Below are 162,762 nucleotides of genomic sequence, written 5' to 3'. Positions count from 1 at the left end.
GGTACCGCGGAAGTAGTGACTGCTGACTGCTTACACTTGGATTATCGGGGGGAGGCGGCGGGAGTTTCCTCCTCCTTTTTCCTCCGGATTTTTTCCGGAGCCCGCCGGCTCACCCGGGAAGCGGGGGGCCAGGTGCGGCCAGGGTGGCCACGGCGTGGCGAGGCGGAAAAAAGAAACCGGCCCCTCGAGGACCGCTCCGAGAGGAGCAGGACCGAGGAGCCGGTGGAAGAAACCCAGCGGCCGAAGCCGCGGGCCACTAACGCATGTTGTTGATGGTGGCCATCGCGATTTCGTTGAGCTTCTTGCTGATGTTCGACAGGAAGGCCACGGTCTCCTGCTGCTTCTGCAGGGCGTACTGGGCCATGGCGCGGTCCTTGTCGGCGCCCTCGAGACCGGCGAACAGCTTGTTGTTCGGGTCGACCTGCTGGTTCGAGTTGGCAACGGCGTTGCTCAGGTGCTTCGAGGCGCTACCGCTCAGTCCGTCCATGGCCATGGTGTCTTCTCCGCTGCGTAGAAGGGTGGGGGCGCTGCAGGGTTGGTGACTGCCTACACCCTGATTATCGGGGTGGGGCTCCGGGAGTTTCCTCCGATTTTCCGCTGAATTCCAGCCCTCCCCAGGTATTGGAGATGAAGGCACTCGCGGGTTAGGCTCCCGGCCGCCCGGTATCCGGGAGGGATCTGCACTGATGACGACCGACCCCAAGGCGATGGCGGCGACCGAGGCCACGAAGCCTCTGTCCGGGCCCGAGATGCTCGAGCGGGCCATGCAGGGTTTCCAGGCCTTCGAGCAGGGAAATTACGAAAACGCCCGCGCCATCTTCCAGGATCTGGCGGACCGAGATCAGGCCGAGGGCTACTACCGCACGGCGCTCGGGGCCGTTGCCCTGGCCGTGGACGACCTGGACGGGGCCCTGGCGCACCTGGACGAGGCCCTGCGCCTCAACCCCCAGGACAACGCCGCGCTCGTCAACCGGGGCGAGGTCCACCTGCGCCTGGGCAACATCCTCCAGGGGGCCAAGGACTTCGCCCGGGCGGTGGAGCTGGACCCCGAGGACAAAGATCCCCTGACCGCCCGGGCCCGGGTGCTGGCCGCCGCGGCGCTCCAGAGCGCCGAGGAGGCCCAGCGGGACTCCGGAGGCGGTACGGAGGGGTAACCCCCCTCGGAGCCAGGTGCCGGGCGCGTGCGTCGCGACCGGCGTGCAAGGGAGCGCGTCCCGGCCTCGGCTTGGGAACCGTGCCCGGTCTCGCTAGGATTGCAGGAAACCCATGTCAGCCCAGAGCAACAGCAACAGCTTCCTCTCCAAGTACTCCGACATCGTGCTGGCCTGCGTGGTGGTGGCGATCATCGGCATGATGATCGTCCCGCTGCCCACCCTGATGCTGGACGTGTTGCTCACCTTGAACATCAGCATCTCGGTGGTGCTGCTGCTCATCTCGCTGTACGTGCCCCAGGCGCTGCGGCTGTCGGTGTTCCCGACGCTCCTGCTCATCACCACGATGTACCGGCTGGCGCTCACCATCTCCACCACCCGGCTCATCCTGCTCACGGGAGATCCGGGCGAGGTGGTCGAGGCGTTCGGCCACTTCGTGGTTCAGGGCAACTTCGTCGTCGGTCTCGTCATCTTCGTCATCCTCGTCATCGTCAACTTCATCGTCATCTCCAAGGGCAGCGAGCGCGTGGCCGAAGTGGCCGCCCGTTTCACCCTGGACGCCATGCCCGGCAAGCAGATGTCCATCGACGCGGACATGCGCGCGGGCTCCATCGACCAGGAAGAGGGCAAGCGCAAGCGGCGCGACCTGGAGCGCGAGAGCCAGCTGTTCGGCGCCATGGACGGTGCGATGAAGTTCGTGAAGGGCGACGCCATCGCCAGCATCATCATCACCGTCATCAACATCGTCGGTGGCCTCGTCATCGGCGTGCTGCAGAAGGGCATGGACGTGGGGGCCGCGGCGCAGAAGTACACGCTGCTCACCATCGGCGACGGTCTGGTGGGCATGATCCCCGCCATCCTCATCTCCACCTGCGCCGGTATCATCGTGACGCGCGTGGGCGGCGACGAGGAGGGCAACCACCTGGGCAAGGACATAGGCACGCAGCTCACCGCGTACCCCAAGGCCATCGCCATCGCGGCGGCCATGCTCGTGGTGCTCGGCCTCATCCCCGGTCTGCCCAAGATTCCGTTCTTCACCCTCGGCGGCCTGGCCGGCTGGGGCGCCTGGTCGATGCTCAAGAAGGAGAACGCCGGCGCGGCGGGCGAGGACGGGCTCACCACCGGCGAGACGGCCCCGGGCGAGACGCCGGCCGCCACCGAGCCGCAGGCCAAGGAGCCCGTCAACCCGGACTCCGAGCTCTTCATCCCCGTCGTCACCCCCATCGTGCTGGAGGTCTCCGACGCCCTGGTGCCCTACGTGGACTCGCGCCAGGACAGCGGCAAGTTCCTCTTCGAGCTCATCCCCTTCATGCGCGACGGCCTCTTCGTGGAGATGGGCGTGCGCTTCCCCGGCGTGCGCGCCCGCGGCAACCCCAACCTGCCTCCCGGCTCGTACCAGGTCCAGCTCAACGAGGTCCCCGTCGTCACGGGCCAGGCCACCATCGGCCACGTGCTCGTCAACGATACGGTGGAGCGCCTCAAGCTGATGAACATCCAGGGCTTCGAGGCCATCAACCCGGCCACCCGCCAGCCCGCCGCGTGGGTCCCCGAGCAGTACAAGGACACGCTCGAGGCCGCCGGCCTCACCACCTGGGACGTGCCCGGCTACATCATCCTCCACCTGGCCGCCGTGCTGCGCCGCCAGGCCCGCGAGTTCGTCGGCGTCCAGGAGACGCAGTCGATGCTCGACCAGTTGGAGAAGGCCTTCCCCGCCATCGTCAAGGAAGTGGTCCCCAAGGTCGTCACCGTGCTCAAGCTCACGGACATCCTGGGGCGCCTCGTCGAGGAGGAGATCTCCATCCGCGACATGCGCGGCATCCTCCAGGCCCTCGCCGAGTACGGCCAGGTCGAGGCCGACAACGTCATGCTCACCGAGCACGTGCGCTCCAGCCTGCGGCGCTACGTGTCCCACAAGTTCGCCCGCGGCACCGGCACCCTCGTCGTCTACCTGTTGGATCCGCAGATCGAGGAGGCCATCCGCGGCTCCATCAAGCGCACCTCGGCGGGTACCCACCTGGCGCTCGAGCCGGACATCGCCCAGGAGATCGTCCAGGCCGTGAAGTCCGAGTGCGGCCACCTGCCGCCCAGCGCCCAGCGCCCCGTCATCCTCACCGCGATGGACATCCGGCGCTACGTGCGCAAGCTGCTCGAGTTCGAGTTCAACCCGCCCTTCTCCGTCGTCAGCTTCCAGGAGCTGTCCCCGGACCTCAACATCCAGCCGGTGGCCCGCATCTCCATCCGGTAGCTCCGCGGGTGCACGGCTCAGTCCCTCTCCTCGGAGAGGGACTCGCTCGGGGTGAACCCGGGTGGACGCGATACCCTCACCGCGACCCTCTCCCGAAGGGAGAGGGGACGTGGGGGCTGGGTTGATGCGGACGGCTCAGACGGAGAAGAGGGCGATCAGCACGCCCAACGCCACCAGGCCGATGGCGCCCAGCACCACCAGCGGGATGAAGCGCTTCACGTCCTTCTCCGGAGTTTCCTCCGGCTCGTCGCGGCGCATGGGCATCGGCGCCGGCCTCACGGGCTCCGGCTCCGGCGCGGGCGGCTCCTCCGGCGCTGCCGCCACGGGCTCCTCGGCGGGGGCCTCTGGCTCCGCGGCCTGCGCGGGCTCGGCTTCCGTCTCCGCGGGCTTCTCGGTGGACGTGGCCGAGCGCTTCCCCGAGGACGTGCGCTCCTTCGCGGCCGGCAGCGGGTGCGTGGAGCTCGACTCGTCTCCCGACACCGACGCCGAGGCCACTTCCGCCGCCAGCACCTCGGCCTGCTCCTCGGGCGCCTCGGACGGGCAGACATAGACGAAGCGCACTCCGCCCACTTCCAGCTCGTCCCCGTCCCGCAGCAGCTTGCGCGAGGCGCGCTTGCGGTTGACCTTGATGCCGTTGCGGCTGCCCAGGTCCTCCACGTGCGTGCCGGACCAGTCGCGCCGCACCTTCACGTGCTGCCGGGAGATGAGATCGTCCCGGAAGATGACGTCCGCCGACTCGTCCCGGCCGATGACGAACTCCTGGGCGTCGGTGATCTCCAGCCGCTCGCCCTCGCGCGGGCCGTTCATCACCCGGAGGTAGCGCTCCTCGCCACCGGACAGGCCCCGCATCACGTCCTTCACCATGTTGCGGGCGACGAAGGACGTCTTCTGCGACTCCACGTCGTGCGGCAGCTCCGCCACCTTGTCGAAGCGGATGTCGAACTGGGCGATGACGATGACGTCGCCATTGCGCAGCAGCCGCTTCTCGCCCTTGGGCAGCGGCTTGCCGTTCACCTGCGTGCCGTAGGCGCTGCCCAGGTCCTCCAGGAAGAAGAGGTTGCCCTCCTGGGTGATGCGGGCGTGGCTGCGCGACACGGCCTGCTGCGCCAGCACCACCTGGCAGCTCTTGTCGCGGCCCAGGGTGATGACGGACTCGTCGAGGACGTGCTCGGTGGGAGTGCCACCGGCCTCACTGCTCTGTTTGACCGTAAGCCTGACGCTCATCGCGATGGCGGGGGGGAATCGATGCGTGGGGGGCTAGTACGACCGGGCGCCGAGGAACTTCTCGCACTTTTCGGCCTCGGAGGGGAACTCCTCCACCGAGACGTACTTGAGGAAGTTCTTGCAGGCGACCTCCGCGGACGGGCGCTTCTGGGCGTCCGAGTACAGCAGGAACAGGCCGTAGTGGCAGGGGGCGAACTTGCCGTCCAGCTTGACGCACTCCTTGTAGGTGCGCTCCTCCTCGGACAGCAGGCCGCGCTCCTTGTACTTGAGGCCCAGCTCGTAGAGGGCCGCCGGCGAGTTCTCCGCCTTCTGCGTGTCGCGGTACTCCTTCAGGGCCGAGTCGGTGAGGGCCGCCTTGCGCTGGGCGATGCTCAGGTTGTTGAGGCACTGCGGATGGTCGGCCTTGAGGGCCACGCAGCTGGCGAAGGACTGCCGGGCCTCCTCGAAGCGGCTGAGCTCCATCAGCACCGCGCCCAGGTTGTTCCACCACTCGGGGTTGAGGTCGGGGGCGATCGTGACGCTCTTGCGCATCTCGTCCACCGCCTCTTCCTTGAGCTCCTGGCGGTACTTCACCACGCCGAGGTCGTGGTGGGCCTGGGCGTTGTTGGGGTCCACGACCAGCAGGGTCATGAGCTCCTTGTCCGCCTTGTCCAGCTTGCCCAGGTTGATGAAGGTGAGCGCCAGGTTGTAGCGGGCCTCGACGTAGTCGGGGTTCACCTTGAGCGCGCGCTGGAAGCTGTCGTGCGCCTTTCCGTACGCGCCCTCGTCCAGGTAGATGCGGCCGAGGTTCATGTAGGCCGCCGCGTGATCCTGGTTGAAGCGGATGGCCTTGATGAGGAACTCCTTGGCCTTGGGCTTGTCGCCCGCGTACAGGGCGATGAGGCCCTTGTTGGACCACAGGTCCGCGTACTGGGGGGCGAACTCCAGACCCAGGTCGCAATAAACCTCGGCCTGCTTGAGGTCTCCCTTGCTGATTTCCTGGGCGCACAGCTCGTTGTTGACGAGCGCGCGGTCGGAGGGAGGCGGGGTGTTGATGCAGCCGGAGGCCAGGAGCAGGGGGATGGCGAGCGCGGAGCGGAGGGAAGGCATGATCGCCGGGAGTGTAGGAGATGCCCCCCACCGGGATCAACGCCTTGAACGGGGAGTAATCCTTGCGGTTTCGGTGGTTTAGCCGCCGCCAGAGGGACGCTAGAGTCCAGCGCCATGCGCTCGTTCTGCTCCGCCCTTGCCCTCCTGGCGGCCCTCTTCCTGGCCGCTCCCGCCCACGCCCAGTTCGCCAACCGCAGCCTCGGCCTGTCGGCGGGCTACATGAACTTCAACAACACGGCGAGTCTCAACAGCACCGTGTTCCTCGGCTTCGACGCCAGCCTCTACATCGAGAGCGGCTTCGAGGTCGTCTCGCTCACCAAGCTCGCCTTCCCGTACGATCCGATCAGCGAGAAGCGCGTGGTGGGTCTCGCTCCCTCGCTCGGTATCCGCTACCTCTTCCTGGAGGAGGGCATCCGCCCCTACCTCGGCGCGGACCTGAGCTACCTGCACATCTTCAAGGACTCGGGCGAGCAGAACTTCTTCGGCGTGGGGCCCAACGCGGGCGTGGAGTTCTTCGTGTCCGACTCCATCAGCCTGGGGGCGCGGGCGCAGTTCAACGCATACCTGTCGCTGGATGAGGCGGTGCAGACCTCGCTCATCCTGTCCGCGGGCACCTCCGTCTACTTCTAGGTTCTAGGCCACCGCGCGAGTCCCGACCCGGGGCTGCTGGGCTCCGGGGGCGGGGACGAGGGCCGCGGCCACCAGCAGCGTCCACTTCTCGTCCGAGAGGTGGGCCGGCTTCTCCATGCCCAGCAGCTCCTGCAGCTTCGTGCCGAGCGCGGAGAAGACCCGCAGGCGCGCCTCCATCCGCAGCTCCTCGCGGCGCAGGACGACGGAGAGCACCAGCTCGCGCACGTCGGCGCTCAGCCGCTTCACCCGCGAGACGAAGAGGGGATCCGCCAGCAGCCCCTCGCCGGCCGACACGCCGATGGCCGAGGGCGGCTTGAGACGCCGCTCGCGCACCACGATGGTGCCGGCGAGCATGTCCCCCAGCCGCTGGTGCGAGCCGGACAGGAGCGCCGCCACTCCGCCCACCAGGTAGAGCAGGGGCAGGCGATCCACCGGCCGCGCCAGGTTGCGCAGCGCGGCGTGATAGAAGCCGATGCGCACCCCGCTCTGCTGGATGACGCGCAGGCCGAACACCCGCTTGCCCACCGTGCGGCCACTCCAGGCCGTCTCCAGGGTGATGCCGTAGCCCCAGTCCACCAGGAAGTAGAGGACGATGCCCAGGGCGCTGGCGAAGCCGGGGACCACCACGCTCACCGTGCCCAGGAACATGAGGAGCATGCCCGTCCCGAAGAGGACGATGACCGTGTCCAACAGCCACGCGAGGAAGCGCGAGTAGATGCCCGCCAGGGTGAAGCGGAACTCCACGTACTCGGGCGTGAGCACGGTATGGGTGCCGTCGAGAAGGGGTTCGGGCGTGTCCGTCACGGCTCCAGTCTAGGCCGGAGACGCGCCGGACGTATTGGCGGAGTGTTTCCCCGTGTCTTCCAGTGGTTCCACGGGTGGGTTCACGCCGCCCGCTTGTACCGCTCGTAGACGTGCTGGAAGACGGCCCCCGACTTCGCCTTGAAGACCTCCGGTGTGTAGGCGCGGGGGAGTCCTCCATCGAGCACGTCCGCGATGGCGCTGCGCACACGGGCACGGGTGGAGAGCACACTTCCGTCGTTCTTTTACCGCGCTCCGCACCCGGTAGCCTCGGGGGCGTTCCTGGAGAAGGGCCATGGCCATACCCTGATGGGCGGCTCGGGCGAGGAAGACCCAAGGGGTCCAATGGAGCTTCCCCCTGGAAGCGCGGAGCGAGCAGGTGGCGGGGCGTGGAAGCTACGGAGAGGCGGTGAGCAGGGCCGAAAGCAGCGTGTGCCACTGCCACAGGCGCAGTTCAGGCTTGCTCGTCCGGTAGGAGCGTCAGCAGCAACTCGTCGTCGGGGCCGAGCGGGCGCCAACCGGGCGGCGGCGGTGTGGCGAGGAGCGTTGTTCTGGCCTGCCTGGCGCGCTCCTTGTGGGTTTCTGGGGTGAAGGCAATCCAAGCGCCGAGTGCATGGGCGACATCGAAACGGTTGGCGTCGTCCAGCACCGACGGCCAGCCGCTTGGGAGGCACGAGCACAGTTCGCGCACGAGTTGTCCGCGCACAAGGCGTGTGACCTGATTGTTCCGCTCCGCTTCGGCCACCAGTCCGCTGAACACCTGCACTCCGGCGATATCGTCCGGACCCAGCTCTTCGGCCAACGCCACCAGCGAAGCGGTAGGGCGTGCCTCGGCGAAGGCGGTGAGCGAATCGTAGCCGTGGGCGCGGACCCGCTCATACAAGCGGGCCTTCCAATTGCCCTCCCAGGAACGGTCCTCGCTCATCATCCACCCCAGCGCGTGAAATTCATCGGGAGCCTGTACACCTTCATACGCTCCGCGACGATCTTCAGGATCTCATTCCGCGTCAACATGCGTCCTGCCGTGACCTCGGCTTCGCTCAGCGTCTCCATGATCATCCGGTTCCATTCCCCGGCCCACGTGCGGCCCAGCTTCCAGTCGCCACCGCCATGGATGGCCTCGTGGTGCGCCTGCTCCATCTCGACGCAGAACTGGTCGATGTCCATCTCGCCGGTGAAGCCGCGCCGCTCGAACCACTCGCGGAACTCCTTCGGCAGGACGTGGTGCCGCGGTGGCTTGTTCATGCCGGCTCCCGTGCGGCTCGTCTGGCGCATGGCGCGCACCTCGGGCCCATCACCGAGCGCCTCGCGCACGCCCCTGGGCAGTGCGTCGTGCGACTGCGCCATCATCACCTGGCCAGCCTGAATCCGGACGGCCGCGCTGACGACGGGAAGGGAGAGCAGTCCCGCGCGCACCAAGTGGCGCATCATCTCCACCCACTCGGCGGACACGACAATCCGCGTGCCCATCATGACGCCGTCGCTTCCCACCGAGAGGCCCATGCCGAGCAGGACGGGAGCGGACGGAGGCACCGAGGGCAGCGAGAACCTCATCGCCGAGAGCATCGTGAGTGCCTCGATGGCTTCCTTGAGCACCAGCACCTTCGCGATGTTCTCCGCCCCCTTGCGTACGGTCTCGATGGTCGTGGCCAGCTCGCCCGTGAGGTGGCCTACCAGGGCGGGGAGGTCTTGTGACGCGGCCTCGACCTGCCCGGGCTCCTGGGAGGCGAGTGCCGTCATGGCGGGCTCGAGCATCTCCCTCCAACGGTACATGCCCACCAGTAGTCTCTCCACGCTGTAGAGGTGCTGGGTGAGCACGGCGTCGGCGAACTGGAGGAAGTCGAGCCAGACGGCAAGCAGGAGCGAGCCCATCATGGCGGCCTCGAGCCGTGGGCCGGCCAGGCGCAGCAGGGCGAGCTGCATGTCCGGGTCTTCCACCTCCGAAGCGGCCTGGACCAGCCGGGTGGTGGCGGCGAGCTGGGCGTCAATCCATCGCAGTTGCTCGGCGCCGTAGTCGACGAAGGGGATGAAGACGCCGTTTACACCGGCGATGCCCCGCCCACTGGCCTTCAGTCTGGAGAGCTCGGCGGAGATGCGACGGGTGGAGCCCGATACGTCGAGAACGGCACCGCGAAACGCCAATTGGGCCGCGAGGGCGCTCTGCCGCGTGACCCTCTCCGCGTTGTCCAGGCCCTCCGCCGTCTCGTCCTCCCGAGAGGCTCGGCGCCGGTGCAACCGTTCCGGGCTCTTGGGCTCGGGTGGAGGAGCGGGGGCGCGCGGTGACTCAACACCCGGTCCTTCCTCCAACCCGGGCCCGGTGGCCTCACGCACCGTGTAACCCAGGTTCCTCTCTCGGCTGGGCAGTGGTGTCAGCGATACACAGCCCGTGGTTGGCAGGGCCATGGCGAGCAGCAGGACCACCCACCCCGGATGCGGATGCCATCTCATGTTGTCCTCTTTCTCCTCGCCGGGCCTCGTGGGCGAACCGGACTCCGTGAGAATATTTCCGGCGGCTCCGCGTCCCGAGCCGTACCCTAAGATGCCCGACACGGCGGGCACCCCGACTTCGACCCGCCGCCATCCCCTGGGAGGGGGAATCCGCATGCGTTTTGGTCCTCGCAGTCTCGCTGCCGCCCTGGTGCTGTTCTCCGCCGGCTCCGCTTCCGCCGTGGAGCTGAACTATCAGTGGAAGAAGGGAGATGTTCACCGCTTCCAGTACGAGGATGACTCGACCATCGAGATGGCGATGCCCGGCGGTATGGGCGGCATGCCCGGCATGCAGATGCCCGGCATGAACATGGGCGCCGGTGGCATGAAGATGCGCATGAAGGTCCAGTCCACCTTCAGCCAGAAGGTGCTCGCCGTGCGGCCGGACGGCACCGCCGAGATGGAGCTCACCCTCGAGAAGATGGACCTCATCCAGGGGGACAAGCGCATCAGCACGCTCGACAAGATTCCGGCCGCCGCCAAGAACGTGAAGGCCGAGGTGGACCGCAAGGGCCACGCGAAGTTCTTCCGCATGGTGACCGTCTACATGCAGGAGGGCCGCACCATCGTGGGCGTGCGCAACGTCGTCAGCGCGGGGCCCAACGGCGCTCGCGCCCAGGCCTCGATGACCGCGGGCGACAAGCAGGTCACCGTGGTGGCCGCCGTGGACGCGAAGTCCGGCACCATCTCGCTCGCCATGGATGAGAAGAAGGCGCCGCCCCCGGCCCTCAAGGCGGTGAAGGTGAAGGAGGAGGACCCCGGCGTGGACGTCCTCCCCAAGCAGATCTTCGAGATGATGGTCCTCCCCGAGGGCGACATGGCCCCCGGCAGCCGCGTGGAGGTCACCACTCCCATGGGCGCCATGGCCACCACCCTCGCCGAGATGGACAGCACCGTGGCCCAACTCCACACCACCGTGGCCCAGAAGGTCGAGGCTCCCGCCGGGGCCGGCTCCGAGCAGGCCGCCGGTGACGAGGACGAGGGCTCCGCTCAGGCCAACATGGGCGGCATGAACATGGGCGGCGGCATGAACATGGGCGGCGGCATGGGCAACGGCGCGGGCGCGATGGGCATGAAGATGGACGTCGACGTGACGGCCGGCTTCGACGTGGCCGCCGGCCGGCTCATCCGCATCGAGGGCACTCAGTCCATGGACCAGTCCTCGGGCGGCATGGGCGGCATGAAGACGACCTCGCGCTTCGCCCTGCAGCGGCTGTAATCAGGCGCCACCCGCTCAGACTTCCAGACGTCCAGAAGTAATTGTGCGTTTTAGATGCATAATAAGTTCTGGACGTCCAGAAGTGAGGGGGCCGGTTACCCGCGGCCCCTTCAGTCGGCCTTGAACTGGGCCGCCCCGTCGTAGGTCTTGTCCGAGGCCGCGCCGGGCAGGGTGTCCTCGAGCGTCTGGCCGTCCGAGGCCGTCACCCGTACCTTGATGGAGCCGGTGCCCATGCCGCTGGTCTCGACGAAGTAGTTGTAGCTCTCGCGCTTCACGTTCACCCAGGCACCGTTCTTCCAGTACTCGAGCTTCGTCACCGGCAGACGGTGGTTGAGCACCTGGATGGCGGTCCAATACTGCGAGCTGCCGTCCTTGAAGTGGTAGCGGATGGGCCCCTGCACGTCGCACGGCACCATGTGCCAGCGCACGTTCACGCGGCCATCCACGGGGTTGGCGATTTTCGCGAAGGCCTCGCGGCTCAGGTCCAGGTGACCCTTGTCCGGGCAGTCGGGGCACGAGTCCACGATGCGCACGCGCAGGTTTCCCTTGGGGCCTTCGATCTCCACGCACGCGCCGCACACCGCGCTGTCCAGGTACTGGCCGATGTTCATCGCCGCCACGTCCAGGTTGCTGGTGGGCTCGAAGCTGCAATTGCCCGAGCCATCCGCGTCGTAGAAGGTGATGAGGCCATCCTGGATCGCGCCCAGGGCACGCAGGGCCTCGCCCGCGTCGGTGGGACCACATGCCGCCAGCAGCGGGAGCAGGACCGCCGCGAACCAACGGGCGGAAGCGGGCTTCTCGATGCGCATGACCGGAGCTCCTCTCGGAAGGGAAGGGGGCCGGGAGTGTAGCGCGTCCGGGGTGCCTGGCTCCGGGCTCGTGCGTGTCCGTGTCCGTCCGGTTGCTTGCCCCGGGAGCGGCTCCCCGGAGAGGGACCGGGCGGGTGTCCAGGCGCGGCCCAGGCTCGCTCCGCCCCCACTCGGAGTGTTAGACCGGGACCTTCCCCCGACGTCCTCCGCGAGACCCGCGGCTCCCCCCCAGACACGCGATGGCAGCGACCCCTGTCCCCGAAGTGGAGACTCGCAGCGTGGAGCCCGGCTCGCAGGTGCCCGCTCCTCCTCCCGAGGTGAAGGCCGAAGCGAAGGGCGCGGTGCCGCCGCGAGGTGTCCCGCTCTTCACGCGCCTGTTCCTCCTCATCCTGCTCTGTGCGCTGCCTCCGCTGGTGGGGCTGGGCTGGAAGATGATGGACACCAACGCGGACGCCCTCGAGGAGCTCGTCCGCCACCTGCACCGCTCCATCGTCGGAGACGTGCGGCGCTCGGTGCGCGGCGAGCTGGCTCGCGTCGAGCAGGACCTCGAGGGCATCGGCCAGCTCCTCTTCGCGCCCGGGCTGGGCGATGACGCCACGCGCTTCGCCCTCGTGGGCACCCGCGTGGCCGCCCTGGGCAACATGGACTTCGTCACCCTCTACGCCCCGAGCGGCCAGAGCGTGACGACCGTGAAGGCGGACGAGGTGCCCGCTCCGAAGCTCGCCTCCCGGTTGGAGCCGGCGCTCCTCCAGACCCTCGCCTCCCGTGGGCACCTGGTGGTCCAGGACGTGCGCACCAGCGCGCTGGGCGGACCGGTGCTCGAGGTGTTCTTCCCCATCGTCCGGGAGGGCTCCGTGCGTGCCATCCTCGGCACCCAGGTGAAGCTCGGCGAGTTGTGCTCGCTCATGGGCGAGCTGGGCGAGAAGTTCCTCGGCTCGCGCGAGAACGTCTTCGTCGTGGACCGGCAGCGGCGGCTCGTGCTCCACGCGGATCCGGCCCGCGTCGCGGCCCGCGAGGACTTCTCCACCCATGGCCTCTTCGCCGCGCTGAGCGGGGACTCGTCCTTCAGCACGGACATGGCCGCCGTCTCGGACTTCCAGCTGGGAGGACAGGAGATGGTCGGCTCGCTGGAGGCCCTCTCCGAGTACGGCTGGGCGGTGGCGGTGCAGCAGCCCCAGTCGGTGGCGTACGCGTCCCTGTCCGAGATGCGCCGGTCCATCCTCACCGCGCTCGCGGTGGCCGCGCTGGTGGCGCTCGTCGTGGGCCTGCTCGGCGCCCGGCAGCTCACCCGGCCCATCCGCGACCTGGTGGCGGCGACCCAGGCCCTCGCCGAGCGCACCTTCCGCGGCGTGGGCGAGCGCGTCACCCGCCGCGCGGACGAGCTGGGCACCCTGGGCCGCGCCTTCGACACCATGGCCGTCACGCTGGAGGCCAAGGAGCGTGAGGTCGTCACCCAGACGCAGGTGCGCGCCGCCCTCAGCCGCTACCTGTCTCCGGACGTGGTGGACCTCGTGGTGTCCAACCCGGACCAGCTGCGGCTCGGGGGCGAGCGCCGCGAAGTGACGATCTTCTTCGCGGACGTGGTGGGCTTCACGAAGCTCTCCGAGTCCCAGCCTCCCGAAATCATCGTCGCGCTGCTCAACGAGCTGTTCACCTTCGCCACGGAGATCATCCAGCGGCGCGGGGGCATCATCGACAAGTTCATCGGCGACTGCATCATGGCGGTGTGGGGCTCGCCCCGGTCCCATCCGGACGACGCGCTGCGCGCCGTGCAGGCGGCCGAGGATCTGCGCCGCTGGCTCGACGTGGGCAACCGCCGCTGGCGCGCGCGCTGGGGCATCGAAATCCAGCTGGCCATCGGCGTGCACACCGGCCCCGCCGTGGCGGGCAACGTCGGCAGTGAGAAGCGCATGGAGTACACCGTCATTGGCGACACGGTGAACGTGGCCGCGCGCATCGAGTCCATGGCCCAACCGGGGCAGATCCTCGTCAGCGAGTCCACGCGCGAGCGCATCGGCGAGAGCGGGATGGATCTGGTGCCCGCCGGTGAGCGCAAGCTGCACGGCCGCACCGCCGCCACCCGCATCTACGAGGTGCCGCTCTGATGCTCCAGCCGGGCCAGGTCATCGCCGGGCGCTTCCGTGTCCTGCGGGCGCTCGGCGAGGGAGGCATGGGCGCCGTCTACGAGGTGGAGCAACTCGGCCTCGGCCGCCACGTGGCCCTCAAGGTGATGCACCCGCACATCGCCAGCGCCCCCGGCTTCTCCGAGCGCTTCCAGCGCGAGGCCCATGTGCTCGCCCGCCTGCACCACCCCGGCTCCGTGGAGGTGTACGACTACGGGCTCGACGCTGGCTTCCTCTTCCTCGCCATGGAGCTCGTCTCCGGCGAGACGGTGGACGCGCTGCTGCAGCGCGAGGGCTCCCTGCCGGTGCCGCGCGCGGTGGGCCTCGCCGTGCAGGTGCTGGAGGTGCTGGAGGCCGCGCATGCGCTCGGCATCGTCCACCGCGACCTCAAGCCCGCCAACCTCTTCCTCGAGGCCCACCTGAACGGCGAGCGCGTGAAGGTGCTCGACTTCGGCCTGGCCGCGCTCGGCGGAGAGCTCAACGCGCGCCTCACCCAGGAAGGCATGGCCGTGGGCACCCCGGGCTTCATGTCTCCCGAGCAGATGCGCGGGCTGCCGCTGGATGGGCGCAGCGACCTCTACTCGCTGGGCTGCGTGCTCTACGAGTTGCTCACCGGCATGCCTCCCTTCCCGGTGATGGCCTCGGCCGAGGTGGCCGTCGCGCACCTCTACAAGCCCATTCCCTCGTTCCGCGAGGCCCGGCCGGAGCTCTCGTTCCCCGAGCGCCTCGAGGCCGTGGTGATGAAGGCGCTGGAGAAGCTCCCCGGCGCGCGTCCGGCGGATGCGGCGGCGCTGCGCCAGGAGTTGCTCTCCGTGCTCGCCGAGCCCGTGGGAGCCGCGCCGAAGAAGCGGGGCGAGGGCAAGAAGTCGGAGCGCGGGCTTGGGCTCGGGGTGCGGCTCGAGGTGCCCGTGCCGAGGCCCGTGGCCGGTGGCGCTCCCGTGGCCGTGCTGGCTCCGGCGCGGCAGTCGGCCGCCGGGAACACGCTGGTGATGTCGCTCGGCGCGTGTGGCTTCGAGGCGCGCCTGGCCTCGGAGGACGAGCCGCTTCGGGGCTTCGGTGCGCTGCTCGTCGTCGCGGACGGGCGCGAGTCGCTCGTGCGGGCGAGTGCCCTGGCCTCCCGACCGGGCTCCCCGCCGGTTTTGTTGTGTGGTCCCGCGGATGATTGGGACCTGGTCACGGGCGCGCTGGAGGGCGGGTTGTTCGACTTCGTCCCCCTGCCGCTCGATCCGATCGATCTGACCCGGAAGGTTTCGCGTGCTCAGAAGCTCAAGCGTTAAGGGGCTCCTCACGGCGCTCGCCCTGGTGGTGTGCATTCCCGCCGTGTGCATTCCCGCTGTCTCGTGGGCCCAGGAGGCCGCCCCCGAGGACGACGTGTACGTGGTGCAGCCAGGAGACACGTGCGGCAGCGTGGCGCGCAAGGTGTTCGGCGATGCGACGGTCGGCTCCGCGAAGCTGCACGCCCTCAACAAGATGGGTCCCCCGCCGCATCAGCTCAAGCCGGGCACGGTGCTGCGCCTCAAGGGAGACCCGGACGCGCGCCTCACCTTCATCCGCCCCGAGGTCAACTCCAAGCGGGCCGGCAAGGTGGATTGGCGCCAGGCGAACACCGGCCAGGGACTGTGGCGGCTGGACTCCGTCAACACGCTGCGCGAGGCCGGCGCCGAGGTGACGTTCCGAGATTTGACGCGGCTACAGATGAACGAGAACGCGCTCGTCGTCATCTACGGGCAGGCGCCCCAGGCGACGGACAAGGTGAAGAAGTCCGGTGCGGTGGAGCTGCTGCGGGGTGAGCTGAGCGTGTCGCTGGCGGAGCTGCGCGGCGAGCCCGTGGACGTGAAGATGCCGGCGGGCTCGGTGGCCGCGCGCTCGAAGAACATGCTCGTGGGTGTGGACGCGCAGCAGATGAGCCGCGTCTCCGTCTACGACGGCCAGGCCGAGGTGATCGCCCAGGGCCAGAGCGTCCAGGTGCCCAAGGACCACGGTACGCGCGTGGAGAAGGGCAAGGTGCCCGAGAAGCCGCGCCCGCTGCCCGAGGCTCCGGCCTGGGCGGGTGCGGAGCGCTCGGTGCGGGTGCTGCTGGACGACAAGGGCGTGGACGAGGCGCTGGCGTGGGCCCCCGTGAAGGAGGCGGCCTCGTACCGCGTGGAGCTCGCGCGCGACGAGCGCTTCAACGACAGGGTGCACGGCGAGACGGTGGCCGCGGGGCAGGAGCCGCTCGAGTCCGTGGCCCGCGCGCTGGCTCCCGGCAGGTACTTCGCCCGCGTGCGCGCCGTGGATGCCACGGGCCTGGTCGGCAAGGCCTCCGCCGTGCGGCAGGTGGAGGTGCTGCGCGTGAAGACGGATCGGGGCTCGGTGGGGCCGCGGGGCATCCGGGGCACGCTCGGGGTGGACCTCGCCCTGGAGGGAGCCGAGTCCCTGGACTTCCGCCTCGACGGCGCTCCCACGACGCATCCGGTGCACGTGGAGACCGTGGGCTCGCACACCGTGGAGCTGCTGCCGCGCGGCGTGCCCGACGCCCGTCCGGAGAAGCTGACGATCACGGTGCTGGCGCCTCGCGTGGACGTGGACCTGCAGCCCGTGGCCGATGCGTTCCAGGTGAAGGTCCGGGTGCTCGACGAGCAGGGCAATCCGTTGGAGGGGCCGTTCCCCGCGCTGACGCTGCGCGGGCTGTATGGCACCCAGGTGGAGGAGCCCCGGCGCCAGGCGGATGGCTCGCTGGTGGCGCGGGCGGTGCCGGGCACGCATGACGGGGAGCGCCTCGCCGCGCTGGAGGCCCTCTGGGGTGACACGCCCGTGCAGCAGGTGAAGTCCCAGGCCCAGGCGGCTCCCGTGCACGCTCCGGCTCCCGTGGCCGAGCTTCCTACTCCCGCCGTGCGGCCCTCCCCGGAGGAGGCCTCGCTGATGCCCCTGCTGGGTGCCCCCGCGGGAAGTCTCGTGGAGGCGGCTCCGCTGCCCACGGCCTTCCTGCCCCGGGCCTGGCTCTTCGAGCTGCGCGCGCAGCCCGAGCTGGGCTCCTCGGGCGTGGATCTCTCTCGCGGACGGACCACCCTCGCGATGGAGGGACGCGTGTCCGAGCGTGTGGCCCTGGGCGCGACCCTGGCGATGCGCCCCGGGCCCGCGACGGCGCTGTCCACCTCGCTGTCGGCCCGGGTGCGGCTGACGGATTCTCCGTCCTTCCGCCTGCTGCTCTCCTTCGATGGAACCCTGGCGGGCTCCGCGTTCGACGAGGAGGCTCGGGGGCTGCGGCTGCGCCCGGCACTGCTCGCGGGGACACGGTGGGGCCGCTGGGCCTTCTCCACCAGCCAGGGTTACGCCCTCCGGCCGGGTGGGGCGCGCGCTTCGTGGGACAGCGCATATCAGGCGTGGTTCCAGCCCATTCCCCGGCTGGCGCTCGGGGCCGAATTCGACGCGTTGATGGATGCCACGCCCCGCGAGCCCGGCCCGGTGGGCTACGCCGCTGGAGCCGGGGCCCGCCTGACGCTCGGCGGCTTCGAGCTGGGCACCTCGGTGCGCCGTGGCTTCGGCCCGGAGGGCGCGAGCGTCTGGGGCGGATGGAGTGGACAGGTGACACTCGGCTGGTCGGGCCTGCGTCCCGCTCAGCCGCAGTAGGCTCCGCTCCGTCTGGTCTGGGCTAGAGTCGCCTCGCATGGAGATGCCCGAGTTCATCGAGGCGCGCAGGCCGCGCTGGCAGCAGCTGGAGTCCCTGCTCGACAAGGCCGAGGGGAGTGGCTTGCGCGCCCTCGAGCTGGAAGAGGCGCGCTCGTTGGGCAAGCTGTACCGGGCCGTCTCGAGTGACTTGTTGTGGGTGCGCGCGCGCAGCGGCTCGGCCGACGTGAGCGAGTACCTCAATGACCTGGTGGGCCGGGCCTATGCCATCACCTATCCGGGCCAGCGGGTGCGCTTCGCGGACGCGTGGGGCTTCGTCGCCCGGGGCTTCCCCGAGCTGCTGCGCCAGGAGTGGCGCATGTACGCGGCCTCGGTGCTCCTGTTCCTGGCGGGCGCGGGCTTCGGCTACCTGGGCATGCTGGCGGACCCGGACGCGGCCCCCTACCTCGTCCCCGAGCAGCACCTGAAGCAGGATCCGGTGAAGCGTGCCGCCGACGAGGCCGCGGGCGAGGGGATGTCGGTGGACGAGCAGGCCCAGTTCTCCACCTTCCTCTTCACCCACAACACCGAGGTGGCGTTCCTCGCCTTCGCGCTCGGCATCACCGTGGGCGTGGGTACGGCCCTGATGCTCTTCATCAACGGGCTGATGCTGGGCGCGCTCGCGCAGGTGTACGCGGCCAAGGGCATGGCCGGCTGGTTCTGGGCGTGGATCCTCCCGCACGGCATTCCGGAGATAACCGCCATCTGCATCGCGGGCGCGGCGGGCTTCGTCATCGCCCGGGGACAGGTGGCGCCGCGAGGCCTGCCCCGCGGGATGGCGCTGCGCCAGGAGGCGGTGCGCGCGGTGAAGCTCCTCTTCGGCACGTTCGTGCTCTTCGTGCTCGCGGGCCTCATCGAGGGCACCATCTCCCAGATTCACCCGCCCAAGCTGTCGGTGGCCTTCAAGGTGTCCTTCGCCCTGACCGTGGGCCTGGGCGTCTACGCGTACCTGGGCTCGGACTGGATGCGCGGGGCACGGAAGGACACGGCCTGACCCGCTCTTGGCCGGGCTCATCCTCGCGCGCTTCCTGCGTCAGGTGCCCGAGAACGCCCGGACGCTGGAGCTGGCCCGTGAGCGCTGGGGCGAGAGCGCGGCGTAGCGCCTACAGCACTCCGCGCGCCTTGATATCCAGGTAGCGGTTCACCGCGGCGAGGCTCAGCTCATCCGGCTGCACGTCGAGCATCTGCACGCCGCCCGCGCTCACCTTGGCCTTGAGGGCCTCGCGATCCGTGAGCAGCTCGCTGGCCACGGCCTGCTGGAAGGCCTGCTCGACGGCCGCGGGAGGCGTGCGCAGCAGGTGGATGAGGGCCGTGTCCCGCACGGACAGGCACAGGGGCACGTGCCGCCGCGCCAGCCGGTGCAGCGGCGCCACCATCGCGGAGGCCTGCTCCTCGTCGAGGAAGTCCGTGAACACGCACAGCAGGCTGCGCCGGGTGAGGCGCACGTTCAGCTCCTTGAACAGCGCCAGGTAGTCCACGTACGTGAGGCTCGGCGTGGTGGAGTAGAGCGTGTCCAATATCTTCCGGTACTGCAGGCGCCCCGCCGCCGGAGGCAGGTAGGCCTTCACCCCGTCCGCGAACACGGCCAGCCCCACCCGGTCCCCGTTGCGCACCGCCACGAAGGCCAGGAAGAGCGCCGCGTTGACGGCATGGTCCAGCTTGGTGAGCCCGTCCACCTGCGCCGCCATGGAGCGGCCCGCGTCCACGCAGATGAGGATGGATTGCGAGCGCTCGGACTCCATCACCCGCGTCACCGGCCGGGTGCGCCGCGCCGTGGCCTTCCAGTCCACCTCGCGCACCGAGTCGCCCTGCGCATAGTCCCTCAACCGGGCGAACTCGCTGCCCCGGCCGTCCCGGCGCAGCTGCCGCAGGCCCAGGTTCACCAGGTCCAACGCCGCGCCGGAGAGCAGCAGGCGGCTCGCGCCCCGGAGATCCGGGAACACCGACACGCTCCTGGCCGCGGGGAAGCGCCGCTCGTGGAAGACGAGCCCCAGCGGCCCGCGCACCCGCACGTTCACGTCGCCGAACTGGAACTTGCCGCGCCTGGCCGGAGACACCCGGTACACCCAGCGCGTCTGGCTGTCCGCGGGCAGGTGCAGCGGAGCCTGCTCGGGCGTGGTGGTGAAGGACTCGGGCACGTCGTCGCGCACGAGCACGTCCACCGGCTGGCCGCCCCGGTGCACCAGCAGCAGCTCCACCTTGTTGGGCGCACCCACGGACAGGCGGGCCGGCAGCTTACGGCTCACCTCCAGGCGCACCTGGCGGGCCTGCACGTAGTCCAGCGCCGCGAGCAACAGCGCGAGCACGTCCAGCACCAGCACCACGCCGCCGAGGCCCGGGAGGAAGCCCGCCGCCATCATCGGCACGGCCAGCAGACACAGCAGCACCCAGAGGCGCCCGGTGGGAATCACCGGGGAACCTCGATGGACTGCACCACCTCGCGCAGCACGTCCGAGGGCGTGGCCCCATCCAGCTCCGCGTCCGGCGACAGCAGCAGGCGGTGGCGGAGCACCGGCCCCGCGAGGAAGCGCACGTCATCCGGCGTGACGAAGCCCCGGCCGCGCAGCGCCGCCAGCGCCTTCGAGGCCAGCAGCAGGTGCACACCCGCGCGAGGCCCCGCGCCCAGGCGGATGCGGCTGGAGGAGCGCGTGGCCGACACCAGCTTGCGCACGTACGCGAGCACCGGAGGCTCCACCGTCACCTCGTTGATCGCCGCGCGTGCCGCCAGCAGCCCCTCCTTCGTCACCGCCGCGCCCACGCCCGCGCGCGCCAGGTCTCCCGCGTCGAAGCCCCGGTGCACCGACTCGAGAATGGCGTCCTCCTCCTCGGGGGCCGGGTAGCCCACGTCGATCTTCAGGAGGAAGCGGTCCAGCTGCGCCTCGGGCAGCGGGTAGGTGCCCTCGGACTCCACCGGGTTCTGCGTGGCGAACACCGTGAAGAGCGGGGAGAGCTGCAGGTTGCGGCCCTCGAGCGACACGCCGCGCTCCTGCATGGCCTCCAGCAGCGCGGACTGCGTCTTGGCGGGGGCGCGGTTGATTTCATCCGCCAGCAGCAGGTCCGTGAAGATGGGGCCGCGCACCAGCACGAAGGACTGGCTCTTCAGGTCGAAGATGCTGGTGCCGAGGATGTCCGCGGGCATCAGGTCCGGCGTGAATTGAATGCGCTTGAAGTCGGCGCTGACGGCGCGCGAGAGCGCCTTGGCCATGAGCGTCTTGGCCACGCCGGGCACGCCCTCGAGCAGCACGTGGCCGCCGGAGACGAGGCCCACGAGCATCAGCTCGAGCGGCTCATCCTGGCCGACGACGGCCTTGCGCACCTCGGCGAGCACGCCCTGGCGGATGGCATGGGCGGCGGCCACGGCGTTGCTGGCGGGCTGGGAGGTGGGGGCGTAGGGGGTCGGGGTCATGGCTCCTCGGGTTTCGAAACCGCGGGCACGCTCGAGGGCGGCCCGGAAGGATGGAGGCGCTGGCGCAGCGCCGCGGCGCGGGTGGCCAGTTGCAGCAGCTCGCTCTCGCGGGACACGGCCTCGGCGTTGCGGGCGATGGCGCGCAGGCCGTGGGCCAGGTCCTGCCGGCCGCGGGCTTCCAGGCCCTCGGCGACGCGCTGCTCGGGGGCGTGGGGCGGCAGACCCGCGTGCAGGGCCAGCTCCTGGGTGAGGCCGCGGGTGATGAGGTTGGCGGCGAAGGCGCGGTGGCGGCCCTCCCGGTACAGGCGGCTCATGGCGAAGAGGGCGTCCGTGGAGCCCACGCGCATGGACTCGGGCGGCGGGCGGGGCCGGCCGAAGCGCTTGAGCGCCACCGCCCACAGGCACAGGCCCAGCAGCAGCTGCGCCACCGCGAAGTGCAGGCCGTAGCGGCGCGCGAAGTCCACCACCGAGCGCTCGTTGGTGAAGCCGTGGTGGTGCTCGTCGAACTCGATGGGGCCGGAGCCCAGGGCGCGCAGGCTGCTCAGCCAGAACTGCGCGTTGTCCGCGCGCGCGAGCGCCTGGTTCATCGCCAGCTCCGGCGCGCCCACCACCAGCACCTTGCCCGCGCCGTACGGCACCACCGCCGCCACGGGCCGCTTCATCAACGCGTCCTCGAGCACCGGCACCGCGCCCTCCCCGGTCAGCTCGAGGTAGGCCTGCACCTTGGCCTCCACGCGCTCCACGCCCTGCGTGTACGGGTTGGAGAGCGCCGGGGTGAGCGTGCGCATGGGCAGTGAGGTGTCGGCCTTGAAGAGCTTCACCCCGAGCTTGTCCAGCAGCGGGTTCTCCTTCGAGCCCCACGGGACGTAGATGAGGTTGCGGCCGCCGCGGATGCTCTCGAGCAGCTTCTCCGTCTCGGTCTCGTTCAGCTCGGGGACGTGCAGCCGGTTGAAGCCGTGGCGGGGCACGTCCTCGTCCTCCAGCTTCGAGTCCTTGTCGGCGGCGAGCGCCGTCTGGTCCGGGTCGTCCTCGCGCGCGTCCTCCACCTCCACGGCGAGCAGCACCAGGGGGCTGGTGCCCTGGAGGATTTGCATGTCCGAGGTGCGGCGGGAGACGGGCAGGCCACTCTCCTCGGCGAGGAGGTAGAGGCCGCGGGCCCCATCCGGCTGGGCGCGCCAGGTGGAGAGCGTGTCGGCGAAGCCACCCCGGGCCGCGCCGCGCACCAGCCACGTGCCCAGCAGGGCGGTGACGAGGAGTCCGCCCACCACGAGCAGCGGGAAACGGTCACGCACTGGCGGCCTCCGCGGTGGAGGGAGTGGAGAGGATGGGGGAGCACAGCGCGCGGAAGTCGCGGTAGCCGTCGGCGCCCACCGGCAGGTTGCCGTACCAGGCGAAGTCGAAGCGCAGCGTCAGCTCGCGGAAGGAGGGCAGCCACTCGCGGCGGCTGCGGAACTGGCGCAGGTAGTCCCAGTTGCTCAGCGTGGTGTCGTAGTGGATGACGCCGTCGCGGTGCAGGCGCGAGAGCAGGGCCAGGTACAGGCCGCGCACCGCCTCGCGGTACTCGCCCCGGGCGGCCAGCTCGTCGGCCAGGTGCGCCCAGCCCTCGGGCGGGCGCGAGAGGGCATTCATCGGATCCGCCGCCAGCGTCGTCGCGTCCTGCGTGCTCACCTCGAGCCGCGGGCCCTCGCCGTCCTTGAGTTTCTCGCCGAGCGCGCGCAGCAGCAGCAGGGCGAGCACCACCAGCACTCCGGCGATGAGCGCCACCACCAGCACGTGGGCCGCGCCCAGGCCGCTGGTGACGGGAGCCGTCGAGCGCACGGGCGCGTCCGCGTCGCGCTTGAAGAGCTTCTCGAGCGCCTCCGCCACCCACGTGAGGAAGCGCTGCCAGGCGCCCGGGGGCTCCTCGACCTTCGGTGTCTCCTGGGAGGGGTCCTCGGGGGCCTCGGGCCCGGGCACCTGGAACTCGGGCCGCGAGAGGATGTCGCGGGCCTGGGCCTGGGCCGCGCGGGCGTCCGTCCTCGCCGCACGGGACGCGGGCGCCTCGGACGGCTGCGCGCGGGCCGGCGTGCCGAGCAGGCAGGTGCCCAGGACGGCGAGCAGCACGAGCGCGGCGTTCCGGGCGCCTCCGCTCGCGGCCGTGGGACGGGAGGGGAGCTGCTGCACCGCCGCGAGCAGATCCAGTCCCTCCTGGCGCACCCGTCCGTCCACCAGCAGCAGCGTGGACGTGGCGGCGCGCAGGGGCTCGAAGAGGGTGAAGGTGACGGCCACCAGGAAGACGAGCCAGGCGGTGTTGTCCAGGGAGGCGAAGCGCTCGGCGAAGGTGAGATCGATTCCGAGCAGCTTGCGGCCCACGTAGAGCAGCGTGTTGGCGCCGATGTGGAGGTTGAAGAAGACGAGCAGCTGCACCAGCATCAGCAGGCGCACGCCGGTGGCGCTCGACCGGGCGGGGCCGAGCATCCGCGCGCACGTGCCGTACAGGCCCAGGGGGTTTCCCTTGCCCTGTAGGGTGACGGCGTAGCCCACCAGGTGCGCCGTCAGCAAGAAGAAGCCCAGGCCCAGCGTCACACTCATCGTCAGCAGGTTGAAGACGAAGAGGTAGGCCACGGCGCTCAGGAGGCTCGGGGCGCGGGCGAGCGCGGCGCGCATCGAGGCCCAGGCGGTGGGCTCTCCCGTCCCCTGGCCGAGCAGCAATTCCTGCACGTGGTGGCAGGCGGCGCCCTGGAAGAGGCCGCGGGCGAGCCAGGCCAGGGTGAACCCGAGCGCGGGCAGGGTGAGCGAGTGCCGGCGGCTCACCGCGTCCGTCAGGTGCAGCAGGGCGGCGGTGACGAGCGCTCCACCGGGCAGGGTGAGGGCCCAGACGCCGGAGGCACGCACGCACACGCGCAGGGCCGCATCGAGGATCGCCACCGCCCCCCGGGGGCGCAGTTCGAGCGCGGAGACGGCCATGTCAGAGCCCCGCGGACATCAGGTGGGCGAGCAGCAGGACGCCGCCGTACACGAAGGAGGCGCCCACGAGGGCCAGCAGCACGTTTCCCACGCTCCATTCCCGGCGCTCGGACGGCCCTTCGAGCGCCTTCAGCCGCTTCTCCAGGCAGCTGGCGCAGCGATTGATGCCCTCGAATTGCGTGGTGCACTCGCGGCAGATGACGCGGCGGCACTCCACGCAGATGCCCAACCCGGTGCGCTCTGGATGGTAGTGGCAGCGGCCCGACCCCTGGATCATTCGGGCAGCCTACGAAATCCCGGGCCGGCGGTGCCAGCGGGTCCCCGCCTACTTCACCGGGAAGTAGCCCGTCTGGGTGACGATCTGTTGTCCCTCGGAGGAAAGGGCGTAGTCGATGAAGGCCTTCTCGACGCCGGTGGCCGGGCGGGGCAGGTAGAAGTAGAGGGCGCGCGACAGGGGATAGGCGCCGCTCCGGACGTTCTCCGCCGTGGGGGCGATGGGCTCGCCCTGGGGCTCCTTGCGCACCTTCAGCTCCTTGACGCCCCGGGCGAAGGCGCCGCCGCCGTAGCCGATGCCGTTCTTCTCCAGGGAGACGGCGTGCACCACGGCCGCGGTGCCGGGCAGGGTGAGGGCGCGCTCGGTGAAGTCCTCGCCGCCGAGCACCTCGTCCTTCACGAAGGAGTAGGTGCCCGAGGAGTTCTCCCGCGAGTAGACGATGATGGGGGCGTCGCGGCCGCCCACGTCCTTCCAGTTCTCGAGGTCGCCCAGGTAGATGGCCTTGAGCTGCGCGAGGGAGAGCGAGTCCACCGGGTTGTCCGCGCGGACGTAGAAGGTGACGCCATCGCGGGCCACGATGAGCTCCACGGGGCCCTGGGGATCGCGCTGGTGCACCTGCCGCGCCTCGGCGTCCTTCATGGTGCGGCTGGACATGGCCAGGTCCGTGGTGCCGTTGATGAGCGCGGCGATGCCCGTGCCCGAGCCGCCACCCGTCACCTGGAGCTTCGCCTCGGGGTGGGCCTTCATGAACAGCTCGGCCCAGCGCTGGACGAGGATGACCATCGTGTCCGAGCCCTTCACCGTCACGGTGTCCCGGGGGCTCATCTCGGGAGCGGCCCGGGTGCCCGCGTCCTCGGCGTTGGAGCCGGCAGGGCGTCTGCACCCGGAGGCCAGGGCGATGAGCACGAGGGCGAGGAGCGGGGAGAGCGGCGTTCTCATGGGGACCGGGGGCGGCACCGCGGGGGAGCGGGGGGCGGGCGAGAATACACGTTGCCCGGCCGCCCTGTGGGCACGAGAGCGGGCGCTCGCCGGGTTCCGTTCGCTTGAAGCCCTCCGGGGCGGGCTCCATGTTCCCTGGGACAGGGAGTGAGGTGCACGACGATGCGGAGCACGCGGCGCGTCGAGGTGGGGCTCGTGATGGCGGGGCTGCTGCTGGGGGCGGCGAGCGCGAGGGCCCAGGAGACGGGCCAGGGGGCGCTGGCCTGCTATCAGCGGGCGGAGCGCGAGGTGTCGCTCTCGTCGGATCAGGCGCTGCGGCTGTGCCGGGGGGCGGTCTCCGCGGCCCCCGCCGAGTGCTACATCGCCAGCCGGGCGCCCGCGACGTTCCTGAGCACCGAGGACGCCATCGAGCTGTGCCGCTGCACGATCTCCACCGAGCCGGTGGGCTGTTACGCGCACGCGGATCGGGAGACGTTCCTCGACACCCTCCAGATCCTCCAGCTCTGTAGTCCGAGCCTCACCTATGACCTGTCGCCGGACTGCCGGCCCTACGTCCTGCCGACGCCCTATGGGATGTCCCCATGAGGTGAGCGTCCTGCAAAGGACGTCCTCGGAGGCGGAGTCGCGGTTTTTCGTGCTGGGGCGAGGCGAGAGGTCCGGTAGAACCGCCGCTCCCGAGTGGACGGAGGAGAGAACGGAATGGACTTCATCGGACAGCTCTCGCAGCAGCTTGGAGTGGATTCCCAGCAGGCGCAGGGACTCGCGGGCTCGTTGCTGAAGCTGGTGCAGGGCACCGTGAAGGAGAAGATGGGGCCCCAGGCGGCGGACCAGATGGGCCAGGCCATCCCCGAGATGCAGGGCTGGCAGCAGCAGGCGGAGGCGCGGACCGAGCAGACGCAGCAGCCCGAGGCCGGTGGCGGGCTGATGGGCGCGCTGGGCGGGTTGGGCGGTCTGCTCGGCGGGCAGGGCCAGGGCCAGTCCAGTGGTGGCGGGCTGATGGGAGCGCTCGGCGGGGCCATGGGCCAGGCGGGCGAGGTGGCGGGCGTGGTGGCGCTGCTGCAGCGCTTCAACCTCGACGCGGGCAAGGCCGCGCTGGTGGCTCCGTTGCTGCTCAACTTCCTCAAGTCCCGGCTCGATCCCAAGCTGGTGAGCGGCATCGTCGCGGTGATGCCGATGCTCGCCAACCTGGGCAGTGGTGGCGGCGGCAACACGCCGGGCGGTGGAGGCTCGCAGGGGGGTGGTGGCGGCCTGGGCGGGCTCCTGGGTGGCCTCATCGGCTGAGCCGCGCGGCGAAGCGCCCTCCCGCTGAATCTCTCGCGGAAGGGCGCCTCGTCACCGCTCAGTGCTTCACGGCGTCCGCGTCACCTAGAACAGCGTGTACACGCGGACCACGCTCTCGCCGCCCTTGGAACCCACCGCGCCGTAGGCCTGGCCGAGGAAGGTCCCGCTCACGGTGTAGTTGCCGTCGGCGACGCTGGCGCCGCTGTTGTTCTTGAACGACCAGGACTCGTTGAACTGCAGGGACGCACCGGGGTCGAGCACGAGCTGCGAGGCCGCCGGGTCGAAGCTCTTGCCCGTGGACCAGGTCCACACCACCTGCCCGCTCGAGTTCTTCGCGCTGAACTCGTACTGCTGCCCGTTCTGGAAGTTGATCGCCACCGGGTAGGTGGCCACGTTGGTGATGGTCAGGTGCAGGGGGGCCGGCGAGGACAGCTTCGAGTAGGAGGTCTTGTCGGTGGAGAACGTGGCCACGAGCGGATCCGAGGTCTGCAGCACGACGTCCTGCGAGGCCGCCTTGGTGCCGCTGCGGCCCAGGTAGCTGCCCAGGTAGGTGCCCGTGAGGGTGTAGGTGCCGTCGAACAGCGAAGTCCCCGCGTTGTCGACGAAGGTCCAGGCCTCCGTGACGGTCCAGGTCTGGCCCGCGGCCAGCGTCTGGGTGGAGCCGCTGGGGCTGAAGGTCTTGCCAAAAGACCAATTCCAGACAGTGGCACCGCTGGCGTCGCGCGCCGTGAACTCATACTTCTGTCCATTGCTGAACGAGACGGTCACGGGCAGCGCGGAGGTGTTCTTCACCTGCAGTGTGATGAGCGCCTGCTCGTTCCGGTCATAGGTGGCCTTGTCGCTGAAGACGCTGACCGTCAGGGGTTCCGCGGCGGCCGCCGGCGAGGCCATGCCGAGCGCCATGAGCAGGGCGAGGGTCCACACCGGCATCCACGATGCAATCCGAGTCATTCCAATCCGCATGGGGTATGGGGCTCCAAACAGGAGGGGGGTTGTTACCCGGTATTGAGAGCGCATGTTTTGAGTGGATCGCGTCCCGCGAAAAACCTCGTTGCCTCGTGCGAGCGGATGGGAAATGAGAGGGCCGGGTACGCCATGAGCCACACCGTCGGAGAACTCCCCGCGCACGCGCGGTCCATCATCGCGGAGGAAGAGGAGCTCCTCGGCCGCGTGCTCGCCTCGGTGGAGGCCGCGCGGCAGCGCAGCGGCGGCCGCAAGCAGGAGTCGCAGGGACTGGTGGCCCAGCTCCAGGTGCTGCGCGACGAGGCGGCCACCGCGCCCGTAGCGGATCTCCCTCACCTGCTGCACCAGATGAACCAGGCGCGCGCACTGCTCGAGCGTCAACAGACGGCGCAGTTGCCGGAGACCGGCGCCCCGTATTTCGCGCACCTGCGTGTGGACGGACCCGCCGGCATCCGGGACTACCTGCTGGGCCGCACCAGCTACGCCGATGCCTCCGCGGACGTGCGCATCATCGACTGGCGCTTCGCCCCGGTGGCCCGCGTCTTCTACCGGTATGGAGAAGGGGACTCGTACGAGGAGTGGTTCGGCGAGCGGCTGTCCGAGGGCACCGTCGAGGTGCGGCGGCTGGTGGTCATCGAGCGCGGACGGCTGACGCGCATCCAGGCGGGCACGCTCGTGCTGGTGCGCTCTCCCGAGGGCGCGTGGCGGATGCTGGGCGCCGGGCCCGCCTCGCAACTGGAGGGCGGTGGCACGGGGACGGCGGTGCGCCCGGGCCAGCTCGGAGTGGGGGAGGGCGTCTCCCAGCGCGAGGGCTCGCTCGACGTGACGGCCCTGCTCGATGCCGAGCAGTTCGAGGCCGTGAGCGTGGCGGCGGACCAGCCGCTGCTCGTGCTGGGGAGCGCGGGCAGTGGCAAGACGACGGTGGCGCTGCACCGGCTGGCGAAGATCGCCTTCGACGACCACGCGAACTACCCCGAGGCGCGGATGAAGGTCATCGTCCCCGAGGAGGGCCTGGCGCGGCTGTCCCGGCGCCTGCTCGCGCCGCTGGGCCTGGGGAAGGTGTCCGTCGAGACGCTCGAGGGCTGGGCGGCCACGGCCGCTCGCGTCTCCTTCGGCGCCAAGGCCCTCAAGGTGTGGGAGGACACGCCGCCGCTCGTCGCGAAGCTCAAGCGTCACCCGGCGCTGCGCCGTGCGCTCGCGGCCCGGATGGGCGTGCTCCAGTCCTCGGCCACCACGCTGCCGCGCCTGCGCAAGCGGCTCGCCGAGGTCTTCACGGACCGGCGCTTCCTGGAGGGCGTCATCTCCTACTCGGGGGGCGACCTGCCGCTCACGGCCGTGGAGGAGACGGTGCGGCACACGATGCTGCAGATCGCCACGCCGCTCGCGCTCGAGCTCGAGGGGGTGGATCCGGATCGCCTCCAGACGCTCGACGGCAAGTCCCTGGAGAGCGACACGCCGGACGAGCTGGCCGGCACGTTGGATGTGGAGGATCTGCCGCTGCTGCTCTTCCTGCGGTTGCAGGGCGGGAGCCTGGGCGCGGTGGGGCGGCTGGTGCACGTGGTGCTGGACGAGGTGGAGGACTTCTCCCTCTTCGAGCTGTTCGTGGTGGGCAAGCTGCTGGGCGAGGCCCGGAGCTGCACGCTGGCGGGCGATGAGATGCAGCAGACGGCGACGAGCTTCGCGGGGTGGCCGGCGGTGCTCGCGGAGCTGGGCGTGCGGGACGCGGCCACGTGCCGGCTCCAGGTGTCCTATCGCTGCCCGAGGCCGGTGACGGAGCTGGCGCGCAAGGTGTTGGGCTCGCAGGTCACCACCGCGGCGCCCCAGGCGGGCCGGGAGGGAGCGCCCGTGGGGTTGCACCACTTCCCGGACGAGGCCCAGGCGTACCTCTTCATCGGCGAGGCCTTGCGCGACTTGCTGGAGCGCGAGCCCCATGCCTCCATCGCCGTCATCGCCAGCAGCCCGGACCAGGCGCGGGCCTTCCACCGCGTCGTCTCGGACATGTCCTGGGCGCGGCTCGTGCTGGGGGGGGACTTCTCCTTCGAGCCGGGCGTCGACGTGACGGACGTGGACAACGTGAAGGGGCTCGAGTTCGACTACGTCGTCATCCCGGATGCGACGGCCCGGGCCTACCCCGCCCAGGACGAGGCACGCCGCCGGTTGCACATCGCCATCACCCGCACCTCGCACCAGCTCTGGGTCGTCTCCGCGGGCGTCCGCTCGCCCCTGCTCGCCGGGGCGTGAGCGGGAGGAAATCGCTGTGACCGGGTCGTGACAGTTGTGTCATCATGTAGGTGATGATGGAGGTCCGTCCCCAGCTGCTGTCACGGCTCTCCAGGTGCAAGCCGGAGCACCTGGTGCCCGGGATGTTTCTGAGCTCGACGCTCGCGTCGGCGGACACCGTCGGCCCGGAGGTCGCCGAGCAGGCACGGCGGCAGCTCACCCCGGGCGAGCGGCTGGTGGAGAACTACCGCTACCCGGTGGCGTGGATGCTGGGGATGCTCGACGCCATCGGGCAGGCCGAGGAGGCGCGGGGGGGCTCCTACGGCGAGGCCCTCTACCGCACCGGGCGCGAGGCGGGACTCGGCTACATCCGCAGCTCCGTGGGCCGGATGCGCGCCATGGTGGCCACCGCGTCCGGGCTGCACCGCGCCCTGGAGGGCATCCCGAGCGCGGTCGCGCTGGCGGTGAACTTCGGCGAGGCGTCCTACCGCCGGCTGAGCCCCAGCGCGGGCGAGCTCGTCTTCAAGCAGGACCTGATTGGCATGTCCTGGAACGCCGGCATGGTGGTGGCCAGCACGACCGCGGCGCTGTCGCTGGATCCGGACGAGCTGAAATTCGAGGCCCTCGCGACGGACGAGGATGCCAGCAGTTTCGTCCTTCGCCTTCATTGGTAGCCCTCTCGCGTTTTCCCGTGAAGGGGGCTCGCCGTCTTTTCAAGACAGACGGGACTTCCGCCGCGCGGCGTCACGATTGCGGGCCCCGTATTCCCCGCCAGCCCCAGGCAGCATGGGAAATCCCGTGAGGGCTTCAATTCCTCTCATGGGTTTCCGGCCCGCGGGCGCAATGACTTGAAAACACTGGCGTGGGGAGTGCCACGCCTCGAGGCGGGCGTGAGGTATCCGGGTTTCCTCTCGACTGGGGCTCCGGCGGAGTTTGCCGTGAGAGTGCGGAGCCCGGGGGATCCGGCGCGACGGGGGTGAGGCTTTTCCGTGTGCCATGTAATTCCTTGCGGAAGTCAATGACTTTCAGCCGTAAGCTTGACGAGGAATGGCCGGACATGTTTCCTGTTACTTGCAAGGGATTGGGGACCTCGAAGGGGAAATCCATGCACGCAATCACGGAACGGCTGACTGCTTTTGCGCCGGGAGCCCCGGGGACGGTCTCGGTTCCGGGCCCGTATTCGGGGTACTCGCTCCATGGTCCGGGCGGAATCCAGGTGGTGCTGCCCGAGCAGGGCACGGTGCTGGGCCGCGCGACGCTGCTGAGCCCCACGGCGGTGTGGGCGCAGTCCGGGCGCCTGCCGGGCTCGCTGCCCCGGGAGCGGACGCTGCGCGTGTGTCTGGATTCGGGGGGCACCACGTTCGGCCCCTTCACGGGCGAGGCCCGGTGGAGCGACGCCGGGAGCCGGGGCGGGGCGCTGGGCATCCAGCTCGTCGACGTCACCACGGAGCAGGGCCGTCAAATCCTCTCCCTGCTGGAGGACGCGCTGCGCCGCGGCAGCGCCGAGCCCGAGGCCTCGCCCCTGCCGGTGCAGGAGGAGATCTCCAGCGCCGAGCGCATCGAGTCCATCCTCACGGCCATCTCCGCCATGAGCAACAAGGGCGTGCTGCGCAGGCCGGGGCGCACGGTGCGGGTGGCGCTGGAGCGTCTGGACGCGGAGCGGGGCCTGCTGCACTGGCGGTGCCTGGAGCCGGGGGCCGACTGGGGCGAGTCCCCCTACGAGCTCGAGGTGGTGGGCTACAACACGGCGTACCGGATGCGCGTGGTGGCACCCTCCGCGGAGGGGGACTCGCTGGTGACGCCGCTGCCCGAGCGGCTGTGGCGGGTGCGCCACCGCTGGCACCGCCGCATCGCCGCGCCCGCGGGGCTGCGGGCCCGGTTCGATCACCCGGTGTGGAAGGAGCTGGGGCGGCGCGAGCGCGAGGTGGCCGACCTCTCCTTCTCCGGGCTGGGCCTGCGGGTGGAGCCCGAGGATCTCGTCTTCCCGGGCCTCTTCCTGCCGCTCGAGGTGGAGACGGCCAGCGGCGAGTCCTTCTTCCTGAGCGGCGAGGTGCGCCACGTGTCGTTCGCCCGCGAGGACGGGCGGCGCCTGTGCGGCCTGGAGGTGCGGCCGCGCACGGAGCGGGACGCCGCGCTGTGGATGCGCTTCGTCTCCCAGTCGCTCTGCCCCTCCACGCGCACCAGCGAGACGCTGCTCGGGCCGTTGTGGGACCTGTACGCCGACTCGGGCTACTTCAACCTGGCGGGCAGGTCGGCCGAGCACTTCGAGGCGCTGCGCCGCGACTTCACCCAGCTCGGCCAGCGCGCGGCGGAGCTGCCCCAGCTCCTGTGCCAGACGGTGTGGCCGTCCGAGCGCGGCGTGGAGGCCTCGCTCTCCTCGCTCAAGGCCTACCGCCACTCCTGGATGCTGCACCAGTTGGGCCGCAGGCCCGGCAAGCCGGCCAACGCGCCCCAGGTGCCGGGACAGATTCTCCGCGACATCTACCAGCGCACGCTGGAGCACGCGCAGGGGGACCCGGAGCTGCGGTGGATGCTCACCTACTGCGAGTCGACCGTGCCCTTCGTGTACCGGACGCACGTGCGCTTCGCCCAGCGGACGCAGGACAGCGGCCAGTCGCTGCTGATGCCCGTGCGGATGATGGACGTGGAGTGCAACGAGCCGAGCGGCCTGTCCACGGGCGACCTGGACATCGGGCCCGCGTCCATTGGAGAGAAGTACCTGCTGGCGGGGGAGATCGCCCGCACCCGCCCGGCCTGCTACGTCGAGGCGCTCGACTTCACCCGCGAACGCCTGGAGCTGTGGGGCGTGTCCCGGGCCTGGCAGGCCTCGGGGCTGGAGCGCGAGCGGCGCATCCTCGTGGCGCGCCGGCAGGGCCTGCCCCTGGCCGCGCTGGTGCTCGAGCTGGGACACCCCGGGGCGAACCTCTTCCGCCTGCTGGACTCGGCGCGCCTCTTCCCGCTCTCTCCCCAGGGGCGTCACGCCTACGTGGCGCTGCTGGACGAGGCCCGCCGCTGGTTCGCCTCCCGGGGGCGCAGCGCCTTCGTCTACCTGTGCGAGGACGACGGCGCCTACGCGAAGGCGGCCCGTCTGCACGATGACCCCTCGGCGCAGCCCTGCCTGTGGATCATCTCCGCCGCCCAGGTCCCCGACTTCCTGGAGCACCTCAACGAGCAGTCCGTCGGACGCCCGCGGTCCAACCGCCACCCCGACTCCCACCCGCATCACGAGCACTGAAGGAGCCACGCCATGGACCTGCTGAAGAAGCTGTACGAGCCCCACACCCTGCTGGCCCGTAGCCGTCTCGAGTCCGATGCCGCGCTGCGCCGGCTGCTGGAGCCCTCCATCAAGCCCGCCGTGCTGGAGCGCTTCCTCATCGAGTGGATGTCGCGCGCGGCGTACATGACCGAGCCGGTGGACGGGTGGATCCGCCGCACGGGCCAGCGCTGCGTCGATCAGGGCCTGGACAAGCTCGGCCAGTCGCTCATCACCCACGCGAAGAGTGAGACGGGCCACCACCTGATGACGATGGACGACGCCCGCGCCCTGGTGGACTACTGGAACGCGCGCCACGAGCCCCGGCTGAAGCTGGAGGAGCTGCTCGCCCAGACGCCCTTCGAGTCCATGAAGGAGTACCGCCAGCTGCACGACGAGACCATCGAGGGCCCGCACCCGGTGGGGCAGGTCGCCATCGAGCGCGAGGTCGGCTACCTGGCGGTGGAGTACGTGCCGCGCGTGATGGAGCAGGTGGAGCGGGTGCTGGGCAAGGACGTGGCGGACAAGCTCACCTTCCTGGCCGAGCACACGGCGGTGGACGTGGGCCATACGATGCTCAACGAGAAGATGCTGGCGGAGGCCATCCAGCGCTCGCCCGAGCACGCGCTCATCTACGCGGAGACGGGCGCCCGGGCGCTGACCACCTATGTCCGCTTCATGGGCGACTGCCTGCACGTCGCCGAGGACTTCTTCACCCCGTTGCGCAAGGTGGCCTGAGCCGTCACACCCCCGCTGGCGCATACGTGAAAGGGGTTGGCGGCCAGGGTGAAGCCCCCCTCCTGGCTCTCCCGGTAAGACCTCTGATACAGGCAAGCCTGTCGGAAGGTTGAAGCTCAAGGGAGAGTCTCCGTATGTCGTCTTGGAATGAGTTCAGGCGTGCCATCCCCCTGTGGATGGCCATGCTGGTGGTGGTGTCCGTCTTCACTGGCTGTGAGCCGCAGTCCGGGGTGGCCGCGAACGGGAGCGCGGAGCTCCAGGTGTCGCTGGCCCAGGCGCTCTCGGCCGCGGACGTGAAGGGCGTCCGGGTCGAGGTCCGGGGTCCTGGCATCTCGTCCCCGCTCACGACGGAGCTCACCAAGGTGGGCAGCGTGTGGCAGGGCACCCTGGCCAACATCCCCGCGGGCACCGAGCGCGTCTTCGAGGCCTCCGCGTACGACGCGGCCGGGACGGTCCTCTACCGGGGCAGCTCGAGCCCCGTCTCCATCGCCGCGGATGGCACGGTGAGCGTCGTCCTGACGCTGCAGCAGGTGACGGCCCCGCCGCCCTACCAGAACGAGCCGCCGCTCATCGACTCCGTCGTGGTGTCCGCCAACACGGTGGTGCCGGCGGGGACGCTCACCCTGGCCGTCACCGCGCATGACCCCAACGGCGACGCGCTGAGCTTCGCCTGGACGGCGACCGCCGGTAGCTTCAGCTCGCCCGCCTCCCCGACGACCTCCTGGACGGCGCCTGGCACCGAGGGCGTGCAGCGCCTGCAGTTGGAGGTGACGGACTCGAAGGGCACGAGCGTCGCCGTCAACTTCGACGTCGGCGTGCAGCGCGATGGAGCCACGGGCAGCGCCAATGTGTCCATCGGCTTCAACACCTGGCCCGAGGTCCGCTCCATGAAGGCGGTGCCGGCGGTCCTGGCGGCCGGTAGGACGACGGCCCTGTCCGTCACGGCCGTGGACGCCGAGGGCGATGCCTTGTCCTACGTCTGGGGCACCGACTGCGTGGGCACCTTCACCAACGCGACGAGCGCGGCCCCTTCCTTCACCCTGGGCCCGGTGCCGTCCACCGGCCGCTGTGCCTTCCAGGTGGCCGTCTCCGACGGGCGGGGTGGGCAGCACACGGGCACCCTCATCCTCCAGGCGGGGACCACGCCGCGCGCCAACGTGGCGCCCAAGGTCGACAGCTTCTGGCAGAACGCCACCTCGGCCGCGGGCGGTCAGGTGGTGACGCTGGGCCTCACCGCGCATGACCCCGAGGGCAAGGCGGTGGTCTTCTCCTGGAGCGCGGCCTCCGGAACCCTGCGCACGCCCCGGTGGACCACCGGCTCGAGCGAGGTGGATTGGGTGGCGCCGGCGTGCTTCGACAACCCGGTGGCCGTGGTCGCCACCGTCACGGACGCGGACGGCGCGTCGGTGCAGTACTCGTTCTCCATCTCCCCGCTCGACAGCGCGAAGTGCGGCCCGCTGGCGGTGACCGGCGTGCGCAACATCCACAACGTCCAGGCGGATGGCTCGGTCTTCGTGACTCCGGCCGACCTGTCCACCACCGTCATCGGCGCGTGGGTGCCGAGCGTGGATGGTTCCAGCTACGTCTACCGCTCGGGCACCGGCCAGGCCAATGGCACCTTCGTCATCCCGAACGTGGACCGGACGCCCTATTTCCTCCAGCTCGGCACCGGCTACGTGTGGATGAACAGCCGCAGCCTCGATCTCAGCTACGCGAAGCTGGGCCGCTCGGACGTGGTGGAGGAGCCCGCGGGGACGCAGCTGGCCCTGCAGCTCGACGGCATCTCGCCCTGGCAGGCCACGGATGATGTGCAACTGCACTCGACGGGCGTGGGCATGGGCTACTTCACGGCGAGCTGCGGCTCTCCATTCCTGGACGTCGCGGAGGGCGCTCCGTCCTTCACGGGCACCATGGACTACGGCATCTCCATGAGGAACTGCGGCGCCGTGCCCGCGGTGCTCGACCCGGCCCGGGGCGACTTCGTCCAGGCCAACCAGCTCGTGGGCCGCACCGACATGGACGCGGGCATCCCCTCCGGTCTCGAGCTCCAGGAGCTGCGCCGCACCGCGCGGATCTCCAACGTGGCGAGGTCGGCCGACGGCGGGACGGATGCGGGGACGGTGATGATGGCGGGGATGATGCTGCCCCTGCCCACCACCCGGCAGGACTTCGACTTCCGCGCGTCGCAGTTCGAGGTGCTGGCCATGACCGCGCACCCCAGCGCGATTCAGGGCTCGGACTCCATGTACATGGACACCCTGCCGCGCTTCAACGAGTACGGCGCGTACGCCGGCTCTCCGGATCTCGCGCTGGCCACCAACCCGGAGCAGGGCCAGGGTGACTTCCACGTGTCGTTCGAGTTCGGCAACCCCTTCCCGAGCACGTGGAACCGCTTCGCCGTCGCCCAGGGGTACTCCTATGTGCCCTTCTCGGTGGGCCTGTCCGATGGCGGCACGAGCCGGAACGCGTATTACTCGGCGAGCGTCTCCAGCCAGGTGCAGGTGCTGGATGGGGTGACGCAGACGCTCGTGCCCCAGGTGAGCCCGGTGCGCGACGTGCGCATCAACGGCGTCTCCGCGACGACGGAGCTCTCGGGCGTGGGGACGACCCCGCTGGTGAGCTGGACAGTGCCCTCCCTGGGCACGCCGGCCTATTACGCGGTGCGCGTCTATGAGCTGCTGGCCTCGTCCTCGGGCGGCACGACCCGGTCGAGCCGCTGGTTCTTCACCACGACGCAGACGCAGTTCCGCCTGCCGGCGGGCTTCCTCGTCGCCGGGAAGAACTACATGTTCCAGCTCTACGCGTACTCCGAGCCGGGCTACAACCCGGACCGGCCCTACATGCACGGGCCGTCGGTCCACTACGCCCAGGCGTTCTCGAGCCGCTTCCAGCCGTGAGCCGTGACGCCCGCGGGAGTGCCAGGAGCGCTCCGGCGGGTGGGTCGTGAAGCAGGGCTCCGGGGCCGCGCGTCGTCAGGCGGCCTCGGAGCCCTCGCGCAGGAGGACGATCTTCCCCCGGATGCCTCCGCGCTCGAGCAGCTCCTGCCCCTCCCGTCCCGACAGCAAGGGCAGACGGCGCGCGATGAGCGGCTCCACCTTGCGCTGCGCCAGCAGCTCGAAGAGCTTGGGGAGATCCTCGCGGAAGGGGCGCGGGTCCTCCCGGTAGAGCTGGGTGATGCCGTAGAAGGCCGGGCGGCGGCCCCGCAGGCGCGTCCCCACGTAGAGGGACAGCATGCCCAGGAGGGTGCCCAGGTTGTCGCTGCTCCCATCCCGTCCCACCGCGCTCGTGAAGCCGTAGGACACCACCTGTCCGCCCTGGCGCACGGCGCGCGAGCACAGGGAGATGTTCGCTCCGCCAATCCCGTCGAAGGCCACGTCCACGCCCTCGGGGACGAGCGCCCGCAGCGACTGGTCGAAGGGGCGCTCCCGGTAGTCGAGGAACGTCGCCCCGAGCGAGCGCACGGCCTCGGCCTTGGGCGCCGAGTCCACGCCGTACACCTCGGCACCGGCCACCTTCAACAGTTGGAGCAGCGCCGTGCCCACGCCGCCTCCCGCGCCCGTCACCAGCGCGCGCGTGCCCGGCTGCACCCGCGCGACGCGGTGGATCATCTGGTACGCCGTCACGTAGTTGAGGATGAGCGCGGTGACCTCGGCGTCATCGAGCCCCTCGGGGACGGGGACGAACTCCTCCGCGCCCCGGGTGAGGTACTCCGCGCAGCCGCCGAACACGGTGAGCGCCGCGACGCGCTGGCCCGGCTTCAGCCCGGTGACGCCGGGGCCGAGCGCCTCCACGTCCCCGACGGCCTCGTAGCCCGGGGTGAAGGGGAACTTCGGCGCGTAGGGGTAGTAGCCCCGCCGCATGATGATGTCGGTGAAGCCGACCCCGGTGGCGCGCACGCGCACGCGCACCTGGCCGGGACCGGGGGGCTCCAGGGGCAACTCGCGCAACTCGAGCGCGTCGGGGCCGCCCTTCCTCGTCAGCAGGACCGCACGGTAGGTGGAAGTCATGCGAGAGAAGTAGCGCGGCGGGCCGTGGGAGTCGACACGCGAACCTGCGATACTGCGTTGCACGTATGCAGGCGACGAGCTGGGACGACCTCCGCTTCTTCCTCGCCGTGGCGAAACACGGCACGTTGGCCACCGCGGCGCGCGAGCTGGGCGTGAATGCCTCCACCGCCGGACGCCGCATCCAGGCGCTGGAGAAGTCGTTGCGCGTGCGGCTCTTCCTGCGCACGCGCGAGGGGCTGCGTCCCTCGGCGGCGGGGGAGCAGTTGCGGCAGCGCCTGTCGAGGCTGGAGCCAGAGCTGGCGCGGCTCACCGGGGGCGAGCTGATCCCGGCCGAGGCGGTGGCGGGCACGGTGCGCCTCGCCACGACGGAGGCCCTGGCCGCGTACCTCGTGGAGCGCGGGCTGTGCGCGTTGAAGGAGGAGCACCCGGGGCTGGTGCTGGAGCTGCTCGGGGGGAACCGTCCGGTGGACCTGGCGCGGGGCGAGGCGGACATGGCCCTCCGGGTGACGAAGCCCGAGGGCGCCAGCCTCAAGGTGCGGCAACTCCAGGCGCAGGGCTTCGCGGTGTACGGCGAGCCGGGCTACCTGCGCCAGCGGGGCCGGCCCCGGAGCGAGCGGGAGCTCGGAGGGCACGATGTGGTGGTGTTGGGCGGAGAGCTCGCCGCGCTGCCGGAGGCGCGGTGGACGGAGGCGCGGCAGGGGACACGCGTCGTGCTGAGGACCAACAGCCTGCCGGCGCTCATGGCGGCGGTGCGCAATGGGGTGGGGCTCGGGGTGCTGCCCGCCGGGTGGGCCCAGGTGGAGCAGAACCTGGAGCGCCTCTTCGACGTGCCCGAGCTTCCACGCCGGCCCATGTGGCTGGTCATCCAGCCCGAGGCGTGGGAGCGGGCCGCGGTGCGGGTGGTGGCCACGCGCCTCAAGGAATTGCTCGACCCGGGGTAGGCTGGGGGCCCTCGACGAGAGTGCCTCATGCGCCCCACCGCCCCCCGAGTCCGCCGCGCCTTCCTCCTGGCCCTTGCCCTCTGCGTGCCCGCGCTCCCGGGCTGCCGGGTGGACTGTGGTTTCGAGCCCCACTGCGAGGGCAACACCGTCTGGGAGTGCGAGATCGGAATCGATCAGCTCGTCGGCTCCGGCAGCCCCCAGGTGTACCCGTGCCTGGAGCCCGCGCCCGTCTGCGTGGAGCGCCGCGAGGGCCTGCCCGTCTCCTCCGACGACCACTTCTTCTGCGCCCGCGAGCCCCTCACGGAATGTGACCCGTCCCTCGCTCCCTCGTGCGAGGGCACGCTGCTGGTCTCCTGCCGCGGGGGCTACGTCACCGCCTACGACTGCACCAACGTCTCCGGCACCGGCCGCTGCGGACGCCGCACTCCCGATGGGTTCGTGCAGTGCCTCTGACCTTCCTGGAGCCCTCCATGTCCTCGTTCCGTCGGGTATGCCTCGCTGCCCTGGTGGCCCTCCTGGGCCCTGGCTGTTTCTCCAATCCGTGCGAGACCCGTTACCGCTGCGTGGGCGGCAGCCAGTACGAGTCGTGCAACGTCGGCTCGGACTACGAGGCCCATCGCACGCAGCTCCAGTGCAAGGCGCCGAACCCCGCCTGCGTACAGACGGACGAGGACTCCGTGCTGTGCGTGTACACACCGGCCACCGCGTGCGATGCCTCGTTCGTGGACCGCTGCGAGGGCACCCGGCGCGTCTACTGCGACGAGCTCCTCGGCTGGGTGCAGGCCGTGGACTGCGTGTCCCTGGGCAGCACCGGCTGTCACGTGGACGCGGCCCTTGGCAAAGCTGTGTGTGATTAGCAAGAAATCCACGCCTGCCTGCTCTCCGCGCTGGCTCGACGCGGTGTGTTGATTGGGTGACAAAGTTGATGGATGCTGCCGGCCCATCCAGCACGACTGCTCGTCGTGAGCAGCTGGCTGGATAAGGAGTCAAAGACTCACACGCGGCCGCAATCCCTCTCGTTGATCAGGGCCCTGGTCCTGATTTGGCGCAACGTGAGAGCCGCGTCTCGAAACACCCCTGGCCTCATCCTCCGGCCGCCTGTGGCGGTCCGGTTCCACCCTTCGTTTGCCGTTCATTTCCCGGAGCGTTCCGAAATGAAGAAGACCCTCCTGTTGGCCGAAGCCCTGATCGTCCTCGCTGGTGCTGGCTGTGGATATCCCGATGACGGGACGTCCAACGAGCTGCCCGAGACCTGGGGCGTCGAGTCCGATGCGCTGACCACGCAGAACTGCGTGCCCCTCACGGCGCTCTCGGTGCTGGCCTCCGGCAATGACGGCAACCTCCCGGAGAACACGAAGGATGATCTGCTCGGCACGCGCTGGAGCAACCTCGGCAAGGGCTCGTGGATCGACTACGACCTGGGCTCGGTGAATACCCTCACGGGCGCGGCCATCGCGTGGCACCAGGGCGACCTGCGCGCCAGCAACTTCGCCCTCTCCGTCTCCTCGGACGGCCTGAGCTACACGCCGGTCTACTCCGGCAGGAGCAGCGGCACGACCACGGCGGCGGAGACGTACGCCTTCACCCCCGTCAGCGCGCGCCGCCTGCGCATCACCGTCAATGGCAACACCCTCAACGACTGGGCCAGCATCGCCGAGGCCCGCGTGTGCGGCTCGTCCTCGACGGGCACCGGCACCGGCACGGGTACCGGCGTGGTGTGGCGCGGCGACTTCGAGACGGGGAACATCGGCCAGTGGAGCGGCAAGCAGATGGTCAGCGCGGACCGGCTGCAGGTGGTGTCCTCGCCGACGCGCCAGGGCAGCTATGCCCTCAAGGTCACCGTGAAGCAGGGTGACAACCCCATCAGCGCGAGCGGCAACCGCAACGAGCTGGTGAAGATGACGAACGAGAAGGAAGGCGACGAGTACTTCTATCGCTGGAACACGATGTTCGCCTCGGACTTCCCGAGCGCCGCCACCTGGCAGCTCTTTACCCAGTGGCACCAGAGCGGGGACAGCGGCTCGCCGCCGGTGGAGTTCTACGTCAACGGAGAGACCATCTACCTGCGCGTGCAGGGCAGCACCGTGGTGTGGACCACCAGGCTGGTGCGCGCCCAGTGGCAGGACTTCATCTTCCACGTGAAGTGGTCGTCCAAGTCGAGCGTCGGCTTCGTCGAGCTGTACCACAACGGCCAGCTCGTCCTGCCCAAGCGCTACGTGGCGACGATGTACTCGGGGCAGACCAACTACCTGAAGGTGGGCCTGTACCGGAACAGCACCATCGCCCCCACGGGCGTGGTGTACCACGACGGGTGGATCCAGGGCCGGAGCCTGCAGGACGTGCAGTAGCCCCGGCCCGGGCGGGGGTGGCGGCTACGGCCCCCCCGCGCGGTGACCCCTGCGGGTCCTCCGGAGCGAGGCGTCCGCCCACCTGGCGGGCGCGCGGACGCTCGCTGACCCGGAGTGCGTCAGCTGCCGAGCTGCTTCTTCAGGGAGCCATCCTCCAGGGCCTTCTGGGTGTCGTTGAAGCCGCCGATGAGCGTGCCGCGCACGTAGACCTGGGGGAAGGTGGGCCAGCCGCTCCACATCTTGATGGCGAGGCGCTGCTTCCACATGCCGAAGTAGCTGCCGTACTCGAGGTAGGTGAACTGGACGCCGGCCTTGGTGAGGGCCTCGCGCACCCGCTTGACGAAGGGGTTCTGCGCCATGCCCACCACGACCACGGGGTCGCGCTCGACGGCGGAGCGCACCTGGTCGACGACGTCACGGTGGAAGTTGGCCGCGGCCTCGGCCACGGCGGGGGAACGCTTGTCCTCGGAGAGGATGGAACGGGGGGTTGTCATGAGGCGGACAACCTAGCGAGCCCCTGCTCGCGGTCGCAATCCAAATCGCGGTGTCAGGCATTGGTGGCGCCCGCGTCTCTTTTCGCCGGAGGGGCGGTGCCCAGGCCGGTCACGGCGACGCCGAGCGCGATGAACCCCAAGCATCCCTCCATGCCGGTTCATCTGGCGCGCTCGTCCGTGCTGGCCTGGTCACCGCCCCGATTTCCCCCCGTGTCGCCTGCTTGCTGCCCATACGGGACTCTCCCGCCTGGGAGCTTTTCCGGGGAGGGCACACACTCCGGGTCCGGGTGGTGTAAAACACGGTGTCGATGGAGCTCTCCCCCGTCAGGACCCACCTCTCCTCGCCTCCTTCCTTCGACGCGACCGCGCTCGTGTCCGAGGAGGTCCGCGTCTTCCTCCAGGAGCGGCTCGAGCTGCTCTACCGGGCCCTGTTCTTCCTGACCTCGGCCTTCTACGTCTTCACCACCCTGGCGGCGATCCTCCTGGTGGATGTGCCGTGGACCCATGCCCTGGTGGACCCCGCCTATTCCTTCCATCTGATCGGCGCGCTGATGTCGCTGGTGCTCTGGCTCGTGTGCCGGAGCTCGCCCCGCTCGCTGCGCACCCTGTCCTGGCTGGACGGCGCGGGGCTCCTGGGCGTGCTCTTCCTGCTCAAGCTGGATGCGTACTTCGACGCGGATCCGCTGTCGCTCCTGCTCGCCACCAATGGCGCGCTCATCTCGCACGCCGTCATCGTCCCCGGCTCCGTGCGCAGGACGTTCGTGATCTCCCTGCTCGGCGCCCTGCCGGATGGGGCCGTCATCGCCATGATGGGCATGCGGCACTCCGGCTCGGCCGTGCCCACGCTCGATGCCGTGCTGTGGAGCGGTGTCGCCGTCACCATGGCCACCCTCGTCTCCCAGGTCATCTACGGCCTGCGCAAGCAGGTGCAGGCGGCCCGGAAGCTGGGCCAGTACACGCTCATCAAACCGCTCGGCGCCGGAGCCATGGGCGAGGTGTACCTGGCCAGCCATGCCCTGCTGCGCCGCCGCACCGCCATCAAGCTGCTGCGCGCCGATGTGGACGGCCACGGCATGGAGCGCTTCGAGCGCGAGGTGCAGCTCACCAGCCAGCTCACCCATCCCAACACCATCGCCATCTACGACTACGGCCGCACCGCCGATGGGCTCTTCTATTACGTGATGGAGTACCTGGAGGGGCTCGACCTGGACGGGCTGATCTCCCTCTCCGGGCCCCAGCCTCCCGCGCGCGTCATCCACATCCTGCGCCAGGTGTGCGGCGCGCTGGAGGAGGCGCATGGGATGGGGTTGCTCCACCGCGACATCAAACCGGCCAACCTGTTCCTGTGCCGGCGCCGCGGCATGCCGGACCTGGTGAAGGTGCTCGACTTCGGCCTGGTGAAGGAGGTGGGCAGCTCCGACGAGGTGTCCCCGCAACGGGTGCACATGGTCGTCGGCACGCCGCTCTACATGGCCCCCGAGGCCATCATCTCCCCGGGGCGCGTGGATGGCCGCTCGGATTTGTACTCGCTGGGCGCGGTGGGCTACGCGCTGCTCACCGGGTGCCACGTCTTCGAGGGCCGCACCTCGGTGGAGATCTGCTCGCACCACCTGCACACGCCGCCTCCCGCGCCGGGCGCGCGGCTGGGCCGGGAGCTGCCTCGCGACCTGTGCGACGTGCTGATGCGCTGCCTGGCGAAGCATCCCGAGGACCGGTACGCCACGGCCCAGGCGCTGCGCGCGGCGCTGGATGCCTGTGCGGACGCGGGCAGGTGGAGGGACGTGGACGCCGAGCTCTGGTGGGAGGCCAACGGCTCCGTGGTGGAGGTGCAGCGGCCCCGGAAGGAGCCCTCGGCCCTCACCGGGACGCAGACGTTGGTGACGGAGTTGATCGACCGCGTGGCCTGAGCCAGGAACGAGGCACCTTCCGGCCGAGTTTCGTCCCGACTGGTCCGACCATCGGACCAGTTGCGGGAAAATCGCGCCGGGAGCCTCCCCCCGACGCGACGTGCCCCGGAGGGCGTAGCGCGCCGTGACGGCAGTGCAAGCGGAGTGAGGGCCGGAACCGTCCGGGTCCTTGCCTCACCGCTCAGCAGGCAGGGGCCAGGGCGGGGGTGTGCCCCTTGTGGGCCGCATGGCCTCCCAGCGGCCCTTCGGGAGGGGCGAATCACAAGGCCGCGCCCGGGCTCAGTCCAGAGGAGGACCCCCCACCGTCTGGAGCAGCCCCTCCGCGCCTGAGCCTCCCGGGCCTGCTCCGAGGAGTCATTCATGCATCAGGAAGCCGTGCCCGTTGATCCCCATGAGACGCTGTACCTGCCCATGCGGCGCCGCTTCAGGAGCGAGTACGAGACCACCCCCGAGGGTACCCGGGAGCTGCACCTCTTCTTCGGCATCCGGGAGCTCTCGTTCGATGAGCCGGAGCTGTTCTCCTTCGGCGAGACGCTGATCAAACAGGACCACTTCATGGCGGGCAGCGCCACCACCTGGAGCTCGGGCGAGCCCTATCCCTGGGAGCGCGTGAGGGAGCTGCTCGAGACCCTGTTGACCGAGGACATCCTCTCGCGCGAGCCCCCGCGGCCTCCTCCCGCCGAGAGTGAGCAGCATCGGAGATTCCTGGAGGCCGAGGCCCGGCGGAAGGCGCCCACCGAGCCCCTGTGGTGGAACCCGGACTGCCCGAGGGTCATGGAGCGTTTGACGGGGCGGCCGCTGGAGCTGGGTTTCCTCGAGGCGGTGATCCCACTGCATCGCCTCGCACACCCGGCGCTCGACGCGGAGGGACGCCACGTCGGGGAGATGAACGTCTTCCCGGAGGCCATGCGCATGAAGCTTCCGACGGAGTGGCGCCCGTGCCCCTACCCGGGCAGCCGTTATCGGGACGATGCGATGATGAACGTGACGGCGCTCCGGTCGATGACGCGGCACTGGAAGCCCGTGTTGCAGGGGACGCTCGCGGTTCGCGAGGAGTTCCTGCGCCGTCATTGCCTGCTCCCGGATGGGAGCTGGCGGGTCGGGGATCTCCAGGCCATGGGCTGCTCCGTGCTGGCCCTGCCGACCCTGTTGCTGATGCGGGGCCACGAGCCCGTCCCCAACGGTGCGCTGGATCCCGTGCTGTCCTCCATGTTCCGGGTGACGGACGGCGTGCGGATGGTGATGTCCTCCCTGCTCACCGATCCGGAGCAGGGGATGACGTACGACTCGCCCATGACGGCGGCCGAGGTGCACGGCATCGCGGAACGGACCAACCTGCTCCTGTTGACCCGGGGTGTTTGCGCCGGTCCTCCGCATCTGATCGAGGAGTTCCTGGCGACGCTGCTGGAGGGCAGGCCCGTGGCGGGTGCTCCCGGGCCCGCGGAGTGGGAGGCCGAAATCCCCGCGGCGGTGGATTACGGGCTGCTGGGGCTCCAGCTCTATGTCCTCCAGTTCAACCTGTGGAGCCGCATGGCCCACGTCTACCAGGTGATGCGCGGGGCGCTGCTCGAGGTGGAGGATGAGCCGGGGGGCGTCCTGGACCGGCTGCGCGCCCATGTCGAGCGCGACTGGGAGCTCCTCGTGGAGCTTGGCTTTCATGTGCCCGAGTACCGGGACTGGCTCGAGGCCCGCCGTGCCGAGATCTACGAGCACGCTCAGCGAGGCGTGAGGGGTTTCCGGGAGGAGGAGCTGCGTCTCATGCGGGACGCCTTCACCCCTGTGGGGGACGAGGTGGATGCGAAGGCCCGCCCGCGGCTCCGGGAGCTGATCCGCTCGAGCGCGGGCTCGTCCTCGGGAGCCCGGAGGGACGCGCTCGATACGGTGGCGGATGCCGTCGCGGAGCTCCTGGCCATCGAGCGCTCAGTGCTTGGCGCCATCGAAACCGTTCAGCGCCAGGTCAATGCGTTGCTCCAGCGCCCCCACCCGGCCCGGAGGTTCTCCGGCGCGGATCTCGCGCTCCATCATGTGGTGCGCGCCGGCATCATCCGCAATCTGCCCTATCTGCTCGACGTGCTCCGCGAGGAGCTGGGAATCACCGTGGAAAACACGGTGGAGATGACTCGGATTGGAATCACGAACGCCTGACCCGCACTCATTCTGGGTGAACGCAGTACAAAACCAGGAGCAGACACATGAAGGTCAAGACGAACGTTCGTGGTGGTCGCAGCTGCAATCCGCCCCGGTACTACGTGTAGAAGCCCCTGGCAGGGCACGTGGTGGACCCGAGCCGCCAGCGGACAGTTCATCGTCCGCTGGCGGCTGTGTCTCGTCCCGCCGCTCAGCGCTCCTCGAGGAACTCCTTCCACTTCGCGAGGAAGTCGCGCGGCGTCTCCAGGTTGGGCGAATGGCCCACGCCCTTCATCACCAGGTGGCGCGCTCCGAGGAGGCTGGCGCACCGCTGGCCCATCTCCACGGTGGAGAGCATGTCCTTCTCGCCGCTCACCACCAGCGAGGGAATGCCGTGCAGGGCCTCGAGGCGCTCGCCGGGGGCCCAGTCCACGAGCGCCTGGATCGTGGCGAGCGAGGCCTCGCGGCGCTGCTGGTGGCCCTCGTCGAGCAGTTGCTGCCACAGCGCATCGTCCGGGGCGCCCGGGGCCATGCCGCGCAGGGCGCCGGCGTAATAGTCGCGGCTGTCATGGACGGAGAGCTGGTGCGACGGGAGGTTGTAGGCCGCGGGCATGCCATCCACCCAGGCCGGTGCCAGCAGGGCGAGGGTGTGCACGCGCTCGGGGTGGTCGAGCGCGAGCTGCATCGCGATGGCACTGCCGAGCGAATGGCCGAGCAGGTGCGCCCGGATGATGCCCAGGGAGTCCAGTAGGCCGAGGAGGTCCTCGGCGAGCGTGGGCATGGCCTGGGGGAGGGCGGGGCCCTGCGTCTTCCCGCGGCCGCGCACGTCGTACGCGATGGCGCGCAGGCCCGGGGGCAGCAGCTCCAGGGTCGGCTGCCACCACAGGCTCGTGGTCCAGTTGCCATGAATGAGGATCGCGGGCGTTCCCTGGCCGCGCTCCCGGTAGTGCACCTCGAGCTCTCCAACGCGCTGCATGGGCATGGTGGGGGTCCTTTCTCTTGGGGGGACGCTATCCCAAAGAAAGACGAAGGGCCCGCCCCGCCGTGCTGCTGGCGGAGGGCGGGCCCTCGGGTGTTGCTCGTGGCGCGGTGGCGCGCTTCAGGCGCTCACAGCTCCTCGAGGAACTCGTCGTTGTAGGTGTACCGGCTGAGCCGCTTCACCAGCGCCTCCATGGCTTCCACCGGCTTCACCGAGAAGAGCATCTGGCGCATCTTCTTCACCTTCTCGTACTCCTTGTGGGTGAAGAGCTTCTCCTCCTTGCGCGTGCCCGACTGGCCGATGTTGATGGCCGGGAAGATGCGCTTCTCCGCCAGGAACCGGTCCAGCGTCACCTCGGAGTTACCGGTGCCCTTGAACTCCTCGAAGATGACCTCGTCCATGCGGCTGCCCGTGTCGATGAGCGCCGTGCCCACGATGGTGAGGCTGCCGGCCTCCTCGGTGGCTCGCGCCGCGCCGAAGATGCGCTTGGGCCGCTCCAGCGCGCGGCTGTCCACGCCGCCCGACAGCGTGCGTCCCGAGTTGTCCACTTCCTTGTTGTAGGCGCGCGCCAGCCGGGTGATGGAGTCCAGGAGGATGACCACGTCCTTGCCGCTCTCCACCAGCCGGCGGGCGCGCTCCAGCGCCAGCTCGGCGATCTTGAGGTGGTCGCCCGTGGGCCGGTCCGAGCTCGAGGCCAGCACCTCGGCCTTGATGCTGCGGCGCATGTCCGTCACTTCCTCGGGGCGCTCGTCGATGAGCAGCACCATGAGGTGGACTTCCGGGTGGTTGGCCACCACCGCCTGCGCAATGCGCTGGAGCATGATGGTCTTGCCCGTCTTGGGCGGCGCCACGATGAGCGCGCGCTGGCCCTTGCCGATGGGGGCAATCAGGTCCAACACCCGCGTCACCAGCTCGCGGTGGCCGTTCTCCAGTTTGATCCGCTCCACGGGGTCCACGGACGTGAGGTCCGCGAAGTGGGGCAGGCGGCCCATCTGCTCGAGCGAGAGGCCGTCCGCCTGCTCCACGCGCTGGATGATGCCCTTCTGGCCCTTCATCTGCGCCAGGGCGTTGAGGTACTGGCCGGGGCGCAGCCGGAGCTTCTGCACCAGGTTCTTCGGAATCTCCGCGTCATCCGGCGAGGGCAGCAGGTTGCGCTTGAGCTGGCGCAGGAAGGCGTTGGGGCCCTTGGCCTCGGTGTCGAGCACGCCCTCCACCGGGGCCAGCGAGGGCTGCGGGGCCTCGCGCTGCTGCCGCTGCTGCCCGCCCTGGTGCGCGTGCGGATGCCCACCGCCCGGGTGCTGTGGCTGTTGCTGAGGCTGTGGCTGTGGTTGCTGCTGGGCCTGACGCTGCTGGTGCTGCTGCAGCTCCTGCGGCGTGAGGAACACCTGCTGCTGCTGGCCGTCCGGACCGGGCACCAGGCGGTAGGCCTGTCCCTCGGGGGTGAAGTGCACCTGTGCGCCCCGGCGGCGGCGGCGGCGGCGGCGGCGGCGGCCTCCACCCTGTCCAGGGGCTCCCGCGGGCTGTCCCGGCGCGGCGCCTTCGCCGTCGTCGGGGCCCTCGTCGCCCTCGTCATCGCCTTCGTCCAGGTCCGGCGGCGACTCGGCGCGCGCGGCCATGGGGGAGGGGAGGTCTCGGGGATCGCGATTATCGGTTTCGCTCATGTGTCTACGGGATTCGGCGCGTCCCCTGGGAGGGGTTCCCCGGCGGGAGGCGCACGAGGTTCAGCGGTCTGTGGGACAGAAGCCCGCCGCGGGGTCCTCGGGAAGGCCGCTCTATGGGCGAGCCCCCCGCCGACCGAACCGCCGGCTCCTGGAGCGTCCCGGTGGCCCCTGAGGCCAACCGGAAAGCGCCTGACAACTTTAACAGAGGACACGCCGGAAGCCTGGAGAATTTCGTCTTCCGGTGTCCTCCCCTTGACTCAGCGGACACTCAGCGTGAAGGGCTGAACGGCCTTCAGGCCCGGCTCCAGCATCCACGCGGACTCCAGGCCGGATTCGCGGACGAGCGCCTTCAGGCCCGGGGGAAGCTCCGGCTGCACGGTGAGCAGCCCGGCGTCCACCCCCGGCTCTCCGCCCATCGAGGAGAACAGGCCGCGCGGCTCGCCATACACGGAGAACTCCAGCTCTTCCTGGGGGGGCACCCCGGCCCGCTTGCGCGCCGCCGCGAGGGCGTCCGTGAACCCGCCCAGCGAATCCACCAGCCCGCGCTCCTTCGCCGCCGCGCCCGCCCACACCCGCCCGCGCGCCACGCTGTCCACCTTCGCCTTGTCCAGCTTCCGCGACGCGGCCACCTGGGTGATGAATTCGTCGTAGGACGCGTCCACCCAGGCCTGCACCGTCTTCTGCTCCGCCTCCGTCCAGGGCTTCCACATGTTGAGCAGGTTGGCCATGGGCTCTCGGGTGATGACCTCCTGGTTCACCCCCAGCTTGTCGCCGAGCAGGCCGCGCAGCGCGGGCTTGATGTAGAAGACGCCGATGCTGCCCGTGATGGTGGTGGGCGAGGCCCAGACCTCGTCGGCGCCCATGGCCGCGTAGTAGCCGCCCGAGGCCGCCACGTCCCCCATGGAGGCGATGACGGGCTTGTGCTTCTTGGCCTCCAGCACGGCGCGGTACATCAGCTCCGAGGCCAGCACGTCGCCTCCGCCCGAGTCCACCCGCACCACGATGGCCACCACGGAGGGGTCGTTCTGCGCCCGCTCCAGGGCGAGCGCCACCGTCTCGGCGCCTGCCACGGCCTCGCCTCCGAGCGGCGACTTGCGGCTCTTGCCCCCGGCGATGTTGCCCATCACCGGCACCACGGCGATGCGGCGGCGCCCGGTCCAGCGCGCCTCCCGCTCGTCGTGCGGCGCGTAGTACGGATCATAGCCCGCCCCGGGGGCCAGGGCCTTGAGCTTGGCGTCCAGCTCCTCGGGCACGAGCACCCCGTCCACCAGCCCCAGCTTCTGCGCCTGGGTGGAGGTGAGGATGCCCGCGCTCCACGCCTCGCGCAGCCGCTCGGGGGTGATGCGGCGCGCCTTCGTCACCGCCTCGATGTCGTAGGCCGTCTGCGCGTCCAGGTAGGCCTCGACCGTCTCGCGCTGCGCGGGGCTCAGGTCGTGGCGGGTGAGCTGCTCGGGGGCCGTCTTGTACTGGCCCACGCGCGCCACGTCCCAGGTGACGCCCAGCTTCTCCATCGTCCCGCCCAGGTACGTGACGGTCTCCGACAGGCCGTTGACGAGCAGCGAGGACGAGGGCAGCGCGTACACCTCGTCCGCCGCCGAGGCCACGAAGTAGCCCCGGTCGTCCACGTTGTAGAGCACCGCCATCACCCGCTTGCCGGCCGAGCGCATGCGCAGGAGGGCCAGGCGCAGCTCGTCCGCCTTGGCCCAGTCCACGCCCGGCAGGTCCGACACCTTCAGCAGCACGCCCTTGAGGCGCGGATCCTTCGTGGCGTCGTCCAGCCACCGCAGCAGCCGCAGGTACGGGTCGGACCCGGAGACGCCGAGCAGCGACGCGCCGAGCCCCCCGCGCTCCACCAGCCGGTCATCCAAATCCAACAGCGCCACCGAGCCGCCGCCGAGCCGCAGGCCCGGGTACTTCTGCCCGGAGAGGCGCACCGCCAGGACGTGGTCCGACCCGCCGCCCTCGGCGCCGCCACCCGCGTAGGTGAGGCCGAAGTGGGAGCTGTCCAACGTGACGGAGAACTGCAGCGCCAGGGCGCTGTCGGCACCGAGCCCATGCGACAGGCCCGCGCCCAGGCCGAGGCCGGGCACCACGGTGCCGAGCACCGTGTACGTGAGGCGCCCCTCGTCCCAGTGGCCCTCGGTGGCGAGGTAGTCCGCCGCCAGGGTGAGGCGCTCGCCGAAGGGGCGCACGCCCACGGCGAGGTTGTAGCCGCGGGTCAGGGTGAAGGCCCCCGAGTGGGGCTGGTTCACGTCCCGCACCACCGCGCCCACCGAGAGGTAGCGCGAGGGGCGCAGGGTGAGGCCCAGGTCGTAGCCGGAGAGCCTGTCCAGGTCCCCATCGTCCGAGGACAGGTTGTGGTAGCCGACACCCAGCGACAGCCTCCCCGAGCCGAGCGCCAGCCCGAGCGACGTCTTGCGGTAGTCCGGCAACCCCTGCCCGCGCATCCACTCCATGCTGAAGCCGGCGCCCAGGCCGAAGGGCAGCGAGGCGCCCAGGAAGAGCCCGTCGCCCACCTGGTCTCGCGCGAGGTTGCGCTCGTGCAGGTAGAAGAGCTGGCCGGGGCCGATGAAGCGCAGGCCGGCGGGGTTGACGGAGAGGGCGGTGGCCTCGTCCACCAGCGCGGCCGAGGTGGGGGGCAGCGTCACCCCCCGAGGCGGCGTGGCGGGCTGGACGATGAGCCCTGTCTGGGCGAGCGCGAGGCCGGGGAGCAGCAGCAGCAGTGGGAGGGCACGCATATGGGCCCTCCGACTCTAGGCGTCACCTTCCGGCGTACAAGCGCCGCGCGTCACCAATCTTCGGTACCGTTCACTCCGTCCAGCGGATCTCCCTTTTTGGACTTCTTCTCCTGGGTGCGCCGCTTGCCGCCCTGATCCTCGCCGTTCCACTCGTCCATGCCGTGGGAGTTCTCCAGCGGATCCGACGACTTCACCTTCTTCTCCGCGCCACCATCGGCATTGTTCAGCAGGTGATTGACCAGGCGGCCCATCTCCGACTTGAGCTGGCCGAACTCGTCGCCCTGGAGCACCACGCGCTTGACGCCCAGCCGCTTGCCGCTGCCCATGTCGTAGAAGCCGAGCACCAGCTCGGTGGTGTTGCTGTCCGGCAGGTCGCGCACCGTGCCCACCAGGCCGCGCTCCAGTCCGAGCGCCTTGCCCAGGCTGGCCACCGCGGGGCTGCTGGCGAGGTTGGCGCGCATCACCTCGGAGGCCACGGTGTCCAGCCGGGCGTCGAAGGCCTTGTAGTCGTCGGTGGGCTGCAGCGCGGTGCTCGCCTCCGCGTCCTCGGGGCTCACCTCGAGCACCTGTCCGTAGACGCGGAAGCCGGGGCGCTCCAGGCGCAGCAGGTGCTTGCCCACGGGCAGCGTCGGCACCGTCACCGGGGTATAGCCCTTGAACTCGTTGTCGATGTAGACGCGCGCGCCGGCCGGGCGGCTCTTCACCGTGGCCCCGCCGCGCAGCGCCGCGTTGACGCCCGTGGCCACCTGCAGCTTCAGCGCGATGAAGTCGCGGCTGTAGCGCTTGGTGTCCAGCTCGAAGGTGGGGTTGAGCGCCAGCAAGTCGAGCAGCGCCAGCTTCGCCTCCTCCGTGTCTCCGCGCTGGAGCATCAGCGCGGCGTAGAGGGCGGTGGCGTCGCACAGCGGGTTGCACGAGGCCGTCATCGCGGCGGGGGCCTTCGCCAGCTCCTTGAGCGTGGCGCGAATCTTGAGCTCGGCGTCCTCGTAGTTCTTCTTCTCGAAGGAGGAGAGGCTCTCCTCGAAGCCCTGCTTGCCGCGCTTGAGCGCGACGAGGGCCTCGTCATCCGCTGGCAGGCCGAAGATGTCCTCGGCCTTGCGCAGCGTGTAGCCCTGGTACTGGACCAGGGTCTCGTTCATGTAGCTCTCCATCTTGGGACCGCTGGCCTCGGCCGTGGGATCCATGGGCACGAGGAGTGCGCCGATCCGCCGGGGCCCGGAGGGCGGGGCCGCCAGCGCGAGGGCGGGGAGCAGGAGGAGCGCGAGGGCTTTCATGGCCCGACAGGCTACCAATCGCGCCCCATCTCCCGCCAGAGGCGCCAGGGGGCGGTTCCGGGAGCGCCCGGAGCCTCGCCCCCTGGCCGGGTGCTACACGTCCAGCTCGTCCACCTCGTTGGCGCTCTCCATGATGAACTTGAAGCGCGCGCTCACGTCCCGGCCCATCAGGTCATTGATGACCTGATCCGTCAGCAGCGGGTTGTCGATGGTGACCTGCAGGCTCTGGCGCAGCTTGGGGTCGAGCGTGGTTTCCTTCAGCTCGTCCGGCGTCATCTCGCCCAGACCCTTGAAGCGCATGACGCTGGGCTTGGCGTTGCCCTTGACCTTCTCGCGGATGATGCGGTCGCGGTGGACCTCGTCGAGCGCCCAGTACGTCTCCTTGCCGATGTCCACCCGGAAGAGGGGCGGCTGGGCGAGGTAGATGTGGCCCTGCTCGATGAGCGGGCGCAGGTGCCGGTAGAAGAAGGTGAGCAGCAGCGTGGCGATGTGGTTGCCGTCGCTGTCGGCGTCCATCATCAGGAAGACGCGGCCGTAGCGCAGCTTGGTGATGTCGAAGTCGGTGCCGATGCCGCAGCCCAGGGCGCTGACGATGTCCGTGAGCTCCTTGTTGCCCACCACCTTGTCGGTGGAGGCCTGCTCGGCGTTGAGCACCTTGCCGCGCAGCGGCAACACCGCCTGGGTGCGCCGGTCCCGGCCCTGCTTGGCGGAACCACCTGCCGAGTCACCCTCGACGAGGAAGAGCTCGCTCGTGAGGGGGTCCGTGGAGGAGCAGTCCGCCAGCTTGCCCGGCAGGTTGAGCCGGTGGCTGACGGCCGTCTTGCGGCTGATGGCCTGGGAGGCGGCGCGGCTGGCCTCGCGGGCGCGGGCGGCCAGGACGATGCGGGCCACCACCGACTCGGCGATGGACTTGTTGTCGTTGAGCCACTTCTCCAGCGCGGGCCGGATGACGCCGTCCACCTGGGCACTCGTCTCCGGGTTGTTGAGGCGCCCCTTCGTCTGGCCCTGGAACTGCGGCTCCACCACGTACGTGGAGAGGATGGCCGTCATGCCCTCGCGGATGTCCTCCGCGGTGAGCGTGACGCCCTTGAAGGTGAGGTCGTGCGTCTCGATGTAGTTGCGCACCGCCTTCACCACCGCGCTGCGCAGGCCGGCCTCGTGCGTGCCGCCCAGGGGCGTGGGGATGCCGTTGACGTACGAGCGGATGTGCTCGTCCGTGGCCTCCGTCCACACCAGCGCGGCCTCCAGGCGCACCCCGTTGTCACGCGCGTGGTAGAAGACGGCCGTGCTGCCCGAGGGCACCACCGGCTTGCCGCGCTCGCCCACCACCCTGGTGAGGTACTCGGCGATGCCGCCGTCGTGCTTGAACTCCTCCTTCACGTGCGGGTGGGCCGTCTCGTCCTTCCAGATGACGGTCATGCCCTTGTGGAGGTAGCTCTTCGCCTCGAGCCGCTCGCGGATGAGCTTCGCGTCGAACTTCAGCTTCTCGCCGAAGATCTCCGGATCCGGCTCGAACGTCGTGGACGTGCCGGTGCCGCGCGCGGGCCCTTCCACCTTGAGTGTGCTGGTGGGCTTGCCCTTGCTGTACGTCTGCACGTGGCGCTTGCCGTCGCGCTTGATCTCCACGACGAGCTTGCGCGTGAGCGCGTTCACCACGGAGCTGCCCACGCCGTGCAGACCGCCCGAGTGGACGTAGTTGCCCTGCTCGAACTTACCGCCCGCGTGCAGCGTGGTGAGGATGATCTCCACCGCCGGCTTCTTGAACTTGGGCATGATGTCGATGGGGATGCCTCGCCCATCGTCCACCACCGTCACGGTGCGGCCGTCCTTGTGGAGAACGACTTCCACGGTGGAGGCGTAGCCGTTGATGACCTCGTCCACCGAGTTGTCGAGGATCTCCCACAGCAGGTGGTGATAGCCCGTGCCGTCGGTGCCGCCGATGTACATCGCCGGGCGCTTGCGGACGGGCTCCAGGCCCTCGAGGACCTGGATGTCCGCGCCGGTATAGGTCGTCTTCTTGGTCGTCGTCGCCATGACAGGCTACTCCTTCTTCTGCTCCGGCAGCGGGATGTACAGAGGCGCGCGCTGCACCTCCTTCACCACGTCCTTGCGCGACATCTCGTGGCCCTTGCCGCCGCGGCCCGTCACCCCGTAACGCGCCGGGTGCAGGGTGAGCTTGCGGCCCTTCTGCGTCTCGAAGGTGATGCCCGCCTCCTTGTTGCTCGGGTAGGTGACGAGGAAGTCCACCACCCGGTCCCCGTCCTCCACCTTCATGACGCTCACGCCCTTGCCCGGGCCGGCCAGCTCGTTGATCTCCGCCACCTTGCACACCAGGGCCGCGGTGCGCTCGGTGAGCACGGCCACCAGGTCCTTGTCCTCCACCGGCTGCACGCCGACGATCTCATCGCCCTCGCCCGTCTTCGCGTAGCGGCGGCCGGCGCGGGTGGAGATCTCCAGGTGCGGGGCGAGCGGGAAGCGCATGCCGTGGCCCTGTTTGGTGATGCCCAGCAGCTTCTCGGGGCGCAGCAGGCGGCCGTCGAGCGACATGGCGCCGACAATCCGCTCGCCGTCGTCGAACTTGAAGAGCTTCTGCACCGGATCGCCGTAGCCCGTGGAGGCGGGTACGTCGTTGAAGCGCGTGACGTAGGCGGTGCCGAAGTTGCTGAAGAGCACCAGGTTCGCCTTGAGGCTGCCGGCGAGCACCGTCATCACCGCGTCGCCCTCGCGCAGGCGGGTGGAGGAGGGGTCCTTCACCTCGCGCACGCGCTTGACCCACCCGTCGCGGGTGATGACGACGTGGGCGTCCTCGTCGGCGATGAGGGCCTCGGCGTCGAACGTCATCTCCTCGGCGCCGCCGCGGCTCACCTTGCTGCGGCGCTTGCCCAGGCCGTAGGCGGCCTTCACCTCGGCCAGCTCGTCCTTCACCGTGCCCCACAGGCGCGTGTTGCTCTTGAGCAGCGTCTCCAGCTCCTTGATCTTCTTGCGCTTCTCCTTGAGCTCCTCCTGGACCACCAGGATCTCCAGGCGGGCCAGCTTGTAGAGCTTCATCTCCAGGATGGCGTCGACCTGGATCTCATCCAGCTTGAAGCGGGCGATCAGCTTCTTGGCGGCGTCCGCCTTGCCCTCGGAGGCGCGGATGATGCGGATCATCTCGTCCAGGGCGTCGTAGACCTTCTCGAAGCCCTCGAGGATGTGGACGCGCTTCTTCAGCTCGTCGAGCTGGTACTGGATGCGCCGCTTGATGACCTCCAGGCGGAAGTCCAGGAAGTACTGGAGGATCTCCTTGAGCCCCAGGCGCTTGGGGGTGCCGACCTCGGGATTCTCCGGGTTGGGCACGAGGCAGGTGAGGTTGACGTTGAAGTTCGTCTGGAGGGGCGTGTTCTTGTAGAGGTACGCCATGGCCAGCTCGTGGCTGGCGTCCTTCTTGAGCTCCAGCACGATGCGCACGTCCTTGGTGGACTCATCGCGCACGTCCACGATGAGCGGCAGCTTGCGCTCGCGGACGATCTCCCCGAACTTGGCCACCAGCGTGGACTTGTTGACCGTGTAGGGGATGGAGGTGATGACGATCTGCTGGCCGCCGCGCTTGAGCTCCTCGAGCTCGTACTCGCCGCGCAGGCGCACGCTGCCCTGGCCGGACTCGTAGATGTCCTGCAGCTCCTTCTGGGAGTTGAGGATCTCTCCGCCGGTGGGGAAGTCCGGGCCCTTGACCCACTTGAGCAGCTGCTTGACGGTGAGGTTGGAGTCCTCGATGAGGGCGGAGAGGGCGTCGCACAGCTCGCCCAGGTGGTGGGGCGGGATGTTGGTGGCCATGCCCACGGCGATGCCCGTGGTGCCGTTCATCAGCAGGTGCGGGACGCGGGCGGGCAGGACGATGGGCTCGGTGCGCGTGCCGTCGTAGTTGGGCCGGTAGTCGACCGTCTTCTGGCTCAGCTCGTTGAGCAGCTCGTCGGAGAGCTTCTCCAGGCGGCACTCGGTGTAACGGTAGGCGGCGGCGGCGTCGCCATCGAGCGAGCCGAAGTTGCCGTGGCCGTCCACGAGCGGGTAGCGCAGGGAGAAGTCCTGCGCCATGCGCACCAGGGCGTCGTAGATGGCGGTGTCGCCGTGCGGGTGGTAGGGGCCCATGATGGCGCCGACGACCTGGGCGCACTTCTTGTACTTGGCGTCGTGCGTGAGGTTCAGGTCGTTCCACATGCCGTAGAGGATGCGGCGCTGAACGGGCTTGAGGCCGTCGCGCACGTCCGGCAGGGCGCGCGCGGTGATGACGGACAGGGCGTAGTTGAGGTAGCGCCGGCGGGCCTCGTCGGCGAGAGGGGCGGGCGTGGAACCCCCGCCGCCACCACCCGCGGCCGCGGCACCATCACCGCCGCCACCCGGGGGCCCCTGCTTCTTCCGCGACTTGTTTTCCGCTTGTGCGAGCATGCTCATGTGTTCAGGTCAGGAGGTTCCGTATCCCAATGGAACGCGGGGCGCGGCTCGCGCACTCCGTGCCCGGGCCAGCAAGTGATGAACCGGCGGGACTACCACGGCCATCCGTCAAAGGGAACAAATTCGAGGGGTTGCAACGCCTCGGGGGTGGGGTAGCTATACACATGTTCAGTGATTGGGGCCACGAAAAGCCATGAAACGAGGCCTCGGAAGTGGGGGCTGCGCGCTTGCCTGCCTGGGTTGGGACCGGGACGGCCGGTGGGAGCAGGGGCGCACGGGGGGTGGGTCATGGGCCCGGGGGGAGGGCCATGAACGCATCCTGCCTCAGGGGTCTGACACGACCTGTGGAGTCCATTGAGCTGCCAGGACCTGGGGCAACCAGGGGAGCGTGTGTCTACTTGCTCTCCGAGCCGACGCGCTGGCCGCCCTCGCGCGCCTTCCCCCACGTGCCCCGGCGGAAGAGCATCACCTTGCTGTTGCTCGCACTCCCGCTGAGCAGGCCGGGGACGGTGCCCTGGAGCGCCTTGGCGCCGGGCGGGTGGTAGATGACGCGCACCTTGCGGCCCGAGGGCAGGTCGTTGCCCGCGTCGATGAGCAGGTAGACGGTGTTGCCCTCGATGTGGATGCGGTCGGAGTCGCGCCGGTGGTCCAGGTCGGTGACGAGCTCGCCCTCGTCCACGGTGCGCGTCGAGTCCGTCAGCCGCCGCACCTTCACGCGCAGGTAGTGGTCCGCGCTCGAGTCATTGATGTCCCGGGCGCCCTGGATGATGAGGACCAGGTCCGCGCCGTTCTCGGCGGCCTTGCCGGGGAGCTTGAGGCCCGACAGGGCGCTGGCGTCCGTGTCGAGCAGCACGGTGGCGTTCGCACAGCGGTTGCCGCACTCCTGACCGAAGGGGGGTTTCTGGAAGCGCAGCCGCAGGGCGTAGTCGCTGCCCTGGGGGCCCACCACCGCCTCGACCACCACGGGGCGCTCCTCGTCCATGCCGGGCTTGTAGTGGAGGGTGGGCCGGTCCTTGGCCAGGGCACTCGTGGCGAGCAGGGAGAGGGCCAGGGAGAGCAGCGGTGTCCTCAAGCGGGGGGCTCCTCGGGCGGGGGAAGGATCCACATTCAAATGCGAAGCGGTGTTCCATCTCAAGAGCGTGCCCCCTCATCCGAGTGTGGCACGTAGAGTGGGCCCGGACACCATGGGGCTCGAGCCCGCCCCGGAGGATGCCAATGGAAGCGCTGTACGTGCGCCAGTTGAAGCTCGGGTCGATGGACAACTTCGTGTACCTGGTGGGCCCGAAGGACTCGGACGAGGTGCTGGTGGTGGACCCGGCGTGGGACGTGCCCGCCATCGAGGCGGCCCTCGTCCAGGATGGCAAGCGCCTGGTGGGCGCCTTCGTCTCGCACTGCCACGGGGACCACATCAACGGCCTGCCGGAGCTGCTGAAGGCGCATGACGTGCCGGTGTACGCCCAGCGCGCCGAGGTGGACTTCTCCTCCAACCTGCGCGAGCTGGCCTCTGGCGCACTGCGTCCAATGGGGCCGGGCGACGTGCTCACGGTGGGCGGGCGGAGCTTCCAGGCGCTGCACACCCCGGGGCACACGCCGGGCTCGCACTGCCTGCTGGCGCAGGACGCGCTGGTGTCGGGCGATACCGTGTTCATCAATGGCTGCGGCCGGTGCGACATGCCGGGGGGAGACCCGGAGGCCATGTACCGCTCGCTGTCCCAGGTGCTGCTGAAGGTGCCGGACAGCACGCGGCTCTTCCCGGGGCACGACTACGCGAACGTGCCGGTGGCGCCCATGGCGGACGTGCGCCACGACAACCCGTACTTCGCCTTCCCGGACGTGGCCTCGTTCGTGGCCTACCGGATGCGCCCGCGGCGTTGAGGCCTAACGGCGGCCGGAGAGCAGCGAGGAGCCGAGGCCCTCGGGACGCGCGGCGCGCAGGGACCAGCGGGCGAAGAGGCCGAGCAGCGCGAGCGAGACGAACGACCAGATCGCGGCCCAGGCCCAGGAGGGCACGGGGGTGAGGTTGGCGAGCAGGGAAGCGTCGCTGACGGAGTGGGCGGCGGCGCCGTGCCCCAGGGCCGAGCGCAGATCGAACGCCACGTAGAGGGCGGTGAAGGCGGACAGGAAGAGGTTGACCATGTCCACGCCGCCATCCGGGAGGTACTTCGCCGCGAGCCCCAGCGCGAGCGCGGTGCCCAGGCAGAAGGCGAGGGTGAAGCCGTCGCCCGCGTAGAGCACGCCCATGACGGCGAGGCCCACGGACGCGGCGACGAGCACGAGGCGGCGCAGCCGGAAGCGGAAGGTGGCGAGCAACAGGAAGGCCCCGGCGAGCGCGCTGCCCACGTAGCCGGCGGAGTAGACGGCCACCTGGGCGAAGTGCGTGGCGGGCAGGCGGGAGAGACAGGCCCCGGACTCATGGGCGGCGAGGGTGATGCGGTCCACCGCGCCACCGGCGAGCAGGGTGGCGAGGGCGTGTCCACTCTCGTGGATCATCACCACCAGCACCTTCAGGGGCCAGAGGGCGGGCGAGTCCCAGAAGAACCCACCCACGCCCAGGAACACGAGGAGAAGGGCCACCCGGCCGAAGTCCAGCTTTGCGCCGCTCGAGGTCTGCATGCGGGGCCCACAACACGCCTGGAGGTGGCTTCTTCCGCGAGCCTTCCCGGGCCCTCCAGCCCGTCCGGACAGCGAGCAACCGCGTCACGCCCCCTCGCCCCGTCCGAGACCATCGCCAGCGGAGCCGAGACGAGATAGGGAGGGGAGCAACATGAAGAAGACGCTCCTGTTCCTGTCGCTCCTGGCCGCCCCGGCGCTGGCCGGGGAGGGGAAGTGGACCCCCCAGCAGGTCCTCGAACTCGATCCGGCGTGGCTCAAGGCCCAGGGTCTACAGGTGCCGCCGACGCGGCTCTGGGATCCGAAGCGGGGCACGGGCCTGCTGGCGGGCGCGGTGAACGTGGGCGGCTGCACGGGCGCCTTCATCTCCGAGTCGGGCCTGATCATCACCAACCACCACTGTGCCTTCCCCATCATCCAGGAGCACAGCTCGCCCGCGCGCGACCTCATCACCCAGGGCTACCTGGCGAAGGGCCGCGAGGAGGAGCTGCCGGGCAAGGGCGCGCGCGTGCAGGTGCCGCGCCGCTTCACGGACGTGACGAAGGAGATGATGGCGGCGGTGCCGGCGGGGGCGGACGACCTCGCGCGGCAGAAGGCGCTGGAGCGCAAGAGCAAGGAGCTGGTCGCCGAGTGCGAGAAGCGCCCGGCCACGCGCTGCCGGGTGGCGGGCTTCGACGACGGGCTGCAGTTCGTGCTGATCGACTCGGTGGAGCTGGCGGACGTGCGGCTGGTGTACGCGCCGCCGCGCGCGGTGGGCGAGTACGGCGGCGAGGAGGACAACTGGATGTGGCCGCGCCACACCGGTGACTTCTCCATCATCCGCGCCTATACGGCCCCGGACGGCACGGCGGCGCAGTACAGCGCGCAGAACGTGCCCTACAAGGCCGAGTTCTTCTTCCCCCTGGCCACCGAGGGCGTGAAGCCGGACGACTTCGTGATGGTGCTCGGCTACCCGGGCACCACCTTCCGCGCGCTGCTGGCCGACGACATGGCCGAGCGCCAGGCGCGCTACTACCCGCGCGTCGTCGACGTGTACGGCGAGCTCATCCGCATCCTCGACGAGGAGGGCGAGAAGGATCCGGCGGGCAAGATTCTCGTGGCCTCGAACCTGAAGGCCATGCACAACCGCCACAAGAACGCGGGCGGGCAGCTCGCGGGGCTCAAGCGCGGGCACATCGTGGAGAAGCAGCGCGAGGCCGAGGCGGCGGTGGTGGTCTGGGCGGAGAAGCGTCCGGAGTACGCGGGGGCGCTGAAGGCCCGTGCGGAGCTGCTGGCGCTGCACTCGGAGCAGGCGAAGACCTTCGAGCGCGAGTTCCTGCTCGACACGCTGCGCGCGGTGAAGGGCCCCTCGCTGGCGGTGACGCTGGCGCGGCTGGCTCAGGAGCGGACGAAGCCGGACCTCGAGCGCCAGCCCGAGTTCATGGAGCGCGAGCTGCCGCGGCTGAAGGACCGGCTGGAGCGCGAGCAGAAGAACTTCTTCGCGCCGGCGGACAAGCGGTCGCTGCTCGCGCTGGTGCGTCGGGCGCAGGGCCTGGGCGAGGGCGAGCGCATCGCGGCGATCGACAAGTCCTTCGGCCGTACGTACTCGGAGAAGGAGGTGTCCGCGAAGATCGACGCCCTGTACGCGGGCTCGAAGGTGCTGGACCTGGCCGAGCGGCAGAAGATGGCCGGTGAGACGGAGGCGCAGCTGCGGGCGCGCAAGGACGCCCTGCTGGACCTCGGCTTCGAGCTGGCGGTCGAGCAGGCGGCGCTGGACGAGCTGCGTGACCGTCGCTTGGGCGCGACCGTGCGGCTGATGCCGGAGTGGCGTCGGGCGGTGCTGGCGCACGCGGGCAAGCCGGTGGCGCCGGACGCCAACAGCACGCTGCGGGTGACGTTCGCGAAGGTGAAGGGCTACACGCCTCGGGACGGGGCCTTCTACACGCCGCAGACGACGCTGGCGGGCGTGATGGAGAAGCACACGGGCCAGGAGCCCTTCGACGTCCCGGCGAAGGTGGCCGCGGCGGCCGAGGCGAAGCGTTACGGGCCGTGGATGGACAAGCGGCTCAAGGACGTGCCGGTGAACTTCCTGGCGGACGCGGACACGACGGGTGGCAACTCGGGCAGCCCCACGGTGAACGGCAAGGGCCAGCTCGTGGGCGTCAACTTCGACCGCGTGTGGGAGAACGTGGCGAACGACTTCGGCTACAACCCGGAGGTGGCGCGCAACGTGAGCGTGGACGTGCGCTACGTGCTGTGGCTGTTGGATCAGGTCGAGGACGCGGACGGGCTGCTGCGCGAGCTGGGCGTGCGCAAGGGGCCCAAGGCCGGGGAGCGCCGCTGATGGCCGACGAGACCGGGAGCGGGCCGCCGGCCCTGCCGGTCTTCGGACCGGACGAGAAGGTGTGCGGCAACTGCAAGCTGTGGGCGGCCCACTCGGTGGATCACCGGGGCTGGGTGGGCCTCTGCCGCCTGCAGCCGGAGCGGGGGCTGTTCCCGCCCTCGGCGCCGCTGTGCAACAAGTTCCTGCGGCGCGGCGTGGCCACGAGCGTGCCGGAGGAGACGGCCCGGCGCGAGCGCTCGGTGCGCGGCGTGGGGCCGGTGGTGGTGCGGCGGCGCGAGCGGGATCCGAACGAAGTGGTGGACCTGGAAGGGCTGGAGCTGAACATGACGCGCGCGGAGTTGATGGAGCTGATCCGGGAGGCGGTGGGCGAGGGCGGGGCGGCGCCGCTGGCCAACAAGTGGGAAGGGGGCACGATCAAGCTGGTGCCCGGCAAGGCGGACGTGCAGGGCAAGGACCTCCCCATCGACACCTTCTTCCACAAGATCGTCATGGTGCGCGACAAGCTGCGGGTGATGGAGCAGAAGCTCAACGCGCACCCGAAGCTGACGGACGCCGAGAAGGTGGAGATGCAGAGCTACATCACGCGCATCTACGGCTCGCTGACGAGCTTCAACCTGCTCTTCCGGGACAAGGAAGACCACTTCGCCGGCTCCAAGTCGGAAGACTGAGCCGAGGGTGCCGCGGGCCCGGATTCAGGACCCCGCGGCACCCCTGGGTGAAACTCACGGCTGTTGACCGCGCTCCTCCAGCTCGGCGAGGGCGCGCTGCCGGCCCCGGTGCAGGGCGCTCTTCACGGTGCCCTCGGGGATGCGCAGCATGGCGGCGATTTCCGGGTAGCTGTAGCCGCGCATCTCGCGCAGCCAGAGCACCTGGCGCTGCTGCTCATTGACCTTCTCCAGGGCCTCCTCGAAGTGACGCTGCATCTCGGTGCCCACGGCCTGGGCTTCGGGAGAAGCCGGAGCCTCGGGCTCGTGCTCGTGCTGCAACCGCTCGCGGCGCTTGCGGGCGCGCAGCCAGTTGATGCTGCTGTTCACCATCACACGATGCAACCACGTGGAACACGACGAGCGGCCGTCGAAGCCCGTGGGGCGTTGGGCCAGTCGGGTGAAGACGTCCTGCACCACATCCTCCGCCTCGTCCGCGTCGCCCACGATGCGGCGTGCGATGGCCAGTGCCCGTGTGCGGTACTGGCGGTACAGCTCGGCGAATGGGGGTAAGGCGATGACAGCGACATCCATGATGTCTGCCTCCTCAACACCCTCATCGGGTGTCTGGAAGCTGGAACGAATGGACCGCGCAAAGGATCTAACCGGGGCGGGGTTCACTTCCCGTGAAGCCCGGCGGATACGCGCGCGCGCCTACTCCGACTCCTCCTCCTGGCGCGTGAGGCCCCACTCCTTGAGGCGCTTGAAAAGGGTGGAGCGGGCCACGCCCAGCTCGCGGGCCACGCGCTCGCGGTTGTTGTTGTAGCGGCGCAGGGCGGCCTCGACGATCTGCCGCTCCAGCTTGAGGAGCATCTGCTCGAGCGTCATGCCCGGAGGCAGATCGGGCACGCTCACCCCCGTGTCCCGGTTCACCTCCTGGTCGAAGGTGAGGTCGGTGGGCTCGATGTTGGCGCCCTTGCGCAGCAGCAGGGCGCGGTGCACCACGTTGCGCAGCTCGCGGATGTTGCCCGGCCACGAGTGCTGCTGGAGCCGCTCCACGGCGGCGGGGCTGAGCCGCACCGTCTGGCCGCGGGGCGAGTACATGCGCAGGAAGTGCTCGGCGAGGCCGAGGATGTCGCCCTTGCGGCTGCGCAGGGGGGGCAGGTGCAGGGGCACCACGCTGAGGCGGTAGTACAGGTCCTCGCGGAAGCGGCCGTCGCGCACGGTGCTCAGCAGGTCGCGGTTGGTGGCGGCCACCACGCGCACGTCCACGTGGGCGGGACGGCTGGCGCCCACACGCTTGATTTCTCCGTTCTCCAGCGCGCGCAGCAACTTGGCCTGGAGGTCCAGGGGCAGCTCGCCGATCTCATCGAGGAAGAGGGTGCCGCCGTCGGCCTCCTCGAAGGCGCCCTTGCGCGCGTTGGTGGCGCCGGTGAACGAGCCCTTCTCGTGGCCGAAGAGCTCGCTCTCGATGAGCTCCTTGGAGATGGCGGCGCAGTTGACGGGGATGAAGGGCTTCTCGGCGCGCTGGGAGCACTCGTGGAGGGCGCGGGCGACCAGCTCCTTGCCGGTGCCGGACTCGCCCAGGATGGCCACCGTGGCGGAGGAGGGGGCCACGCGCTCGATGAGCTCGGTGAGCTGCCGCACGGACGAGTCGTTGCCGATGATGCCGTGGAAGGACAGCTCCTTGCGGGCCGCGCTGACGGGCTCGAGGATGAGCTCCGTCTCGCCCAGGCGCAGCGTGGTGGGCAGGCCCACCAGCACCTCGTAGACGCGCACGGAGCCCATCCACGTGCCATTGGTGGAGTTGGTATCCACCACGTGGAAGTGGCCCTCGCGGCGGGTCACCTTGAGGTGGCGGCCGGACATGAAGGGATCCTGGATGACCAGATCGCAGGACGGGTCCTTGCCCACGGTGAAGCTGTCCTTGTCGCCGCCGAGCTTCTGGACGGTCTCATTGGCGCCGTGCTTGATGCGCACCTGGGCGGGCTGCCAGCGAGAGGTGGACTCCCGGGGCTGGAGCTCGGTGTGGGCGCCGACCTCGGTGGGGCCCTCGGACTGGCCGCTGCCGTGGAGGCGGAAGATGGCGCGCCACTGGCCGAGCGCGAGGTCCGCGCCGTCGGCGAGCACGCCCTTGGTCATGGTGGCACCGGCCACCAGGGTGCCCTTGCCCGACAGATCCTCCAGGGTGCACTGCTCGCCGTCGAAGACGAGGGCCACCTGCTGGCGGCTCACCTCGGGGTCGGGGATGACGACGTCGCTCTTCTCGCCGCGGCCGAGCACCATGCGCTCGCGCCCCAGACCCACCCTCAGCACCTCCTCGCCCCGACGAAAGAAAACCAGCTCCGGCATCGAACTCTCCCGCTGTGAAGTCGCGGGGAACTCCTAACTCGCGGCGAGTCCGGCACGCAACTCCCAAACGTGATTACCGGAGTAGTGTGGGCTTCCCCAACCAAAAAAGTAACCAAGCCCTCTCGTCGCGTGCACGTGCCTCCTCGAGCTCTTCCTGGAGCGAGGGGAGGGGCCACCGGCCGGGCGCTGCCTTATCGAGGGCGATGGCCGAGGCGCTCAGCTCGTCCTGCCGTATCGAGGCCTCCGCTTGACCGCAGGAGTCCCTCAGGTCATCGGCGCCGAAGTCCATCAGCAGCAGGCCCACCGAGTGTTCCAGATAACTGGAGGTCTCTGTGAGGCGGCTGCCGATGCGCCAGAGCATGCGTCCCATCCAGCGGCGCTCATCCTCGGAGAGCTTCTCGCGGGTCGCGTTGGCGCGCCGGAGGAGCAGGAGCGCACTGTGTGCGCCGGTGGCTCGCTCCGCGACCAGGAAGGCTCGTGCTCCCGGGTGTGGCACCCCTGCCTCTCGCAGGTGCTCTCGCGCTGTCTGAAAGGTTCGCGTGTAGGAGGTATCCTTCCAGGGCGTGAGGCCCGAGAGTTCGTCGAGCACGGAGAGCTCTCGTGCATCGAGCGGAGCCTGTGCTTCGGTGCCTGCCAGGAGCAGCAGCAGACGGGGCTGCATGGAAGGTGCGGAGGCTTCCACGAGCCGGGTGAGCCGCTGGCGCAACGCGGAGACGGCTTCGTCCCGGAGCGCCGCTGGAAGCGACCTCTGACTCAGCACGTCGGAGGCCGCCGCGAGCAGGGCAGGGTCTTCGAGGGTGGGGACCTGCTGGAGCAGCCAGCGTGCCCGTTCCTCGGAGAGCTCCGGCGAGGCGAGGGCGAGTGTGAGCCGGATGGGCGCGGAGGGGGTCTGGCGCCAGACGGCCTCTTCCGCTTCCGGGTCATCGGGCGAGAGTGAATCCTCGTCTGGAAGCAGGGGGCTGTGCCGGAAATCGGGGCGGTCCAGCGCGGCCCAGGACTCGAAGAACGCATTCCCCCAGCGGGACGAGGGTGCACGTTGGCGATGGGCAAGCAGGCGCTCCAGGAACTCTGGCTCTGGACGATCCGGAGCCGCGGCTCGCAGCCGGGCGATGACTTCTCGAGCCTCGGAGAGGTGGTTCTCTTCCAGTTCGAGGCACGCGAGGACCAGGAGCGCTGGGACGTTATTGGAAGCCTCCGCCTGGGCTGCGGAGAGCTCCTGCCTGGCGCGTGTCAGTTCTCCCGCTGCGGCGGCCTGGGCGGCGCGTTGCGAGGGAGTTGCTGCCCGGGAGGGATGGGGTGTCGGGATTTGTCGCTCCCGTGCCGCGTGAGCGTTGTGGAAGAACCAGGCGCTCACCAGGGCCACCAGGGGGAGCATGAGGCCACAGGTCCAGAGGAACCTCCGGCGAACGGTTCTTTCCCCATTGGTATCGGGGTCGGGTCCTGCCGATGGGGGCGTGACGTCCTTCATCGTGCTCGGCCTCCAGCGAAGTACGGAGTCCAACCCGCGCGGTGGAGACTTCCAATGCAACGGAGAGAGCGCCGTACCTTCCGTGGACACTTCCGCCGAAGTGCACGAGTCAGGATGTCGACAACCGCACGGGCCGGCTACTCGGAGGGGCGCATCTCTGGAGCGCGACAGGTGGGCCGTTCAAGACTCGCGATCGGTGTGCTGGGTTGTTCGCGTGCGATGCCATCCAGGAGACGGTCATGCAGCGCCTGCGGAACGTCGGCCTCTGTCGTGCTTTCTGGCTACGCGCGGTGGCCACCACCGTCACGATGCTGTCCGCTGGCTGCACCGAACCAGGCGAGCCTCCTGGGAGTGGAGGAAGTGGCGTCGCTGGACAATGTCCGGCGCCGCTTTCCTACAAGCAAATCAAAGAGCAGTGTAACGAGGCCTTCACGAAGTGCCTGGGGTCACGCATTCAGAGTATCCGCAGCGAGACCATGGGCCATAGCCTGTGCCACATCTGCCGAGACGAATGCATGCAGAATCAAGGAGAGTGGCCGGACTTCCTGGATGATGGCAGGCCCTGCCGGTGAATTCGTCCGAGATTTCGAAGCGTCGATTCGAGGAGGTGGCGCGGGCAATCGATGAATTGCTCGTGACGACCTTCGATGACTCGTTCGAGGAGCTCGAGCCCCGGTTCACTGCCTTGGAGCGGCGCCTGCTTCGTTCCGTGGTGAAGACGGAATTCGAACGGCGTGAGGTCAAACGGCGTATCGCCGAGACGCTCTTCACCGAGGCATTTGGACGCAATTGCCCGTGGCCGGTCTTCGGACGCACCCTGCGGCGCATCCAGCGCCTGGGCTACTCACATAGTGAGCGCCGCTACCATGTCGCGTGTCTCTATGCGCAATGGTGCCAGAGGCACCCGGAGCACGATGCGCGTGAGGCCCGCCGCATGTTGGACGAGGCCGAGCAGCGCATCCGCCGTCTCCCTCGCGACCACTGGCGTCGCATGGGGCTGTTGAAGAAACTCTCGGAGCTCCGGGCCCGGAGCGGTTTCCCGTCCGGGCCCGAGGCCTAGCGCATGTTGGGCTGCTGGCGCGGCGGGCCGAAGTTGGGGCGGTTGAAGAAGCCGCCCAGGTGCGCCACGCGGAACTTCGGGTCCGCCTTGTCCGTGGGGAGGATGGTCAGGCCCGCGCCGATCAATCCCAGCCGCTTCACGAACTCGGCCTCGGCGCGCAGCTTGAAGTCCATGTCCGGCTGGCTCACGTCCAGCCGCTGGCCCAGCTTCACCGTCCCCGAGCCCTGGATCTCCAAATCATCGCTCTTGGCCTGCAGCGTCTCCACGGTGCCCAGGCCCTTCTCGATCTTGATGCGCGCGTCGATGTTGCCCAGGGCGATCCGCGGCAGGTCCATGGGCGTGGGGGTGCCGTACATGGGCACCATCACGTTGCCGCCCTGGATGATCAGCTCCTTCGTGTCCAGCGCGAGCTGGCCGTTGGCCTGGCTCAGGTCCGGCTGTCCCCGCGTCTTGGGCAGGGTGAGGTTGAGCGTGCCATTGAGCTTGCCCGCCAGGTCCACCCCGCTGAAGGCCTTGAGGTTGCCCGCCGACGGGTCCAGGTTCGACAGCGTCACCGCCACCTGCACGTCGCTCAGCCCGCCCACGTTGCCGCTGACGCTTCCGCCCAGCAGATTCGCGTGGAAGGCCACGCCCAGGGGCAGCAGGGCGGGGCGCACCGCCACCGAGTCGAGGTTGAGCGGCTCGCCCAGCTCCTCGGGCCCGGGCAGCATGGCCGCGTTGCTGGCCAGCATGCTCTGCAGCTCGGGCGTCATCCCGTTGGGCACCTTGCTGATGCGCACGTTGGTGGCCGTCAGCCCGCGCAGCCCCGGCCTCAGCGAGCCGATGCGCAGCGCGTACCCCGCGTCCGCCGCCGCGTCCACGGCACGCCGCCGCAGCGAGTCGTACGGGAAGGTGAGGCACAGGCACAACACGAAGGCCACGAGCGAGAACGCACCGTAGCCAAGGGCAAGCTTCCAGCGGGCGGTCTTGGTCTCAGCGGCCATGGTCATTGCTTCATCTTGTAGGTGGCGACGGTCGTCCAGGCCGTCAGGGTTTCATTGGCGGCGTGCGGCTCGAGCCGCAGGCTCTTCACCTTCACCACGCCCGGTCCGCGCTCCACCGACGCCAGGAAGTCGTGCAGCTTGCGCAGATCCACGTCGGTGAAGGTCAGCTCCACCGAGCTCTCGACAATCTGCCCGTCCCCGAGGCCCACGTCGTTCTTGGGCGTCATGTTGGGCACCGTCAGCCCCGCCTGGGTGGCCTTCTCCTCCACGTAGCTCATCAGCCGCACGTTGTTGCCCGTGAGCTGCTGCTCCATGGCCTGCCGCTCCTGGGTGGCCTCGCGGTAGCTGGCCGCCAGCGTCTGCACCTCGCGCAGCTTGGCCATCTTCTGGTCCGTGCGCTTGCGGTAGGCGTCCGCGCTGCTGGAGAAGGAGTAGAGGATGACGAAGAGCACGAAGGCCAGCACCGCGCCTCCGGTGCCCAGCACCATCTGCCGCTCGCGGGTGCTCAGCCGCTCGAACCAGGCGCGGGCGTCGTTGATGAGTCCTCGAAGCTGTTCCATGTCCTAGCCCTCCCCGCCGTGCGGCTGCTCTGGGCACTGCACCTGGATGTCCAGGCGGAAGGCGATCTTGTTCTCCTTCGTCTTCTCCACCTTGCCCTCCTTCACTTCCTTGAAGCAGCGGTGGCCCTTGAGCGCACTGGCGATGGCGTCGATCTGTTTGGAGCTGTCGGTGAGGCCTCGCACGCTGATGCGCTCGAGGTCGATGTCGATGCGGTCGAACGTCACCGGCACGTCCGCCGGCACCCGCTGCGTCATCTCCGCCAGCAGGTTGACGGCCGACAGCTTCGGCAACGCCGCGGCCGGGCTCTCCACGCCCTTGAGGCGGTTGAGCGCGAGGTCATAGTTCTTCTCGCACGAGCCGAGGATGCGCTGGGTGACGTCGCACAGCACGGCGTCCACCTGGGCCTCGCGCCGCGCCAGCACCGAGTTGCGCACCACGCCGCTGGCGATGAGCAGCAGCAGCAGGGTGGCGGCGAACGAGGCGAGCAGCCCCAGCTTGTCCTTCACGTAGTCGTAGTCGCCCTTGAAGGCGAACTCGCCCCGGCGCAAGTTGAAGCGAGGCGCCTTGGCGCCCAAGGCCTGGCCGCGCAGCGCCAGCGAGTACGCCTGCAGGGCCGCCGGCTGCTCCGTGGCGGGCACCGCCGTGGAGGCCACCGGGGGCAGCGCCAGCACGCGCGCGGGCATCCCGAGATCCTTGCCCAGCTGCTCGGCGAGGCCCGGCATGCGCGCGCTGCCGCCGCACACCAGCACGGCGCCCACCTGGCGGCGGGTGCGCGCGGTGAAGGCCTTGAAGGACGGGCGCAGCTCGCGCAGCACCGGCTGGAGGCCGCGCACGAAGGCCGCCGCGGCGCGCTCACCATCCGGCCCCTGGGCCTGGGCGGCGCTCGCCAGCGCTCCGTGCGACTCCTTCCAGTGGTGCGCCTCCGGCAGCGGCGTCTGGAACTCGGTGGCCAGCGCGCGGCTGAGGCTCAACCCGCCGCCGGAGAAGGTGCGCGCGAACTCCACGCCCACCCCGGGCCGGCCAATCGCCAGCGTCGTGCGCTCGTGGCCGATGTCCACGATGGCCACCGCCTCGGCGTCCAGGCCCGCGAACAGGCCCGGCTGCTGCATCAGCAGGTTCTGGTAGGTGATGCCCGGGTGCGTCACCACGCGCGGGTCCACGCCCGCCTCGTGGAGCAGCCCCAGCAGCGACTTCAGTTCCTCGCGGCGCACCACGCCCACCAGCAGCTCGCTGCCCTTGTCCTTCACCTGGGTGGCCACCTGGTAATCGAAGACGGCGTCGCCCAGGTCGAACGGAATCTGGCTCTCCACCTCGAAGGGGATGGTGGCCTCGATCCGCTTGGGATCGGTGAAGGGCAGGGTGAGCTGGTGCGTGGCCAGCGACGGGCCGGGCAGCGCCACCACCACCTGATCAGCGTGCTGAAACTCGGGGCGCGCCAGCAGCTCCCGCAGCGCCGCGCGCAGCGTCTCCTGACGCTCCCCCTCGGGGGCGCGACGCACCTCGGCCCAGGCCTTCACGGCCGGGTTTCGCGCATTCGCGTCGAGCAGCAACCCCTTCACGGAGTGGCTGCCCAGGTCCAGACCAAGAATCCGGGCCATTCGTTATTCCTCTCTCCAATACAGGAGCTTACCCAGCCCGTCGTCGAGCCGGATGACGGCGGTGAGCGTCTTCTGGACGGCTCCCGCCTCTCCCACGGATTTGATGGTGAAGGTGGTGCTCTTGTCGCCGAGCAGCCGGTTGCCGGCCACGTTCGCCTTGAGCTGGGGATTGACGGCGATGCCCGCGCCCTCGATGGCGCTCACGAAGTCGGCCACGCTCGTGCCGAAGAAGCTGAAGGCCCGCGCCGCGCGGATGCGGCTGATGAGCTCCTGCACGAAGACCGGGTCCCTCAGCCGCTGGTCCGGACGCGCCGGATCCGCCGCCGACAGGATGGCCATGTAGAGCATCAGCGGATCATCCGTGTTCACGTTGGGCTTGGAGTTGACGTCCGGGTACACGGTGAGCCGGTCCCGGAAGGCCGCCATGAAGCGGTCGTTCACCCCGTGCACCCGGTACAGCTCGTCCATGCTGTCGAAGCGGGCGTTCTTCGGCTCGTAGCGCGGCTCATACCGGCTGTAGGGCGAGCCCTCGTCGGAGAAGCCCTGCGCGAACGGGCCGAGCGCGCTGGTGGGATCCAACGCCGACTGCATCTTGTCCTCGTCCACCCAGTCCTTGATGGCGATGATGACGTCCTGCGGGTTGACCTTCACCCCGTTGGAGTCCTCGCGCGAGAACAGGAACTCGAAACGCTTGTCGCTGAGCAGGTCCATCAACCGCTGGGCCGTGGGCAGGGCGTCGCCGCCACCCGAGTTGAGCCGGTGCAGGTTGAGCTTCTCCTCCTCGTCGGAGATGGAGGCGAGGAAGCAGCCGCTGAAGCTGCCGAAGGAGCGCTTCGCCGGCCCCAGGGCCAGCTCGGGCCGCAGCTCGCCGTCCTCGTCGTCGTGGAGCGGGGGGGCGGCGGAAGCCTCCTCCTCGCCCTCGCTCTCCGCGCCGCCGCCCTTCACCAGGCCGCGGAGCATGTGGCAGTCCACGCGCGCCAGCTTCCACAGCTGGATGTTGAGCGAGGACGCCGGCTGCTGCCCGCCCGCCGCTCCCGCGCCGCCGGTGAGCTGCCGGGCCAGGTCGCCGATGTTGGGGATGGGCGTCGCGTCCATCTGCTTCTGGAAGCGCAGCAGCAGCCGCGAGAGCGCCACGCCGGAGCGGGCCATGTACATGGCCTGCACCTCGTCGCGCTGGTTGGCCGCCAGCTGCAGGTCCACCCGGGTGTTGTAGGCGAACTCCGTGGCCACGACGGTGAGGATCGTGATGGCCACCACCGCGATGATGAGCGCCACGCCCCGCTGGCGGCGGGCCGCCCGGGCATCGCGGCGGGCACTCGACCGCCGGGCCTCTCTGTGGTTGGAGCTCGTCATCTCAGTACCTGGGCAACTCCGTGTTGAGCATCACTCGCGTCTGGGTGGTGTAGCGCGTCTCCTTGCCATTCTCGTCGAGCGCCACCAGGGTGATACGAACACGCGTGGGGAGCTTGGACTTCAGCTCCGTGCGGCGGGTGTCCCACTCGTCCTCCCACTCCTTGCGCTCGGAGTCCCAGTAGGCGAGCTCGAGCTTCTTCACGCCCTCGAAGAGGACATCCGTGGTGCCCCCGCGATCCATCCGGCCTTCAACATTCGGATTCTCGCGGCGCATCAGATCCATGCGGCCGTTGGCCCCTCGTTCCGAGGAGGACTGGACGGAGTATTCCACGATCGCCTGGTCGGACTCCTTGGCATCCGTGTACAGCCGTTGATGCGCGAAGGTGGTGAAGGTGAGCTGGTTCTGCTCGCCGATGAAGTTGGTGGGACGGTCGTTCTGGTCGCGGTAGCGCTGCCCGTCGTAGCGGTCGCTCACGTACGCCGAGCCGATCTCCCGCGCCATGCGATTCATGGCCGCGCGCAGCATGCGGTAGTGGTCCGCCTCCGTCTCCACCACTTCCTTGGCGTGGAAGCCCGTCTGGAAGGCCATGCTCACCATCGCGCCCATGAGGGCGGTGATGGCCACGGCGATCATCACCTCCATCAGCGTGAAGCCACGACGCGCAGCGCGCTTCATTGCGTCCCCTTCTTGCCGATGCCGAACGGGTTGCCGGTGACGCCGGGCACCACGCCGCCCGTGCCGCCGCCACGCTGCTGCAGCCAGTCCGAGCGCCGCATCAGCGGCTGGCCGGTCTGCGGGTTCGTCATCTGGCCGTTGGCCCCGGGCACCGCGCCCTGCACGATGAAGCCCGTGGCGGGGTCCACCCACTGGTTGGCCACGTCGCCGGACTGCGTGCCGTTGGTGGGCGAGAAGCCACCGTTGCGGTCCGAGCCGGGCCCCAGCGACACCACGTGGGTGACCAGGTCCAGGCTCTCCACCTGCGTGCCGTCCTTCCAGTACACGGTCAGGTGCACCTCGCGCACGGTCTGGGTGATCTGCTGCACCATCTGCGTGAACATGGGCTGGGCCATGCCCATCGCGGCGCCGGCCATGGGGTTGGTGGTGGTCTGCGAGGGGCCGCCCTTGCCGTCCTTGCCCGCGGCGCCGCCGCCGAACATGGAGGCGATGCCGCTCAAGTCTCCGCCCTCGCCGATGGGCAGGTTGAAGATGGCGCCGATGAGCTGCTCGGGCGACACGCCGTCGGTCTTCGGGGCGATGATCTTCGCCCGCCACTTGAAGTTGTCCCAGCCGTCCGAGGAGAAGTCGCCGGACTCCTCGTCGTCGTCGTTGGAGAAGCCCTCGTCGTAGAGCTTCTGCTCCAGGTCCGTCATCTTCGAGCGGGCCAGGAGCGTGGCCACGGTGAGCTTCTTGGCGTAGGCGTGGTTGGACACCGCGCCGGAGTTGATGTCGAAGATGGCCATGAGCGCCAGCGCCAGGATGGCGAGCGCCACGATGGTCTCCAACAGGGTGAAACCACGGTTGCGGCTCGTCATGACTTGGGCACCTCCAGCGCCTCGCCGGCGATGTCGACCTTACCGGTGAGCGGTGACACCGCGAGCGTCCAGACGTTGTCGCCCTGCTTCACGTAGACGAGTGCCTTCTCCGTGAAGCCTTGCGGGAAGAAGTAGAGATAGGCCACGCCCTTGTCGGCGGGCTCGCGCTGGTGGCGCGTCCACACGGACAGGGTGACGTCCGAGGGCAGCTCGCGCGGCTTGAACTCCTCGCTCGTGAAGGACGAGAAGCGCGCGGCGTCCTCCACGCGGCTCTCCTCCTGCTTGAGGATTTCGTCCAGGCCGGGCATGTCGTCGCTGCCGCCGGAGTACTTGCGGCGTGTGTCGGTCCGCTTGTTGCCGCGCTTGTCGTCCTCGCGGGCGCGGCTCTCCTCGCGCAGCATGTCGTCGCGGTCGCGCGAGGTGGTGACGTTCCCCGCGGCGCACTCGGCGTGGTAGCGCGAGACGCCTTGCTCGTCCTTGGGGTCGGCCAGCTCGAAGACGAGCCGGCACGTCTTGCCGCTGAGCGCGGAGGTGTCGTAGAGCGAGCGGATGACGCCGGCCAGCTGCGCGGCGGACGCCTTGGCCTTGGCCCCGGTGATGGCGCCGATGGAGATGGTGACGGCGGCGAACAGCACCGCGGCGATGCCCAGCGCGATGGACACCTCGATGAGGGTCATTCCGCGCTCGCGGGCCCTGCGCTGCGCCAGCGCACTCATGGCTGCCCTCCCCGGGCCGACTCCTGCTGCTGCCCGGGCGTGCCCACCATGGCGCTGTCCAGCACGCCGCCGCTGATGAGGTCCGAGGCGTCACCGGTGCCGCCCGGCACGCCATCCGAGCCGTAGGTCACGATGTAGCCCTTGCCGTCGTCCGTCATCCGGTACACGTACGGACGGCCCCAGGGATCATCCGGCACTTCCTTGATGAGCCCCACCTGGAGCAGCGGATAGTAGTTCTCCGCCTGGGAGGGGAAGCGCCCCGTAATCCGGTGGAAGGACTTGAAGTAGCCCTCCAGGCTGCGGATCTCCGCGCGCGCCTGCCGCTGCAGCGGGCTGAGCGACTTGTCGAACGTGAGGAAGGCGATGCCGAAGGCCCCCGCGCTGGCCAGGACGATGACGCCCGCGACGATGAACCGCCCCACGCGGGACGGACGCGCCGTCTCTTCGGTCTGCTGCACGGGGGTGGGGGTCTCGAGGCTCATGGTCTTTCCAGGTAGGGCGCGGGGGCCGGGGGACTTCCTTGCTACTTCTGGGCCGAGTCCTTGGAGGAGATGTCCGAGTCGGGACCCTCTCCGCCCTGTGTGCCGTCCGAGCCGTAGGAGATGATGACGGGCTTGCCGCCCTCGTTCATGTACACGTACTCGTGGCCCCAGGGATCCATGGGGATGCGCTCCAGGTTCTGCGTGTCCACGAGCGCCTTCAGGCCGGTGCCCGTGTCGGGGTACTTGCCCTTCTTCGTGTAGTAGAGCTTCAGGGCGCCGTGGATGTTGGCGATGTCCAGACGCGCCGTGTCCTGCTTGGCCTCGTCCAGCTTCGGAATCACGGCCACGCCCACCGCGGCCATGATGAGGCCGAGGATGGTGATGACGACCATGATCTCGATGAGGGTCATGCCGCGGCGGCGGCGGTTCGTCTTCGTCTTCTTGTCGCTCATGTCGTTCCTCTCGTGACTTTTCGGCAAGCCACCTGGGGTTAGGGGGTCGTTGTTCCTGTCAAAATGTCCTGGCCCTCTGGAGACGGGGCCGGGGAGGTGCCCTGGGCCGTGGTGCCGGCCTTGGAATCGGAGGCATACAGGGTCGCCCCCACGGTGAGCAGCGTCGCCGTCAGGGCGAGCAGCGCCGCGAGGGTGACTCGCTGAATCCACCGGTCGAGCGTGTCATTCATCGCCAAGCCTCCGTTACCGGATGGCCGAGTTCACCTGCAGAATCGGCATCAGGACCGAGAAGGCCACGAATGCAATGATTACGCCCATGAACACGGTGAGGATGGGCTCGAGCATGGAGGTGAGGGCGCCGATGCGCACGTTCACCTGGTTCTCGTAGCTGTCCGCCACGGACAGCAGCATGTCCTCGAGCTGGCCCGAGCGCTCACCGATGGAGACCATGTGGTAGACGAGCGGGGGGAACTGGCCCGAGCGCTTGAGGGGCGCGGCGATGCTCTCGCCCTCGCGCACCGCGTCGCGGGCCTTCTCCACCACGTCGGAGAGCACCGAGTTGGTGACGACGGCCTTGGTGATGTCCATGGCCGTGAGCAGGGGCACGCCGCTCTTGAGGAGCGTGGCGAGCGTGCGGGCGAAGCGCGAGATGGCCAGCAGGCGCAAGAGGCTGCCGAAGATGGGCGCATTGAGGGCGAAACGGTCCCACACCGGCTTGCCCTTGGGGCTGCGGAAGTAGGACAGGAGGCCGAAGATGGTCAGCCCGATGACCGGGAAGATGATGAACCACCAGTTCTGCAGGAAGTTGCTCACCCAGATGAGGAGGCGGGTGGTCCAGGGCAGGGTGGCCTTCATCGTGGTGAAGATCTTCGTGACCTTCGGGATGACGACCACCATCAACAGCGTGAGGATGCCCACGCCCACCACCACCATGATGGCGGGGTAGGTCATCGTGCCGATGACCTTCTGCTGCAGCTTGGACTGGCTCTCGGTGAAGTCGGCCAGGCGCAGGAGCACCGTGTCGAGCGCGCCCGAGTGCTCGCCGGCGCGAATCATGTTCACGTAGAGCGAGCCGAACACCTTCTGGTGCTGGGCGAGCGCATCGCCCAGGGACGAGCCCTCGTTCACCCGGCCCTTCACGTCCGAGAGGATGAGCTTGAGCCGCTCCTTCTCCACCTGGTCCACCAGGGCGGAGAGCGACTCCACCAGCGTCACGCCCGCGCCCAGCAGCGTGGCGAGCTGGCGCGTGGTGATGGCGATGTCGTCGGTGGAGATGCGGCCCCGGGCGAGCTTGCCGAGGTTGACCTCGCGGTCCGCATGCGCCGCGTTGGTGCCCTTGCGCACGCCGGCCCGGTTGCCCTCGGCTTGGCCGATGACCTCGGTGAGGAACTTGCCGTCCTTGCGCAGCTGCGAGCGCAGGGTCTTGGGCGAGTCCGCTTCCAGCATTCCGCGGATGGATTTTCCGCCCTGATCCAGGGCCTTGTACTCGAAGACTGGCATGGTGGGTCGCTCAGTGAAACCGCGCCCCAGGCCTCTGCCTTCCGGAAGAGCTGGGGCGCGCGTTCTTTAGAGGTCTTCCTGGGTGATGCTGAGCACTTCGGCGATGGTGGTCTCGCCCATGGCGATCTTGCGCGCGCCGTCGTCCAGCAGGGTGCGCATGCCGTTGGCGACGCCGGCCTTCTTGATGGTGGACGCGTCCACGTTCTTGAGGGCCAGCTGGCGCACGGTGTCGTCCACCAGCAGCAGCTCGTAGATACCGGTGCGGCCGCGGTAGCCGTTCTGGCTGCACGAGGGGCAGCCGGTGGCCTTGTAGATCTTCTCCACCCCGTAGCGCTCCTTGAGCGTCGCGCGGGTGAGGGTGATCTCCTTGAGCTCCTCGTCCGTGGGCGAGTACTGCACGCGGCAGTCCGGGCACACGCGGCGCACCAGACGCTGGGCGAGAATCGCCGTGAGCGAGGAGGCCACGAGGAAGGGCTCCACGCCCATGTCCACCAGACGGGTGACGGCGCTGGCCGCGTCGTTGGTGTGGACCGTGGAGAACACCAGGTGGCCGGTGAGCGAGGCCTGGATGGCGATCTCCGCCGTCTCCTTGTCGCGGATTTCGCCCACCATGATGACGTCCGGGTCCTGGCGGAGGAAGGAGCGCAGGCCCTGGGCGAAGGTGAGGCCAATCTTCGGGCTGATGGCCATCTGGCCAATGCCCTTGAGCTGGTACTCGACCGGGTCCTCGACGGTGAGGATGTTGAGGTCCGAGGTGTTGATGCGCGCGAGCGCGCCGTAGAGCGTGGTCGTCTTTCCGCTACCGGTGGGGCCCGTCACCAGGACGATGCCGTGCGGGCGGCGGATGACGTGCTCCATCCCCTCGAGCGTGTGGGCGGCCATGCCCAGCTCGGTGAGATCCAACAGGGTGGTGTTCTTGTCGAGCAAGCGCATGACGATGCGCTCGCCGTAGGTGGTGGGGATGGTGGACAGACGGATGTCGATGTCGCGGCCGGCCAGCTTGATGCGGATGCGGCCGTCCTGCGGCAGGCGCTTCTCCGCGATGTTCAGCTGCCCCATCACCTTCACGCGGCTGATGATGGCGCTCTGGTAGCGCTTGGGCGGCTTGATGATCTCCTGCAGCACGCCGTCGATGCGGAAGCGCACCAGGAGCTCGCGCTCCATGGGCTCGATGTGGATATCGCTGGCGCGCTCCTTGGCGGCGCGGAAGAGCACCGAGTTGACGAGCCGGATGATGGGGGCCTCGTCGCTCTCGGCGTCCAGGATGTCCTTGGGCTCGTCCAGCTCGTGGGCGAGCGAGTCCAGGTCCGTCGCCTCCAGCTCATCCACGAGCTGCTCGGCCTCGTTGGTGGCCCGGTCATAGACGCTGTTGATGGCGTCCACGATGGTGGAGGCGAGCGCGATGCGCGGGTTGACGTCCTGGCCCAGCAGCATGCGCGCATGGTCCATGACGGTGGTGTCCAGCGGATCCGCCACCGCCAGGGCCACCGCGCCCCCGTCCACCGACAGCGGGAGGATCTTCGCCTGCTTGGCGAAGTTGATGGGCACGCGCTTGATGAGCTCGACATCCACCTCCTCGAGGAAGATGCGCGCCAGGTAGGGCAGATCGAGCTGGAGGCCGAGCGCCTTGGCCACGTCCTCCTCGCCGATGGCCTTCATGCCCACCAGCACCTCACCCAGGCGGCCCCCCTTCTCGGTCTGGACCTGCAGGGCCTCCTGGAGCTTCTCCGCGGTGAGGCCGCTCGTATAGCGGAGGATCTCCCCCAGCGGGCGGCCGCACAGGTAGGCGGGGCCGTGGGCGACGACCTGGGTGGCGGCGTCGGCCGCGGGCTTGGCGATGGGGGCGTCAGCGAGCAGGCTCATGGTCTATCTCTCGTCCCCGGTGTCGGGCTGGATGCGAAGCCGCTCCTGGTCCTCGGAAGGAGGCGCAGGCGGAGGCTTCACGGGGACCGGCTCCTCCGACGGCACTGGAGTCACTGAACCCCCCGCGGGCGCCGTGCCTTCCCCACCCCTCGGAGCGGCGGGCGAGGTGCCAGCCGAGGGCCCACCAGGGCGCACGACGCGCTCGCCGGGTGACCCGGGGCCGCCGTTCTCCGCCTTCTGCTCCTCGTCGAGCACCCCCTGGCGCATGCGGCCCAGGGGCCCGTTCTTGCGGCTGAAGTCCACCGGCACGTCGTAGCCGGCCACCTGGCCGTAGAACTGCTCCACGAACTGCTGCCGCTCGGCCATCTTGCGCTCGAAGATGCGCCGGAAGTCCGACTGCTCGCGGATGATGTAGGGCGTGAGGAAGAGCAGCAGGTTCGTCTTCGTCTTCTTGCGCGTGGTGTCCCGGAACAGGTGGCCGAGCAGCGGCACGTCACCCAGGATGGGCACCTTGGAGACGGACTCGATGGTGCGGTCCTGCATGATGCCGCCGATGACGACCGTCTCCTGATCCTTGGCCACCACCGTCGTCTTGGCGCTGCGCTTGGAGGTGGTGGGGCCGAGCACCGGGTCCGTGGAGGCGATTTCTTCCGTCTGCTCGGTGATGGTCAGGCGGATGAAGTCGCTCTCGTTGATCTGCGGCTTGACGGTGAGCTTGAGCTCCACGTTCTGGCGGGTGATGGGGGCGTAGAGGCTGCCCAGGCCGCCCAGGGCGCCCAGCAGCGACGCGCTGTTGCCGGTGCCGGGGACGCCCGTGGTGCCGATGCCGGTGCCCAGCGAGGAGGGCGTGAAGCCGGACTGGAAGGGCACGTTCTGGCCCACGGTGATCTCCGCCTCCTCGTTGTCGCTGGTGAGGATGTGCGGGGTGGAGAGCACGTTGGCGTCCGAGCTCTGCTGCAGGGCGTGCAGCACCACGCCGAAGGCGGGGATGTCGATGCCCAGGTTCTTCAGCTCGGGGATGACGGGGCCCTGCAGGCCGGCGAGGAAGCCGCCGAAGCTGGCGAGGTTGGCCAGCGAGAAGGAGGGCGGCAGGCCGCTGGTGGTGTACTTCGTGCCCACGATGCCCGAGCCCTGGCCCAGCGGCGTGTTCAGCGAATAGCCGCTGTGCAGGTTCAACCCGAACTGGTTGTCGCGGTTGAGGTTGACCTCCATGATGACCGCCTCGACGAACACCTGGCGGCGCGGCTTGTCCAGCTCGCGGATGACGCGCACGAGGCTGCGGTAGTCCGCCTGGCTGGCGATGATGACGAGCGAGTTGGTGCCCTTGTCCGCGGAGATCTTCACCTCACCGGCGAAGAGCTCGGCCGAGCCGCCGCCCGCCGTGCCGCCGGGACGGGCTCCGGGGGTGGGCACGGAGGGCACGGGCGAGCGCGGACGGCTGGAGGTGCCCTGCGCGAGCGTCTGCAGCGTGCTGGCGATCTCCTCCGCGTTGGCGTTCTCCAGCGGGTAGACGTTGATGCGCTCGGTGCCGGCGGTGGGGATGTCCAGCTCGCGCACCAGGCTCTGAATGCGCTCGAAGGCGGCGGGGCTGGCCACCACGATCAGCTTGTTGGTGCGCTCGTCGGGGATGATCTGCGAGAACGTCACCGGGCCGTTGCTGGTGCCGCTGCCCTCGGGGCCGCCCTGGTTCATGGGCATGCCCTCACCCACGGTGCCACCGGGCGGGGGCACCATGGCCGGAGCGCCCGCGCGCTGGCCGGGACGCTGGCCGCCCTTCTGCTCGAAGAGCTTCTGCACCGTGCCGGCCACGTCCGCGGCCGTGGCGTACTGCACCTGGATGATGCGCACCTCGTCACTGGCCGAGCGCGAGTCGAGCTGATCAATCAGCCGCTCGAGGCGGTGCACGTTGGAGCCCACGTCGTTGAGGATGATGATGTCCGGCGGGTACGGAATGGTGTCGCCGTCCTTGGACACCAGCTGCTGCAGCACGCCGCGCAGGGGCTCCACCTCCACGTTCTTGATGCGGAACAGCTTGGTGATCATCTGCTCGTTGGTGGTGTAGGGCGTGTCCTCGCCGTCCACGAACGTGGGGATGGTGTTCTGCTTGGCGGCGCGCTTGTCGACAATCTTGAGGAAGCGCCCGTGCTGGTAGACGGACAGGCCGTTGGCGTCGAGCGCCGCGAGGAAGGCGGCGTAGAACTGGTCCGCGTCCACCTCCACCCGCCCGTTCTCCGGGCCGATGATGGAGATCTTCCCACGCACGTTCTCCGGGAGGATGAACGTCTTGCAGGTGGCGTCCGACACGGTCTGCACCAGCTTCTCGATATCCACCTTGTCGAAGTAGATGCCGTAGCGGGCGCGGCGGCGGACCTCCTCGCACGTGGGCGTGGGCCGCACGTTGGCGCTACCGGCCTCGGGGCCGGTGGGGCTCTGGGGGGCGATCTGCCGCTCGGAGGGAGTGCCCGCGGGCGGCGGTGGACCGGGGCGGCGCTGCGCCAGGGCGGGCGAGGCGAGCGCCAGGCTCAGCAGGAGCAACCAGGACGGAAGCGTCTTCATGGAGGGACGGGGTACTGCGGTGGGTGATTAGCGAATGGTGTAGTTCTTGCGGATGCTCGAACCGTTGCGCTCCAGCTCGATCTCGATCCGCGAGGCTTCCTTCAGCTTGGCGTAGACCTCGAGCGCCTTCTCCGGGCTGTTGAGCTCGAAGCCGTTGATGCGCTTGATGACGTCGCCGTTCTGCACGCCGATCTTCGAATAGATGGAGTCGGGGCGGATGGAGAAGAGCTTGAAGCCCTGCGCCTGGCCGTCCTTGAAGGCCGGCACGATGCGCGCCTGCATGGCCACGTCGTTGAGGTTGGCCAGCGTGCGGTCGATCTCCGTGCGCGGCACCTCGTAGTCGTTCTCGCTCACCGCGCGGATGCCGTTGCCCAGGCCGTTGCCGGGAGGCGGCTGCACGGGCGGGCCGGCCGCGATCGGCGGCGGGGTGAAGGCGCCGGCGCCATCGCCGGGCTGGCCGTCGATGAACTCCTTGCGGTTGTTGTTGAGGATGATGACGCGCTCGCGCTCGATGATGAGCACCTCGGCGCCCTGGATGCGGTCACCCACCATGTACGTGGTGGAGCGCTGGTTGTTCATGTCCTGCACCGAGGCCACGGACCACAGGTTGTCGCTGGCCACCAGGGTGCCCAGCAGCTTCACCCGCAGGCCGCTCTTCACCGGGGCGGCGTTCGGGTCCAGCTCGGGGGTGGTGGGCATGGCCACCTCGGGCTCGGGCTCGGGCACGGCCACGCCCGTCAGGTCCGACAGGCGCTTGAGCTCCAGCGAGGCCAGGGTCTCCAGGGGCTTGGCCTTCTGCCGTGCCGACACTTCGCCCGAGGGCATGGGAGTGAGGGCGGACTCGACGAACAGGTTCACCGTGCGCGCGGCCAGCAGCGCCACGAGCAGGATGAAGACCAGGTTCACGGTCCAGAAGTACTTACGGAAGAAGAGTTCCATCACGCGTCCAGAGAGGGCCTGCCCGGGATTGAGCAAGCGGGGTGCCACCCGTAAAGGGGAGCGGGCAACCCGAGCCTTACAGCCAAGTCCTTGAAATCATTCCGGAATAAGAGGACCCGCTGGTGGCGGGAGCGGGCGGCGCGGCGGCGTGGGACAAAATGTCAAAGAGTGGGCGGAGCGCTCGGACGGGCTGTCATTCGGCCGGGGGCGAGGAGGGCCCCTCTCCGCCGGTGCCGGAGGCCTCGCGCTCGAGCTTGCGGTAGATGGTGCGCGCGGCGATGCCCAGCAGACGGGCGGCCAGGGTCTTGTCGCCCTTGGTGTGGCGCAGGGTCTCGTGGATCACCCGGCGCTCGACTTCCTCCATGGGGGTGCCAATGGGGATGACGAGTTGTCCGGCCGAGCCCTGGGGGCCCTTGCGGACGGTTTCGGGCATGTCGGAGACCTCGAGGACGTCGTTCTTGGCGAGCACCACCGCGCGCTCCACGGCGTGCTCGAGCTCCCGGACGTTGCCCGGCCAGGCGTAGTTCTCCAGGAGGGAGAGGGCGTCGGGGGAGAAGCCGCGCAGCACCTTGCCATTCTTGGAGGCGAAGCGGCGCAGGAAGGCGTCGGCTAGGAGGGGGATGTCCTCGCGGCGCGAGGCGAGCGCGGGGATGCGCACCTCCACCACGTTGAGGCGGTAATAGAGGTCCTCGCGGAAGCGGCCCTCGGCCACCTCGCGCTGGAGGTCCTTGTTGGTGGCGGCGACGATGCGGACATCCACCTTGACGGTCTGGGTGCCGCCCAGCCGCTCGAGCTCGCCCTCCTGGAGCACGCGCAGCAGCTTCACCTGGGCGGACAGGGGCATCTCGCCCACCTCGTCCAGGAAGAGGGTGCCGCCGTGGGCGCGCTCGAAGCGGCCCTCGCGGCGGGCCACCGCGCCGGTGAAGGCGCCGCGCTCCACGCCGAAGAGCTCGGCCTCGAGGATGCTCTCCGGGAGGGCGCCGCAGTTGATGGCGACGAAGGGCCCCTTGGCCCGGTTGGAGGCCTCGTGCAGGGCGCGGGCGGCCAGCTCCTTGCCGGTGCCGGACTCGCCGAGCAGGAGCACGGTGGCCGTGGAGGGAGCGGCCTGGCGCAGCGTGTCCATCATCGCCCGGAAGGCGGGGGACTGGCCCACCATGGAGCGCCCGCCGGTGCTGCCCATCTCCGCGAGCTTCGCCTTGAGGACGCGGTTCTCCGCGGACAGGTCGTGCTTCTCCAGCGCCTTCTGCACCGACTTCACCAGCGAGTGGCGCTTGAGGGGCTTGGTGATGAAGTCGTAGGCGCCGTCCTTCATGGCCGCCACGGCCGTCTCCACCGTGCCGTAGGCCGTCATCAACACCACTTCCACGTCCGGGCGGATGGTGCGCGAGGCCTTGAGCAGCTCCTGCCCGTCCATGCCGGGCATCATCAGGTCCGTCACCATCACGCTCACCTCGGGCCGGCGCAGCAAGTCGAGGGCCTCGGTGCCGTTGCTGGCGGTGAGGGTTTCCAGGCCCTCGCGCTGGAAGATGCGAGCGACCGAGTCGAGGTTGGCCCGGTCGTCATCGACGACCAGGACGGTGGTGGGCGGTGTCGTCATGGTGGCGGCTGCCTTGCAAACCCTATTCCGGGTCCTCGGCCAGGAGCGGTCCGCTCATGCGGCCGAGGTCCTCGCGATTGACCTTGTCCAGGTTGAACTTCCGGGCGCTGGAAATCATCCGCGCCACGGTGGGGTCGAACTCGACGGGGCCCTCCTTCTTGAAGCGCAGGAAGTTGATGCGGGCCACGACGAAGTTCTTCAGGTAGGGGCTCTGCATGCCGCGCGTCTTGAGCGCGTCCACCACCGTGGCCACCGCGTCGTCCAGCTCCAGCAGCTTGTCGGCGCGGGACTCGCGCACCTGGAGGGCCTCGGCCATCGGCAGGTCGAGGAAGGTCTCCGCCCGCTTGACGAAGGGGTGGTAGGCGCCCCCGGAGAAACGCGGCCGCTTCTCGTAGGCCGCCCCGAGCGTGAGGAACGCGGACTCCTCGAAGAGGTGGGCGAAGTCCTTCTCGCGCCCGGCGCGCGCCCCGGTGAGCCCCCGGTGCATGCGGATGACCTCGAGCGAGCGCTCCTTCAGGTTGTGCGCCTTCTCCGTGTTGAGCGCGAGGATCTGATAGGCCACGTCCTCCTCGGGCAGCACCAGCGCGACGATGGACTTGCCGCCCAGCAGCTTCGAGGCCTGGAGCCGGTGGTTGCCATTGGGCGTCCAGTACCTGCCCTCCTTGCGGATGGCGATGATGGGGTCCAGATAGCGGTCCAGCCGCTCCATGGCGCCCGCGAGCCGCTTGATGTGGGGCTCGGAGACGTCGCGCTGGTAGGGCGTGGGCTCGACCTTGTCGACGGGCAGGGCGGCGAACACCACCGTGTGCCCGCCGAGCGGCTCCCGGTAGACGCTCAGCACCTGGCCGCCGTCCTCCTGGATGGCCTGCACGAGCTCGGTGGGCGGCGTGGCGGCCTCACTCGCGACCTCGGCGGCGCTGAGTCCCTTGGAGGCGGGCTCGGCCTTCTTGCGGCGGGGCCGGCGGGTCGTGGTGGTGGTGGTGGCTGCCTTCTTGCGCGGCGACTTCGCTGCCGACTTCGCTGCCATGGAGGTCCCCCTTCTGTCTCGGAAGGGAGGACCCTATGCGATCCCCGCGCGTCCGTGCACGGGGTCGCGGTACCGCCGCGTCACATTCCGGTCCGGCACCGTCCATCCGTATGGACGTGTGACCCAATCACGGGTCCGCGCATTGGAGGGAGTGCCATGAAGAAGGAACTGATTGTCCGGGCATGGAAGGATCCGGCGTTCCGCGCCAGTCTTTCCCCCGAGGAGCGTGCAGCTCTTCCCGAGAGCCCCTCGGGAGAATCCCTATCCGAATTGGACGAGACCGAGCTGGGCAGGATCATCGGCGGGGTGTTGGCGGTGAAGTTGGCCGGCGTCGTGGATTTCGCCAACACCGGGTGCACCGGGGCCCATCGCCTCACCTGCGGCATCGTCAACTGCACGCTGCCGAAGGATCTGGAGTTCCAGCCGCTCTGAGGCCGCTCCTCACGGGGTCGTCGCGGGAGGGAAGGGATTGCTGAACGACGGGTCGTTCACGAAGTCCGTATCGGTGAGGCTCTCCAGGAAGGCGATGAGATCGGCGCGCTCCTGGGTGCTCAATTCAAAGGGCCTCACCAGCGGGTTCTTCAACGGGCTCAGCCGGCCGTCTCCCGTGAAGGGCCCGCTCGTCACGTCGCGCCCGCCCGCCGTGTAGTGGCTCAGCACCTCCTCCAGCGTGGCGATGCTGCCGTCGTGCATGTACGGCGCCGTCAGGGCCACGTTGCGCAGGGGCGGCACCCGGAAGCGCCCCATGTCCTTCGCGAGTCCGGTGAACTCGAAGAGGCCGGTGTTGTCTCCCGGGTAGGCGCCCTGGCCATCCACGTTGTAGAGGCCCGTGTTCTGGAAGTCCCGCTCGGACAGCTTCGTGTCCTTCGAGCGGAACGAGTTCGTCAGGTGCGGCCCGCTGTGGCAGTGGTAGCACTCGGCGCGCTCGCCGAAGAACAGCTCCATGCCCCGCTTCGCCGAGGCGGACAGGGCATTGCTCTCCCCCCGCAGGTAGCGGTCATACGGCGAGCCGCCCGACAGCAGCGTGCGCTGGAAGGACGCGAGCGCCTTCAGCACGTTCGTCTCGGTGAGGGGCCGCTCCTCGTCCGGGAAGGCGTCGCGGTAGAGGGCGGGGTAGCGCGCGTCCTCGCGCAGGCGCTGGAGCACCTCGTCCAGGCGCGAGCCCATGCCGAGCTCCAGTGGAGTCTCCGCGAAGAGCGGCACGCGGGCCTGCTTCTCCAGCGTGTCGAGCACGGGGTTGGCCCAGGTGTACGTGGCGAGGTAGGCCACGTTGGCCAGGCCCGGCGAGTTGCGCGCGACGTGGTGCCCCGTGGAGCCGGTGGGCGTCGCCAGGCCATCGCTGAAGGCCCGCTTCTGCTCGTGGCAGCTCGCGCAGGCCATGGTGCCGTTGCCGGACAGTCGCGTGTCGTAGAAGAGGTAGCGGCCCAGCACCACCTTCTCCTCCGACATGGGGTTGTCCTCGGGGACGAAGGGCTCGGGGAAGCCCGGCGGCAACCGCCACGCATAGGGCGTCTCCTCCTTCGCGCACGCGGTGAGCAGCAGCGCCGACAGCACCGCGGTGCTCCACGACAGCAGGGCTCGAGGGCTCATCCGAACGGTCTCCTTTCACTCGAGGAAGACGGGCTTGTTGCCCACGTGGCACATGTTGCACGCGCCCGAGGCCGTGGAGAACGGCATGAAGTTGTACGCCTCCGAGACGGCGCTCTTCACCTTCGGGTAGAGGAGCGTGTCCGGCAGCGGCACGGGCCCGGTGGTGTAGAAGTTGCCGTTCGCATCGGCCTCCAGCGTGAGGACGACGGTGCCTCCGCCATTGGCCTGCGTGGACAGGAGGAGGGTGGCGTTGGGGTTGGGCAGGCGCTCGTTCGTGTAGGCCGTGCCCGCGACGGTGAAGAGGCCCGGCCCCAGGCCGTTGGGCCCGTGGCATGCCATGCAGTTCTTGCCCGCCTCGTGGCTGGTGCCGCCGCGCTGGCTCTCGAGCTGCACGTTGAGCTCGGGCGAGCGCTGCACGGGCGCGGGAGGCGTGGGGGGCGGCTCGTCCCCGGCACCACATGCGGGAGCCAGGGCCGTCAGCGCGAGCAGGGACAGGGTCCGCGCGAAGGCGGGAGCGGGGAGGGTCGTTCGCATGGGAGTGCCTCGTGCCGGTTCAGCGGACGCGGATGAAGGACGTGGGCACGGCCCGCGGAGTGCCATCCGCCGCCAGTCCCACCTGGGAGAAGAGCGCGGGGCACTCGGGGTCCTCGAGGGAGGACATGCAGCCGGAGGTGAAGTCCGTCGTGTGGTCGATGACGTGGTCGAGATCCGAGTCGGCGTAGAGGGCCGCCACGTCGAGTACCACCTGGTTGCGCGTGGGGTCGAAACCGCTCACGGCCACCGTGGCCTGGTTGGACGCGGCGCAGGAGTAGCCCTCCGCCGTGCTGCCGGTGCAGCCGGACGCGCCGAGGTGGAAGAAGTACGCGGCGTTCTTCGTGGTGCGCACATCCAGGCGCAGGAACTTGTAGCCGCCCTTCCAGCTCCACCACATGCCCGGCGAGTTGAGCGGAGGCGGAGCGGTGGCGCCGTCGAGGTGATTCATCTCCTCGGGCAGGCCCATCTTGAACTCCAGGCCCGTGTAGTCGTCGAAGTCCGGCGCCCGGCCCACCACCTCCAGGCGCGTGTCGGGGCTGCCGGTGTCGCAGGTGCCGGTGTTGTCCTCGAAGTCGAGCAGCGCGATGGAGTCCCGCTGCCACGTCCCATCCTGGTCCAGCTTCAACGGGTGCCTCTCTCCGTTGGCGCGCACCAGCGTGACGTCCCGCACGTAGAGCTTGAAGTCGAGCAGCGCGAGGGTGGTGCCCGTCTTGCCGATGCCCGGGTAGCTGCCATCGCAGCGCAGCGGTTGCTCGCCCACCTGCGGGCTGAACCTCACGGTGAGCTTCTTCTCGGAGGAGCCGTCTCCACCACATGCCTGGAGCAAGGGGAGCACGCACAGCAGCAGGGCCGGGAGCGGTGTCTTCAGGGCTTTCATGTCCACCTCGGGAGGCGCTGGATTCGGTCAGCGCAGCGGCTCATGTCAGCCATAGCAGCCGTGTGTTCGCGGCCTCGTGTGGCATTGTGTCGCACGGGGGGGACGCGCGTGGGTGACGAGCAGCTGGCCCGGTGGGCGAACGCGCCCGCCGCCCGGCGCGCGCACCCGGCTGAGCCCCGTGCCCTCCTCTGGGAGGTTGCCGTGGGTGAACGTGCCTTCGCGGACCATCTCCTACTCAACACTGGGGAATGCCCGCCGGGGCCATTTCCCGCTAGTGGGATGTCCTTGATTCCGGGTCTTTATTATAGGTCGAGGTGTCATTGCTCCCCGGGGTTGCGTGTCTCGTTCACCCACCCGTCAGGTCTGACGGGCGTTCGTATTCGTTTGGTTCGAGGGAGCAGGCGGGGGAAGACCGACACCATGAGATCCTCATCCGCGCCAGCGCTCACTCTCGTGCCCGCGCCACGTGTGCTGGTCATCGATGATGCTCCTTCGATTCACCAGGACTTCCACCGGCTCTTGTCTGGCGGCGAGGGCGACGCGTCGCTCACGGAGTTGAGGGCCTCGCTCTTTGGCGCGCCTTCGGCCCGGCCCAAGGGGTACCGCTTCGAGGTGGACTCCGCCTTCCAGGGAGAAGAGGGCCTCCAGCGAGTGGGCGCCGCGTTGAAGGAGGGGAGGCCGTATGCCCTGGCCTTCGTCGATGTCCGCATGCCTCCGGGGATGGACGGCGTGGAAACCACCGAGCGCCTCTGGCGGGAGGATCCGGACCTCCAGGTCGTCCTCTGCTCGGCGCACACGGACTACTCGTGGGAGCAGGTGGTGCAACGGCTGGGCATCAGCCAACGGCTGCTCATTCTCCACAAGCCCTTCGACAGCATCGAGGTGCGGCAGATCGCCCACGCGCTCGCCGAGAAGTGGGATCTGCTGCGGCGGGATCGCAAACGGCTGGTGGAGCTGGAGCAGGCCAACGCCCAGTTGCGGCGGGAGACAGAGGAGCGCATGCGGCTGGAGCTGCAGCTCGCCCGGGCCCAGAAGCTGGAGGCGCTGGGGCGGCTCGCCGCCGGGCTGGCGCACGAGGTCAACAACCCCCTGAGCTTCATCATGGCCAACCTCAACCACGTCCAGCGGGAGCTGAAGGCGCTGGCCGCCACACAGCCCGAGGGGACCACGGAGGAGCTCCAGGAGTCCTGCCACGATGCGCTCCAGGGCTGCGAGCGCATCCAGCGGCTGGTCCAGGACGTGCGGAGTTTCTCCCGCGGCAGGAGCTTCCCCGCCGTGCCGGTGGCCGTGGACGCGGTGCTGGAGGATGCCCTCGCCATGGCGAACCTCGCCCAGGTGCCAGGGGTCCGGGTGGAGTGGGAGCTGGGTCCGGTGCCGCCCATCCTCGCCGAGGAGCATGGGTTGGGGCAGGTCTTCCTCAACCTGCTCATCAACGCCCTGCATGCGGTGGCGAACGGGCCCGCCGAGCCCCGCATCCGCGTGGCCGCGGGCCTTCATGCGGATGGCCGGGTGTGGGTGGAGATCCAGGACAATGGCCGCGGCATCGCCCCCGAGAACCTGGGCCGCATCTTCGAGCCCTTCTTCACCACCAAGCCGGTAGGCGTGGGCACCGGGCTGGGCCTGTTCATCTGCCACGGCCTCATCGCCGGGTTCGGCGGCGAGCTGTCCGTGGAGAGCCCGCCGGGCCAGGGCGCTACCTTCCGCGTCCTGCTTCCAGCGGCCCCCGCCGCCCAGGCCGGAGCGCCTTCCAGCGCGGTGGCTTGAGCGTCCTGGCAGGCAGGCTCCCCCCCTCTGGCGCTCCGGGTGGGCCCCGTGCATGGATCCACGCTCCAACTCGTTGGGTGTGCTCCATTTCATGTCGACCTCGATTCCTTCCCGCCCCCGGCGCTCCCTGGCCCGCGCGACGCTCCTCCAGATGGGGTTGCGCATCGCGGTGGTCATCGCCCTGGGGACGCTCTTCAGCTACCTGCACCTGTTCAAGACCCTGCGCGATCAGTCCCTCGTTCAGCTGGAGCGGTCGGTCGTCGAGCGCAGCCAGCGCGAGGAGTCCGTCTTCGTCCTGGCGGAGGACAACCACGCCTCCCTCCAGAAGGCCCTCCGGGAGCGCATCCAGGCCGTGAGCGAGGAGGAGGTGACCGCCCGCTTCGGCCGCCTTTTCGTCTCCCTGCCCGATGGTTCCGTCCGCAATCGCCCCGAGGGCTTCGACGGCACGCGGATGGTGGGCCTCTTCGTGCCCCGGGGCGTGCCCCTCGACACCGGGCTGCGCCGCAGAATCCTGGCCGCGTACGACGTGCTCACGCAGTACGGACCCGTCCTCCTCACCCGCTTCGTCGACACGTTCATCACCCTGCCCGAGGGACCGCTCATCATCTACTGGCCCGACCGCCCCACCTACTGTCAGGAGGCCGCGCCCACCGAGTCGGTCATCACCCATGAGTTCTTCCCCGGCTCGCTGCCCGAGAACAACCCACGGCGGCAGACGGCCTGGTCCGGCGTCTACAAGGAGCCGGTCAGCCACAAGTGGATGGTTTCTGCCTCCACCCCGCTGGACATGGACGGCCGCCATGTCGCCACCATCAGCCATGACGTCCTCCTGGATGAGTTGATGGCCCGCACCGGCGGCGACCACCTGCCCGGCGCGTACAACGTCATCTTCCGCGACGATGGTCAGCTCATCGCCCATCCCGAGCTGAAGCCGGACGGCGCCGTGGCCTACAACCTCCTCGACGCCGAGCGGCCCGAGGTCTCCACGCGGGCCGGCACCCCGGCGCAGCGGGCCCACCTGCGGCGCATCTTCGAAAGGGTGAGGGGCCGCTCCACCGGCCAGGCGGTGGTGGAGCTGCCGGAGCACGGCGAATACCTCGCCACGGTGCGGTTGAGGGGGCCGGGCTGGAACTTCGTCACGGTGCTCCCCGAGCGCGTCATCGCCGAGCCCGCGCTCCAGGCGGCGCGCTATGTCCTGGTGTTCGGCCTGGCGTCCCTGGTGCTGGAGCTGGCCATCATGTTCTGGGTGCTGCGGCAGCAGATTTCCCGCCCCCTGCTGGCCTTCACCCACGCCACCGACGGGATCGCCGCCGGGGACTTCAAGGTCGCGCTGGACACCCCGCGTCAGGACGAGCTGGGACAGCTGGCCCAGGCCTTCCGCCTCATGGCCGATGAGGTCCAGCGGCGCGAGGAGGCCCTGCGACAGGCCAACGAGGGGCTCGAGCAGCGGGTGGACGAGCGCACCCGGGAGCTGAAGGACGTCCACCGGCAACTGGTCCAGGTGGCGCGGCAGGCGGGCCGGGCGGAGGTCGCCACCAGCGTGCTGCACAACGTGGGCAACGTGCTCAACAGCGTCCACACCTCGGCCATGCTGGCCAAGGAGCGCCTGGTGGGCCTCCAGGTGGAGGACGTCGGCCAGCTGGCCGCCATGCTCGAGGAGCGCCGCGGCGACCTCGCCACCTTCCTCACCCAGGATGAGCGCGGCCGGCATGTCATGCCCTTCCTCAGCGGGCTGGGACAGCACCTGCGCAAGGAAACCCATGAGGCCGTGTCGCTGCTCGACGAGGTGGGCCGCTACACCGAGCACATCGGCACCATCGTGAAGCTGCAGCAGAACTACACCCGGACGCCCCGGCTCAACGAGCCCGCCGACCTGGCGGAGCTGTTGGAGGACGCCCTGCGCATCAACTCGGCGGGGCTCACCCGGCATGAGGTGCGGGTGGAGCGGCACCTGTCCCCCGTGCCCCAGGTCATGACCGACAAGCACAAGGTGTTGATGATCCTCGTCAACCTCATCAGCAACTCCAAGTACGCCCTGGATGCGGCGCCCGCGGAGCAGCGGTGCCTGACGTTGCGGATGGAGGCCCCCGGGGCCGGCCGCATCCGCCTCGAGGTGCGCGACAACGGGATGGGCATCGCGCCGGAGCTGCTCACGCGCATCTTCCAGCACGGCTTCACCACCCGGGACGAGGGCCACGGCTTCGGCCTGCACTCCAGTGCGCTGGCGGCCCAGGAGCTGGGCGGCACGCTGACGGCGCACAGTGACGGGCCGGGGAAGGGCGCCACCTTCACCCTGGAGCTGCCCTGCACTCCCCCGGAGGCGGCATGAGCGGGAGGGAGCCCAAGCGGCGCATCCTGGTCATCGACGACTCCACGGCCATCCACCAGGACTTCCGGCGGCTGCTGTGTCCGGAGCGCGGCGGGCACCCGGCGGAGCTCGTTCAGCTGCGGGCGGCCCTGTTCGGCGCGCCCCCCGCTCGTGCGGAGCCCGCCGGTCCGGAGTTCGAGGTGGACTCGGCCTTCCAGGGGCAGGAGGGGGTCGCCAGGGTGCGCGAGGCCGTGGCCGCGGGCCGCCCCTACGCGTTGGTCTTCCTGGACTACCGGATGCCGCCCGGCGGCAACGGCGTGGAGACGCTGCGGGAGCTGTGGAAGGTGCACCCCTCGCAGCGGGTGGTGCTCTGCTCGGCCTACTCCGACTACTCGTGGGAGGAGATCGTCCAGGAGTTCGGCGAGACCCCGCTGCTCAGGGAACTGCGCAAGCCCGTCCACGGCCAGGAGCTGCGCCAACTGGCGCTCACCCTCACCGAGCCGTAGGTGACTGCGAACCGCTGTCACTTGGAGTCGACTCCAAGTGGGGTGTGTTTTTGTCCTACGTGCCCCTCCATCTTCACTTGTAGTCGACTACAAGTGAGCGGCTTCCGGTCGGCGGGAAGAGGCCCTCGCCTGCCTGGAAGGCCTTTCGTTCAGCGGGGTTGGATGCGTTTCCGGGGGTCTCTAAGATGCGGGGCCGCATGGCCCCCCCGAACCGCCGCCCCTCCCGCAGGCCCGACGCGCCGTCCGACGAGTCGGTGCCGGCCGACAGCACCCGTATCAAGTCCGCCAACTCGGTGCGCCGTCCGGCGCCCCAGGAGGAGGACCATGGGGCGTCCGAGGAGGAGTCCTGGCCGGCCGGGGAGGACACCGGCGACGAGGGCGCCTACGACGACGAAGGCACTCCCGCCCAGGAGGAGGACGACGACAACCCGGACTCCACGCGCGCCGGTCCTCCCCTGACGCTCGAGATCATCGAGGGCCCGGACAAGGGCCGGAAGAAGCGCTTCAAGGGCGTGCGCATGGTCATCGGCCGGGGCCAGGACTGCGAGCTCATGCTCCTGGATCAGTCCGTGTCCCGCCGCCACGTGGAGCTGGTGTTCGGCGGTGAGAACGGCGTGCTCCTGCGCGACCTCGTCAGCGGCAACGGCACCCGCGTGAACGATGCGCGCGTGGACGACTGCAAGCTCAAGCACGACGACGTCATCGCCATTGGCCGCACGCGCATCCGCTTCGTCGACGAGCAGGAGCGCATCAAGCAGATGCGGCTGGCGGCCGAGGAGGCCGAGCGCAAGGAGAAGGAAGAGGCCGAGCGCAAGGCCCGCGAGGAGGAGGAGGCCGCGAAGAAGGCCGCCGAGGCCAGGGCCGCGGGCGCCGAGGGCGGTGAGGCCGGGGCCGACGGCGGGAAGGAGAACGGCACGCAGATCCGCGACATCCGGACGCTCCCGCGCCGCAACGCGCCCAAGAGCAGCCCCATGGGGCTCATGGTGGCGGCCGGGCTGGTGCTGCTGGTCGCCCTCATCGGCGGTGGCGCGCTCTTCATCAAGCGCGGTCCTCCGCCCCCGCCTCCGCCCAACCCGAAGCAGGAGAAGGCCCTCGTGATGATGCAGGAGGCGAAGACCGCCTTCCGCAAGGGCGACTACGCCGCGGCGGCGAAGCTGGCCGACGAGGCGGACCTCACCTTCCCGGGCGTGGACAAGGAAGGCTTCCTCAAGGCCGCGCAGGCCGAGCAGGCCGTGGTGGAGGCGTTCGCCCAGGTGCGCCAGCTCGCTGGCGAGAGCAAGTTCACCGAGGCGCGTGAGCTGCTCACCAAGACGCCGCACGGCACCGCGCAGTCCACCGAGGAGCTGCGCGAGAAGGTCGACGCCGAGATCGCCCTGGGGGAGCTCGCCTTCCTCGTGAAGCAGGTGGAGGCGGCGCTGGAGGCCCAGGACGCCGAAGGGGCCCGGTCCCTCATCCAGCGGCTGCCCTTGGAGCGCCAGCCGCAGTACCTCGGCAAGGTGGCGGAGGTGGAGGCCATGCTCGCCGATGCCGACCGGGACGCCGCCGCCCAGGACAGGGCCTCCAAGGCCGCCGCCGCCCGCAGGGCCAAGGAGCAGCGCGAGGCCTTCATCGTCAACGCCTTCAGCGCCGTGGCGGCCCGCTTCGACGCCGGGGACTACTCGCGCGCCGCGCTCGAGTGCGATCGCGTCCTCGATGGCAACTCGGGCGACAAGGAGATCCGCGAGCGGGCCAAGGCCCTCAAGAAGCTCATCCCCCAGTTCGCCCGCTTCTACCAGGACGCCCAGCGCAAGATGCAGTCCAACTCCATGGAGTCCGCGGCCCGCCCCCTGCGCTCGGCCGCGGAGCTCTACCGGCAGATTGGCCTCAAGGGCTCGCTCGGGGACACCCTCAACGGCCAGCTCGCCTCGGCCTCCGTCCTCGCGGGCAAGGGCGCCCTGGCGCGCAACGACGTGTCCAACGCCGCCGCCTTCTTCAACGAGGCCCTGCGCCTGCGCCCCGACGACGCCAAGGCCCAGGAGGGCATGGCGGCCATCCAGGGCAAGCTGGGCGATATCTTCAAGCAGGCCTACATCCAGCGGGACAGGGATCCCGACGGCTCGGCGGAGAAGTTCCGGATGATCGCCCGGTATGCGGCCGAGGGCTCCGAGCTGAAGGAAAAGGCCGAGGCACAACTCCAGGCGCTGGATCAGTAACGAGTGGGGTAGGGTGACCCCCCCCAAAGGTTCGTGGAGGAGCGGGATGAACGAGTCATCGTTGCGGGAGCTCGGACTGGATCTGCTGGAGGAGCGCCAGTTCGAGCGGGCGCTCGCGGTGTTCGCCGAGGCGGTGCGCCGGGTGCCCGCGGATCATCGCTCGCGGATGCTGGCCGCGCGCTGCCTGGCGGAGCTGGGCGAGCGGGAGCGGGCCGTCACCGTGTACCACGCCTGTGCCGAGGGCCTGCTGCGGCGCGACTACCTGCTGTCCGCCATGGCCGCCTGCAAGCTGGGGCTGGAGCTGGCCCCCCAGGAGCGGCGCCTCAAGGACACGCTGGTGCGGCTGCACGCGCGCGCGGCGCGCAATGTGGCCGGACGCGCCTCGGTGCCCCCGCCCCTGCCGCCCGAGACGCTCTTCGACGGCAAGGTGGAGACGGACCTGATGGGGCTGAGCGGCGAGGAGCTGAGCGACCGCGCCATCGAGGTGCTCGCCGCGCCGGACCCGGGCGGGACCGCCAACCCCAATGATCGGCCGCCCCTGCCGCTCTTCGCGGACCTGGAGCGCGACGCCTTCATCGACCTGGTGGGCCGCATGGGCCTGCGCTCCATCAAGCCCGAGGAGGTGGTGAGCGCCGAGGGCGCGGCCTCGGACCGGCTGCACGTCATCGTCGCCGGCAAGGCCGAGGTGACGCGGCAGGCCGAGGGCGAGGACCGTACGCTGGGCTTCCTCGGCGGCGGTTCCATCTTCGGCGAGCTGTCGCTGCTCACCGGCGCGCCGCCCACGGCCACCGTCACGGCCGTCTCGGACATGGAGGTGTTCGAGATCCGCCGCGAGCACCTCAACGCCATGGCCAAGAGCTTTCCCGCCATGCCGCAGGTGCTGGCCAACTTCGCGCACAAGCGCATGGAGCGGAACCTCACGGCCACCTCGCCGCTCTTCCAGCCCATGCCCGAGTCCGAGCGCGCCGCGCTGTTGCAGCGCTTCTCCTTCCGCGCCCTGCAGCCGGGCGAGAAGGCGCTGGTGGAGGGCGAGCACTCGCCGGGCCTCTTCCTGGTGCTCGCCGGTGAGCTGGTGGTGCAGAAGGACGACCCGGCCGGTGGTGCCGTGCGCCTGGGCGTGCTGCGCGAGGGCGAGGTGGCGGGCGAAATCTCCCTGCTCACCGGCCTGCGCGCCACGGCCACCGTGGTGTCCGCGCGCAAGACGGCCGCCGCCTTCCTGGAGCGCGCCGCCTTCCATGAGCTGGTGAAGACCTATCCGCACATCAAGAAGTACCTGGAGCAGCTCTCGGATCGCCGCCTGAAGCAGATCGGCGAGGCGCTGCGTCCCGCGGAGATCCTGGACGCGGACGAGCTGCTCACGGAGAGCGACGGCACCGGCACGGCCTGAGGGCCTGGGAGCGTGAGATGACGTTGTCGAGAGGGCACGTGCTGGGGGTGGTGCTGGCGCTGCTGGCCGCGGGGGCGGTGCTGGCCTTCTGGCCCCGGGAGGAGCCCGGGGTGAAGGAGGCCATCACCCGCGAGGTGGTGAAGATGACCGACGCCGCCGAGCGCAAGGACATGGCCGGGCTGATGGAGGGCGTCTCCGACCGCTTCCACTCGGGCGAGGGCTGGAGCAAGCAGGAGCTGAAGGGCGTCCTGCTCGGCCAGGTGCTCCGCGGCAACTGGGTGCGCGTCTTCGTGCGCGACCTGCAGGTGAGCGAGGTCAACCCCACCCGCGGCGACGTGCAGGTGAAGATCATCTTCGGCCGCTCGGAGGCCGACCAGCTCGAGCACCTGGCGCAGGACAGTGTCCTCAGCGCCTACCTCATCGAAGGCACCTTCGAGAAAGAGGCGGACGGGGAGTGGCGCGTGGTGCAGGCCCGCCACCGCTCGCTCGGTCCGACCGAGCTGCTCTAGGAGTCCGGCCTTTTTCAAGGGTTGAGAGCGCAATAAATGGGCGTACTGTTCGGTAGCGGAAGGTTCCGCTCGAGCCAGGACGCTCCATGCCGTTGCTCCGCCGTGCTTCCCTGTCCCGCTCGACGCTCCTGCAGATGGGCGCGCGCATCGCGGGAGTCGTCGCCCTGGCGACGCTGTTCAGCTACCTGAACCTGCTGCACTCGGTGCGCACCGAGAGCCTCGCGCGGCTGGAGCATTCCGTCACGGAGCACGCCCAGCGCGAGCAGGGCATCTTCCTGCTGGCCCAGGACAACCACGCCGTGCTCCAGAAGGCCCTGGCGGAGAGGATTCGCGAGCTCGAGCACGAGGACGTGGACGCGCGCTTCGACAGCCTCTTCGCGCTGCTGCCCGATGGCACCCTGCGCAACCGTCCCGAGCACTTCGACGGCACGCGGATGCCGGGGCTCATCATCCCCGGGGGGAAGAGGTTCGACGTGGAGGTGCGCCGGCGCATCCTGGCCTCCTATGACGTGCTCGCCCAGTACGGGCCCGCCCTGCACACGCGCTTCACCAACACCTACGTCGTCCTTCCCGAGAACGTGCTCGTGCTGTACTGGCCGGATCGCCCCACGTGGATCCTGGAAGCCGAGCCCACCCTCACCATCACCGGCATGGGGTTCTACGATCAGAGCCGGCCCGAGAAGAATCCCGAGCGGCGGACGGCCTGGTGCGGCACCTACCCGGATCCCGTCACCCGGAAGTGGATGGTGTCCGTCTCCACGCCGGTGGACATGGACGGCCGCCATGTCGCGACGCTCGGCCACGACGTGCTCATCGAGGAGTTGATGGCCCGCACCCTCCAAGACCATCTGCCCGGCGCGTACAACATGCTCTTCCGCGACGACGGGCAGCTCATCGCCCATCCCGAGCTCACCCGGGAGGGCAGCACGGGCGTCTATTACATCCAGGGCGGCCCCGGGCAGAACGGCGAGGGCCCTCCCGTCTCCGAGGCGCAGCGGCGCGAGCTGCGGAGCGTCTTCGAGCAGGTGCGCGGCCTCGTGCCCGGCCAGACGGTGGCGGAGCTCCCGGAGGGGGCCGGGTACGTCGCGATGGCCCGGCTGCAGGGCCCTGGCTGGAACTTCGTCACGGTGCTGCCCGAGCACGTGGTGTCCGAGCCCGCGTTCCGCGCGTCGCGCCAGGTGCTGCTGATCGGCATGCTCGCGCTGCTGGCGGAGCTGGTCATCATGTCCTGGGTGCTCAAGCAGCAGATAACGCGCCCGCTGCTCGCCTTCACCCAGGCCACGGACCGGGTGGCCGCGGGGGACTTCCAGGTCGGGCTGGACACCTCGCGCGAGGACGAGCTGGGACAGCTGGCGCGCTCCTTCCGGTTGATGGCCGACAAGGTCCAGCAGCGCGAGGAGGCCCTGCGACAGGCCAACGAGGGGCTGGAGCACCGGGTGGAGGAGCGCACCGGCGAGCTGCGCGAGGTGCACCACCAGCTGGTGCAGACGGCCCGGCGCGCGGGCATGGCGGAGATCGCCACCAACGTGCTGCACAACGTGGGCAACGTGCTCAACAGCGTCTACACGTCCGCGCAGCTCGCCCGGGAGCGGCTGGGGATGATGCGGCTCGAGCATGTGGGCCGCGTGGTGAGCATGCTCGAGGAGAACCAGAGCGGCCTCGGCCCCTTCTTCACCGAGGACGAGCGCGGCCGGCACGTGCTCCCCTTCCTGGAGAAGCTGGGACAGCACCTGCTGGACGAGCGCCAGGAGGTCATCTCGTTGCTCGAGGACGTCGGCCGGTACACCGAGCACGTCGGCGACGTCGTCAAGGTGCAGCAGAACTACGCCCGCACGCCCCGGGTGCACGAGCCCGTCCGGCTGGAGGAGTTGATGGAGGACGCGCTGCGCATCAACGCCTCCGGGCTGCTGCGCCACGGGGTGTCGGTGGAGAAGCACCTGGCCCCGCTCCCGCCCGTGCTGACGGACAAGCACAAGGTGCTGATGATTCTCGTCAACCTCGTCAGCAACGCCCAATACGCCCTGAATCAGGCCCTCCCGGGCCAGCGCTGCCTGAGCGTGAAGCTGGAGCGCGTAGGGGACGAGCGCGTCCGGCTCGAGGTGCGGGACAACGGCGTGGGCATCGCACCGGAGCTGCTCACCCGCATCTTCCAGTACGGCTTCACCACCCGGCTGGACGGGCACGGCTTCGGCCTGCACTCCAGCGCGCTGGCGGCCCAGGAGCTGGGCGGCACGCTGTCGGCCCACAGCGACGGGCCGGGGCAGGGGGCCCGCTTCACGCTGGAGCTCCCCCTGCTCGTGGCGGAGACGGCGGCGGCCTGAGCTACGGCTGCAGCAGCGCGTCCGACTCCGTCTTCCAGGCCTTGGCCATGGCGGGCTGGCCCGCTGCCGCCAGGCGCTTCTCCACGTCCGAGGCCTTCTCCTTCAGCGGCTCGAGCGGAGAGCCCTGCAGGCGTGCCCGGGTGAGCCCGAAGAAGTAGTGCTGGCAGCCGTGGGCGTACTCGCCCTTGGCGAAGAGCAGCTCGCCCATGGCCTCGTAGGCCTCGGGGAGGGCGCCCTGGCCACTCTCCGGGGCCACTTCCACCAGCAGCGGCCTCGCCGCGTCGTAGTCCTTGCGCGCCAGCAGCAGCGCGGCCTTGGCGTACTGCGCACGCGCCATGCCCACGCCCTTCACCGCCAGGGCCCGGTCGTACGCCGCCATCGCGTCCTCCGGGCGGGCGAGCGCCTGCAGCACCTGGCCCCGCGCCAGCCAGTAACGCTCATCCCGCTCCAGCGCGCCCACCGTCTTCCCCTCGGGGGTCGGCACCTGCACGTCGCGGAAGACGGTCTCGTAGGCGTCCAGCAGCGCCAGCGCGCCCTCGCCATCCCCCACCTGCTGCAGCGCCCGCGCGCCGTCCAGGTAGAGCAGGGGGGCCGTGCGCCGCTTCGTCACCGCCTCCTGGAAGGCCGCGCGCGCCCCCGCGTCCTTCTTCAGCGCCAGCGCCCGGGCGCGGATGAAGAGGGCATGGTGCTCCTCGGGAGACGCGGCGAGCGCCTCTCCGGCGTCCTTCAGGGCCTCGTCCGCCTTGCCTTCCGCCAGCGCCAGCGCGGCCCGCACCACCCGGGCACGGGCCTTCAACGCCGGGGAGAGCTCGGCCTCGCGCGCCAGCACGTCCGACACCGTCCTGGCGGCCTCGTCCCGGCCCAGGCCCTGGTACAGCCGGGCGAGCGCGAACGAGAGCCTCGAGCGCAGGTGCTCCGGGTTGGCGGCCATGGCCTTCTTGAAGGCCTCGGCGGCCTGGGCGTACAGGCCCTCGTCGAGCAGCTCCTCGCCGTGGGCCGTGGGATAGCGCGGCTCGCGCCAGGCTCCCTCGCTGGCCCGGGCGAAGGCCTGCCGCGCGTCCGGCAATTTCCCGCGCGCCAGCAGCGCCTGGGCCTCGGCCAGCGCCAGCTTGGGACTCTTGGCGCCCTGCGTCTTCAAGTCCTCGAGGAACTTCTCCGCCTCCGCCGCCTTGCCCTCGGCCAGCATCAGTATGGCCCGGGAGCCGTAGCGCTCGCCCGAGCGCGAATCCAGGGCCTCGGCGCGGGCCAGGTGCTCGCGGGCCGGGGCCTCGGCGTCCGGCTGACGGTGCTCCAGCCACAGCCGCAGGTTCACGTCCGCCGCGAGCGCCTGTGCGTCACGCGCGTCCGCGTCCAACTGGAAGAGGGCCCCCAGCTCCGTCAGCGCCTGGCGCAGGTCCGCCGGGTTGTCGCGCAGCGCCAGCGTCCGCGCCGCCTTCATCCGCGCGTCCACCTGCTGGCGCACCGCTCCCCGGTGCACCCCGTACGCCACCCCTCCCGCCAGCAGCAACGCCACCGCGCCCACCTGCAACAGCGTGCTCGGAAGGCTCTCCCGCCTCCGCCCGTTCCCGGGTCCACCGGGGTTTGCGTTGGTCGCGGCCATGGGGCTGCCTCCGAAACGAGAATTTGAATGGTTTCAGGTGGTTGTGAATGAGACGATAGGGGCTGCTCGTAGATAGGCACGGCACCCCCAGGCGTCAACGCACCCGGCCGCGGGTGTGCCGCGGAGAGGACATCACCATGGCGCTCTACACCTCGCTCGACGCGGCGGCCTTCTCCCGGCTGGCGCAGGCCTACGGGCTCGGGCCCGTGCGCGAATTCACCGGCATCCCCCAGGGCTCCATCAACACCAACAACCGGCTGGTGACGTCCTCGGGGCGCTACTTCGTCCGGCACACCACCGTGCGCTCGGCGGAAGACCTACGCTTCGAGGCGGAGCTGCTGTCGCTGCTCAACGAGTCCCACTTCCCCTCGCCGCGGCTCGTCCTGACGCGCGAGGGCGCGCCCTTCCTGGAGTGGGAGGGGGGCCGGGCCAGTGTCTTCGCGTGGCTGGCGGGCGAGGAGCTCACCCGCGCGCAGCTCACCCCCGAGCACCTGGAGTGCCTGGGGCTGGAGCTGGGCAAGCTGCACCGGATTTCGCTGTCCTTCACCGGCTCGCGCGCCAACCCCTACGGCCCCGAGGTGGTGGGCGGCTGGCTGGAGGGGCTGAAGCGCCACCCGGACGCGGAGCTGTCCGCCATCGCCCGCGAGCTGGAGGGCTGCCTGGCGCGGGCCGAGTCGGCGCGCGGAGGCCTGGAGCCGCGCGGCGTCATCCACGCGGACCTCTTCCTGGACAACGTGAAGTGGCTGGGGGACCGGGTGAGCGCCTTCTTCGACTTCGAGATGGCGTGCCGGGACTTCTACGCGCTGGACGTGGCCATCACCCTCAACGCGTGGTGCTTCGACGCGGGCGCCTACCGGCCGGAGCTGTGCCGGGCGCTGCTGCGCGGCTACCAGGTGGAGCGCGCGCTGGTGCCCGTGGAGCGCGAGAGCCTCTTCGGCCACGCGCTCTTCGGTGCGGTGCGGTACACCGCCAGCCGCATCCGCGATTTCCACCTCTCCGGGCTGCCGCCTGACAAATTGGCACCCAAGGACTTCCGCACCTACCTGGCCCGGGCCCGCGCCCTCTCGAGCATGGGGCCCGAGGGCCTGCGCGCGCTCGTGGGCCTTTGAGCGCGCGCGGCGGGGCTTCAGCGGCTCACAAGCCGGAGACGATGCGCCACTGCCCCTCCTCCTTCTGGAGGACCATCTGCTCCAGCTCCGAGGTGCGCTGGGTCTTGTCGAGCAGCCCCGGTACCCGCCAGCTCGCGTTCCAGTAGTAGATGACGGTGGCCACGTCGTCCCGCTTCACGTCCACGGTGCGCACCTCGAAGTCCACCCGGGGCGAGTCCAGCCGGGCGAAGAGGGGGGGGAGCGTCTGGGGCAGGTTGTCGTAGGTGAGGTCGTCCCGCGGGTCCTCATTGCCACCGTTGTCGTGGAACGTCTTCGAGACGAGCTGTTGAATCGCCTTGGCGTTACGCGCCTCGAGCGCGACGCGGTACTGCTCCATCACCTTGAGGATGGCGCGGGATTCATTGGTGTCGGGGATCTGCGTGCCCTGGATGTAGCGGGGGCCGCAGGCCGCGAGCACGAGGAGGGCGCAGACAAGCAATGGACGGACGGTCATGGTCGTGGGGTTCTCCGTGAAGGGGCAACCGCGCACGGGAGCTTGCATTCCCCGTGCCGTGGAAGGGAGGACGTGGGCCCTCGCGTGAGGCGCGATTAGCTAGCGGAAAGCGTCGCGGGGCACCAGGGGGCCACCGAAGTGGAGGCCCTCGAAGTCGCAGCGCTCGGCCCATTCGGTGGTGACGGCGCGGAAGCCGGGGCCGAAGTCTGGCAGGGCGCCCACCTCGTGGCGCACCGTCCCGCAGTCGCCCGCCAGGTAGGCGGCCTGCACCCGGAGCCGGAGGGCCTCGCGGCGGATGGCCTCGGGCAGCTCACCCTCCAGGGCCTGGGCGAGGTGGGAGAGGGCCTCGGCGGGCGCCTCCACCGCGAGCAGCCGCCGGCCGAGCAGGTAGTGGAGGTAGGGGTTTTTCGGCGCCGTCTCCAGGGCGGTGGCGAGCCGCAGCAGGCGGACTTCCTCATAGCGCTCGCGGAAGTAGGCCTGGATGGGGGCGGCGAGGACGTCCGAGTCCAGTGCGGCGAGCTTCACCTGGGCGGTGCGCGTCGTCTCCGGGGAGGGCAGGAGCGAGAGGACGCGCTCGAGCAGGGCCCTGGCCTGGGCCTTGTCGCCCCGCCGCGAGGCCACGTCCGCCTGGGCGAGCGTCACCTCCGCCTCGAGGGAGGGCTGGCCCTTCACCAGCCCGGCGAGTTGGGAGAGCACCTGGGCGGCGTCATCGGGCCGCTCCAGCGTGGACAGGGCGGTGGCCTGGCCGAGCTGGAAGGTGGGCTCCTGGGGCTGGAGGCGGGCGGCGCGCTCGTACAGCTCGAGCGCCTGCTGCGGGTCGCTCGCGAGGTAGTCGCGGGCCTCCTCCTGGATGCGGGCCACCTCGCGGGCGCAGGCGCGGGAGAAGAGGCTGCCGGTGCGGAAGCGCTGGAAGGCGCGGCTCACCGTGGCCTCGTCCAGGGGCAGGGCGTCCAGGTACGTCTCCCACTCGGTGGCGAGCGCGTCCAGGGGCTGGCCATAGGCGGCCTGGAAGTCGCCGTGGGCGTAGAGGGCGCGCAGCTTCTCCGAGCCGTGGAGGTCGGCGAGGTGGCGCAGGAAGGAGCCCACCAGGGTGTACGCGCGGGCGGGGGCGGATTGGTAGAAGCCCTCGGGGCCCACCAGCTTGCGGATGTCCGGGGCGAGCTTCTGCCGGCGCATGCCCGCGGCCCACTCGTGGAGGGTGAGGTCCCCCTGGACGGGGTTGTCCGCGGCCACGGCCATGCCCTCGATGATGCCCATGAGCGGGTAGAGGCCCAGCCGGGTGGTGACGCGGAAGGGCCCGCTGCCCGCGGGGGCGGCCATGACGTGGGCCAGCTCGTGCTTGAGGGTGGGGTGGGGGAAGTCGCGCCCGTTGATGTGCAGCTCCAGGCGCCAGGGCTTGGCGAACTGGGTGCGGCCGGCGCCCACCAGCGCCTGCTTCTCCTGCTCGGTGCGGTAGAGCCAGATGCGGATGCGGCCCTCGGGCGCCCCGCCGAGGAAGCGAGAGAGCTGGCCATGGCGGAACTCCAGGTCTCTCAGGGTGCGGTCCACGTCCTCGCGGGGCATGCCGCGCCAGTAGATGAGCTGGAAGTGCTCCGAGTCGCGCACCCCACCGAGCCGCTCGCGCAGGGCGTCGTCCGACATGCGCAGGCCGAGGTCCGTGGCATGCGCCTCGAGCAGGACGATGGGGGCGAGCGTCAGGCCGAGCACCACGAGTGCCCCGGTGCGCGGGCGGGGGCGGCGCAGACGGGCCTCGGGGACGTCGAGGCAGAGGACGATGAGGGCGAAGAGGGCGAGCGCGAGGAAGAGCGTCTCCAGGCGGAACCAGAGGAGGGCACCGGAGACGGCGAGCGACTCGTCATAGAGGGGCCCGGGCAGGTGGCCCAGGAGGTGGTTGAAGGCATAGACCTGGGGCCCGAAGACGATGGGCCAGGCGGTGAAGACGCCGGAGAGCAGGACGAGCCCCACGTAGAGCAGGACGGCGCGGCCCCAGCGGCGGGTGGCGAAGCCGCAGAGGACGCCGACGACGGCGGCCAGCACCGCCGAGGGCAGGGTGAGCAGGGGGTAGAAGCCCACCAGGGCGAAGGGGTCGCACCGGGTGCCGACGAGGGCGTAGAGGGTGGCGGCGAGGAAGGGCGGGACGAGGACGGCGAGGTTGAGCAGCAGCGCCGGGCCGAGCGCGTGCCAGGCCATGCGCGCCGGGCTGTCGGGCGGGGGAGTGCTCGGGGCTGGACTCTCCTGGCCTGCCAGGTTGGAGGCCTGGGAGGCGAGCAGGCGGCGCTCCTGGTGCACCGCGGCGATGCCCACCCCGCCCCCGAGCAGCCCCACGGCGATGGAGAGGGTGAGGCCCAGCTCGAAGCCGGGCACCCCGAAGAGGGGCAGGAAGACGAGGGCCGAACCGCCGACCGCCAGGGCCCCGGCGAGCACCCGCACCGGAGCGCGTCGGAGCAGGTCGGTGGCACGGAAGAGGACTTGGCGCATGACCTTCTCCTATACTCCCCCCAGCATGGCCGAACAGAAGACTGGCGCTGAAATCCGCCAACACACTCGTGCACCCATCGAGTTGAAGGTGGACTACAAGAAGCTCAACTCGTTCTTCGCGGACTACACGAAGAACATCTCGAAGGGAGGCACCTTCATCAAGACGAAGAAGCCGCTGCCCATCGGGACGCGCTTCCTCTTCAAGCTCACCGTGCCCCAGCGCGAGGCCCCCTTCGAGCTGCTCGGCGAGGTCGTCTGGTCCAAGGGTGACGCGGAGGAGCCCGGCATGGGCATCCGCTTCATCTACAACGACGATCGCCAGCGCGGCGAGTTCGAGGGCGTGGTGGAGAAGCTGATGGCGGACAGCCTCGGGGCGCAGCTCACGGAGAAGCTGCTCAACAAGCAGCTCCACCCGGGATGAGCCCGCGCTGGCTGCGGGGACTGAGTGCCGTAGTGCTGTTGACGTCCTGTCAGCAGGCCTCCGAGGCCAAGGACAGGCCGTCCCCGCCGGCGGGTAGGAAGGTGAAGGACGTGAGCGCGGAGGATTACGTGGGGCCCTCGCTGCCGAGGGCGCGGGTGTTGCTCAAGGACGCGTACGGCGGCCTGCACCGGGTGGACGTGGAGGTGGCGGCCACGCCGGACACGCGTACGCGCGGGTTGATGTGGCGCAAGGAGCTGCCCGCCGGCCAGGGCATGCTCTTCATCTTCCCCGAGGACGAGGTGCAGAGCTTCTGGATGCGCAACACGCTCATCCCGCTGGACATGCTCTTCATCAACTCGGCGGGGCACATCGTCGGCATCGTCGAGCGCGCCGAGCCGCGCACGTTGACCTCGCGCTCGGTGGGAGAGCCCGGGCGGTACGTGCTGGAGGTGCCCGGCGGCTGGTCGCAGACGGTGGGCGTCACGCGCGGCGGCACCGCGCAGTTCCAGGGGCTCGAGAGCATCCAGGTCATTCCCTGAGCGCGGGGCCCCGGGCGGGTGACTCGGCGTGCAGGAGTGCCGTGAAGACAGTCATCTTCGCCTGTGTCCACAACGCGGGCCGCTCGCAGATGGCGGCGGCCTTCTTCAACGCGCTGGCTGATTCCTCGAAGGCGCGCGCCGTGTCCGCGGGTACGCAGCCCGGCGAGCGCGTCCACCCGGAAGTGCAGTCCGCCATGGCCGAGCTTGGCATCGACCTCTCGGGGGCGAAGCCCCAGCGCCTCACGGACGAGCTGGCTCAGGGAGCGCGGTGGCTCATCACCATGGGTTGCGGCGAGGCCTGTCCCCACGTGCCCGGGTTGAAGCGCGACGACTGGCCGCTCGAGGACCCCAAGGGCAAGCCGGTGGAGCGCGTGCGCGAGATTCGCGACGAGGTGCGCTCTCGCGTGTCGGCCTTCCTGGCCCGTGAGGGCTGGGCGAGGTAGCCCGGTGCCCACGCGCTGACGTGGCTCAGGTGCCGCTGTTCAGCGTGTAATCGAAGACGTAGAAGTGGCTGCCGTTGACGATGTCGATCGTCATCGAGCCGGCGAGGCCCGTGAGCTCCCCGGTGCCCGAGTCCGGCACGACCGTGATGCTCTGGGTGGGCTTGCCGCGAGCCATGAGCGAGCTGTGCTGCATGACGAAGCTGCCACTGCGCCCCGCGAGCACTCCGGTGATGCGCTCGAGCGCGACGTAGCCACCGGAGCCCAGGGCCTTGTCCATCACGCCGAGCATCTCGAGCACGCTCGCCCCCTCGAGGTCGCCGCGGAACTTCTTGTGGAACGTGATGCGGCCCACGTTGAGGCCCTCGGCCATGTCCGTGGCGGGATGGGGAGTGCTCTTGATGTCGAATGCGCCTCGGGCCTGCGTGGTCATGTGCGGTCCTCCGGAAAGTGGCTCGCGAGCCTACGCCTTGTCGCGCGAGATGGGCCCGACCTTTCCCTTGGTGACGCGCAGATAGTCCGCGGGAGCGAGGACGAGCTGCGTGCCCCGCACGCCCGCGGACACGGCGACGGCGTCGAACAGCTCGAGCGTCTCGTCGACGAAGACGGGGTACTCCTTCTTGCCGCCGATGGCCGTGACGCCGCCGCGGATGTAGCCGGTGAGGGGCTGGAGCTCCTTGAGCGGCACGGTGTCCACCTTCCGGTCGCCGCTCAGCCGCGCGAGGGCCTTCAAATCCAGCTCGCCGTTGCCGGGCACCACGGCCATGAGCACGCCGGTGCGGTCCCCGCGCGCCACGAGCGTCTTGAAGACCTGCTCCGGAGGCATGCCCACCTTGGCGGCCACGGTCTCGGCGGAGAGGTCCTCCGGGTCCACGTCGTAATCGCGCAGCTCGTAGCGGATGCCGAGCGAGTCCAACAGCCGAGCGGCGTTCGTCTTCACGGGCTCACGCTCCCAGGGCTTCGCGGGCGGCCTTGATGCGGGCGAGGGCCTCCTCGGGCGTGGTGCCCACGGCGGACAGGTGCCCCATCTTGCGGCCCTTGCGCGCCTCGCGCTTGCCGTACAGGTGCAGGCGCACGCCGGGCATGGCGAGCACGGACTCGAACCGCGGTCCGCCCTCGTGCAGCCACAGGTCGCCGAGCAGGTTGACGATGGCCGCGTGCCGCACCACCTCCACCGAGCCCAGTGGCAGGTTGCACACCGCGCGCACCGCCTGCTCGAACTGACTGGTGAGGCAGGCCACCTCGGTGGCGTGGAAGCTGTTGTGCGGACGGGGCGCCAGCTCGTTCACCAGCAGCCGGCCGTCCTTCAGGAGGAACATCTCCACCACCAGCAGGCCCTCGACCTCGAGCGCGGTGGCCATGGCGCGGGCGATCTCCGTCGCCTCCTGGCTCACCTTGGGCGGCACCTGGCCCGGCAGCAGCGACCAGTCGAGAATCCGCTCTTCGTGGTGGTTGTAGGCCGGCGGGTACACCGCCACCTCGCCCCGGGGCGAGCGGGCCACGAGCACGGACAGCTCGGCCTCCAGCTCCAACGCGGCCTCGACGACCACGGGACGCTGGCCCAGCTCGCGCCAGGCCTCGGGGGACTCGCTGGCGGCCTTCACCTGGTACTGGCCGCGGCCGTCGTAGCCGCCCTCGCTGGCCTTCACGAAGCAGCGCCCGCCCAGCTCCGCGGCCGCCGTGGCCAGCGCCGCCTCCGAGTCCGACTGCTTCCAGGGCCCCTGGGGGAAACCATGCTTCGCCAGCCAGGCGCGCTGCCGCCCGCGGTTCTGCACCACCTCGAGCACCGAGGGGCCCGGCCGCAGGGGCGCGTGCTGGGCGACGGCGCGCAGCGTGGTGAGGGGAATCTTCTCGATCTCCAGCGTCACCACGTCACAGGCGCGCGCGAGCCGGACGGCCTCGTCCGCGCTGCCGAAGTCGGCGGTGTAGCACTGGTCCACCACGAAACGGGCCGAGCACGCGGGATCCGGGTCCAACGCCTGCACCTGATAGCCGAGCGTGCGCGCCGACAGCGCCATCATCCGCCCGAGCTGCCCACCGCCGAGGATGCCGAGCGTGCCGCCCGGCAGGATGGTGCTCTTGTTCATGCGATCTCCCTGTCCTGGAGGACCTCGTTGGTGCGGGCCTGACGCCAGGCGGCGAGCCGCGGGCGGAGCTCCGGGTACTTGAGCGACAGGATGGAGGCGGCATACAGCGCGGCGTTGATGCCGCCCGGCTTGCCGATGGCCATGGTGCCCACCGGCACGCCCTTGGGCATCTGCACGATGGACATCAGCGCGTCGAAGCCGTTGAGCACCGTGGCGGGGATGGGCACGCCGAGCACCGGCAGCAGCGTCTTGCTCGCTACCATGCCGGGCAGGTGGGCCGCGCCACCGGCGGCCGCGATGATGACGGACAGCCCGCGCGACTCGGCCGTCTGCGCGTACTCCATCATCCAATCCGGCGTGCGATGGGCGGACACCACCCGCACCTCATGCGGGATGCCCAGCTCCTTCAGCACGTCGATGCCGGGGCGCAGATGCTCCAGGTCGCTCTTGCCGCCCATGATGACGCCCACCCACGGTGTTTCCGCGCTCAAGCTCTCGCCTCCTGTGCGCCCTCCTGGTGGTTCCAGGAGGTGCGAGGAACGCGGAGATAGGGTGGGGGGATTCCACAGGTCAACCGGAAGCGTACGGCGGGCGCGTGAAATCCCTGGAGAAGGCTCTGGAGAGGGGCCAGGGAGCCAGCCCCACCCCCGCCCAGGACAGGCAGGGGAGGGGGCTCGACCCGGTGGAGCTCAACCGGGGGTGCTCAATACGTGGAGCCGAGCTTGCCGAAGCTCTTCGCCGCCCGGGTCTTCGAGCGCTTCACCGCCGCGCCCACCGCCTCGTCGTCGTTCGCCTGCTCGTAGTCCTGGAGGACGGCCTTCTGCTCGGCGAGGTCCGCCTCCACCGCAGCGGGGCTCGCCACCTGGCTGGCCTGCTGGAAGAGGGCCTGGTTCTGCATCACGTAGCCCTTGGCCTCCTCCTTGCGCCCGTCGCGCAGCGCCTGGGCGGCGAGCTTCAGGTTCTTCGCGCTCATGGCCCGCGTCGCGTACACGGTGGCGTCCTTGTCCTGGCGCGCCAGCACCTCCTCCTGCCGCTCCGTCACCATCGCCGACAGGCTCGCCGCGCTCTCCACGCCCGCGTCCTTGAGCAGATCCAGGTACGTCAGCTTCAGCCCCGTGACGTCCACCGCGCTGCCCGGCTTCGTGCCCACCACCGTGAGCTGTGCCACCACGCGCTCCACCTGCCCCGAGGAGAAGTCCGGCAGCGGCACCCGCACCGTGCGGCCCTCCTGGTGTGCGCGGTAGCCCAGCACCTCGCCCAGCATCACGCCCTCGGGCAGGGTGAAGGACAGCTCCACGTTGCGCGCCACGCTGGTGGCCGCCTGCTGCAAGTCCCTCTGGAAGAGCGTGGCCAACTGGCCCGCGTCTTCGAGGAAGCCGTACGCGCCCGCACCGTACTCGGCGAAGCCCTGCATCAGGTCCTCGTTGAAGTCCGTGCCCACGCCGATGGCGCTCACGCTGATGCCCTCGGCACGGATGCCCTTCACCACCTCCGTCAGGCCCGCGTCCTCGGTGATGCCCTCGGTGGCCTGCCCGTCGCTCATCAGGATGATGCGGTTGACGCGGTAGTTGCCCTTCGCGGTCTCCAGGTGCGCGCGGCCCGCGTGCAGCCCCGCGCCGATGTTGGTGCCGCCGTCGTCCCAGATGCCCTCGATGTACTGCAGCATCCGCTCGCGGTTGGCGGGCGTGGCGGCCAGGCTCGGCAGGCTCTTCACGTCCGAGCCGTAGTGCACGATGGCCAGCCGGTCCTCGGGGCCCAGCAGCCCCACGAGGTGACGCGCGGCCTGCTTCGCCTGCTGCAGCTTGTAGCCGCTCATGGAGCCCGAGCGGTCGATGACCACCGCCAGGTTCACCGGCGAGCGCTGCGAGCCCGGCACCTCCACGCCGGTGAGGTCCACCGTGACGAAGAGGTCCGAGCTACCCGGAATGATGTAGGGGTGGGACAGCCGGCTCGTCATGGACAGCGAGCCGTTGGTCGCCGTGGCCGGCCGGGGCGGGGACACCGGCGTGGCGGGGTGGGACGGCGCCAACCGCGGCAGGCCCAGCACCAGGGCGGTGAGGGCCAGTGCGGCGGTCAGGGAGACGAAGACGACCGTCTTGTTCATGACAGGGGGCTCCATACGGCGAGGGCCCGCTATCCACGTCCAGCGCGCGAAAAAGTTCTACTTCTTTCGCGCGGGGTGCGTCAGTTGCTCGCGGGAGGGGCCTCGGTCTTGGAGGCGCAGAAGTACGGGGAGGAGTTGTCCCCGAACGTCTGGCGGTAGCCGACCGGATCCTTGGCGCGCATGTAGTCCAGGGCGGCCTGATCCAGCAGGAGGGCGCGGCAGCTCATGCCGGCCTTGACCTCGGCGGCGGCGTCCGGGTGGTTCACGGCGCAGGGGTCCTGCAACTGGGGCGTGTTCGTGTCGTTCGGCTGGCACGCCTTGCTGCAGTAGCCCAGCACGCGCAGGCCGTCGCCCTCGCCACTGGTCTGGACGGCCGAGTTCGCATCCCGGACGCAGATGAGATCCTCGCAGTCCAGCGAGCCGAAGGAGATGAAGTCCTTGTCGCCCTTGCCGATATCCGACAGGGTGACCGGATCGTACTTCGTGGTACCGGACTGTGACTTCTTCACCAGCACGCAGGGCTTGCCGATATCGGAAGGAACCTCGCACCCGCCGCACAGCAGGGCGGCACCCACCAGAAGAGCCAGACGCGCAGACATCGACGTGCACCTCATGAGACGCATGTGAGCGGCCACCGTAACACAGCGACTCCTCAAGCCAACGGGTGGCGTGGCCGCATGGATGCCCTCTGGACAAGTGCTCCGCACACTCCGCCTGCAACAATACCGAGTGGATACACGAAGTGACGCGCCGGGTGCTCTTCACCGGATACAGAGGGAGCAGGCGAGCTTTGTTCGGTTGATGGGCCGCGAGCGTGGCGGATAGGATGCCCACCAGCATCGCCTCCGATTCAGCACGTATCGGTGGGCGGCCCCAAAGACACGGAGCTCCCGGAAGTGAATCGCCTCCAGGCCATCCTGCTCGCGCTCAGCCTCGCGCCAGCAGCGGCATTTGCCCAGAACCAAGACGCGGGGCTCGGACTCGATCTGAGCAGCGGTGATGCCAACAAGCCCCAGGAAGAGACCGAGACCGCCGCGGAGCCGCCCGCGGAGGAGCCTCCACCCCTCACCACCGCCGAGGCACCCCCGGCCGAGCCGCTCACCCCGGCCGAGCGCGATGTCACGCTCGACGACCGCGTCAAGAGCGTGCAGCGCAAGGTGTACCTGAAGAAGGGACGCTTCGAGCTCACGCCTCTCGTCACCCTGTCGGTGAACGACCCCTACTACACGAAGCTGGGCGCCGGGGTGCGGGGCGCCTACTACCTGGCCGACACGCTGGCGGTGTCCGCGCGCTTCTCCGCCATGCAGGTGCTGCCCGAGGACGACGTGCGCATCGCCAAGCGCACCTTCCAGAGCCGCATCTTCTACTCGGTGCCGCAGTGGTCGGCCATGGGTGACGTGGAGTGGAGCCCGCTCTACGGCAAGGTGGCCTTCCTCAACGACATCCTCCACTTCGATGCCTACCTGCTGGGCGGCATGGGCGTGGTGAACACCGAGATGTCCAGCGCCGAGACGACCGACGGCGGGCGCCGCGGCCCCAGCCTCGCGGCCGATCTGGGCCTGGGCATCCGCTTCGTCGCCCGGGACTACCTCGCGGTGAACGTGGCGCTCATCAACACGTCCTACGTGGACCAGCCCCTCAACACCAGCAAGGGCGCCACCCAGAACCTCATGACCCTCAATGCCGGCATCTCCTTCTTCTTCCCGATGAAGTCGACCGGTCGGGAGGCCGAATGAAGACCGCTACCCGTCTGCTGCTCGCGCTCTGCCTGACGCCCGTGTCCGCACTGGCCGCCCAGGACGAGGCGGCTCCCGCCGCGCCCGCGCCTTCCAAGCCCGCCGCCTCCAAGCCCGCTGCGTCCAAGCCCGCTGCGTCCAACTCCGGCGCCTCCGAGCAGGAGGCCGGTGACGTGTCGGAAGTGGACAAGGACCGGCTCGGGCCCCTGCGCGAGCGCGTGCGTCCCGTCTCCGGCCACCTGTTCCTCAAGGAGGGCCGCTTCGAGTTCAGCCCCTCGGCCACGTTCTCCATCAAGGATGCCTTCTTCACCAAGTACATCCTCGGGGGCACGCTCACCTACCACGCCACGGAGACGCTGGGCGTGAGCCTGCGCGCGGGCTACTCCATCCCCACCGTGGCCGGGGCCGCGCAGATCTGCACCTTCTCCGGTGGCGATGACGGCAGCACCGTCCGCGGCTGCCGCAAGCCCACCTATGGCGACCTGGATGGCCAGGCTCCCGGGCAGATCACCCTGATGGGCGGGGTGGACCTGCAGTGGGCCCCCATCTACGGCAAGGTGTCGCTGCTGGCCGAGAACTTCCTCCACTTCGACCTCTACGGCATCGGTGGTGCCACGGCGGTGCAGTACCGCGGCCCGGGCGCCACGGAGCTCACCGTGGGTGGCAACGTGGGCGTCGGCATGCGCTTCTTCGTCAACCGCTGGGTGACGGTGCGCTCCGAGTTCCGCGATCTCATCTACGTCGAGAAGGCCATCAACCCGACCACCACCCTGCGCAACCAGCTCCTCTTCGAGCTGGGTGTGTCCTTCTTCTTCCCCACCGCCCATCCCGAGTCATGAAACGTCTGCTCCGGCCTCTCTGCCTCGCTACCCTCGGGCTCACGCTGGCATGGGCGACTCCCTCGCCCGCGCAGAGCTTCGAGGGATTGGATCTCTCCCAGCCGTCCAAGAAGAAGAAGAAGTCCACCCCCCGCAAGCCCTCCCGTGGCGGCAAGAAGCCCGCGGCCGGCTCGTCCTCCAACGACGACTCGGACTCGAGCTCCGACGCGAGCGCCGCGGGTGACACCTCCGGCTCCACCCCCGCCGCGCCCACCGGCACGGGGATCCCTCCCGCCGCGCCCGCCGCGGACGCGTCCCAGGGCATGGGGTTGGATCTGACGGCGGATGCGCCCGCCAAGGCCGCGCCCACCATGTCCTTCGACGCGGTGGACGTCTCCGGCAAGAGCGGTGACCGCCAGCGCCTGGATGTCGCCATCTCGCTCTTCAAGAACGAGGAGTACGACAAGGCGGCGATGAGCTCCTTCGAGATGCTCCAGGATGCGAAGCTCGCGGGCCTGCACCTCGAGGCGCGCTACGTGCTGGCCAAGGCCCTCTACCGCATGGGCCTGTACCACTCGTCCCTGGGCGAGTTCTCCAAGATTCTCGCCGTCGGTCCGGAGACGAAGTTCTTCCGCACCAGCCTCGAGTGGCTCTTCTTCATCAGCCGCAAGACGAAGAACGAGACCGTCATCCTGGATGAGATCGCCAAGTACGCCAACCAGGAGTTCCCCGAGCGCTTCCGCACCGAGTTCCACTACCTGCTGGCCCGCTACCACTTCGTGCGTGGCAAGGCGTTGGATCAGGTGGGCCGCTCGGAGGACGCGGACAGGAGCTTCAACGAGGTGAAGCGCCTCACGCTGCTCATCCCGAAGACGGACGTCTTCTACCCGCGCGCCAAGTACCTCGAGGGCCTCGCCTACGTCCGCGCCGGCAACAAGGCCACCAACGCGGCCCAGCGGCGCACGGACATCAACACCGTGGGCGCCATCGAGGCCATGAAGGAGATCATCCGCGTCACCCGCTCCAGCGCGGGGCTGGACGCCGAGCAGGCCACCGCCAACCAGAAGCTGCGCGAGCTGGCCTTCATGCAGCTGGGCCGTACCCACTACGGCATGCAGCAGAACCGCTACGCGCTCTTCTATTTCAACAAGGTGGAGCGCGGCACCTCGCAGTGGCTCGAGGCCATGTTCGAGTCCAGCTGGGCCAACTACCGCGTGGGCCAGTACGAGCAGGCGCTCGGCAACCTCATTACGCTCTCCTCGCCCTTCTTCCGCGAGGAGTACTTCCCCGAGGCGATGATCCTCAAGGCGGTCATCTATTACGAGAACTGCCGCTACCGCGAGTCCAGCCTCATCCTCCAGGACTTCGAGCACACCTACCTGCCCGTTCATGATCAGCTCGAGCTGATCACGAAGAAGCAGATGGCGGCCAGCGAGTACTACGGCGTGCTCTCCGACGTGCAGAAGAAGAACAAGGAGGGCCTGGAGAAGAGCGAGACGGACGTCATCCTCGAGCGCATCCTCCGGCTGGCCCTCACGGACCAGGACCTGAAGAAGACGAATGAGTCCATCCTCGAGCTGGAGGGCGAGATGGACGCCTTCAGCGAGAAGGGGGACACCTTCCGCTACTCCGAGCTGTCCAAGCAGCTGCTCGAGGGCCTCAAGGTGCAGCGCACCTCCCTCATCGACAAGGCCGGCATCATGGCCAAGGGCAAGCTGGAGACGGAGCTGGCGTCGCTCAAGCAGCTGCTGGCCAACGGCCTGCGCATCAAGTTCGAGACCGTCACCAAGGAGAAGGAGTTCCTGGAGGAGCAGCTGAAGGCGGGCGGCCAGGTCTCCGTCGTCAAGAAGTACAGGTTCTCGGTGGCAGTGGCGGACGACCAGCTCTACTGGCCGTACGAGGGCGAGTACTGGCGCGACGAGCTGGGCACCTACCAGTACACACTCACCAAGGGCTGCATCCAGCGCGACACCGCCAACCGCACCATCCAGGCCAGCGAGTCCAACTGATTCCTGGCCCCAGAGGCGGCTCCCTCCACCCGGGGGGAGCCTCCTCGCAGCGCTCTTCACCAGGGGATGGATCCGAGCGATAGTGGCATCATGGCCACCAAGCTCGTCACCATTGCCTTCGACGTGATGGGGAGCGACCACGGCCCCGCGGAGGTCGTCAGGGGGGCCGCGCAGCTCTCGATGGAGTCGCCCCACATCCACGCGCTCCTGGTGGGTGACCGGGCCGTCATCGATGAGGCGCTCGCCGAAACCAAGCACAACGGTGAGCGCATCTCGGTGCAGCATGCCTCCGAGTTCATCACCATGCAGGACAAGCCCGGCGAGGCGCTGGCGCGCAAGCACGACGCCTCCGTGTCCGTGGCCGCGCGGCTCGTCGCCGAGGGCGAGGCGGATGCGCTCGTCTCCGCCGGCAACACGGGCGCGTGCGTGCTCTCGTGCGCCCGGCACTTCAAGCTGCTGCCCGGGGTGAGGCGCGCGGCGCTCGCGGCGGTGTACCCCACGCGCAACCGGCGCGGAGAGAAGGAGGATCCCTTCTCGCTCATCCTCGACGTGGGGGCCACGGTGGAGGCCACCGCGGAGGACCTGGTGACGTTCGCGGTGATGGGGGCGGCGTACGCGCGCATCATCTCGCGCAACGAGAACCCCAAGGTGGCGCTGCTCTCCAACGGCACCGAGCCCAACAAGGGCCCGCGCCAGGTGGTGGAGGCGCATGCGCGGCTGGCGGAGATGGCCGGGCTGCAGTTCATCGGGAACGTGGAGGGCGTGGACATCCCCAAGGGCACCGCGGACGTGGTGGTGACGGACGGCTTCGTCGGCAACGTGTGCCTGAAGATGCTCGAGGGCGTGCACGAGACGGTGGTGGAGCTGGCCCAGTACGCGTACAAGGAGAGCCTGCGTTGGCGGGCCGGCCTGGCCATGCTCTCCGGTGGCATCCAGCGCATCAAGGACATCACCGACTGGGAGCAGTACGGGGGTGCACCGGTGCTCGGGTTCGATCGCATCTTCATCAAGGCCCATGGGCGCTCCAAGGCGCGGGCCATCGCCAACGCGGGCAAGGTGGCCGCCAAGGCCGTCTCCAACGAGCTCGGCAAGGCCATCCAGCAGGGTCTGGCGCGGTGAGCCTTCCGGACCGCATCGACCCCAGGCCCCCGCGCCGCATCTACCGCTGGGACCTGGACAAGACGTACCTGCAGACGGACTTCGAGTCGCTCCGGGACTTGCTGCGCACGGCCTTCCAGAAGGCCCACGAGAAGCAGGCGGTGCCCGGTGCGTCCGCGCTCATCCGCGAGCTGGCGGAGAACGGGGACTCGCGGCTGTGCATCGTCTCCGGAAGCCCCAAGCAGATGCGCTCGGTGCTGGAGGAGAAGCTCAAGCTGGACGGCGTGGTGTGGGACGAGTTCGTCCTCAAGGACAACGTGGGCAACCTGATGCGCGGGCGCTTCAAGGCGCTGCGCGGCCAGGTGGGCTACAAGCTGCCCGCCATCCTGGAGAGCCGCGCCAACGCCCCCGTCGAGGCCGAGGAGGTGCTCTTCGGGGATGACGCCGAGGCGGATGCCTTCATCTACTCGCTCTACGCGGACATGATCGCCGGGCGCGTGGACGAGCGCGTGCTCCAGCAGATTCTGGAAGCCGCCTCGGTGTACCCGGACGAGGCCGAGCGCGTGCGCACCGCGTGGAAGAAGATTCCGGTGGCCGACCCCGTGCGGCGCATCTTCATCCACCTGGACAAGTTGACGCCGCCGGCGCACTTCTCGGCGTATGGCCCGCGCGTGGTGCCCATCTTCAACTACTTCCAGGCCGCGCTGGTGCTGCTGGCCGACGGCCACCTCACGGCCCCGCAGGTGATCAAGATCGCCGTGGAGATGGTGCAGACGGCGGGGCACAACATCATCACGCTCTCCAACTCGTTCCAGGACTTGCTGCGCCGGGGTCTGCCGCTGCAGCAGGCGGCGGCGGCGCTGTTGCAGGCCCTGGAGGGGCCCAACGCGCTGATTCAGGCGATACGCCCGGTGCCGGACATCATCTCCGCGTTCACCAAGCGGCTGGCCGCGCTGGGAACGCCGCCCCCGCCCCCGGCGGTGCAGTCGGTGGACTACCTGGAGCTCATCCACCACGCGCTTCCGCGCACGCACAAGGCGCGGAAGACGCACTAGCGCATGGGGCCTCGCGAGCGGGAGACACGGGAATGAAGGCCATCGTCACGGGTGCGAACGGCACCGTCGGCTCGCGGTTGTGCGAGGACCTGGAGCGCCACGGCGTCGAGGTGGTCCGCTGGGACCGCGGCAGTGTCCCGGTGGACGACTACTGGGCCATGGAGGGCTTCGTGCGCTCGGTGGCGCCGGACGTGCTCTTCCACCTGGCCATCGCCTCGCGCTCCACCGGCCGGTCCAACGAGTCCTGGCTCATCAACTACGAGTGGACGAGCGAGCTCGCGTGGATGACCCGCCAGCTCGGCGTGCGCTTCGTGTTCTCCAGCACGGCGATGGTGTTCTCCAACAACGCGCGCGGGCCCTTCACGGTGGACTCGGAGCCGGAGGCCCCCGAGGGCTACGGGTACGAGAAGCGGCGCGCCGAGGAGCGCGTCTTCCAGCAGAACCCCGAGGCCCGCGTGGCGCGGCTGGGGTGGCAGATCGACGCGAGGCCCTCGGGCAACAACATGCTCGCCGCGCTGGAGACGCAGATGCGCGAGAAGGGGCGGGTGGAGGCGAGCACGCGCTGGCTCCCGGCCTGTTCCTTCCTGGATGACACCGTGCGGGCGCTGCAGGCGCTCGCGTGGGCCGAGCCGGGGCTCTACATGCTCGACGCCAACGAGCGCTGGTCCTACTACGAGATCGTCCGCGCGCTGAACGAGCGGCACGGGGGCCACTGGAACGTGGAGCCCACCGAGCACTTCGTGTTCGACCAGCGCATGATGGACGACCGCGTGGTGCTGCCCTCGCTGAAGGCCCGTCTGCCGGGCCTGCGCTGATCACCCGGTGGAGATGCGCACCATCCGGCCGATGGAGGGCACTCCCGCGTCATTCACCAGGAAGAGCAGGTAGAAGCCCGGAGGGGCCAGGTTGTTGTTGGCGGGCGCGGTGATGGTGACGCCGGTGCTGCCGCGCGTGAAGCCCAGGGTGAGCAGGCGCTGGTTCTCATCGAAGGCGTGCGTCACCGAGCCGATGGCGATGAGTGTCACCTTCGTCACCCGGCTCGCGTCCGGGGTCGCGACGACGAAGCTCGAGCCGGGGGCCACCACGCTCGGCGCCGAGCTGATGGCGGGCCGCGCTCCCTTGAAGAGGTAGGGCGGCGAGAAGACCTCCGCGGTGTGCTCGTGACGGCCTCCCGCGCTCAGCACGCGCCCGTCCGGCAGCAGGAGCGCGGTGGAGTGGTAGCCCCGGTAGATGGACTGACTGGCGAGCCGTTTCCATTGATTGGTGGCGGGGTTCCACAGCTCGGCCTGGAAGACGGGAGAGCTGCTGTCATCGAAGCCGCTGCCCCGGCTGCCTCCCACCACGAGTACCGTGCCGTCGGGCAGGAGCACCGCGTTGTGCTGGCGCCGGGGCGTGCTCATCGACGTCATGTACCGCCACACGGGCGAGGCCGTGTTGAAGTCGATCTGCTCGACGGTGGCGGTGGGCGGATCTCCCCCGCCGATGAGGACCACCTTGCCATCGAGGAACACCGCGGGCCCGTAGCTCCGCGTGCCGAAGTTGCTCAGCGGCCCCGTGCTCCAGGCCCCGGTGCCGCTCGTGTCCATGAAGCGGGTGCCGCGTTGGGGCCCGGCGTAGAAGAGCCGGCCATTGGGCAGCACGAACATGCGCGGGTAGTACGGCAGCTTGAACTGCGCGGTCGTCATGTTCCTCCACGTGCTGCTGGCCGCGAGGAACCGCTGCGGGAGCAGGTTCATGTCACCGGTGCCGTTCATCTCCCCGGACAGCACCATCACATCTCCATTGGGGAGCGTGGTGTTGGTGGGGTACCAGCGCCCCGCGTTCATGTCCGGCTGGCGGCTCCAGGTGTTCGTGAAGGGGTTGTAGAGGCTCGCGTCGTTGAGCCCCACGTGGCTCTCGATGTGCCCGCCTGTCACCAGCAGCCGCCCGTCCGCGAGGAACGAGTGGCCCGAGCAGAAGATGTTGTAGCCCGCTACGGGCACCGCGCTGAGGGCGCCCGTGGAAGGATTCCAGAGCTGCGGGGGGTCATCTCCCTCGGCGAACTCGCCGAAGAACATCACCAGGCCGTTGGGCAGCAGATGGGTATGGGTGGCGGAGACGGGCCAGGTCAGGCGGCCCGACCACTGACCTACGTCCGCGGGAGTCTGCGCCCGGGCCGGCGTGGCCAGCACCGCACACGCGGCGAGTGACACCGCGAGCCCCCGCATCCGAGGAAGGAAGCATTTCATCGACATGGCTGTCTCCGGGTCCAGGCGTCAGAACCTAAGGGGGAGGAGCCGCCTGCCAATCAGCCCCCGGGTTCGAGCCAGCACCCGGTGGGCGACGCACACCCGGTGGAACTGTCAGGTGCAAGCAACTCGTCATGGACCGGTGCACGGGTGGGCTGGGGCCGCCGTGCTCCCAGATTGGTGGGCCAACCTCCCCACCCAGGAGACTTCGATGAGTCGCTGGCGACCGCTCTCCCTTGCGCTGGCCCTGCTCGCGGGCTGCTCCCAGGCTCCTTCCGACGCGCGGCTCTCGCGGGAGGAAAGTGCTTCGACGTCCGCCCAGGAGGCGAGCGCCTGGGCTCCCTGTGGACGCACGGCCTCGCTGTTGGAGGACATCGCTCCTGGGACGATGGGCTCGGAGCCGTGGGAACTGGTGCGCGGCGGCCGTCTCCTCTTCTTCACCGCCGACAACGGAGAGGGGCGCGAGCTGTGGAGGAGCAGCGGCTCCGGGGGCAAGGGCACCGCCCTCGTGAGGCACATTCCGCTCGGGCCGACCGGCATGGCGCCCGCGGAGCTCGCGCAGGTGGGAGACAGGGTTTTCTTCGCGGCGGAGGACCCGGAGCACGGACGCGAGCTGTGGGTGAGCGACGGCACCACCGAGGGCACCCACCTGGTGAAGGACCTCTGGCCCGGAGAGACGGGCTCGTTCCCGCGCTCGCTGTATGAATACAAGGGCCTGGTCTACTTCGCGGCGGGAGACGCGGAGCACGGGCGCGAGCTCTGGCGCAGCGATGGCACACCCGCGGGCACCTTCATGGTCGAGGACCTCGAGCCGGGCCCCGAGGGCACGAGCCCCTTCGCCTTCACGCGGGGAGGCGATGGGGCGCTCTATTTCCTCGTCGAGCAGGACCTCTTCATGAAGCTGATGCGGAGCGATGGAGGCCCGGGTGCCGTCGAGCTGCGCAGGGTGCCGGCTTCGGGCAGCTTCATCGAGAAGCTGACGCCGGTGGGCAAGCGGCTGTTCTTCATCACGGGTTCGGCCCATGACGACGCCATGGCCGAGCTGGAGGTGACGGACAAGGGGCGGCCTCCCGTGCAGGTGGGGTCGTTCGTGGCGGTGGGCGACCTGGTGGCGATGGACGGGCGGCTGTTCTTCAGCGCCAGCGATGAGTCCACTGGAGGCGAGCTGTGGCGCAGCGATGGCACCACGAAGGGGACGGTGCGGGTGAAGGACATCCGCACCGGCTCCGAGGCCTCGTCACCCGGCTACCTGACGGTGCTGGGACGCAGGCTCTTCTTCGCCGCCGATGATGGGACGAGCGGACGCGAGCTGTGGGTGAGCGACGGGACGGCTTCAGGGACCTCGCTCTTCGCGGACCTCGAGCGGGGTGGGGCAGGCTCGTCACCGGAGCAACTGACGGCCATCGATGGCTACCTGTTCTTCAGCGCGGACACGGCGGGGCGCGGCCGTGAGCCGTGGATGAGTGATGGCTCTCGCGCGGGGACGGTGGGGCTCGAGGAGCTCGCGCCGGGGCCGGGCTCGTCGAATCCGAGGGACTTCGTGCGCTCGGGCTGGGATGTCTTCTTCGCCGCCGACGACGGCACCCACGGCGAGGAACCGTGGGTGCTGCCCTTCAAGTCCGGAGGCCACTGCGACCGCGAGCGCTGAGCCACCCGCCAGGAGAGGTCCTGTGGACGCTAGGCGTCATCACCCATGCGCTGCTGACACGCATCCTCCGTCTCACGAGGTACTTCATGGGAAAGCGAAGCCAACGGAATGGCAAAGAGGCTGAAAGACTCGCAGCCCAGTGGCTCCAGCGCCGACAGCCTGACTTCATGGTGAGCCCCCCAGGGATGGACCGCTCACTGGGGCCTGCGGACTTGATGGTAAAAAACCCCGCCACGAACCGCGTCCGCAGTGTCGTTCAAGTGAAGAGTGGGAAGGACAAAGCGTGCGTGACGATTGAGGAATGCGAGCGGCTCCAGAGGCAGGCTGAGTGGCTCGGCGCCCGTGCCTACATTCTCTTCCGGACTGGTTCGATCTCTGGCCCTGGGCAGTACACGATCATGACGGCAGAGAAGGCCATCAAGTGGATTGAAGAGTCGTAGAGTCGCTCATGGGACAGCGGCCAAGGCAGGCGTGTGTCCCAAGTGGGCTGCACGACTGGTGTACCGGCTCGGCGCACGGCCCCTAATCAGGTCGCTGTTCTCCATCAAGGGATTCCACAGCTTCCGGCCTTGGCCTTCAGTGTCCCCGAAGGGATTCGAACCCGCGTTGGCGCTATGCGGCCTGCTGTGCCTTTGGGGCCTCGTCACCGTGTTCGGTGTGCGTGTGCCCGGCGTGCGAGGCCGCCAACTGGCCGCTCAGCACCGGCAGTGCCACCTTCACCGCTACTGTCAGCACCATCAGCCCGAAGGCCCAGATGCCCGCGGTGATCTTCCACTCGGTGAGGGTGGGCACGTACTCCACCACTTCGTGCAGGGTGCTCGGGACGAAGCCGGGGATGATGAGGCCCATTCCCTTCTCGATCCAGACACCCACGAAGGCCAGCGCGCACGCCAGGTTGAGCAGTCCCACGTGGCGCCGCGTGGCCGGCAGGTGCACCACCACCGCCGAGGCGAGGTTCAGCGCCACCGCCGTCCAGATCCACGGCACCAGCGCGTGGTGCCCGTGCGAGCCGAAGAACAGGTAGCGCACCGCCGTGGCATGCGAGCCTCCCGTGTAGAGCGCGGTGAACATCTCCGAGCCCAGCATGAACAGGTTGAGCAGCACCGTCACCCGCATCACCGCTGTCAGCGTGCGCAGCGGGCCCTCGCCGATGGGCAGCCTCGTGAAGCGGCGGATGACTTGCAGCAGCACGATGACGAACGCCGGGCCGGTGATGAACGCGGACGCGATGAACCGCGGCGCCAGCAGCGCCGAATTCCAGAACGGCCTCCCGCCCAGCCCGCTGTAGAGGAACGCCGTCACGCTGTGGATGCTGATGGCCCAGAAGATGGAGAGGAAGACGAACGGCAGGTACCACCGCTTGTCTGGCTTCCGGCCCAGGAACCTCATGTAGATGAGGTAGCCGCAGATGTGCAGGTTGATGAGCAGGTAGCCATTGAGCACCACCACGTCCCACGAGAGCATCGACACCGGCCAGTTGAACCGGCCGAGCCCCGGCAGGATGTGCCAGAAGCGGTCCGGCCGCCCCATGTCCACCACGATGAACAACAGACACATGAAGATCGCCGCCACCGCGAGCAGCTCGCCGATGAGCGTGACGTCGTGCATCTCGTGGTCGTGGTACAGGTAGGCGGGGATGACCATCATCACCGCGCCCGCCGCCAGGCCCACCCCGAAGGTGAAGTTGGCGATGTACAGGCCCCACGAGACATGGTCACTCATCCCCGTGAGGGCCATGCCGCTGGCCAGTTGATGCGCCCAGGCATTGGCGCCCACCAGCGTGATCGCCGTGAGCACCGTCATCCACGTGTAGAAGCGCCAGCTCCCATCCGTGCTCATCCAGAGCAGCCGGGCCAGGAACCGCGGGTAGTCGAGCAGGTGACGGGAAGCAGCCATGGCTCACTTGTCGAAGAAGTAGAAGAAGCGAGGCCGCGTCCCGAGCTCTTCCTTCAGCACGAAGACGCGCTTGTTCTCGAGCACCCAGCGGATGGGGCTCTTCGGATCCAACAGGTTGCCAAACACCCGCGCCCCCGTGGGACACGCCTCCAGGCACGCCGGCAGTCTGCCGTCCCTCGTGCGGTGCAGGCAGAAGGTGCACTTCTCCACCACGCCCTGCGGACGCACGCGGTTGGAGAGGTAGCCCTGGTCCGGGTTGATTTCCTCGGGAGGAATCTCCGGCTTCGTCCAGTTGAAGCGCCGCGCGTGGTAGGGGCACGCCGCCTCGCAGTACCGGCAGCCGATGCACCAGTTGTAATCCACCACCACGATGCCGTCCGGCTCCTTCCACGTCGCCTGGACGGGGCACACCTTCACGCACGGCGCGTTGTCACACTGGTGGCATTGCACCGGCAGGTAGTATTTGCCCTCGGCCGGCACCGGGTGGTCGTAGTTCGCGTTCCCGTGCTCCAGGTCCAGGCTGCCCTGCTGCATCTCCAGCACCCGGATGTAGGAGTTTCCCGTGCGCCGGTCGTGGTTGTTCTCCTGGTGGCACGCCTCGGCGCATTTGCGGCAGCCGATGCAGATGCTCAGGTTCAGCGCGTAGCCGAACGACACGCCCTCCTGCGGCGGCAAATCCCGGATGTCCACGTCGCGGCCGTACTGCTGTTTCGCCTCGGCCTTCAGGTGGACCAGGATTCGCGCCAGATCGTCGCGCGTCAGCTGTTTGTAATGCTTCTGCAGGAATTGATCGACGCTCAGGTCCTGCGTCCACTCGGTGAGCGGGGCCATCGCGTGCGCGAAGGCCGTGGCCCCGAGTGTGGCTCCAACGCCCTTCATCACGGTACGGCGCGAGACGGTGTCACTCATGGCCCTGGGCCTCCTCCTTCGCATCCGGGGGAGCGGATGGGTGGCGCGGAGGCATCACCGGATGCGCGCCCGCGTACTTCGGCGTGTGCGGGTCGTGGCAGCTCACGCAGTTGTTCCTCGTGCGGTCTCCCCGCGACAAATCCCAGTGGCCCGTCATGCCGCCGTGCGCCCCCGCCTTGTAGTCGCGGTACTGCGGCCCGTGGCATTGCGCGCACAGCGTCACCGCCTCCGTCATCGGCAGCGGCTCGCCCGTGGCCAGGTGCAGCGAGCGCGGCTGCTGGGCCTGGTGGCACGAGGTGCAGGCGAGCTCCCCATGGCGGAACTGGAGGCCCTGGTGGAACTCCTTCAGTTGCTCGGGCCGCGAGGGCATCGGCTTCGTTTCACGCATCGAATGGCACGTCTCGCACGCCACGCGAAGCGGCCGGCCCAGCGCGTCCTTCTGGTCGCTCTCGACGGAGGTGAGCTTCGCCGGTTGGTGGAGGGTCTCCTTACCCGCCGGTGCTCCCGGGGGCGGTTGGAAGCGCGCGGGCTGGTCCTTCCCGCATCCGCCGAGCGCGAGCAGCACGGCGGCGAGTACCGGGCGCATCAATCTGTCGAGAGGGCTCTCCACGGACGGCAGCGCAAAGCAGCGCCCGTGCCAGCGCCGCTCGGCCCTGTGCGCACGCCGGGAAGGGGGGCCTTGTTTCTCGCCCGCTCGCGAAAACCCTGCATGTGAGCGACAACTTTGAGCGCAGGCTTTGCGCCGCGTTCGCGCCCGGCCGCCGCCGCGCGCGGGAGCACCGCCTGGGAGCCGGGATGGTCCGCCTCTTGCTCTGGGGGACCATGCCCCGATTGGGGACGGAGCCTGCATGCCTATCAGTAGCCTGGTGCTCACCCTTGATGCCTCGCCCGACAGACGGGCGCTCGCGCTCGCCGAGGTCGCTCGGGACTCCCGCATCACCCTGGGCTCCCCCGTGAACGGGTGCTGGCTTCCGGTGGTGACCGAGACCCGCAGCCTCTCCGAGGGCGAGGCGCTCGCCGAGTCCCTGCGGGAGGTCCCCGGGGTGAGCTTCGTGGATGTCGTGATGGTGGATTTCTCCGAGGAGGAGCGCTGAGCCATGGATCGCCGGGACTTTCTCAAGGGCACGGCCATGACGGCGGCGACGCTCGCCGCGAGCCGCCTCGCGTACGGGCAGGACAGGGCAGGCGTGGAGCCGTCTGTCGCCGCGCGCAACGGCAACGGCGTGGAGTGGAACAAGGCGCCCTGCCGCTTCTGCGGCACTGGCTGTCACGTGCAGGTGGGCGTGCAGAACGGCAAGGTGGTGGCCATCGCCGGAGATCAGAAGGCCCCGGTGAACAAGGGCCTGCTGTGCGTGAAGGGCTACCACGTGGGGCTCGCCCTGTATGGGAGCGACCGGCTCACCACGCCGCTGCTGCGCAAGGGTGACAAGCAGGTGCCCATCAGCTGGGAGGAGGCAATCGATATCATTGCCCGCCGCGTGCTGAAGGACCCCAAGGGCTTCGGCCTCTACGGCAGCGGCCAATGGACCATCCCCGAGGGCTACGCCGCCTCGAAGTTCGTCAAGGCGGGTCTGGGCACGCACCACATCGACGCCAACGCGCGTCTGTGTATGGCCTCGGCGGTGACGGGCTTCCTCGCCACCTACGGCGTGGACGAGCCCGCCGGCTGCTACGACGACCTGGACGCCTGTGATGTGCTCATCATGTGGGGCAACAACCCCGCGGAGATGCATCCCGTTCTGTTCTCGCGCGTCATCGACCGGCGCTCGCGCGGAGAGAAGGTCACCCTCATCGACATTGGCACCCGGAAGACTCGCACCAGCGGCTTCTGTGATTACTCCTTCCGCTTCAAGCCGAACTCCGACCTGGCCATCGCGTGTGGCATCGCCCACCTGCTGATGGAGAACGGCACCCATGACAAGGAGTTCGTCGAGGCCAACTGTGCCTTCCGCGCCGCGAGCACGCCTCCCACGCTCGAGGGCAAGGCCATCTCCCTCGAGGAGTACCGCGAGCTGCTGAAGCCCTACACCCCGGAGAAGGTGGAGCAGATTTCCGGCGTCTCCGCCAAGGACCTGCGGATGCTGGCCGACCTCTTCGGCCGGAGGGATATCCGAATCACCAGTCTGTGGTGCATGGGTCCGAACCAGCACACCCGGGGCACGGCGATGAACAGCCTGCTCCATGGGCTGCACCTGCTCAGCGGGCACTTCGGCAAGCCGGGCGATGCACCCACCAGCCTCACCGGCCAGCCCTCCGCGTGTGGCACCGTGCGCGAGGTGGGCACGCTCTCCCATGCGCTCCCCGGTGGCCGCGTGGTCGCCAAGGCCGAGCACCGCGCCCAGATGGAGGAGATCTGGAACGTCCCCGCGGGCCGTGTCTCCGACAAGATTGGCTATCACACCGTGGAGATGTGGAAGCGTTTCTCCACGCCCACCGAGCAGGGCGGCGACATCCACACCATCTGGGTCCAGGTCACCAACCCAGCCCAGAGCCTTCCCAATACGCACAAGCTGGTGGACCCCAGCCGCAAGCTCGCGGACAAGTTCCTCATCGTCTCGGATGTCTATCCGACCGCCACCACGCGCATCGCCGACCTCGTGCTGCCATCGGCCATGTGGGTTGAAAAGAATGGCATGGTGGGTAACTCCGAGCGCCGCACCCAGCAGTGGTTCAAGATGGTGCAGCCCCCCGGACAGGCCCGTGATGATGGTTGGCAGATTCAGGCCGTGGCCCACCGGCTCCTCGAGCTCGGCTTCGCGGGCATGAAGGACAAGGACGGCCGCTTCCTCTTCGAGGTGAAGGGCAGGGAGGGCAAGCCTGTCCCCACCTGGGACTTCGCCCACTACTACGACGTCAACGTCGACGAGCACCTCTTCGAGGAGTACCGGAAGACGACTCGCATCAAGCACAAGGATCTGGCGCCCTATCAGGAGTACGTGAAGGCACGCGGTCTGCGCTGGCCCGTGGTGCAGCAGCCGGATGGGAGCTGGCGCGAGACGCGCTTCCGTTTCTCCGGCTTCGACGACCCGTATGTGAAGAAGGGCCGCGCCATCCAGTTCTACCACTCGCCCTCGCACGACGACCGGGCGCAGATCTGGTTCCAACCCTACGAGCCCCCTCCCGAGTCCCCCGACGCCGACTTCCCCTTCTGGCTGTGCACCGGCCGCGTCATCGAGCACTGGCACACGGGCTCGATCACCATGCGCATTCCGCAGCTCCAGCGCGCCATGCCCCAGGCGTACGTGGAGATGAACCGCGCCGACGCGCGGCGGCTCGGGCTGGAGAACGGGGAGTATGTGACGGTGGAGACGCGGCGCGGGTCGCTCGACCTGCCTGTTTGGCTTGGCGGGCGCGGGGAGCCCGTCGAGGGCTCGCTCTTCGTCCCCTTCTTCGACGAGCGGCTGCTCATCAACGGGCTCACACTCGACGAGCATGATCCGTTCTCCAAGCAGCCTGATTACAAGAAGTGCGCGGCGCGCGTGCGTCCGCGTGAGCGCTTCGCGGAGACGAAGGGATGAGCACCGGCGGCGAACAGGGGAGTGGCCTCGGGGCGCGCTGGCTCCACGTGGGCGCCGCCGTGGCGGTGGCGCTCGCGGCCACCGGTTACTTCGCGGGCCTCCGCGAGCCCGAGATGCCCGAGCGTCCGGTGGCCTCGGATCCGCACGCGCAACGCGCCGAGCGCGCTCCGGGTTATGGCGAGCTGCGCGAGCTGCGGCGCGGTGCCAACGCGCGCATGTACGAGGGAGCGATTGCTGCTTTGTCCGAGGAGCCGTTCCCGGTGAATCCGCTGCCCGTGGCCACTCCCGGGCAGCGCGCGCAGGCCGTGGCTCAACGCAAGACACACCGCGCCTATGACGGAGCCCCGCCCACCATCCCGCATGAGATTGATCAACGCGAGGTCCCCGGTTGTCTGGCCTGCCACGGCGAGGGAATGAAGCTGGGCAACCGCGAGGCCCCGAAGATCAGCCATCCGCCGTATCAGAGCTGTACGCAGTGCCACGTGGTGGGGGACTCGCCCCGCCCGCTGGCTCCGTACAAGGATTTGCCGAGGAATGGTTTTGTCGGGCTGGCCTCGGCCGGGTCTGGCGAGCGCGCCTGGCCAGGGGCTCCGCCGACCATGCCCCATCCGACGCTGATGCGGAACGACTGCGCGAGCTGTCACGGGCCCAAGGGTCTCCCCGGGCTGCGCACCTCGCACCCCGAGAGGCAGAATTGCCAGCAGTGCCATGCGTCCTCGGCGCGGCTCGATCAGCGCGTCCAGGCACTTCCCGAGGCGTCCGTCGGGGCAGGGGAGACTCCGCCTCCAGGCGTGGCCAGGGAGGCGCACCCGTGAGCTCCCAGGCCACCCTCAGCCGCCGTGCGCTCCTCGGATTCCTCCGGAAGAAGGAGGAGCCCCAGCCTCCGGTTCTGGTGGTGCCCGCTCCGGCTCCGGCTCCCGTGCCTGCTCCCGGTGGTGGGTTCTCGCTCGAGGCTTTCTATTCCTCTCGCGCTCAGGCCGGTGAGGCGACGGGCAGCAGCATCCCGGTCTTCTCCCTGCGTGAGGGGCTCGTCGTTCCCCAGGAGGGCATCAGCCGGATCGGCATGGCTCCGTCCGAGTCTCCCGTCGTGGCCCAGACCCCCGAGGTCCTCCGTACTCCGGAGCATGTCTCCGCTCCTGGGCCGGGCCGGAGCGCCGCTCCCATGGCTGGAATGGCCGTGAGGGTGTGGTCCCAGCTCTGTCTCGCGTGGCAGGGGTCGTTCTGCAGCACCTGCTCCGAGCGCTGCCCCGTTGAGGGCGCCATCTCCGTCGACATGGGCCGCCCACGCGTCGAGGCGTCGCGGTGCAACGGCTGTGGCCTCTGCGTTCAGATGTGCCCGGCTCCGCTCAATGCCCTCGAGTTCCTTCCTTCCCCTCAGCAGACCCCCACTCCATGACGACAGGCCTCCGCCTCGCCAACGCCACCCACGAGAACACCGCACTGCCCCAGTTGCAGGACGCGATCCTCGATGCGGAGACGCTGGAGCAGTTGTTCCGGGACCTCCAGCACTGTGCCGTCGTCGACGAGGTGCTGCTCAAGGGCGGTTCCGCGGCCATGGCCTCCGGGAAGTCCGTTCCGCTCGCCGAGGCCCTGGAGGCACTTCGCGAGCGGCGGGTCGTCGGAGTGCAGCTCCGCTACTGGTACGCCGGGACCCACTGGTGGGACACCCTGATGCACACGCCTCGGGGAATCCGGTTGATCCGCATCGAGCACAAGCTCGAAGGGTAGGGCGGGCTTACGCTTCCGGAGCGGGGTAGAGCTCCGGGTGCAGGAAGGGCATCAGAGCGCAGGCCAGCGGGCCCTGCCACATCTCGGCGCGGGTGAAGAGGCCGTTGCTCAGGATGCCGATCGCCCCGAGGTGCTTCTTGCTGTCGGTCCGGCCGGAGACGGCGTCCATCACCGGGCCCAGCTCCTCGCCCTGGAGGACCCGCGCGACGACCGCCGGAGGCAGCGGGAAGCGCACCCCCCAGGTGATGTTCTCCCGGCCCCCCGTCTCCACCACGGCCACGCAGTTGATGAGGCTCCCGTCCGGGTCCACGCCTCCTTCGAAGCCCATACCCATCCGAGCGCCCTCGACGGCGGCCAGCGCCGCCCGGGCCCGGTTGCGCGCTCCCGTCGAGGTCTCCTGGGTTCCAATGGGTTGCTCGCGCACTCCGCTGGGCACGTCGATGGGCACCACCGTGCAGCCGGGGAATGCCTTCTCACAGATGGCTTTCGCGGCCGTCGTCTTGGCCGGGTTCGTCGAGCCGATGGCGATGATGAAAGACATGGGACTCGGGTTAGCACAGAGGGCGGAGCGACGGGTGAAGCAACTCGGCTGGGCGAATGGAGCCAGGTGTCCGTGGACCGGGACGGAAGCACCGGGCTTCGCGCTGTGTCGTGCACTCGGAGCGGCGGGCCTGTGTCTCCTGGCCCACCCCTTGCTCATGGGTTGCTCCGGGGAGATTGACCGGACAGGTCAGGTGCCGCACCCTGAGGGGCATGGCACGGGACGAACAGGAGCGGGAGGACGCCTTTCCCCGGGCGCCCTCGCGGGAAGAGTGGGCGAGGATGAGCGAGGTGGAGCGGGCCCGGGTGGTGGAGGAGCTACCCGGGGAGGTGACATGGGACGAGATGGCGATGCCCGAGGGAGACCTCCACTCCCAGGCGAAGATGGGCGCGTTGCAGGCGCTCAAGGGCTACTTCACCCGGCAACGGCGGCGGGTGTACCTGGGCTCGGAGCTGCCGGTGTACTACCCGGCCGAGCGCCGCTTCGCCCCGGATCTGGTGGCCGTGTTGGACGCGGAATCGCACCCGCGCAGCAAGTGGGTGGTGAGCCACGAGGGCAAGGGGCTGGACTGGGTGCTGGAGGTGCACGTCGGCGGGGATAGGAAGAAGGACGCCGAGTACAACGTGAAGCGCTACGCGCGCCTCGGTATCCCCGAATACTTCATCTACGACCGGGCCCGGCAGCGGCTGTATGGCTATCGACTGCCCTCGCCCGAGGCCCGGGAGTACGTCCCCATCGCGCCGGAGCGGGGCCGCTACGCCTCGGAGGTGTTGGGACTGGAGTTGCAGGTGGAGGAGGGGCGGCTGCGCTTCTGGGCGGGCCATGCGCTGTTGCTGGAGTACGAGGAGCTCATCTCCCGCATGGAAGCGGCCATGGTGGCGCTGGAGCAACGCGCGGACGAGGAAGCCCGTCAGTTGGCGGAAACGGAGCGGCAGCGCCAGGAATCGGAGCGGCAGCGCCAGGATGCCGAGCGGCGTCTGGCGGAAGAGACGCGGCTCCGGGAGGAAGAGACGCGCCGGCGGGAGGAAGAGACGCGGCGACGCGAGGAACTGGAGCGGCGCCTCGCGGAGTCCCAGGCCGAGCTGGAGCGCCTCAAGCGGGGAGGAGGGTGAGGGGGGTTGGGGAGGGGAGACGGCTCAACCCACGACACCTCGGGGCGTCAGTGGGCGGTCCCTCGGGAGCATTCCTTCCTCCTGGAACCAGCGCAGCGCCTCGCGGATGCCGAGCCGCACCGGCCTCGGCTGATAGCCCAGCTCGCGCATCGCCTTCGCCGAGGACTGGTACGCCGGTAACGGCAGCGCCTGCAGGAACGCCGTGTTCACGTGTTTGAAAAGGTCCGGTGACAGTCTCCCCATCACGTCCCCGAACCGCCCCACCGCCTTCACCACTCCGTCCGGCAGCGGAAGCCTCGGCGGCGGAACCCCCGCCTCCTCCGCGCAAAGCGTCAGGAACTCGCGGAAGGTGAGGTTCTCTCCCCCCAGGATGTAGCGCTCCCCCGGGCGGCCCTTCTCCATGATGAGCTTCAGCCCTCGCGCCACGTCCTGCGCGTTCACCACGTTGACGCCGCCGCTCGGGTACACCGCCACAATCCCCTTCGCCACGAAGAGCAGCAGCTCCCCCGTGGACGGCCGCACGTCGTAGGGGCCCAGGACGAAGCTCGGGTTGCCCGCCAGCACCTCCAGCAGCGGCCCCGAGGCCTCCAGTGCCAGGCGCTCGGCCTCCCGCTTGGACTCGTGATAGGGGTTGTCCCCCTCGTAGTTGTAGAGCGCGTCCTCGGTCGCCGGCTCGGCCAGCGTCCCGTGGCCGACCGCCGCCACGCTCGACACCACCACGACCCGCCGCACTCCCGCCGCCCTCGCCGCGTCCAGAACGTTCCGCGTCCCCTGGGCGTTGATGCGGGAGATATCCTCCCGAGTAAAGGGATCGAAACGGACGACGCCCGCCACGTGGTAGACCCGCTCCACCCCCTTCATGGCCCCACGCAGCGTGTCGGCGTCCAGGACGTCGCCGAGCACCTCGTCGTAGCTCAGCCCGCGCAACCCCCGGCGATCACTGCGCTCCCGGACGAGCAGCCGGGGGCGCACCCCCTGCTCGCACAGCAGGTGGGCGAGGTTGGCCCCGACCAGTCCTGTTGCCCCCGTCAACAAAGTCTTCATGTGCTACTCCCTTCCGGGGAGGATGCGCTATAGGTCGTGCCCCTTAGATGCGCCCCCCACGGGGCGTCAACCGCGAGATGACGCGAGACTCCACTGAAACACCGCCAGCCGGTGAACCGACGCTCCAGCCTGCGCCCGATGACGCGCGCGAGGTTGTGATCTCCGAGGTCGGGTCCCTGGACCCCCTCGAGGTGCTGCCGTTCCCCGAGCCCGCGGAGGAGAACCCCACACCCATGTCCGCCTTCACGGAGACCCTCCCCGAGGACAGCCTCACCGACACCGAGTACCTCTCCAACACCACCCCTTCCGGCGAGCCCGCGGAGATCGATCCCGGCAAGCTCGACCCGGATGCCCTCAAGGTCATCCACCGCCTGCACTCCCATGGCCACCAGGCCTACTTCGTGGGCGGGTGCGTGAGAGACCTCTTGCTGGGCCGCACCCCCAAGGACTTCGACATCGCCACCAGCGCCCACCCGGGTGAGGTGCGCGCCATCTTCCGCAACTGCCGCCTCATCGGCCGGCGCTTCCGGCTCGCCCATATCTATTTCAAGGGCGGGAAGATCATCGAAGTCTCCACCTTCCGCGCCAACCCCACCGAGCTCGACGCCGCCATTGTCGAGAACGTGGCGGACACCGGCGCCGAGAACGGTGAGGCCGAGGGCGGCGAGGGCGAGGAGTCGCAGGACCTGCTCATCACGCACGACAACGTCTTCGGCACCGCCGAGCAGGACGCCCGCCGCCGCGATTTCACGATGAACGGCCTGTTCTACGACGTCGCCGAGGGCCGGGTGATTGATTACGTGCGCGGCCGGCGCGACCTCGACGAGCGCTACATCCGGACCATCGGCGACCCCGAAATCCGCTTGCGCGAGGACCCGGTGCGCATCCTGCGTGCCGTGCGCTTCGCCGCCAAGCTGGGCCTGGACATCGAGTCGCGCACCTACGCGGCCATGGAAGGTGCCGTCGAGGACCTGCCCCGGTGCGCCCCCGCGCGCCTGCTGGAGGAGACCTTCCGTCTCATCCGCGGCGGCGTGGCCGCTCCCACGCTGCGGCTGCTCGCGGCGCTGGATGCGCTCAAGGTGCTGCTGCCTCCGGTGGCGGCCTACTTCAAGGAGAACAGCCGCCGCGGCCGGGAGACGTTCTACGCCTACGCCGAGGCGCTCGACCGGCGCGTGTCCTCCGGCGAGCCGCTGGATGACGCCATCCTGCTCGCGGCGCTGCTCGTCCCCATCGCGCAGGCCGGCCCCATCGTGGAGAGCCAGGATCCCGCGGTCCGCCCCTCCGTGGCCCAGGGCATCGAGGATCTGCTCGCCGAGTTCGTCCAGACGGCCCGGTTGCCCCGCCGCATCGCCGAGCGCTGCCGGCTGCTGCTCATCGCCCAGCGCACGCTCACCGGCGAGCGCCGCCGCCGCACCGGGGCGTTCCGCCGCCACCCGCTCTTCGCCGACGCGCTCACCGTCTTCGAGATCTCCGTCGAGGCCACCGGCCAGTACCGCGAGACGCTCGAGGCGTGGAAGCGCGGCGAGGTGCCCCAGCCCAAGCCCACCGAGGGCGCCGCCCCCGAGGGGGATGCTCCTCGCAAGCGCCGGCGCCGCCGCCGTCGCAGTGGACGCAGCAAGGCCGGAGCAGGGGAGGGCGCTTCCGCCGCTGCGTCCGCGGGGGGCGCCGAGTCCTCCGGGAGCGAGGCCGCGGACTCGGGTGACTCCGATTCCGATTCCGATTCCGACTCCGACGACGCGGGCGATTCCGGGGACGCGGGCGACGACTTCGAGTCCAGCTCCGACTCCGGTGGCGAGCTCGGCGCCGACTCCGACAGCGGTTCCGAGTCCGACGAGGGCTGACCCGCTCCACGCCTCTCCCGGGTGGTGCCCCCGTTCAGCGGGGGCCGAGCCCCCTCAGACGGAGAGGGTGTAGGTGCATTGCTCGCCGTCGAACGCGGCGATGTCCACCCGGGGGGCCGTCGAGCCGGCGGGGTAGGGCTCGTCCACCACGATGCGCATGGCGCGGAGCCACACGTCGCGCGGATGGCTCGGCTTCAGTTGGGGCGCTTGGGCTTCTTGGGACGCTCGGGCTCCGGGTCCACGTCCGAATCCGAGTGGCCCGCGATGTCCGCCGTCGTCACCGCCTTCGTCCCGAAGCGCTCGGCGATGCGGTCCAACGCCGCGTTGAGCTTGTCGCTCTTCTTCGGCTTCTCCGGCTCCGTGAACAGGCCGAGCTGACGCTCCTCTCCGCCCATCCCGAGCTCCTGCATGGAGACGCCGGTGAGCCGCACCGGCTTGTCCTCGTGCGCCTTCTCCAGCAGCTCCCTGGCCACCCGGTAGAGCGTCTGTCCGTCATCGGTGGGCGAGGGGAGGGTGATGCGCCGGGTAATCAGCGTGAAGTCCGAGAACTTCAGCTTGAGCTGCACCACGCGTCCCTTCACGCCCGCGCGCCGCAGCCGGCGGGCCACCCGCAGCGCCTGCGCGTGCACGTGCGGGCTCAGTGCCTCCAGGCCCGTGAGGTCCTCGTCGAAGGTGTCCTCGGCGCCCACGCTCTTGGCCTCGCGGTCCGGCACCACCTCCCGGGAATCAATGCCCTGCGCGAGCTCCCAGAGGTGGCGCCCGCTCGAGCCCCACTTCGCCTCCATCCACGCCACGTCCCGCCGGGCCACGTCGCCAATGGTTTCCAGCCCCGAGCGCTTCAGGGCCTCCTCCGTCTTCGGCCCCACGCCCCACAGCCGCCCCACCGGCAGCCCCGCGAGGAACGCCACCGTCTCCTCCGCGCGCACCTCGCGCTGGCCGTTGGGCTTGGCCACGTCCGAGGCGATCTTCGCCACGAACTTCACCGCGGCGATGCCCGCCGACGAGGGCAGGCCCGTCTCCGCGGCGATCTCCTTGCGGATGCGCCGGGCCATGTCCGCGGGCGTGCCGAACAGCCCCACCGACGCCGTCACGTCCAGGAAGGCCTCGTCCAGCGACAGCGGTTCGATCAGGGGTGTGTAGCGCTCGAAGATGGAGAACACCTGCTCGCTCGCGTCGCTGTACGCGCTGAAGCGGGGCTTCACCACCACGGCGTGCGGGGCCAACTTCATCGCCCTCGCCATGGGCAGGGCGCTGCGCACGCCGAACTTGCGCACCTCGTACGAGGCGGCCACCACCACGCCCCGCCGTGCGTCCCCGCCGACAATCAACGGCTTGCCGCGCAGCTCCGGGTTGTCCCGCTGCTCCACCGACGCATAGAAGGCGTCCATGTCCACGTGGATGATGGCCCGCATCGGATTCACTGTATTGGACCCCTCTGACGCGCGCTCGAGCAGCAGGTGTTCGACGCCGGGTTCGATGGCCAGCGGCGCAAGCGCGTGGTCGTCAAGGTGATGGGCGAGCAGGCACCGGGAGGGCGTGGCGCTCGAGCACCGCGAGCAGCTCGGCCGGCAGGGGGCTGTCGACTCGCACCGGCTGCTTCGTCTCCGGGTGCGTCACGCCCAGCGCCTTCGCGTGCAGGAAGAAGCGGCTCAGGCCCGGCTCCTCGCGCCCGCCGTACAGCATGTCCCCGACGATGGGCGCCCCCACCGCCGCCAGGTGCGCGCGCACCTGGTGCAGCACGCCCGTGGAGATGCGCACCTCCACCAGGCTGTACTCCCCCGAGCGCTCCAGCACCTTGAACTCCGAATGCGCCGCCCTCGCGCCGTCGCCCTCTTCCAGCGCGGGCTCCACCCGGTCCGGGTGTCTCGGGTGGTGGCGCAGCGGAAGGTCGATTTCACCGTCGTCCGCCAGCGGCCCCGTCACCAGCGCCCAGTAGCGCTTGTCCACCTCTCGGCCCCCGAAGGCCTCGCGCACCGCCGTCCACGCCTCGCGCGTGCGCGCCGCCACCATCACCCCGGACGTCTCGATGTCCAGCCGGTGGCACAGCCCGCCCTCGCGCTCGTCCTCCGAGGCCTCGGCGCACTCGGGGTAGCGCGCCACCAGCGCGTTGGCCACCGTGCCCGTCTCTCCCGGCTGCAGCGGATGCGACGGCCGGCCCGCGGGCTTGTCCACGAACACCAGCACCGCGTCCTCGTGCAGCACCGTCAGGGGCGCCTGGGGCTCTGGCACCACCTCGCGCCGCTCCTCCGGCACCACCACGGTGATGCTCTGCCCGGCGGCCACCAGCAGCCCCTTCTTCGCCGCCCGGCCGTTCACCTTCACCGCGCCCGAGTCGAAGAGCCGCTTGAGCTTCGCCCGCGACAGCCCGAGTGCCTCTCCGATGAAGAGGTCCACCCGCTGCCCCGCCTTCCCTGCCTCCACCACCAGCGTGTGCGTCGTTCCCGTCGTGCTCACTCGGAGAGTGCCTCGTACACTTCCTCGGCCGTCTGGAACCGGTCGTCCGGCTCCTTGCGGATGAGGCGATGGGCCACCCGGGCCAGCTGCGGATCGGCCCTCTGGTTGATGGCCAGCAGCGGTGGGGGCTCGGTTTCCAGCACCTTGTGCCACAAATCCACCGGCGACTTCGCGTCAAAAGGCACCCGGCCCGTCATCAGCTCGTAGACGATGACTCCCAGGCTGTAGAGGTCCGCCCGTCCATCCAGCGGCTCGCCGAGAATCTGCTCCGGCGGCATGTAGCGGAACGTGCCCACCATGCGCCCGTCCAGCGTCATCCCCGCGTCGTCCGCGAGGAACTTCGCCAGCCCGAAGTCCATCAGCCGCACCTGACGGTCCTCGTCCACCATGATGTTGGAGGGCTTGAGGTCGCGGTGCACCAGCCCGTGCGCGTGGATGTACGCGAGCGCCTCGCACACCTGCAGCAGCGCGTCCTTGAGGCGGCCCACGCGCTCGGGCCGGTTGAGCTCCTCCAGCCGCTTCGCCGTCTCGCGCTTCACCGGCTCGGCGCCCGGCCCCGCCACGTCGTAGGGCAGCTCGAAGTCGAGCGGATCCACGTCGTCCGACGAGTCCGTGTCCAGCCACGGCTCCAGGGGCACGGGCAGCCGCGCCGCCGGGTCCGAGAGGCCAAAGCGCATGGACGCGGACCCCATTTCCCCGCTCGGCGCCTCCTCGGCGAAGGCCGACAGGTCGAACAGCCCGGGGCCGCCCTCGTCCGAGTCCGCCTCCAGGCCCTCGCCCGACGCCTGGCTCAGCGCGAACGGGGAGCGCCGCGAGCCCGAGCTGGTGGAGTGCATGTCCTCGGCGCGCAGCGACAGGTAGTCGCGCAGCGTCAGCCCCTCGATGAGCTCCATCACCAGGTAGGGCGAGCTCTGGAACACGCCGGTGTCGTAGACCTTCACCACGTTGGGGTGGCTGAGGTCGGTGAGCGTCTCGAACTCGCGCACCAGCCGCTTCGCCGCCCGCGAGTCCATGGCGGGGCCGCCCGACAGCAGCTTGAGCGCCACCGCGTCGTTGGTCCTTCCATCCATGGCCCGATAGACGGTCCCGATGCCTCCACTTCCGAGCGTCTCGAGGACGCGATAGGGACCGATGAGCTTGGGACGCATCAAGTCGGAGATCCTAGATACCCTGTTGGGTCGGGGTCAAACGTCCTCCCGTGAGGGACGGATGTCCGTTCGCGAGCATTGGACTATTCCAACGCCTCATGGGCCCGGGTAGCCGGGGTTGGGTAGGTCCGGGACTCACTGTCGCGTGTGGGCAGGCGAACAGGCGCGGGCCGTTCCCACCGCCGGGGCGACCGCTCGGGAGGGAGGATCGACCGCTCCTGCACGCGCCCGTGGACGTAGCCCGGTGGGACCTCTATCTTGCGCAGCCTCATGGAACGCCCTGTCTCACCCCCCTCTGTGACTGCCCTCGAGCGCCTCGTCGTGGAACGGCCCGTGCCGCGCCACGTGGGAATCATCATGGACGGCAATGGCCGCTGGGCGGAGATGCGTGGCGTGCCGCGGGTGGAGGGCCACCGAGAGGGCTCCAACAGCGTGCGCGAGGTGACGCGCTGTGCCCGGCGAGTGGGCGTCGAGGCGCTCACCCTCTACGCCTTCTCCTCGCAGAACTGGGCCCGGCCCGCCGAGGAGGTGGCCGCCCTGATGGACCTGCTGCGCGAGTACCTCGAGAGCGAGCGGGCGGAGATCCTGGAGAACGGCATCCGCCTCAACGCCATTGGCGAGGTGGAGAAGCTGCCGCGCTTCGTGAAGGAGCCGTTGGACAGGCTGCGGGCGGACTCGGCGCACAACAAGGGGATGGTGCTGACGCTGGCGCTGTCCTACGGCGGGCGCGAGGAGCTGGTGCAGGCGGCGCGCCGGGTGGCCGAGGCCGCCAGCAAGGGCGAGCTGAGCCCGGCGAGCCTGGATACGAAGTCCTTCGAGTCGTTCCTCTGGACGCATGAGCTGCCGCCGGTGGACCTGATGGTCCGCACCAGTGGCGAGCAGCGCATCTCCAATTTCCTCCTCTGGCAACTGGCGTACGCGGAGCTGAGCTTCAGCGACGTCCTGTGGCCGGACTTCCGGACCGAAGCCTTCCTGCGCTGCGTGGCGCAGTACCAGCAACGCGAGCGGCGCTTCGGTCTCACCTCCGCGCAAGTCAAGCGGGAGGACTCCCAGCGGGCCAAGGCGTGAACGAGAAGAACAAGAACCTCGTCATCCGGATTGTCTCGGCGCTGATTCTGCTGCCGGTCGTCCTCGTGCTGCTCTTCCTGGGCGGCGCGTGGAGCGCGGGCCTGCTCGCGGTGGCGGCGGCCATCTGCGCCAGCGAGTACTACACCATCACCCAGAAGACGCTCTCGCCGGCGGCCTGGGTGGGCATGGTGTGTGCGGGCGTGCTGCCGTTCCTGCCCCTGAAGAACCCCGAGCGCACCGGAGAGGGGGCCTTCTGGGTGACGGCCTTCTTCCTCTTCTTCGCCTTCACCTACCACCTCATCCGGGGGCCGCTGCAGGAGGCACCCACGCGCGTGGCGCACCTGGTGACGGGCTTCCTGTATGGCTCGGTGGGGCTCACGGCCGTGTCCGCCCTGCGCCTGCTGCCCGAGGGCATGGCGTGGGTCATCGCCGCGCTCGTCATCACCTGGGCCAACGATACCGCCGCCTACTTCGCCGGCCGCTTCCTGGGCCGGCACAAGCTGTACCCCGCGGTGAGCCCCAACAAGACCTGGGAGGGCTTCGCGGGCGGCCTGGTGGGCTCGGTGGGCGGCATGTTCATCACCCGGGGCTTCTTCTTCCCCGTGCTCACCGTGGCGGACTGTCTGCTGCTGGGTATTGCCGGCGGGATTCTCGGCCCCATCGGGGACCTGTGCGAGTCCATGCTCAAGCGGGCCTATGGGGTGAAGGACTCGGGCCGCATCATCCCCGGGCACGGCGGGATTCTCGACCGCATCGACGCGCTGCTCTTCAACGCGCCCCTGGTGTTCGTCTACGTGACGTTCGTGCGCGGCCTGCTCCCGTAGCGCCCGCCGATTGTCCGGTTGCCTGGGGCGCGAGCCCCGAAGCGCATTGTCCGGTGGGGGCCCCACGGTTACTGTTGGGCCCATGTTTCAAGGACCCGGTCTGTTCATCCTGCTGCTCGGCGTGCTCATCACCGTCCATGAGCTGGGCCACTTCCTCGTGGCCAAGGCCTGCGGGGTGAAGGTCGTCCGTTTCTCCATCGGCTTCGGGCCGAAGCTGTTCGGCTTCACCAAGGGAGACACGGAGTACCAGGTGGCCGCGCTGCCCCTGGGCGGCTACGTGAAGATGGCCGGGGACTCGCCCTACGAGGAGCTGACGCCCGAGGAGGCCGAGCGCGGTTTCCTCAACGCCGCGCCCTGGAAGCGCGCCCTCATCGTGGCGGCCGGGCCCTTCTTCAGCCTGGCCTTCCCCGTGCTCGTCTACTTCTTCGTCTTCGTCGGGCCGCACGAGGCCACCTCCACCCGCGTGGGCTACGTGGACCCCGCCATGCCCGCGGCCGCCGCCGGCATCCGCCCCGGAGACCGCATCGTCGCCGTGGACGGCGAGAAGGTGCGCACCTTCCCCGAGCTGCCCGAGGCCTTCGTCGGCCGCTTCGATCGTCCCGTTCCCCTCACCATCGAGCGCGACGGCAAGCAGCAGATCATCAACGTCACGCCGCGGAAGATCATCGACAGCTCGCCCATCAACTCGGTGGAGCGGGGGCAGATCGGCATCCAGCCGGACCGCAAGCCCGCCGTGGTGGGCGTGCCCCCGGGCTCTCCCGCCGCCCAGGCCGGGCTCCAGTCCTTCGACCGGATTCTCGCCCTCAACGGCACGAGCATCCCGGACGAGGGCGCCCTGCTCGAGCAGCTCGAGAAGCTGCCGGAGGGCACGGCGCTGGAGCTCACCGTGCAGCGCTCGCAGCGGGTGGAGGCCGGCACGGTGGTGGGGCAGGTGCCTTCCGTCACCCAGGTGAAGCTGTCGAGGCTCCAGGGCGAGGGCTTCGCGGCGCTCGGCGCGGAGCCGGCGGACCTGTACGTGGCCACCCTCTTCCCCGGCAGCGCGGCGGAGAAGGCCGGCATCCGCATGGGAGACCGGCTCGTCTCCTTCAATGGCGAGCCCCTGCGCTCCTTCAACGTGCTGGCGGGCGAGCTGAGCAAGCTCAAGGAGCAGTCCTTCAAGCTCACCTGGCGCTCGGCGGCGGATGGGCAGGAGCACACCGGCGCGCTCGCCCAGCACACCTGGACGACCAAGGACCGGCTCGGCCAGGAGTCGTCGCGGCTGGAGCTGGGCGTGCGGCCCTGGCGGCCCTCGCTGGCCGAGGTGTCCCCCGCGGACACGGTGACGGTGCACGTGAGCATCCCCGAGGCGCTGAGCCAGTCCGTCGCCATCGTGCCGAGAATCGTCTGGCAGATGGTGAAGGTCATCGGCCGCATCGCCACCGGGCAGATGTCCACGAAGACGCTGGGCGGACCGGTGATGATGTACCAGCTGGCCTCCGAGAGCGCCGAGCAGGGGATGGACACCTTCCTCAACCTGATGGCCATCATCTCCATCAACCTGGGGGTGATGAACCTGCTGCCCATCCCCATCCTGGATGGCTTCGGACTGCTGTCGGCCATCTGGGAGGGCATCCGCCGCCGCCCCATCTCCATGCGGGTGCGTGAGATGGCGAACGTCGTCGGCATCGTGCTGCTGGTGGCGCTGATGGTGATGGCCTTCTACAACGACGTGACGCGCTAGAGAGGTGCGATGCGGCGGCTGCTCGTGGGCGTGATGGTGGGGTTGGGCGCACTGGCGGGCTGCGCGCCGCGGGCCACGCGGCCCACGCCGCCCACGCCCCGGGAGGAGCCGGAGGTGGTGCGGTCCGAGAAGCCGCCCCCGCCGAAGGCGTACCTGGAAGAGGGGCTCGCCTCGTACTACGGCCCGGGCCTGGCCGGACGGCCCACCGCCAGCGGCGAGAAGTTCAACCCCAAGGCCTTCACCGCCGCCCACCGCAAGCTGCCCTTCGGCGCGTGCCTGCGGGTGGTGAACATGGAGAACGGGCGCTCGGTGGAGGTACGCGTCAATGACCGGGGGCCCTTCGTCCAGGGCCGCGTGGTGGACGTGTCGACCGCCGCGGCGAAGCAGCTGGGCATGATGGACAAGGGGCTCGCCCGGGTGCGCCTCTACCGCTGCGCGGACCCGACCTCCTAGGGTAGAAGCCCTCTATGTTCCTCGCGCTCGACACCTCCACCCTCACGCTGTCCCTGGCCCTCGTGGAGCGGGATGGGGAGGGCGTGCGCGTCCTCGAGCACGTGGTGGTGGGGCCCCCGAAGAAGCAGAGCGAGGTGCTGCCCGGCATCGTCGGCGAGCTGCTCGCGCGGCACGGGGTGGCCCTCGAGCAGTTGGAGGGGCTCGCCATCGGCCTGGGCCCGGGCTCCTTCACCGGCCTGCGCATCGGCCTGTCCTGCGTGAAGGGGCTGGCGTACGCGGCGGGCCTCAAGGTGGCCGGGGCCTCGTCGCTCGCGGCCGTGGCGCTCGAGGGCCCCGAGGGTCCTCCCCTCTTCGCCCTCGCGGTGGCGCGCAAGGATGACCTCTACCTCGGGCCCTACCGGCGCGTGGGGCAGCGCGTGGAGGCGCTCGGACCCGAGGAGGCGATGAGCCCGGAGGAGGTGGCCGCGCGTCTTGCCGCCGAGCCCGAGGCGCTCGTCCTGGGCCCCGCCCTGCCGGATTACCGGGCGGCCCTGGAGTCCCACGGCGTGGCGGCCTCGCGGTTGTTGAGCGCGCCCACGTTCCCCTCGGCGGTGGCGCTGGCGCAGCTGGTGCGCTTCCCCGAGACGCAGCCGGTGGAGGCGATGTTCGCCCTCGAGCCGCACTACGTCCGCGCCTCCGAGCCCGAGCGCAACCCCAAGTTCCCCCCGCTGCCCGGGCCCGCGCCCACCGCGCGTCTCAAGGACGACTGAGGCCGAGCCGCTCGAGGTCCGCCGGGGTGTCGACGTCGACGAGCCCCGCGGGGAAGGGCACGAGCGCCAATCGCTCGCGGTGACGCATCAACACGGGTTTGGCGCCCTGCTGGGCGTTGAGCGCGAGCAGCTCGGGGAGCAGCTCCGCCGCGAACGCCGCGGGCACTCCGAAACCGCTCTCCCCGCCGTACTCGCTGGCGGCCGCCGGGTGTCCCCGCGCGACGTGCTCCACGAGCGCGCGAAGGTGCTCCGCTGTGACGAAGGGCTGATCGCACAGCATGAGCACGGCCGGCTCGTCCCGGGGGCGGGAAGGGTCGGCGAGCAGGGCCTCGAGCCCGGTGCGCAGGGAAGTCCCCGGCCCCTCGGCCCACCCGGCATTGAACGCGAGCCGGACGCTTGCGCCCCCCAGTGCCTCCTCCACGGTTTCGCGGGAGCCTCCCGTGACGATGAGGACGCTCCGGGCGCCGCTCTCGTGCGCCAGGCGCGCGGCCCGGCACACCAGCGGCTCCCCGTCGAGGCGCACGAGCTGCTTCGGCATTCCGAGGCGCGACGAGCCCCCGGCGGCGAGCACGACGACGGAGAACGGCGGGAGGCCCGGGGGCCTCATGCGCTCTTCCTGCTCTCCAGCTCTGACTCGGGCTCGGCCCCGTCCTCGGACACGTGGATGGGGCCCGCGTGCTGCCGCAGGTGGACGCCCTCGCTCCGGGACAGCACGGCCTGAAGCTCCGCCGCGATGGAGAGGGCGATCGCCGCCGGGCTGTCACCGCCGAGCTTGAGGCCCACCGGGCTGTAGAGGCGCTCGAGCTGCTCGGGGGTGGGCACGAACTCGTCGGCCAGCTCGCGCAGCAGCTGCTCTCCCCGGCGCCGGGGGCCGAGCAACCCGACATAGGCCACGTCGAGCTTCAGCAGCGTGGGCAGCAGACGCAGGTCGACGAAGTAGTTGTGGCTCATCACCACCACGGCCGAGTGGCTCCCGGTGGGGATGTGCGCGGCGGCGTTCTCGGGATGCGCGTGCACCACGCGCTCGGCGCCCGGGAAGCGCGCCGGGTCGCAGACGGCGGGCCGGTGGTCCAGCACCGTCACGCGCCAGTCGAGCTGGCGGGCCATGGCGACCAGGGGCACCGCGTCCGGACCCGCGCCAATCACCGTGAGGTGCACGGCGGGCGGCACGAGGTCCACGAAGCACTCGATCTCGCCCTCGGGCACGCGGAGCTTCCGGACCAGGGGCTTGTCCGTCGCGAGCGCCTCGTCGGCGAGTCCGCGTGCCGCCTCGCGCAGGGCCTCCGCGGAGGCCGAGCGGGTGCTGGAGCCCCCCTCCACCTCCAGGAGGCTGCCCAGCAAGCCTTCGAGCGCGGGAGGGGCGTCGAAGGCGACGACAAGGGCCCGGGGCGCGTGCGAGGCGTTCAGGCCGCACAGGAGCCGCCGGGTCCCGGCGTCGAGCCGCCAGGGCTCGAGCTTCTCCAGCAGGACGTCGAGCGCACCACGGCATCCGAGGCCGAAGCCGACGATGCCGTCATGCTCTCCCGTCATGTCGAAGCGGATGCGGCGCGACACTCCGGTGGCGAGCACCTCGCGCGCCGTCTTGGCGATCTGCGGCTCGAGACAACCACCGCTGATCAACCCGACGGGCACGCCCCCCTTCGTGACGAGGAGGCGTGCACCGGCGCGGCGGTAGGTGGAACCGCTCGTGCGGACCAGCGTCCCCAACACGAGCGGCTCGCGGGCCGCGACGGCCTCCTCCATGACGGCGAGGAGCTCGCTGACACTCAAGACTTCTTCCCCCCGGTCAGCTTGTGGTTGCTGATGGGCAGGGAGCGGATGCGCTTGCCGGTGGCGGCGAAGAGGGCATTCGTCACGGCCGGGGCGATGGGCGGCGTGCCGGGCTCTCCGACGCCGCCGGGCGCCTCGCCGCTCTCGACGATCTCCACGGCGATCTCCGGCATCTCGTGGGGTGCCAGCATCGTGTAGTCGTGGAAGTTGCTCTGCTCGACGCGGCCCTTGTTCAGGGTGATCTGCCCGCGCAGCGCGGCGGACAGGCCGTAGACGACGCCGCCCTCCATCTGGGCGGCGATCGTGTCCGGGTTGACGTAGCGGCCACAATCCACGGCGACCCACACCTTGTGGACGGTGGGCTGGCCTTCGGCGGAGACGGACACCTCGGCCACCTCGGCGACGATGCTCCCGAAGCTCTGGGCGATGGCGATGCCGCGGAAGTGGCCCTTCTCGGGCGGCGTCTCCCAGTTCGACATCCGGGCCACGGTGTCGAGCACCTTGACGAAGCGCGGCTGCGACTTCTCCAGCAGGGCGCGGCGGTACTTGTACGGATCCTGCTTCGCCGCGTGCGCCAGCTCGTCGATGAAGCTCTCCGTGTAGAAGGCGTTGTGGGAGGCACCCACCGAGCGCCAGAAGCCCACCGGCACGCCCGTGTCCACGACGCAGGCCTGGACGCGCAGGTTCGGGCACTCGTACTTCATGTCGGCCAGACCCTCGACGGTCGTCCCGTCGATGCCCGTCTTGGGAAGGCCGCCGAACATCGTCCAGCGCTTCATGATGGACGGGCCGGCGATGCTCCCCGTGATGGCCACGGGCAGGCCGTCCTCACCGAGCCCCGCCTTCAGCTTCACGAAGGTGGCCGGCCGGTAGAAGTCGTGCTGCACGTCCTCCTCGCGCGACCAGATGAGCTTGACGGGCTTGCCCACGGCCTTGGAGGCCTCGAGGGCCTCGAACACCATGTCGTTCTCCGCCCGCCGGCCGAAGCCGCCGCCGAGGTAGGTGGTGTGGACGACGATCTTCTCCTGGGGCACCTGCGTCGCCTGCGAGACGAGGAACCGGGTGAGCGAGTGCGACTGCGTGCCCACCCAGAGCTCGATGCCGTCCGGCTTCACGTGCGCCGTGCAGTTGAGGGGCTCCATCGGCGTGTGGGCCAGGAAGGGCGTCGAGTACTCGGCGTCGAGCTTCACCTTCGCCTTGGCCAGCGCCTTGTCGGGCTCGCCCCTGGCCTCCGCGACGGGGAGGTTCTTGCCGCTGGCCGCCGCGCGCAGCTTCTTGTCGATGTCCTTCGAGGACAGCCCTTCCGTGGCGCCCTGGGTCCACTTGGGCTGGAGGCCCGCGACCACCGTCTTCGCCGTGAACCAGCTGTCGGCGACGGCGATGATGCCGCCGGCCACCTTCACCAGCGACGTGCCCGCGGGCATGGCCTTGGCCAGCGCGTCGAAGTTCGCGCACTCCCCGCCGAAGACGGGCGAGTGGCGCACCGCCCCGTAGCGCATCTCCGGGACGACGACGTCGATGCCGAACAGCGGCTTGCCCGACACCTTGGCGGGCGTGTCGAGCCGCTTCATCGGCTTGCCGATGAGCTTGTACTCGGAGGGCGCCTTGAGCTTGAGCTCCTTCGGGAGGGCGGTGGCGGGCAGCGCGGCGGCGGTGGCGGTGAGCTCGCCGAAGCCCGCCTTGCGGCCGCTCGCCGCGTGGACGATGTGGCCCTGCTCGGCGTGGAGGCTCTCCGCGGGCACGCCCCACTGCTGGGCGGCGGCGGCCAGCAGCAGGTGGCGCGCGGTGGCGCCGATCCGCTGGAGCACGTCCCAGGTGGAGCGCACGCTCGAGCTGCCACCGGTGACCTCGAAGGGCCGGCCCGAGTAGTTGAACTCGGCGTCCGAGGGCGCCGGCTCCACGCGAATCCGGCTCCAGTCGGCCTCGAGCTCCTCGGCGATGAGCATGGGCATCGCCGTGAAGATGCCCTGGCCCATCTCGGCCTTGGCGACGTAGATGGTGATGAGGCCGTCGGGGGCGATGCGCAGCCACGTGTTGAGCCGCGTCTCCTTCGCCTCGGTGCCCTGCTTGCCCTCGGCGGTGCCGGTGGCGGCGAACGCCTCGGCGCGGCGGTTGGGGTTGGCGGGCAGGTGGAAGCCGAGCACCAGGCCCGCGAACGTGGCGGCGCCCGACTGGACGAACAAGCGGCGCGAGAGCCCCTGCGGAGCCTTCTTCTCCGAATCGGTCGTCATGGTCAGACCTTCTCCTCGGAGTTGAGCTGGATGGCGAGCTTCACGGCCTTGCGGATGCGGCCGTAGGTGCCGCAGCGGCACAGGTTCGTCATGGACGCGGTGATGTCCGCGTCCGTGGGCTGGGCCTTGGCCTTGAGCATGGCGGCGCAGGCCATGACCTGCCCGGACTGGCAGTAGCCGCACTGGGGCGCATCGGCTTCAATCCACGCGCGCTGCACGGGGTGGCTGTTGTCGGGGCTGAGGCCCTCGATGGTGGTGACCTCGCCGCTCACCGCCGCCACGGGCATCAGACAGCTGCGCACCGCGGCGCCGTTGATGTGCACCGTGCAGGCGCCACACAGGCCCTGCCCACAGCCGTACTTCGTGCCGAGCAGGCCCAGCTTCTCGCGGAGCACCCAGAGCAGGGGCGTCCCGGGCTCCGCCTCGACCGTTACTTCCTTGCCATTCACCTTCAACGTCAGCGCCATGACGACCTCCCTCCGGACGCGAGGAGGGCCTCGTCCGGAGTGTGGAATTCTCGACGTGCCAGTATAGGAAAACGAGGCGCGGGCCGCCGCTCATTCGAGAGCAGGGCCCTACGCCCGGTAGGTGCCGGCCACCGACTGCATGCGCTCGGCGGCCTCACGCAGCGTCTCGGTGGCGCGCGTGGTGGCCTGCACGCCGCGCATCGTCTCGTCCATGAGCGAGGACAGGTCCGTCACCGCGGTGAAGATTTGAGAGATGCCCGCGTTCTGCTGGTTCACCGCGACGGCGATCTGCCGGGCGGCTCCGGCGTTGTCGCGCACGATGGAGGTCAGCTCGCGCAGGCTCTCGCCGCTGGCGCGCATCTGGGTGAGCCCGTCCTGCATCTGCTGCTGGCCCTTCTGCGTCATCACCACCGTGGCGTGGATGGACTGGCCGATGTCGTCCAGCAGCTCGCGCACGCGGTCCGTGGATTCAATCGACTGGTCGGCCAGGGCGCGGATTTCACGCGCCACCACGCCGAAGCCCTTGCCGTGCTCGCCCGAGCGCACCGCCTCGATGGCGGCGTTGAGCGCGAGCATGTTGGACTGGTCCGCCAGGTCCTTCACCGTCTGGGCGATGCTGCCGATCTGCTCGGTGCGCTCCCCCAGCGAGACGATGGTGTGGGCCAGGCGGCCCACCTTCTCGTGCAGCTCCTGCAGGCCGGTGAGGCTGGCGTTGAGGGTGGACTCGCCGGCGCTGCTCACCTGCTCGGCCCGGGAGGCCACCTCCAGCACGGCCTGCGAGCGGTCCGCCGCCATCTGCGACGTCTGGCGGATCTCCTGGGCGGTGACCTGCGTCTCCTGGAGGGCGGCGGCCTGGCGCGACAGGTTGCCTCCCTGCTGTTGGGCCGCCGCGCTCAGCTCGGTCAGGGCCGTGGTGAGCACCTGCGAGCCCTGCTGCAGGCCCAGGGTCGTCTCGCGCAGGTGGTCCATCATCCGCGTGAAGGCCCGGGCCAGCTCGCCCACCTCGTCCCGGCTGCGCACCTCCACGCGGTGCGAGAGGTCTCCCTCCTGGATGACGTGCGTCACCGCCTCGCTCAGCGCGGTGAGGGGCCGGGCGATGCCGCGCGCCAGCCACCACGCGCCCGCCATGGACAGCACCAGGAAGACGCCCAGCAGCAGCAGCGCCATGAGGGCCGCCTGCCTCAGGGGGGCATAGGCCTCGCGCGCGTCCACCCGGGCCACGAAGTGCCAGCCGTCGCCCACGTCCCGCTCGTCCGCGCCGTTGACGGCCTCCTCGGACACGGGCCGCTCCATGGGCGGGGCGTCGGCGGGGCGCGAGTCGAAGAGGAGCGAGCCGTCCGCCTTGCGCACCTCCAGGGCGAAGCTGCTCTGGCCGCGCGTCTGGGCGCGCTGGAGCGCCGAGCGCACCACCTCGCCCACCTGCTTCCAGTTGTAGGCGGCCAGCAGCACGCCGAGGCGGGCATTGCTCGTGGGGCTGCGCACCGGCGCGGCCAGGGGGAGCATCCGCTGGCCGAAGACGGGGTCCGCCTCGTCCGTGAGCGAGTCGGCGGTGAAGCGGCCCTCGAGCGCCGCCTTGTACCAGGCCGTCTCACGCACCTCGCGCTCGCGGCCCTGGAAGCCCTTGAGCAGCTCGGGGGCGCTGGCGGAGACGGCACGTCCCTGCGCGTCGAAGAGGATGAAGCCGCTGACGGCGGGGTGGTGCTTGACCAGGGCCGCGAGCACCGCGTCGCTCTTGTCGAAGGTGTCGAAGAGCAGCGCGCCGCGCAGGATGGAGTCCTCGGCCCAGCTGCGCACGCTCGCCTCGCGCTCCACGAGCGTGCGCTCCACCACGTCCTTGAGGCCCTCGGCCTCCACCTGGAGCGTGGCGTGAATCTGGTTGGACAGCGTGTGCCGGGTGAAGGACAGGCCCAGGACGGTGACGGAGAGGATGGACACGGCCGACAGCGCGGCCACGGCGAGGGTGATGCGGCCTCGCAGCTTGAGGTCACCCAGGAAGGGGAGGGTCATGGTTTCAGAGCTCGAGCAGGGAGACGGAGACGGTGAGGGCGCCAATGACGCGGGCACCGTCCTTCACCGGAAGGGAGACCTGGAGGACGTAGGACTGGGTGGCGTCGTCGAAGACGGGCTTCTCGCGCAGCTCCGCGCCCTTGCCGCCGTTGAAGGCCCGGCGCCATTGGGGCTCGTCGCCCTGCCAGTAGTCGGAGGTGAGCCGCGTGGCGCCCACCAGCGCGCCCTGGTTGTCCATGACGAAGGCCTCGGTGAGGGACGCGCCCAGTTGCCCTCCGAGGCGGCCAAGCACGCGCGCGCACGGGCTGCCCAGCACCTTGCGCTTGAAGGGGGTGATGCCGGGGCTGGCGCTCCACTCCGCGTCCAGCTTCTGGATGGACTCCAGGGGCACGCGCTGGGCGTTCTGCTTCTTCACCTCGCGCACCACGGCCTTGTCCGCGGCGAGCCGCCGCAGCTCGGGCATCAGCCGGTCCACCTTGGCCAGCTGGGCCGCGCCGTCCGGCGGCACGTGCGTGAGCATCAGCAATGAGACCAACGTCCACGTCGACATGCATCACCGTCCGGCCGTGCGGAGAGGCGGGCAGGGGAGCCGCCGGGGCCCGCCCGTGGCCGGTTCGTCCCAGTCTACCGGATTCAGGGCGGCGGGCCCCTTCCTTGAGCGCCGCCCCTGCTCGCCCTCCGTGCGAAGCGAGGAGCGGCGGGCGGGGCACATGGCCAGGCGCGATTCCGGCTCGGGGCTCGCTTCACTGGTAGACGTCTACCAGTGGTGTCGTGTTTTGTCCTACATCAATCGTAGTCGACTACGAGTGGGGCTCCCTGGCACCTGGCGGGTCCAGGTGCCCTCGATGCATCGAGGGACGGGAATGGGGCCGTGGACGGCCTCAGTCCAGCGCGGTGTCTTCCCGGCCGCCCTTCATCTGGGCGACCACGGAGGCGTAGTCCAGGCCCAATCGCAGGCAGAGCTTCTGGAGCGCCGCCACGCTGGGAATCATCCCGCCGCGTTCGACGCGGCCGTACACCTCGGCGGGAATGTCGATGGCATCGGCCACCTGCTGCTGGGTGAGGGACAGGCCCTGGCGTATGTCCCGTAGCAGCATGCCGAGTTCCTTGCTCTTGCGAGGGGGAATGGAGAGGGACGTCATGAAGGCTCCTGGAACGAGGGGGATGTGACAAGTCTATAAGCAGGACAGGACTCTTTACATCTCGTGGAGATGCTTCCCGTCCTCTGAGTCAGGACACCCTCCCCACGTGAGGTGCCGCATATGTGTCCCTCCAGGTAGGCTCCAGAGCACCGCGCGCTCCCGAGGCCCGCCATACCCGCCGCTTCTCCCGTCCCCCTCCCACATGAGCAGAGGCGCCTGGCCGCCGTGCTGGCCGCCCTGGTGCTGCTGGCCGGTTGCGCCACCAGCGCTCCTCCTGGGGGGCTCTTCCCGGGCCTGGGCCACGTGGGCCCACGCCTCGCCCGTGCACGGCCACGGCCGCTCCCGGCGGATGCCCCTCGCGTCTGGTGGGCCGGGGACGTGAGCGCCGCCGACGAGGACGATGACCCGGAGGACGACGCCGACGACGACGAGGCCAGCGCCGGGGCAGGGGCGGCCGTCTCTCGGAGAGAGCCCGGCTCCGGGACGCGCCGCCCGGTGACGCAAGGCGGGGAGGAGCCGCTGGCGGAGGGCGGGGGGGGCCCGGTGGGCTGGCCGGACGGGGTGGGGGACGGGCGCCCCTACACGGTGCCCATGAGCCTGGACTACTTCCAGGGCCTGCTGCAATTCGTGGGCGTCCCCGCCGACGCGCTGCCGGTGGACGGCAGTACCTTGTCTCCCGAGCAGGCGCTGAAGCTGCTGCCGCACGTGCTGAATGCGGAGGGGACGTTGGGGGACTTCGCCCGGCGGCGCATGGCGGTGCACCTGCTGCTGGAGGTGGCCACGGGCGCGGGGCCCGTCACGCGCGGGGCATTGCACGCGCGAATGGACCGCTTCCACCGGCTGCTGGTGCTGCGGCCGGACGGCTACCTGGTGCGGCCCACCACGGGCGAGGCGATGCAGAAGGCGGGCGAGGTGCGGCTGGGCGGGGACGGCCTGCCGCGCGCGGGCCGCTACGAGGTGGGCCCCTTCTACGCCATTGAGGACGGGCAGCTGTGGCCGGTGGACTCGGAGCTGGAGGTGCCCCCGGGCGCGGTGCCGCTGGGCCTCTACGTGCCGGACAATGGCGTGCTGCTGCCGGCACTGGAGGGGGCGGGGCAGGCGCTGGGGGACGTGGTGGGGGGCCTGCTCCAGGCCGTGGTGCACCCGGTGGACTCGCTGGAGAACCTGGCACGCCTGCCCGGCGCGGTGCGCGAGCTGCTCCAGCACGCCCCCGAGTACCGGGAGGCCTTCCTGCGCGCGCCCCGGGGCGAACGGGTGCGACTCGTCGCGCGCCTCACCACGCACGTGCTGCTGACGGTGGGGACGGCGGGCGAGGGCGCGGCGGCGGCGGCCTCGTGGGGCAGTGGGCTGAGCCGGCTGTCGGTGCCCGTGCTGTCGCTGACGCGGGAGGGCGCGCTGGCGTTGCGGCTGGTGGCCATTCCCGGGAGGACCGTCGCCGTGGCGGGGCAGGCGCTCAGTGCCACGTACGTGCTGCACATGGCGGCGGTGGGCGTGGCGGCGGCGGGCCCGGGCCCCTCGTGGACGCCACCGGTGGGCGGGCCCGGCCAGTGGGTGCCCAAGAACGAGGCCATGTCCGAGCGCTCGCGCAGGTTCCAACACAAGGTGACGAAGGCGCCCGCCGGCTGGGTGTACCGCGTCTTGCGCAATGGCGAGAAGGCCGACTTCGACGGTAGAGACCCCGTGACGGGCGTCCTGCTGGAGACCAAGGGTCAGGGCTATGACAGGCACTTTGGTGCGGACCTCAAGCCCAAACCGTATTTCAAGGGGGATAAACGACTGGTCAGGCAGGCCCTGCGGCAACTCGACGTGGCCAACGGCATCCCCGTCCGCTGGCACGTGGCCGAGCCCCGGATGGTCGACATCCTCAAAGAACTCTTTAGAAACGCGAAGATTGATGGAATTGACGTGGTCTACACGCCGCCGTAGTGCTGTGAGTTCATCATGAAAGAAACCTTCTACGCAGGTGTCTATTGGCCGGGACGCAGTGAGTCGGCCGAGGAGTGCGCACGGCGCGCGGAGCACTTCATCCGCCTGCTCTCCCAATGCGACCCCATCTACGCCCGCTGGTTCGAGCAGGCCAACTCGCTCAAGAAGGCGCTGCAACTGCAATTCGAGCCCTCGTATGAAACGTTCCTGCGCTTCTTCAAGAGCAGGAAGTACAACGAGGGGAAACTGGGGTTCTACTTCAGTGCCTGGACGGGGCACGCGGAGTATGGGCACGGGAGCGTGGTGTCGCTCAGGTGCGGCTCCGCTTTCGGGCCCACACCCAATTCGTGCCTTGTCGACCTGCCCTACGCAGGGCCAGAAGAGCAACGCGTGCTGACGGCCTCCGTACTGGCCGAAGTGCTGCGCGCCATGGTGTTGGCCTGGGAGCCAGACGATGGCGGAGTCTTCTCGAACAGTTATCAACGCTTGCGCGATGAGCCCAAGAACAGGCCCTACACGGGCTGGCTCATGTACTTGTCACGCCGCCGGGGAGAGGTGCCGCCGCTGCCCGCTCCGGTGCGCGTCGAACCGGTGGAGGACCAGGGCTCGCTCATCGTCCTCACCCCCGAGCGCTTCACCGTCGACAACCCCGGGCACGTCGCCCTGGCCGACCAGGTGCGCGCGTTGCTCGACCAGGCGGGCCTTCTCAAGGGGTACAGTGATTATGGCCCCTTCCCTTCGTAGATGTCTGGCATTGGAATGACGCCCCGCCTCACGGGAACGTCACGCCGCGCACGGTGACGGTGCGCGCTCCGCCCGCCTCGCTCAGCTCGAGCACCCACGTGCCCCGGGCCTCTTCGTCCGTGGCCTCCGCCTCCACCCGCACGTGGCGCTGCTGTCCCGGCGCTACCGGCTCCCGCGGCCCCACGCGCAGCACGTCGAGCCTCGCGCCTCCCTTGCCCACCAGCTCCGCGCCCTCCAGCGTCCAGGGCTGGGGGCTCGTGTTCATCAGCACCACGTCCACCGCCACGCGCCCCTGGGCGCGATAGCTGGTGGTGTATTGCCCCTGGAGCGGCTCGCTGAGAGGCTGTTGGGTGGACGTGGTGCTGTCCCGCACCGCGACGCCGTGCTCTCGGTCCACCAGGCCGGACTCGAGCAGGCCGAGCAGCCCCCCGGGTCCTCGCTCCGCCTCGGCCCGTGCCCACCGCTCCTCGCACCGCTCGGCCCGCTCACGCTCCTGCCGCCATTGGCGCTGGTAGGACTCGGAGGAGCGGGGCTGGCGGTACACGTTCACCTGTGGCTCGGCCCGGGCGGGGTGCACCACCAGCCGGAAGGTGACGCTCGCCGGGACGGCGCCGTCCGCTAGGCGCACCGTCAAGCGCAACACCTTGCCCGGCGGCAGCGCGCCCGAGGGCAGGAGGGTGAGCATGCCGTGCGCCTCGTCCACCATCACCCCGTGGAAGAGCTCGCGCTCCTCCAGCAGCAGGCCCTCGCGCGACAGGGCCGCGTTGAACACGAAGGTGGTGGTGCGGTCCGGACTGATGCCCACCTCGTGCTCCGCCCCCGCGTCTTCCTCCGTCAGCTCGAGGTAGCGCGCGGCGCCGAGGTCCCAGGGCGCGGGCGCGGGCGGGGTGAGCAGGGGGTTGCCGGTGAGGAGCGCGAGCAGCAGGGGCGTGGCGGCGGGAGAGGGGATGGGCATGGGGGAGCAGAACCTCCGGAGTGGCCAAGCTAGCAGAGACTCCGGACGTTGGCTCGGGCTTGCCCCGCTGCGGCCCGCCTATTCGAAGCGCTCCACCGGTGCCACGTACTGGCTCCAGCCAATCCGCGCCGTGCCGTCACTGAAGAAGCCGCCCAAGGGGGGCTCGGGCACCACGCCCCTGAAGCGGCGCGTGGTACCGCCGAGCACTATGCACACGGGGTAGGTGTCTCCGCCGGGCGTGTGGACCTGGGTGAAGCGGCCGTGGACGCGGCCCTCGCCGAAGAAGAGCACCCCGGAGAGCTGGGTGTCCGGTGGCAGCTTCGTATCTGTCTGGTCGATGCGGAGCGAATCGACCGGCCCCTCGCGCACGGTGACGTAATTACTGGCGATGTCGCCTCGGTTGACCCTGGGCCAGACGGCGAGCCGGGCCTTTCCCGGGAAGAGGCCCAGGGCCTTCATGGTGTCCACGGCGCCGGGCGGGCACTCGGCGGGCCCGGGCAGGGACCGCACGGGGGCCGCGGTGGGGGTGGCCCCAGCGCAGCCCGTGGCCAGGGTGCAGCCGAGCGTGAGGGCCTTCAGCTTGTGGACGGGGCTCCCCGTCTTCTTCGGTGGCTGCGACGGAGGGGCGGCGGGGGAACTGGCGGGAGTCTTCACGCGGGTGTCCTCGGAGTGCGTCGCGGGGGCGACGGGCGCAGGGGTGGGCGCCCCGGAGGGCGCTGCGCCGCCATCACCTTCTGGCCGCTTCCCCGGGGGCGCCACTTCCTGGCCGCCCGGCTCCAGGCCCGTGGGGGACGACTCCAGCCGTGGGTCGGCCCGGGGTGTCCCCACCGGTAGGGTGGGTTGTCCGCCGCCGCGCGCAAGCAGGACCACGGCGAGCCCCACGCACAGGCCCAGCCCTCCCACCACCGCCAGCACTCCGAGGGCATGGAGCCCCCGCGAGCGGGCAGTGGGGACGGGCGCGGACGGCGGCACCCCGGCCACGGCGGGCGCCGCGGGCTCGGAGCCGGGAGGCCCCGGCTCGGGGGAGGCCTCGTCCGGAGGCAGGGGCCTGCCGCGCACCAGCCGCTGCTCGTAGGAGGCCAGCCGCTCGTGCAGTGCTTCCCACTCTCCGCCCGTCAGCGGCGGGTTGCCCTGCTGCCCCACGGTGGTGGCCAGGTGGGGCCCCCAGGGCTCGCCCAGTGGCACCTCCCACGCCGCGTCCGCCCCCTTCAACACCTCTTCCAGCGCCGTTTCCAACGCCCACGCGTCCGCGAAGCGCTCCCCGGGCTGCTTGCGCAACATGCGCAGGCACAGCTCGCCCAGGACCCTCGGCACCCGGGGGTTGGCCTCGTGGGGGGCCTCCGGCTCCTCGTGGAGAATGGCCTGGACCAGCACCTCCTCGCGGCCCCGGAAGGGCAGCCGGCCGGTGAGTGATTGGTAGAGCTCCACGCCCAGAGACCACACGTCGTCGCCTGGGCAGTCGCGCGACTGCTCCTCGCCGCGCCAGGCGCGCCACACCCGGGGACTGAGGTAGCACCAGGAGCCCGGGGGAAAGGGCCCCGTCACCGCGGGCGCGCCCGCGTACGTGGCCACCCCGAAGTCCACCAGTACCAGCCGCTCCTCCTCGTCCACCAGCAGGTTGGCGCCCTTCACGTCCCGGTGCACCACCCCGGCCTTGTGCACCGGCTGGAGCTGCCGCGCCGCCTGCAACACCAGCCGTGCCACCTGGAGCGCGGTGGGGTTGTGCAGCCGCGTCCACGTGTCCAGCGGCAGCCCGTGCACGTAGGGCGTCACGAGGAAGAGGAAGCGGGGCTGTTGCGCGGGCCACAGTCCGCAGCCCTCCAGCAGCGGGCCCCCGGCGGGCCAGAGCTTCACCAGCACGTCCAACTCCCGCCAGCCCCAGCGCGCCGAGCGCGGCAGGAAGATGAACTTCACCGCGAAGCCGCGGCCCTCGCGCGAAGCGCGGAACACCGTGCCCTGGCCGCCCCGGCCCACCCGCCGCTCCAGCCGGTAGCCCGCCACCTCCATTCCCACCCGGGGCAGGTGCTCCTCCGGCGAGCCGTGCCGTTCCCCCTCCCGCTCCTCCATGGGGCCCATCGCACCGGCCTCGCTCATGCGCACCACCTCCGAAGTGGGTCAGCGTAACATGACGCGCACGCGCTCCTGGCGGCGCATCGAGGTGCGGTGTCCGCCCGGCGGAGGCCCCGGTGTGGTGAACGCAGGAGCGGGTGGGCGCACGGCTGGAAGCGCTGCGCGGCGCATGGGCAGCACCTGGACGCGAAATCGGCCCGGGGCTCGCTTCACTGGTAGACGTCTACCAGTGGTGTCGCACCCTGTCCCACCTCGCTTGTAGAGGTCTACAAGCGGGGTTCCCTCGGGCCGGGGCTGGGGTAAAGGGGGCGGCATGAACGAGAACCTGCGAATCGCCGTGGTGGGTGCCACGGGCTTGGTGGGCACCGAGGTGCTCTCCGGCCTGCTGCAGCGGGACTTCCCCGCCGAGCAGCTCACCGTATTGGCCTCGGGGCGCTCCGAGGGCGAGGCGCTCGACTACGGGGAGGAGACGCTGGAGGTGGAGCCGGCCAGCGCCGAGGCCTTCCGGGGTCAGAGTGTGGTGCTGCTGGCCACGCCGGCGGAGGCCTCGCGCACGCTGGCGCCGCTGGCCCAGTCGGCGGGGGCGTGGGTGGTGGACGTGAGCGCGGCCTTCCGCGCGGACGGCAACGTGCCCCTGGTGCTCCCCGGCTTCAACACCGAGCTGCTGAGCGCCACCTTCAAGGGACGCGTGGTGGCGCTGCCCTCGGCGGTGACGACGGCGGTGGCGATGCTGGTGGAGCCGCTGCGCCAGGGCTTCGGCGTGGCCCAGGTGCAGGTGACGGCGATGATGGGCGTGTCGTCCGCGGGCAACGCGGGCCTGCGCGAGCTGGAGCAGCAGACGTCGGCGCTGCTGTCGGGCCGCGAGCCCGAGGCGCACCAATTCCCGCACCGGGTGGGCTTCAACCTGGTGCCCCAGGTGGGCCCCTTCATGGCCAACTCGCCCTGGACGGAGGAGGAGGCCGGGTGGACGCTCGAGTCCGCGCGCCTCTTCGCCACCAAGGGCGAGGTGCCCGTGGTGGCCGGCACCGCCGTGCAGGTGCCCACCTTCTTCGGCCATGGGCTGAGCCTCCACGTGCGGCTGAAGAAGCCCGCCACGGTGGAGCAGGCGCGCGCCGCCCTCAAGGGCTCGCCCGCGCTCAAGCTGCTGGATTCACCCACGGAGAAGGTCTACCCCATGCCCAGCCTCGTCACCGCGGACCCCACCATCCACGTGGGCCGGCTGCGCTCCTTCCCCCAGTCCCCCGAGTGGCTCACCCTCTTCGCCACCGTGGACAACGCCGGCCGGGGCGCCGCCCTCAACCTGGTGGAGGCCGGCCTGCGGCTCGCCGAGCGCACCGCCTGAAGTCGGGGCCCTGACAATTTGGCAACGCCGCCGGGCCGCCCCTTGCCCATTTGACCGGGGCGGTCGCCCGTCCCCCCTCGGACACGAGGGGCGGGGCGCCGGGTTTCTCCTGGCCTCAAGCTTGCTACCCTCCGCCCGCCCATGCGTAACCTCCTCATTCTCTCCGCCCTGCTGCTGTCGTCCGCGGCATCCGCCCAGGTGTCGGTGACCCTCAAGCTGTCCACCGGCCAGAGCCGGCTGAGCTTCGGCCCGAGCGACTGCGCCGACCGGCCGGTGACGGCCACCTGGACGCGCTCCGGCAATGCCTGTGACGCGCTCTCCCTGTGGCTCACCGCCCCCAACAAGGAGTGCGGGGATGCGGCCGGGGTCGGGGATGTCGGCCTGAACAGCATCCCCCGGGACACGCTGATTGCGCAGACCACGGGGACCTTCCAGTTCAACCTCAACCGGTTGCTCTTCCCCACCGCGGACGGCGGAGGGGGCTGCGAGTCGCTGCAGGAAGAAGTGACGTTCCGGTTGTGCGGGGCCACCAAGGCGTACGCGAGCCTCTACGACACCTCGACGTGCGCCACCGCCGTGACGAAGGCGAGCGGGATGGAGCTCCTCTTCGACGGGAAGCCGCCCGATGCCCCCACCATCGAGTCGGCCAGCGGGCTGGACCAGTCGGTGACCGCCCACATCAGCGAGCCGACGGGCTCCTCCCGAATCCAGCTCGTGGTGTCGCGGGACGGCGAAGTGGTGAAGACGGGCGAGAAGGTGGTGGGCCAGGGGGACATCAAGGTGGAGGGGTTGGTGAACGAGGTGACGTACCAGCTGGTGGCCTACGCCTTCGACGAGGCGGGCAACCAGAGCGGCGCGTCCGCGCAGGCGGAGGCCACCCCCATCAAGACCAATGGCTTCCTGGAGGAGTACATCGGCGCCGGGGGCAAGGAGACGGGCGGGTGCGGCGCGGCGGGCGGAGGAGTTGTGGGCGGAGCGGTGCTGGCCGTCCTGGGTTTCTGGCTGTCCTCAAGGAGAAATCGTTCATGACTCGAGCAGTAGCCCTCGGCCTCGCGGTCTTCCTCACCGCGCTGCCCGGCGAGGCGCAACAGGCGTCCGGTGAAATCAACCAGTCGCCCCGTTCCGGCTCCGTGGAGTTCCGGCTCGGTGGCTACAAACCGCAGATCGCCAGCGGAGAGGGCCTGGAGACGGACCCGTTCCAGAAGGTGTTCGGCAACAGCAACCTGCTGCTCTTCGAGGTGGAGCTGCAGCGCTTCTTCTACCAGGGCATCGGTAGCGCGGGCCTGAGCCTGTCGGCGGGCTACGCGGAGAAGTACGCCGCGGCGCTGCTGCCCAGCGGAGAGGCGAGCGCGGAGCGCACGGGCTTCCACGTGCTGCCCATCCGCCTGCGGGGCGTCTACCGCTTCGACTACCCGGCGTTCCACTGGGGCATTCCGCTGGTGCCCTACCTCAAGCCCGGCCTCGTCTACACGCCGTGGTGGGTGAACAAGGGCGGGGAGATCGAGAAGGTGGGCGACGCCAAGGGGCAGGGCGGCAAGCTGGGCTGGGAAGTGGCCGGCGGCGTGTCCTTCATGCTGGACGTGCTGGAGCCGCGGCTGGCGCGCGACTTCGACTCGGACCTCGGCATCAACCACAGCTACCTCTTCGCCGAGTACACCTACTCCAAGGTGAACAACTTCGGCGGCGAGGGGCTCAACCTCTCGGACTCGTACTGGATGTTCGGTCTGGCGCTGGATTACTAGCGCCGAGGCAGGGGCGGGCGGCGCGGTGCAACACACCGGCCGCTGCGCCGCGACTGTCCAGGGCAGGGAAGAGCCCCGGGGACACGTACGCGAAAGTGAACACCTTCGGCGGCGAGGGGCCCCGCCTCCCCGACTCGTACTGGAGGTCCGGTCTCGCGCTGGATTACGAGGCACCCATGACACTCCCCGTGCGTGCCCCGCTTCGAGCCCTGACAGCCTTCTTCCTGGTGGCCGTGGCCCTGGTGGGCCCCGGTTGCCATCGCGCGGTGAAGCCCGAGCTGGGCGGCGAGCGCACGGTGGAGGCCGGAGTCCCGGTGGACTTCGGCTCCGAGGCGAAGGACGCCCCGGTGGTGCGCTGGGACTTCGGAGACGGCTCGCCGCCGCAGCAGGGCGCGCGGGTGTCCCACGCCTTCCCGCGCGCGGGCGCCTTCCCGGTGCGCGCGCTGGAGCAGAAGAAGGACGAGGTGCTCGGCAGCGCCACGGTGACGGTGGTGCCCCGGCCGGTGCTGCGCGCCATGCCCGCGGACACGGAGTTCGCCATCTTCTTCCCCCAGCTGCGCGGCAACGTGGAGCCCATGGTGGGCTTCGCCTCGCGGCTGATGGGGGAGAAGCAGGCGCGCCAGGCGCTCGAGGAGGCCCCGCTGCTGTCGCTGGTGCTGCGCGAGCTGCGGGGGCAGCCGCGGCTGGTGGACCCGGAGGAGGGCGTGGGCTTCTTCACCCTGCCGGGCTTCGAGGGCACCGTGGGGCTGCTGGGCGTGACGGACGCGTCACCGGCGCTGGACGCGGTGGTGGCGGAGCTGGAATCCGCGGGCGCCCGCGTCACGGGGCGCGGGGCCGGGGACAGCGTCCGGCTCGAGCGCCTGAGCGGGGCGCCGCTGCTGCTCTTCCCGGACCGGGGCTACCTGTACCTGGTGGTGCCGGATACGGGCGAGGCGGACGGCACGCAGGAGGCGAGCGCCCGCATCATCAAGGCCCAGGCGCGGACGGGCGGGACGGCACCGGCGGACGAGTTGGAGGCCATTCGCACGCGCCTCACGGGCATGAGCGGCCCGGGGCTCGCCGAGCTGCCGCTGCTCAACGAACTGAAGCCGAAGGTGGCCGCGGGCAACGTGCAGCTCTTCGCACGGCCGGTGGGGGACGATGCCTCCGCCGGCATCCAGGGCGTCTGGGCGGCGCTGCGGGCGGAGCCGGACCGGGCCGAGCTGGAGGGCTGGGTGGCCTCGGACAAGTCGCTCTTCGAGGGCAAGAGCGCCCCCGGCTCGGAGCTGCTGGGCAAGGCGCCCGCGGGCCCCATCGCCGCGCTGATGGTGTCCATTCCGCCCGATGAGCTGGCGAAGCTCGTCTTCGGCGCGCCCGGCTCGGAGCGGCGCATCCGCACGCAGCAGCGCCTGCTGGGCGAGGGGCTCGACGAGGCCCGCGTGGACAAGCTGCTGGGCGCCCTGCGCGGAGACCTGACGCTGCTGGCCTACTTCGACGCGGCGGCCTTCTACCGCAACTTCATCAAGGGCAACCGGAAGCCGGAGCCGCGGGGCTCGCTGCTCTTCCAGGCGGGCCTGGTGCACCCCGAGCCGGTGCGGGACTGGCTCACCGGTTGGCTCCAGGCGCGCGGGCAGCCCTTCGAGGTGCTCGAGGGCGCGGACGCCACGCGCCTGCGCACGCGGGTGATGGAGCAGCCGGTGGAGCTCACCTTCACGAAGGACCGCCTCATGGTGCAGGGCGGCGAGTCGCTCCAGGCCCGGGCCTCGGGGGACGTGGGGGCGTCGCTGCGCGAGCGCTTCGGCGCCCAGGCCTTCGAGCCCGGCCATCTCTCCGCCCTGGTGGACGTGGGCCGGTTGCGCGCCGAGCTGCAAGCGCCCCAGGACGTGCCCGGCGTGCCTCCGCTGCAACTGCCCGTGGCCCGCTCGCTGGTGGGCGCGATGATGGAGCAGCTCCCGCCCGTGGAGCTCGTCTTCCTCGACTTCGCTCCGGAGCAGGGCGGCGGCCGTTTCCGGGCGCGCGTCGAGCTCCGGTCGCGGTAAGAGGGCGCCGTGTCCGACACCATTTCCGTCCTGTATTTCGCCGCGGCGCGCGAGCGCTCGGGGCTGTCGCGCGAGTCGCTGGAGCTGCCCCCGGGCGCGCGCGTGGGTGACGTGCTGCGCCTGCTGGCCTCGCGCCACCCCTCGCTCGCGCCGCTGCTGCCGCACCTGCGGGTGGCGGTGAACCAGGAGTTCTCCGACGCCGAGGCCCCGGTGCCCCCGGGCGCGGAGCTGGCCCTCATTCCCCCGGTGGCCGGCGGCAGCGGCGGGTTGTTCCGCGTGGTGGACCGGCCGCTGCGGCTGGAGGAGGTGGTGGAGGCGGTGGCGGGCGAGGCGTACGGCGGGCTCGTCACCTTCTCCGGCTCGGTGCGCAACCAGACGCGGGGTCGGCGCGTGCTGCGGCTGGAGTACGAGGCCTATCCGCCCATGGCCGAGAAGAAGCTGGCGGAGATTGGCGCCGAGGTGGCCGAGCGCTTCAATGGCACGCGGCTGGCCATCGTGCACCGGGTGGGGACGTTGCAGCCGGGAGAGCTGGCCGTGGTCATCGCCGCCGCCGCGCCCCACCGCAAGGAGGCCTTCCTCGGGTGCGAGCACGCCATCGAGCGGCTCAAGCAGGACGTCCCCATCTGGAAGAAGGAGTTCTACGAGGACGGCGAGGTGTGGGTGGGCCTGGGGCCCTGAGCGTCACCCGGGCCCCTCAGTCCTCTTCCTTGGCGAGGTCGCCGCCATGCCCTGTTGGCGTCAGTAGACGATGCAGTCGAATTGCTCGATGACGGCCCGGAGCTCTTCTTCAGTGGTGCCGAATTTCCTGGCCACCGTGGGTGCATGTTCAGTCAGAGACCTGGTGCGGGGCGGTCGTTTGTGGAGGTTTTCTATGATGACCTCTCCAAAACGACCCGGCCATTTGACACTGCGCAGCCCGGGGGCTCGCCCGAGGGGGTCCAGGAGGGTGAAGCAGGGCCACTTGGGAAAACGGATGGTGGAGGGGTCGCACCCCATGATGCGGCAGCCGTCCAGCCGGGCCTCGGTGAAGTCACAGTCCTCAATGGAACCGAACTGACACCATGGAGCACTGCTGTACTCTGGCCAGTGGCCGAAGTCGCAGCCCGACAGACGCCCCTTGAACCGGCAATTCTCGAGGGAGGCCCCTATCCAGTCCTGATGGTTCTTCAACTCCTGCTTCACCTCGAAGGTGCAGTCGATGAAGCGAGCCTGATTGATGAACAGGCGCTTCGCGGAAACGTTCAAAATGACGGTGCAGCGACGGAGCGTCAGGTGGGGGCCCAGAAAGTAGTGTGCGTCCTTGACCGTCAACTCCAGCCGCTCGTTTTCAAGCTCCTGGTTCTCGAAGCGGACGTTACCGAACTGGTCCATGGCTTCCGCCTCTTTTAGAAGGTGAGCATCCGGAAGAACTCACCGAGCCTCCCCGCGCCTCAGTGCACGCCGAGGTTGGCGGGCACCAGCTTCGTGCCCCCGTCGGACTGCTGCGCGTCCCTCGGGGTGAGGGGATGCGCGGGCGTGTCGACTCCGAGCCGCTTGCGCTCGGCCCGCTCGCGCTCGCGGGCACCGGCGGTGGCCCGGGCGTTGGATTCGGCCAAGGGCTGGGGGGTGGGCCCCGCGATGAGGAAGCCCACCGGCAGGCTCAGGAAGAGCGTGGACACCACCGCCAGCCAGCCGATGTCCTTCAGCCGCAGGCTCGCCGCGCGCTTGCCCGCCACCGAGTGGGTCAGCACCAGGGAGAGCTCCTTCTCCAGCAGGCGCAGCTTGTCGTCCGGCAGGAGCTCCACCCAGGCGCGCTCCCCGGTCCGCTGGAGCTCCTCGGCGGGCACCGGGCGGAAGGCATCCCCGCGCCGGCTGCGCTCGACACGCGCCGCCGGAGGGACGTAGACGCGGTAGCCCTGCTCGGAGCGCTCGGCGATCAGGAAGGGCTCCTCGGGCAGGGTGAAGCCGTAGAGGGGCAGGGGCACCGTCTCGTCCGGCGCGGCGAGCACGCGCTCCTGCTCCGGGCCGAAGCCCCGCGCCTCGTTGAGGGTGGTGCCCCAGTAGAGCTCACAGAAGAGGCCGTCGTTCTTCGCCTTGGCGCCCATGCCGCGCGAGCATAGGGCCTTCCCGTCTCCCTGGCGCCTTCTTCCAGCCGGGGAGCGTCGTCCCGAGGGCACTCGCTGGCCGCCCGGGTGCACGGCATGGGAGCTGGCGCGGAGGCCTACTCGCCGAGCTCGTCCGCCATCAACGCCTCGCCTCCATCCGTCGGCTCGAGCAGCCCGGTGGACGCCGCCGGAGGTTTCGGGGTGCCCGCGTCGGGCGTGGCGGAGGTGGGCAGGGACGCGGGGACGAGGAGGGGACCGCCATCGGGCCGGACGTGGGCGGGGGAAGCACCCGCGCCGGAGAGGGGATTCTCCCCGGGCTCGTCCGTGTCCTGGGCGGAGGCCGTGGCGTTGGCCAGGTGCTGGCGCAGGTCCGCGAGCGCCACCGTCAGCACCACTCCGAGCAGCGCGAGGAAGCCCACCGCGTGCACCAGCGTCTCCACGCGCGCCGGCACCCGGCGGCGGCTCACCGACTCGAAGAGGACGAAGAGCATCCGCCCCCCGTCCAGCGAGGGCAGGGGCAGCAGGTGGAAGAAGGCGAGTGCCACCGAGAGGCTCACCAGCACGCGCAGGAAGGCGCCCGGGCCACTGGCCGCCGCGCCCGAGGACTGCTTCACCACGCCCACCGGATTGGCCAGCGTCAGGCCCTGCTTCCCCTGGAGCATGCGGACGAACATCCGCGTGCCCTCGGTCACCAGGTTGCCCGAGTGCGCCAGCGCCTGCAGCAGCGCCTGGCCCGGGCCGTGGGTGCGGTACACGTACTGCTGGCTCACCCCGATGCGGCCCTCGCCGCGCTCGTCGGGACGCGGGCGCACCGTCGCCTCGCGGTACTGCGCGCCCTCGCGCTCCACGCCCAGCTTCAGCTCGCGGTTGGGGTTCTGGGCGATGAGGTCCACGAAGGCGCTCCAGCTCTCCAGCGGCTCGCCATCCACGTCGACGATGCGGTCCCCGGGCAGCAGCTGGGCGCGCGCCGCCTCGGAGCCGGGGGTGACGGTGCCCACGGTGAGCGGCACCACCACGTGCGTGCCCGAGGTGTAGAGCGCGAAGAGGATGGCCAGCGCGAAGAGCCCGTTGCTCAGCGGCCCCGCCAGCAGCACCAGCATCCGCTTCCAGGGGCGCTGTGCGGAGAAGCTCGTGGGGTCCGCGGGGTCCAGCCCCGGCTCATGGGGATTCATCCCGTGGATGCGGGCCGAGCCTCCCAGCGGCACGGCGCCGAGCACGTACTCCGTCCCGCCGAGCCGCAAGGAGAGCACGGCGGGCCCGAAGCCGAGCGTGTACCGGTGGACCCGGATGCCCAGAAGCCGTGCGGCTACGAGGTGCCCGAGCTCGTGCAGGGCGACGAGCAGTCCGAGGGCGAGGAGGAGCGGGAGGTAGTGCATCCGGGAAGGGCCGTCTCAGAGCTTACGACGCTGGCCTGTCCGCTTGTAGCGCAGGTAGTCGGTGAGGATGG

The 162,762-nt window shown here is 69.9% G+C and carries 141 protein-coding genes (1 of these 141 only partly in view); 63 read left to right on the top strand and 78 right to left on the bottom strand.

The window, feature by feature from the left end; all coding sequences use genetic code 11:
• Nucleotides 1-256: 256 nt before the first annotated feature.
• The gene (locus ACJ8AN_RS22180) at nt 257-493 is read right to left on the bottom strand and encodes a hypothetical protein (RefSeq protein WP_407753465.1); all 237 of its coding nucleotides are present in this window, start codon (nt 491-493) and stop codon (nt 257-259) included.
• 193 nt (nt 494-686) lie between these two features.
• On the opposite strand from ACJ8AN_RS22180, the gene ACJ8AN_RS22175 reads away from it, so the two are divergent.
• Nucleotides 687-1,154 (top strand): tetratricopeptide repeat protein, encoded by a 468-nt coding sequence (locus ACJ8AN_RS22175; protein ID WP_407757417.1) that lies wholly within the window; start codon nt 687-689, stop codon nt 1,152-1,154.
• A 112-nt stretch (nt 1,155-1,266) separates the two neighbouring features.
• Nucleotides 1,267-3,396 (top strand): type III secretion system export apparatus subunit SctV, encoded by a 2,130-nt coding sequence (sctV, locus tag ACJ8AN_RS22170; RefSeq protein ID WP_407757416.1) that lies wholly within the window; start codon nt 1,267-1,269, stop codon nt 3,394-3,396.
• Nucleotides 3,397-3,531: 135 nt separating this feature from the next.
• Here the strand turns inward: sctV and ACJ8AN_RS22165 are convergent, their stop codons facing one another.
• Nucleotides 3,532-4,620: an FHA domain-containing protein gene (locus tag ACJ8AN_RS22165; protein ID WP_407757415.1), complete on the bottom strand. Its 1,089-nt coding sequence runs from the start codon at nt 4,618-4,620 to the stop codon at nt 3,532-3,534.
• Between the two features lie 33 nt (nt 4,621-4,653).
• The gene (locus ACJ8AN_RS22160) at nt 4,654-5,709 is read right to left on the bottom strand and encodes a tetratricopeptide repeat protein (RefSeq protein ID WP_407757414.1); all 1,056 of its coding nucleotides are present in this window, start codon (nt 5,707-5,709) and stop codon (nt 4,654-4,656) included.
• A 114-nt stretch (nt 5,710-5,823) separates the two neighbouring features.
• Between ACJ8AN_RS22160 and ACJ8AN_RS22155 the strand changes: the two genes are divergently transcribed.
• On the top strand, nt 5,824-6,339 hold the full coding sequence (locus ACJ8AN_RS22155) for an outer membrane beta-barrel protein (RefSeq protein ID WP_407757413.1): 516 nt from the start codon (nt 5,824-5,826) through the stop codon (nt 6,337-6,339).
• 3 nt (nt 6,340-6,342) lie between these two features.
• Here the strand turns inward: ACJ8AN_RS22155 and ACJ8AN_RS22150 are convergent, their stop codons facing one another.
• The 4 genes from ACJ8AN_RS22150 to ACJ8AN_RS22135 all read right to left on the bottom strand — a co-directional run bounded on the left by ACJ8AN_RS22150 (nt 6,343) and on the right by ACJ8AN_RS22135 (nt 9,375).
• A complete protein-coding gene (locus ACJ8AN_RS22150) occupies nt 6,343-7,143 on the bottom strand; it encodes an RDD family protein (protein ID WP_407757412.1) in 801 nt (266 codons plus the stop codon).
• A gap of 80 nt (nt 7,144-7,223) precedes the next feature.
• Nucleotides 7,224-7,370 (bottom strand): hypothetical protein, encoded by a 147-nt coding sequence (locus ACJ8AN_RS22145; protein WP_407757411.1) that lies wholly within the window; start codon nt 7,368-7,370, stop codon nt 7,224-7,226.
• Between the two features lie 224 nt (nt 7,371-7,594).
• Entirely contained in the window at nt 7,595-8,065 is a 471-nt protein-coding gene (locus tag ACJ8AN_RS22140; protein ID WP_407757410.1) for an NUDIX hydrolase, read from the bottom strand.
• Complete coding sequence (locus ACJ8AN_RS22135) at nt 8,065-9,375, bottom strand: DUF2380 domain-containing protein (RefSeq protein WP_407757409.1); 1,311 nt, start codon at nt 9,373-9,375, stop codon at nt 8,065-8,067. The genes ACJ8AN_RS22140 and ACJ8AN_RS22135 overlap by 1 nt, the downstream gene beginning before the upstream one ends.
• A gap of 367 nt (nt 9,376-9,742) precedes the next feature.
• Here ACJ8AN_RS22135 and ACJ8AN_RS22130 point away from each other — a divergent pair, with 367 nt between their 5' ends.
• Nucleotides 9,743-10,846, top strand: a complete 1,104-nt coding sequence (locus tag ACJ8AN_RS22130) for a hypothetical protein (protein ID WP_407757408.1) — start codon at nt 9,743-9,745, stop codon at nt 10,844-10,846.
• Between the two features lie 110 nt (nt 10,847-10,956).
• Here ACJ8AN_RS22130 and ACJ8AN_RS22125 read toward each other — a convergent pair whose 3' ends face one another.
• Entirely contained in the window at nt 10,957-11,655 is a 699-nt protein-coding gene (locus ACJ8AN_RS22125; protein WP_407757407.1) for an expansin EXLX1 family cellulose-binding protein, read from the bottom strand.
• 239 nt (nt 11,656-11,894) lie between these two features.
• On the opposite strand from ACJ8AN_RS22125, the gene ACJ8AN_RS22120 reads away from it, so the two are divergent.
• From ACJ8AN_RS22120 to ACJ8AN_RS22105, 4 genes are read left to right on the top strand one after another with little or no spacing between them, the layout of a single operon-like run.
• Nucleotides 11,895-13,760, top strand: a complete 1,866-nt coding sequence (locus ACJ8AN_RS22120; RefSeq protein ID WP_407757406.1) for an adenylate/guanylate cyclase domain-containing protein — start codon at nt 11,895-11,897, stop codon at nt 13,758-13,760.
• Entirely contained in the window at nt 13,760-15,055 is a 1,296-nt protein-coding gene (locus tag ACJ8AN_RS22115; protein WP_407757405.1) for a serine/threonine-protein kinase, read from the top strand. Before ACJ8AN_RS22120 ends, ACJ8AN_RS22115 begins: the two co-directional genes overlap by 1 nt.
• Nucleotides 15,033-17,387: a FecR domain-containing protein gene (locus tag ACJ8AN_RS22110; protein WP_407757404.1), complete on the top strand. Its 2,355-nt coding sequence runs from the start codon at nt 15,033-15,035 to the stop codon at nt 17,385-17,387. Before ACJ8AN_RS22115 ends, ACJ8AN_RS22110 begins: the two co-directional genes overlap by 23 nt.
• A gap of 37 nt (nt 17,388-17,424) precedes the next feature.
• Nucleotides 17,425-18,417 carry a stage II sporulation protein M gene (locus ACJ8AN_RS22105; protein WP_407757403.1) on the top strand — a complete coding sequence of 331 codons (993 nt, stop codon included), beginning with the start codon at nt 17,425-17,427 and terminating at the stop codon, nt 18,415-18,417.
• 109 nt (nt 18,418-18,526) lie between these two features.
• On the opposite strand, the gene ACJ8AN_RS22100 is transcribed toward ACJ8AN_RS22105, so the two are convergent.
• From ACJ8AN_RS22100 to ACJ8AN_RS22075, 6 genes are read right to left on the bottom strand one after another with little or no spacing between them, the layout of a single operon-like run.
• Complete coding sequence (locus tag ACJ8AN_RS22100; RefSeq protein ID WP_407757402.1) at nt 18,527-19,834, bottom strand: DUF58 domain-containing protein; 1,308 nt, start codon at nt 19,832-19,834, stop codon at nt 18,527-18,529.
• Nucleotides 19,831-20,829 (bottom strand): AAA family ATPase, encoded by a 999-nt coding sequence (locus ACJ8AN_RS22095; protein ID WP_407757401.1) that lies wholly within the window; start codon nt 20,827-20,829, stop codon nt 19,831-19,833. Before ACJ8AN_RS22095 ends, ACJ8AN_RS22100 begins: the two co-directional genes overlap by 4 nt.
• A complete protein-coding gene (locus ACJ8AN_RS22090; protein ID WP_407757400.1) occupies nt 20,826-22,121 on the bottom strand; it encodes a DUF4350 domain-containing protein in 1,296 nt (431 codons plus the stop codon). Before ACJ8AN_RS22090 ends, ACJ8AN_RS22095 begins: the two co-directional genes overlap by 4 nt.
• Nucleotides 22,114-23,775, bottom strand: a complete 1,662-nt coding sequence (locus ACJ8AN_RS22085) for a DUF4129 domain-containing protein (RefSeq protein ID WP_407757399.1) — start codon at nt 23,773-23,775, stop codon at nt 22,114-22,116. Before ACJ8AN_RS22085 ends, ACJ8AN_RS22090 begins: the two co-directional genes overlap by 8 nt.
• A gap of 1 nt (nt 23,776) precedes the next feature.
• Nucleotides 23,777-24,052: a hypothetical protein gene (locus ACJ8AN_RS22080; protein WP_407757398.1), complete on the bottom strand. Its 276-nt coding sequence runs from the start codon at nt 24,050-24,052 to the stop codon at nt 23,777-23,779.
• Nucleotides 24,053-24,100: 48 nt separating this feature from the next.
• Entirely contained in the window at nt 24,101-24,988 is an 888-nt protein-coding gene (locus tag ACJ8AN_RS22075; protein WP_407757397.1) for a phosphate ABC transporter substrate-binding protein, read from the bottom strand.
• 162 nt (nt 24,989-25,150) lie between these two features.
• Between ACJ8AN_RS22075 and ACJ8AN_RS22070 the strand changes: the two genes are divergently transcribed.
• On the top strand, nt 25,151-25,573 hold the full coding sequence (locus tag ACJ8AN_RS22070; RefSeq protein ID WP_407757396.1) for a hypothetical protein: 423 nt from the start codon (nt 25,151-25,153) through the stop codon (nt 25,571-25,573).
• A gap of 114 nt (nt 25,574-25,687) precedes the next feature.
• Entirely contained in the window at nt 25,688-26,269 is a 582-nt protein-coding gene (locus ACJ8AN_RS22065; RefSeq protein WP_407757395.1) for a hypothetical protein, read from the top strand.
• A gap of 84 nt (nt 26,270-26,353) precedes the next feature.
• Here ACJ8AN_RS22065 and ACJ8AN_RS22060 read toward each other — a convergent pair whose 3' ends face one another.
• Complete coding sequence (locus ACJ8AN_RS22060) at nt 26,354-27,199, bottom strand: BsuPI-related putative proteinase inhibitor (protein WP_407757394.1); 846 nt, start codon at nt 27,197-27,199, stop codon at nt 26,354-26,356.
• Nucleotides 27,200-27,364: 165 nt separating this feature from the next.
• Here ACJ8AN_RS22060 and ACJ8AN_RS22055 point away from each other — a divergent pair, with 165 nt between their 5' ends.
• The 5 genes from ACJ8AN_RS22055 to ACJ8AN_RS22035 all read left to right on the top strand — a co-directional run bounded on the left by ACJ8AN_RS22055 (nt 27,365) and on the right by ACJ8AN_RS22035 (nt 36,340).
• Nucleotides 27,365-29,473: an ATP-binding domain-containing protein gene (locus tag ACJ8AN_RS22055; RefSeq protein WP_407757393.1), complete on the top strand. Its 2,109-nt coding sequence runs from the start codon at nt 27,365-27,367 to the stop codon at nt 29,471-29,473.
• 56 nt (nt 29,474-29,529) lie between these two features.
• Entirely contained in the window at nt 29,530-30,126 is a 597-nt protein-coding gene (locus ACJ8AN_RS22050; protein ID WP_407757392.1) for a DUF2378 family protein, read from the top strand.
• 431 nt (nt 30,127-30,557) lie between these two features.
• Entirely contained in the window at nt 30,558-32,687 is a 2,130-nt protein-coding gene (locus ACJ8AN_RS22045; RefSeq protein WP_407757391.1) for a hypothetical protein, read from the top strand.
• Between the two features lie 12 nt (nt 32,688-32,699).
• Nucleotides 32,700-33,443: a hypothetical protein gene (locus ACJ8AN_RS22040; protein ID WP_407757390.1), complete on the top strand. Its 744-nt coding sequence runs from the start codon at nt 32,700-32,702 to the stop codon at nt 33,441-33,443.
• 134 nt (nt 33,444-33,577) lie between these two features.
• On the top strand, nt 33,578-36,340 hold the full coding sequence (locus tag ACJ8AN_RS22035; RefSeq protein ID WP_407757389.1) for a hypothetical protein: 2,763 nt from the start codon (nt 33,578-33,580) through the stop codon (nt 36,338-36,340).
• A gap of 75 nt (nt 36,341-36,415) precedes the next feature.
• Here the strand turns inward: ACJ8AN_RS22035 and ACJ8AN_RS22030 are convergent, their stop codons facing one another.
• Nucleotides 36,416-37,450 carry an alcohol dehydrogenase catalytic domain-containing protein gene (locus ACJ8AN_RS22030; RefSeq protein ID WP_407757388.1) on the bottom strand — a complete coding sequence of 345 codons (1,035 nt, stop codon included), beginning with the start codon at nt 37,448-37,450 and terminating at the stop codon, nt 36,416-36,418.
• Between the two features lie 65 nt (nt 37,451-37,515).
• Between ACJ8AN_RS22030 and ACJ8AN_RS22025 the strand changes: the two genes are divergently transcribed.
• The 4 genes from ACJ8AN_RS22025 to ACJ8AN_RS22010 all read left to right on the top strand — a co-directional run bounded on the left by ACJ8AN_RS22025 (nt 37,516) and on the right by ACJ8AN_RS22010 (nt 40,739).
• Nucleotides 37,516-38,391 (top strand): LysR family transcriptional regulator, encoded by an 876-nt coding sequence (locus tag ACJ8AN_RS22025; RefSeq protein WP_407757387.1) that lies wholly within the window; start codon nt 37,516-37,518, stop codon nt 38,389-38,391.
• A gap of 27 nt (nt 38,392-38,418) precedes the next feature.
• Nucleotides 38,419-38,844 carry a hypothetical protein gene (locus ACJ8AN_RS22020; protein WP_407757386.1) on the top strand — a complete coding sequence of 142 codons (426 nt, stop codon included), beginning with the start codon at nt 38,419-38,421 and terminating at the stop codon, nt 38,842-38,844.
• A 17-nt stretch (nt 38,845-38,861) separates the two neighbouring features.
• Nucleotides 38,862-39,248: a hypothetical protein gene (locus ACJ8AN_RS22015; RefSeq protein WP_407757385.1), complete on the top strand. Its 387-nt coding sequence runs from the start codon at nt 38,862-38,864 to the stop codon at nt 39,246-39,248.
• A 297-nt stretch (nt 39,249-39,545) separates the two neighbouring features.
• A complete protein-coding gene (locus ACJ8AN_RS22010; RefSeq protein WP_407757384.1) occupies nt 39,546-40,739 on the top strand; it encodes a heparin lyase I family protein in 1,194 nt (397 codons plus the stop codon).
• A gap of 119 nt (nt 40,740-40,858) precedes the next feature.
• On the opposite strand, the gene ACJ8AN_RS22005 is transcribed toward ACJ8AN_RS22010, so the two are convergent.
• Nucleotides 40,859-41,233: a glutaredoxin domain-containing protein gene (locus tag ACJ8AN_RS22005; protein WP_407757383.1), complete on the bottom strand. Its 375-nt coding sequence runs from the start codon at nt 41,231-41,233 to the stop codon at nt 40,859-40,861.
• Between the two features lie 308 nt (nt 41,234-41,541).
• Between ACJ8AN_RS22005 and ACJ8AN_RS22000 the strand changes: the two genes are divergently transcribed.
• On the top strand, nt 41,542-43,140 hold the full coding sequence (locus tag ACJ8AN_RS22000) for a serine/threonine-protein kinase (protein WP_407757382.1): 1,599 nt from the start codon (nt 41,542-41,544) through the stop codon (nt 43,138-43,140).
• 360 nt (nt 43,141-43,500) lie between these two features.
• A complete protein-coding gene (locus tag ACJ8AN_RS21995) occupies nt 43,501-45,285 on the top strand; it encodes a hypothetical protein (RefSeq protein ID WP_407757381.1) in 1,785 nt (594 codons plus the stop codon).
• A gap of 193 nt (nt 45,286-45,478) precedes the next feature.
• On the opposite strand, the gene ACJ8AN_RS21990 is transcribed toward ACJ8AN_RS21995, so the two are convergent.
• The 7 genes from ACJ8AN_RS21990 to ACJ8AN_RS21960 all read right to left on the bottom strand — a co-directional run bounded on the left by ACJ8AN_RS21990 (nt 45,479) and on the right by ACJ8AN_RS21960 (nt 57,416).
• Nucleotides 45,479-46,249, bottom strand: coding sequence for an alpha/beta fold hydrolase (locus ACJ8AN_RS21990; RefSeq protein WP_407757380.1), 771 nt, complete (start codon nt 46,247-46,249; stop codon nt 45,479-45,481).
• Nucleotides 46,250-46,374: 125 nt separating this feature from the next.
• Nucleotides 46,375-47,907: a transcription termination factor Rho gene (rho, locus tag ACJ8AN_RS21985; protein WP_407757379.1), complete on the bottom strand. Its 1,533-nt coding sequence runs from the start codon at nt 47,905-47,907 to the stop codon at nt 46,375-46,377.
• 257 nt (nt 47,908-48,164) lie between these two features.
• A complete protein-coding gene (gene sppA, locus ACJ8AN_RS21980; RefSeq protein WP_407757378.1) occupies nt 48,165-50,645 on the bottom strand; it encodes a signal peptide peptidase SppA in 2,481 nt (826 codons plus the stop codon).
• A 50-nt stretch (nt 50,646-50,695) separates the two neighbouring features.
• Nucleotides 50,696-51,916: a PEGA domain-containing protein gene (locus tag ACJ8AN_RS21975; protein ID WP_407757377.1), complete on the bottom strand. Its 1,221-nt coding sequence runs from the start codon at nt 51,914-51,916 to the stop codon at nt 50,696-50,698.
• Between the two features lie 93 nt (nt 51,917-52,009).
• Complete coding sequence (locus ACJ8AN_RS21970; RefSeq protein ID WP_407757376.1) at nt 52,010-53,950, bottom strand: type IIA DNA topoisomerase subunit B; 1,941 nt, start codon at nt 53,948-53,950, stop codon at nt 52,010-52,012.
• A 6-nt stretch (nt 53,951-53,956) separates the two neighbouring features.
• The gene (locus tag ACJ8AN_RS21965) at nt 53,957-56,338 is read right to left on the bottom strand and encodes a DNA topoisomerase (ATP-hydrolyzing) subunit A (RefSeq protein ID WP_407757375.1); all 2,382 of its coding nucleotides are present in this window, start codon (nt 56,336-56,338) and stop codon (nt 53,957-53,959) included.
• 400 nt (nt 56,339-56,738) lie between these two features.
• A complete protein-coding gene (locus ACJ8AN_RS21960) occupies nt 56,739-57,416 on the bottom strand; it encodes a hypothetical protein (RefSeq protein ID WP_407757374.1) in 678 nt (225 codons plus the stop codon).
• 143 nt (nt 57,417-57,559) lie between these two features.
• Between ACJ8AN_RS21960 and ACJ8AN_RS21955 the strand changes: the two genes are divergently transcribed.
• Nucleotides 57,560-58,219, top strand: a complete 660-nt coding sequence (locus ACJ8AN_RS21955; protein WP_407757373.1) for an MBL fold metallo-hydrolase — start codon at nt 57,560-57,562, stop codon at nt 58,217-58,219.
• A 3-nt stretch (nt 58,220-58,222) separates the two neighbouring features.
• On the opposite strand, the gene ACJ8AN_RS21950 is transcribed toward ACJ8AN_RS21955, so the two are convergent.
• Complete coding sequence (locus tag ACJ8AN_RS21950; RefSeq protein ID WP_407757372.1) at nt 58,223-58,957, bottom strand: M50 family metallopeptidase; 735 nt, start codon at nt 58,955-58,957, stop codon at nt 58,223-58,225.
• A gap of 151 nt (nt 58,958-59,108) precedes the next feature.
• Here ACJ8AN_RS21950 and ACJ8AN_RS21945 point away from each other — a divergent pair, with 151 nt between their 5' ends.
• The gene (locus tag ACJ8AN_RS21945; protein ID WP_407757371.1) at nt 59,109-61,277 is read left to right on the top strand and encodes a S46 family peptidase; all 2,169 of its coding nucleotides are present in this window, start codon (nt 59,109-59,111) and stop codon (nt 61,275-61,277) included.
• A complete protein-coding gene (locus ACJ8AN_RS21940) occupies nt 61,277-61,945 on the top strand; it encodes a hypothetical protein (RefSeq protein ID WP_407757370.1) in 669 nt (222 codons plus the stop codon). Before ACJ8AN_RS21945 ends, ACJ8AN_RS21940 begins: the two co-directional genes overlap by 1 nt.
• 54 nt (nt 61,946-61,999) lie before the next feature.
• On the opposite strand, the gene ACJ8AN_RS21935 is transcribed toward ACJ8AN_RS21940, so the two are convergent.
• From ACJ8AN_RS21935 to ACJ8AN_RS21925, 3 genes are all read right to left on the bottom strand, one after another.
• Entirely contained in the window at nt 62,000-62,515 is a 516-nt protein-coding gene (locus tag ACJ8AN_RS21935) for an RNA polymerase sigma factor (protein ID WP_407757369.1), read from the bottom strand.
• Between the two features lie 120 nt (nt 62,516-62,635).
• Nucleotides 62,636-64,273: a sigma 54-interacting transcriptional regulator gene (locus ACJ8AN_RS21930; protein WP_407757368.1), complete on the bottom strand. Its 1,638-nt coding sequence runs from the start codon at nt 64,271-64,273 to the stop codon at nt 62,636-62,638.
• 73 nt (nt 64,274-64,346) lie between these two features.
• On the bottom strand, nt 64,347-65,648 hold the full coding sequence (locus ACJ8AN_RS21925; RefSeq protein WP_407757367.1) for a tetratricopeptide repeat protein: 1,302 nt from the start codon (nt 65,646-65,648) through the stop codon (nt 64,347-64,349).
• Nucleotides 65,649-66,309: 661 nt separating this feature from the next.
• Between ACJ8AN_RS21925 and ACJ8AN_RS21920 the strand changes: the two genes are divergently transcribed.
• Nucleotides 66,310-66,801, top strand: a complete 492-nt coding sequence (locus tag ACJ8AN_RS21920) for a hypothetical protein (RefSeq protein WP_407757366.1) — start codon at nt 66,310-66,312, stop codon at nt 66,799-66,801.
• On the opposite strand, the gene gspN is transcribed toward ACJ8AN_RS21920, so the two are convergent.
• From gspN to ACJ8AN_RS21840, 16 genes are all read right to left on the bottom strand, one after another.
• The gene (gene gspN, locus ACJ8AN_RS21915; protein WP_407757365.1) at nt 66,798-67,784 is read right to left on the bottom strand and encodes a type II secretion system protein GspN; all 987 of its coding nucleotides are present in this window, start codon (nt 67,782-67,784) and stop codon (nt 66,798-66,800) included. The genes ACJ8AN_RS21920 and gspN overlap by 4 nt on opposite strands.
• 2 nt (nt 67,785-67,786) lie before the next feature.
• Nucleotides 67,787-68,344, bottom strand: a complete 558-nt coding sequence (gspM, locus tag ACJ8AN_RS21910; protein WP_407757364.1) for a type II secretion system protein GspM — start codon at nt 68,342-68,344, stop codon at nt 67,787-67,789.
• A gap of 3 nt (nt 68,345-68,347) precedes the next feature.
• The gene (locus tag ACJ8AN_RS21905; RefSeq protein ID WP_407757363.1) at nt 68,348-69,943 is read right to left on the bottom strand and encodes a type II secretion system protein GspL; all 1,596 of its coding nucleotides are present in this window, start codon (nt 69,941-69,943) and stop codon (nt 68,348-68,350) included.
• Between the two features lie 3 nt (nt 69,944-69,946).
• Nucleotides 69,947-71,296, bottom strand: coding sequence for a general secretion pathway protein GspK (locus ACJ8AN_RS21900; protein WP_407757362.1), 1,350 nt, complete (start codon nt 71,294-71,296; stop codon nt 69,947-69,949).
• A 1-nt stretch (nt 71,297) separates the two neighbouring features.
• Nucleotides 71,298-71,972: a type II secretion system protein GspJ gene (locus ACJ8AN_RS21895; RefSeq protein ID WP_407757361.1), complete on the bottom strand. Its 675-nt coding sequence runs from the start codon at nt 71,970-71,972 to the stop codon at nt 71,298-71,300.
• A complete protein-coding gene (locus ACJ8AN_RS21890) occupies nt 71,969-72,829 on the bottom strand; it encodes a prepilin-type N-terminal cleavage/methylation domain-containing protein (protein WP_407757360.1) in 861 nt (286 codons plus the stop codon). Before ACJ8AN_RS21890 ends, ACJ8AN_RS21895 begins: the two co-directional genes overlap by 4 nt.
• Nucleotides 72,826-73,545 (bottom strand): type II secretion system protein, encoded by a 720-nt coding sequence (locus ACJ8AN_RS21885; RefSeq protein WP_407757359.1) that lies wholly within the window; start codon nt 73,543-73,545, stop codon nt 72,826-72,828. Before ACJ8AN_RS21885 ends, ACJ8AN_RS21890 begins: the two co-directional genes overlap by 4 nt.
• The gene (locus ACJ8AN_RS21880) at nt 73,542-74,027 is read right to left on the bottom strand and encodes a type II secretion system protein GspG (RefSeq protein WP_407757358.1); all 486 of its coding nucleotides are present in this window, start codon (nt 74,025-74,027) and stop codon (nt 73,542-73,544) included. Before ACJ8AN_RS21880 ends, ACJ8AN_RS21885 begins: the two co-directional genes overlap by 4 nt.
• Nucleotides 74,028-74,068: 41 nt before the next feature.
• Complete coding sequence (gspG, locus tag ACJ8AN_RS21875; protein ID WP_407757357.1) at nt 74,069-74,479, bottom strand: type II secretion system major pseudopilin GspG; 411 nt, start codon at nt 74,477-74,479, stop codon at nt 74,069-74,071.
• Between the two features lie 38 nt (nt 74,480-74,517).
• Nucleotides 74,518-74,709 carry a hypothetical protein gene (locus tag ACJ8AN_RS21870; protein WP_407757356.1) on the bottom strand — a complete coding sequence of 64 codons (192 nt, stop codon included), beginning with the start codon at nt 74,707-74,709 and terminating at the stop codon, nt 74,518-74,520.
• 13 nt (nt 74,710-74,722) lie between these two features.
• Nucleotides 74,723-75,979 carry a type II secretion system inner membrane protein GspF gene (gspF, locus tag ACJ8AN_RS21865; RefSeq protein ID WP_407757355.1) on the bottom strand — a complete coding sequence of 419 codons (1,257 nt, stop codon included), beginning with the start codon at nt 75,977-75,979 and terminating at the stop codon, nt 74,723-74,725.
• 66 nt (nt 75,980-76,045) lie between these two features.
• Nucleotides 76,046-77,842: a type II secretion system ATPase GspE gene (gene gspE, locus ACJ8AN_RS21860; protein ID WP_407757354.1), complete on the bottom strand. Its 1,797-nt coding sequence runs from the start codon at nt 77,840-77,842 to the stop codon at nt 76,046-76,048.
• Between the two features lie 3 nt (nt 77,843-77,845).
• On the bottom strand, nt 77,846-80,398 hold the full coding sequence (gene gspD / locus ACJ8AN_RS21855; protein WP_407757353.1) for a type II secretion system secretin GspD: 2,553 nt from the start codon (nt 80,396-80,398) through the stop codon (nt 77,846-77,848).
• A gap of 27 nt (nt 80,399-80,425) precedes the next feature.
• Nucleotides 80,426-81,337 carry a type II secretion system protein GspC gene (gspC, locus tag ACJ8AN_RS21850; RefSeq protein WP_407757352.1) on the bottom strand — a complete coding sequence of 304 codons (912 nt, stop codon included), beginning with the start codon at nt 81,335-81,337 and terminating at the stop codon, nt 80,426-80,428.
• A 193-nt stretch (nt 81,338-81,530) separates the two neighbouring features.
• The gene (locus ACJ8AN_RS21845; protein ID WP_407757351.1) at nt 81,531-82,934 is read right to left on the bottom strand and encodes a sigma-54-dependent transcriptional regulator; all 1,404 of its coding nucleotides are present in this window, start codon (nt 82,932-82,934) and stop codon (nt 81,531-81,533) included.
• A 22-nt stretch (nt 82,935-82,956) separates the two neighbouring features.
• Nucleotides 82,957-83,961 carry a ParB N-terminal domain-containing protein gene (locus ACJ8AN_RS21840; RefSeq protein ID WP_407757350.1) on the bottom strand — a complete coding sequence of 335 codons (1,005 nt, stop codon included), beginning with the start codon at nt 83,959-83,961 and terminating at the stop codon, nt 82,957-82,959.
• 156 nt (nt 83,962-84,117) lie between these two features.
• On the opposite strand from ACJ8AN_RS21840, the gene ACJ8AN_RS21835 reads away from it, so the two are divergent.
• On the top strand, nt 84,118-84,393 hold the full coding sequence (locus tag ACJ8AN_RS21835; RefSeq protein WP_407757349.1) for a mersacidin/lichenicidin family type 2 lantibiotic: 276 nt from the start codon (nt 84,118-84,120) through the stop codon (nt 84,391-84,393).
• 9 nt (nt 84,394-84,402) lie between these two features.
• Here the strand turns inward: ACJ8AN_RS21835 and ACJ8AN_RS21830 are convergent, their stop codons facing one another.
• Genes ACJ8AN_RS21830 through ACJ8AN_RS21820 form a run of 3 tightly spaced genes read right to left on the bottom strand, consistent with a single transcriptional unit; the run spans nt 84,403 to nt 86,962 of the window.
• Entirely contained in the window at nt 84,403-85,551 is a 1,149-nt protein-coding gene (locus ACJ8AN_RS21830; RefSeq protein ID WP_407757348.1) for an MbnH family di-heme enzyme, read from the bottom strand.
• A gap of 15 nt (nt 85,552-85,566) precedes the next feature.
• Nucleotides 85,567-86,085 carry a hypothetical protein gene (locus ACJ8AN_RS21825; RefSeq protein WP_407757347.1) on the bottom strand — a complete coding sequence of 173 codons (519 nt, stop codon included), beginning with the start codon at nt 86,083-86,085 and terminating at the stop codon, nt 85,567-85,569.
• 19 nt (nt 86,086-86,104) lie between these two features.
• Nucleotides 86,105-86,962 carry an MbnP family copper-binding protein gene (locus ACJ8AN_RS21820; RefSeq protein WP_407757346.1) on the bottom strand — a complete coding sequence of 286 codons (858 nt, stop codon included), beginning with the start codon at nt 86,960-86,962 and terminating at the stop codon, nt 86,105-86,107.
• Nucleotides 86,963-87,382: 420 nt separating this feature from the next.
• Here ACJ8AN_RS21820 and ACJ8AN_RS21815 point away from each other — a divergent pair, with 420 nt between their 5' ends.
• The 7 genes from ACJ8AN_RS21815 to ACJ8AN_RS21785 all read left to right on the top strand — a co-directional run bounded on the left by ACJ8AN_RS21815 (nt 87,383) and on the right by ACJ8AN_RS21785 (nt 97,949).
• Nucleotides 87,383-88,726 (top strand): ATP-binding protein, encoded by a 1,344-nt coding sequence (locus ACJ8AN_RS21815; protein WP_407757345.1) that lies wholly within the window; start codon nt 87,383-87,385, stop codon nt 88,724-88,726.
• A gap of 91 nt (nt 88,727-88,817) precedes the next feature.
• Nucleotides 88,818-91,055 (top strand): ATP-binding protein, encoded by a 2,238-nt coding sequence (locus ACJ8AN_RS21810; protein WP_407757344.1) that lies wholly within the window; start codon nt 88,818-88,820, stop codon nt 91,053-91,055.
• Nucleotides 91,052-91,540: a response regulator gene (locus tag ACJ8AN_RS21805; protein ID WP_407757343.1), complete on the top strand. Its 489-nt coding sequence runs from the start codon at nt 91,052-91,054 to the stop codon at nt 91,538-91,540. Before ACJ8AN_RS21810 ends, ACJ8AN_RS21805 begins: the two co-directional genes overlap by 4 nt.
• Nucleotides 91,541-91,737: 197 nt before the next feature.
• Nucleotides 91,738-93,732 carry an FHA domain-containing protein gene (locus tag ACJ8AN_RS21800; protein WP_407757342.1) on the top strand — a complete coding sequence of 665 codons (1,995 nt, stop codon included), beginning with the start codon at nt 91,738-91,740 and terminating at the stop codon, nt 93,730-93,732.
• Between the two features lie 46 nt (nt 93,733-93,778).
• Nucleotides 93,779-95,119, top strand: coding sequence for a cyclic nucleotide-binding domain-containing protein (locus tag ACJ8AN_RS21795; RefSeq protein ID WP_407757341.1), 1,341 nt, complete (start codon nt 93,779-93,781; stop codon nt 95,117-95,119).
• Between the two features lie 17 nt (nt 95,120-95,136).
• Nucleotides 95,137-95,628 carry a hypothetical protein gene (locus tag ACJ8AN_RS21790; protein ID WP_407757340.1) on the top strand — a complete coding sequence of 164 codons (492 nt, stop codon included), beginning with the start codon at nt 95,137-95,139 and terminating at the stop codon, nt 95,626-95,628.
• An 86-nt stretch (nt 95,629-95,714) separates the two neighbouring features.
• Nucleotides 95,715-97,949: an ATP-binding protein gene (locus tag ACJ8AN_RS21785; RefSeq protein ID WP_407757339.1), complete on the top strand. Its 2,235-nt coding sequence runs from the start codon at nt 95,715-95,717 to the stop codon at nt 97,947-97,949.
• Nucleotide 97,950: 1 nt separating this feature from the next.
• On the opposite strand, the gene ACJ8AN_RS21780 is transcribed toward ACJ8AN_RS21785, so the two are convergent.
• A complete protein-coding gene (locus tag ACJ8AN_RS21780) occupies nt 97,951-99,549 on the bottom strand; it encodes a tetratricopeptide repeat protein (RefSeq protein WP_407757338.1) in 1,599 nt (532 codons plus the stop codon).
• Nucleotides 99,550-99,686: 137 nt separating this feature from the next.
• On the opposite strand from ACJ8AN_RS21780, the gene ACJ8AN_RS21775 reads away from it, so the two are divergent.
• Nucleotides 99,687-100,658: a homoserine kinase gene (locus ACJ8AN_RS21775; protein WP_407757337.1), complete on the top strand. Its 972-nt coding sequence runs from the start codon at nt 99,687-99,689 to the stop codon at nt 100,656-100,658.
• A 25-nt stretch (nt 100,659-100,683) separates the two neighbouring features.
• Here ACJ8AN_RS21775 and ACJ8AN_RS21770 read toward each other — a convergent pair whose 3' ends face one another.
• Both ACJ8AN_RS21770 and ACJ8AN_RS21765 read right to left on the bottom strand, forming a co-directional pair.
• Nucleotides 100,684-101,151 carry a nuclear transport factor 2 family protein gene (locus ACJ8AN_RS21770; protein ID WP_407757336.1) on the bottom strand — a complete coding sequence of 156 codons (468 nt, stop codon included), beginning with the start codon at nt 101,149-101,151 and terminating at the stop codon, nt 100,684-100,686.
• Nucleotides 101,152-101,250: 99 nt separating this feature from the next.
• Nucleotides 101,251-103,629 carry a hypothetical protein gene (locus ACJ8AN_RS21765; protein WP_407757335.1) on the bottom strand — a complete coding sequence of 793 codons (2,379 nt, stop codon included), beginning with the start codon at nt 103,627-103,629 and terminating at the stop codon, nt 101,251-101,253.
• A 25-nt stretch (nt 103,630-103,654) separates the two neighbouring features.
• On the opposite strand from ACJ8AN_RS21765, the gene ACJ8AN_RS21760 reads away from it, so the two are divergent.
• From ACJ8AN_RS21760 to ACJ8AN_RS21750, 3 genes are read left to right on the top strand one after another with little or no spacing between them, the layout of a single operon-like run.
• Complete coding sequence (locus ACJ8AN_RS21760) at nt 103,655-104,050, top strand: TIGR02266 family protein (RefSeq protein ID WP_407757423.1); 396 nt, start codon at nt 103,655-103,657, stop codon at nt 104,048-104,050.
• Nucleotides 104,047-104,589 carry a DUF192 domain-containing protein gene (locus ACJ8AN_RS21755; RefSeq protein ID WP_407757334.1) on the top strand — a complete coding sequence of 181 codons (543 nt, stop codon included), beginning with the start codon at nt 104,047-104,049 and terminating at the stop codon, nt 104,587-104,589. Before ACJ8AN_RS21760 ends, ACJ8AN_RS21755 begins: the two co-directional genes overlap by 4 nt.
• A 41-nt stretch (nt 104,590-104,630) precedes the next feature.
• Complete coding sequence (locus ACJ8AN_RS21750; RefSeq protein WP_407757333.1) at nt 104,631-105,032, top strand: arsenate reductase ArsC; 402 nt, start codon at nt 104,631-104,633, stop codon at nt 105,030-105,032.
• 25 nt (nt 105,033-105,057) lie between these two features.
• Here ACJ8AN_RS21750 and ACJ8AN_RS21745 read toward each other — a convergent pair whose 3' ends face one another.
• From ACJ8AN_RS21745 to cglC, 6 genes are all read right to left on the bottom strand, one after another.
• Nucleotides 105,058-105,462 carry a DUF3224 domain-containing protein gene (locus tag ACJ8AN_RS21745; protein ID WP_407757332.1) on the bottom strand — a complete coding sequence of 135 codons (405 nt, stop codon included), beginning with the start codon at nt 105,460-105,462 and terminating at the stop codon, nt 105,058-105,060.
• A gap of 30 nt (nt 105,463-105,492) precedes the next feature.
• On the bottom strand, nt 105,493-105,969 hold the full coding sequence (ybaK, locus tag ACJ8AN_RS21740) for a Cys-tRNA(Pro) deacylase (protein ID WP_407757331.1): 477 nt from the start codon (nt 105,967-105,969) through the stop codon (nt 105,493-105,495).
• Nucleotides 105,970-105,973: 4 nt separating this feature from the next.
• On the bottom strand, nt 105,974-107,116 hold the full coding sequence (gene purK / locus ACJ8AN_RS21735; protein ID WP_407757330.1) for a 5-(carboxyamino)imidazole ribonucleotide synthase: 1,143 nt from the start codon (nt 107,114-107,116) through the stop codon (nt 105,974-105,976).
• Nucleotides 107,113-107,574 carry a 5-(carboxyamino)imidazole ribonucleotide mutase gene (gene purE, locus ACJ8AN_RS21730; RefSeq protein WP_407757422.1) on the bottom strand — a complete coding sequence of 154 codons (462 nt, stop codon included), beginning with the start codon at nt 107,572-107,574 and terminating at the stop codon, nt 107,113-107,115. Before purE ends, purK begins: the two co-directional genes overlap by 4 nt.
• A 245-nt stretch (nt 107,575-107,819) precedes the next feature.
• Entirely contained in the window at nt 107,820-109,220 is a 1,401-nt protein-coding gene (locus ACJ8AN_RS21725) for a vWA domain-containing protein (protein WP_407757329.1), read from the bottom strand.
• 80 nt (nt 109,221-109,300) lie between these two features.
• Entirely contained in the window at nt 109,301-109,819 is a 519-nt protein-coding gene (cglC, locus tag ACJ8AN_RS21720; RefSeq protein WP_407757328.1) for an adventurous gliding motility lipoprotein CglC, read from the bottom strand.
• Nucleotides 109,820-110,116: 297 nt separating this feature from the next.
• Between cglC and ACJ8AN_RS21715 the strand changes: the two genes are divergently transcribed.
• From ACJ8AN_RS21715 to ACJ8AN_RS21690, 6 genes are all read left to right on the top strand, one after another.
• Complete coding sequence (locus tag ACJ8AN_RS21715; RefSeq protein WP_407757327.1) at nt 110,117-110,956, top strand: outer membrane beta-barrel domain-containing protein; 840 nt, start codon at nt 110,117-110,119, stop codon at nt 110,954-110,956.
• Complete coding sequence (locus ACJ8AN_RS21710) at nt 110,953-111,795, top strand: outer membrane beta-barrel domain-containing protein (RefSeq protein ID WP_407757326.1); 843 nt, start codon at nt 110,953-110,955, stop codon at nt 111,793-111,795. Before ACJ8AN_RS21715 ends, ACJ8AN_RS21710 begins: the two co-directional genes overlap by 4 nt.
• Complete coding sequence (gltC, locus tag ACJ8AN_RS21705; protein ID WP_407757325.1) at nt 111,792-113,783, top strand: adventurous gliding motility protein GltC; 1,992 nt, start codon at nt 111,792-111,794, stop codon at nt 113,781-113,783. The genes ACJ8AN_RS21710 and gltC overlap by 4 nt, the downstream gene beginning before the upstream one ends.
• A 90-nt stretch (nt 113,784-113,873) precedes the next feature.
• Entirely contained in the window at nt 113,874-114,902 is a 1,029-nt protein-coding gene (gene plsX, locus ACJ8AN_RS21700; RefSeq protein WP_407757324.1) for a phosphate acyltransferase PlsX, read from the top strand.
• A complete protein-coding gene (locus ACJ8AN_RS21695) occupies nt 114,899-115,936 on the top strand; it encodes a phosphatase domain-containing protein (protein WP_407757323.1) in 1,038 nt (345 codons plus the stop codon). Before plsX ends, ACJ8AN_RS21695 begins: the two co-directional genes overlap by 4 nt.
• Before the next feature lie 32 nt (nt 115,937-115,968).
• Entirely contained in the window at nt 115,969-116,751 is a 783-nt protein-coding gene (locus tag ACJ8AN_RS21690) for a sugar nucleotide-binding protein (protein ID WP_407757322.1), read from the top strand.
• Here the strand turns inward: ACJ8AN_RS21690 and ACJ8AN_RS21685 are convergent, their stop codons facing one another.
• Nucleotides 116,752-118,170 carry a galactose oxidase-like domain-containing protein gene (locus tag ACJ8AN_RS21685; RefSeq protein ID WP_407757321.1) on the bottom strand — a complete coding sequence of 473 codons (1,419 nt, stop codon included), beginning with the start codon at nt 118,168-118,170 and terminating at the stop codon, nt 116,752-116,754.
• 205 nt (nt 118,171-118,375) lie between these two features.
• On the opposite strand from ACJ8AN_RS21685, the gene ACJ8AN_RS21680 reads away from it, so the two are divergent.
• Nucleotides 118,376-119,812, top strand: a complete 1,437-nt coding sequence (locus ACJ8AN_RS21680) for an ELWxxDGT repeat protein (RefSeq protein WP_407757320.1) — start codon at nt 118,376-118,378, stop codon at nt 119,810-119,812.
• A 612-nt stretch (nt 119,813-120,424) separates the two neighbouring features.
• Here ACJ8AN_RS21680 and dsrP read toward each other — a convergent pair.
• Genes dsrP through ACJ8AN_RS21665 form a run of 3 tightly spaced genes read right to left on the bottom strand, consistent with a single transcriptional unit; the run spans nt 120,425 to nt 123,206 of the window.
• On the bottom strand, nt 120,425-121,708 hold the full coding sequence (dsrP, locus tag ACJ8AN_RS21675; RefSeq protein WP_407757319.1) for a sulfate reduction electron transfer complex DsrMKJOP subunit DsrP: 1,284 nt from the start codon (nt 121,706-121,708) through the stop codon (nt 120,425-120,427).
• 3 nt (nt 121,709-121,711) lie between these two features.
• Nucleotides 121,712-122,617, bottom strand: coding sequence for a 4Fe-4S dicluster domain-containing protein (locus tag ACJ8AN_RS21670; RefSeq protein ID WP_407757318.1), 906 nt, complete (start codon nt 122,615-122,617; stop codon nt 121,712-121,714).
• Nucleotides 122,610-123,206, bottom strand: a complete 597-nt coding sequence (locus ACJ8AN_RS21665) for a hypothetical protein (RefSeq protein WP_407757317.1) — start codon at nt 123,204-123,206, stop codon at nt 122,610-122,612. The genes ACJ8AN_RS21670 and ACJ8AN_RS21665 overlap by 8 nt, the downstream gene beginning before the upstream one ends.
• 259 nt (nt 123,207-123,465) lie before the next feature.
• Between ACJ8AN_RS21665 and ACJ8AN_RS21660 the strand changes: the two genes are divergently transcribed.
• The 5 genes from ACJ8AN_RS21660 (at nt 123,466) to ACJ8AN_RS21640 (ending at nt 127,863) form a co-directional block, all read left to right on the top strand.
• Nucleotides 123,466-123,711 carry a hypothetical protein gene (locus ACJ8AN_RS21660; protein ID WP_407757316.1) on the top strand — a complete coding sequence of 82 codons (246 nt, stop codon included), beginning with the start codon at nt 123,466-123,468 and terminating at the stop codon, nt 123,709-123,711.
• Nucleotides 123,712-123,714: 3 nt separating this feature from the next.
• Nucleotides 123,715-126,135, top strand: a complete 2,421-nt coding sequence (locus ACJ8AN_RS21655) for a molybdopterin-dependent oxidoreductase (RefSeq protein WP_407757315.1) — start codon at nt 123,715-123,717, stop codon at nt 126,133-126,135.
• Nucleotides 126,132-126,950, top strand: a complete 819-nt coding sequence (locus tag ACJ8AN_RS21650) for a nitrate reductase cytochrome c-type subunit (protein WP_407757314.1) — start codon at nt 126,132-126,134, stop codon at nt 126,948-126,950. The genes ACJ8AN_RS21655 and ACJ8AN_RS21650 overlap by 4 nt, the downstream gene beginning before the upstream one ends.
• A 248-nt stretch (nt 126,951-127,198) precedes the next feature.
• Nucleotides 127,199-127,531, top strand: a complete 333-nt coding sequence (locus ACJ8AN_RS21645; protein WP_407757421.1) for a 4Fe-4S dicluster domain-containing protein — start codon at nt 127,199-127,201, stop codon at nt 127,529-127,531.
• Nucleotides 127,528-127,863 (top strand): hypothetical protein, encoded by a 336-nt coding sequence (locus tag ACJ8AN_RS21640; protein WP_407757313.1) that lies wholly within the window; start codon nt 127,528-127,530, stop codon nt 127,861-127,863. The genes ACJ8AN_RS21645 and ACJ8AN_RS21640 overlap by 4 nt, the downstream gene beginning before the upstream one ends.
• A 7-nt stretch (nt 127,864-127,870) precedes the next feature.
• Here the strand turns inward: ACJ8AN_RS21640 and yjjX are convergent, their stop codons facing one another.
• Nucleotides 127,871-128,404 carry an inosine/xanthosine triphosphatase gene (yjjX, locus tag ACJ8AN_RS21635; protein WP_407757312.1) on the bottom strand — a complete coding sequence of 178 codons (534 nt, stop codon included), beginning with the start codon at nt 128,402-128,404 and terminating at the stop codon, nt 127,871-127,873.
• 212 nt (nt 128,405-128,616) lie between these two features.
• Here yjjX and ACJ8AN_RS21630 point away from each other — a divergent pair, with 212 nt between their 5' ends.
• Nucleotides 128,617-129,516, top strand: a complete 900-nt coding sequence (locus ACJ8AN_RS21630; protein ID WP_407757311.1) for a Uma2 family endonuclease — start codon at nt 128,617-128,619, stop codon at nt 129,514-129,516.
• A 24-nt stretch (nt 129,517-129,540) separates the two neighbouring features.
• Here the strand turns inward: ACJ8AN_RS21630 and ACJ8AN_RS21625 are convergent, their stop codons facing one another.
• Complete coding sequence (locus ACJ8AN_RS21625; protein WP_407757310.1) at nt 129,541-130,560, bottom strand: NAD-dependent epimerase/dehydratase family protein; 1,020 nt, start codon at nt 130,558-130,560, stop codon at nt 129,541-129,543.
• 77 nt (nt 130,561-130,637) lie between these two features.
• Here ACJ8AN_RS21625 and pcnB point away from each other — a divergent pair, with 77 nt between their 5' ends.
• Complete coding sequence (gene pcnB, locus ACJ8AN_RS21620) at nt 130,638-132,401, top strand: polynucleotide adenylyltransferase PcnB (protein ID WP_407757420.1); 1,764 nt, start codon at nt 130,638-130,640, stop codon at nt 132,399-132,401.
• 194 nt (nt 132,402-132,595) lie between these two features.
• Here the strand turns inward: pcnB and ACJ8AN_RS21615 are convergent, their stop codons facing one another.
• From ACJ8AN_RS21615 to ACJ8AN_RS21605, 3 genes are all read right to left on the bottom strand, one after another.
• Complete coding sequence (locus ACJ8AN_RS21615; protein ID WP_407757419.1) at nt 132,596-133,813, bottom strand: DNA polymerase IV; 1,218 nt, start codon at nt 133,811-133,813, stop codon at nt 132,596-132,598.
• Nucleotides 133,814-133,904: 91 nt separating this feature from the next.
• The gene (locus tag ACJ8AN_RS21610) at nt 133,905-134,855 is read right to left on the bottom strand and encodes an RluA family pseudouridine synthase (RefSeq protein ID WP_407757309.1); all 951 of its coding nucleotides are present in this window, start codon (nt 134,853-134,855) and stop codon (nt 133,905-133,907) included.
• Complete coding sequence (locus ACJ8AN_RS21605; protein WP_407757308.1) at nt 134,852-136,003, bottom strand: serine/threonine-protein kinase; 1,152 nt, start codon at nt 136,001-136,003, stop codon at nt 134,852-134,854. Before ACJ8AN_RS21605 ends, ACJ8AN_RS21610 begins: the two co-directional genes overlap by 4 nt.
• Before the next feature lie 270 nt (nt 136,004-136,273).
• On the opposite strand from ACJ8AN_RS21605, the gene ACJ8AN_RS21600 reads away from it, so the two are divergent.
• The 5 genes from ACJ8AN_RS21600 to tsaB all read left to right on the top strand — a co-directional run bounded on the left by ACJ8AN_RS21600 (nt 136,274) and on the right by tsaB (nt 140,817).
• On the top strand, nt 136,274-137,071 hold the full coding sequence (locus tag ACJ8AN_RS21600; RefSeq protein WP_407757307.1) for an isoprenyl transferase: 798 nt from the start codon (nt 136,274-136,276) through the stop codon (nt 137,069-137,071).
• Entirely contained in the window at nt 137,068-137,895 is an 828-nt protein-coding gene (locus ACJ8AN_RS21595) for a phosphatidate cytidylyltransferase (RefSeq protein ID WP_407757306.1), read from the top strand. Before ACJ8AN_RS21600 ends, ACJ8AN_RS21595 begins: the two co-directional genes overlap by 4 nt.
• Before the next feature lie 82 nt (nt 137,896-137,977).
• On the top strand, nt 137,978-139,615 hold the full coding sequence (rseP, locus tag ACJ8AN_RS21590) for an RIP metalloprotease RseP (RefSeq protein ID WP_407757305.1): 1,638 nt from the start codon (nt 137,978-137,980) through the stop codon (nt 139,613-139,615).
• Nucleotides 139,616-139,624: 9 nt separating this feature from the next.
• Nucleotides 139,625-140,068 carry a septal ring lytic transglycosylase RlpA family protein gene (locus ACJ8AN_RS21585; RefSeq protein WP_407757304.1) on the top strand — a complete coding sequence of 148 codons (444 nt, stop codon included), beginning with the start codon at nt 139,625-139,627 and terminating at the stop codon, nt 140,066-140,068.
• Nucleotides 140,069-140,082: 14 nt separating this feature from the next.
• Nucleotides 140,083-140,817 carry a tRNA (adenosine(37)-N6)-threonylcarbamoyltransferase complex dimerization subunit type 1 TsaB gene (gene tsaB, locus ACJ8AN_RS21580; RefSeq protein ID WP_407757303.1) on the top strand — a complete coding sequence of 245 codons (735 nt, stop codon included), beginning with the start codon at nt 140,083-140,085 and terminating at the stop codon, nt 140,815-140,817.
• On the opposite strand, the gene ACJ8AN_RS21575 is transcribed toward tsaB, so the two are convergent.
• From ACJ8AN_RS21575 to ACJ8AN_RS21545, 7 genes are all read right to left on the bottom strand, one after another.
• Nucleotides 140,804-141,424 carry an NTP transferase domain-containing protein gene (locus ACJ8AN_RS21575; RefSeq protein WP_407757302.1) on the bottom strand — a complete coding sequence of 207 codons (621 nt, stop codon included), beginning with the start codon at nt 141,422-141,424 and terminating at the stop codon, nt 140,804-140,806. The two genes, tsaB and ACJ8AN_RS21575, sit on opposite strands and share 14 nt — an antisense overlap.
• Nucleotides 141,421-142,587 (bottom strand): XdhC family protein, encoded by a 1,167-nt coding sequence (locus tag ACJ8AN_RS21570; protein WP_407757301.1) that lies wholly within the window; start codon nt 142,585-142,587, stop codon nt 141,421-141,423. Before ACJ8AN_RS21570 ends, ACJ8AN_RS21575 begins: the two co-directional genes overlap by 4 nt.
• The gene (locus ACJ8AN_RS21565) at nt 142,584-144,818 is read right to left on the bottom strand and encodes a molybdopterin cofactor-binding domain-containing protein (RefSeq protein WP_407757300.1); all 2,235 of its coding nucleotides are present in this window, start codon (nt 144,816-144,818) and stop codon (nt 142,584-142,586) included. Before ACJ8AN_RS21565 ends, ACJ8AN_RS21570 begins: the two co-directional genes overlap by 4 nt.
• A 2-nt stretch (nt 144,819-144,820) precedes the next feature.
• A complete protein-coding gene (locus tag ACJ8AN_RS21560) occupies nt 144,821-145,285 on the bottom strand; it encodes a (2Fe-2S)-binding protein (RefSeq protein ID WP_407757299.1) in 465 nt (154 codons plus the stop codon).
• 108 nt (nt 145,286-145,393) lie between these two features.
• On the bottom strand, nt 145,394-147,292 hold the full coding sequence (locus ACJ8AN_RS21555; RefSeq protein WP_407757298.1) for a methyl-accepting chemotaxis protein: 1,899 nt from the start codon (nt 147,290-147,292) through the stop codon (nt 145,394-145,396).
• Nucleotides 147,293-147,296: 4 nt separating this feature from the next.
• Nucleotides 147,297-147,842 (bottom strand): hypothetical protein, encoded by a 546-nt coding sequence (locus tag ACJ8AN_RS21550; protein WP_407757297.1) that lies wholly within the window; start codon nt 147,840-147,842, stop codon nt 147,297-147,299.
• A gap of 331 nt (nt 147,843-148,173) precedes the next feature.
• Nucleotides 148,174-148,434: a helix-turn-helix domain-containing protein gene (locus ACJ8AN_RS21545; protein WP_407757296.1), complete on the bottom strand. Its 261-nt coding sequence runs from the start codon at nt 148,432-148,434 to the stop codon at nt 148,174-148,176.
• Nucleotides 148,435-148,659: 225 nt separating this feature from the next.
• On the opposite strand from ACJ8AN_RS21545, the gene ACJ8AN_RS21540 reads away from it, so the two are divergent.
• A complete protein-coding gene (locus tag ACJ8AN_RS21540; protein WP_407757295.1) occupies nt 148,660-150,360 on the top strand; it encodes a Tox-REase-5 domain-containing protein in 1,701 nt (566 codons plus the stop codon).
• Nucleotides 150,361-150,375: 15 nt separating this feature from the next.
• A complete protein-coding gene (locus ACJ8AN_RS21535; RefSeq protein ID WP_407757294.1) occupies nt 150,376-151,104 on the top strand; it encodes an immunity 52 family protein in 729 nt (242 codons plus the stop codon).
• A 28-nt stretch (nt 151,105-151,132) separates the two neighbouring features.
• Here ACJ8AN_RS21535 and ACJ8AN_RS21530 read toward each other — a convergent pair whose 3' ends face one another.
• Complete coding sequence (locus ACJ8AN_RS21530; protein WP_407757293.1) at nt 151,133-152,059, bottom strand: DUF2381 family protein; 927 nt, start codon at nt 152,057-152,059, stop codon at nt 151,133-151,135.
• 78 nt (nt 152,060-152,137) lie between these two features.
• Nucleotides 152,138-154,153 carry a serine/threonine protein kinase gene (locus ACJ8AN_RS21525; protein WP_407757292.1) on the bottom strand — a complete coding sequence of 672 codons (2,016 nt, stop codon included), beginning with the start codon at nt 154,151-154,153 and terminating at the stop codon, nt 152,138-152,140.
• A 289-nt stretch (nt 154,154-154,442) separates the two neighbouring features.
• On the opposite strand from ACJ8AN_RS21525, the gene ACJ8AN_RS21520 reads away from it, so the two are divergent.
• The 5 genes from ACJ8AN_RS21520 (at nt 154,443) to ACJ8AN_RS21500 (ending at nt 159,909) form a co-directional block, all read left to right on the top strand.
• Nucleotides 154,443-155,471, top strand: coding sequence for an aspartate-semialdehyde dehydrogenase (locus ACJ8AN_RS21520; protein WP_407757291.1), 1,029 nt, complete (start codon nt 154,443-154,445; stop codon nt 155,469-155,471).
• Between the two features lie 141 nt (nt 155,472-155,612).
• Complete coding sequence (locus tag ACJ8AN_RS21515; protein WP_407757290.1) at nt 155,613-156,500, top strand: MXAN_2561 family MXYO-CTERM-anchored protein; 888 nt, start codon at nt 155,613-155,615, stop codon at nt 156,498-156,500.
• Entirely contained in the window at nt 156,497-157,213 is a 717-nt protein-coding gene (locus ACJ8AN_RS21510) for an MXAN_2562 family outer membrane beta-barrel protein (RefSeq protein WP_407757289.1), read from the top strand. The genes ACJ8AN_RS21515 and ACJ8AN_RS21510 overlap by 4 nt, the downstream gene beginning before the upstream one ends.
• Nucleotides 157,214-157,389: 176 nt before the next feature.
• The gene (locus ACJ8AN_RS21505; RefSeq protein ID WP_407757288.1) at nt 157,390-159,231 is read left to right on the top strand and encodes a PKD domain-containing protein; all 1,842 of its coding nucleotides are present in this window, start codon (nt 157,390-157,392) and stop codon (nt 159,229-159,231) included.
• Between the two features lie 9 nt (nt 159,232-159,240).
• Nucleotides 159,241-159,909 carry a molybdenum cofactor biosynthesis protein gene (locus ACJ8AN_RS21500; RefSeq protein ID WP_407757287.1) on the top strand — a complete coding sequence of 223 codons (669 nt, stop codon included), beginning with the start codon at nt 159,241-159,243 and terminating at the stop codon, nt 159,907-159,909.
• A gap of 60 nt (nt 159,910-159,969) precedes the next feature.
• Here ACJ8AN_RS21500 and ACJ8AN_RS21495 read toward each other — a convergent pair whose 3' ends face one another.
• The 4 genes from ACJ8AN_RS21495 to ACJ8AN_RS21480 form a co-directional block, all read right to left on the bottom strand.
• Complete coding sequence (locus ACJ8AN_RS21495) at nt 159,970-160,602, bottom strand: hypothetical protein (protein WP_407757286.1); 633 nt, start codon at nt 160,600-160,602, stop codon at nt 159,970-159,972.
• Between the two features lie 59 nt (nt 160,603-160,661).
• Nucleotides 160,662-161,315, bottom strand: coding sequence for a hypothetical protein (locus tag ACJ8AN_RS21490; protein WP_407757285.1), 654 nt, complete (start codon nt 161,313-161,315; stop codon nt 160,662-160,664).
• A gap of 116 nt (nt 161,316-161,431) precedes the next feature.
• Nucleotides 161,432-162,691 carry a M50 family metallopeptidase gene (locus ACJ8AN_RS21485; RefSeq protein ID WP_407757284.1) on the bottom strand — a complete coding sequence of 420 codons (1,260 nt, stop codon included), beginning with the start codon at nt 162,689-162,691 and terminating at the stop codon, nt 161,432-161,434.
• Nucleotides 162,692-162,706: 15 nt separating this feature from the next.
• Nucleotides 162,707-162,762 carry the final stretch of an NUDIX domain-containing protein gene (locus tag ACJ8AN_RS21480; RefSeq protein WP_407757283.1) on the bottom strand. It continues 367 nt past the right edge of the window, so 56 of the gene's 423 nt are visible here — the last part of the coding sequence; the start codon falls outside the window, past its right edge — the gene reads right to left on this strand; its stop codon occupies nt 162,707-162,709.

The organism is Archangium sp. (assembly GCF_045802675.1).
Lineage (GTDB): Bacteria > Myxococcota > Myxococcia > Myxococcales > Myxococcaceae > Archangium.
Note: the sequence above shows the minus strand (reverse complement) of the source record. Positions and strands in the feature narration are given on the sequence as shown.

Coding starts and splice junctions, on each gene's coding strand:
- ACJ8AN_RS21800 (WP_407757342.1), top strand. CDS start 91,738: ATGGCCCCCCCGAACCGCCGCCCCTCCCGCAGGCCCGACGCGCCGTCC.
- ACJ8AN_RS22095 (WP_407757401.1), bottom strand. CDS start 20,829: ATGACCCCGACCCCCTACGCCCCCACCTCCCAGCCCGCCAGCAACGCC.
- ACJ8AN_RS22175 (WP_407757417.1), top strand. CDS start 687: ATGACGACCGACCCCAAGGCGATGGCGGCGACCGAGGCCACGAAGCCT.
- ACJ8AN_RS22065 (WP_407757395.1), top strand. CDS start 25,688: ATGGACTTCATCGGACAGCTCTCGCAGCAGCTTGGAGTGGATTCCCAG.
- ACJ8AN_RS21990 (WP_407757380.1), bottom strand. CDS start 46,249: ATGCCCATGCAGCGCGTTGGAGAGCTCGAGGTGCACTACCGGGAGCGC.
- ACJ8AN_RS21530 (WP_407757293.1), bottom strand. CDS start 152,059: ATGCCCATCCCCTCTCCCGCCGCCACGCCCCTGCTGCTCGCGCTCCTC.
- ACJ8AN_RS21870 (WP_407757356.1), bottom strand. CDS start 74,709: ATGAATGACACGCTCGACCGGTGGATTCAGCGAGTCACCCTCGCGGCG.
- ACJ8AN_RS22165 (WP_407757415.1), bottom strand. CDS start 4,620: ATGAGCGTCAGGCTTACGGTCAAACAGAGCAGTGAGGCCGGTGGCACT.
- gspD (WP_407757353.1), bottom strand. CDS start 80,398: ATGAAGACGCTTCCGTCCTGGTTGCTCCTGCTGAGCCTGGCGCTCGCC.
- ACJ8AN_RS21770 (WP_407757336.1), bottom strand. CDS start 101,151: ATGACCGTCCGTCCATTGCTTGTCTGCGCCCTCCTCGTGCTCGCGGCC.
- ACJ8AN_RS21525 (WP_407757292.1), bottom strand. CDS start 154,153: ATGAGCGAGGCCGGTGCGATGGGCCCCATGGAGGAGCGGGAGGGGGAA.
- ACJ8AN_RS22125 (WP_407757407.1), bottom strand. CDS start 11,655: ATGCGCATCGAGAAGCCCGCTTCCGCCCGTTGGTTCGCGGCGGTCCTG.
- ACJ8AN_RS22040 (WP_407757390.1), top strand. CDS start 32,700: ATGGACCTGCTGAAGAAGCTGTACGAGCCCCACACCCTGCTGGCCCGT.
- ACJ8AN_RS21950 (WP_407757372.1), bottom strand. CDS start 58,957: ATGCAGACCTCGAGCGGCGCAAAGCTGGACTTCGGCCGGGTGGCCCTT.
- ACJ8AN_RS21640 (WP_407757313.1), top strand. CDS start 127,528: ATGACGACAGGCCTCCGCCTCGCCAACGCCACCCACGAGAACACCGCA.
- ACJ8AN_RS21605 (WP_407757308.1), bottom strand. CDS start 136,003: ATGCGTCCCAAGCTCATCGGTCCCTATCGCGTCCTCGAGACGCTCGGA.
- rho (WP_407757379.1), bottom strand. CDS start 47,907: ATGAGCGAAACCGATAATCGCGATCCCCGAGACCTCCCCTCCCCCATG.
- ACJ8AN_RS21785 (WP_407757339.1), top strand. CDS start 95,715: ATGCCGTTGCTCCGCCGTGCTTCCCTGTCCCGCTCGACGCTCCTGCAG.
- ACJ8AN_RS21905 (WP_407757363.1), bottom strand. CDS start 69,943: ATGGCCCGGATTCTTGGTCTGGACCTGGGCAGCCACTCCGTGAAGGGG.
- gspE (WP_407757354.1), bottom strand. CDS start 77,842: ATGAGCCTGCTCGCTGACGCCCCCATCGCCAAGCCCGCGGCCGACGCC.
- ACJ8AN_RS22120 (WP_407757406.1), top strand. CDS start 11,895: ATGGCAGCGACCCCTGTCCCCGAAGTGGAGACTCGCAGCGTGGAGCCC.
- ACJ8AN_RS21585 (WP_407757304.1), top strand. CDS start 139,625: ATGCGGCGGCTGCTCGTGGGCGTGATGGTGGGGTTGGGCGCACTGGCG.
- yjjX (WP_407757312.1), bottom strand. CDS start 128,404: ATGTCTTTCATCATCGCCATCGGCTCGACGAACCCGGCCAAGACGACG.
- ACJ8AN_RS22005 (WP_407757383.1), bottom strand. CDS start 41,233: ATGACAACCCCCCGTTCCATCCTCTCCGAGGACAAGCGTTCCCCCGCC.
- ACJ8AN_RS21655 (WP_407757315.1), top strand. CDS start 123,715: ATGGATCGCCGGGACTTTCTCAAGGGCACGGCCATGACGGCGGCGACG.
- ACJ8AN_RS21490 (WP_407757285.1), bottom strand. CDS start 161,315: ATGGGCGCCAAGGCGAAGAACGACGGCCTCTTCTGTGAGCTCTACTGG.
- ACJ8AN_RS21510 (WP_407757289.1), top strand. CDS start 156,497: ATGACTCGAGCAGTAGCCCTCGGCCTCGCGGTCTTCCTCACCGCGCTG.
- ACJ8AN_RS21485 (WP_407757284.1), bottom strand. CDS start 162,691: ATGCACTACCTCCCGCTCCTCCTCGCCCTCGGACTGCTCGTCGCCCTG.
- ACJ8AN_RS21615 (WP_407757419.1), bottom strand. CDS start 133,813: ATGCGGGCCATCATCCACGTGGACATGGACGCCTTCTATGCGTCGGTG.
- ACJ8AN_RS22160 (WP_407757414.1), bottom strand. CDS start 5,709: ATGCCTTCCCTCCGCTCCGCGCTCGCCATCCCCCTGCTCCTGGCCTCC.
- ACJ8AN_RS21895 (WP_407757361.1), bottom strand. CDS start 71,972: ATGAAGCGCGCTGCGCGTCGTGGCTTCACGCTGATGGAGGTGATGATC.
- ACJ8AN_RS21830 (WP_407757348.1), bottom strand. CDS start 85,551: ATGAGCCCTCGAGCCCTGCTGTCGTGGAGCACCGCGGTGCTGTCGGCG.
- ACJ8AN_RS21835 (WP_407757349.1), top strand. CDS start 84,118: ATGAAGAAGGAACTGATTGTCCGGGCATGGAAGGATCCGGCGTTCCGC.
- ACJ8AN_RS21515 (WP_407757290.1), top strand. CDS start 155,613: ATGCGTAACCTCCTCATTCTCTCCGCCCTGCTGCTGTCGTCCGCGGCA.
- ACJ8AN_RS21810 (WP_407757344.1), top strand. CDS start 88,818: ATGTCGACCTCGATTCCTTCCCGCCCCCGGCGCTCCCTGGCCCGCGCG.
- ACJ8AN_RS22085 (WP_407757399.1), bottom strand. CDS start 23,775: ATGGCCGTCTCCGCGCTCGAACTGCGCCCCCGGGGGGCGGTGGCGATC.
- gspC (WP_407757352.1), bottom strand. CDS start 81,337: ATGGAACTCTTCTTCCGTAAGTACTTCTGGACCGTGAACCTGGTCTTC.
- purK (WP_407757330.1), bottom strand. CDS start 107,116: ATGAACAAGAGCACCATCCTGCCGGGCGGCACGCTCGGCATCCTCGGC.
- ACJ8AN_RS21765 (WP_407757335.1), bottom strand. CDS start 103,629: ATGCGCCAAGTCCTCTTCCGTGCCACCGACCTGCTCCGACGCGCTCCG.
- ACJ8AN_RS22180 (WP_407753465.1), bottom strand. CDS start 493: ATGGCCATGGACGGACTGAGCGGTAGCGCCTCGAAGCACCTGAGCAAC.
- ACJ8AN_RS22075 (WP_407757397.1), bottom strand. CDS start 24,988: ATGAGAACGCCGCTCTCCCCGCTCCTCGCCCTCGTGCTCATCGCCCTG.
- ACJ8AN_RS21925 (WP_407757367.1), bottom strand. CDS start 65,648: ATGCTCCCCCTGGTGGCCCTGGTGAGCGCCTGGTTCTTCCACAACGCT.
- ACJ8AN_RS21780 (WP_407757338.1), bottom strand. CDS start 99,549: ATGGCCGCGACCAACGCAAACCCCGGTGGACCCGGGAACGGGCGGAGG.
- ACJ8AN_RS22050 (WP_407757392.1), top strand. CDS start 29,530: ATGGAGGTCCGTCCCCAGCTGCTGTCACGGCTCTCCAGGTGCAAGCCG.
- ACJ8AN_RS22000 (WP_407757382.1), top strand. CDS start 41,542: ATGGAGCTCTCCCCCGTCAGGACCCACCTCTCCTCGCCTCCTTCCTTC.
- ACJ8AN_RS22020 (WP_407757386.1), top strand. CDS start 38,419: ATGCGCCCCACCGCCCCCCGAGTCCGCCGCGCCTTCCTCCTGGCCCTT.
- ACJ8AN_RS21970 (WP_407757376.1), bottom strand. CDS start 53,950: ATGGCGACGACGACCAAGAAGACGACCTATACCGGCGCGGACATCCAG.
- ACJ8AN_RS21885 (WP_407757359.1), bottom strand. CDS start 73,545: ATGAGTGCGCTGGCGCAGCGCAGGGCCCGCGAGCGCGGAATGACCCTC.
- purE (WP_407757422.1), bottom strand. CDS start 107,574: ATGGGCGGCAAGAGCGACCTGGAGCATCTGCGCCCCGGCATCGACGTG.
- gspG (WP_407757357.1), bottom strand. CDS start 74,479: ATGAGCGACAAGAAGACGAAGACGAACCGCCGCCGCCGCGGCATGACC.
- ACJ8AN_RS21940 (WP_407757370.1), top strand. CDS start 61,277: ATGGCCGACGAGACCGGGAGCGGGCCGCCGGCCCTGCCGGTCTTCGGA.
- ACJ8AN_RS21945 (WP_407757371.1), top strand. CDS start 59,109: ATGAAGAAGACGCTCCTGTTCCTGTCGCTCCTGGCCGCCCCGGCGCTG.
- ACJ8AN_RS22130 (WP_407757408.1), top strand. CDS start 9,743: ATGCGTTTTGGTCCTCGCAGTCTCGCTGCCGCCCTGGTGCTGTTCTCC.
- ACJ8AN_RS21790 (WP_407757340.1), top strand. CDS start 95,137: ATGACGTTGTCGAGAGGGCACGTGCTGGGGGTGGTGCTGGCGCTGCTG.
- ACJ8AN_RS21825 (WP_407757347.1), bottom strand. CDS start 86,085: ATGCGAACGACCCTCCCCGCTCCCGCCTTCGCGCGGACCCTGTCCCTG.
- ACJ8AN_RS21550 (WP_407757297.1), bottom strand. CDS start 147,842: ATGTCGACGTGGACGTTGGTCTCATTGCTGATGCTCACGCACGTGCCG.
- ACJ8AN_RS21935 (WP_407757369.1), bottom strand. CDS start 62,515: ATGGATGTCGCTGTCATCGCCTTACCCCCATTCGCCGAGCTGTACCGC.
- ACJ8AN_RS22140 (WP_407757410.1), bottom strand. CDS start 8,065: ATGAGCGAGGACCGTTCCTGGGAGGGCAATTGGAAGGCCCGCTTGTAT.
- dsrP (WP_407757319.1), bottom strand. CDS start 121,708: ATGGCTGCTTCCCGTCACCTGCTCGACTACCCGCGGTTCCTGGCCCGG.
- ACJ8AN_RS21840 (WP_407757350.1), bottom strand. CDS start 83,961: ATGGCAGCGAAGTCGGCAGCGAAGTCGCCGCGCAAGAAGGCAGCCACC.
- ACJ8AN_RS21535 (WP_407757294.1), top strand. CDS start 150,376: ATGAAAGAAACCTTCTACGCAGGTGTCTATTGGCCGGGACGCAGTGAG.
- ACJ8AN_RS21760 (WP_407757423.1), top strand. CDS start 103,655: ATGGCCGAACAGAAGACTGGCGCTGAAATCCGCCAACACACTCGTGCA.
- ACJ8AN_RS21575 (WP_407757302.1), bottom strand. CDS start 141,424: ATGAGGCCCCCGGGCCTCCCGCCGTTCTCCGTCGTCGTGCTCGCCGCC.
- sppA (WP_407757378.1), bottom strand. CDS start 50,645: ATGCGTGCCCTCCCACTGCTGCTGCTGCTCCCCGGCCTCGCGCTCGCC.
- ACJ8AN_RS21520 (WP_407757291.1), top strand. CDS start 154,443: ATGAACGAGAACCTGCGAATCGCCGTGGTGGGTGCCACGGGCTTGGTG.
- ACJ8AN_RS21745 (WP_407757332.1), bottom strand. CDS start 105,462: ATGACCACGCAGGCCCGAGGCGCATTCGACATCAAGAGCACTCCCCAT.
- ACJ8AN_RS21975 (WP_407757377.1), bottom strand. CDS start 51,916: ATGAAAGCCCTCGCGCTCCTCCTGCTCCCCGCCCTCGCGCTGGCGGCC.
- ACJ8AN_RS22015 (WP_407757385.1), top strand. CDS start 38,862: ATGTCCTCGTTCCGTCGGGTATGCCTCGCTGCCCTGGTGGCCCTCCTG.
- pcnB (WP_407757420.1), top strand. CDS start 130,638: ATGACGCGAGACTCCACTGAAACACCGCCAGCCGGTGAACCGACGCTC.
- gspF (WP_407757355.1), bottom strand. CDS start 75,979: ATGCCAGTCTTCGAGTACAAGGCCCTGGATCAGGGCGGAAAATCCATC.
- tsaB (WP_407757303.1), top strand. CDS start 140,083: ATGTTCCTCGCGCTCGACACCTCCACCCTCACGCTGTCCCTGGCCCTC.
- ACJ8AN_RS22155 (WP_407757413.1), top strand. CDS start 5,824: ATGCGCTCGTTCTGCTCCGCCCTTGCCCTCCTGGCGGCCCTCTTCCTG.
- ACJ8AN_RS21755 (WP_407757334.1), top strand. CDS start 104,047: ATGAGCCCGCGCTGGCTGCGGGGACTGAGTGCCGTAGTGCTGTTGACG.
- ACJ8AN_RS21630 (WP_407757311.1), top strand. CDS start 128,617: ATGGCACGGGACGAACAGGAGCGGGAGGACGCCTTTCCCCGGGCGCCC.
- ACJ8AN_RS21725 (WP_407757329.1), bottom strand. CDS start 109,220: ATGAACAAGACGGTCGTCTTCGTCTCCCTGACCGCCGCACTGGCCCTC.
- ACJ8AN_RS21775 (WP_407757337.1), top strand. CDS start 99,687: ATGGCGCTCTACACCTCGCTCGACGCGGCGGCCTTCTCCCGGCTGGCG.
- ACJ8AN_RS21900 (WP_407757362.1), bottom strand. CDS start 71,296: ATGACGAGCTCCAACCACAGAGAGGCCCGGCGGTCGAGTGCCCGCCGC.
- ACJ8AN_RS21890 (WP_407757360.1), bottom strand. CDS start 72,829: ATGACGAGCCGCAACCGTGGTTTCACCCTGTTGGAGACCATCGTGGCG.
- ACJ8AN_RS21650 (WP_407757314.1), top strand. CDS start 126,132: ATGAGCACCGGCGGCGAACAGGGGAGTGGCCTCGGGGCGCGCTGGCTC.
- ACJ8AN_RS22030 (WP_407757388.1), bottom strand. CDS start 37,450: ATGACTTCCACCTACCGTGCGGTCCTGCTGACGAGGAAGGGCGGCCCC.
- ACJ8AN_RS21680 (WP_407757320.1), top strand. CDS start 118,376: ATGAGTCGCTGGCGACCGCTCTCCCTTGCGCTGGCCCTGCTCGCGGGC.
- ACJ8AN_RS22055 (WP_407757393.1), top strand. CDS start 27,365: ATGAGCCACACCGTCGGAGAACTCCCCGCGCACGCGCGGTCCATCATC.
- ACJ8AN_RS21710 (WP_407757326.1), top strand. CDS start 110,953: ATGAAGACCGCTACCCGTCTGCTGCTCGCGCTCTGCCTGACGCCCGTG.
- gspM (WP_407757364.1), bottom strand. CDS start 68,344: ATGGAACAGCTTCGAGGACTCATCAACGACGCCCGCGCCTGGTTCGAG.
- ACJ8AN_RS21545 (WP_407757296.1), bottom strand. CDS start 148,434: ATGACGTCCCTCTCCATTCCCCCTCGCAAGAGCAAGGAACTCGGCATG.
- ACJ8AN_RS22010 (WP_407757384.1), top strand. CDS start 39,546: ATGAAGAAGACCCTCCTGTTGGCCGAAGCCCTGATCGTCCTCGCTGGT.
- ACJ8AN_RS21685 (WP_407757321.1), bottom strand. CDS start 118,170: ATGTCGATGAAATGCTTCCTTCCTCGGATGCGGGGGCTCGCGGTGTCA.
- ACJ8AN_RS22025 (WP_407757387.1), top strand. CDS start 37,516: ATGCAGGCGACGAGCTGGGACGACCTCCGCTTCTTCCTCGCCGTGGCG.
- ACJ8AN_RS21495 (WP_407757286.1), bottom strand. CDS start 160,602: ATGGACCAGTTCGGTAACGTCCGCTTCGAGAACCAGGAGCTTGAAAAC.
- ACJ8AN_RS21795 (WP_407757341.1), top strand. CDS start 93,779: ATGAACGAGTCATCGTTGCGGGAGCTCGGACTGGATCTGCTGGAGGAG.
- ACJ8AN_RS21815 (WP_407757345.1), top strand. CDS start 87,383: ATGAGATCCTCATCCGCGCCAGCGCTCACTCTCGTGCCCGCGCCACGT.
- ACJ8AN_RS21805 (WP_407757343.1), top strand. CDS start 91,052: ATGAGCGGGAGGGAGCCCAAGCGGCGCATCCTGGTCATCGACGACTCC.
- ACJ8AN_RS21820 (WP_407757346.1), bottom strand. CDS start 86,962: ATGAAAGCCCTGAAGACACCGCTCCCGGCCCTGCTGCTGTGCGTGCTC.
- plsX (WP_407757324.1), top strand. CDS start 113,874: ATGGCCACCAAGCTCGTCACCATTGCCTTCGACGTGATGGGGAGCGAC.
- ACJ8AN_RS21690 (WP_407757322.1), top strand. CDS start 115,969: ATGAAGGCCATCGTCACGGGTGCGAACGGCACCGTCGGCTCGCGGTTG.
- rseP (WP_407757305.1), top strand. CDS start 137,978: ATGTTTCAAGGACCCGGTCTGTTCATCCTGCTGCTCGGCGTGCTCATC.
- ACJ8AN_RS21505 (WP_407757288.1), top strand. CDS start 157,390: ATGACACTCCCCGTGCGTGCCCCGCTTCGAGCCCTGACAGCCTTCTTC.
- ACJ8AN_RS21880 (WP_407757358.1), bottom strand. CDS start 74,027: ATGAGCCTCGAGACCCCCACCCCCGTGCAGCAGACCGAAGAGACGGCG.
- ACJ8AN_RS22080 (WP_407757398.1), bottom strand. CDS start 24,052: ATGATCCAGGGGTCGGGCCGCTGCCACTACCATCCAGAGCGCACCGGG.
- ACJ8AN_RS21660 (WP_407757316.1), top strand. CDS start 123,466: ATGCCTATCAGTAGCCTGGTGCTCACCCTTGATGCCTCGCCCGACAGA.
- ACJ8AN_RS22035 (WP_407757389.1), top strand. CDS start 33,578: ATGTCGTCTTGGAATGAGTTCAGGCGTGCCATCCCCCTGTGGATGGCC.
- ACJ8AN_RS22070 (WP_407757396.1), top strand. CDS start 25,151: ATGCGGAGCACGCGGCGCGTCGAGGTGGGGCTCGTGATGGCGGGGCTG.
- ACJ8AN_RS21560 (WP_407757299.1), bottom strand. CDS start 145,285: ATGGCGCTGACGTTGAAGGTGAATGGCAAGGAAGTAACGGTCGAGGCG.
- ACJ8AN_RS21995 (WP_407757381.1), top strand. CDS start 43,501: ATGCATCAGGAAGCCGTGCCCGTTGATCCCCATGAGACGCTGTACCTG.
- ACJ8AN_RS21965 (WP_407757375.1), bottom strand. CDS start 56,338: ATGCTCGCACAAGCGGAAAACAAGTCGCGGAAGAAGCAGGGGCCCCCG.
- ACJ8AN_RS21555 (WP_407757298.1), bottom strand. CDS start 147,292: ATGACCCTCCCCTTCCTGGGTGACCTCAAGCTGCGAGGCCGCATCACC.
- gspN (WP_407757365.1), bottom strand. CDS start 67,784: ATGGCCGCTGAGACCAAGACCGCCCGCTGGAAGCTTGCCCTTGGCTAC.
- ACJ8AN_RS22060 (WP_407757394.1), bottom strand. CDS start 27,199: ATGCCGGTGTGGACCCTCGCCCTGCTCATGGCGCTCGGCATGGCCTCG.
- ACJ8AN_RS22045 (WP_407757391.1), top strand. CDS start 30,558: ATGCACGCAATCACGGAACGGCTGACTGCTTTTGCGCCGGGAGCCCCG.
- gltC (WP_407757325.1), top strand. CDS start 111,792: ATGAAACGTCTGCTCCGGCCTCTCTGCCTCGCTACCCTCGGGCTCACG.
- ACJ8AN_RS21565 (WP_407757300.1), bottom strand. CDS start 144,818: ATGACGACCGATTCGGAGAAGAAGGCTCCGCAGGGGCTCTCGCGCCGC.
- ACJ8AN_RS21845 (WP_407757351.1), bottom strand. CDS start 82,934: ATGACGACACCGCCCACCACCGTCCTGGTCGTCGATGACGACCGGGCC.
- ACJ8AN_RS21670 (WP_407757318.1), bottom strand. CDS start 122,617: ATGAGTGACACCGTCTCGCGCCGTACCGTGATGAAGGGCGTTGGAGCC.
- ACJ8AN_RS21645 (WP_407757421.1), top strand. CDS start 127,199: ATGGCTCCGTCCGAGTCTCCCGTCGTGGCCCAGACCCCCGAGGTCCTC.
- cglC (WP_407757328.1), bottom strand. CDS start 109,819: ATGTCTGCGCGTCTGGCTCTTCTGGTGGGTGCCGCCCTGCTGTGCGGC.
- ACJ8AN_RS22105 (WP_407757403.1), top strand. CDS start 17,425: ATGGAGATGCCCGAGTTCATCGAGGCGCGCAGGCCGCGCTGGCAGCAG.
- ACJ8AN_RS21955 (WP_407757373.1), top strand. CDS start 57,560: ATGGAAGCGCTGTACGTGCGCCAGTTGAAGCTCGGGTCGATGGACAAC.
- ACJ8AN_RS21930 (WP_407757368.1), bottom strand. CDS start 64,273: ATGCCGGAGCTGGTTTTCTTTCGTCGGGGCGAGGAGGTGCTGAGGGTG.
- ACJ8AN_RS21600 (WP_407757307.1), top strand. CDS start 136,274: ATGGAACGCCCTGTCTCACCCCCCTCTGTGACTGCCCTCGAGCGCCTC.
- ACJ8AN_RS22115 (WP_407757405.1), top strand. CDS start 13,760: ATGCTCCAGCCGGGCCAGGTCATCGCCGGGCGCTTCCGTGTCCTGCGG.
- ACJ8AN_RS21625 (WP_407757310.1), bottom strand. CDS start 130,560: ATGAAGACTTTGTTGACGGGGGCAACAGGACTGGTCGGGGCCAACCTC.
- sctV (WP_407757416.1), top strand. CDS start 1,267: ATGTCAGCCCAGAGCAACAGCAACAGCTTCCTCTCCAAGTACTCCGAC.